We start from the raw sequence: 223,972 nt of genomic DNA, 5'->3' as shown, positions 1-223,972 counted from the left end.
GCGCCGCCACCGCCCCGGCGCTCACCGGGCACCCGCGAGCAGCGGGCGCAGCCGCTCCCAGCCCCGGTCCCGTACGAACCCCCGGGCGCCCCAGCGCAGCGCCGGCACGGTGACCACGAGCCCGGCCGGGTCCCGCTCCAGGACGTGCACCTCGGCGACCCGGCGCCGGCCGGCCCGGTCCCGTACGAGGTGGACCACCAGGGTCAGGGCAGCCGCCAACTGGCTGTGCAGGGCGGCCCGGTCCAGCCCGGCGGCCGTCCCGAGGGCCTCCAGCCGGGCCGGCACGTGAGCGGCGGCATTCGCGTGGACCGTGCCGCAGCCGCCTTCGTGACCCGTGTTGAGGGCGGCCAGCAGGTCCGCGACCTCGGCGCCCCGGACCTCGCCGACGACGAGCCGGTCCGGCCTCATCCGCAGGGCCTGGCGGACCAGGTCGGCGAGGGTGACCTGGCCGGCGCCCTCCTGGTTGGCCGGCCGGGTCTCCAGCCGCACCACGTGCGGATGGTCGGGCCGCAGCTCGGCCGAGTCCTCGGCGAGCACGATCCGCTCCCCGGGGCCGACCAGCCCGAGCAGGGCGCTGAGCAGGGTGGTCTTGCCGGTGCCGGTCCCGCCCGAGACCAGGAAGGACAGCCGGGCCCGCACCATGTCCCGCAGCAGCCGCTGCCCGCCGGGCGGCAGCGTCCCCGCCGCGACCAGCTCCTCCAGCGTGAAGGCGCGCGGCCGCACCACCCGCAGGGACAGGCAGGCCGAGCCGACGGCCACCGGAGGCAGTACGGCGTGCAACCGGGTGCCGTCGGGCATCCGGGCGTCGACCCAGGGCCGGGCGTCATCGAGCCGGCGCCCGGCGACGGCTGCGAGCCGCTGAGCGAGCCTGCGCACGGCGGCGGCGTCGGCGAAGGTCACCCCGGTCAGCTCCAGCCCACCTCCGCGGTCCACCCACACCCGGTCGGGGGCCGCCACCAGGACGTCGGTGACCTCGGGGTCGGCGAGGAGCGCCTCCAGCGGGCCGGCGCCGACCAGTTCGGACCTCAGTTCCGCGGCGACGCCGAGCACTTCCGCGTCACCCAGCAGCCGGCCCTGGGCCCGCAGGGCCGCGGCCACCCGCGCCGGGGTGGGCTCCGCCCCGCTCTCGGCGAGGCTCTGGCGCACCGCGTCGAGGAGTACGGCGCTCATGCCGACACCCCCTGGGCGGAGCCGAGCGCGCGCTGCCAGAAGCCGTCGCAGAAGCGGGCCAGAGCGCCCCGACCGTGCGCCCCCGGGGGCTCCCCCTCGGCCACCCGGCCCGGAAGCCCCACCTCGACCGGCACTTCACCGGCCAGCGGCACCCCCAGCAGTCCGGCGACGGCCTCGGCGTCGAGTCCGCCGGGCGCGGGGCCCCGTACGACCACGCGGACGTCGCGGGCCACCATCCGGACTCCGGCGGACACCCGGCCGGCGGCGGCCACCGCCCGCAACTCGCCCCGCACCACCATCAGCACCAGGTCCAGCTGCGCGAGCACCTCGGCCACGGCTTCGTCGACCCGCCGCGGCAGGTCGACCACGACGACCCCGCCCCGGCGCCGCGCGGCGGCCACCACCGAGCGCATCGCGGCGGGCGGCACCACCACCCGCTCCCCGCGGTCCCAGCTGAGCACCCGCAGGGCGTGCAGCTCGGGCAGGGATTCGGCGAGGGCTCCGGCGCCGACCCGGCCGCGCGAGGCGGCGAAGTCGGGCCAGCGCAGTCCTTCGGCGGCTTCGCCTCCGAGGAGGACGTCCATACCGCCGCCGAGGGGGTCGCCGTCGATGAGGATGGTCCGCTCGCCGGCCCGGGCGGCCCGCAGGGCCAGGGCGCAGGCGAGGGTGGAGGCTCCGGCTCCGCCGCTGCCCCCGATCACCCCGACCGTGAGGGCGGGCCGCCCGGCCCCCTCCACCACATCGGCGATCCGGTCGACGAGCCTGCTCTCGGCGTCGGGGAGGGTCAGCACCTCCTCGGCGCCGATCTCCAGCGCCCGCTGCCACACGTGGGGGTCGTCCAGATCCCGGCCGACGAGGAAGACCCCGTCCCGCCGGGGTGCGCCGCGCACCCGCCGGGCGGCGTCGTCGCCGACCAGCACGAGCGGCGCCGATTCCCAGCCGACCCCCGCGACGCCCGCAGCACCCGCGACGCCCGCGGCCCCCGAGGCGCCCCCGCCACTCCCGTCGCCGTCCGCACGATCGGCTCCGCTTTGCTCGGGCACCGCATGGTGCACATGCGGCTCGGCCCCCGCGGCGGCGCACAGCCGCAGCAGGTCGTCGAGCAGCAGGGGGTCCTCGGTGATGATCAGCGGCCGTCCACCGGCGGGTACGGGCCCGCCCGCCCCGGGATTCGGCCTGTCCCCGCCCGCCACCGCGAGTTCCCGGACTTCACACGACTTCGATCCAGCCACGATCTCCGCCTCCTTCTCACCGCAAATCCAGCGCCGCGGACTTCGCGGCCGGAATCACCGTGACGGGATCGGGAAAAAGAAGTGGATCTTGCTCTAAAACCGTGGACAGCCGCCCCATTGTGAATAACTCACTCACCCCAACAGGTGAGTTCCAGAGCGCATCGGAACGACTACACAGCGTGACGAGTTGGAGGGGGTGAGGGCCTTCGACGCGCGGGCCCCTCGAAGACGAGGAGGTCCGAGGAATGATCACTTGGGGTCGAAAGCAGGGACGCAAACCGCGTCCGGACATGCGACGACCCCCGCCGGGGGGGAGAGCGGGGGTCGTCCCCACGGTCCGACTCGGGGGGGGGGAGGAGCCAGACCGGGTTAGCACGGTCGCGAACGATCCGTGACTTCCATGGTGTACCCGAGAGCCTTCTCAGGCAAACCCACGCGCCGCACTTTACGCCGAATGGTGGGCGCATATGCTCGGGTCGTGGAAAATCAGCCCTTGCCGCACTCCTTGCCTCGCACCGCAGCCTTCTTCGACCTGGACAAGACGGTCATTGCGAAGTCGAGCACTCTGACGTTCAGCAAGTCCTTCTACCAGGGCGGCCTGATCAACCGAAGGGCCGTGCTGCGCACCGCCTACACGCAGTTCATCTATCTGGCCGGCGGCGCCGACCACGATCAGATGGAACGGATGCGGGAGTACCTGTCCGCCCTCTGCAAGGGGTGGAACGTGCAACAGGTCCGGGAGATCGTCGCCGAGACCCTGCACGACCTCATCGACCCGCTGATCTACGACGAGGCCGCCTCCCTCATCGAGGCCCACCACACCGCGGGCCGCGACGTGGTGATCGTGTCCACCTCCGGAGCCGAGGTCGTCGAGCCCATCGGCGAGATGCTCGGCGCCGACCGGGTCGTCGCCACGCGGATGGTCGTGGGCGAGGACGGCTGTTTCACCGGCGAGATCGAGTACTACGCCTACGGCCCCACCAAGGCGGAGGCCGTACGGGAACTCGCGGAGTCCGAGGGGTACGACCTCTCGCGCTGCTACGCGTACAGCGACTCGGTCACCGACGTCCCGATGCTCGAGGCGGTCGGGCACCCGCACGCGGTCAACCCCGACCGGGCACTGCGGCGGGAGGCGGTGGCGCGCGAGTGGCCGGTGCTGGTGTTCAACCGGCCCGTCCGGCTGAAGCAGCGGCTGCCGGGACTGTCGATGCCGACGCGGCCGGCGCTGGTCGCCGCAGCAGCGGTGGGCGCGGCCGCGGCCACCGCCGGGCTGGTCTGGTACGCGAGCCGGCGGCGCGCTCTGGCCGCCGCCGCACCCCGCTGACCTGCGCGAACACCGGATGTCCGATACATCCGGAATCGCACCGGAAAGCAAAGAAATGCGGCCAGGGGTTTCGCTCCGCACCGAAGCGGAGTACAAATGAAGCAACGGCCCGCGAGACCAAAGAATATCCGAGAGGATCATCTTTAAAACGCAGTAAGGCCCACGGACCGAAGCATGAACGCCGAGCACCCACGCGACGTCGACCCGTCGATTACGGGCCAGCCGCACCAGGTTACGGGCAAAGTTCCCGACCTGATGGGCAATCATCGAGGACGCTTGGTAACTGGGCGTAAGTGCCAGCGGCGACACCAGAGCATTACGGTGTCGCCGCAACCCATGTCCGGATCCGTCAGGCCGCGCCGCGCTGGAGCGCCTCGCAGACCGCCGTGGACTCGCGGACCCCGAGCTCGACCGCCCGGCCGCAGTGCGCGATCCAGGCCGACATTCCCTCCGCCGTCCCGGAGACGTAGCCCTTGAAGGCCTCCACGTAGGCCTCCCGGCCCTGCTCCGCGTGGCCGACCTCCGCCGGGCAGATCGCCTTCGGGTCCAGCCCGCTGTTGATCAGTACGATCCGCTCCGCGGTACGCGCCACCAGGCCGTTGTACGAACCGAACGGACGCAGCGCGAGCAGCTCGCCGTGCACCACCGCCGCCGTGATCAGCGCCGGAGCGGAACCGCCCGCGATGATCAGGCCGGAGAGCCCGTCCAGCCGGCCCGCCACCTCCTGCGCGTCGGGCAGGGGCAGGTCGATCAGCGGCTCGTCCACCGGCTCGCCGGCCAGCCGGGGCCGGCCCACCACGTCGCCGTCGGCCGTGGAGCCCGAGGCCACCAGGTGGAGCCGCGCCAGGACCCGTAGCGGCGACTGGCGCCAGATGCTCAGCAGCTGGCCCGCCTCCGCCGTCAGGCGCAGGGCGGCGCCCACCGTGCGCGCCTGCGGCTCCGAGCCGAAGTCGCTCCGGCGGCGGACCTCCTCCAGCGCCCAGTCGGCCCCGGACAGCGCGGCGCTGCCGCGGGCCGCGCGCAGTGCGGCCTCCGAGGTGATCTCCCCGGCACGGCGGCGCATGACGCGGTGGCCGTAGACCCGGTCCACGGCCTTGCGTACGGAATCCACGGACTCGGCGACGCCCGGCAGACCGGCCAGCGGGGCGAGCGGATCGGCGGCGGCGGCTCCAGAAGAGGCCGAGGCGGCGGAAGCAGAGGCGCTACTCATAAGTAAGGAGCCTACGCACTGCTCCCCCATAGCACCGACCCCTCCTTGGAGTGGTCTTCTTCACTCAGGCATACAACACACAGCCACCGACCCACTACCCTTCGTGAACATGAAGATCGCTTTCGTGGGGAAGGGCGGCAGCGGCAAGACCACGCTGTCCTCCCTTTTCATCCGCCACCTCGCCTCCAATGAAGCCCGTGTTGTCGCGGTGGACGCCGACATCAACCAGCACCTGGGCACCGCGCTCGGACTCAGCGAGGACGACGCGGCCTCGCTGCCCGCGCTGGGCGCGCACCTGCCCCTCATCAAGGACTACCTGCGGGGCTCCAACCCGCGCATCGCCTCCGCCGACACGATGATCAAGACGACTCCGCCCGGCACCGGTTCCCGGCTGCTGCGTGTCGACGAGGACAACCCCGTCTACGACGCCTGCGCGCGCACCCTCACCCTCGACGGCGAGCCCGTGCGGCTGATGGCGACGGGGCCGTTCACCGAGTCCGACCTGGGCGTGGCCTGCTACCACTCCAAGGTCGGCGCGGTCGAGCTCTGCCTCAACCACCTCGCCGACGGCCCGGACGAGTACGTGGTCGTCGACATGACGGCCGGTTCGGACTCCTTCGCCTCCGGCATGTTCACCCGCTTCGACGTGACCTTCCTGGTCGCCGAACCGACCCGCAAGGGCATCTCCGTCTACCGCCAGTACAAGGAGTACGCGCGGGACTTCGGGATCACGCTCAAGGTCGTCGGCAACAAGGTGCAGGGGCCGGAGGACATCGAGTTCCTCCAGGACGAGGCAGGCGAGGACCTGCTGGTCACCGTCGGGCAGTCGGACTGGGTACGGGCGATGGAGAAGGGCCGCCCGGCCGCCTTCGAGCTGCTGGAGGCCACCAACCGGCTGGCCCTGCAGGCGCTCCAGGACGCCGCGGACGACTCCTACGCGCACCGCGACTGGGAGCGGTACACCGAGCAGATGGTCCACTTCCACCTGCGCAACGCGGAGAGCTGGGGCAACGCGAAGACCGGGATCGACCTGGCGGCACAGGTCGACCCCGGTTTCGTCCTGCGGGAGCTGCTCACTCCTCGTTCTGACTCGCTCCTGCCGGCTCCTCAGCCGGCTTGACCCCGGCGGGGGCGGCCGGCTTGGCCGGCGGCCCCGCCGTCAGGAAGGTGTTCCAGCCCGCCTTGGGCGCCTCGCCGACGTCCAGGGTGCGCATCCATTCCAGGGCCTTCGGGTCCTGGGCGTCCAGCCAGTCCACCAACTCGCGGAAGGGCACGCAGCGGACCTCCTTCTGCGTGCACATGGTCTTGATGGAGTCCTCGACGGCACGCATGTAGGTGCCGCCGTTCCAGGATTCGAAGTGGTTGCCGATGATCAGCGGCGCGCGGTTGCCCTGATAGGTCCGCTCGAAGGCCTTGACCAGGCCGTCACGCATCTGCTCGCCCCAGTACGCGTGCTGGGAGGGGTCGCCCTGCGTGGTCGTACCGGACTGGTTGACCAGGTAGTTGTAGTCCATGCTGAGCGTCTCGAAGGCGCGGCCCGGCATGGGGACCAGCTGGAGCGGGATGTCCCAGAGGCCGTCCGTCTTCTTCGGCCAGATCTGCTTGCTGATGCCGCTGGAGTCGTAGCGGAAGCCGCCCATCTCCTTCGCCGCCAGCATGAAGTTCTTCTGGCCTTCGAGGCAGGGGGTGCGGGCCCCGATCATCTCCTTGTCGTAGTCGAACGGGAGCGCCTCCATGCCCTTGAGGGCGGGCGAGTTCGTCTTCCAGTTCTTGACGAACGACTTCGCCTGGTTGATCTCGCTCTTCCACTCCCCCACGGACCAGGTCCCGACGCCGCCCTCGGGTCCGCAGAAGTGGCCGTTGAAGTGGGTGCCGATCTCGTTGCCCTCCAGCCAGGCCCCGCGCACCTGCTCGGCGGTGTCCTTGATGCCCTGGGGGTCGCCGAAGCCGATGTCGGAACGGCCCGCGGAGTGCTGGGGCGCCGTATAGAGGGAACGCTTCTCCTCCGGGAGCATGTACACGCCGCTGAGGAAGTACGTCATACGGGCGTTGTACTTCTTGCCCACCTCGCGGAAGTGCGAGAAGAGCTTCTGGCTGTCCTCTCCCGCACCGTCCCACGAATAGACGACGAACTGCGGCGGCTTCTCGCCGGGCTTCAGCTTCTCCGCCTTCCGTACGTTCGGCTGCAGGCCCGTGTACGAGGTCGAGCCGTCCCCGATGAGCCGCTTGACGCTGCCCGGGGCCGGGCCTTCCGGCGCGGCCGCGCCCTTCTTGGCCGCCTGGGCTCCGGGGGCCGGACGGCCGGCGGGCTCCGAGGTGCTGCACCCGGCCACTGCCAGGACCAGCGCGGTGGCGACCAGACCGCCGCCGATCCCCTTCGACGCGGCCTTCTTCGCGGCGCCCCTCTTCGTGGCGCCCCTCTTCGTCGTGGCAGTCATCCGCCGCACCTCTTCCCTCGCAGTTCCGTCGCAGGACTTCCGCGCCGCAACGTCCCATGCGGTCCGTTTTAAGGAAGGTGTGACAAGCCGGACTAAATGCCTATTCACTCGTGGGCGCTAATTTCTAGGCCATTTGCCCGTATTACCTACCACTAGTCTTTACTCTCCATTACCGTTCGTTTACCGAGTGTTGATAATCCCGCCGCTTCACCCCTCCCCCGAGGAGACGGGACCTATGACGAGCACCCCCACCACCACCTCCCCTCCGCCCGCCGGGAGAGCCTCCTCCTCCGACCTCTCCGCCGACCTCTCCGCCTCCATCGCCGTCTTCCTGATCGCCCTGCCGCTCTCCCTCGGCATCGCCCTGGCCACCGGAGCCCCGCTCCAGGCGGGGCTCGTCGCGGCGGCGGTCGGCGGGATCGTGGCCGGACGCCTCGGCGGAGCACCCCTCCAGGTGAGCGGCCCCGCGGCCGGACTCACCGTCGTCACCGCCGAGTTGATCCAGCACTACGGCTGGCGCACCACCTGCGCCATCACGGTCCTCGCGGGCTGCTGCCAGCTCGGCCTCGCCGCGCTGCGGACCGCCCGGTCCGCGCTGATGGTCAGCCCGGCCATCGTCCACGGCATGCTCGCGGGCATCGGCGTGACGATCGCCCTGGCGCAGCTGCACATCGTGCTCGGCGGCACCCCGCAGAGCTCCGCCGTGGCCAATGTCCAGGGACTTCCCGCCCAGTTGGCCGACCTGCACCCCGTCGCGCTCGGGATCAGCGTGCTCACGCTGGTCGTGCTGCTCGGCTGGCCCCGGCTGCCCGGCCGGGTCGGCAAGGCGCTGCGCAAGGTGCCGGCCGCGCTCGCCGCCGTCGCCACCGCGACGGCCTTCGCGGCCCTCGCCGGGCTCTCCCTGCCCCGCGTCGACCTGCCGTCCTGGCGCAGCCACGCGCTGCCCGAGCTGCCCGAGGGTCCGGTGCTCGGCATCATCGCCGCGGTGCTGACCATCACCCTGGTCGGCAGTGTGGAGTCGCTGCTCTCGGCGGTGGCCACCGACAAGCTGATCGCCTCCGAGCGGACCACGGGCAAGCGTCCCGCCCGGGCCGACCTGAACCGCGAACTGCGCGGCCAGGGCGCGGCGAACATCGTCTCGGGCGCCCTGGGCGGACTGCCCATCACGGGCGTCGCGGTCCGCAGCGTGGCCAACGTCAAGTCCGGCGCCGTGAGCCGGAGGTCGTCCATGCTGCACGGCTTCTGGGTCCTGCTCGCCGCCGGACTGCTCGTGCCGGTCCTCGACCTGATCCCGCTCGCCGCGCTCGCCGCACTGGTGATGGCGGTCGGCGTGCAGATGGTGAGCGCCACGCACCTGCGCACCGTCACCCGGCACCGCGAGTTCCTCGTCTACGCCACGACCATCGTGGCCGTGGTGCTCGGCGGAGTCCTGGAGGGCGTCGCCATCGGCATCGCGATGGCCGTCGCCCTGGCCCTGCACCGTCTGGCCCGGACCCGGATCACCGTCGAGCAGCTCGACAGCGGGGTCCACCGGGTGTGGGCGCGTGGGCAGTTGACCTTCCTCGCCGTACCGCGGCTGAGCCGGGTGCTCAACCAGATCCCGGGCAACGGCCACGCCGTCATCGAGCTGGACGGCTCGTTCATGGACCACGCCGCCTACGAGACCCTCCAGGACTGGCGGAACTCCCATCTGGCGCACGGGGGCTCGCTGGAGGTCACCGGCCGGCCCGGGGCCAGGATCTCCGGATCCGACCAGCAGGACCAGCCGGACCAGCCGACGCGGGCCGAGTGGGCCCGGCTCGCGGAGCGGGCCCATCGGGGTGCGCAGCGCGGGGACCACCAGTGCTGCCGTCCCTGGACGCCGTGGCAGAACCACTGCGACCACCGCGCCACGGGTTCCAGTACGGCCCCGGAGGCCGACGCGAGTACGGCCGCGCTCTCCCTGCCCCTCGCGGTCACCACGCCGGTGGCGGCCCGCGGACGCGGCGCCGGTCAACTGGCCAACGGCATCAGCGCCTTCCAGCGGGACACGGCTCCGCACGTCCGCGAGGAGCTGGCCCGGCTGGCCCGGGAGGGGCAGCGGCCCTCGCAGCTCTTCCTCACCTGCGCGGACTCCCGCCTGGTGACCAGCATGATCACGGCCAGCGGCCCCGGGGACCTGTTCACGGTGCGCAACGTCGGCAATCTCGTCCCGCTCCCGGGGGCCGAGTCCACGGACGATTCGGTCGCGGCGGCCATCGAGTACGCCGTGGACGTCCTGAAGGTGGACAGCATCACCGTGTGCGGGCATTCGGGGTGCGGGGCCATGCAGGCGCTGCTCAGCTCGGCGCCCGGGGTGCCGATGACCCCGCTGCGGCGGTGGCTGCGGCACGGGCTGCCGAGCCTGGAGCGGATGGCCAGCCGCCATCACGCCTGGGCGCGGATCTCCGGGCGGCTGCCGGCCGACGCCGTGGAGCAGCTGTGCCTGACCAATGTGGTGCAGCAGCTGGAGCACCTGAGGGCGCACGAATCGGTGGCCCGGCGGCTCGCCGAGGGCACGCTGGAGCTGCACGGGATGTACTTCCACGTCGGCGAGGCGCAGGCCTACCTGCTGTCGGAGGGGGAGGACTTCTTCGACTGCCGGGTCTTCGACACCGTCGCCTCGGGCGCGCTGCGCGCCTGAACGGCCAAGCGGCTGAACCGCCAGGCGACTCACCGGCCAAGCGGCTCAGCAGCCGAGCGGCCGAACGGGTAGACCCCCTCCGAGCGGGAGCCTTGAACCGATACCCTCCCGTATCCGTGCCACTCAGTGGCCCCTTCCCGCACCCTGCGGCGGGAGGGGGCCACTCGCGCGTGGGCCCGGCCGGGGTAATAGGTCTACACCAATTCACGGCAACCTCTTGTCACCCGGGCCATTGACTGATGAGCTATGCCCGGGGACACAACCGGGGACACAACGGACACCCTGGGAAAGGGAGATGCGTCGTGAGCAATGAAAGCCTGGCCAATCTGCTCAAGGAGGAGCGGCGGTTCGCACCGCCCGCCGATCTGGCCGCCGCCGCCAATGTGACTGAGGCTGCGTACGCACAGGCCGACGCGGACCGGCTGGGCTTCTGGGCCGAGCAGGCGCGTCGGCTGAGCTGGGACACCGAGCCCACCGAGACGCTCGACTGGAGCAACCCGCCCTTCGCGAAGTGGTTCGCGGACGGCAAGCTGAACGTCGCGTACAACTGCGTGGACCGCCACGTCGAGGCCGGCAACGGCGACCGCGTCGCCATCCACTTCGAGGGCGAGCCCGGCGACAGCCGCTCGATCACCTACGCCGAGCTCAAGGACGAGGTCTCCAAGGCCGCCAACGCCCTGACCGAGCTGGGCGTCGAGGCCGGCGACCGCGTCGCCGTCTACCTGCCGATGATCCCCGAGGCCGTCGTCGCGATGCTCGCGTGCGCCCGCGTCGGCGCCGCGCACTCCGTGGTCTTCGGCGGTTTCTCCGCCGACGCCGTCGCCTCCCGCATCCAGGACGCCGACGCGAAGCTGGTCATCACCTCCGACGGCGGCTACCGCCGGGGCAAGCCCTCCGCCCTGAAGCCCGCCATCGACGAGGCCGTCGCCAAGTGCCCGCAGGTCGAGCATGTGCTCGTGGTGCGCCGCACCGGCCAGGACACCGCCTTCACCGAGGGCCGGGACGTCTGGTGGCACGAGATCGTCGAGCGCCAGAGCGCCGAGCACGCGCCGCAGGCCTTCGACGCCGAGCACCCGCTCTTCATCCTCTACACCTCGGGGACCACGGGTAAGCCCAAGGGCATCCTGCACACCTCCGGCGGCTACCTCACGCAGGCCTCGTACACCCACCACGCGGTGTTCGACCTGAAGCCGGAGAGCGACGTCTACTGGTGCACCGCCGACATCGGCTGGGTGACCGGGCACTCCTACATCGTCTACGGGCCGCTCGCCAACGGCGCCACCCAGGTGATGTACGAGGGCACGCCGGACACCCCGCACCAGGGCCGGTTCTGGGAGGTCGTGCAGAAGTACGGCGTCACCATCCTCTACACCGCGCCGACCGCGATCCGTACGTTCATGAAGTGGGGCGACGACATCCCCGCGAAGTTCGACCTCTCGAGCCTGCGCGTCCTGGGCTCGGTCGGCGAGCCGATCAACCCCGAGGCCTGGATCTGGTACCGCAAGCACATCGGCGGCGACCGCTGCCCGATCGTGGACACGTGGTGGCAGACCGAGACCGGCGCGATGATGATCTCCCCGCTGCCCGGCGTCACGGAGACCAAGCCCGGTTCGGCCCAGCGCGCGCTGCCCGGAATCGCCGCCACCGTCGTGGACGACGAGGCGAACGAGGTCCCGAACGGCGGAGGCGGCTACCTGGTCCTCACCGAGCCGTGGCCCTCCATGCTGCGCACCATCTGGGGCGACGACCAGCGCTACATCGACACGTACTGGTCTCGCTTCGAGGGCAAGTACTTCGCGGGCGACGGCGCCAAGAAGGACGAGGACGGCGACATCTGGCTCCTCGGCCGCGTCGACGACGTCATGCTGGTCTCCGGCCACAACATCTCGACCACCGAGGTGGAGTCGGCGCTCGTCTCGCACCCCTCGGTCGCCGAGGCGGCGGTCGTCGGCGCGGCCGACGAGACCACCGGCCAGGCCATCGTGGCCTTCGTCATCCTGCGCGGCAGCGCCTCCGAGACGGACACGCTGGTCGCGGAGCTCCGCAACCACGTGGGTGCCACCCTCGGCCCGATCGCCAAGCCGAAGCGGATCCTGCCGGTGCAGGAGCTGCCGAAGACCCGTTCGGGCAAGATCATGCGCCGTCTGCTGCGCGACGTGGCCGAGAACCGCGCGGTCGGTGACGTCACCACGCTCGCGGACTCCTCCGTCATGGACCTGATCCAGAGCAAGCTGCCGGCCGCCGGCAGCGAGGACTGAGGCAGCGTCCGGCGGTAGCCGTACGACACGGTGAAAGGGGCATCCGGCGCGGCGCGCCGGATGCCCCTTTCGCACATAAAGTGACGATCACCGGATACGCCCATGCGTACACCCTGTAAAGTATTAGACGATTAAAGAATTACTCCACAGGGTGCGCCGGGAAGTCTGGTCGGCAACGTGCTTCGCCATGCCGTCCAACCCACCCCGGAGGTGCCTCCCGTGGCCGCGCCCACCCCCACCGACAGCCAGAACCGCAAGCTCCTCGGCCGCCTCTCGCTGCCCGAGCGCCGCTTCGTGGCCGACGCCCTGCGCGCCGAGACGGTCGGCGGCGTCCTCCTCCTCGTGGCCGCGATCGCCGCACTCATCTGGGCGAACGTGCCCGCCATCTCGGCGAGCTACGACAGCGTCCGCTCCTTCCACATCGGGCCCGCCTCCCTCGGCCTGGACCTTTCGCTCCAGCACTGGGCGGCCGACGGCCTGCTCGCCATCTTCTTCTTCGTCGCCGGCATCGAGCTCAAGCGCGAGCTCGTCGCGGGCGACCTGCGCGACGCCAAGGCGGCCGCGCTCCCGGTGATCGCCGCGATCTGCGGCATGGCCGTGCCCGCGCTGGTCTACGTACTGACCAACGTGCTCGGCAACGGCTCGACGGACGGCTGGGCGGTCCCGACCGCCACCGACATCGCCTTCGCCCTCGCCGTCCTCGCCGTCATCGGCACCTCGCTGCCGTCCGCCCTGCGCGCGTTCCTGCTGACCCTGGCCGTCGTCGACGACCTGTTCGCCATCATGATCATCGCGGTGTTCTTCACCAGCGAGATCAACTTCCTGGCGCTCGGCGGCGCGGTCGCCGGCCTGGTCCTCTTCTGGTTCCTGCTCCGCGTGAACGTGCGCGGCTGGTACGTCTACGTCCCGCTCGCCCTGGTCATCTGGGGCCTGATGTACAACAGCGGCGTCCACGCCACCATCGCCGGCGTCGCCATGGGCCTGATGCTGCGCTGCCACCGCAAGGAGGGCGAGGAGCACTCCCCCGGCGAGCACATCGAGCACATGGTCCGGCCGCTCTCGGCCGGTCTGGCCGTCCCGCTCTTCGCCCTGTTCTCGGCCGGCGTCTCCCTCTCCGACGAGTCCATCGGCCAGGTCTTCACCCGGCCCGAGCCCCTCGGCGTGGTCCTCGGCCTCGTCGTCGGCAAGACGCTCGGCATCTTCGGCGGCACCTGGCTCGCCGCCCGCTTCACCAAGGCGGAACTCAACGACGACCTGGCCTGGCCGGACGTCTTCGCCGTCGCCTCGCTCGCCGGCATCGGCTTCACCGTCTCGCTGCTGATCGGGGAACTGGCCTTCACGGACGACCCCGTCCTCACCGACGAGATCAAGGCCGCCGTGCTGATCGGCTCGCTCATCGCCGCCGTCATCGCGTGCGTCCTGCTGAAGATGCGCAACCGGAAGTACAAGGCGCTCATCGAGGACGAGGAGCGCGATGACGACCTCGACGGCATCCCCGACATCTACGAGCAGGACAAGCCGGACTACCACCTGCGGATGGCGAAGATCTACGAGGCCAAGGCCGCGGAGCACCTGCGCAGGGCGGAGGAGGCCGCGATCGCCGCGGCCGAAGCTCCGGGCGGGTCCAGCGCCGACGACGGCCGTCCGGCATGATCTGACCTGACGACAGGACAGCCGTCGCAGTCGGACGACAGAGGGAGAGAGCGATGAGCGCAGTGGACCAAGGGGCCCCAGGAGCCGAGCGCACACTCGGCCAGCTGGTCGCCTCGGCCACCGCCGAGATGTCCGCCCTGGTGCACGACGAGATCGCCCTCGCCAAGGTGGAGATCAAGCAGGACGTCAAGCGCGCGGGCATCGGCAGCGGCGCCGCCATCGTCGCCGGCGTGCTCCTCCTCTTCTCGCTGCCGGTGCTGAGCTTCGCCGCGGCGTACGGGATCCACAACCTCGGGCTCGGGCTGGCCTGGTCCTTCCTGATCGTCGGGGTGGCGTTCTGGCTGCTCGCGGGCGTGATCGGGCTGATCGCCATGGCGAAGTTCAAGAAGATCAAGCCGCCGGTGAAGACCATCGCCTCGGTCAAGGAGACGGCGGCCCTCGTCGGCACCGTCAAGCCCCACGCCCGGTCGGTCAGTGACAACGCCGTGGGTGTGGCACGCTCGTCTTCATGACAGCCCCCTCGTCCGATTCCGGCACGTTCGCCACGCCCCCCACCGCCGCCACGGCGGTCCGGATCGCCATCCCCGGCGGGCGCGAAGTGACGCACCGGGACGTCGCGGCCAACGGGGCGCGGTTCCACGTCGCCGAGCTGGGTGACGGGCCGCTGGTGCTGCTCCTGCACGGCTTCCCGCAGTTCTGGTGGACGTGGCGGCACCAGATGACCGCGCTGGCCGACGCGGGCTACCGGGCGGTCGCGATGGACCTGCGCGGCGTGGGCGGCAGCGACCGCACCCCGCGCGGCTACGACCCGGCCAACCTGGCGCTCGACATCACCGGGGTCGTACGGTCCCTCGGCGAGCCCGACGCCGCCCTCGTCGGGCACGATCTGGGCGGCTACCTCGCCTGGACGGCGGCGGTGATGCGACCCAAGCTGGTGCGCCGGCTGGTCGTGTCCTCGATGCCGCACCCGCGCCGGTGGCGCTCCGCGATGCTGTCCGACTTCGGACAGACCCGCGCCAGTTCGCACATCTGGGGCTTCCAGCGGCCGTTCGTGCCCGAGCGTCAGCTCGTCGCCGACGACGGGGCGCTCGTCGGCGAACTGATCCGCGACTGGTCGGGCCCCCGGCTCCCCGAGGAGGACGACATCGCGGTGTACCAGCGCGCGATGTGCATCCCCTCCACCGCACACTGCTCGGTCGAGCCGTACCGCTGGATGATGCGGTCCATGGCCCGGCCCGACGGCCTGCAGTTCAACCGGCGCATGAAGCGGCCGGTGCGGGTGCCGACGCTGCACCTGCACGGCTCGCTCGATCCGGTGATGCGCACGCGGAGCGCCGCGGGGTCCGGGCAGTACGTCGAAGCCCCGTACCGCTGGCGGCTCTTCGACGGGCTCGGGCACTTCCCGCACGAGGAGGACCCGGTGGCGTTCTCGACCGAGCTGGTCAACTGGCTGAAGGATCCCGAGCCGGACCGCTGAGCGGACAGTCGCTTATATGACAAGCATTCAATTGCCTGGCGCATAGGCCAATTGGCCGCCCCGAAGGCGATTACCGACCTTGGGCCCCGGGCACAGCTCGGAGTATGAGCTGGACGCACGACTACGGTGACACCGCACACGAACGCCGCTCGACGGTCACGCCGGGCACGCACAGGGGGCAGGGCCGCGAAGGCCACGACGACCCCAGACTCGGGATTCCGCGCATCCTGCGCCGACGGGCCCGCTGGGTCTCCGCCCGGCTCAGGCACCAGCGTACGTAGGCAGGGCCCGGGCAGGCTTTCCGCCCGGGCAGGGGTTCCGGGGCCCGACAGGGCCGCGGAACCCCACACACGCTCCCGTAGGGCTCAGAGGGCGCAGCCCTGGCTGTCGACCCGCCGGTTCGCCGTCTGGCCGATCCGGATGTCGTCGCGGATCTCGTCCGTGGTCAGGGCGTAACCGGTGTTGGGGTCGTCGAGGGACTTCGCGAAGACCACTCCGTACACCTTGCCCTCGGGCGTCAGCAGCGGGCCGCCGGAGTTGCCCTGGCGGACCGTCGCGTACAGGGAGTAGACGTCCCGTCGCACGGTTCCGCGGTGGTAGATGTCCGGGCCGTTGGCGTTGATCCGGCCGCGGACGCGCGCCGCGCGGACGTCGTAGGCGCCGTTCTCCGGGAAGCCCGCGACGATGGCGTCGCTGCCGCCCGCCGCGTCCTTGTCGGTGAACTCCAGCGCAGGCGCCTTCAGCTTGGGCACGTCCAGGACGGCGATGTCGCGCTCCCAGTCGTAGAGCACGACCTTGCCGTCGTAGAGCTTGCCCTCGCCGCCGACCTGCACGGTCGGTTCGCCGACCCCGCCGACCACGTGCGCGTTGGTCATCACCTTGCCCGGCGCGAAGACGAAGCCGGTGCCCTCCAGCACCTTGCTGCACGCGGGAGCCGTGCCGACGACCTTCACGATCGACCGCTTGGCGTACTCGGCCACGGGGCTGCGCGCGAGCAGCGGGTCCGGCGGCTGGACCTCGGTGATCGGCTCGTTGGAGAACGGGCTGAAGACCTGCGGGAAGCCGTTGCGGGCCAGGGTGGAACTGAAGTCCGAGAACCAGGTGTTCGCCTGCTCCGGGAGCACCCGGGAGACACCGAGGAGCACCTTGGAGTTGCGGACTTCCTTGCCCAGCGTGGGAAGTGACGTACCGGCGAGCGCGGACCCGATCAGCCAGGCCACCAGCAGCATCGCGACCACGTTCACCAGGGCGCCGCCCGTCGCGTCGAGCGCGCGGGCGGGGGACCATGTGATGTGGCGCCGGAGCTTGTTGCCCAGGTGGGTGGTCAGCGCCTGGCCGATCGAGGCACAGATGATGATCACGACCACGGCGATGACGACGACCGTGGTGGACACCTGGGTGCCGTTGTCGGTGACCCGGTCCCAGATCAGGGGCAGCAGGGACACGGCGACGAGACCACCGCCGAGGAAGCCGATCACCGACAGGATGCCGACGACGAACCCCTGCCGGTAGCCGACGATCGCGAACCATACGGCGGCGAGCAGCAACAAGATGTCCAGCACGTTCACAGGGGTCACCGTCTCATGCGCGCCAGTCGAGCGGGACTTCCCGGGACCGGTCCCAGGGGCGTTCCCAGCCGGCGAAGTGCAGGATCCGGTCGATCACTCCGGCGGTGAAACCCCAGACCAGAGCCGATTCCACGGTGAAGGCCGGGCCCTGGAAGCCGCCGGGGTGCACGACGGTGACCCGGTGTCCGGGGTCCGTGAGATCGGCCACGGGCACGGTGAAGACCCGGGCGGTCTCGGCCGGGTCGACCACGCCGACCGGGCTGGGGTCGCGCCACCAGCCGAGCACCGGGGTCACGACGAACTCGCTGACCGGGATGTAGAGGGGCGGCAGCACCCCGAAGAGCTGGACCCCGGCCGGATCCAGACCGGTCTCCTCCTCGGCCTCGCGCAGCGCGGCGCGCAGCGGGCCGGTGGTGTGCGGGTCGCCGTCCTCGGGGTCGAGGGCGCCGCCGGGGAAGGAGGGCTGGCCGGGGTGCGAGCGCAGGGTGCCGGCGCGCTCCATCAGCAGCAGCTCGGGGCCCCGGGGGCCCTCGCCGAAGAGGATCAGTACGGCGGACTGGCGGCCGCGGCCGTCCTCCGGCGGCAGGAACCGGCTGAGCTGGGTGGGCCGGACCGTCCGGGCCGCCTCGACGACGGGGTCCAGCCAGTCGGGCAGGCCGTGGGTGCGGAGCTCGATGCTTCCGCGCTGGCCGCTCTTGGTGTCGTACGGGGCCCCGTACGCGGCGGCTGCGCCGGGCAAGGTGGCGCCCGCCCTGCGGTTCTGCGTGGCCTCTGTCATAGGCACCCCTGTCCGTGCTTCTGCGTTTCCCCACACCGCCAAACGCGGTTCGGGTAGCGATTCGTTCCTTGCAGGTGCGGGTCCGTTGCCGGGGGCCGGCCCCCGGACCCCCGCTCCTCAAACGCCGGAGGGGCTGGATTTAGCCGGGGCCGGACGGGATGTGGCTGGGCTCACTCACTGGGCGGAGGAGCCGCCCAGTGGGAGCGCCGGCAGGCCCGGGTAGTCCGGGGGCGGGGTCAGGCGCTGGCCGGGCTGGCCGCCCTTCTCGTACTTCAGGAGCTTCGCCGCCTTCTCCGGGTCGGTCTCGCCCTCCCCGTAGGACGGGCAGAGCGGTGCGATCGGGCAGGCCCCGCAGGCGGGCTTGCGGGAGTGGCAGATCCGGCGGCCGTGGAAGACGACGCGGTGCGAGAGCATCGTCCACTCGCTCTTCGGGAAGATCGCGCAGATCTCCGCCTCGACCTTCTCCGGGTCCTCCTGCTCGGTCCACTTCCAGCGCCGCACCAGCCGGCCGAAGTGCGTGTCGACCGTGATGCCGGGGACTCCGAACGCATTGCCGAGGACGACGTTGGCCGTCTTGCGGCCGACCCCCGGGAGCGTCACCAGGTCCTCGATCCGGCCCGGCACCTCGCCGCCGAAGTTGTCGCGCAGCGCCTGCGAGAGGCCGAGCAGGGACTTGGCCTTCGCCCGGAAGAACCCGGTCGGCCGGATGATCTCCTCCAGCGCCTCCGGATCGGCTGCGGCCATGTCCTCGGGGGTCGGGTACGCCGCGAAGAGGGCCGGGGTCGTCTGGTTCACGCGCAGGTCGGTGGTCTGCGCGGACAGGACCGTGGCGACCAGCAGCTCGAAGGAGTTGCGGAAGTCGAGCTCCGGGTGCGCGTACGGATAGACCTCCGCCAGCTCGCGGTTGATCCTGCGTGCCCGCCGCACCATCGCCAGATGGCTCTCCGGCTTCGCCCCGGCCTTCTTGACCTTGCTCTCTGCCATCCCCGAAGGCTACGCCGCGCGGCCCTCCGCCCGTGGCCGGACGTGATCTCCGCCCGCCGGGGGTTTCTTGGCCGAAGTTTTGCCCTGGAACGGGGGTGACTGCTCCGGGAGGGCTCCCACCAGGACGTGTTCGCCCACGGCTGAATTTGGTGTGGCCGTCACTCCCCCGGACCCCTTGGCCTGTGCTCTCACCGGCCTGTTGGACTCCCCGCAGGTCCGGGACACGGGGGCGACGACCGTCCCGGACCTCAGGTAACACCACCCCGATCGGCCTCTCGCCGCACAGCACACCCGTACGTCCGGCATCCTTGTGATGAACGTGATTGATCGCACTGTTTGAGCCGTCCGGCAAAATGGGGGAGCGATCCCCTGGCTGGTCGACATAGGAGAGAGACTCGTGGACGACGTACTGCGGCGTGCCCCGCTCTTCGCGGCGCTCGATGACGAGCAGGCCGCGGAGCTCCGCGCCTCCATGGGCGAGGTGACCCTCGCACGTGGTGACGCCCTGTTCCACGAGGGCGACCCCGGTGACCGGCTCTACGTCGTCACCGAGGGCAAGGTGAAGCTTCACCGCACCTCCCCCGACGGACGCGAGAACATGCTGGCCGTCCTCGGCCCCGGAGAGCTGATCGGCGAGCTGTCGCTGTTCGACCCGGGCCCGCGCACCGCCACCGCCACCGCGCTGACCGAGGTCAAGCTGCTGGGTCTGGGTCACGGAGACCTCCAGCCCTGGCTCAACGCCCGGCCCGAGGTGGCGACCGCGCTGCTGCGCGCCGTCGCGCGGCGCCTGCGCAAGACCAACGACCAGATGTCCGACCTGGTCTTCTCCGACGTTCCGGGCCGTGTGGCCCGCGCGCTCCTCGACCTGTCGCGCCGCTTCGGCGTGCAGTCGGAGGAGGGCATCCACGTCGTGCACGACCTCACGCAGGAGGAGCTGGCCCAGCTCGTCGGCGCGTCGCGCGAGACCGTGAACAAGGCGCTGGCCGACTTCGCGGGACGCGGATGGCTCCGCCTCGAGGCCCGCGCGGTGATCCTGCTGGACGTGGAGCGGCTCGCGAAGCGGTCCCGCTGACGCTGGTCTTAGGTGGTTGAGGGGTCCTGCCCGGTCGGGCGGGGCCCCTTTTCGTGTGCCTGCGGCGCCGTTCCGGGGGCTCTGCCCCCGCGCCCCCGCGCCTCAAACGCCGGCGGGGCTGGATTGTGCACAGTGGCCCCATGGAGCACAGAGGCCTCGACGCGTACGGGTACTTCGAGCGCGAAGGCTCGCTCGGGCAGCTGCAGGACGGGTTCCGGGGGCTCGTCGCCGCCGTGCGGGAGCGGATCGGGGAGGCGTACGGGCGACGGCTGCACAGCGCCTACCTGTACGGGTCCGTGCCGCGCGGGACGGCCCGGCCCGGGCACTCCGACCTCGACCTGCTGATCGCCCTGCACCACGCGCCCGGCGCCGAGGACCGCGACACCACCGAGGCGCTGGCGCGCGGCATCGACGAGGAGTTCGCCGAGATCGACGGGGTCGGGATCCTGCTGTACGGCAAGGACCGGCTGCTGAGCGAGCAGGAACGTTACGACCTGGGCTGGTTCCTCGCCTGCCTGTGCACCCCGCTGCTCGGTGCGGACCTGGCCGAGCACCTGCCCCGCTACCGGCCGGACAGCCTGCTCGCCCGCGAGTCCAACGGCGACCTCGCCGAGCTGCTGCCCAAGGTGCGCGAGCGGATCCGGGAGGCAGCCACGCCCGGGGAGTACCGGAAGCTGTGCCGGGGCGTCTCGCGGCACCTCGTGCGGACCGGGTTCACCCTCGTCATGCCGCGGTGGGGCGGCTGGACCAGCGACCTCACCGAGTCGGCGGAGGTGTTCGGGCAGTACTACCCCGAGCGCGCCGACCAGATGCGCGCCGCGGCGGCCGCAGCACTGGACCCGGTCGCGGACCCGGCCGTGCTGCGCGCCTACGTCGAGGACCTCGGGCCGTGGCTCGCCGACGAGTACACGGCCCGGCACGGGACGAAGGCGCCCCGCCCTGCGGGCTAGGGCCTGTCGTCGGCCCGCTCAGTCCGGAGCCCCGGGGATCAGCCCGTGCTCCGTCAGGTACTCCAGCTGCGCGCGTACGGACCATTCCGCGGCCGGCCACAGCGAGCGGTCCACGTCCGCGTAGACGTGGGCGACGACCGCCTCGGGGGTGGTCAGGCCGTTCTCGACCGCCGTCTCGATCTGCGCGAGGCGGTGGGCCCGGTGGGCGAGGTAGAACTCCACCGCGCCCTGCGCGTCGTCCAGGACCGGCCCGTGCCCCGGGAGCACCGTGTGGACCCCGTCGTCGACCGTCAGAGAGCGCAGCCGGCGCAGGGAGTCCAGGTAGTCGCCCAGGCGCCCGTCGGGGTGCGCGACGACGGTGGTGCCGCGCCCCAGGATCGTGTCACCGGTCAGGACCGCCCGGTCGGCCGGCAGGTGGAAGCAGAGCGAGTCCGCGGTGTGGCCGGGCGTCGGCACCACGCGCAGCTCCAGGCCGCCCGTGCGGATGACGTCCCCGGCGGCCAGGCCCTCGTCGCCCAGGCGCAGGGCCGGGTCCAGGGCGCGGACCTTCGTCCGGGTCAGCTCGGCGAAGCGGGCCGCGCCCTCCGCGTGGTCGGGGTGTCCGTGGGTGAGGAGGGTGAGGGCGACCCGCTTGCCCGCCTCCTCGGCGGCGGCGACGACCGCGCGCAGGTGTACGTCGTCCAGCGGGCCGGGGTCGATCACCACGGCCAGGTCGGAGCCGGGCTCGGAGACGAGCCAGGTGTTGGTGCCGTCGAGGGTCATCGGGGAGGCGTTCGGGGCCAGGACGTTCACCGCGCGGGCGGTGGCGGGTCCGGAGACGACGATTCCGCGGGGCTGGCCGGGCAGGGCGGCGGCATCGGTCATGCGGGGGCTCCTCCGGTGTCCGCCGGGCCGGAGCTCGCCGGGCCGGAGCTCGCCGGGCCGGGGGCGAGGCGGACGCGCTTGGTGAACTCGTCGTGGCCCGGCCAGCTGAGCACGAGCTCCCCGTCCGTGAGGGTGGCCTTGGCGAGGACCGGGGTCAGGTCCTGGGCCCCGGCCGCCGCGAGGGCCTCGGCGGGGCTCCCGTACGGCTCCAGGGAGCGCAGGGTGGTGATGGTGGGCGGCATCATCAGCAGCTCGCCCTTGTCGTAGCCGGCGGCGGCGTCGGCGGGGCGGGTCCAGACCGTGCGGTCGGCCTCGGTGGAGGCGTTGCGCGTGCGCTGGCCTTCGGGGAGGGCCGCGACGAAGAACCAGGTGTCGTACCGGCGCGGCTCGAACTCCGGGGTGATCCAGCGGGCCCACGCGCCGAGCAGGTCGGAGCGCAGGACCAGGCCCCGGCGGTCGAGGAACTCGGCGAAGGACAGCTCACGGGCCACCAGGGCCGCGCGGGCGGCCTCCCAGTCCTCGCCGGTGGTGTCGCCGACGACGGTGTCCGCGGACTCTCCCGCGAGCAGGACCCCGGCCTCCTCGAAGGTCTCGCGGACCGCTGCGCAGACGATCGCCTGGGCGGTGGCGGGGTCCGTGCCCATGCGCTGCGCCCACTCGGCGCGGGTCGGGCCGGCCCAGCCGATGAGGTGGTCCTCGTCCCGGGGGTCCACGCCGCCGCCGGGATACGCGTAGGCGCCTCCGGCGAAGGCCATCTCGGCGCGGCGGCGCAGCATGTGCACGGCGGGGCCCTCGGGGGTGTCGCGCAGCAGCATCACCGTGGCGGCGCGCCTCGGTTCCACCGGGGTGAGGGCGCCGTCCGCGAGTGCGCGGATCCGGTCGGGCCACTCCGGCGGGTACCACTGACCTCCGGCGGAGGTCTCTTGCTGACCGTACTGACCATTCGGCATGGCGGGATGCTACGGGCATCCGGGCCGATGTTCGAGGGTTGACCTCCGCACACCGCTGCGCAGGGGCCACCGCGGGCTGCGGATGCGCCGCTGCGCGGGGCGAGGTACCCGCTGCGGCCCTTGCCGCTGCGCGGGGCAAAGTTCCCCTACCCGCCCTTCCACCGTTCCCCGGGCTGCGCCCGGACCCCTGGGGCTCCGCCCCAGACCCCGGTCCTCAAACGCCGGACGGCTGGAAAGACGCCGGAGGGGCTGGATATGTATCCAGCCCCTCCGGGCGTGAGAACGCCGAGGTCAGGCTCCGGGGACCAGTTCGACCTGGATCTCGATCTCGACCGGGGCGTCCAGCGGGAGGACCGCCACGCCGACCGCGCTGCGGGCGTGGACGCCCTTGTCGCCGAGGACGGCACCCAGCAGCTCGCTCGCGCCGTTCAACACGCCCGGCTGGGCCGTGAAGTCGGGTGCGGAGGCGATGAAGCCCACCACCTTCACGACGCGCGCGATCTTGTCGAGGTCGCCGACGACGGACTTCACCGCGGCCAGCGCGTTCAGCGCGCAGGTCGCGGCCAGTTCCTTGGCCTGCTCCGCCGAGACCTCGGCGCCGACCTTGCCGGTGACCGGCAGGTTGCCCTTGACCATCGGGAGCTGCCCCGCGGTGTACACGTAGGCACCCGACCGCACGGCCGGCTGGTACGTGGCCAGCGGCGGGACGACCTCGGGGAGGGTCAGGCCGAGTTCGGCCAGCTTCGCCTCGACGACTCCGCTCATGCCGCCTTCTCCCGCTTCAGGTAGGCCACGAGCTGCTCGGGGTTGTTCGGGCCGGGAACGACCTGGACGAGCTCCCAGCCGTCCTCGCCCCAGGTGTCCAGGATCTGCTTGGTGGCGTGGACCAGCAGCGGGACGGTCGCGTATTCGAACTTCTTGGTCATGGGAGCGAGCGTAGTGCCTGCCGTGCGGGGCCCCGGCACCACCGCCGCCGCCGGGGAGGAATTAGGCTCGGGCCCTGTGAGCAGGCTCCAGGTGGTCAGCGGCAAGGGCGGCACCGGCAAGACCACGGTCGCCGCGGCACTCGCGCTCGCCCTCGCACGCGAGGGCAGGCGGACACTTCTCGTGGAGGTCGAGGGCAGGCAGGGCCTCGCCCAGGTCTTCGGGGCGGAGGCGCTCCCCTACGAGGACCGGAAGATCGCCGTCGCCTCGGGCGGCGGGGAGGTCTACGCGCTCGCCATCGACGCGGAGCGGGCGCTCCTCGACTACCTCCAGATGTTCTACAAGCTCGGCTCGGCCGGCCGCGCCCTCAAGAAGCTCGGCGCCATCGACTTCGCGACGACCATCGCGCCGGGGCTGCGGGACGTGCTCCTGACGGGCAAGGCGTGCGAGGCGGTCCGGCGCAAGGACAAGGCCGGCCGGTTCGTCTACGACCACGTGATCATGGACGCTCCGCCGACCGGGCGGATCACCCGCTTCCTGAACGTCAACGACGAGGTGGCGGGCCTGGCCCGGTTCGGGCCGATCCACAACCAGGCGCAGGCCGTCATGAAGGTGCTCAAGTCCCCCGAGACGGCCGTGCACCTGGTCACCCTGCTGGAGGAGATGCCGGTGCAGGAGACCGCCGACGGGATCGCCGAACTCCAGCAGGCGGGCCTGCCGGTGGGGCGGGTCGTCGTCAACATGGTCCGGCCGCACCACCTCGACGAGGACGCCCTGCGCGCCGCCGCCGGCGAGCGGCGCTCCGACGTCTCCAGGGCGCTGTCCCGGGCCGGCCTCGGCAGTGCCCGGCGCGGCGGGGTGGCCGAACGGCTGGTGGACCCGCTGCTCGCGCAGGCCGCCGAGCACGCGAGCCGGGTGGAGCTGGAGCGCGCCCAGCGCGCGGTACTGGCGGGACTGGACGTGCCGGCGTACGAACTCCCCATGCTCGGCGCGGGGATGGACCTGGCCGGGCTCTACGGGCTCGCCGCGGAGCTGCGCAAGCAAGTGGGCGGGGAATGAACGGGGCCGGGACGATGGAAGCGATGACGGAGGCGAAGATGGACGCTCCCCCGCGGCTGGACGTCGACCGGCTGCTCGACGATCCGCAGACCCGGATCATCGTGTGCTGCGGGGCGGGCGGGGTCGGCAAGACCACGACCGCCGCGGCGCTCGGGGTACGGGCGGCCGAGCGCGGGCGCAAGGTGGTCGTCCTGACCATCGACCCGGCGCGCAGGCTGGCCCAGTCGATGGGGATCGACTCGCTCGACAACACCCCGCGCAAGGTGACCGGGGTGTCCGAGAACGGGAACGGCGGCGAACTGCACGCCATGATGCTCGACATGAAGCGGACCTTCGACGAGATCGTCGAGGGCCACTCCGACCCCGAGCGGGCCGAGGCCATCCTCGCCAACCCCTTCTACCAGTCCCTGTCGGCCGGCTTCGCGGGCACGCAGGAGTACATGGCGATGGAGAAGCTGGGGCAGCTGCGGGCCCGGGACGACTGGGACCTGATCGTGGTGGACACCCCGCCGAGCCGGTCCGCGCTGGACTTCCTGGACGCGCCGGGGCGGCTGGGGTCCTTCCTGGACGGGAAGTTCATCCGGGTGCTGATGGCTCCGGCGAAGGTGGGCGGCCGGGCGGGGATGAAGTTCCTCAATGTCGGCATGTCGATGATGACGGGCACGCTGAGCAAGCTGATGGGCGCCTCGCTGCTGAAGGACGTACAGACCTTCGTGGCCGCCATGGACACGATGTTCGGCGGTTTCCGCACCCGCGCGGACGCGACCTTCCAGCTCCTCCAGGCTCCCGGCACGGCGTTCCTCGTGGTCTCCGCGCCCGAACCGGACGCGCTGCGCGAGGCCGCGTACTTCGTGGAGCGGCTGGCCGCGGAGCGGATGCCGCTGGCCGGGCTCGTACTGAACCGGGTGCACGGCAGCGGCGCCGAACAGCTGTCGGCGGAGCGGGCGTTGGCCGCTGCGGAGAATCTTGAAGAAGGCCGCATTGTGGATCAGGAGTCCGGGAAAGCTGGACTTCGTGACTCCACGGCCTCCGTCTCCGACACCGCCCCCGACACCGCCCCGGGCTCCGGCCCCGACACCCGCACCGCGCGAGAGACCGGCGCCGACGCCGTAGACGTCGACCTGGACGCCGCAGTAGACGCCGCCGTGGAGGCCGGCGTGCACGCCGGCACGGACGCCGACGTGGATGTGATCACGGCAGGACTGCTCCGCCTGCACGCGGAGCGCATGCAGGTCATCGCGCGCGAACAGCGCACGCGTGACCGCTTCACCTCGCTGCACCCCGAGGTGGCGGTGGCCGAAGTGGCCGCCCTGCCCGGCGACGTACACGACCTCGCCGGGCTGCGGGCCATCGGAGAGCGACTCGCGGCCGGGGTTCCGGCCGGAGCGTAGGCGTTCCTACGACGTGGTGCCCAGGTGGTCTACCCGGCTGCCAGGTACGTCTCGTACGGAACGTCGATCTCCTCATCGGCATCCATGGTGAGGATGCCCGTACTGCGCTCGTACTCCGTGCGTGCGGTTTCGAGCAGTCGCCTCCACGAGGTGACGGTGGGACGCCGGCGCAACAGCGCACGTCGTTCCCGCTCGGTCATTCCGCCCCACACTCCGAACTCGACACGATTGTCGAGCGCGTCGGCCAGGCACTCGGTCCGCACCGGACATCCGGTACACACCGCCTTGGCCCTGTTCTGTGCCGCTCCTTGAACGAACAGTTCATCCGGATCGGTAGTGCGGCAGGCTGCCTGCGCACTCCAGTCGGTAACCCAGCCCATCCCGGCGCCGTCCTCTCCCGAATCGAGGCTCCCCCACGGCGGTAGCGGCATATTCACCGCTGCCAGTTGAGGACGTTACGGAAGGTGGGCACAGTGCAACACCCCCGACGGGCCCAATCTTGAATGGTCCGAACGGACTATGGGTAAGCGGCAGATCACCCGACGGAGTGATCCTGCGACATGCCCGACCATTCCGGCGATTTGGGTGAAATCGACGGGGCATGCTGATCACAGGGGGCGAGATTCGGACATGCGTCCACCCCATTCGGGAAGGGTGAAAAACAAGCCGGGGGGTTGATGTCCCACCGCACTGCTGTGACAGTTGAGGACAGCTTAGGCCAAGGCATTCGCGCGTGTCCGGCGAATGAGAACGTAGGCTGCCCTCTATGGGAAAGAAGCGCTCGGGCGGCGGGCTCACGGGGCCACAGCAGGCCGCCAAGTTCCTCGGTGTGTCCGTTCTCTCCGGAGTTGTGCTGGCGGGGATCGCGATCCCGGGTGCCGGCGCCCTGGGGCTCGCGGCCAAGGGCACGGTCGAGGGGTTCGATGAGATCCCGGCCAATCTCAAGACACCACCGTTGAGCCAGCGCACCACGATTCTGGACGCGGAGGGTGGCTTGATCGCCACGGTCTATTCGCGTGACCGGCAGGTGGTCCCGATCACGGCCATCTCCCCGTACATGCAGAAGGCCATCGTCGCGATCGAGGACTCGCGTTTCTACGAGCACGGCGCGATCGACCTCAAGGGCATCCTGCGTGCGGTCAACCGCAATGCCCAGGAGGGCGGCGCCGCGCAGGGCGCGTCGACGCTGACCCAGCAGTACGTGAAGAACGTCTTCGTCGAAGAGGCCGGCGACGACGAGACGAAGGTGCGCGAGGCCCAGGAGAAGAGCCTCGGACGCAAGATCCGCGAGCTGAAGTACTCGATCCAGGTCGAGGAGGAGCTCGGGAAGCAGAAGATCCTCGAGAACTACCTCAACATCACGTACTTCGGCCAGCAGGCGTACGGAATCGAATCCGCCGCCCACCGCTACTTCAGCAAGGCCGCCAAGGACCTGACCCTGGAAGAGTCGGCGCTGCTGGCGGGCGTGGTCCAGTCGCCGAGCCGGTACGACCCGCTGAACGACTCGCAGGAGGCGATGAAGCGCCGCAACATCGTCCTCCAGCGCATGGCGGACGTGAAGGACATCTCCCAGGCCGAGGCGGACGCGGCGAAGGCGAAGCCGGTCCAGCTGAAGGTGACCAAGCCGAAGAACGGCTGCATCACCGCCGTGAAGGGCGCGGGCTTCTTCTGCGACTTCGTGCGCAACACCTTCCTCGACGACACCGCCTTCGGGAAGACCCGCGAGGAGCGGGCGAAGGTCTGGAACCAGGGCGGCCTGACGGTCCGCACCACCCTGGACCCGCAGTCGCAGGACTCCGTCAACGAGTCCATCAAGGACCACGTGGACCAGGACGACAAGGTCGCCACGGCCGTCACCCTCGTCCAGCCCGGCACCGGGCGGGTCCTCGCCATGGGGCAGTCCAAGCCGTACGGCTTCGGCAAGAACGAGACCCAGATCAACTTCTCGGTGGACAAGAAGATGGGCGGCTCGAACTTCGGCTTCCCGACCGGCTCCACCTTCAAGGCGTTCGTCGCGGCCGCGGCCCTCGAGGGCGGACTGCCGCCGACGAAGATCTACCAGTCCCCGTACGACATGGACTACCCGAGCCCGGTGCGGACCTGCGGCGACAAGCCCTGGGTCAACACCGACCGGGCCAAGGTGGAGAACGAGACCGAGTCCGAGGTCGGCCCGTACGGGATGAAGGAGGCGATGGCCAAGTCGGTCAACACCTACTTCGTGGAGATGATCTCCGAGGTGGGCCTGTGCCCCGTGACCGAGATGACCACCAAGCTCGGCGTGATCCCGGCCAACGGCGCCAAGCTCCCCGAGGTCCCCGCCATCGCGCTCGGCAGTGAGGGCATGTCCCCGCTGACCATGGCCAACGCCTACGCCACCTTCGCCAACCGCGGCGTGTACTGCACCCCGGTCACCATCGAGTCGATCACCGACTCGCACGGCAAGGCGCTGACGGTCCCGAAGTCCAAGTGCGGCCGCGCGATGAGCGAGAGGACCGCCGACACCATCAACACGCTGCTGCTCGGCGTGGTCGACTCCGGTACGGGTCAGCAGTCGGGTCTGAAGGACCGGGAGAGCGCGGGCAAGACGGGTACCACCGACAGCCGTTACAACGCCTGGTTCGTCGGCTACACCCCGAACATGTCCGGCGCGACCTGGGTCGGCTCCGGCGGCGCCAAGCAGGTGTCGATGGAGAACATCACCATCGGCGGCCAGTACTACGACAAGGTCTTCGGTGGTGGCCTGCCCGGCCCGATCTGGAAGCAGGCCGTCTCCGGCGCGCTCTCCGGCCGCGAGGCCCCGGGCTTCGTCACGGTGCACATCCCCGACACCCCGAGCCCGGCCCCCGGCGGCAAGCCCAACAAGCCGGGTAAGCCCGGCAAGCCGGGTCGCGGGGACGGCAAGCCCGGTGACGGGCGTCCCGGCGGGCAGACGACCGGCGGAACCACCGGCGGAACCGACGGCGGCACGGGCGGGACCGACCCGCTCGGCGGGATCACGCTCCCGCCGGGCATCATCGGCGGCCGCGACTAGCAGATGTCCGCGGCGGTGGCCTCTCCGAATCCGATGGCGCGGACGATGGAGAGGCCGGCCTCCAGGATCTCGGCACGCCGGTCCGGCGTGCTCCTCGTGCCGTTGCCGCCCGGACCGCGGCGCGGGGTGCTGTGAGCGGTCATCGGACCGGCTCTCGGTCGTGGCTGACGGTCAGTTCAGGGCTGCCTCGGTCCAGGTTCGAAGGGCAGCGGCGGACATCCCGCGGACCTCTGCGACGGCCTCCCCCACGTGGTGCGGACCGCCCAGGCCGGCGAACTTCTCCCGCATCAGGCGAGCGTGATGCCGACGGGTGTGGGGACCCGCGGCGCCGAGGGGGATCATGCGCTCCCTGGTCGCGGTGCGGCCGTCGGAGAGGTGTACGGTCACGCGGGCCCCGGTGAGCTTCGACGCACGGGTGAAGTCGGCCGAGCCCCCGGGGCGTCGTACGGCGGCGGCCAGTTCGATCAGCTCAGGGCCGCCGAAAGCGTGGAGCCAGGCCCCGGCGTCGGAGCCGGCCTGGCGGACCGCCTCTCCGAAGGGCGCCTCCGAGGTGAGCAGGGCCCGGGTCATGGCGGGGTCGTGGACGAGCCGGACGCGCCGGGCGGTCTGCCAGCGCGATTCCTCGTCGCGGCGGGGCGCGGTGAAGTCGGCGACGGTCAGTTCGCCCGTCAGGAGGGCGGTCGCGACGGTGTACGGGGTGTGCAGGACGAGCGCGCCGAGGGGCGCTCCGGGGCCGTCTGCGTAGCGTTCCGCCGTGCGTTGGGCGGCGAGCGTGTAAAGGGAGGTCTCGACGACGATCTCGGCGATCTCGGCGGTGTCAGCGGTGTCTGCGGTGTCAGCGGTGTCTCCGGTGTCTGCGGTGTCTGCGGTGCTGTCGGGGCGGCCGATCGAGAGCTCGCGGTGCAGGTCGAGCGCGCAGTCGATGGCTGCGTCGGCCCCGGGCCCGCCCGGGTGCATCTTGAACGACAGGGTGTCGGTGTGCCAGCGCTCGCCCAAGCGGTCGGTGACGGCGCTGACGAGGGGCACGGTGGCGAAGCGCGCGAGGAAGCCGTCGGGGTGTTCGAGCAGGTCGGCAGGCCCCTGGAACCCGGCGGTCGCCGCGTCGCAGGCGTCCATGGCGGTGCGCACGGGGGAGAAGGCGTTGAACAGGCGGGCGTCGCTGGCCAGGAAGGCACGCATGAGGGGCCACGGGGGCATGGCGAGGGCCAGACCCAGGGCGTTGGTCCACGTATCGGCGTCGGCGCCCTCGCAGTGCAGCCGGCCGGCGGTGGCTCCGACGAGGTGCGTGTGCAGGGCGCTCTGTCCGCGCAGCGGGCCCAGGGTCGCCGCGGCGGTGACGCGGGCGGCGCATTCGTTGGCCGCGACGATCGCGGTGAGGAGGGCGGCACCGTCCAGGCCGTGGTGGTACGCGTACGCGAGGGGGACGGCGACGGTGGAGTTGGACAGGTGCCCGGCGTAGGCGGTGTCATCGAGGTTGAGCCAGGACCCGAGGCCGGCCAGGACGCACGCCGAGGTGCGCGGGTCGGCCTGGAACGGGGGGCCGAACGCCTGGATCATGCGCCGGCCCAGGGGCTGCTCGGCGCCCGCCCGGATGGAGGCGAGCTGGGAGAGGAGTTGGCTGGCGGCGAGGGAGAGCAGCCGGTCGGGCACGTCCTGGGGGCTGAGTGCGGCGGCCCATCGCGCGAGTGAGGCCAGCGCGGCGGGGTGCTCCGGATCGGCTCCCTGATGGGTGGGGGAAGCGGTGGTGTCCTCGGGGGGCGGTGTGCCGCGCGTGCCGTCTCGGGCGGTCATGCGGCGGCTGCCGTCCCGGTGACCGGCGCGCCCCACACGGGGATCATCGCGGGCAGGACCTGCAGGGTCATCGCCGGTCCGGCGGCGGGCTGGAGCTCTCCGTCGTACTCGAAGCACAGGGGCCTGCCGTCCAGGCGTTCGACCCGGATGGTGCGGCCCCGTGCGTAGACGGCGTTCTGGCGGTCCAGGTGCGCGCCGGTCAGGGTCAGTGCCGCCACCTCGGTGGGATGCACATCGGATCCGAGGACGCAGACGTCGAGGAGCCCGTCATCGGGTACCGACCAGGGCAGGACGAGGTACTGGCCGCCGCGGATCCGTCCGCCGCCGACGTTGGCGAAGACGGTGTCGCCCTCGTGCATGACCGCGCCGTCGACGGTGACGCGGCCGGGGTAGGCGGTGAACGTCTCCGCGGTCTCGGCCAGGGCGCGTTCGTAGCGGGCGGGCCCGGTCACGGGTATGCCCCGGGCGGTCTCCAGGGCCTGAGCGATGACGCCGCTGCACGCGCCGAGGAAGACGAGGGCGCCGGTCTCGACGAGGAGCGCGAGGTCGATGCGGCGCTCCGTGCTCGCGGAGGGTCCGCTGAGTGCGGTGCGGACGGCGTCCTGCCAGGGGAGGCCGCCCCAGAGCATCCGGTAGCCGGAGTTGCCCGTGCCCGCCGGGACGATGGCGAGAGCGGCGGTGGCGGGCCGACGACCACCGGCCATCCCCGCGATCACTTCGCCCACGGTGCCGTCGCCGCCGATCGCGACGACCAGGTCCGGGGCTGCTGCCCGTGGTTGCCGCAGCGCCTCGCTCACGACGTCGCGGGCGCTTCCCCGGCGCGTCGTGATGTGAATGTCGACCCGTTCGAGGCGTTCTCGGCACAGCGCGGTGACTTCCGCCAGTAACCCGGGGTGCATGGTGTCGGCCGTCGGGTTGGCGACGATGAGGGCTCTGCGGGGGCGGGTCGCGTGTGGTGCGGTGGCCGGCGCCTGGGGGTCGTTGGGCATGTCGTCCTCACACGTGGGCGGGAAGGAAAGTCTGGCCGGAGGCCGACAGTTGATCTTCTTTCCTTGCGACCGTAACCACGTGACCGACGGTCGGTCAATGCGCGGCGCCAGCATCAGCTCGGTGTCAGAACCGGGTCAGAGCCAACTGCGACGATCGAACCTCGGCGCCCCGTTCTCGCGTGCCGGACAGCACTGGGACTCATCCGGAAAGGCCAACCATGCTCTCGGACGGAACAACAGAGGAGACATCCTCCGTACGTTCTGCCTCTTCTGGCCGCGCGGCAGAAGAACGCCAGGCACCCCTGCGCAGCTACAAGCTCTACGTCGCCGGCAAGGACATCGAAGGCGACGGATGGGTCTACACGGTGAGCGGCAGATCCCTCCTGGAGGACGTGTTCACCAGCGTGACGCTCAAGCGGACCCTGGAGCAGGACGCCGAATCGGACGCGGCCCAGCACCCCTACGTCGTGGGACGCTGCGCGATCGCCGGCGACGACGCCATCGACCTGGCGAGCGAGGCCGCCGCGGCCGCCGCACCCGGCTGGGCCGCCTTCCCGCTGGAACGCCGCATGCGTCTGGGCCACCGCTTCCGCGAGGAGCTCGAACGACGCCGGGACGAGTTCATCGAGATGCTGATCGCGGAGGCCCACCCCGCCAAGCTCGCCCGCTGGGAGCACAGCTCCCTGCTCCAGATATTCAGCGAGGAAAGCCTCGGCTGGTACCAGGAGCAGATGCACAAGGAGTTCCAGCACGGGGACCGCCGGCTGATCGTGCGCCGCCAGCCCGACGGTGTCGTCGCCTTCAACCCCCCGCAGAACGCCCCGCTCCCCAGCGCGGCTCTCGGAGTGCTGTGCCTCATGTCCGGCAACGCCGTCGTCATGCGCGCCCCGCGCAGCATCGCCCTCAGCACCATGTGGCTGATGCGGGACGTGGTCGCCCCGATCCTCGAGGAGCTGGACGCCCCGCCCGGCACGCTCAACGCCCTGTGCTCCAACCCCAAGCAGACGCTGGACCGCTGGATCGACAGCCCCCTGATCGACGACATCTTCTACATCGGGGGCAGCCAGGAGGGCCTGCGCTTCGAGCAGCAGTGCGTCGCGAAGGGCAAGAAGGCCATCCTCGAGCTGGCCGGCAACGACAGCGTCGTCGTCTGGTCCGACGCCGACATCCCGAAGGCCGTCGAGGCCATCACCGAGGCCTTCTACGGCTCGGGCCAGATCTGCATGGTCCCCAACGGCGTGCTGGTGCACCCCGCCGTCGCCGACGAGCTGCTGGCCGAGCTCAAGGAGCAGGTCAAGCGGATACGTCCCGGCTATCCGGAAGAGGAGGACGTCCTGCTCTCGCCGGTTCGGCGCAGCGAGCGGTTCTTCCGCCTCCTCAACCAGGCCCTGGACCAGGGCGGGGAGCTCGTCACCGGCGGGCGCCGCATGGAGGTCGACGGCACCCCCTCGGACACCGGTGTGTTCCTGCAGCCCACGGTCGTACGGGTCGACGGCCTGGCACGCGCCCGCGAGTTCGACATCGTCCGCGAGGAAACGTTCTTCCCACTGATTCCCGTCATCGTCGCCGAACCCGCCGCCGACCAGGAACTCCTCGCCCGGTTCGTCGACTTCACCAATTCCAACCCCTACGGACTGCGCAACTCGCTGTGGGCCCGGTCCGAGGACGTCATCGACACCTTCGTACGCCAGGTCACCAACGGCGGCGTCCTGAAGATCAACGACTCCCACATGGGGTGCGTCCCCTACCTGCCCACGCACGGCGGTACCGGCCTGACCGGCGGAGCCTTCGGCGAGGCCAACTACCCGATGCTCAAGACCTCCCACCTGCAGGGCGTGAGCATCGCCCGCGGCGTCAGCCCCTACGAGGCGGTCTTCGGCGCCTGAGCGCCCCGCCCCCGAAACTCTCTCTCCCACCGGAGGTAACCGTGCGCTCCCTCGACCGAGCCCGCACCGTCTGCGAGCAATACCACCCCGGGCTCCTCAAAGCCCTGGAGGAGATCCCCTTCGACGAACGGGAGAAGCCCGGCAGCACCGCCATCGACCTCTTCCGCGCCCACGGCGGCGTCGGACTGCTCATCCCCGCCGAGTTCGGCGGCAACGGGGCGTCCCCCCTCGAGGCCGTCCAAGTACAGGAAGCCCTGGGCGCGGTGGCACCGTCGCTGGCCGCCGCCACGACCATGCACCACTTCACCGCCGCCATGCTCTACGCACTGGCCGACCAGCCGGACAGGCTGACGCCCGCTCAGGTGGACCTCCTGCACCGGATCGTGCCCGAGCAGAAGCTCATGGCCTCCGGCTGGGCCGAGGGCCGCACCCAGCAGAACATCCTCGCCCCGACCGTGGCCGCGGTGCCCGTCGAGGGCGGATACCGTCTGCAGGGCTCCAAGAAGCCCTGCAGCCTCTCGTCCTCGATGGACCTGCTGACGGCCAGCATCTCCGTGCCCGGCGCCGACGGAGCCCCCGAGCTCGCTCTCGCCATCGTGCCGGCGGACTCGCCCGGCCTGAGCGTGCACCCCTTCTGGGGCACCGACCTGCTGGCCGGGGCCGAGAGCGACGAGGTCCGCCTGGAAGACGTGTTCGTACCGGACGAGCTGGTGGTACGGACCTCCGCCGACGACCCGACCAGGCTGGACGACCTGCAGACGGCCGGGTTCATCTGGTTCGTCCTGCTCATCTCCGCCGGATACACGGGAGCCACCGCCGCCCTCGTCGAAGAGGTGGTCACGCACGAGCGGGGCAACCCCACCGAACGCGCGGCCCTCGCGATCAGTCACGAGGCAGCCGTCGCCCTGCTCGAAGGCGCCGCGCGCGCCGTGCAGGGCGGAGTCGAAGGCGAAGAGGCGGTGGCCGGCGCCCTGATCGCCCGCTACACCGTCCAGGACGCCCTGATTGCCAACGCCAACCGGGCGCTGGAGCTCCTCGGCGGCATGGACTTCATCAAGGGATCCCCGAACGCCACCCTCGCCGCTTCGGTGCGTCCCCTGGCCTTCCACCCGCCGGCCAGGCCCGCCGCGGCCGAACCGCTCCTCAACTACTTCGCGGGCGGGGCCCTTGAGCTGGCCTGAGGCGCGCCGCCGCGTCCTCGCCCCGGCTGCCGCCGGCCCCCGCGATTCCTGCCCCAGCCCTGCACCACTTGGGAGTGACAACTCGTGACCGTGATCCAGGAAGCCCGGCCCGGCGCCGTGGCGCCGAACACGGAGGCAGAGATCCTCCGGCTCTACCGGGCACACCTCAGCAAGGGCCGGGCGACGCTCGCCGAGCTCTTCGGCAGCCACATGGAGGTGGAATCCGAGGGAGCCTGGCTGACCACCAGCGACGGCGAGCGCTTCCTCAACGCGGGCGGCTACGGGGTCTTCATCATGGGCGCCCGCCACCCCCGGGTCGTGGAGGCCGTTCAGCGCCAGCTGCACACCCACCCCGCCGCGACCCGCATCCTCCTCGAGCCGACCGCCGCCCGCGCCGCCGAGGCACTCGTGTCGGTCATGCCCGAGGGCCTGGACCGCGTGCACTTCGCCCTGTCGGGCTCCGAGGCCGTGGAAACCGGTCTCAAGCTCGCCCGCGCCAACGGCTTCAAGCGGACCGTCTCCATGCGCGGCGGCTACCACGGCAAGACCCTCGGCGCACTGTCCGCCACCGCCAAGGAGGTCTACCAGCAGCCCTTCCGGCCGCTCATACCCGACTTCCTGCACCTGCCGTTCGGCGACGCGGACGCGCTGGAGGCCGAGCTCGCGGCCCATCCCGGCGAGGTCTGCGTCATCCTCGAACCCGTCCAGGGCGAGGGCGGCGTGATCATCCCGCCGAAGGGCTACCTCAAGCGCGTCGAGGAACTGGTCCGCGAGTACGAGGGCTTCCTCATCCTCGATGAGATCCAGTCCGGCCTCGGCCGGCTCGGCGAGTGGTGGGGCGCGGACATCGAAGGCGTCGTCCCCGACGTCATACTGACGGGCAAGGCCCTGGGCGGCGGTGTACTGCCGGTCTCCGCCGCGATCGCCACCCGCAAGGCGTTCCGTCCCTTCGACAAGGACCCCTTCCTCCACACCGCGACGTTCTCGGGACAGCCGCTGCTCATGGCCGCCGTCCAGGCGTCCATCGAGACGATCAAGGAAGAGCGGCTCGTCACCAAGGCCGTCGACCTCGGCGGCGCCCTGCTGCCCAAGCTCACCGAGATCGCCCGCCGCAACATCCCCGACCAACTGGTGGAGGTACGCGGCCGCGGCCTGCTGATCGGCGTCGAGCTGGTCGAGGCCGGGCTCGCCGGCGAGCTGCTGATCGAGCTGTTCAACCACGGCATCGTCGCCAACCACTCGATGAACGGCAGTGCGGTGGTGCGCTTCACGCCGCCGGCCACCCTGACCGACACCGAAGTGCAGTTTCTCCTCGATTCCTTCGACAAGGCCACCCGTGACCTCATACGGGGCGCGGCCACGATGCCGGAAGGCGGTAACTGACCGTGCGACACGTAGAGCTCAAGGTTCTGGTTCCCTCCCAGGACGCCCGGACCGTCTTCGACTCGGTCATCAAGTGGGAGAAGTACCCCGACCTGGCACCCCACGTGCACGCCACCACCGTGCACAGCACGCTGCCGGCCGCCGAGTGCAGTTCGAGCTGGGAACTGCACTTCCGCAGCGGTCTGCTGCGCTGGACCGAGAAGGACGAGTTCTCCGTCCAGGACCTGACCGCCCGCTTCGAGCAGACCGACGGCGACTTCGACAGCTTCGTCGGCCTGTGGACGCTGCGCCAGGACGGTGCGGACGTCACCGTCGACTTCGAGGCCGACTTCGACTTCGGCATCCCCAGCCTCGAGGGGATCCTCGACCCCATCGCCGAGCGCGTCATCAAGGAGAGCGTGGCCTGGGCCGTGACCGGCCTGTTCCCCGGCTCCAAGCTGCTCGGCGACGCCAACCTCAGCGACGCCCGCCCAGAGAACGTCGCGGCGTGACCCGCCGTCCCGACAGGAGCTGAACCGTGGATCAGGCCAATCCGTTCGAGACCCCGCGCACCTACTCGCTCCACCGGGCCGAGTACCTCGTCGGCCTGGCCGTCACCACCGGTCTGATGATCGCCCACCTGGGCGACATCCGATGGGTGCCGGCCGTCGTGCTGTTCTTCTACATCGATCTGATCGGGTACCTCCCCGGCGCCATCGCCTTCCGGCGGAGCGGCGGCCGCCCGATATCCAAGACGTACTACGTGCTCTACAACGTGATGCACAGCCTCATCACCCAGGCCGCGGTCGTGGCCCTGTGGTGCTGGCTGATCGGGCCGGAGTGGGCGCTGCTGGTGATTCCCTTCCACCTCTTCGGTGACCGGGGCCTCTTCGGCAACTTCATGAAGTCCTTCGCCCTGCCCTTCGAGCCCGTGCGCCAGCCCGGCTACCTGAGCCTCCTGGACGACCTCGGCATCAAGCACCCCAAGCCCGTGGGCCACGTCTCGGACCCCGCGCCCGTCGGGCACGTCCCCGCCGCGCGGACCTCCGTCCGAAGCGAGCCCGTCCGTCAGGAGGCGACGCGATGAGCACCGCGCTCCGCCCGCGCACCGGGCTGTCGGCCGGGCACCGCAGTCCCGACGGACGCCTGCGTCGGCGCCGGGCCCTGTACCACCTCACCGCCCCGGTGGCGGTGCTGACCGTCAGCCACGGAGGCGTCCTGCACGGGACCACCGTGAGCACGGTGACCACCGTGTCCCGGGAGCCGCTCCTGCTCGGCACCTGTCTCAGGAGTGGGTCGCAGTTCGCCGAACTGGCCGCGGCGGCGGGCCGCTACGCGGTCAACGTCCTCACCGGGGCGCAGGCCGATCTGGCCCGGTACTTCGCCGACAGCTCGCGCCCCGGCGGGGCGGAGCAGTTCGCGGGACTGGGATGGGAGCCCGACCCGTACGCCCAGGCGCCCCTCCTCGAAGGCGCGCTGGCCCACTACACCTGCCGGCTCTACGGATCGAGCGCGCTGGGCGACCACGAGGTACTGATCGGCCACGTGACGCACGCCGCCGTCTGTGAGGGCACCCCCCTCCTCAGTTACGCCGGCGGGCTGTTCAGCGGCCCGCCCACCCCTGTCCGGGACCCCGGGCCGGGCAGTCACACCAGGAAGGAGACCACGGCATGACCGACTCCGTGGCGCCCGAAGCCGACTGGGACAAGGCACCCGGTCTGCTCGACGGAGCGAAGGAACTCACCCTCGGGCCCGAGGAGTGCGACCTCTCCTACTGGTTCACCTCCGTGGCCCAGGGGACCCTGCGGGACCGCGGCGACACCGGACACCACGCCGACGCCGTCGTTCCCGAATTCCTCAAGGAGCCCGGCCCGCTGAGGGAAGCCCTCACCTTGGAGTTCGGCTTCCGCGCCCTGTCCGAGGAGATGGCCACCCGCATCCTCGGCCGCTACGTCACCATCGCCCCGGGCATACCGGAGATGGAGTTCTACGCGACCCAGCTCATCGATGAGGCCCGTCACGCCCGGGTGTTCCGCAACCACCTCGTCGAACTCGGCCACCCCGCCGGCAGCCTGCTGCGGGACGTGGACGAGATGGCCGCCGACTACCGGCGCCGCGTCCTGGAGCCGGTGAAGGAGTTCACCGACGAGATCGTGACCGGGCAGTCCGACTTCATCGGCGGGGTCGCCGTGTTCGCCATCGTCATCGAAGGCGTACTCGCCCCCGCGGCCGAGCTGAGCGAGCGCAAGTGGACGCCGCTGTCGCCCGCCACCGGAGAGATCTCCCGCGGCACCGCCATCGACGAGATCCGGCACCTGACCGTGGCCAGCACGATCCTGCGCGACCACGTCGTCAAACACCCCGAGTACGAGCCGAGGCTGCTGGAGATCCTGCGGGCGGGCGTCCGGCTCTGGGACGAACTCCCGGACCGCGAGTACGTCCTGCCCCGCGAGGAACTGTTCCAGAAGGGCATGCGGGAGCACGCCGACCTGATCGGCGACTACGAACTGTGGCCCGGCGTGCGCATGCTGGACACCACCCCCGAGCAGCGTTACGCCATGGCCGAGCAGTGGACCGACGAGATGGCCGAGGCCCGCATGGCCTACATGGGCCTGCCCCTCGACGTCCTGGCCGGCGGCCAGGGGAGCACGGGATGACCACCGCCGCCCGGTGGGCACCCGCGGGGCGCACGGCGGTCATCGCCGGCATCGGGTCGTACGTGCCGCCGGACGTGGTGACCAACCAGGACCTGACCCGGCGGCTCGACACCACGGACGAATGGATCCGCAGCCGCACCGGAATCGCCACGCGCCACGTGGTCTCCGCCGGCACCGCGACCTCCGACCTGGCCTTCGAGGCCGGGCAGCGGGCCCTGAAGTCCGCGGGCAGCGCCGACGTCGACGCGGTGGTGCTCGCCACCACGACACCGGACCACTCCTGCCCCGCCACCGCACCGGCCGTGGCCGCCCGCCTCGGTCTGACCGGCGTGCCGGCCTTCGACGTGGCGGCCGTGTGCACCGGCTTCCTCTACGGCCTGGCCTCCGCCTCCGGGCTGATCGCGGCGGGCATCGCGGACCGGGTGCTGCTGGTGGCCGCCGATGCCTTCACCACCATCATCAACCCCGACGACCGCACCACCGCCGTGATCTTCGCCGACGGGGCGGGCGCCGTCGTACTGCGCGCCGGACGCCCGGACGAACCCGGCGCGATAGGGCCCCTGGTCCTGGGCAGCGACGGCAGTCTCGGCGACCTCATCCAAGTGCCGGCCGGCGGCTCGCGGCAACGCTCCTCGGACCGGAGCGCCTCCCTGGAGGACCACTACTTCCAGATGCGGGGACGCGACACCTACCGCCACGCGGTCGAACGGATGACCGCGGCCTCCCTGGAGGCGGTTCAGCGCCGCGGATGGACCATGGCCGACATCGACCGGTTCGCCGCGCACCAGGCGAACGCCCGCATCCTCACCGCGGTCTCGGACCGCCTGGAGGTCCCGGTCGAGCGGCAACTGTCCAACATCGAGCACGTGGGCAACACCGGCGGCGCCTCGATCCCGCTGCTGCTGTCCCAGGCGGCACAGGACGGCCGTCTGGCCGCCGGGCACAAGGTCCTGCTCACCGCGTTCGGCGGCGGCCTGGCCTGGGGCGCGACAGCCCTGCACTGGCCTGAACTCACCGCGTTCTGAGGCCCCCCTTTTGAGAAGACCGCCGCCGGACCGCGGCCCCGTACGACGCAACGAAATCCACGCGCAAGCCTGCGCACGACCGAAGGAAGAACCATGTTCGAGCAGTTCAAGAGCCTCCTCGTCGACAAGCTGAAGGTCTCGCCCGAGCTCATCACGCCCGAAGCCACCCGGGAGGAGATCGAACTCGACTCCCTGGCCGTCGTGGAGCTGTCCCTCATGCTCGAATCCGAGCTGGGCCTCACCATCAGCGACGACGAGCTGCTGGAAGCGCCCACCGTCGGCGACATGGTGGCGCTCATGGAGCAGCGGGGCGCGAAGATCTGATGGCAGGCATCGATGTCGCCGTCACTGGTCTCGGCCTCGTCACCCCCGCCGGCATCGGGGTCGGGCCGAGCTGGGCGACGGTCCGCTCAGGGCGCTCCACAGCCGCCTTCGACCCCGTGCTGGAGTCGAACCCGGTCAAGATCTCGTGCCGCGTTCCCGGGTTCGATGCCGATGCCCTGCTGGGAGCCCGGCGCGCCCTGCGCCTGGACCCGTTCGTACAGTTCGCCCTGGTCGCCGCCCGCGAGGCGCTGGCCGACGCGGGGCTGGATCCGAAGACCTGGGACGGCGCCCGGGTCGGGGTGGTGCTGGGCAACGGTGACGGGGGCCCCACCACGGTGGAAGCCCAGCACCGGGTGCTCCTCGAGCAGGGCGCCGGCCGGGTCTCCCCCCTCCTGCTGCCCATGCAGCTGCCCAACATGCTCGCCGGCCAAGCGGCCATCGAGTTCGGGGCGACCGGCCCCAACCTCGTGGTGGCCACGGCGTGCGCGTCCGGCACGACGGCGGTGGGCGTCGCACGAGACCTCCTGGCCCTCGACCGCTGCGACGTGGTCCTGACCGGCGGCAGCGAGGCCCTGATCACGCCACTGGCGATGGCGGGCTTCGCGCAGATGGGCGCCCTGTCCCGGCGCGAGGACGACCCCTCGTCCGCCTCGCGTCCCTTCGACGCGGACAGGGACGGGTTCGTCGCCGGTGAGGGCGCCGGCATCCTGGTCCTCGAAAGGCTTGCGGACGCCCGTGCCCGCGGTGCCCGGATCCGGGCGCGCGTCGTGGGCTACGGGGCGTCCGCCGACGCCCACCACATGACGTCGCCCCATCCGACGGGCGCCGGGATCGAGTCGGCCGTGCGCGCCGCCCTTCGCGACGCGGGCGCCGGCCGGGGAGACGTGCAGCACGTCAACGCGCACGGCACGTCGACGCCCCTGAACGACCTGGCCGAGGCCGCCATGCTGAAGCGGACGCTGACGGGCGACCCGCTGGTCACCTCCACCAAGGGCGTGACGGGGCACCTCCTGGGAGCCGCGGGGGCCGTGGAGGCCGTCTTCACCGTCCTGTCGGTGGAGCAAGGGCTCGTACCGCCCACCGCCAACCTGTCCACGCTGGACCCCCGCATGGACATCAAGGTCGCCGAGACCGAGACGGCGATGCCCATCGAACTGGCGCTGAGCAACTCCTGCGGCTTCGGCGGACAGAACGCCGTTCTCGCCATCGCCTCCGCCTGACCCGCCGATTCCATCCGGGGCAGCCGACCCGACGCCGGGTCGGCTGCCCCTCCCCGTACCCCTGGACACCAAGGAGATTGCCGTGCACGACGTACGCGAGCTCATCGCGCTCGGACCCGAGGCCGTACGGCAACTGGCACGGCGCAGCCACCCTCTCGACCTCGATGCCCTGGAGGCCGCCGGCCGCAGGCGGACGGCCGCCGAAGAGCAGGTGAGCCGGCTGCGAGCACAGCTGAAGGCCGCGTCGCGCACGGGGACGGGCACCCGTACCGGAGCTCCGAGCGAGGAGGAGCGCGCGGCTGCGCGCGCCCTGCGCGAACGCGTGCAGGACGCCGAAACGGAGGCGCGGGAGGCGAATGCCGAGCTGAGCCGGTGGCTGCAGACGATCCCCAACCTTCCGCTGGACCTCGTACCCGACGGCCGGTCCGAGAAGGAGGCCGTGGAGATCCGCCGGGGCGGGCCCCCTGTCGTCCCCGCCCGGGGCGACGTGCCCCACCACGCCGACATCGGCGAGCGACTCGGACTCTTCGACAGCACGCGCTCCACTCGTCTGTCGGGCGCCCGGTTCCACGTCAGCCGCGGGGCGGGGGCCCGCCTGGAACGAGCACTCGCCGCCTTCCTGCTCGACCTGCACACCGAAGAGCACGGCTACACCGAGTACTCCGTCCCCTTCCTCGTCAACCGCGAGACCATGACGGGCACCGGTCAGCTTCCGAAGTTCGAGGAAGACCTCTTCGCCACGCGGGTCGGCGACCGCGAGCTCTTCCTCATCCCCACCGCCGAAGTGCCCCTGACGAATCTCTTCGCGGGCGAGGTGCTCACCTCCGCCGAGCTGCCGCTCGCCCTCACCGCCCACACCCCGTGCTTCCGCTCCGAGGCCGGCGCCTACGGCCGCGACACCCGCGGTCTGCTGCGGCTGCACCAGTTCGAAAAGGTGGAACTGGTGCGCATCTGCGCACTGGAGGACGCCCCGAGCCAGTTCGACCTGATGGTCGGACACGTCGAGAAGTGCCTGCAGAAGCTCGAGCTGTCCTACCGCGTGGTACTGCTCCCCGCGGGCGACATGGGCTTCTCCGCACGGATGACGTACGACCTCGAGGTGTGGCTGCCCGGCAGCGGGGCCTTCCGGGAGATTTCCTCCGTCTCGGACTGCGGCGCCTTCCAGGCCCGCCGTGCGGGCATCCGCCACCGCTCCGGTGCCGGACGAAACGTTCCCGCCGCGACGCTGAACGGGTCTGCCCTGCCGATAGGCCGCACGGTGGCAGCTCTCCTCGAACAGGGCGCGCGTCCCGACGGCAGCGTCGTCCTGCCGGACGCCCTCGTCCCCTACACCGGGTTCCAGAAGATCCTGCCCGCAGGGCGTACCGCCTGAGACCACGCATCGGGCCCATCCGCCGGCAACAACGGCGGATGGGCCCGAATGCGTATGCGCTGACGCGCCTACGGGCGCACGGACGGCGGCGTCACCACGAGGGGCCTCGTCACGCCGGCTGGAACTGCGCGGCGCCGCTGACCAGGGTGAGAGAGGGATCGTGGGACAGGATCGCGTGCTCCACACTGCGCAGCGAGGGAGAGGGCAGCACGCCGATCTCCTCGGAAAGTCGCTGCCACATGCGCCGGTAGGTGTCCAGTGCGTCGGCCTGACGGCCGGACCGGTACAGGGCGATCATGAGCTGTTCGCAGAACCGCTCGCGCAGGGAATTGCTGATGTGCGCGTCGTAGAGCTCGGCGAGGATGTTCGCGTGGTGCCCGGCCCTGAGCTCGGCGTCGAACAGCAACTCTCTGGCCCGCAAGTGGTGTTCTTCGTACAGGGCGCTGGTGAGCCGGCACACCGACCCGCCGGGCAGGCCTCCGAACATGGGACCGCGCCACATGGACAGCGCGGAGCGCAGCAGGCCGGCCGCCTCGGCCGGACAGGTGGAGACGACCGCCTCGGCACGGCGGACCTTCCGGAGGAACTGAGCGGCGTCGAGCTCCTCCTCGTCGACTGCCAGCCGGTAGCCGGACGGGTGCATGGTCAGACGCGATGCGGAACGCTCGGGCTCCATGGATCTCAGACGGCGACGCAGCCGGCTGATGTGTGCCTGGAGTGCGTTTTCCCGGTTTGTGGGGGCCGATTCGCCCCACATCTCATCAATGAGCGTTTCGCCGGAGACGGCCTGGCCCTCGCTGACCAGCAGGACCTGAACGAGCGTGCGCTGCAGATCTCCGGGGATCTCAACCTGACCCGTTCCGGTGTGCACTTCTAACGCCCCGAGAATCGAAAAACTCAGCACATTCTGCTCCCTTGCTATGTATTCGGTGGAAATGAATACAGACGTGGTCTCGTAATTCGAGACTAGCTAGCGTGGAGGCGTGAAACTGGCCAAGGCCACCCATCACACTGATGGCCGAAAATGACCGATGCATACGCTTCCCCCGTTGCGTCGGATGGTTTCGACAGTGCTGCCGTTGCGTAAAGTGGCACCACAACCATTTGACGCTTGCAGATCTTGTCACATGCGTGTTCGTACTTGAAGTTCTTTTATCTCCTTGACCTATATATTTCAGTGTGGTTCCGACGTTGAGCGGTCCGGCAATTCACCCATAATGTTCCCTGCCGTTGCCGGGCGGACCGTCGCTTGTCGCTTGTCGCCGCAAGGGGCATCGGGTACCACGCGCCTGCTCCACCATGCCGCCCGGGACGAGGGCGGCGCCCGCGACGCGGGGCCGGGCATCCACGTCACGACGGATGCCCGGCCCTGGTGTCATCGCTGGATCACAGGAGGTCCTTGTAGGTCCCCCAGTCGGTGGCGGTCGACATCTTCGCCGGCGTGCCGAAGGTGCCGTCGCCCTTGCCGGGCCACTGCCACAGCTGGCCACTGCTGTCGACGCCGGCCATGTCGCCGAAGCGGTCGCCGTTGAAGTCACCGGCGAACGACTTGGTGACCGTGCCGAAGCCGTTCGGCGGCCAGGCCTGCATGGCGCCCGAGGCGTAGCTGACGTCGCGCGCGAGGGGGCCCGGGTTCAGCTCCAAGAGCGTCGCAGAGGGCCTCGCGATGTCCATGCGGCCGTCACCGGTCACGTCCAGCGGGGAGAAGTCGGTCTCCATGCGCCCTACGCCGAGATACTCGAAGCCGAGACTCGCGCCCAGAGTGGCGTTGATCCCGCCGTTCCCGTCGCCGGGGTACCACCAGATGGCGTCGTCGGCGTAGTTGCCCTGCTCCGAGCCCTGGCCGCAGGCAGCCGCGATGTCCGTCTTTCCGTCGATGTTGAAGTCGGCGGCGAAGGCGACCCGACACGGCTCGTGGATGCCTGGGTTGATGGCGGCCTGGCTCTTGTACCGGTTGTCCATCAGCGGTTGAACCGTCGTGCCGACCCCGCTGTTACCGTCTCCGGCCCACCACCACAGACGGAAGCTGCTGTCAAAGCCCCCGACGTCACCGAACCCGTCCCCGTTGAAGTCGCCGGTGAAGATGCTGATGTACGCGCTGCCGCGGCCGTCGGTCCACAGCATCCGCTTGCTCCCGAGGGTGCCGTTGCCGATGCCCGGGTGGAGGGCGAGATTGCCGTCCGTCTGGAGGGCCACGACATCGGACACTCCGTCGGAGTTGAAGTCCTGCGGCGGGGTGATACCGGGTGTGACGGGATGGACACCGCAGGCCGGCAGCCCGGGGTAGGGCTCCGCACCCGCACCGGTGATCTTGTCGGCCGGTACGTAACCCCAGCCCTGCCAGTTGGTCCAGCCCGACGAGGTATCGCCCTTGACGTAGTACCAGATGCGGTTCCCCGCGCCGTTCATGTCACCGCTGCGCCAGCACACGAAGCTGTGCGGGCCCACCAGCAGCTGCCCGGTCGTCTGCGCCGCGGTGTACGGCTCGACCTTCACGTCGGACGCCAGGCTGTCGCAGTTCATCGCCTTGGCGAACGTCTTGCCGTCGGGGTCCGTGTAGCTCACGTCCTTGATCAGGAAGCACTCGCCGTTGTTCTTGATCTCCACGGTGAACTTCGCGTAGGCCAAGAGGAATTGCCGGGTGCTGTCAACCTTGGCACTCTCGGCGGTGGCGGAGGTCCGTATCCCCAGGTCCACAAGACTCGTACCACTCTGCGCGGCAGCCTGCGCCGCGCTCGTCGCGCCCAGAGTCATCGTGCCCCTGGGGCAGGAGTAGGAGGAGTTCTTCGTCTTCCACAACGGCTGGTTGTTCCACGTCGTCGTGGCACCGGCGCGGCCCGTCTCCCACAGTTCCACAGGTTCGAGGGAACAGTCCCCGGTGGCCCCCGCGAGATCCTTGAGCGTCAACGACGCGTTCAGCACCTGCCGTCCGGCCAGGTAAGGAACGTCCACCTGGAAGAACGAGCGTGTACGCGTGAACTTGCCATCGGATCCCTTGTAGTTCCCCATCCAGAGACGTTCGGTGTCCCAGTGGTGCCACGTGGGCGAGGACTCGTGCACCCCGTATGCGCCGGGTAGTTCTGTACTGAACGACGGGTCCACGTAGACCGGGTAGGTGGTACCGGTGCCGGTCAGCAGCTTCTGGTCGGGGACGACCGTGAGGCTTTCGCCCGCGACCGTGGTCTCCATGGCCGCCTGCTTCTTCTTCCCGTCCTTACCGCTGTCCCACATCAGGGGTGCCGGCCCGTAGAACGTCCCACGGCCCTTGGCATCGGCCGGCTCCAGGCCCTGCTTCGCGTCGGTGGCCGCCTTCAGGCCCTGCTTCGCGTCGGCGGTCACCTTCAGGCCGTTCGCCTTGATGCCGTACGTGAGTTTCCTCAACGCGGGGTTCTTCGCGGCCTTGGCATCCTTGACCACCAGCAGCTGCTGGAAGCCCTTCGCATCGACCTCGACCTGAAGGTCGACTCCGGGCATCACCTCGGGGTACGTCGCCACCGCGCCGGCCAGCTTCGGCTTGGGCAGCTTGCCCGGCCAGCTGTACTCCAGCACGTGCGTGTCGTCGTTGAGCCGGACCAGCGGGCCCGTGCCACCATTGGAGAGCTCGATGCCCGCCGCCGCGGCCTTGGGCGTCACGCCGTTCTTGCCGACCACCAGATCGGTGTCGATCGCGACCCACTTGCCGCTCTGACGTACCCGTACCGGCGACAGGTGCGTCTCCACGGTCAGCGTGCCGGACGGATTCGCGTACACCTCGGAGGTCTCGGTCCGACCCTCCACGATCTCCTCCGGCTTTCCGGAGGATTTCGCCTTCGCCAGCGCCGACACCTTGGCGCCTGCGGCTGCCTCACCGGAGTCCGGCTCGGGGACCGTCGCGGCTATGCCCAGCCCTGTCCCCAGGACGGAAAGGGCCACGAGCAGACCGAGGGCGAGCACGGAACTTCGACTGCGCCCCCGCAATGTGTCATTCCTCATCAGCATGGAAACTTCTCCGGATCTGTCAGTACCACGGGCAGCGGGGAAGCCCCGGGAAGGGATGCGGGACGCCGGACGGGGTCAGGAGTTTGCTGGACTCCATGGCCCCCCAGCCCTCGAAGGCAGTGAAGGGCGCAACCGCCGTGTCACCCTTCGTGTAGTACCAGACGGTGTTTCCGCCGGAATGCGCCTCACCTCGCGTCCAGCACACGAAGGTGCTCAGCGTGGAGGTCTTCTTTCCGGTGAGCGGGCTGTCGTAGGACGCGCGCCCGTAAACGTCTCCGGCGAGGTTCTCGCACTTGACGTCGGTGCGGAAGACGTTGCCCAGCTTGTCCTGCTGAAGAACGTTCTCCTCCAGCGCGCAGGTGGCGGCGTGAGCGGTGCCCGTGTTCAGGCCGCTGGTCAGTATGGGGAGGGCGAGGGCCGCCACGGTGAGGCCGCGGGCGGTACGGCCGACGCGACCGAGGCGGCCGAGGCGGGACACGTACTGCGGTCGACTGTTGTCACTGGTTGCACGCATGTGTACGGGCCCCTATCCCCATGTGCATTTCTTTAGCCCTGGGAAGGGCGCCTTGGTGGTGCCGAGCATATTCGCCGGCATATAACCCCAGGCCTGCTGGCCCGGGTTGTTCACGACTACGTCGCCCTTGGTGTAATACCAGACGCTGTTCTTACCGGGGTGCGGAGCCCCGATCTTCCAGCAGACGAACCAGCTCGTGGTTTTCGTCATTCTCCCGGTGACAGGAGATCCGGTGAAGGACTGAGATGTCACGTCTCCGGGTGTGTTGGTGCAGTAGAGGTCGATGGGCCAAGCCATCCCTCCCCAGTCGCCCTGCGGCGAATTCTCGCGGATTGCACATCCGGGTTCGGCGGAGACAGCGGGTGTGCTTCCGACCATTCCCCATGCGCCGGCCAAGGCGAATGCGGGCAGGTAGAACCACAGCCGGGGCTTTCTTGTTCTCATCCAGGCTCCCTGTGAGGCAGACCTCCACAGGGTGCCGGAAGCCCCTGACGTGCCCCTGACGGAGTGGTGACGTCCGCCCCTACGAGCGGCTAGGGGCCCTCATCGGGCTCAACTGACCTGCACCGAACCACGATCAGACGACTTCGCGATCGCCCCGGGCCAGCCCTCAGTAGCCCGCCGATGCCAGGTCCGGGTCACCGAGTGTCCGATGCGCCATTTCGAGCACGCTACGGCTGATGGACGCGGTGTCGATGGGCGCCCCGTCGGCGATCAGGTCGTCCAGCAAGCCGTCGGCGGCGTGGTAGACCATGCAGAACGCTCGTTCGGGGTTGGTGCTTCGGAAGGCCCCGGCGACCGCGCCGCGCCTGACGAACTCGCAGATCAGCTCCACTACCCGGGCGTTGGACTCCTTGCACAGTTCCAGCGCCTTCGCGTTGGCCGATCCGTAGACCAGCCGATGCAGTTCCGCGTTCTCGATGGCGTGCTCGAGGAGCCTCTGCAACAGTTCGTCCATGGTGGGCCACCAGGCGTTCCCCTGCGCCAGGATCTCCTGAGTGGTGTCATAGAACGCGTTGACGTACTCCTCCCAGAGGGCGCCGAGGACGTGGTCCTTGGTCTGGAAGTACATGTAGAAGCTGCCCTTGCCCATGCCCGCGGCCGTCGTGATGTCCGCAATGGTGGCGTCGGCGAAACCGGTCGTGCCGAACACCTCACGGCCGGCTCTCAGGATGTCGGCCCTCCGCGCCTCGGCGGTCTTGACGACACGCTTTCCCTTCTTCGGGGTCGCGGGCTGAGCCATCTCTGCAGCGCTCCTTGCTTGTGGTGTAGACCTCGAGGCTACATGACTGACCGCCAGTCGGTCGCCGGACCGACTGTCGGTCAGTTATGGTTCGTCATGTCCCGGCCCCTGGGCCCCCCTTGCTGCCGCGCACCGAGCAGCGGGCCGCCACTCCACACCCCGCACGAGCGTGAGGACGGCATGACACGTACGATCCCGGACGTCACTCGAGGCAAAGGTCTCCTGCTGACCATCATCTGCATCGGCGTCTTCATGGCGTACCTCGACTCCACGATCGTGAACGTGGCGCTGCCCGAGATCCAGCACGACCTTTCGGCGGACATGACCCAACTCCAGTGGGTCATCAACGCCTACGCGCTCGTCGTCGCCTGTCTCCTGCTCACGGCGGGCACGCTCGGCGACATATTCGGACGCAAGCGCATCTTCCTCGGCGGTCTGGTCGGGTTCCTCGTCACGTCCGTGCTGTGCGCGATGGCGCCGAACTACGAGTTCCTGCTGGTCGCCCGCGCACTGCAGGGCGCTGCGGGGTCCATCATGATCCCGGTCTCGCTGGCCATCGTGTCCACCCTTTATCCCGAGCCCGCCGCACGGGCCCGTGCGATCGGTATCTGGGCCGGCATCGGAGGACTCGCCCTGGCGACGGGGCCGGTGCTCGGCGGCGTACTGGTGGACGCGTTCGGCTGGCAGTCGATCTTCTGGGTCAACCTGCCCTTCGGACTGCTCGCCTTGGCAGTCCTCCCCGGCAAGCTGACCGAGAGCAAGGCGCCGACCCGCCGTCGTGCCGACGTCTTCGGGCAGGTCCTGTTCATCGTGGCCATGGCCAGCCTCGTCTACGGTCTGATCGAGGCCAGCGCCCGGGGCTGGAGCGACTCGGTCATCGTCGGTTCCTTCGGTGTCGCCGTCGTCGCCCTGGTCGCGTTCGTTGTCTGGGAGCTGCGCCGGGAGGACCCGATGCTGCCGATGAACCTGTTCCGCAGCCCTGTCTTCGCCGTCGCGGCCGCGATCAACTTCCTTGGCCTGTACGGCCTGTTCGGCGGCATCTTCCTGCTGACCTTCTACCTCCAGGAAGTCAACGGCCTGTCGACCACCGGGGCCGGCGCCCGGTTCCTGGCCCTCAACGTGTCGATCATGGTGTTCTCGTACATCGCCAGTGTGGTCGCCGCCAAGTTCGGCCCGAAGCTTCCGATCCTCATCGGATCGGTGGCCAGCACCGTCAGCCTCTTCGAGCTCGCCCAGTTGGAGCCCGGCAGTGGATTCGGCTCCTACTGGTGGGCCATGGCGCTGCTCGGAGCGGGAGTTTCCCTCGTAGGAGCGCCGGCGACCGTCACGCTGATTTCCTCGGTCCGCCCGGAGCAGGCCGGTGCCGCAACAGGTGTTTCCAGTACGTTCCGCCAGGTCGGCAGTGTGTTCGGCGTCGCGCTGACCGGCACGCTGCTGACCCAGCACCTGCGCGACGCGGTCCCGGACGCGCTGAAGGGCGTGGACCTGGATCCGGCCGCGCGCAGCGAGGCAGTGGATGTTCTGTCCTCGGGCGATCTGAGCGTCATCGCCGGGCTGCCCGCCGCGGCCCAGGGCCCCGTGCGGGATGCGGTGGCCCCCATCTTCACGGACGGATTGCAGATCGGCTTCACCGCGGCTGCCCTCGGCCACATCATCGGAGGCCTGCTGGCCCTCGTGATCCTGCCCGGCCGCAAGAAGACGGCCGCAGCCAGGGCCGCGGCAGCCGTCGCCCCCGCGCCGGCGTCCGATGCCCCCCGCGCCGCCTCGGACGCCACCTCGGTATGACCGCGGCAGTCACCGCAACCCAGCGAGTCACCGCCCTCCCCCTCACTCCTCCCCCCTCCCCCCAGAAGCGCACTCGCGGCACCCGCACCTCTCACCGGAGCTCCCATGGAAACCAAAGAACTCTTTCACGCCTACAAGGAACTGCTCTCCGCGGCTGAGTGCATAACCGACGAATCGCTTCTCGCCGAGTCCGATCGCGCGCGAGTCGATTGGACACTGGCCCACATCTCATTAAGCGATCGGGCTCTGGTCGGCGCGGGACGTGCTGTCCTTGCCCGTCAGGAGGCCCGCTTGGACAACGCCCAGGCCATGTCGAAGTCCGAGATCGGCCGGATCATCTGTTCAACGACCCATGGGGAACGGGCGGAGATGGTTCGCCAGTACGCGATGGAGCTGGTCGACCTGCTGAACCTCTGTCCTGATGAGGCGGCGGACGCGACCGTGCGAGCGTGCCTCGTCGACCGTGGAGGAGCCGTGATCTTCGACGCAGACCTGAAGTGGGGCGATCTGATCCGCATGCGTGCCCAGGAGCACATCCCCGGGCACACGGCGGCTCTGCGTTCATGGGCACTCGCGCAGATCCGCGTCTAGCCTTCGTCTAGCTTCGGGCTTTCACGAAGCGGACTGTCGGTAGGTGACCAGGTAAGCGAAAAGTGCTCCTGACGCGTAAATAACAGCAGTTCAGGATGGGTGTGGGCGGGGCTGGGCGCCCGGGCCCCGGCGCGGGTGGATGGTCAGGGCGTACTCGATGATGCGTACCAGGTGACCTTGCGGTGCGCTGAACTTGGAGACGGAGTCGAAGGCCGCGTCGATCAGTGCCATCAGCCGCATCTGCGGGTTTCCGCTCTGGTTGACGCCGCCCTTGCGGGTGAAGCCGAACTCGGCGGCGGTGCGCGGGGTGTCGGGCACATCCAGCACGGTGCCGTCCCAGGCCGCCGGCCGCAGCCCGGAGGCGAACGTGCCCGCCACGAAGGGGGGACGCTTCCCGTGTCAGCACCGCCGATCGGCCAGCGGGCCCGGCCCCGGCCGGCGCACCCACGCAAATGATCCGCCCTGGCAGACCTGTTCAGCAGGTCTGCCAGGGCGGATCACACGGCCAGAGAGCGGGGGTCCTCCCTGGAATTCAAAGTGCGGAGAGGGCAGGATTCGAACCTGCGCGGATCCAAAGGACCCGACCTTTGAGCCGAAGCTCAGGCCCCCGATAAACCACTCCGGGCACCTCTCCCAAACCACCCGACCAAACGGGCAGGTTCCGCGGAGAGGGCAGGATTCGAACCTGCGCGGGCCCAAAGGACCCGACCATCGAGCCGAAGCTCAGGCCCCCGATAAACCACTCCGGGCACCTCTCCCAAACCACCCGACCAAACGGGCAGGTTCCGCGGAGAGGGCAGGATTCGAACCTGCGCGGGCCCAAAGGACCCGACCATCGAGCCGAAGCTCAGGCCCCCGATAAACCACTCCGGGCACCTCTCCAAGATCCGACCGGTGTCGACCCGGCCGTTCCTGAGAACAACAATGACAGATGGTTCTGATACGGGTCTGACGCGGAGCTGACGTGCCTCCGACATCCCACGGGAACCCCCTTTCGGTGCCGAGCGGTCCGATGCTCTAATTCCATCGGCCCAGTCCCACCGAGAGGGAGCACGAACGTGTCCGTGATTGAATCGGACAGCCCGGTATTCCGGGCCGTCCAGAAGTACAGTCAGTCCGAAAATCCCAGTTCATTTCTCGCGCTGAACGAGGGCAACGAAACGTTCGGCGTCCCCGAAGCCGACGGGGTGATCTCCTACCGGCGAGCGGGCCGATACGCCGTTCAGTTCGGCGGACCCTTCGTCGAGCCGGCCTCGTACGACACGCTCCTGGAGCGCTTCCGCGCGTACGTCCACGGCGAAGGCCTCAGCCTCGTCGGCGTACAGCTCCAGCGTGACGACGCCGAGGCCTACGCCCGCCAGGGCTTCACGGTCAATCAGATCGGGGCTTCCTGGGCGGTGCGCATACCGGACCTCACCCTGCGGGGCACCCGGTTCATGCAGTTGCGCAACAAGGTCTCCCGAGCGCACCGCAACGGCCTGAAGATCCAGGAGGTCCAGGCGTCGGACTGGCAGGACGGCCTGGCGGGGATCGACCGTGCGTGGCTCGGGGCGAAGGGCGAAGGCACCCGCCCCCTGGAATTCCTGGTGGGCCAGATCGGCGGCACGATGCAGGCGCACCGCCGGCTCTTCGTCGGGACCATCGACGACGCACCGGTCGCGTACATCTCCTACTCGCCCGTGTACGGCTCGCGCGCCGGCTGGATGCACGACCTGAGCCGGCGCATCCCGGAGGGTTCTCCCGGGCTGATGGAGGCGATCAACGCCCACGCGCTCGAGGTGTTCCGAGGTGAGGGGGTGGAGTGGCTGCACTTCGGCTTCACGCCCTTCACGGGTCTGGACGCGAGCCACGAGGTTCCCGGTCACAGTCCGGCGTTCCAGTGGCTGATGCACTTCCTGTGGGCCGAGGGCGCCGCTCTCTACCCCGCGCAGACACAGCTGGCCTACAAGCAGAAGTGGGCTGCCGACGTCCTCATCCCCGAGTACGTCGCCTTCGAGAGTCAGGCCTCGCTGGCCGGCTTCGCCCATATCTTCCGCGCCAGCAACGCCTTCTGACCATCCGTAGAAGCACTTTTCCCCGCATTCGGCCCACGAAAGGAAGACCGTGTCCTACGCATCTCTCAGCACCGACCAGCTTCGACAGTCGATGGTCGAGCACCTCATGCGGATCATGGGATGCCCCGACGACGAGGCGCTCGCGCGCGACGCCGACTCCATCCTGCTGACCCTGGACCACCGGCTGACCGATGAAGCGGCAGCGGCCTGACCCGTACTGCCCCACCCCGGTCAGCCGGGTATCAGAACCGCATCAGCGCGGTAGGCGAGGCTGGGTGGCACGCCAGCTCGGAACCAGGCGCAACGCACCGCACTGCCACGGCACAAGTGCGGGCAAGGCCACGAAGCCACCTTGTGGCTCCTGCCTCTCACCCTGCGCAGCCTCCTGATCGTGGGACGGCTGCCGTGCCACCGCCTCACCACCGGGCACATCAGCCCAAGGAGTGCACCCGTATGTCATCGCCGCACGTTTCTTCCCAGAACGACGTGGTCGAGTCGCTCGACGCACGCCGCGCGACTCCGGCTCCACAGACCGCAGGAGCCTCCGCAACGTTCTCCGAGCTTCTGAAGCGAGTGAAGGCCGAGGGCCTGCTGGACTTCGACCCGCGCTACTACACAGGCCGTCTGGCGCTCAACACCCTGCTCCTGGCCGCCGGCTTCACGGCGTTCTTCCTGCTCGGCGACTCCTGGTGGCAGCTGGTCGTGGCCGCGTGGATGGGCCTGTGCGGGACGCAGAGCGCCTACATGTTCCACGACGCCGGCCACAAGGCGATGTTCCGCGACAAGCGGGTCGCCACGGCCGTGGGCTACATCCACGCCAACCTGATCAACGGGTCGAGTTACGGGTGGTGGGTCAACCACCACAACCGGCACCACAGCAACCCGAACCACCTGGACATGGACCCCGACATCGGACGCCGCACCGCGATCTTCGATCTCAAGCAGTACGCCAGCCGCCGGGGAATCAAGCGCTTCATCGTCCGGTACCAGAGCGTCCTGTTCTTCGTCCTGCTGGTCCTCGAAGCCCTCAAGATGAGCAGGACCGCCATCAAGGCGATCTCCCAGGGTCAGACCAAGCGCCCGGTGCTCGAGGCTTCGCTCATCGTGCTGCGTGCGGCGATCTACCTGACGCTGGCCTTCACCGTGCTCTCCCCGCTGCTCGCCGTCGTCTTCATCGTCGTCCAGCAGTTCACCCAGGGCCTCTACTTCGGAATGATCTTCGCCCCGAACCACAAGGGCATGGAGATCCGCGACGGCGAGGAGGAGACCCTGGACTGGCTGGAGCGCCAGGTGCTCACCTCGCGCAACATCCGGCCTTCTTGGATCATCGACTTCATGTACGGCGGTCTCAACTACCAGGTCGAGCACCACCTCTTTCCCTCGATGGCGCAGAAGAACCTGCCCCGCGCCCGGGAGTTGACCCGCGAGTACTGCGCGGAGCGAGGCGTCCCCTATCACGAGGTGGGCTTCTGGGCCTCGTACCGCGAGGTGGCCGGCTTCCTCCACGAGGTGAGCGCACCCGTGCGCCGGGGCGAGGTCGAGCAGACGCTGGAGCGGCGCGCCGCCTCACACGCCGCCTGACACGCCGCCGAGGGACCGACCTCCCGGCAGACCCGACAGCGGACAGACCGGTCGGCGACCGCGGCCCGAGCCGGGCGGGTCGCCGGCCTGCCGTCGCCACGACGCGACGCGACGCGACGCGATTCGGCGAAGAAGAAGCGAAAGACTAGGAGTTGTCCCCCCGATGCTTAAGACTGCCGCGCCACAGAGGAGCAGCGCGGGCGGAGCCGCCACAGCGGCGATCGGCGATCGACTGGACCGCATGCCGATCACCTCCACACACCGTCAGCTCACCGCGGTGGTCGGAATCGGCCTGTTGTTCGACACGTTCGAAAACAACCTCTCCGGCACGATCTCCAAGGTCCTCCAGAACGACTTCGCCTTCAACGGCACGACCCTGAAACTCGTCCTGGCTTCCGCCTTCGTCGGCCAGTTCGTCGGCTCGCTGGCGCTCGGCAGGGTCGCGGACCGGTTCGGCCGGCGCCGGGCGTTCCTGATCAACCTCGCTCTCTACTCGGGCTTCTCGTTCCTGGCGGCCTTCTCACCCAACGCGGCGTGGCTCATCGCGGCCCGGTTCCTGGCAGGCATCGGCATCGGAGCCGAGCAGACCCTCTCCGACTGCTACCTCGCGGACGTGCTTCCGGCGTCGAAGCGGGGGCGCTACACCGCCTGGGCCTACACGATCGCCTTCTGCGGGGTTCCAGCAGTCGGTTTCGCGGCACTGTGGCTCGTGCCACTGAGTCCGCTGGGCATCGACGGATGGCGCTGGCTCTTCATACTGGGCTCGCTGGGCTCCGCCGTGGTCTGGATTCTGCGCCGCCGGCTGATCGAGTCACCGCGCTGGCTCGCCGCGAACGGCCGGTTGGACGAAGCCGAACTGCTGGTCGCGCGGATGGAGTCGCAAGCCGAGGGTTCAGCCGGCCGGCAGCCCCTCCAGAGCCCGATGCCGACCGCGACGCCCACCGCACCCGTACCCGCCCGTGTACCCGCCCCCGTACCCGCCCGTGCCGAGCAACGGCCGCTCCTGCGGACCATCTTCACGAAGCGCTACCGCCGCCGCACGACGATGCTGTGGATCTTCAGCATCCTCTCCGTTTTCGGCTACTACGGCTTCGGCGCACTGGCCCCGCAGATCCTGGCGGCCAAAGGCTACGGCGTGGTCACCGGGCTCGGCTTCATCGCCCTCTCCTTCCTCGGCTACCCCATCGGTTCCGCCCTCTCGCTCCCCATCATCGACCGGTACGAGCGCAAGACCCTGGTCAGCATCGTCGCCGCGGCCATGGTGGCGACGGGCATGGGCTTCGCCTACGCGAACTCCGCGGTGCTCGTCGTCGCGTTCGGGTTCGGCTACACGCTCTGCAGCAACGTCTTCTCCAACGTCTCGCACGTGTACCTGGCCGAGCAGTACCCCACCGCCTTCCGGGCGACTGCTTCAGGAGCGGCGTACTCCCTGTCGAAGCTCAGCGCCGCCGCGCTGCCCTTCATCCTGCTTCCCGTCCTCGACGCATACGGCCCCGGCATGCTCTTCCTGGTCATCGCCGCGGCCATGGCACTGCTCGCGGCGACGGTGCTGCTCCTGGGAGACCGGACCACCGGAGCCCCGGTGGACATGGAGCGCTGACGCGCACCCGCCCTGCAAGCCGGAAAGGAAACTCCATGACGTTCGTGGTCGGTCAGCCCTGCGTCGATGTGAAGGACAGGTCCTGCATCGAGGAATGCCCGGTGGACTGCATCTACGAGGGCACGCGTGCCTTGTACATCCACCCTGAGGAGTGCGTGGACTGCGGGGCGTGCGAACCGGTCTGCCCGGTCGAGGCGATCTTCTACGAGGAAGACGTGCCGGAGCAGTGGCGGACGGCGAACGCGGAGTTCTTCACCGCCCTCGGATCTCCCGGAGGCGCCGCTTCGTTGCGGGAGGTCCACGACGACCCGCCCCTGGTGGCCGCACTGCCCCGGGGCGGTGCGGCCTGAGAGACCTACGGCCTGGAGCCCGGCGGGCCGGCAACGGTCGGGGGCGCGGTCCACGAACGCGGGACGGTCGGCGCGGGCACGCGGCGGTGGACGGCATGGGTGAGTTGCCTGCGTGTCGCGACAACAGTGCTACCGGGTTCCACCTCACGAAGAGGACAGAACCCGGGCACTGATCACGACACCACACAGGCCCCTAGGACAGGTGCTTCTTGACGGCGGCGGCGACGCGCCCGCCCTCCGCCAGACCCGCGACCTTCGGGTTCACGATCTTCATCACGGCGCCCATGGCCCGCGGCCCCTCGGCGCCCGCCGCCTTGGCCTCCTCGACGGCCTGCGCCACGATCGCCTCGAGCTCGGCCTCGCCGAGCTGCTTGGGGAGGTAGGTGTCGAGGAACTCGCCCTCGGCGGTCTCCCGCGCGGCCTGCTCGGGACGGCCACCCTGCGCGAAGGCGTCCGCGGCCTCGCGGCGCTTCTTCGCCTCCTTGGCGATCACCTTGAGGACTTCCTCGTCGGAGAGCACCCGGGCTTCCTTGCCCGCGACTTCCTGGTTGGTGATGGCGGAAAGGGTCAGGCGCAGCGTGGACGAGGCGAGCTCGTTGCGCGCGCGGATGGCGGTGGTGAGGTCTTCCTGGAGCTTGGCCTTGAGCGTGGTCATGTCCCGAGTCTGCCAGGTACGGGGGCCCGGGCGCCCGCCGGTTTCCCGGCGGGGTTGCCGGGTCTGCGAACATATGGGCATGCGTGCGCGTTACGGAGTACCTCTGAAGGTCACCGCCGGGATCGCCGCGGCGGGGGCCGCCGGTCTGGCCTATGCCGCCGGTTTCGAAGCCCGTTCCTTCCGGCTGCGCCGGGTCACGGTCCCCGTGCTCCCGCAGGGGATGCGCCCGTTGCGCGTCCTGCAGGTCTCGGACATCCACATGGTCGGCGGACAGCGCAAGAAGCGCGCCTGGCTGCAGTCCCTCGCCGGGCTGCGCCCCGACTTCGTGGTGAACACGGGCGACAACCTCTCCGACACGGAGGGCGTGCCGGAAGTCCTCGACGCGCTCGGCCCGCTGATGGACTTCCCCGGTGTGTACGTCTTCGGGTCGAACGACTACTACGGCCCCCGGCTGCGCAATCCCGGCCGCTACCTGCTGGAGAAGACGCAGGGCAGGCACGGCCTCAACGGCAACGCGCCGGTCGTCGGAGCCGTCCACAACCCGTGGGAGGGAATGCGGGACGCCTTCGACGCGGCCGGCTGGCTCAACCTCACCAACACCCGGGGCCGGCTCAAGCTCGACGGGCTGGAGCTCGCCTTCACCGGCCTGGACGACCCGCACATCAAGCGCGACCGGTACGCGAAGGTCGCGGGCGGCCCGGATGCGGACGCGGACTTCTCGATGGCCGTGGTGCACGCCCCGTACCTGCGCGTCCTCGAAGCCTTCACCGCCGACCGGTACCCGCTGATCCTGGCCGGCCACACGCACGGCGGGCAGCTGTGCATCCCCTTCTACGGCGCGCTCGTCACCAACTGCGACCTGGACACCAAGCGGGTGAAGGGCCTCTCGACGCACGAGACGCAGGGGCAGCGCGCGTACCTCCACGTATCGGCGGGCTGCGGGACCAACCGCTTCACCCCGGTGCGCTTCGCGTGCCCGCCCGAGGCGACACTGCTGACACTGATCCCGAAGGCGTAACGCGGTCCGGCCCGGTCCTCCGGGTACGTTGACAGGATGATCACACCCGGATCCGCCGCACTCCGCCTTCCGACCGTCGCCTTCCGCGGGCTGATCGCGGCCGCGGCCGTCACCGGCCTGGTCATCGAGTGCGTGTACGGCAGCGTGCCCGTGGTCCTGAGCTTCTTCACGATCTGGACGAACATCCTGGTCGCGATCGTCTACGGGCTCTCCGCCTTCCGCGTCCAGCGCCGCGAGCCGGACGTGGCCCCCTTCTGGCGCGGCGGGGTCCTCCTCTTCATCCTCATCACCGGGCTGGTCTTCCACCTGCTCCTCGCCAACCCGTCGAGCCCCTTCAACGTGGTCGAGGACCTGGACAAGCTGACCGGCGCGAAGTCCGTGGCCAACCAGCTCCTCCACACGGTCACCCCCATCGGCGCCGTCCTGGACTTCCTCTTCCTGACGGCCCCCCGCACCCTGCGCCCGCGCTACGCCGCGCAGTGGCTGGCGTACCCCCTGGTCTACGTGGTCTTCGCGCTGATCCGCGGCGCCCTCCTCTCCCCCGGCGTCCCGAGCCGGTACACGTACCCCTTCATCGACGCCGCCCAGTACGGCTACGCGCGGGTCGCACTGAACGCGGTGGTCCTGGGACTCGCCTTCTACGCCCTCGGCCTCGCCCTGGTCACGGCGGACCGCTACCGCCCGCCGCGCGAAAACCGGATTTCGTCTCCGGCCGAGGGTCCGCTAAAGTAATCGATGTCGCCAGGGCAGCAGTGCTGCAAGGGTGGACATCGGGGTGTAGCGCAGCTTGGCAGCGCGCTTCGTTCGGGACGAAGAGGTCGTGGGTTCAAATCCCGCCACCCCGACTTCGTAAGACCAGGTCAAGGGCTTGATCCGCATCGCGGGTCAGGCCCTTCCTGCGTTTCCGGTGATCGTTTGGGAGAAATCTGGGAGAAGATCTTGGTCGGGTTCTCCCAGGGCATGCTCGCCGTACAGGCATGACATGTGCCGCGCACGACGAGCCGCGCCTGGGCGTTCGCGGACCCAGCAGCCGGCCGCCCCTGAGGACAGCTCGTGGATGAACACTTCGAAACCGAGGACGCCGGCGCTTCGGAGACTGCGGGACCCCCTCTGCGATCCGCGGCACCGTGATGGAGGCCTGGCGGCCGTGCAGTCAGAAGGAATGCTCCGATCCCTGCCGCACAACGGCCGCCAAGAACTCGCCTTCGCCGGCGCGCGGTCAGGCGGCGAGGCGGTCGCACTCCTCGCACACCATGGCCCACAGGACGAGGGGCTCGATCAGGTCGGCGCAGGCGGTCTCTGTCTCCCCGCGATACGGCATGTACTCCTTGGTGAGGTACTGGGGGATGCCGAGGTCCACGCGGAGGCGTTTCAACACGGCCTGTTCGACCTGGTAGGCGTCGGCACCGGTAGCGAAGTCCATGGTTCGTACGGCATGCCATCCGCCAGACTGGAAGGCGGCGAGGCGCTTGGTGCCGGTGTTGGTGATGCCGACCTTCACGGCGTTCAGGCCCTGATGGTGAAGGACGTAGACGAGAGCGGGGGCGTCCATCTTGAAGCCTTTGTTCGTGCAATACACGCACCCGGAGCCGTTGCGGACGTTGCCGTACATGGGCGTGCTGACACGGTCACAGGTCGAGCATCGGGAGGACCAGCCGACGCCGCTACCGGGATAGTCGGTCAGCGGCTGGAATCCGCTGGCAAGCATCGCGGACACGGCCACCTCCGCTAGGAGGGCGCGGCGCTTTGCACCTCCCTGGACGTATCCGCACTGCTCGCAGGCTCCGTGACCGCGCTGGACGGTGACGACACGGGGATAGCCGATGTGGCCGCACCGGTTGCACCGGCAGCGCCAGGGTGCCGACGAGTTCCCCGGGTACGGGTCGATCGGGGTGACGTCGGCTCCTCGCATGACGCCCTCGGCCTCCTCGGGGGTGATCGGCCGATTGGAAGCGCAGCACGGGCCGCCCCTTCCCTTCGTCTTGCGGGCCAGATAGAGCGTCTGCGACGTCTTCTGTCCGCACACGGTGCACAGGCACGACCAGTGCGCATCGACGCCGCCGGGGAAGGGCTCCGTGGGTTCGAGGCCCTGGGCGCGCATCTCGTCGGCGGCCTTGTCGGCGTCGGTACGGCGGGCGTCGATGGTACGTACGTGGCCGCAGAAGCGGCAGCCGTGACCAGCACGTATGGCCATGAGGGAGGGCGACGGCTCCTTGCCGCACACGGTGCAGCGGCACAGCCAGGAGGCGCCGACACGGCCGGGGTAGGGCACTTGGGGTTCCAGGCCCACATCACGCACCTCTCCGGCGGCCTGTTCGGGGTCGACGAGCCGCGAGGCCGCCGCTGCGGCAACGGCGCACACCTTGCAGGCCGCGACCTTGCTACGGCGCGCGTCCCCGAGACGGGTACGGCTCTCGGTGCCGCATGGGATGTGCCGGGACAGCCATGGATCGTTGGTGGTACCCGGGTAGGGCTCCAGCGGCTCCCTGCCGAGGGCGCGCAGTTCGGCAGCGCTCTCGGCCGCGCGCTGGGCCCTTCGCTCTGCGGCCTGCTCCGGGGTGATCCGCAGATTCCCGTTGGGGTGCGGTGAGGGATGGCAGATGGGGCACTTTCCCATACCCTGCCGGAGCAGATACCGGCTGGTGCGGACTTCAGTGCCGCACGGGATATGTCGGCAATGCCACGAGTCCCGCGCTTCGCCCGGGTAGGGGTCGATGGGCTCGTACCCGTGGGCGCGCATGTCGGCTTCAGCCGTGTTCGGGTCGACGAGGGCCGCCTTGGCGGACCTGGCCATGCCGCACGTGGGGCAGCCGCGACCGGCGCGAATGAGCTTGAACGTCAGCGTCTCCGCTATATGGCCGCAGTCGGTGAACTGGCACCGCCAGGGCAGTTTGGTACCCGGGTAGGCGTCGAGAGGTTCGATCCCCCGGGACTCCAAATAGGCAATGGCATCGGCTTCGGTGATACGGCGCGGCACTGCGGGCGGCTCCTCGGCGGTGGGGGTACCGCCCGTATCCTGCCGTACCTCCTACACTCCATGCCTGGCCAACTTGCCTATTACGCGCGGATAGGACCCTGTGCGTTGCGGGTCATGATGGGTCAATGACGACATGGTTCCGCAGCTACTGGGACGAGGAAGAAACCTGGTTCTACCTCGAGGTCGGTGACGACGACTGCGTGAGCCGGCAGGTCGAACTGCAAGGGGCTGAGCTGCGGCCTGTTGCCGCTGCCCGGGACACCGACTCCGACGCGCGGTACGGGATCACCGCCGAGTCCCCCGTGTCCGAGTGGAAGGGCTACCTGCCAGAACGGCTGACCGCCGCGCAGTTCGAGGACATCTGGGTCACAGCGCGGCGGCACCTCGAAGCACTCATCACCTGAAACTGGGATGTCCCTTGTGGGATGCGAGCAGGGGCTGGGTTCCATGGCGAGTCCAGCCCCTGCATCAGATATCGGCTACTCCCTCGCCCGCAGCAACCGGTTAAGGATTGCAACCGGCGAGCTCGCACTCATCACGCGCCGCGCGTCCAAAGCCGCCTCCCACTGAGCGGTGAGCCCCGCGAGGAGGCGCCGGCGCATGCCGGGGGTGACGTGGGCGTAGCGGGCCGAGACCGAGCCGTCGATGTGGCCCATGCGCTCGTCCATGAGGACCTTCTCCGTCCCCAGGTCCTCCATGACCGTGCGGTGGGAATGGCGGAGGCCGTGCGGGGTGAGGCCCTTCGCAATCGGAGTCCAGCAGGCGTCCGCGCGGCCCTGGGCGTTGCGGCCCCGTACGGGAATGCCAGGCCAAGGGTCGCCGAGCAGCGGGACCGGACGGGCCTCCTGCGGGGCCTTCTTCGGGTACCAGCCGGTGGCGGCTGGCTGGAACAGCCAGGTGGCGAAGCCGTTGCGCCGCCAGTGGGCGGCGTGCTCGCTCGGCACCCCGCCACGCACGAAGCCGAGCTCGCCGATGGCGAGTTCCACGCGGACTCGGGTGGCCTCCCGGACTCGGTCAGGGTGGTTGAGCACGTTGGAGACCGTGCCGGTGGAGACCTCAGCGCGGCGGGCGACGTCCACGAGCTTCGCCCCCTGATGGCCGCCCGTGCGGGCGGTGCCCTGGCCCTGGAAGACGTACGTCCTCCCGTGGCAGGAGCAAGGGCTCGGCTTCGTACGGGCGATGTGGTTGGCCACCAGGGCGGACAGCCAGTCCGGTGCGTCGATGGTGCGATAGCTGTCGTCCTTGGGCGGGCAGCGGACCAGTTCGCCGGAGTCGAGCTCGTACAGCTGCCACTCGACCCGGACCGAGCCCCGGCGTGCGAACTCAGTCTCCAGGCCGACGATTTCGCCCCAACGCATGCCGGTGTACGCCTTGAGGAGCACGGCGACGAACTCGTCGTCGCGACCTGAGAGCAGCGCTGCCCGCTCGGCTACGAGTAGGACGCCGAGCGCGTCGGTGACCACCTTTTCCGGCCCACGGTCGCGGGAGCGGCCGGCGCGCTTGCCCCGCCCACGCCGCTTCGTCGCGGGGTTGGACGTGATGAGCCCTTCGTCCACCGCGTCGGCAAGGATGAGGTGGAGGGTCGCGCGCCAGGTCTTGACACTCGACGCCGCGTACTCGGCCTTCTCCGCCTTCTCCCACCGGTCGACATCGGATCGTAGGACGCCTCCGAGAGCCATCTCCCCGAACTCGGGGAGCAGGTGCTGCTCGATGTGGCGCCGATAGTTCTGCATGGTGGAGGCGGCCAAGTCCTGGTCGTCGTACCAGCGACTCGCGTAGTCACCGAAGGTCTCCTGTCCCCGTGCCGGGTCGCGCCATTCACCGCGTCGGACGGTCACCTCCTCGGCATCCGCCGCCTGCTTCGCCTCCCGCTTGGTGGCGAACTTGACCACCGCGCCCGTGGTGTCCTGGACGGTGCCGTACTTACCGTCGGCCAGCTTGTACCGGCCTCGCCAATAGGTGCTGCGCTTCTCCGCGTAGCCCACGTATCCCCCTTTCCGCCGTGGGTCGGCCTAGGCGGCGGTCCCGTAGCGGGCTTGGGCATCGAGAAGCCGCCGGGGTGGCCGGGCCTTCAGCTGTGTTCCCGGCAGAGACGTGCCGACGCGGGGAACGGAACGGGCCTGCGGAGAGTGAGCCGTATGCGCGGGAACAGTCGCCTCGGCGGGGTGGGCCGCCCCTGCGGGCCGCTCCTCGTGAAGGCTGATGATCTCGGCAAGGTGATCCGAGGTGAAGCGGTAGGCGCCGCCGACGTACGTGAACGGGATGAGGCGGCGACGGGCACGGTCACGGACCCACCAGGCGGAGCAGCCGAGGGCGGTGGCGATTTCGTCAGGTCCGAACAGGCGCGGCAGGACGTGGTCGGCCGGCGGCTTGCGCTTCGTCATCGGGCACCGCCTCGGGTGGGGCGGGCATGGGAGCAATGGCGCAACGAGGGTTGGCTTGGGCGCACGGGGACTCCTTCCCGCTGGAGCTGGCACTCCTGTAGCGGGATCGTGTGATGGGTGGTCATGAAGGGTGTGGCTTTGCCCCGGCTCGCGGCGCGCTAACACCGCGGGTGAGCCGGGACGGAGAGTGCTACTGGACGTCGTCGAGGAACTGGAGGTCCTCGGGGAGAGCCGGCGGCTCGATGCCTCGCGCGCGAAGCTTGCGGCGGTAATCGCGGAGATCGATGACACTGTCCTTGGCGTACGCCTGGATGGCCTCGCGCATGCTCCTGCCGTTCAGGCGCTGATTGCGGTACAGGCCGTGCTGCTGGGTCTCCTCGGCGAGCTGGATAGCCTTCTGCACCTGGTTGACGGCCTGCGCGTGGATGCGCAGCTCGAAGATGATCTCGTTGGCGGTGCCGGGGTTCGGGTCGCTGCCCAGGAGGGTCTCGCCGCTGATCCAGGCGATGGCGTCCCAGATCGGGAGCTCCTCCCCGGGGACGACCTCGACCGCGCCGGCCATGCCGACGGGCAGCATGAGCATGATCGGCGGGATCTCCAGGGCCTTGGCGAGGACCAGCAGTTCCGCGAGCTCCACGCCGGACCGGCGCCCGTTCTCCAGATTGGCGATCGAGGTCCGCGGGACCGGGTATCCGAGCTTGCCGCAGGCGTCCGCGAGGGCCTGAGCGCTCAGCCCCCGGTCCTTCCGATAGTGGCGCACCGCGTCGGCCACGTGCTGCGTGAGGCGCCCCTGCCAGTCGTTCTGCGTCATACCACCACGTTAACTTGGCGATCGCACAGACTCAACCCCATCTTGCGTATCCACAGCACAATTATTGTGCGCAGAAGATTCAAAGTTGGGGCTTGACTGTGCGGCCAGTACACACGATGCTTCTGGTCCCGGACGTGGCCCGCCGCGCCCGGAAATGGGAGCGGCCCCCGGTGTTAGCGCACCGGAGGCCACGAACGGCTCCCTGAATGACCACCCATCAAGACGATCAACCGGGAGTGCGGCCTGCCAGGGCCGTATGCACTCCGGGGAGGGAATCCATGCCCAACCCTACGGCCATCGGGCCCACAGGCACACCCCTGTCCGCACAGCTCGCCCAGCCGTCCACCCTCGCGGCGGCCGGGTCGATGAACGTGCCGCGCAACGAGGCAGCCGAGATGGCGGTACTCGGCGCATGCATCTACCAGAGCGAGGCCATCGACCGCCTCCGCCAGATCCTGGAGCCGGGCGACTTCTACCACCCCGCCCACACCACCATCTGGCATGCCCTGGTGGAGCTGCGCCGACAGCAGGCACCGACCGACCCCATCGCACTCGGCCACCGGCTCCAGCGCACCGGGGACCTGAACCGCGTCGGCGGAGCCACGTACCTGCACACCCTCGCTTCGTCCGCAGCGGTCGGGTCGGGCGCCGAGTACTACGCCGACATCGTCCGGCAGCAGGCCGACCTGCGCGCCATGCAGGCCATGGCGGTCCGCGTCCTGCAAGGAGCCACCTCGGAAGGCGCGGACCCCGAAGAGGTCAGGACCCTGCTGAACGCCTCCCTGCAAGAGGTCACGGACCGATCCCGCCGCAGCTCCGGCGGACGCCTGCAGCGCTACGCCCTCGACGGCTGGGCCTTCGTCACCGACACGGCCACCGACACCGAGCCGATCTGGGGCGCACCGGGGAAGGCGGCCTGGGCAGCCGGCGAGAGCCTGATGCTGGTCGGCCCGCCCGGGGTGGGGAAGTCCACCATCGCCCAGCAGGTCGTCCTGGCCCGCATCGGCCTGATCGCCCAGGTGCTGGACATGCCCGTGCAGGAGGGCAAGAAGGTCCTCTACATCGCCGCGGACCGGCCCAGCCAGCTGGCCCGCGCCTTCAGCCGGATCATCCGGCCGGTGGACGAGAAGATCCTTCGCCAGCGCCTTGTCTTCTGGTCCGGGCCGCTGCCCGCGTCCCTGATCGCCGAGCCGCACCTGCTCGCCGAGCTCGCGGCCGAGCACGGTGCCGACACCGTGGTCATCGACAGCCTCAAGGACGTCGTCGGCAAGCTGACCGACGACGAGGCCGGGCTCGCCTACAACAACGCCCGCCAGCAGCTCCTTCGCGACGGCGTCCAGCTGATGGAACTGCACCACCAGCGCAAGCAGGGACAGGACGCCTCACGCAACCAGCGCCCCATCCTGGACCAGGTCTACGGCTCCGCCTGGTTCACCGCCGGCGCCGGTAGTGTCCTGTTCCTCGCAGGTGCGGCGGGCGACCCGATCGTCCACCTCCACCACCTCAAGACGGTCAACGACGAGATCGGGCCCCTGCCCATCACCCACGACCACACCCGAGGCACCTCCCGCGTCGAGACCCACCTCGACCCCCTCACCCTGCTCCGCCAGGCCGGTACGCGCGGCCTGACCGCCCGCCAGCTCGCCGAGCAGATCACCGGCGAGACCAGCCCCAGCCAGGCGGACATCGCCAAGGCCAGGCGCCGCCTGGAGAACCTCGCCACGAGCGGCCACGCAGCCCAGGAGACCGGCGCGGGAGGCGGCTCCGGCGGGGGCCAGGCCACCCGCTGGACCGCCGCCCCCACCCGCCACATGACCGTCGTCTCCTGACCCCGGGGCGCGTACGCGGACCCGTACGCGCCCGACCGGCCAGAACACGCCTACGCAGCGCCTACACCGCATTCGTATTTCACGAAACCGCAGGTCAGACGCGTACGGCCGAACGAACGACTCGTCCGCCCCAAAGCGCTTACGTGCTTCCCCCTCTTTAGGGAGGGGGAAGCGTAAGCGCCCCCAGCACCCGCCCGTCTGCACAGGCACCTGCCTCTCCCCCAGCCCACCCGCGTGGGCCCCTGGTGAAGGCCGCCCAGACGTAGGCCCGGTCCGTGATCGCCTCCTCACCATCCTTCGGAGTAGCCCCGTCCATGCCGCCTGCCATAGCCGACCCGCTCGCCACCGCTGCACTCCCGTTCGCCGGTGATCTGCTCCTGCCTCTGTCCGTCCTGGCCGCCGCCTGCGCACTGGTGGTGGGCCTGATCGCCCGACGCAACGAACGCCGCCCCCACGATCGGACACGGCGCCTCTCGGCCGCAGCCGTTACAGCCGCTGCAGCGGCGCTCGTGTGCACCGCCTACAGCGCGGACACCAGCTGGCGGTTCGCCGCCCACTACCTCGACATGCGCAACACCACCGAGCGCACCGTGATGTTCGCCGCCGCGGAACTGGCCCTGTTCGCACTGGCACTGATGGCTCGCCAGAACCTGCACGGACCGAGGCAGGCAGCCGGCCTGCCGGGAATCCTGGTCTTGGTGATCACCGCAATACAGACCATCCCCGCCTATGCCGAGTCCGGCCCGGTCGGCGGCACCGTGCGTGCCTTCACCGGCCCGGTGATGGCCGCCGTGCTGTGGCATCTGGCCATGGGCATCGAGCTCCGCCAGCGCACCCCCAACGCCGCATCCCGTGGACTCGCCGCGGTCCTCGCACGGCAGGCCCGTGAGCGGCTGCTCGCCGGTCTGGGGATCGTCGAGCAGGACCAGGGTGCCGCCCAGATCATTCGCGACCGGGCCATGGAGCGGGCCGTCACCCTGGCTGCCCGCCTCGCCGAGATGCCGCCCGAGCAGCGCACCACGCGGGCGGGCCGGCGCACTGTGCGCCGCCTGTCCAAGGCTCTCGCCCGCTCCGGCATCGACGTCGACCTGGGCCGCAACGAGCAGCTGCTGCGCCAGCTCGCGACCCGCCGCCAGGCAGCCGCGCTGGCCACCATCGACCTGCCCGGTCGCTGGCCCACGCCCGCCGGGCAGCCCGTCGGCCCGCCCGCAGCGCCGCCCGACCATTCCCGGGCGGGCGCCGACGGGCGGGCGGAAGGCGACAGGCGGGCAGGAGACCGACCCCGCCCGCACCCGTCAGCCCCGGGCGATGAGGAACCCCACCCGGGCGCCCGCTCACAGTCCGCCCGCCCGAATTCCACTGCCCGCTCCGACCCGGAGCCGATAGCCCGCCCGCAAGGGACGGCTGCGCCGCCCACGGGCAGCGGCTCCGGTACCCCACCGGGCAAGCGCTCTACCTCGAAGCCGAAGCGGCCGAGCCGCAAACCCCGCGCCTCCAACGACGTCCTTCGCGACTACGCGCACCGTCTCCATGACGAGCAAGGCCGACTGTCCCGCGACTTTCTGGAGCAGGTCGTACGCGGCGACGGATACAGCGTCGCCAGCGACGACGCCGGTGCCATCGTCCGCGCGGTCAAGGCCGAACTGAGCGCCTCCCGCCCCAGCTGACGGCCACCCCGACAGGAGACCCATGCACGCCCCGAACCACGAACCCGTCACGCCCCAGCAGCAGTCGTCCACCACCCCAGCTTCAGGCGCAGCAAGTTGTCGGGTAAGGAGTCCTTACCCGGCCTCCGCCCCAGGGGAGGCGGAGGCATCCGGCGCTGAGGGGGCGCCGGAGGTGGCCGGCCCGGGGGAGCCGACCACGCGAGGAGCCACACAGACACCTACCCCGCGCCGCCGTCTGCGTGAAACCACACTGCGCGAGCGCCGTGTCCATCCGCGCTACAGCGACGACGAGTTCGCCCTCCTCGCCAAGGCCGCAGATCTGAGCCGCATGCAGGTGGGTGGCTACGTCGCCGAAACGTCACTCGCTGGCGCTCGCGCCGTGGACCCCACCGCAGCGGTCGCCGACTACCGCGCCATGGTCAAGGCGCTGATGGCCGCGAACAGCCAGCTCGCCAAGATCGGCAACAACCTGAACCAGCTCACGTGGCACCTCAACAAGGACGGCGCGTGGCCCGCGCCGGACATCGTGTGGCGGCTGCTGGATCGGGTCGAGGCGTCGATCACCGACGTGGACGTGGCCGTCGCCCAGGTGACCTCAGGACGGTGACCACGTGATACCGAAGATCATCCTCGGCAAGGGCGAGCGCGCCACACGCCGTCTGATCGGCTACCTGTACGGGCCGGGCAGCGCCAACGAGCACACCGACCCGCACCTGGTGGCGTCCTGGAACGGCTTCGCCCCCGACCCCGGCCGCAGCCCCCACCGCAACCCGAAGCACGTCGAGGACCAGCTCGCCGCGCAGCTCGACCAGCCCGTGAAGATGCTCGGCGACAAGGCCCCGACAACTACGGTGTGGCACTGCCCAGTACGTGCCGCACCTGAGGACCCGATCCTGACCGACGCCCAGTGGGCGGACATCGCCCGCCGGATCGTGGCCGCCGCCGGCATCGCCCCCGAAGGCGACGAGGAAGCGTGCCGCTGGGTGACGGTACGCCACGCCGACGACCACATCCACATCGCCGCCACGCTCGTACGCCAGGACGGCCGCCGCCCCCGCCGTGACCACGACATCCGCGCCGTCCAGCGCGAAGCCCGGAAGATCGAAGCCGACCTCGGCCTCCGACGGCTCAAGCCCGGCGACGGCACCGCCGCCAAACGCCCCACCAGCAAGGAACACTTCAAGGCCAAGCACCAGGGCCAGAACACCACGGCCCGCGAGGTCCTGCGCATGCGCGTACGCCGCGCGGTGGCCGCCGCTTCCAACGAGGCCGAGTTCTTCGCCCTGCTGGAAGCGACCGGCGTCACGGCTCGGCCCAAGACCGGACCGTCCGGCGACGTCCTCGGCTACAGCGTCGCCCTGCCCGGCGACGTCAACAAGAAGGGCGAGCCGGTGTGGTTCTCCGGCTCCACTCTCGCCGGCGACCTCTCCCTGCCCAAGATCCGCCGGCGCCTCGACGACTCCGGACCCAACCCGGTCACCACCCAGCCGACCAACCCGTGGCACCAGGCCACCGCCGCCACCGAGCGCATCCCCGATCACCTCACCCGCGGAGACGACCACGTGGCCCAAGGCCAGCTGGTCGCGCTCGGCGGAGTACTGGATCTGCTGCCGCTCACCGCACCTGCCGCCGTGAGGACCGACCTCGAACGTGCCGCCGCCGCATTCGAGCGCGCCACACGCTCACGCATCACCGCCGACATCGACAGCGCCCGCGTCCTGCGGCGCAGCATCCAGACGATCCTGCGCAACCCCGCTACGACAGGCGACGGGGCCGGCCTGGCGATGCTGCTGGACACCGTACTCATCGCCGTGGCCTTCGCCATGCACTGGCACCGCAAGCACCAGCACGCCCAACAGGAAGCGGCAGCCGAGCAGACCCTCGTCCACCTCCAGACCGCGTATGCACACGTCGCCGTTCCAGTTCTGAACGACCTCGCCCACCGCGCCCCCGGCATGCAGACCAGGCAGCGCTACGCCCACCACCTCCACCAGGCCGCTCCCGAACACGCCCAACACATCCTGCAGGACCCCGCCTGGGACGCCCTTACCGCCGTCCTCGCCCAGGCAGAAGCCGCCGGCCACAACGCGGCCACCGTCCTCGACCAGGCCCTCGGCCAGCGCACCCTGGACGAAGCCCGCAACCCCGCCCGCGCGCTGACCTGGCGCATCCAGCGCCTCGGCCAACGCCACGTACCCGGCCCGCGCGCCCAGGCAGCCAGGGCCCGCAGCACCGCACGACGCCCCAACGCCCTCGTCCACCCGACGGGAGGCACGCCAGCCGTTATGCAGCAGCCGCCACACGTGCGGCGTCGTTGATCGGCTGACCTGCAACTGCCGATGCGTTCTGGGACAGGTGGGCAGTATGGGCCTGGGGCACGCTTCAGCTCCAGGCGGCGGTCTCGGCCGCCCGTCCGAGGCGGAGGACCGGATCGGGTACGCGAAGGATGCCGCCGAGCGGATGGATGCGTACGCGGGGGCGCCGGAGTACGACCGGCACTCGCTGACGTTCTCCGCCGGGAACGTGCAGATCCACGCGATCAGCGTCGCACTGGAGATGGGCGCCATCGCGGAGGAGCCGCGGCACGTTTCCGGCTGCCGTGCTCGAACTCCTCACGCACACGCCTGCCCGGCCGAGCCCGGTCGGCGGCGCAGTCGCCGAGCTCGCGCCTGGCGGGATGCCGGTCGTTGCGCGACCGGGTGCGGTGGAGGCGACGTTGACATCGCCTGGGTGAACCACCGCGTGTTTGGGATGCGACGCGGGTGCGCAGCGCTCAACCTGGGTCTGGGCCTCCGGGCCACGGCGCCTGACGAGAGGGAGATGGAAGCGTGGTAACAGCTGGAGAAGCGGGCAAGGTCGGCGTAGCTGACAGGCTCGGCATCGAGCCCCAGATGGTGGTGCAGGAACTGGGATGGGCTGAAGACATCGATGATGACGTCCGCGCCGCCGTGCAGGAGCAATCAGGGAGCAAACTCCTGGATGCGGACGCAGACGGAGTGATGGACGTAGTCCTTCTGTGGTGGCGGGAGAGCGATGGCGATCTGACCGACGCCCTCGTCGACGCGATCGGGCCGCTCGCCGACGACGGCGTCATCTGGGTGATCACCCCGAAGACAGGCCGAGCCGGCTACATCGAGCCGAGCGACATTGCCGAGGCGGCCACTACCGCAGGCCTTGCCCAGATCCTCAACACCGGCGTCGGCGAGGATTGGGCGGGTAGCAAATTGGTGTCTCCGAAATCCCCCAAGACAAAGCGATGAGCTGCCTGGCCACCAGCACACGCCCTGCCAGCCCTGCTCGACGGGAAGCCTGACGGAGGACCCCGGCGGTGACCGCCGGGGTCCTCCGTCATTCAAGATCGATCTCAGCGCCAACGGCTGTACCAGTCGCAGGGCCGGTCCCGGGGCGGGCGACGTGTCGGGGACCGAGTCGGCGTCGCAGTTCAAGGTTCTCGCTCTGAGCGGCTTCCAGGGCCTGTCGCAGGGCCTGGACTTCGTCGCGGTGCCGTTGCTTGAGCTTGGCGAGCTGGGCAGTCAGAGTGCGGACGCTGCTGCTGGGTGAGTCGTCAGGCGGCTGCGTGGTCGGCCGTGGCGGGTGGTTTTGCTGCTGGGTGCGGAGCTGCTCGACACGCTGGCGGACTTCGGTGTTCCGGTAGAGGAAGACGCCCACGCCGCCAGTGTCGATCATCGTGTCCCCACTTGCTCGTTGCAGTGCTGGCCTGGGCATCGGGGCCGTTCTCGCGCATCCACGTTATGCAGACCTGCCGCCCGGATACGGCCGAGCATTGCGCCCGGCCGGGCAATGGCCGGACCTCTCATCAGCGTCTCCGACGGCACCCCTCGGGCCCGGTGACACCACCCCCCAGGTCATCCGTTCGACAGGGGGACACAGTCATGCCGGGCCCGGAGGCCAGCGGCCCTCTTGCAGGACCGCGAAAAACATAATTCGGGGGGAGGAATCCTTCAGCCACGCGTCACAGAGGAGTCGCCGCGGTCGGCATGGCACCAGGAGCCGGGCAAAGGCCGCAAGGAGCAGGAAGGCCTGCGGCGCCGGGCCCGTCGTCACAAGTCTCGGCGCACTTCATGGACCTGTCGGTCCGTCGAGGAGATAGGGCGCGGCGAAGTCCCGGTAGGCGTCCCTTCGATCGGAGGGCAGGTCCTTCCAGCCGGTGATCCGGCCTCGGCACAGGAGTGTCCCGCAGCGACACCGAGCCGGGAAGTGCTCGATGGTGTAGTTGCGCATCGCGTAGTCGAAGTTGATCTCCTGGCCGGTCGCGATGGGGAGGCGGGCGAGCAGGTCATGAGCCCCGGACGCGTTAAGCCCGATGCCGCAGTTCGGGTCGCAGGAGTGGTTCACCTTTGGCACCAGACCGCCGTGCCGCACGAAGCGATTCCAGCTGATTTGCGAGGCGTGGGCATCGTTGCGGTCGAGCTCGGCCACGATGACACCGGCCAGAACCAGCTCTCCTGCCCGGAAAGGCCGTGTGGCGAACACCCCTGCCCCTTTGCCCACGGATTCCCGGAGCTCGGCCCCCGGGCCCCGGACCGCCGCAGCCAGCGCAGCCGGCAGCGGGGCGGCAGAGTCTTCACGGTTCATGAAAAGGCCCTTCGGTCGGTCCGGCGGAATACTGCGCGGGGCCGGAGCGTCAGGTCGAGCCGCCGGGCGACACCGGAGCTTTACCAGAGTGCTGGTAGGCGACACACAACCGCACCGGCCTCCCGCACGCCAGGCGGATTCCGGCCTGAGCAGTCCAAGCCGCCCGGGAAGCTCCCGGGCCTGCGGGCCGTTCCCGTCCCGCGGCTATGCGAATCCCGTAGATCGAGACCCCGAGTGGACGTACCACCGTTCGGGTGGCCAGGACGGCGAGCCGGGCCGGGCTACCCGCAGGTGCCAGGCGTCACGCGGCTTCGCTGTCGAGGCCGTCGCGGAGTTTGGCGAAGTCAACGTCCAGGTGCGGCTCGTACACGTCGGGGATGATGCCGAGTGCATGCGTGGAGTATTCCCCGAACCGGTTGATGTTCTCCGTGATGTACGGGGAGATCTCCGCCCGGGCTCGATCTTCCATCCCTCGGCTTGCAGTTCACGCACGATCACGGCGATGTCCGTGGCCTGATGGAAAATAACGGCGTTCGTGAGCAGGGCGTTGAATTTCATCGCCTTCCCCTGCTCGGCGGGTCGTTGTCGGCGACTCCAGGCAGAAGCGACATACTCAGGACAGGCCCCGACACACGGTGATATTGGACGTGCTTGGCCGAGCAGCATCATCCCGGCCGGTGAGTGGGCCTTCAGGGCTTCAAGATCATCCCATGGCCTCCTTTGGGCTTACCTGGGTCATGGCCGCAGTACAGCCAGCAGGTGCCGTCGACCCAGTGGTTGCCGTCGTCGGTGGCCGCCGGGCCGGGCAGGCCGCCGCGCGCGAACTCGGCGATGCGGGGATCCCTGGGTGGCGCGGCAGGCCCAGCTCGGGCAGCACCAGCTCACGTCTCCTGTCCACTGACAGCGTCAGGTGGGGTCGCACGCGCCGGGGCTCCGTGGGCTGTGTCCGGCTCAAGGGCGTCGACCGGTGTCCACTCGTGCTCCAGGATCGAGTAGGTGATCGAGTCTCGCCAGGCTCCGTGAACGAAGACGTGATCGCGGATCCGCCCGTCCTCGGTCATGCCCGCTCGCAGGAGGGTGCGCGCGGATGCCTCGTTGAGTGGCGAACGCGCAGCCCACATGCGGTGCAGGCCCAGGACCTTGAAGCCGAGCGTGCACAGCAGCTGGACGGTCTCCGTGCCGAGGCCCTTGCCCCACTCCGCCGGGTTCAAGGCGAAGCCGATGGTGGCCGCCTGATGCGGTTCGGTCGCCAAGCGCGCGTAGCCGATCAGCCGGTGTTCACCGAGCGGGGTGATGGCAAGGCAGTACTCGGTTCGCGGGGTGTCCTTCGCGGAGGCGATGGACCGGTCGGTGATCGCCTGGACCTGGTCGCGGGTGCGGGGCTCGAAGCTGAGGTGCCGGGTGGCCTCGGGGTCACCGTAGATGGCCAGGATGGCGGCGGTGTCCTCGGGTTCGACTTCGCGTAGCGCCAGGCGGGGGCCGGCCAGGTTGACTGGGGTCATGCCTTCGGAGCCTACCTGCGGAGTCACCGGACGAGGACGGACGTCGGGGTGGCCGTGAATGCTTCGATCTCCTCGCGCAGGCTGGCCGCTGCACCACGGCTTCGTCGACCTTCGGCCTGCAATGCGGCGTGGACCCGCTGGGCGCTGCTGGTGATGCCGAAGTTCCGCTGCTCGATGGGGAGGTCGAGCACGGGCTGTACCGCCTCGGTGGCGCCTTCGATCTCGCCGCGGGCGATGCGGGCGAGGGCGAGGTCGGTCTGCGCGCCGGCCTCGTCACCGAAGGCCCATTCGTCTTCCGGGGCTGTGCGGTACGCGGCGACGGCGGCCTCCGACTGGCTCTCGCCGAGTGCGGGGTCCTCGCCGAGGTGCACGGTGGCCTCGGCGACGTAATACAGCTGGCGGGGCACCGGGAAGGTCATGATGCCGCCGAAGGCGTCGAGGTCGTCGGGTTCGACAGCTGTGCGGGCTTCCTCGGCCTGCTGGATGGCGGTACGCGTGGCCTCGCCGTCGCCGAGGAGGGCGTGGGCGCGGGCGGAGAGGCAGGCCAGCCAGACGCTGGTGGTGCCGCGGACGTTGCTTGCCGTGCTCTGGCCGAGGGTGGCGTAGTCGGCGGCTTCGGAGGGGCGCCCGGCCCAGTAGGAGATGAGGGACTGCAGGGAGCGGACCCAGGCGCGCATGGCGTGGTGGTCGGCGTTGTCGGCGCAGACGAAGGCGGTGCGGGCCTGCATCATCGCGGCGCTGGGGTTGCCCAGGTCGTGGCTGGCTTTGGCGAGCATGCCGGAGGTGATGCCGGCGAGCAGGTAGAGCTCCCGGGCCTGCAGGGGTTTGACCCGGCCGTGCTCCAGCAGGCGGAAGGTGAGGTCCTGGATCTCGACCAGGTCGCCGAGCAGGGTCGGCAATGCCAGCCTCGGGTAGGCGACGGTCAGCCGTCGTACTTCGTCCTGGATCTGGCCGAGGGTCTCCGGGCCGATGCTGCTGCCCTCCGCGAGTGCGGTGAACCTGAGCGCACGACGAGCCGCCATCGCGACCTGCCTTTCCAATTCGGTGGTGCCCGCGTCGAGGCGGGACTCGCTGCTGAACGGGCCACCAGCAGGCAGCGCCGCTGCCTGCTCGGTTGGGAGAAGGACAGGCACTGGCCGTGGCGGCAGGATGACGAGCGGGGGAGCGACTGCAGGCATGTGCGCTGAAGCGGCCGGCGCGGGAGAGAGAAGGAGATCGACGCTGACGCCGAACATGGCCTCCAGCACTCGGCACTGGTCCGGGTAGGGGCGGGTCTTGACCGCGCCTCCGTACCAGCGCTCGAACTGCCGCTTGGAGACCGACAGGCCTTGAAGCCGGGGGTCGTTCTCCTCATGGGCGGCCGTGTTCGCGGTCGCTTCGAACCGGAGCCGGAAGGTCTCGTAGACCTGCCAGTGCCTCTGCAGCGTCAAGACCCTTAAGAGCGTGGGAGTTTCAGCCACAGCAGATCCTCTCCGTCCCCGTTCGCCTGGTCTGACGATAGCCATGGCTGGTCGGCGGGAAACCCGTTCGGAGGCTCTGCGGCTCAGATGACGGCAGCCATGACGGCAGTCATGACGCATGACGTCATCGTCCGGCGCGCCACCCCCTCGACAAGGGCGGTCTCATGACGGCGGTGACGTCGTATCCATGCCCCAGCGCCCGCCGCCATGCTGAACGCACTTCGCTTTGTGTGTGGCTCTGACCGCGAAGCGTGAGATCGGCAGCTGCGTCAGCAGCCCGGCTCGATCAACCCATCCAGCACCACGCGCACACCTGTCCGCTGCTCGGCGGGCCGGGAACGGGAGGGAACCGATGGAAACTCTGACCGCTCTGGCAGGGCAGATCGCCCAGCTGGACACCGTAGACACCGCCCGGCTGGAGCGGATGCGCCACGAGGCCCTCACAGCCCAGGCGCCCTGGAAGGCGGAGTACAGCGCCTACCAGTCCGGCGGCTGGTGGACGACCTCGCTGATGAACGCCTCGGGTGACGCCGCCGACGTGACGATCGGCGACTGCGCCGCCAGGCCGACGGGCCTGCTGGCGCAGATGCCGGCCACTGCCGCGCTGCTGGCCGAGCTGGGTCTGAACTACATGTGGGTGCGGCTCGCCCGGCTTGAGCCCAACGCCTTCCTGTGGGAGCACCGCGACTACGGCGATCTCGACCAGGTGGAGCGGCACCGGTTGCACATCCCGCTGCACACCAACACCTCGGCGTTCCTGGTCACCGGCGGCACCAAGGTGCACATGGCCGGCGGGCGGATCTGGCGGCTGACACCGACGTACGCCCACGGGGTGTGCAACCTGCTCGGCCCCGACCGGATCCACCTGATCGCCGACGTGTACGCCGGCGACTCCTACCAGCGCCTGGCCCGGCACCCCGCGCTCCACTCGACCGCCGCCGAGCCGCTGCCCACTGCGAACCAGGTGATCCTCGCGGAGCGGCTGCGGGCCGCACGCGCGATGGCAGATCTGGGTTACATGGACGCAGCCGAGCGAATGCTGCTGCGGCTCTTCTACACGTACGCCTTGCCCGAGGGCACGGTCTACGACCTGATCGCCGAACTGCACACCTCGCTCGGCGACGAAGAGGCGGCGACGCGCTGGGCCTCGGCCAAGCGGCGCCTCCTCGCCCTCACGGCCTGACCACCTGCAAGTCCAACCCGCCGGAATTCGAACGGAGGACGCGCATGCCCACCCTGCACCTCGCCGAACTTACCCACGCCAACCGCCCGGCCCAGCTCCCGCTGCTGTCCAGGCTCGCCGACACCCTTGCCACGTCCCGGGCCGTCACCCACCTGATGGTCCGCGGCTCGCTGGCCCATGGCACCGCAGACCGTCTCTCGGACCTCGACTTCGTCGTCGGCGTCCACGACGCCGATCTGCCCGCGTTCGTCGCGGCTCTCGACGATCTGATGTCCACCGAGGCCGGCGCCTTATTGCCCGGCTGGCGCGACACGATCGTCGCCGACCTCGGCGGCGTCGGGATGGTCTTCCTCGTCCCGGACGACGGACACCTGCACCAGATCGACCTGTACCTCGCACCCGCTTCGCGCATCCCCCGCCTGGAGGCGACGGTCGCCACCGCCTCCCTTCTCGACCGCATGGCCGCACCGGCCACAGCCGACGAGGCCGCGGCGGCCGCGCGCTTCGCGGCCGAGTTCCTCGCCCGGCCCCGTACCTGCACCGAGCTGCTGATCGAGCACCTGGTGCTGGCCGTGCTGCTGCACAAGCGCATCAAGCGCGGCCAGCGATTCATCGCCTACTCCGAATGGCACCGCCTCCACACCGCAACGAAGGACCTGATCAAGACTGCGCTGGCCCCCACCTCGCGGTTCTGGGGCTGGTACCAGCTCCGTGAGGAGATCGCCCTCACCCCGATCGGGCGGGCCTGCCTGGACGACCTGGACGCCGCGATCAGCGGGCCGGCTGTCCCCCTGGCCACCGACGTCGACGCGGCCATCGATCGGATGCTCACCCTGGTCGAACGGGCCTGCCCCGAGGCGCTGAACGGCCTGGGGACCGCCATCACCGCCTACCGCACCTACCAGGAGCTGGTGTGAACGCACTCCACCTCGCGGGCCCGGCCGCCACCCGGGCCCGCGAGGGCCTGAACGCTGTGTTCTTCGGCGGGGTGGTCCCCGCCTCCGCCGAGGAAGAGGCGTTGGCGGAGGAGATCGGTCGGGCCCTGGCCCAGGCCGGCTATGCGCTCCTGCACGGCGGCTACAACGGCCTGATGGAAGCCGCCGCCTGTGGGGCGGCGTCCCAGGAAGCCGCCGTGACCGCAGTGACCCTGCTCAGCAAGCACGACGCATGGGGACCGTTCAACCCGCACACCACCGCGTCTGTCCACCTGCTCGACGTCGGCGCCCGCCTCAATCACTACCTGGACAACGCCGACCTCGTCGTCGCGATGGGTGGAGGCGTCGGCACCCTGCACGAGCTGACCGCCGCCCTCTACTACGCCACCACCATCCGGCCCGTACCGGTCTGCCTTGCCGGACCGGCCTCCTTGCGCCTGCTCGCCTTCCTACGCGAAGAGAGGTGGTTGTTCGAGACCCCGACCCGCCCCCTCGGCTTTCTGTCGACCGCCAAGTCCGTCGACAACTTCCGCTCCGTCCTCGCCACGCTCGACTCAGCACCGATCGGAGGAGCATGACCACGACCACACAGCTGACCGGCCTCGCCGCCCGGCTCGCCGACACCGCTTGCGTCCGCGCCCCGTTCCACCTCTCCAACGGCACTCTGCTCGACGGCTACTTCGACGAGTACCGCCTGGCCGCCGACCCCGCACTCCTGCGCGACACCGCCGCCGCCATGGCTACCCTGGTCCCCGACGACGCGCAGCTGCTGGCCGGCATCGAACTCGGCGGCGTCCCCCTCGTCGTCGCCCTGTCCGCAGCCACCGGACTGCCTGCCGTCTTCCTCCGCCGTCACCCCAAGGGCTACGGCTCCCGCCAGCAGATCGAAGGCGCCGCGCTCGACGGCCGCCGCACCGTACTCGTCGATGACGTGGTCCGCTCCGGAGGCCAGCTGCTCGCCATGGCGCACACCTTGCGGATCGCCGGGGCACCGGTCACCGACGCGCTGTGCGTACTGGAGCGTCCCCTCGGCGGCAGAATGCTGCTCGCCGAGCACCATGTCACCCTCCACACCCTGCTCACCGAGACCGACCTGCCCTCGCCCCAGACAGGTGGTGCGCCGTGAGGCGGGCCGTGCTCTTCGACCTCGACGGTGTCCTCATCGACAGCCGGGCCGCCCAACTCGCCACCCTGGCAGGCTTTGCGACCTCCAGCCTCGGCCGTCGCATCACGGTCTCCGACCTTCCCCCTGAGGCAGCGACCACCCCGCGCGCCCAGGTACTCGCCGAACTCGGCCTTGCCGGAACGATCAACGAGGACGGCTGGGACGCAGCGTCGGCCACTGCCACCCTCACCACCGAAGTGTTCCCCTTCGTCGCCGACACCCTCGCAGCGCTCCGCGCTGCGGACATCGCCACCGGCATCGTGACCCTGCGAAGCCGCCAGCGGGTCAACTGGCTTCTACCGCCTGCCGTCCTCGACCTGATCGACACCGTCGTCTGCTACGAGGACGCGCCGCCCAAACCGGCACCGGACAGTGTCCTGCTCGCACTCGAACAGCTTGGCGTATCCCCCAGCGGCGCCGTGTTCGTGGGCGACATGGAGTCCGACGTACACGCGGCCGGAGCAGCGGGTGTGACCGCAGTCGGCGCAGGATGGGGCTTCGCCGGCGCCGATGCCCTCACCCGTGCCGGAGCCAACCTCGTGCTCCGCCATCCCGAAGACGTCGCCGAAGTGCTGCTCCTTCTGATGGGAACCGGCCAGCAGGCCACGTACTCCAAGCGATCATGACTCCGCTCCCGCTACTCTTGGTGGTGCAGTTACAGCGGACCGTTCCGTCCATGTCGGCTGCACCACCTGTGAGCAACGGATCAGGAGTCATGGTCTACACCGTGGGGGCGCGAGCTATCTGCGTCGAGCTGGAGAACTGAGAACCTCAGTCCCTGTTCTCGGCCCGGCTCGGCGTGTGATCGACCCCCACCTCTCCACGACTCTTCCGTGAGGGCCATAACGCCATGCGCTCGACGCAGATCCGCTCCACCTTCCTGGACTACTTCACCTCCCGCGGCCACCGCCAGGTCCTGTCCAGCCCCCTCATCCCCTCCGACCCGACCCTGCTGCTGGCCAATGCCGGCATGAACCAGTTCAAGCCCTACTTCCTGGGCGAGGTCACCCCGGAGAACCGCCGCGCCACCACCATCCAGAAGTGCGCCCGCACCTCCGACATCGACAACGTCGGCCGCACCAACCGGCACGCCACGTTCTTCGAGATGATGGGCAACTTCTCCTTCGGCGACTACTTCAAGGCCGACGCCATCGCCTACGCCTGGGAACTCCTCACCCAGGGCTACAACCTGGAGAAGGACCGGCTCTGGATCACCGTCTACGAGGACGACGACGAGGCCGAACAGCTCTGGCGCAAGATCGGCGTCCCCGCAGAGCGCATCCAGCGCCTGGGCATGGAGGACAACTACTGGTCCATGGGCGTCCCCGGCCCCTGCGGACCCTGCTCGGAGGTCAACTACGACCGCGGGCCGGCCTTCGGCCGCGAGGGCGGACCCGCCGTCGACGGCGAGCGCTACGTGGAGATCTGGAACCTCGTCTTCATGCAGTACCAGCGCGGCGAGGGCGACAAGAAGGGCAACTTCCCGATCCTGGGCGAGCTCGCCCAGCAGAGCATCGACACCGGCCTCGGCCTCGACCGCCTCGCCGCGATCCTCCAGGACGTCGAGAACGTCTGCACGACCGACCTGCTCATGCCCACCCTGAACACCGTCCAGGAGCTCGCCGGCCGCGCCTACCCCGGCACCCCCGACGAGAAGGTCTCCTTCCAGGTCGTCACCGAGCACGCCCGCTCGATCGCCTACCTGATCGCCGATGGCGTCCTGCCCGCCAAGGACGGCCGGGGCTACGTCCTGCGCCGCCTCATGCGCCGCGCGATCCGGCACGCCCGCCTGCTCGGCATCGACCAGCCCGTCCTCGCCCCCACCACCGCCAGCGTGATCGCCAACCTCGGCGACGTCTGGCCCGAACTCACCGACCAGGCCAACCTCATCGAGCAGGTCGTCACCGCCGAGGAGGAGTCCTTCACCCGCACCCTCGCGCAGGGCACCCGGCTGCTGAACGCCGCGATCACCCGCACCCGGGAGAGCCGCTCCGGCTCACTGCCGGGCGAGACCGCCTTCGAACTCGCCGACACCTTCGGCTTCCCCCTGGAGCTGACCGTCGAGGCCGCCCACGACGCCGGCCTGACCGTCGACGAAGACCGCTTCGCCACGCTGCTGGACGAGCAGAAGAAGCGCGCCAAGACCGGCGGCAAGGCCAAGACCGCCGACGCCCTGCGCCGCCAGGACACCTACCGGGAGCTGTCCGCCCACCTGCCGCGCACCGACTTCCTCGGCTACGAGCACCTCACCGCCGAGGTCACCGTGCTCGGCCTGATCTCCGGCGGTGCCGTCACCACCAGCGCTCCCGAGGGCTCCGACGTCGAATTCGTCCTCGACCGCTCGCCGTTCTACGCCGAAGCCGGCGGCCAGATCGGCGACACCGGCACCCTGCGCACCGAAGACGGCACCCTGCTGCGGATCACGGACACCCGGTACGGCCTGGAGGGCTTCCGCGTCCACAGCGCCCGCGTCGTCGAAGGCGAGCTCCTCACCGGGGCGAGGGGCGAAGCCGCTGTAGACGCCGACCGCCGCAAGGGCCTCATGCGCTCCCACTCGGCCACCCACATCCTGCACGCCGTCGTACGCGCCACCCTCGGCGAGCACGCCCGACAGCAGGGCTCACTCGTCGAATCCGACCGCCTCCGATTCGACTTCGCCCACTTCTCCGCCGTCACCCCCGAGCAGCTCGCCCGGATCGAAGCCGCCGTGAACGGCCACGTCCTCGACGACCCTGCCGTCCGCGCCTGGCACGCCGACCGGGCCGAAGCCGAGGCCGCCGGCGCCATCGCCCTCTTCGGGGAGAAGTACGGCGACACCGTCCGCATCGTCGACATCGGCGACTTCTCCCGCGAACTGTGCGGCGGCACCCATGTCGCCCACGGCTCCCAGGTCGGCGCCTTCCGCCTGCTCAGCGAGGGCTCGATCGGCTCCAACCTCCGCCGCATCGAAGCCCTGACCGGCCACGGCGCCCTCCGCCACCACGACGTCGAACGCCGCATCCTCGAAGAGGTCTCCTCCCTCCTCGGTACCCGCCCGAAGCAGGCCGCCGAGACCCTCCATAAGCGCCTTGGCACCTTGGCCGCCGCGGAGAAGGAAGTCTCCCGCCGGCGCGAGGCCGACTTGCGGAGCCAGGCGGAACAGCTCGCCTCCTCCTCCCGCCAGGTGCCCGGGGGCCGGATCGTCTCGCAGCGGGTCTCAGGACTCGGCGCGAGCGACCTGCGCAGCCTGGCCACCAGCACCGCCGACCGCCTCAGCAGCGACCGCGCGGTGGTCGTCCTCGGCACCGAGCACGACGGCAAGGCCCTCCTCGTCGCCGCAATCACCCCCGGCGTCCTCGGCTCAGGAACCTCGGCCAGCCAGATCCTCGCCTCGGCCGCCCGCACCGTAGGCGGCGGAGCAGGCGGCACTGGCCCGATCGCCAATGCCGGAGGCCGCCGCGTCGAAGCCCTCGACGAAGCCCTCAGCATCGCTGTCCAGGAAGCGACCCGCGCCCTCGACCAGTAGGCCGCAGACGCGGGAGGCGCGCTGCAAGCGAGGCCCCAGCCGGGGTCACCGCCTGCAGCGTGCCTCCCGCTGGCCCTGTTCACGACTTACGACAGCACCCGGATCGCGGTCCTGTTCGGCCGTCGGGCAGCCGGCGGCGATCCCGAGCCTGGCATCGAAGAGCTAGAGGGGTACGCGGCCGGGCAGCCGCGGCGAGTCACCATGTGTGACGACTGCCTTCCTGATAGTGATGTTCGGCGGCCCGAGGGCGGCCACGTCGACACCCACAGCAAGTTCAGGCCGCTGCAGGCGGAAGCGGCACGCCCGGCCAGCCCACGATCACAGGCACGCACGACCGCTGGATCTCAACGAGGAGATGGTCTGTCATGGCTTCGACATCCAAGGTGTTCGGGGAGCTTGAACTCGCATTCACCGATCAATTCACATGGTGCTGGGACGACAAGGACACAGGAGGCGACCTGTCCGGGAGCTTTTGGCACCCCGTCGCACCGGCAGGCTTCAAAGCCTTGGGCACCATCGCGATCTCGGCCTGGCGTGCGGCCAATCTGAAGACGGACCGCGGCGGCTACGAGATCAAGGACTATGTGGTGGCCCTCTGTGTGAAGGACGCCGGCAAGACACCGGCCGGTGAGAAGCCGGCACTCGCACGGCCGACGGGCTACGAGAACGTGTGGACGGACCACGGCAGCGGCGGCAAGTACAACGGGGCCGTGTGGCGCCCGATCCCGCCCGCGGGATACGTCGCGATGGGCTTCGTAAGCCCGGTGAACACCTACGAGCAGCCATCTCTGGACGCGGTGGTGTGCGTGCGCGAGGACCTCACCTTCTGCGCCAACGTGACTGCGGGGTACCACGACAAGGGGACTGGCGCCAAGAAGGACCTGAGCCTCTGGAAGAACACTGTGCCCCCGCAGTACGTCGACAACACCCCAGGCGCCACCAGGGTGTTGATCGCGCCCAACACCTTCGCCGCCCATGGATCCTTTGCCCAGCCGGAGATCCTGCCCGAAATGCGCGTGCTGTGCCTGCCGATGCCCGTCGAGAAGCCCAAGCAGCCGGCCTTCCCCGAGCTGACGAGCAAGGACACGCCACCGCAGCAGACGCCGGAGATGGCGGCCAACGCCGTGTGGGTGCCGTTCACCGCCATCAACGACACCGACAAGCCGATCTCGTGGAAGGTGGCGAACTCACCGTTCTACAAGATCGAACGTAAGGCGTCGTGGGCTCTGGTCCTCCACTACAACAACACCAGCGAGTTCCCGCAGAAGAAGACCAAGACCCTGATCACGGGTGTCGAGAAGGAGCAGTCCTCTGCCTTCAGCATCAACACCGGCGTCTCGATCACCACGACTCTGGGCGTCAGCACTCCCGTAACCTCAGCCGAGGTCAGCACCACCTACAGCCTGGAGCTGGGCTTCTCCAACTCGACATCGTTGAAAGAGCTCGAATCCCAGTCCGTCAGCTGGGAGTTGTACGTACTCCCCTATACGGCCGGCGCGATCTGGGCTGCCACCAGCACTCTCCAGGTCGTACGGGCCGACGGAACCCGCGTCGGCCCGCCGCTAACCTTCAAGGCCGACAGCTCCCACGTCGACCAGTACCCGGACAAGGCGCCCATCGCCAGCTGACCACACCTACGAACACAGCGATTCACCGCTGTCACCGGCGCCGAGGCGCTGACCGCCCGGCCTGCCGCCGTCAGGACGCGCTCTACACCCCCATGCGCGCACAGCCAGTCGAGTGGGTCAGCTGGTGCGCCGCCGTTTGGGCGGCTGTCTGAACTCGTGAACATCTCGATTCTTCCGGGAACGCGGACAGCTGCCCAAGCTGACGGACAAGTGCTGCTCGTTCTCGCGTGGACAGAATCACTCCCGCCATCACGATCAACGCGCCGGCAGGTCCTTCAAGAGAACCACGCTGTCGTAGTTGGTCACATCCCACCGCCACATACCCACCGGCACGTAGCCCCGCCTGCGGTACCAGCCGACGAGATCAGCCGCCTGGCACGACGTGTCGATGACGACCCGCGAGCCTCCGCGCGCTGCGACCCGTGCTTCAGCAACCGACAAGAGCCGCTGCCCCAGCCCAGTACCCCTCTGAGACGGATCCACCGCCAGCTGCCAGAAAGACCCCGCACCAGCCGGCGCAGGGTAGCCCTCCGGGGCCACGTACGGAGCCGCAACGGTGACCGTGCCCACCAGCGACTGCCCCCGAAGCGCCAGCCAGCACTCGCCGCTCCGCAGGCGGTGAGCCGTGTCCTGCGGAGACTGGTACGAGGCGAAGAAGATCCGTCCCGCGGCAGCATGATCGGCGTACGCCCGGTGAAGCAGACAAGTCAGTTCCTGCACCGAATCTTCCTCAGCAAAGAGCCTGATCACGGCTTCGCCGGACGACGCCCAGTTCGCAGCCTTCACTGGTTCAGTCACGGCGACGACCTCCAAACCACCGATCCGCTGAAGCGGCTCTGACCTGGACGCTTCATCCACGTGGGGTGGGCGCCTGCCAGCCTCAGCTTGCGCCAACCGCCACCGGGACGCTCGTCGAGCGAGGTGGGCGGCGCCAATCTGCGAGCCGCTTCATGTTTCCGGCTCCTTGCCATCGCCGTGGACACTTTGGGCTTCGCGCGACCACCGCACTCATGGGGATGGCCCAGGTCGGCGCGCCACTGGTCAGCCGGAAGTTGCAATCACGCGGCAAGAACCGCGCTGACTCCCAGAAGGGCCTCAAGCTCCGCAACGGCTTCGTCCTCGCCGGTGGCGTGGACGGTGGTGATTCCCAGCTCTGCGGCAGGCGGAAGGTTCACCGCGTGATCATCCACGAACACGCACCGCTCAGCGGGCAGGCCGATGCGGTCCAGGGTCAGCCGGTAGATCGCCGGATCAGGTTTGGCCATGCCGACCAGCTCGGAGACGACGTGCACATCGAACAGGTCCCAGATTCCGACGCGCTCGTACGGGCGTGCTCGTACGGGTTGAACGGGTCCAGGCCGAAGCTGTTGGACAGCAGGGCGACCCGATGACCAGCCGCCCGTGCCGCACGGGCGAGGGCAGCCATCCGGCGAGCCGCGGGCACCCCGGCCCACGCCCGGCCCATCAGGTTCACCGGGTCCACGTGCGCACCCAGCAGAGCGGCGGTCCCCTCGTTCCACTCCGCCTGCCCTATCTCCCCAACCTCCAGGGCTGCGTACAGACGCCGGCCCTCCGGGTGGTCGTTGAGGGTGCTGCACCACGCCTCCGGGGCCAGCCCTTCAGAAACACACCACGCACGGTGGACAGCGAGGGGGTTGGCTGTGAGCACTCCGGCGAAGTCGAGGATCAGCCCGCGAGGGGCGTTCCCGTTGGCGGTGTCAGCGCTGCGCGGCATCCTGTGACCGTCCTTCCGCCATTTGCTGCTTGAGCCACCTCAGAGTTGCTCGGGGTGATTCCCCACGTGGTCTGTCGAGGCGACCTCGGGCCTTGACGGGGTTGTTGGCGGGGCAGCGAGGATTCAAGCCAAGTTGGGCTTGATGCGGACGACGTGACGGTATGTGCTGGAGTGGTGACGCATTGATCCAATACGTTCGCTTGTACCTGGCTGCAGACGAGATCACAGGAGGATGGATGAGCAACATCGAGGACCCCAAGGTGCTGGTGGTGGACCCCGGATCGGGGTGGGTCAAGGCCGGTTTCGCCGGTGACGACGCTCCGGCGGCCGTGGTGCCGAACGTGATCGCCAAGCCCGATAACGGACAGGCGGGCGCTGTCGGGAGCGATGGCTACGTCGGCGCCCAGGCCGTCGCCAAGGGCTCGGAGGCCACGCTGCAACATCCCGTGCAGCACGGAGTGGTGACCGACTGGGCCGCGCTGGAGCGGGTCTTGGCGCACACCTTCCGCGAGGAACTGCGAGTGAAGCCGGCCGAGTACTCGGTGCTGCTTGCACACGCACCGGGCGCGTCCCGCGAGGAGCGGGAGAAGCTTCTGGAGCTTTTGTTCGATCGCTTCGAGGTCCGGGCAGCGCAAATCGTGCCCACCAACGTGCTCGCCCTGCACGATTACGGCCGCGCGACGGGCCTGGTGGTGGACATCGGCGACGACCTGACGTCTGCGGCGGCCATCCACGAGGGCCAGATGCAGGAGAGGTCCCTGTTCCGTTCCGAGGTGGCCGGCCGCCAGGTGACCACGGCGATGCGCCACAGGCTGGCCGCGGAGGGCCACCGCCTCCCCCACGATGCAACGCAGACGCTTGCGCGGCAGATCAAGGAGACGATCGGCTACATCGCGGAGGACTTCGAAACCGAAGGCTATCGCGCCGAAGAGGACGTCTCGGCCAGCTATCGGTTGCCCGATGGCACTTCCATCAGCGTCGGCCGGGCCCGCTATGAAGCTCCGGAGGCGATGTTCAAACCCGCCGAAATTCTCAATCTGGAATGCCGCCTCGACGGCTTGGCCGAACTCGTTAAGAAGTCGGTGGACTGCACTGACCTTGACCTGCGCACTGCCATGGTCTCGAACATCGCCTTTGTCGGCGGCGGCAGCCTCTTGGAGGGCCTGTCGGAACGCCTGAGCCTAGAGCTCTCCCACCTGATGGCCCACGTCAATGTGAACGTGTACGCGCGGCCGGAGCGCAGGTACTCCGCATGGATGGGGGGCTCGGCCCTGGCCAGCACGAGTGACACCTCGTGGATTACCAGGAGCGCCTACGACGAGAAGGGCAGCGCCGTCCTCGGCTGACCCCGACACCATCAGCTCGCCCCGTTGCCAAGGACCCCGGTGACCTCTGCCGGCTGTTCAAGCCGGCACCGGCCCGCACACTGCTCACCGGGCACCCCGCCGAGCACCCACTGCCGTGCTCGCCCAACCTCCCCACTCCGTTGAGAATCGGAGCGACTGGGGCGACGAGCCCCCACCCGCGGCCTCTCCTGATACCGCGCTCCCGACACCGAGCTCGGCCCGGACAGGAGAGGCCACCGGCTGTGGGTCAGAGAGTGTCTTCGGCCTTGATGGCGCCGCCCTGGACGACGAACTCCTGGTCCGAGGAGGTGCTGCACTGCGACACGCGCACCTTGTCGTCGTTGTTGCGGGTCGGTCCCATGTCCAGGCAGACCTCACGGTTCGTGCCGATCGTGTCCCTGAAGACGAAGCGGCCGTCGCGTACAACCCACAGCTGGTGGCGCAGGTACGCACTGGTGGCGCACGGCTTCAGTGTGACGCTGCTGCCGTCTGCGAGGGAGTCGAGGGTCAGGCACATCTCCTGGCTGGTCCCGAAGGTGTCACCTCTGATGATCTTTCCCTGGTCGATGACGAAGCGCTGGTTGACGTCACCCGGGGCGCAGTCCCAGATCCGGATGCTGCTCCCCTCGGTGCGGGAATCGGAGGACATGCACATCGGCTGGGGCGGCGCGGTCAGCACGTTCAGCGTGCCGTCGGCGGTCAGCGCAACGCCGACAGCTGCGTCGGTGTAACTGAGCCTGCCGGAACCGGGATTCAGGGCGGTGTTCGCCGGGGCAGTGCGCGCCACCGTCACCTGCGGTGAGAACCGCATGTAGTCGTTGGTCTGCCAGCCGCTGACCCCACCATTGGCTCCGAAGCCGTCGCAGGTCAGAGTGGTGTCGGAGTTGCTGCGCACGCAGTTCCGCAGGACCAGGTTGTTGCTGGTCCAGTTGGATCCGGGGACGCCGTACTCGCTGGGTACGGTGCTCTGCGCGGGGAAGGTGGTGTTGGCGGGGGCGGTGAAGGTCATCTGGACCCCGTTCGCCGGCACCGTCGAGCTCCCCCCGGTGTTCTGGAAGGTCCAGGGCACCGCTCCGGTCCCGCCACGGGCGATGGTCACCTGCGTGGGTACATCCCGGCCGACCAGGGGCTGTGCGGCGGCCGGCGAAGCGGCGAGGACTCCCATGGTGAGGGCGGCGAGGACGCTTCCCGTCAGACCGGCCAGTCGGGTCGTCGAGCGATTCACGGACACGTCTCCGTTCCTTGCGACGCAGGTGGACGCGGGCGTCGAAGGGCCCGTGACGAGGCCGCCCTGCGAAGATCACGATCAACCTAGACGGCCGCTGCGGGGGCGAGAAGTGAAGCCGCGCACGGTTCACCCGTCTGCGCCGCCCTGACCCCATTCCTCCGGTCGCAGGGTCCAAGAGTCGGACAGGACACCTCCTGTGACGCGACTCCACCGCTGGTTGCAGTTCTGGTTGCATTCGCCTCCGTCCGGAGCCGTCCGGACGGAGGCCGTCAGAACGATCCACCGCAGGTCAGGACGGGTACGACCTGCTCCGGACCCCCGTACGAACATTTGGAAAGCGTGTTGGGACAATCTCTGCGGAGATCCCGCCGCACGCTCCGTTGGCCATCGCTTTGATGGCCAACGGGCCGGCAGAAGGTCTTCTCATCAGCTGGCGGTCGAGGCCGCAGCCACATCTCGCAGCGTTTCCCTCGGATGCTGGCCGGGCGGGACCAGCAGCAACCCGTCGACCACCATGGCCTCGGTCAGCAGATGGCCGTTGGGCCCGTCAGCGCGCACGATCCGGAGCCTCCGCTTCTCTGCGAAGACGTACAGCTGCGCAGCGGCGAAGATGCGAAGAAACTCCTGTGCGGTACCGACGGGATCACCAAAGCGGTCGACCCGGCCCAGGAATTCCCCCACCAGGTCGCGGAAGGCTCCACCGTGCTCCTGGGCCGCCTCGACCATCGCATCGGCCTCCGGCCCTCCGGTGAAGGCGGTGCGGGCCATCAGGAACTCGCGCGCTTCAATCGCCGACATCCGCCTCGGGTCATAGGACATCGTGATCCCGGTCTCCGTTTTCTGGAGCACCGCGGGCCTGGCACCGGACAGTTCCACCTGCTCGAAGGCAGCGTGCAGGCGCTCCGTGGAAGAACCGTCGATCCCCAGCAGCGGAGGCACCTCAGGAGCCACATCAGCTTGCGTCATGCGAAGTCCTCTTTCGGCTGGTGAGTTGCCGTGCTCGGCGCACAGCCGGTATCAGCGGGCACCACGCCTCAGACACCTCCCGCAGTTCGCCGGTAACGCGATCACCACCCTCAAGAAGCACGCCTCGATCAGACGCTCGACCTTGGCGACTGGGAGAAACCTGGGAGATGATCTTGCTTCAAGGGGGCTGCAAGACCCACTCAGACCATGCGACACCAACGCTCTGACCTGCACATATTCCAAACATGCAGCGTCGGCGCACGGCCGTACTTCGTTCGGGACGAAGAGGTCGTGGGTTCAAATCCCGCCACCCCGACTTCGTAAGACCAGGTCAAGGGCTTGATCCGCATCGCGGGTCAGGCCCTTCCTGCGTCTCCGGAGACTGTTCTCCGCGCACCCGTTTGTTGGTTCGGGTGTGCTCGCCGAACCTGAGGTCCGTGCCCGTGTCCGCCCGGCGATGATCTCCGCCGCCACGGGGGCCGTTGCGCTCGTGATCGCGCCGCTCGACCGTGAGCACGGACTGGGACATCTGGTCGCCGCGGTGATCCTCGCCGGGGTCTTCCAGATCGTGCTCGGGGCGCTCGGAGTGGCCAGGCTCATCCGGTTCGTGCCGCGGTCGGTGATGGTCGGGTTCGTCAACTCCCTCGCCATCCTCGTCTTCGTGGGGACGCGTCCTCCGTCGCTGCGTTCGACGCCGTCGGGGAGGGGTACCGGCGGCGCGGCAAGAGCGTCGGGATCACCGGGCTGAACGAGCACAGCGCCGGGATGCACGGGAATCCGAGCGGCGGACTGTCAGCGGGTCACTGACCTGCGGATCCCTGCTGCCGCGTCCACGGGTCCGGGCCCGGGTCGCCGCCTTCGGCGCGGAGCGCGAGGCGGTCGACGTAGTGCTGCCAGCCCTCCGCGTGGGCCTCGCACGCCTCCGAGGAGGGCAGGCCGCTGTGGATCAGGTGGAGCACGGTGCCGACGCCCTGGGCGGTGGGTTCGAGGGTGATCTCCACCGTGGTGGAGCCGGGCGCGACGGGTGCGGCGCCGCCCTTCTCCCAGCCCCAGGTGAAGGCGAGCCGCTCGGGCGGGTCGACGTTGAGGAAGCGGCCGGACGCCACGTCCTCGCCGGTGATCCGGGTGCGGTACGAGCCACCGGGCTCGAAGGAGAACGTACCCTCCGCGCCCATCCAGGACAGCCACTTCTCCCGGTCGGTGAGGTAGGCGAAGAGGGTTTCGGGGCGGGCCGCGATGCGGCGCTCCAGGGTGACGGTGTCCATCGGCGTCGAGGGGGTCGACGGAGTCGCGGGGGTCGCGGGAGTCGTCATGAGGGACATTCTTCCGCGGCGAGGAGGCTGCTGCCCGGTGGGCTGCGGCCGCAGAGACAGGCGCAGGCACAGACGTGAGGCCCGCTGCTCGGCAGCGGGCCTCGGGGGTGCTTCAGCAGGGTCAGCCGGTGATCTCGATCTTCCCGTTGGGGGAAGGCGTCTCCGGTGTGGCGGGGGCCTTCGGGGTGCCCGCGGTGAAGCCCTTCAGGAGCTCGGCCAGGTCCACGCCGGTGGTGGAGCTCAGGAGTTCCATGCCCTGGGCGACGTTGTCGGTGACCGTACGGGAGAGCTTGCTCGCGCCGTCGGTGGAGATGACGGTCATCTTGTCGATGGCGGAGAGCGGTTCTGCCGCCTTGGCCACGACCTGCGGGAGTGCCTCGACCATCATCTGGATCATGGCCGCGTCGCCGTACGTCTCGAAGGCCTCCGCCTTCTTCTGCATGGCCTCGGCCTCGGCCGAACCCTTGGCCAGGATGGCCGCGGCCTCCGCGTCGCCTTCCAGGCGCACGGCCTCGGCGATGGCGGCACGGCGGGCGCGCTCGGCCTCGCCGCGCTTGGCGCCCTCGATGGCCTCGGCCTCGGCCAGGGCGGAGCGGCGCTGCTTCTCGCCCTCACCCGTGAGGCGGGCGCGCTCGGCCTCGCCCTGTGCGGCGGCGATCGCCGCGAGGCGCTCGGCCTCGGCCTGCTTGACGCGGGCCACGCGCTTGGCCTCCGCCTCCTGCTCGGCCTCGTAGCGGCGGGCGTCGGCGGGCTTGCGGACCTGGGTGTCGAGCTGGCGGTCGGTCAGGGCGGCCTGCCGCTCGGCGACCTTCTCCTGCTCGGCGAGGATCTGCTGCTGACGGTCGGCCTCGGCCAGCGGACCGGCGGCGTTGGCCTGGGCGGCCGCCGCGTCGGTCTCGGCCTTGATCTCCGCCTGGCGCAGGTACAGGGTGCGCTCGGCGACCGCGATCTCCTCCTCCGCCTTCAGGCGCGCCTGCTCGGCGGCACGGCGGGAGTTGGCCTCGGCGATGTCGGCTTCCTGCTTGGCGCGGGCGGCCTCGGGACGGCCGAGGTCTTCGAGGTAGGAGCCCTCGGTGGTGATGTCCTGGATCTGGAAGGCGTCCAGGACCAGGCCCTGCCCGGACAGGCTGGCCTCCGCCTCCTCGGCGACCTGCCCCGCGAAGGCGGCACGGTCACGGATGATGTCCTCCACCGACATGCGGCCGACGATGGCGCGCAGGGCGCCCGACAGGACTTCCTGGGTGAAGCCGACGATGCCGTCCTGCTGCTGGAGGAAACGCTGGGCGGCGGCCCTGATGGCGTCCTCGTTGCCGCCGACCTTGACGATCGCGACGCCTTCGAGGTTCGCCTTGATTCCGCGCAGGGTGACCGCGCCGCGGACGGCGACGGGGATGTGGCGGCTGGAGAGGTCCAGGGTGTAGCGCTGCTGCACGAAGGGGACGACGAAGACTCCGCCACCGACCACGACCTTCTGGCCGCTGTTGTCGGTCGATATCCGACCGGTCTCCGGGTCGGTGGAGCTCTTGCCGCGCCGGCCGGTGATCAGGAACGCCTCGCTGGGCCCGGCGACCTTGTAGCGCGTGACGACGACCAGGGCGAGTAGGACGAGGAGTACGAAGACTCCTACGACCGCGATGACGACTGGACTCATGTCGGATCTCCCCTGCCTCCCCCGTGGGGGCAGATCGGTGATGGGTGGGGTGGTGCACGTGGTGCGCTTGGTGCGCGTGGTGCGCGTGGTGGGTGGGGTGGACCGTCGGGTGCGGGTCGGTTTTCTCAGTGCTCGACGGCGCGGACGCTGACGGAGGTCGACGACGGCGTCGCCGTCACCCACACCTCCGCGCCGCGGGCCAACGGGCCCTCGGCGGTGGCCGCGTACTTCACGGGCTGGCCGGCCAGGCGCAGGAGGACCTCGCCGTAGCCGGAGGCCGGGATCGCGGTGACCACGGTCCCGGTCGAGCCGATGAGGGAGTCCTGGTGCGGGGCGGACCCGCTGCGGTCGCGCATCAGGGCGCGGCTCAGGCGGTACGTCGCCCAGCCCGCGCCGGCTCCCGCGAGGGCGCCCGCGGCGGTCGCCGGGCCCGGACCGAGCCCCGTGGTCCCGAGCACGATCGCCCCCGTGAAGCCGAGCATCGACACGAAGCCCGCGAGCACCGGAAAGGACAGCCAGCCGTCGAACAGTCCGCTGAGCGCACCGTCGAAGACGCCTTCCAGGATGCCGTCGAGGAGCAGGGAGAAGGCCAGCAGTGCGATCCCCGCAATGCCGAGACCAAGAAAGAACCCCATGAACGCACCTCCCCGCCCGGGTGGCGTTTCCGCCGGACAGCAGCATCGTTTCATCCGGGGGGCGCTCTGCGCATTGCCTGGTGTCGGCAATCTTTACGTCTCTTTAACGCACGGGAGGGTAGGTCACGCGTCGCCGGCCGGCCAGCCCAGCAGGCGGGCGCCGATCACCGCCGTCTGGAGCGTGTACCGGTTCAGCGGGTCGGCGGGGTCGGCCCGGGTGAGGGTGTGGATGCGGTCCAGCCGGTACGTCAGCGCGCGCACGCTGAGCGAGAGGCGTCGGGCCGCCTCGGTGGACACGCAGCCGCTGTCGAAGTACGCGGTGAGCGTGTCCAGGAGCGGCTGGGCGCCGCCGCGGGACGTGCGCAGGGGGCCGAGGGTGCTCTCGACCAGATCGGCCATGGCCTGCCGGTCCCGGGTCAGCACCGGGAAGACGAGCAGGTCGACGGCGTGGAGCACCGGTCCGTCCAGCTCCATCCGCCGGGCCAGGTCGAGCGCGCCCAGGGCCTCCTCGTAGGAGTGGACGACCCCGCCCGCGCCCGGGTGCGAGCGGCCGATCCCGACCCGGCCGCCGTCGGTGGCGGCGTGCGCCCGCTTCGCGAAGTACTCCAGGACCTCGGGCTGGTCCCCCGGTGCCACACAGATCAGCCGGCCGTCCTTCGTGGTCAGCAGGATCTGCCGGCCCGGGAAGCGGGCGAGGACCGCCGACTCGATGCCGCGTGCCATGGGGTAGCCGTCGCCGTACGTCTCGGGGCCGGTGGCCACGGCGACGCCGTGCGACTGGGAGAGGCGCAGCCCGAAGCGCCCGGCGCGCTCCGCGAGCCGGCCCAGGTCGCTGCCGCCGTAGAGGAGGTCGTCGATGAACTCGCGGCGTGCCGCCTCCTCCTGGCGGACGGCCTGGTGCTGGGCGCGTTCGTAGCCCTCGACGAAGGCGTCCACCACCTGCTCGACGGCCGCCAGGAGCGGACCGGCCGCGGGGAGGGGCCGTACGAGCTGCGCCGCGGCCAGGTGATCGCGGATCAGCGTGCGGAGCGGGAGCCCGGCCTCCGCCGCCCGCTCGCCCTCCGCACGACGGGACTCCAGCTCCGCGCGGGTCAGGCGGCGGCCCGTGGCACAGGCGTCGACGAGCAGGTCGGCGTACCCCGAGAGGTGGCTCGCCGGTGCTTGTGGTCCCGCCACGGTGTTTCCCCGATCCCCGATGCGTGCTGTCCCGCTGCGCCGTGTCCCGACGCGTTCTGTCCCGACGCGTTCTGTCCCGACGCGCCCGTGACGCGTCCTTGGTACGGGGACAAGGGTGACACGGAGGCATCCGGGCGGCCGCGGATCACACGGGTCGCCGATCACACGGTCGTGAGGGCCGCCGCGCCGAAGGAGACGTCGAAGCGGTCGCACCAGATGGTGATGCTGCCGTAGTCGGACGGGTTCACGTCGGCCGGGATCGCGTAGTTCTGGTCGCCCTTGTTGCCCTTGAGCTTGCCCAGGCTGACGTACTTGCCGTCGTCGAAGACCCGCCAGCCGGCCGTGCCCTCCTTCACCGGGGCGTCCGTCAGCCAGACCCGCAGGTCGGGGCCGTTGCTGGTGTCGAGGTTCTCCAGGCGCAGGGTGTGGGAGCCGTCCGGGAGCCGGATGAGCTTCGCGGTGCCGGTGGTGGTGTGCTCGTGGCTGATCAGCGCGCCCTGGGCGAGGGTCCGCGGGGGGACGGGCGCGGTGCTCGGCGCCGTTCCTGCGGTGGGCGAGCCGGTGGGTGCGGGCGCGGAGGGGGCCGCCGCCGGGAGGGACTCGTGGACCGTGGCGTCCTGCCAGAGCTTCCACGGCTGGAACCAGTACAGGCCGAGGCCCAGCAACAGGGCTGCCGGGAGGGCGAGTACGGCCAGGAGGCGGCGTCCGCGCCGCTTCTTCGCCGGGTGCTGCGGCTGGTTCGGCGTCGGCTCCTGCGTCGGGTTCTGCGTCACTCGGCGTGCCTTCCTCGCGTTCGGCCGGCCGGCCGGCCGTCATGGGCATTCAACGCGCTGGCGCGGGCGGGGACCAGGCCCGACCGGATGACGAAAGCCTTACGTCGTCCAGCGGGCCGGGGTGGCTACGCCGGTCAGCCGGGGCCGGCGGGCGGGGCGGGGCAGTACAGGCCGGGGCAGGGCAGGGCAGGCCGGGGCAGGGCAGGGCAGGCCGGGGCAGGGCAGGCCGGGCCGGGCCGGGCCGGGCAGAGCCGGGCCCGCAGGGTCAGGCCGGGCGGGCCGGGCAAGGGCGGCAGGGTCAGGTAGGGGGCCCAGCGGGGCGGGGCACGGCCGGGCGCGACAGGGCCGGTGTAGGCCGGGGCCGGGCAGGCCGGGGCAGGGCAGGTCGGGTAGGTCGCGGCGGTGCTGGGCGGGGCCGGGTAGGGGGTGGGGGGCTGTTGGTGGGGAGGTGGGGGTCCGTCGGTGGGGTGGGGGAACTGTGGGGGGTTGGCGTGCGACCAACTTCGCGTAGGGACGGGGCCGGTGACAGGGGAGGGGCGTGGGATGGGCGGGCTGGACGTGCGGATGGAGGGGGTGGGCTGCCGGCACGGGCGGGTCGAGGCCGTGGTCGGCGTCGACCTGGTGATCGCCGCCGGCGAGCGCGTCGCGCTGACCGGCACCAACGGATCGGGCAAGACCACCCTGCTGCGCGCCGTGCTCGGACTGCACCCTCAGGTCAGCGGGCAGATCCTGGTCGGAGGCCGCGCGGGCGATCCCGCCTGGCGGCGGCGGGCGTGCGCGTGGATCCCGCAGAAGCCCGCCGCCGGACGCTTCCCTCTGCTGGGCGGCGAACTCCTCGCCAGCGGCGGGGACGCCCGCGCCGCCGCCGAGGCCGCCGACCGGCTGGGGGTGGGGCCGCTGACCGGGCGGCCGTTGCACACCCTGTCCGGCGGGCAGTTGCAGCGCATGTACCTGGCCCGGGCGATCGGCTGCGTGGCCGCGGGGGCCGGCGTACTGCTCGCCGACGAGCCGACCGCCGCCCTGGACTTCGCCGGGCAGGACGAGGCCGCCGACGTACTGGCCGCGCTGCCCGTGACGCTCGTCGTCGTCACGCACGACCGGGCCCTCGCGGAACGCTGCGACCGGGTCCTGGAGATGGCCGCCGGCCGGCTGCGGGAGGTCCGGTGAGCGCCACCCTCGCGGCCGCCTCCCTCGCGAGCGCCGACCTCGGCACCCTGCTGCAACTGGCCCCCGTACAGCGGGCCGGCTTCGCCCTGCTGCTGGCCGCCGTCGGGCTGCCCGTGATCGGTGTGGTCATCGTCGGGCTGGACATCATGCCGGTGCGCTTCGCGATGATGCACGTCGCGCTGCTGGGCATCGCCGTCGGGCTGCTCACCGGGCTGGACCCGATGCTGTGCGCGCTGGTGGCCTGCGCCCTGGCCGGGGCCGGGGTCGCCCCGCTGGCCCGGACCCCGGACGGGCTGTCCGGGGCGATGGGGCTGCTGATGAGCCTCGCGATCGCCGCCGCGCTCCTGCTCCTCGCGGTCTCCGGGGTGAACGCCTCGGGCGCGTTCGCGCTGCTGTGGGGCTCGATCCTGTCCGTCGGCGGCGCCGATCTCGTGGTGCTCGGCGTGCTGGCCGTCCTCGTGCCCGGCCTGTTCTGGTGGCGGCGGCGCGAGGTGGCGCTGCTGCTGTACGACCGTGAGCTCGCGCAGTGTTCGGGCGTGCCGGTGCGGGCGCTGACGACCGTACTGCTGGTGCTCGTCGCGGTCGCGGTCGCCGGAGCCATCAAGCTGACCGGCGCCCTGCTGGTCGACGCGCTGACCCTGTTGCCCGCCCTGGCCGCGCGCCGGCTGGGGACCTCGCTGAAATCGATCACCGGGTGGGCGGTGGCCATCGGTGTCTTCGTGAACCTGACCGGCTTCCTCATCGCCCTCCGGCTGGACTGGCCCCCCGGGCCCGTCCTCGTCCTGACCGCGGGGGCGCTCGTCCTCGCGGTGCACCTCGTACCCGAACGGAGAATCCGCTCATGGCGCCGCGAACCCGCGTCCGCAGCACTTCCCTCCTCGCACTGACCGCGGCACTGGGCCTGGCACTTGCCCTGGTGACCGGCTGCGGCGACAGCGACAGTGACAGCAATGGCGATGCCGGTGGGCCCGGCGGTGACACCGCCAAGGGCGGCAAGCCGGTCGTCGTCGTGACGACCACCTGGGAGGGCGCCTTCGCCAAGGCCGCCGGCGCGCAGGACGTCAAGGTGATCGTGCCGCAGTCCGTGCACCACGCCCCGGACTACGACCCCAAGCCCTCCGACCTCGCCGCCGTCGCCGGGGCCGACTTCGTGCTGTACGCGCCGTTCGAGCCGTACGCCGCGAAGATCAAGGAGGCCGCCGGGTCGAAGGCGGAGCTGGTGGAGGTGAACCTCGACAACGACGCCGACAAGGTCAAGGCCGAAGTCGCCCGGCTGGGCGTGCTGTTCGGCACGCAGGCCGCCGCCGCGCAGTGGGCCGCGGACTTCGACGCCGAGTACGGGCGGGTCGCGAAGGACGTCCGGGCCGCCTGGCCCGGCGGGAAGAGCCCGTCGGTCGTGAGCCAGGTGTTCACCGCCTGGTCCGCGAAGCTGGCGGGCGCCACCACGGTGGGCACCTACGGCCCCGAGGCGGTGACCCCGGCGCAGCTGGCCGAGCTGTCGGCGAAGAAGCCCGCGCTGGTACTGGACAACGCGCACATGTCGACCGGGACCGTCCTGCCCGACTCCGGCGCGCAGCAGGTGAAGATCGTCAACTACCCCGGGAACGACCTGGACTTGCTGCCGGTCTACCGCAATGCGGGGGCCGAGCTGAAGAAGGCCATGGGCAAGGCCGCCTAGGGCCTGTCGTCACACTCCCGTCGTCGCCCGAAGGGCGGCCTCGCGGCGTCTGGTGCGTGCTCTCGGCGTGCCGGGCGGAAGCCCGTGTACTGGACGTACTTGGCTTTCGCCCGGTGCGGCGAGAGCGCGTGCCAGGCGTCGCGAGGCAGACGGGAGTGTGACGACAGGCCCTAGGGGCGCGAGCAGGGCGGGGCGGGGCGGTCCCTTCAGGGCCGCCCCGCCTTCGTCTACGCGCGCACCCCGGCCGGCGTCCCGGCGGCGAGTGCGGCGGTAGCGCCGGTAGCAGCGGCCTCGGCGGCTCCGCGGGCCCGTGCGCGCAGCTCCACGCGGTCGGGTTTGCCGGCCGGGGTGAGCGGGAGCTCCGGCAGGAGCAGCAGGTGCTCGGGGTGCTTGCGGCGCTCCAGGCCGCGGAGCGTGAGGTGTCCGGCCAGGGAGTCGAGGGTGGGGAGCCGCGCGCCGCGGGGGACGACGCAGGCGGCGAGGCGCTCGCCCATCACCTCGTCCGGGATCCCGACGCAGACGACGTCGCGGACGAGGGGATCCGAGGAGAGCTCCCGTTCCACCTCGGCGGGGCTGATGTTGGCGCCGCCGCGGATGACGATGTCCTTGAGCCGGCCGACGACGTGGAGGACCCCGTCCCCGTCGATGAAGCCGAGGTCGCCGGTACGGACCCAGCCCTCGGGCGTGCGGTAACGGGCGTCCAGGTCGGGGGAGGCGACGTAGCACATGGGGGTCATGGGGCCGCACGCGATGATCTCCCCGATCGCGCCGTCGGGGAGCCGCTCGTGCGTCTCGGTGTCGGCGATGCGGATGTCGGCGACCCGGGGGTCGGGGCGGCCGGCGGCGATGCCCGTGCCCTCGGACTCCGGGGCCGCCGCGCCCAGTCCGGTGTGGCAGTTGACCCCGTCGGCCGAGCCGTAGAGGTTGACGACCGGGCAGCCGAAGGCGCGGCTCGCGCTCGCGGCCGTGGTCTCGTCGAGGGGGGCGCCGCCGAGGACGAGGGCGGTGGGGGCGGGGAGCGGGACGGTCCCGGCCCCGGCTTCGTCCCCGGTTGCTTCCGCGTCCGCTTCCGCCTCCAGCCGGTCGAGCATCATGCGGATCATCGTGGGGACCCCGAGGACGTGCGTGGGCCGGTGCTCGCGCACCGCCGCGAGGGCCGCCTCCGGCGTGAAGTGGTCGAGGACGATCAGGGTTCCGCCGTGCCGGGCGAGGGTGACCGCGGTACCGCTGGAGCCGAAGGCGGACGCGAGCGGTACGAGGAACAGGCAGCGCGGCGGTGTCCCGTCGGGCATCAGGGAGGCGAGGAAGTTGCCCCGGCCGCCGGCGAGGGCGTTGTGGGAGTAGGCGATCATCTTCGGCTCCGCCTCCGAGCCCGAGGACACCAGGATGCGGGCGGCGCTGTCGGGGTGGGGCCGGGCGGGTACGAAGGCGGCCGGGTCGGAGCGCAGCAGCTCCGCGAGCCGAATCGTTCCTTCAGGGTGTGAGCGGCTGGAGCCCGTGCCCGCCGCCCCGCCGACCGCGATGACATGGCGCAGCGCGGGCAGTTCGGCGGCCAGGTCCCGCAGTTCGGCGGCGTGCCGGTGGCCCCGGTGCTCCACGGCGGCGATCACCGCGACGGCCTCGGCGCGGCGCAGCAGGCTGCGGGCCTCCTGGCCGCCCCGGCCCACAGGGAAGGGCAGGGCCACCGCTCCGAGGGCGGCCAGGGCCAGGTCGGCGATGACCGCGTGGCGGCCGTTGGGGAGTTGGACGCCGACCACGTCGCCGGGGCGTACGCCGAGCTCCGCGAGGCCGGTGGCCAGACATCGCACCTTGCGGTCGAGCGCGGTGTAACAGAGCTTGCCCTTGGCGTCGATGACCGCGGTGTGGTGCAGGTCGGCGATCTGGCGGGCCCGGAAGAGGCTGTAGAGGTCGAGGTCGGGACAGGTTCCGTCGACCGCCCACGAGCGGCGCAGGCCCACGGGCAGCAGATCGTGCAGTGCGACGGTCATACGAAGCTCCAGGGGTCGGGAACGGCGGGGGCACCGTGCGCGTCGCGGCTGATCGAGCCGGCGAAGCGCGGGTCGTGGTGCAGGTCGGCAAGGTCGGTGGTGACGGCGGTCGCGGCGAGGCCGCGCGCCCGCAGTGCCCGTAGGGCGTCCTCGGTGGGCAGTTCCGCGAACCCCCGCGTGCCGGTGACGACCGCCGCCGCCGCGCGGGCGTCCGCGTCGGCCGGGGCGATCCAGCCGTCCGCGGTGCGCAGGGGCGTACGGAATCCCGCGGGCCGGCGGCCCCGCTCCCCGTGCCGGGCGCGGTGCAGGGCCGGGGCGGTGAGCAGGTCGGCGGCGCCGAGCAGCGAGGAGTCCGCGCGGACCCCGCGTCCGGTGCGCTCGCGCAGCAGCAGCCCCGCGAGGACGGCCTCGGCGCCGAGCAGCCCGCCCAGCACGTCGAGCAGGGTCATCAGGGAGGGCGCCGGCACCTCGCCCTCGGGCCGGGCGGCCTCGCCGACGCCGGTGCGGGCCTGGACCATGAAGTCCGTGCCCATCGGCGGATCGGCGATCCGGCCCGTGCCCCAGCCGCCGGTGTACGCGTACACGAGCGCGGGGTTCGCCCGCGCGAGGTCGGCGGAGTCCAGGCCCAGCTCGGCGGCCTTCCCCGGGGCCCAGTTGTGCAGGAACACGTCGGCTCCGGCGGCCAGTTCGGCCAGCCGCAGCCGGTCGCCGGGCGACTTGATGTCGATCTCCACGGCACGCTTGCCCCGGTTCAGGGCCAGCCAGCGGGCGGAGACGCCCGAGCAGGCGGGCGGCATGCCGCGCAGCGGGTCACCGCCCGGCGGCTCGATCCGGACCACCTCGGCGCCGAGCAGCCCCAGCAGGTGGGCGGCGAGCGGCGCCTGGACGCGACGGCCGGCCTCCAGGACGGTCAGGCCGGCGAGGGGGCCGGGGGGCGCCGCCTTCGCCCGGACATGGCCGCCGGGGCCGTACGGGGCCAGGGTCCAGGGGGCGGCTCCGTCGTGCTCGGCGGCCCGCTCGGCCAGGCTCCGCAGCCGGCAGACCTCGGCTCCCGAGGCGGCCGCCGCGTCGTGGATCCGCTGCCAGCCGTGGGCCCGGGTGGTGGCGTGCAGTGCTTCGGGGAAGGGGGCGCACGCGGTGGCGTACCGGAACTGGAAGGGCCGCCAGCCGGCCCGTACCGCGTCGGAGGGGGCCTCCAGAGCCCGCCAGAAGCCGGCCCAGGCACCCGGATCCAGGGTCTCCAGCTCGAAGAGCGTGCCGTCGCCGGCGGTGAAGGGCGGCCCCCCGGGAGCCAGTTCGGCGGCTTCTCCCTCGTCGGCGCCGCTCGCGGCGAGGTACTGGGACACGACCAGCAGCCCGGCCCGGTCCACGTACGTGTGCGGCTGCGCGGCGGCGCCCTCGCACCCCCTGGCCCGGGCCAGCAGGGCCGCGAGCAGGCCCTGCGTGGTGAGGACGGCCGTCGCGGCGGTGGCGTAGTCGACGGCGAGCCCCCGCGGCAGGCCGTCGCGGCGGCCGTGCACGGCCATGATCCCGGCCGCGGCCTGCACGGTCGCCTCGTCGGTGACGCCCCGCAGGGCCGCCTCCGGCGAGGACCAGGCGAGGGTGGCGGTGGCGGTCGGGGCCTCGTCGGGGAGGCCAGGCCCGTAGGAACCCCCGAAGGCGTCCCCGTACGAGCCCCCGAAAGCCTCGTCCGCCAAGGTGACGCGGGCCGCTCCGCTGTCGCCCCCCGCAGCCTGCGGCCCGGTGTCCGAGGCGACGGCTCCCAGCGCCCTCAGGTGCTCGGCAACCGGGCCGGTGAGCGCGGGCGGTCCCGAGGTGGTGAAGCGCAGCCCGTCGAGCGGCCGAGCGGTCTGGGTGACGGCGGGTGACGCCATGCCTCTCCTCTTCTCCCGGCCCGGCGATCGGCCGGCGCCGCTGGTGATCCCGTACGCGGGAACCAAGGGGCGGGCCCGCCCGACCAGTTCCACGGGGAGGCAGTCGGACTGCCGTTCCCACGGGTTCCCGGCGGGCTGGAGGAAAGTGGTGGAGGACCGAGTGGCGGAGAGCGGAGGCAGCACGGCGCACGGCCTGGGCGAACTCGCGAGTGGAGACGCGGAGTTGAAGGACCGGGTGGCCGAGTTCGTACGGGAGCGGGTGATGCCCCGCGAGCCCGTCCTCGACGCGGGCGGTCCCGCCGCGGCGGCGGCCCTGCGGGAGCTCCAGGCCGGGGCGAAGGAGGCGGGCCTCTGGGCCCTGCCGCTCCCCGCGGAACTGGGCGGCCGGGGACTGGATCTGGCGCGCTACGCACGGCTCGCCGAGGCCGAGGGGGCGAGCGACCACGGACCGGCGGCACTGGGGTCGGCGCCGCTGCTCGACGCGACGATGCTGTGGCGGCACGGCGGCGACCGGGTGCGCGCGCTGTACCCGCGGCGGCTGACGGCCGGCGAGCTGCGCGCCTGCTACGCCATGACCGACCCGGAGACCCCGGGCACCGACCCGTACCTCACCTCCACGCACGCGGCGGAACAGGCGGACGGGAGCTGGACCCTGAGCGGCCGCAAGTGGTTCACCTCGCACGCCGCCGAGGCCGACCTGGTCACCGTACTGGCCCGCACCGACGGGCGGCCGGGAGACCGTACGGGGCTGTCGCTGCTCGTCGTCCCCACCTCGGCGCCGGGCTTCCGGGTGGTGCGGGAGCTGCCGGTGCTGGGAGCGGCCGGCCAGTGGGAGATCGAGTTCGACCGGGTGCGCGTGGACGCCGACCACCTCCTCGGCGAACGCGGCCTGGCCCTCGCCATCGCCGCGGAACGGCTCCAGCTGGGCCGCACCCTGCGCTGTCTGCGCTGGCTCGGCCAGGCCCAGCGCGCCTTCGACCTCATGTGCGAGCGCGTGAACTCCCGTACCGGGTCGCGCGGTCCGCTCGGAAGCCACCAGCTGGTGCAGAGCCACGTCTTCGAGTCGCTCCTCGCGCTGCGCACCACCCGGCCGCTCGTCCACGAGGCCGTGGCCCGGATCGGCGCCGGACGGGACGCGCACGTGGAGGTGGGCCTGGCGAAGGTGGCCGCGGCCCGCACGCTCCAGCAGGTGACCGACGCGGCCATCCAGATCCACGGCGCGGCCGGCCTGGGCCCCGACACCCCCCTCCCCGCCCTCTACCGCTCGGGCCGCACGGCCCGGATCCTGGACGGCCCGGACGAACTGCACATCACGGGGGTGGCGCGCAGGGTGCTGGGCGAGTACGGAGGTGTCCTCCCGGTGCGGTCGTCACCCGGGTCCGAGCGACGTCAGCCGTGACAGCTCAGCCGGACGCCGCCGGCAGGCAGACCGTCACCCGTATGCCGGCCATCCGCCCCTCCTCGGGGTGTCCACAGAATGCTGCCGTCCGGCGGACGGCATCGCACCCGGGCAGCCGCATCGTGGCCCGCGTCGTGGACCCGCGTCCCGGATGCGGGCGGTCAGACGGTGCGGAGGTCTGCCGGCCCGGCCAGTCCGGCCAGTCCCAGCGCCAGGAAGAAGTCGCCCCACACCAGTTCGTGGCGGGCGGCGAGCCCCTTGTCCGCGTCGTAGCAGCCGTTCAGCAGTCGGCCCCGGATGACATGACGGTCGACCAGGTGCTCCAGGATCTCCACCGCACGCTGCCGGTACGCCTCGGCCCGGGGCCCGGGCAGCAGGGACAGCTTCAGGAGCGCCACGGCCGTGATGGCCGCGGCGGAGGTGTCCACCGGCCCGTCCGACCCGTCCGACCCGTCCGCAGCCGGTACGAGGGGTGCGCCCGGCCCCGTCCACGCGGCGGCGAGACGGTCCGCCAGGGCCTGCGGGTGCCCCGGCAGGTGCTCCGCGACGGCGGGCCGGTGCAGTGCGTCGGCCAGCGCGAGCAGCAGCCAGGCCGGGCCCCGGCTCCAGCCCGGCGCCGGCTCCGCGCACGCCAGCCAGCCCCGCTCCGCCTCGTAGGACCAGGCCGGTACGAGGTCACGGGCGCGGCCTGCCTCCGTCCCGGAAGCGGGGAGGCACAGGGTCAGGTGGCGCCGGAGGTGCGAGGCCGCTGCCGCGGGGCTGACGGTGGCGAGCAGGGGGACCGTGCCCGGCAGGCCGTCCACCCGGGCCAGCAGTCGGGGGCCGCCGAACGCCGATCCCCAGGGCAGCAGCCCGAGTTCCCCGTCCATCGCGGCCGAGCAGGCACCGGCCGCCCGCGCCCGCAGCTCCTGCGCCCCGGTGTCCTCGGCGGCCAGGGCGGTCCCGTACCAGAGGATCAGCCCGCGCGTGGAGGTGTCGGCCTCCACCCAGCCGGCCAGCCGCGCGGTGCAGGCGGAGGCGGCGGCCCGGTCGCCTTCGGATCCCGTGTGGCGAGCCCTCAGCCAGAGCAGCCCCGCCCAGAACCCACCGGCCCAGGAACCCCGGCCGGTCGTCGTCCACCGCCCCGTGTCCGGTTCCGCGTACAGCGGGAACCGGCCCTCGGGGACAGCGTCCGCCGTGACGGCCACCTGCTCGAGGACCTCCGCCAACGCCCGCGCCGCCCATGCGTGCACCACCCGCACACCTGTCAACGGGCCCTCACGCCCTCACTCCCTCACTCGTCTCCCGCTCACGGTCCGAGATCACCGCCCACGTCACCCCGACCGCGCACGCCAGCGCGAACTCGGCCGCCACCAGCAGCCAGCCCGTCCCGTAGCGGCCGGCGTTCGCGAGGGGGCCGAAGAGGAGGGGGCCGACGGCGAAGCCGGTGAAGAAGCCGGCGGCCACGAGGGCGGAGTCCTGCCCGGCCCGGCCGGGGGCGGAGCGCTGCATCACCAGGACCATCGAGACGGCGTTGGCAGATACCGCGAACACCCCGACGGCCACCGCGGCCACCCAGACCAGCGGCCGTACGGTCTCCGCCGCGACCAGCAGGACGGCCGCCCCCACCGCTCCGGCGGCCAGGGCTCCCGGCAGCCGCTCGGCACGCCCCGGCCGGGCCGCCTTCGACCAGCCGATCCGCCCCGCGATGCCCGCGACTCCGAGCACCGCGACCAGCGCGCCCGCCGCGGTGGGACCCAGGCCGAGCCGTTGTGCGCCGAAGAGGGCCGCGTACGTGTTGACCGAGGCGATCCCGCAGCCCAGGAACAGGGAGAACACCGCCAGCCAGGCGATGTCACCGCGCGGGACGAGCGAGCCACGCGGTCCGGCCGGGGCCGCCCGCTGGTCGGCGGGCAGGGCGCGCAGCGCCCACAGCGCCGCCAGCGCGGCGGTGGCGGCGGCCGTCCACACCGCCCCGCGCCAGCCGATCCCGCCGGCCAGGGCCGTGAGCGGCAGCCCGGCGGCGAAGGCACCCAGCTGGACGCCCGACTGCTTCATGCCGGTCACCGGCCCCCGGCGGCCGGGCGGCACGGCGGCGAGGATGGCCTTGTTGGTCGCCGGGTTGGCCAGGGCCTGGGGCAGTCCGCCCAGCCCGACGGCGGCGAGCAGGAACCCGGGGCCGGGCGCGGCCCCGATCAGCGCGAGCGCCGCCGCGGACACCGACAGCAGGAGTACGAGGGAACGGCGCGGCCCGATCCGGTCCACCAGCCTGCCGCCGAGCGGCGACAGCAGGGCCGCCGTACCGAACCCGACCGTGGTGGTCCAGCCGAGCAGGGCGGGTGAGACCCCCAACTCCCCCACCAGACGCGGACCGAGCGCTCCGAGGAGGAACAGCTGGAGCATCGAGAAGGCCATGGCGCCGGTGAGCAGCGCCGTGAGCCCGCCCGGCGCGCCGCCCGTCGGTCCACCTGTCAGGCCGCCCTTCGGGCCCGCGGCCGCTCCGGGTGTCTTCACCGACCGGCTCCGGTCCGCCACCGCTCGCCCACCCCGTTCCCGCTGCTCGCCCTCAGTCCCCGGCCAGTCCCCTGTCAGTCCCCGGCCGTCACTTCAGGGACAGGAGTCGGATCAGTGAACGCCCTGGTTCCCAGGGCCTGTTGTGGCGTGCGCCACAATGCGGCGAGGCGCGATTTCCGGACGATGAGAAAACCTGATGCCCTCTGTCGCCCCCGCCCGGCCGGTGCAACGATGGCCGCGCCATGACACCGGGTCGATGTTGCCGAGCCGTACGGGCCGCGATGTTCGCGGCCACCTGCGTGCTGCTCTCGTCCCTCGGGCACACCCTCATGTCGGGAACCGCAGTCCCCTGGTGGGGGATGGCCGCGGCCTTCGCCGGAACCTCGGCGACCGGCTGGTTCCTCGCCGGTCGGGAGCGCGGCCTCTCGGCCGTCGTCTCCGCGACCGTAGGAGTCCAGGCCGCCCTGCACGGCGGGTTCTCGCTCGCCCAGGCCGCGGCGGCGCGACCGCGAGAACCGGTCGCCTCCTTAGCTTCCTTGAGCACCTTGGGCTCTCTGACCTCCCTGGGCCGCCGCTGGGTCCAGTACGTGCTCTGCTCCCCCTCCGTGCTCCGCCCGCAGGCGGCTCCGTCGCCGGGCGCCGGCAGCACGACCCGGCACGTCATGCAGGACGTGCACGGCCTGGCCGGGACGCACGGGATGCACACCATGCACGGGATGACCGACGGCTCCGCGTCCGTGGTGGCGGCGCTGCCGGCACCGCTGCCACTGCCGACCGCTCACGCCATGGGTTCCATGTCACCGGCGGGCATGCTCGCGGGCCACCTCCTGGCGGCCCTGGTCTGCGGCCTCTGGCTCGCGTACGGGGAACGCGGCGCCTTCCGCGTCCTGCGCAGCGTCGCCGCCCGGTTCCTCGTACCGCTGCGCCTGTTCTTCCGGCTCCCCGCGCCCGCACACCGGCCCCGCGTCCGCCTTCCCCGGAACCACCGGACCCGGACGCCCCGCCGGCTGCTGCTCGCCGACGCCCTCACCTCACGGGGTCCACCTCACGGGATCGCTGTCGTCTGACAGCCGGCTCCCCGACGCGCCACGGGCCCAGCACCCGTACCCGTACCGCGCCTCGGGCATCGGTCATGCCGTCCGGCAGGCCGTACCACCCGTTCACCGGCCTCGCGATGCCCGCGCACCGGGCGCCGGGCACCCCCGGGCGCGCCATGCAGTGCGGTGTTTGCGGTCACCGTGGCCACTCCGGCCACACCTGCCACCGCAGGCACGGCAGGCACGACGCCGCTCGTGCTGCCCGCACGCTCCTCACCGCCCGCGACGCGGCATCGAATCCGGCCGGATTCCCAGAAGGACACCAGGCGATGACCACTGCCCTGCTCACCCGTCCGACCGCCGCCACCACCTCCGCCGGCATCCCCACGCCCACCGCCCCCGCCCGCCGCGCCGCCGGTCCCGACGAGGCCGTCACCCTCCTCGCGCTGGCCGCCCGTGACGGCGACCCCGTCGCGGTGGACCAGTTCGTGCGCGCCCTGCAGCGCGACGTGCGCCGCTACGTCGCCTACCTCAGCGCCGACCCGCAGTCCGCCGAGGACCTGACCCAGGAGACCTTCCTGCGCGCCCTCGGCAGCCTGCACCGCTTCGAGGGCCGCTCCTCCGCCCGCACCTGGCTGCTCTCCATCGCGCGGCGCACCGTGGTGGACAGCCTGCGCCACAAGGCGGCCCGCCCCAAGATCGCCGACAGAGACGACTGGCAGGCCGCGGCCGAGCAGAGCCAGCCCCGCGGCGTACCCGGCTTCGAGGACGGGGTCGCGCTCGCGGAGCTCCTGGCGGCGATCCCCGCCGAACGCCGCGAGGTCTTCGTCCTCACCCAGCTCATGGGTCTCCCGTACGCGGAGGCGGCGCTCCTGCTCGGCTGTCCGATAGGCACCGTCCGCTCCCGCGTGGCCCGGGCCCGCTCGTCCCTGATCGACCTGCTGACGGACACGGACGCGGACACGGACCCGGCCGCGGCCTGACCCGGAACGCACGGACGGGGGCCGGACCGCGCTCACGCGGTCCGGCCCCCGTCCGGCGGGAATCCGAGGACGCCCCTCAGGCCAGGAGCTTCTCCTTGGCCTTGTCGAACTCCTCCTGGGTCAGGTGCCCCTTCTCCTTGAGGGAGGACAGCTTCGCGAGTTCCTCCGCCGGGCTGCTGCGGGGACCCGCGGCCTTCTGGACGTAGTCCTGGAAGGCCTTCTCGTTGTCCTGCGCCTGCTTCACGTCGCGCCGGCTCATGCTCTTGCCGCGGACGATGAGGTAGATGAGGACGCCGATGTAGGGCAGCAGGAGCACCAGGATCAGCCAGCCGGCCTTGCCCCAGCCGTGCAGCTCGTGGTCCCTGAAGATGTCAGTGATCACCTTGAACAGCAGGAAGAACCACATGACCCACAGGAAGAGCCACAGCATGGTCCAGAACAGGTTGAGCAGTGGATAGTCGTCCACGCGTCACTCCGATCACATAAGGGACAGACCAATTCATACCGTCTGATTGCGCGATCCGCACGCGGAGTAGCCGGTCCACCCGCACCGCGGGACCATGAGCCCATGCAGGAGCACGGCGAACCGATGGAGGAGCGCCCCCTGGCCGGGATCAGCCCCCCGGGCCGCGTCGCCGGCCCCGGCGAGGGCATCGGCCAGGACGAGCTGGCGCTCGCCGCCCGCAATCACGGCCTCCCGCTCGAAGCCCTGCGGTACGAGGTCACCCCGGCCGGGCTGCACTACGTGCTCGTGCACTACGACATCCCCGACACGGGCGGCACCGACGCGGGCGCGGACGCGGATTGGCGCCTCACCCTGCGCGGATGCCTGCGCACCCCCCTGGAGCTGAGCCTGCGCGACCTCCGGTCCCTGCCCTCCGTGACCCGCCGGGTCACCATGGAGTGCGCCGGCAACGGGCGGGCGAGGCTGTCACCGCGTCCGGTCAGCCAGCCCTGGCTGGTGGAGGCGGTGGGGACGGCCGACTGGACGGGGGTCCCGCTGCGCGCGGTGCTCGCGCGGGCCGGGGTGGCTCCGGGCGCCGTGGAGGCGGTGTTCACGGGCGCCGACCACGGGGTGGAGCGGGGCGTCGAGCAGGACTACCGGCGCAGCCTGCCGCTGCCCGTCGACGAGGACGTGCTGCTCGCCCACACGATGAACGGCGGGCCCCTGCCGCCCCAGCACGGGCATCCGCTGCGGCTGATCGTCCCGGGCTGGTACGGGATGGCCCACGTAAAGTGGCTGCGCGACATCGAGCTCGTCGACACGGCGTTCGGCGGCTACCAACAGGCCACCGCCTACCGGTACAAACAGAGCGCCGAGGAGGCCGGCGAGCCCGTCACCCGGATCGCCCCGCGCGCCCTGCTGATCCCGCCCGGATTCCCCGACTTCATGTCCCGCACCCGCGTCGTGCGCCCCGGCCCCGTGCGGCTCGCCGGGCGCGCCTGGTCGGGCCACGGGCCGGTCGTGCGCGTGGAGTTGAGCACCGACGGGGGCGCCGGCTGGGCCGACGCCGAGGTGCTGCCGCGGGGCGGGCACCCGTACGCCTGGCAGGGCTGGCACGCCGACTGGACCGCGGTCCCGGGCAGCCACACCCTCCTGGTCCGCGCGACCGACGCCTCGGGGCGCACACAGCCGGTGGAACAGCCCTGGAACCGCGGCGGCTTCGGCAACAACCAGGTCCAGGCGGTCGCCGTCACGTGCACCCGGAGCACGGTCCGCTGAAGCCCGGCGTCCGCCAACCCCTTGCCACGGCCCTCCCCTTCCCCCGAAACTGACACATCGTCAGATCATTGCGAGGGAACGAGGGAAGGAACCGGGGATGCAGACCATCTGGCTCGGCGGGCCCGAATGGGTCGCCGTTCTGCGGATCGGGCTCGGGCTGTGGTGGCTGGAGAGCTGGCGGCACAAGGACAAGAAGGACTGGTTCGGCGGAGGCGGCATCCGCTGGGCCGCCGGCGTGGCCGAGAAGCACCGCTGGGGGTTCGTCACGCGCGGCTTCGACATCGTCGTGAAGCCCTACCCGCGCTTCATGGCCTACCTCGTCGCCTACGCCGAACTGGCCCTGGGCCTCGGCCTCATCGTCGGGTTCCTGACCCCGATAGCCCTGCTCGCCGGGCTGCTGCTCAACCTCGTCTACCTGATCCTGATGATCCACGACTGGGGCGAGCAGGGGCAGAACCTGATGATGGCCCTGATCTCCGCGGTCGCCTTCTTCGCGATGGGCTGGCAGGTCTGGTCCCTGGACAACGCCCTGGGGCTCTTCTGACCCGGCCGGTCACCCCGCCCCCGCCCCCTCAGCCCCGCCGGTCGAGCGGGTTGGCCGCGATGCGCTCCTTCGCGCCGCTCGCCACGTAGGCCGCCGCCGCGCACTGCGGCTTGCGCGCGGCCTGGTCGGCGACCAGCGCGAAGAAGGCGTCGCCGAAGCCGAGGCGCGGGTGCTCCGCGAGCAGGGCGGCCGTGAAGACGGGGTCGGCGTCGCCGACGCCGACCCCGGAGACGTCCGCGGTCGTACCGATCTGGAGCAGGTGGCTCTCCACGTCCTCGGCGGCCGTGACGTCCTCGCGCATGTGCCGCACGATGATCTCCTCGGCGCGCGCCCGCCGCTCCACCGGCCAGCCCAGCCCCGCCGTCAGCACGCGCGCGACGTGGCCGCCCGCCTCCTCGAAGGGCAGGGTGTGGCTGTCGAAGGGCGCGGTCAGCCCGAGATCGTGCACCAGCGCGCTGACGTAGAAGAGTTCGCGGTCGTACGAGAGCCCGTGCCGGTCCGCGTACTCGGCCCCGAAGGCGTACGAGCGGACGGAGTGGTTCAGCAGCGCCGCGTCCGTGTACTCGGAGGCGACCTCCAGCGCCGCGCGGGCCGACGGAGTGTCAAGAGTCCATGTCACAAGGGTCATGGACGGTCAGCGTAGGCGGGGGACGAAGTCCACCTCCGAGGGGCCCTCCTCCCCCGGCCAGGCCAGCAGCCGGGCCGGAGCCGCCGGGGTCTCGGCGAGGACGGTGCCGTGCGAGACGACGTAGCGGGGGCGGACCTGGCGGCGGACGGCCTCGGTGGGCGATTGCGCCGGCAGCAGCACGAAGGAGGCCGGGTTGCCCTGGCGGACCCCGTACTCCGACGGCGAGAGGCCGAGGACGCGCGCCGCGCGCTCGGTCACCATCTCGAAGGCCACCGGGATCTCGTCCGCTCCGGTGAGCTGGGCGGCGTAGATCCCGACGAGGGCGGTCTGCAGCGGGTTTCCGGTGCCGAGCGCGTTCCAGGGGTCCATCACGTCGTCGTGGCCGAAGGCCACGTTGACCCCCGCCGCCAGCATCTCCTTGACCTGGGTGAGGCCGCGCCGCTTGGGGTAGGCGTCGAAGCGGCCCTGGAGGTTGAGGTTGGCGAAGGGGTTCGAGACCAGGTTGATCCCGGAGCGGGAGAGCAGGCGCTGGAGTTTGAAGCTGTACGCGCCGCCGTAGGAGCCCATCGCCGTGGTGTGCGAGGCCGTCACGTGCCCGCGCAGCCCCGAGCGCAGGGCGTGCGCGGCCAGCACCTCCACGAACCGCGACTGTTCGTCGTCGATCTCGTCGCAGTGCGCGTCCACGCGCAGTCCCTGCTCCTCGGCGAGCCGGAAGGCGACGCCCAGCGAGGCCACCCCGTCCTCCCGGGTGTCCTCGAAGTGCGGGATCGCGCCGACCACGTCGGCCCCGCGCCGGACCGCCTCGCGCAGCAGCGCCTCGCCGCCGGGGAAGGAGACGATGCCCTCCTGCGGGAAGGCGACGATCTGCAGGGTCATCACGTCCCGGACCCGGTCGCGCACCTCCAGCAGCGCGTCGAGCGCGGTCAGCGCCGGGTCGGTGACATCGCAGTGCGTGCGCACGTGCAGCACGCCCTGCGCCGCCTGCCAGCGCAGCACCTCGGTGGCCCGCGCGATCACGTCCTCGCGGGTCAGGGTCTTCTTGCGCTCGCTCCAGCAGGCGATGCCCTCCCAGAGCGTCCCGGAGACGTTGGGGCGCGGGTCGCCGGCCGTCAGGGCCGTGTCCAGGTGGATGTGCGGCTCGACGAAGGGCGCGCTGAGCAGGCCGCCGTGCGCCTCGATCAGCACCCCCGTCGCCGGCGGCTCCTTCTGGTCGTCGTACGGGAGCACGCGCGCGATCCGCCCGTCCTCCGCGACCTCGACGTCGTGCAGACCTTCGCTGTGCAGCAGCCGGGCGCCCCGGACGATCATCCGCATCGCGTCAGCCTACGGCTCAACCCCGCTTCGCCTGGGCCTTCTGCTGCATGCCCCGGGTCTTCGCGGAGACCGACTGCACATCGCGGACGGCGGCCTTGGCGCGCGCCTCGGCCGCCGTGTTCTTCGCCATCGCCCGCTCCGAGTCCTGGTGGGACGGCTTGCCGGTACGTGCCTTCTTCGCCATGACCGCCACTCCTCTACGCAGCCTCGTACGCGGGACCGCGTACCCACACCACCCTGCGCCCGTTCGGCCCCGTCGGCATCTCGGGGGCCGGGCCGCGGCCGATCCGGTTACATGGGGTGCATGACTGACGCCACCGCCGACACCGCCGACACCAACGAAGCCGCCACGAACGGCGCCGCCGTGCCCGACTGGGAGAAGCGCTTCCGGGCCCCGCGCGTGGGACTGCCCGAGTGGGCCGAGGACGCGCCCGACCGCTCGCTCTTCGTCTCCAACGCCACCGGGACCTACGAGCTGTACGCCTGGGACCGTGCCACCGGCGCCCAGCGGCAGGCCACCGCCCGGCCCAACGGGACCACCGACGGCACCCTCTCCCCCGACGGCGCATGGGTCTGGTGGTTCTCCGACACCGACGGCGACGAGTTCGGCACCTGGGTCCGCCAGCCCTTCGCGGGCGGCCCCGACGAGCCGGCCACCCCCGGGCTGGAGGCCTCGTACCCCGCCGGGCTGGCCATCGGACGGGACGGGACGGCCGTCGTGGGACGCTCCACCGACGAGGACGGGACCACCATCCACGTGGTCCGGCCCGACGGGTCGGAGCCGGCCGTCGTCTACCGGCACCGCGAATCGGCCGGTGTCGGCGACCTGTCCCGGGACGGGACCCTGCTCGCCGTCGAACACACCGAGCACGGCGACGCGATGCACTCGGCCCTGCGCGTGATCACCCTGGACGGCGAGGCGGTGGCCGAGCTGGACGACTCCAAGGGCGGCACGGAGGAGCTTGGCCTCATGGTGCTCGGCTTCGCGCCCGTCGCCGGGGACACCCGGCTGCTCGTCGGCCACCAGCGGCGCGGCCGGTGGGAGCCGATGGTGTGGGACGTGGCCGCGGGCACCGAGGAGGGGCTGGCCGTCGACCTGCCGGGCGACGTCGGCGCCGAGTGGTACCCCGACGGGTCCGCGCTGCTGATCGAGCACGGCTACGAGGCGCGCAGCGAGCTGTTCCGCTTCGACCTGGCCGCGCGGGAACTCGTACGGCTGGACACGCCGCCGGGGACGGTGTCGGGGGCGACGGCGCGGCCCGACGGGTCGGTGGAGTACCAGTGGTCCTCCGCGGCCGAGCCCTCCGTCATCCGCTCGACCGCGGGCGGGGTCGTGCTCGACCCGCCCGGTTTCCGCCCGCCGGGCTCCGTACCGGTCGAGGACGTGTGGGTGGAAGGGCCGGGCGGGCGGATCCACGCGCTCGCCCAGCGGCCCGTCGGCCACGGCGAGGGCCCCTTCCCCACGATCTTCGAGATCCACGGCGGGCCCACCTGGCACGACAGCGACGCCTTCGCCGCGACCCCGGCGGCCTGGCTCGACCACGGTTTCGCCGTCGTGCGGGTCAACTACCGCGGTTCGACCGGCTACGGACGCGAGTGGACCGACGCCCTCAAGCACCGGATCGGCCTGATCGAGCTGGAGGACGTCGAAGCCGTACGGGAGTGGGCGGTGGACTCCGGGCTCGCGGACCCGGCGCGCCTGGTGCTGTCCGGCGGCTCCTGGGGCGGCTACCTGACGCTGCTGGGCCTCGGCACCCGGCCCGAGGCCTGGGCGGTGGGGCTGGCGGCCGTACCGGTCGCCGACTACGTGACGGCGTACCACGACGAGATGGAGGCGCTGAAGTCCCTGGACCGCACCCTCTTCGGCGGCACCCCGGAGGAGGTCCCGGAGCGCTTCGAGGCCTCCTCCCCGCTGACGTACGTGGACGCGGTGAAGGCGCCCGTGCACATCGCGGCCGGCCTCAACGACCCGCGCTGCCCCATCCAGCAGATCGAGAACTACGTGGACCGGCTGGCGGCGCGCGGGGCGGAGCACGAGGTGTACCGCTACGACGCCGGGCACGGCTCGCTCGTCGTGGAGGAGCGGATCAAGCAGGTCCGGATGGAGATCGACTTCGCGCTGAAGCACCTGCCGCGCTAGGCCCGGACTAGGCCCGCGCCGGGCCCCGCGGCATCCCCCGCGGCGGCCCCGGCACCGGTGAGCCGGTGCACCCCCCGTACGGTGGTGGGGTGCACCGGTTTCTCCTGACCCCGCGCTGGTGGGGGATCAACGTCTTCGTCGCGCTCGGCGTCCCCTTCTGCCTGTTCATGGGGACCTGGCAGCTCGGCCGGTTCGAGGACCGCGTCGACACCCACAAGGAGGCGAACAGCGCACGCCCCGCCGACCAGGCGGCCGCGCCGCTGGAGTCGCTGCTCCCGGTGGACAAGCGGACCTCCGGACGGCTCGCCTCGGTCTCCGGGGAGTACGCCGACCAGCTCCTCGTCCCCGAGCGGCGGCTCGACGGGAAGTCCGGCTTCTACGTCCTGACCCTGCTCAAGACCGACACCGGCAAGGCCGTGCCCGTGGTCCGCGGCTGGCTGCCCGGAGCCGCCGACGCGGGCCGGGCCCCGGCCCCGCCGGCCGGCCGGGTCGAGGTGACGGGCGCGCTCCAGGCCTCGGAGAACTCCACCAGCAAGGGCGTCCACTCCGCGGGCGGGCTGCCGGCCGGGCAGCTCGGCGTCATCGGAGCCGCCTCGCTCGTCAACATCGTGCCGTACGGCCTCTACGACGCCTGGCTGACCGTGCAGAGCCCCGCCGACGGGATGACCCCGGTACCGGCGCAGGCTCCGGCCAACACCGGGCTGGACCTGAAGGCCTTCCAGAACCTCGGCTACACCGGCGAGTGGTTCGTCTTCGCCGCGTTCGTGCTCTTCATGTGGTTCCGCCTGTACCGGCGCGAGGTGGAGACCCTGCGCGACGCGGAGGCGGGCCTCCTCGACGGGGCCCAGACCCCTGCGGCGGAGCCGGCCCCGGCCGGGGCCGGCTCGGCGTAGCGTCCGGGACTTCGCCCCGGGCCGTGACCCTGGTCGCACCCCGGGCCGTGCCCCTGCGCCTGCTCGCGCCCCGGTCTACCCGACCGGGATGACGCCCGTCCGGTAGACCGTTCCTCCGCACGCCTCGGCGATGGTCGTCTGCGTCGCCGGGCCGTCCGCGCCCGACACGCTGGGCGTGTGGGAGACCACGGCACCGAGCGGCGGATTCTCCGCCTGGGTCTGGCCCGTGTCGGTGCCCGGCTCGGCATCCGTGGTGTCCCCGGAGCCGCCCTCCGGCGTCTCCGCGTCTCCGGAGCCGTTCGCCCCGGGGCAGCCGCCCTCCGGCGGCACCCACGCGAAGCGGACCTCGTACGACGCGTTCGGCGCGAGCACCATCCGCTCGGTCTCCACCGACGGGTCGGGCAGCAGCCCGGTCGCCGGATCGCCCGTGACGTGGCTGACGACCGCCACCGCGGCTCCGCCGTCGCTCGCCGGGACCGCCGTCAGCGTCTCCGGGCCGCGGACGGTACAGCCGCGCGAGGACACGTTGGTGACCTTGAAACTGCCGTAGACCTTGCCGCCGGCCGACGGGGCCCGGGTGCTGCCCTCCACGCCGACCTGGCTCCGGGTGCAGGTGGGCGCGTCCGAGGACGGGGGCGGCGGGTTCGGACCGCCGCCGACGGTGCCGGGGGTGGAGGGGGAGCGGGGCGGGGTGACGTCCGTACCGCCGGTGCTCGGGAAGCTGCCGTCGGGCGAGGTCGGCGAGGCGCTGGCGCCGCCGTTCTCCGCGTCCTTGTCCTTGCCGTCCTTGCCGTCCTTGTCCTTGCCGGAGGACCGCTTGGGCTTCGGACGCTTGCCGGAGCCGTTCTGCTGCAGGTCGGACCCGTCCGACGAGTTTCCGCCCGTCTGGCCGTGGCCCGCCGTGAGAGAACGGTCGGAGTTCCCGCCCACGGCGGAGGTCACGTACAGGCCGATCGGGACCGAGCCGCCCAGCACCACCACGGCCGCAGCCGCGGCGACGAGGATCCGCCGGTTGCGGACCCGGCGCGCGGGGACCGCTCGCCGCAGCCGCTCCAGCGCGTCACCGGAGGGTTCGAGCCTCAGGACGGCCCCGTGGAACAGATCGCGCAGCGCGTCTTCCTCGTCCACGGGACCGGAGGCAAGGGGTTCGGCCGGGGAACCGGCAGGTTCGGCCGCGCCCGGCTTGCCCGGCTTGCCCGGCTTGCCCGGCGTGCCCGGCGTGCCGACCACGAGTTCCAGCAGGGCCTCCGGGCCTCCGGAGGGGGATTCGCCGGACGGGTCGGGCAGGCCTGGCAGGCCCTCGTCCTCGTTCGTCTTACGGTCCTGGTTCATGCTTGCGCAGCCTCCATCGCCACCCGCAGCGCGGCAATGCCCCGCGATCCGTACGCCTTGACCGAACCGAGCGATATGCCGAGGACCTCGGCGACCTGGCTTTCCGTCATGTCAGAGAAGTAGCGCAACGACAGCACCTCGCGCTGGCGTCGCTGGAGCCCGCGCATCGCCTTGATGAGATCGTCCCGTTCCAGCAGTTCGTACGCGCCTTCCTCGGCGCTCGCCATGTCCGGCATCGGCTTCGACAGAAGCTTCAGGCCGAGGATGCGGCGGCGCAGGGCGGAGCGCGAAAGGTTGACGACGGTCTGGCGCAGGTAGGCCAGCGTCTTTTCCCGGTCCCGGACCTTGTTGCGGGCCGCGTGGACGCGGATGAAGGCCTCCTGGACGACGTCCTCGCAGGAGGCGGTGTCGTCGAGGAGCAGCGCGGCGAGGCCCAGCAGCGAGCGGTAGTGGGCCTGGTAGGTCTCGGTGAGGTGGTCGACGGTGGTCCCCGCGACCACTTCGGCCACCGGGGCCGCTTCGGCCACTGCGGTCGCCTCGACCGCTTCGGCCACCTCGGCCACCTCGGTCACCTCGGCCTTTTCGGCCGTCTCAGCGCTGTCGCGCGGCCCGGGGACCCGGCCTTCCTTGGCCGGTGCGGACGCGCGGGCGCCGGGCGCGGTGGGCACCCCGGGCAGCACGGGGGCCCCGGACGCCGTCGCGGCGGGCGGGACGGGAACGATCACCGGGAACCCGCCGGGCGTGCGGGAGCGCAGGCGCGACGGGATCGGGAGCGGCCCGGTGCGCGCCGGGACGACGGGGAGTTCGAGCAATGCTTCTGCCACGCCAGTTGGACACGCGTCCCCCCGTCAGGGTTGTACGCGCACGGCAGATTCATCGGCGGGATTCTCATCGTCTTCTTGCGTAGCCGCTCACCCGGACGCGCATCGTCGTACGACGACAGCCGTCGGGCCATCCACTCGATCAAGGGATTAACGATGATCCTACAAAGTGAAAGAGCCAAAATCAGCCGCGATGAGCTCCGCAGTTTGTGTGGCATTGAGCGCAGCACCCTGACGGAGGTTGTCCGCGCAGACGAAGAACTCCAGCGCACGCAGGTCGTCGAGCGAGCGCCGCACCCGCCCCACCCAGGCCGGATCCGTTCCCGCGGCGTCCGAAGGGGTCGGGAACTCCCCCGCGGCCGGGTCGTCCACGAGGACCACCCCGGGCGCCGATTCCAGGATCTCCCGGGCGTGCGCCGCCTCGACGGCGCCCTCGAACCGGGCCCGTACGGTCAGTGAGTGGCCGGTCAGTACGGGTACCTGTACGCAGGTCACGGACACCGGCAGCTCCGCCAGGTCCAGGATCCGGCGCACTTGCGCCCGTACGGCCAGCTCGTGCGAGGACCAGCCGTCCTCGCGCAGCTCACCGGACCACGGCACCACGTTGAGCGCGAGCGGACCCGCGAAGGGCCCGATGTCCTCACCCACGGCCCGGCGCACGTCCCCGGGGTGCTCCCCCAGGGAGCTGCCGGCGACGAGGGACAGCTGGCGGCGCAGTGCCTCCGAGCCGGCCCGGCCGGCCGCGCTCGCGGCCTGGTAGGTGGAGACGGCCAGCTCGGCCAGTGCGTACTCGGCGTGCAGCGCGCCCAGCGCCGCGATCATCGCGGCGGTCACGCAGTCGGGTCCGGCGACGATCCCGCGCGGCCGGATCCGGGCCGCGTGCCCGTTCACCTCGGGCACCACGAGCGGTACGTCGGGGTCCTCGCGGAAGGCCGCGGACTGGTCCACCACGACGGCCCCGCGCGCGGTGACGACGGGGGCCCACCGGGCCGAGACCTCGGCCGGGGTCAGGAAGAGCGCGATGTCGCCCGCGCCGATGCCGTCGAAGGCGTCTTCGGTGAGGGCGAGCACCTCGGTCTCCGTACCGCGCACGGTCAGCCTGCGGCCGGCCGAGCGCGAGGAGGCGATCAGGCGTACGTCGCCCCAGACGTCGGCCCGCTGGGACAGCATCTGGAGCAGAACGGCGCCGACGGCGCCGGTCGCCCCGACCACGGCGAGTGCCGGAGCCGGGGCGGACCGGGCCGCGGGCGTGTTCAACGTCCGGTGCCTCCGTAGACGACGGCTTCGTCGCCGCTGTCGTTGTCGAGTCCGAAGGCCGTGTGCACGGCGCGGACGGCCTCGTTGACGTCGTCCTGGCGGGTCACGACCGAGATGCGGATCTCCGAGGTGGAGATGAGCTCGATGTTGACGCCCGCGTCGGACAGCGCCTGGAAGAACGAGGCGGTGACGCCCGGGTTGGTCTTCATGCCCGCGCCGACCAGGGAGATCTTGCCGATCTGGTCGTCGTAGCGCAGGGACTCGAAGCCGATGGTGGCCTTCGCCTTCTCCAGGGCGTCGATGGCCTTGTGGCCCTCGGCCTTGGGGAGGGTGAAGGAGATGTCCGTCAGACCCGTGGAGGCGGCGGACACGTTCTGCACGATCATGTCGATGTTGATCTCGGCGTCCGCGATGGCGCGGAAGATGGCCGCGGCCTCACCCGGCTTGTCCGGGACGCCGACGACCGTGATCTTGGCTTCGGAGACGTCGTGAGCGACTCCGGAGATGATGGCGTGCTCCACCGGCTCGTCCCCTTGCGGATTCTCGTTGCTGACCCAGGTGCCCGGCAGTCCCGAGAAGGACGAGCGGACGTGGATCGGGATGTTGTAGCGGCGCGCGTACTCGACGCAGCGGTGCAGCAGCACCTTGGAGCCGGAGGCCGCGAGCTCCAGCATGTCCTCGGAGTTGATCCAGTCGATCTTCTTGGCCCTCTTCACGACGCGGGGATCCGCGGTGAAGACGCCGTCGACGTCGGTGTAGATCTCGCAGACCTCGGCGTCCAGCGCCGCGGCGAGCGCGACGGCGGTCGTGTCCGAGCCGCCCCTGCCGAGGGTGGTGATGTCCTTGCTGTCTGCCGACACACCCTGGAAGCCGGCGACGATGGCGATGTTGCCCTCGTCCAGCGCGGTGCGGATACGGCCCGGCGTGACATCGATGATGCGCGCTTTGTTGTGGACCGAGTCGGTGATGACGCCTGCCTGGCTACCGGTGAACGACTGGGCCTCGTGGCCCAGGTTTTTGATCGCCATGGCCAGCAGGGCCATGGCGATCCGCTCTCCGGCGGTCAGCAGCATGTCGAATTCGCGTCCGGCAGGCATCGGGGACACCTGCTCGGCGAGATCGATCAGCTCGTCCGTCGTGTCGCCCATCGCGGAAACCACGACGACCACTTGGTGGCCGTTCTTCTTGGCATCCACGATCCGCTTGGCAACACGCTTGATGCCTTCGGCATCGGCTACGGAGGAGCCTCCGTACTTCTGCACGACAAGGCCCACGTGCGCTCCTCGCTCAGTCCGTCTCATTGCTGGTGCAGTCTAACGAGCGGCCGCGATACGACCGCCTCGTACCACATCATGAGACGAAAAGATCACAGCACAAGTTCCCTCACCGGGGCTTTTACTTCCGACCGAGACCGCCGAGCTCCTCGGCCATGACCTGCCCGGCCACCTCCGCGAGCTCGTCCTCCGCGAGGTCCTCGTCCGTGTCCAGCCCGTCCAGGGCGGCCAGCGGCTGATCGAGGCGGACGTGTGCGATCAGCGACTGGAGGGCGCGCAGCGTGGCCGACGCCGTCGGTCCCCAGTTGGTGAAGTACGAGAACTGCCACCACCACAGCGCCTCGGTGATCCGGCCCGACTGGTGGTGGATGAGGCCGTGCCGCAGGTCGGCGACCACGTCCGCCAGGTCGTCGGAGATCCGGTGCGGGACCGGGGCCTTGCGCGGCTCGTAGGGGTCGAAGACCTCCGAGTAGACGTCGACCGGCTCCAGCATCACCGCGAACCGCTCGCGCAGGTCGTCCACGTCCGGCTCCGGGCCCAGGTCGGGCTCGTAGCGTTCGTCGGGCAGGACGTCCTGGTAGGCACCGAGCCGGCCGCCCGCCAGCAGCAGCTGGGACACCTCCAGGAGGAGGAAGGGCACCGCGCTGTCCGGGTCCTCGCCCTTGGCCACCTCGGTGACCGCGACGATGAAGGACTCGATCTGATCCGCGATCGAAGCCGCGAAGTCGTCCGGATCCTGTCCCAGGGCGTGCAGCGTTGCGTCAGACATCGAGAAGTCGCCTTCCTTCAAAGGCCCGCCCGAGCGTGACCTCGTCCGCGTACTCCAGATCTCCCCCGACGGGGAGTCCGCTGGCCAGGCGGGTGACCTTCAGGCCCATGGGCTTCATCATGCGGGCGAGGTAGGTGGCGGTCGCCTCGCCCTCCAGGTTCGGGTCGGTCGCGATGATCAGCTCGGTGACCGAACCGTCCGCGAGCCGCGCCAGCAGCTCCCGGATGCGCAGATCGTCCGGGCCGACGCCCTCGATCGGGCTGATCGCCCCGCCGAGGACGTGGTACCGGCCCCGGAACTCGCGGGTCCGCTCGATCGCGACGACGTCCTTCGACTCCTCGACCACACAGATGACCGTCAGATCGCGGCGCGGATCGCGGCAGATGTTGCACCGCTCCTCCTGAGCCACGTTCCCGCACACCGCGCAGAACCGGACCTTGTCCTTGACCTCCAGCAGCGCGTGCGCGAGGCGGCGGACATCGGTGGGCTCGGCCTGCAGGATGTGGAAGGCGATCCGCTGCGCGCTCTTGGGCCCGACGCCGGGCAGCCTGCCCAGTTCGTCGATCAGGTCCTGGACCACGCCTTCGTACAACGGAATGCCTTCTTTCGGTTCTGACGTTCGTAACGGGGTTCGTAGCGGGGAGGGGCCGGCCGGGTTCTAGAACGGAAGGCCGGGGATGCCGCTGCCGCCGCCCAGGCCCTGGGCCAGCGGGCCCAGCTTCTGCTGCTGGAGCGTCTGCGCGTTCTCGTTGGCCGCCTGGACCGCCGCGACCACCAGGTCCGCGAGCGTCTCGGTGTCCTCGGGGTCCACGGCCTTCGGGTCGATCACCAGCGCGCGCAGTTCACCGGAACCGGTGACGGTCGCCTTCACCAGGCCGCCGCCGGCCTGGCCCTCGACCTCGGCCTGCGCCAGCTCCTCCTGCGCCACGGCAAGGTCCTGCTGCATCTTCTGGGCCTGCTGGAGCAGCTGCTGCATGTTGGGCTGACCACCACCGGGAATCACAGGTCACTCACTCCGTAGCGTCGGGCCAAGCGCCGGCGGCTTGGTCAATCCGAGCCTACGTGCTCCCCGGGCGCCGCGCCCTACGCCGTGAGGACCAACTCTTTCGAGTGAGAGACGGGGCGTGCGCGTACCTGATGACGCCCCCCTTGCGGGCGGAAATCCCGGGAATCGTCGCCCACCGCGTCTCATTCGAAGGTAGGAAGAGCATGCGCACCATTGCGCACACGCGCACCACCACACGTTCAGCGCAGGCAGAGGGAGTGCCCGGGTGAGTCAGCCGGAGATGCAGCCCGAGGGGCCACCCCGGGATCCCGCTGAGGACGGCGACCTTACCGGCCGGCCGTTCCCTCTCGGGGACTGGGGCGAGCCCGCGGAGCGGCTCGACGAGCTCTACCGACGGGTCGAGGCCGACGCGCTGCGCACCGCCGAGTGGTACCTGTCGGACCGGGCGTGGAAGCGCCGGGGGGCGCGGATCCTGCGGATCGGGGCCGCCGTCGGCGCGGTCACGGGCGCCGCGATGCCACTGCTGGAGCTGACCGGCTCGGTGCCCGGGGCGGCCTCGTACGGCTATCTCGCGCTGCTCCTGGGCGCGGCCTGCCTGGCCTGCGACCGGTTCTTCGGCCTGACCTCGGGCTGGATGCGGGACGTGGCCACGGCGCAGGCCGTGCAGCGGCGACTGCAGACCCTGCAGTTCGACTGGGCCACGGAGAACGTGCGCGAGATCCTGGGCCCCACCGAGGGCACCGCCAGCGAGGCCGCGGAGCGATGTCTGACCGTGCTGCGCCGGTTCTCGGAGGACGTGACCGAGCTCGTACGGTCGGAGACCGCGGAGTGGATGGTCGAGTTCAGCTCCGGCCCGGCCCCGCTGGTCATGCACTCCCTGGGCGCGGGCGGATCCCGCTCGGACGCGTACGTCCCGCCGACCCGCTTCCCGCTCCCGCCGGGCACCCGCCCGAACATGCCCCGCCAGCGGCCGCCGGAGCAGCCGCGCTGACGGGGCGGGGCCGGCTCCGCGCGGCGGCGCCGGCCCCGTTCCGTACCGATCGTCCGCGTCAGCTGAAGATGATCATCGAGCCCTGACCGAGGCTCCTGGTCGCAGCCGCGTGCAGGCCCAGCCATACGTGCCGCTCCCGCGCGAAGGGGCTGTCGTCGTACGGGATCGGCCCGGCGGGCTCCTCCAGCGACGTCGGCCGCCTCGGGGGCGCCGGAGCGAGCGGCGGGTTGCGGGGGTCTATCCCGATCGCGGGAGCCACCAGCGCCAGCTCTCGCAGCAGGCCCTGCGCGGACCCCAGGGGCCCGCCACCGGCCAGCAGCTCCTCGTTGGCCAGCGGGTACGCGAAGTCCACGGGGACGTAGGCCCCCGCGTGGTCGTAGTGCCACACCAGGTGCGACTGCTGGGCCGTCGGCTCGAACATCTCCAGCAGTTGCTCGTAGTCCCCGCCCAGCTCGTCCACCGGTGTCACCGGCAGCCCGCAGATCTGGAGCAGGTACGCCCGCCGCAGGAAGTGCAGGGCGTCGTAGTCGAAACCGGCCACCGGGGCGACGTCCCCGGAAAGCCCCGGCATGTACGCGAACACCGGCACGGACGGCAGTCCGGCCTCACTCAGCGCCTTGTCGTACGAGGCGATCTCTTCCGCGAAGGGGTTGTCGGGGCTGTGGCACAGCACGTCGACAAGGGGGACCAGCCACAGGTCACAGGCCACTCGGCCTCCGATCAGTCGTTGTCGCCGATCGGGCCAGCGTAGTGCGCCGGACACGCTCAGCGAAGGGGTGAGCAGAACCTTGGGCCGCGAACCGCGCCGGACCCGGGCCGGATCCGGGCCCCATGCGGGCCGGACCGGCGCCGGACCGGCGCAGGATCCGCGTCTACGGCTCCCCCGGACCCACCCTCCAGACCCACACGTCGCGCACCTGCTCCGGCTCCCGGCCCAGCAGCCCGGTGATCAGTCCCCGCAGCTCCGCGTCCCGGTCCTGGCGGGGCAGGACCACCGCACCGGCCTTCCAGTACTCCAGGTCCTGGCGGGCCTGCGTCCGCCAGCCGGCGTCGACCACGGGCGGCTCGGCGCCGTAGCGGACGTCGCGCAGGAGGTTCGAGAGGTGCCGCGGGGTGGCCCCGTAGATGCCGATCCGGTCGGGTCCCCACGGGCCGTTGAAGTAGCCGCCGGCCAGCCGGAAGCCGAAGTCCGCCTCCACCTGCCAGTGCAGCGCGTCCGCCTGGCCCGGGTCCGGCAGCGGTACCGGAACGAGTGCCTCCCCGTCCTTGACGTAGCCCTTCCAGTCCCCGGAGGTGATGAAGGCGGGCACCGGCGCGCGGTCCCGTACGGTCAGCGGCAGTGGCAGGACCGGGATCAGCGCGGCCGCCGCCCCCAGCAGGCCCAGCGTGCGCAGCTCGCGCGAGCGCAGCCGCAGGATCCGGTCGAGCGCGAGGGCGAGCAGGATGCCCAGGATGGGCGCGCACACCATCGCCACGCGCCCCTCGATCACCGACTCGAAGAGCGGCAGCTTGATCATCAGGCGCCAGGGGCCCGGCAGCACGATCTCCGTGCGGGGTACGGGCACCCACGGCCCGAGGGACAGCAGGAGCGCGGTGAAGCCGGTGATCGCGAGGGCCCGTACGGCCCTGCCCCGCCACAGCCACACGCACACGGCCACGCCGAAGGCGAGCAGGGGCCAACCGTAGAAGGCGTTCTGCTCGGTGGTGTTCAGGGAGAGCTTGCCGGCCGTCTCGGGGTCGCCGAAGAGGGAGCGGGCGGCGAACTCGATCAGGGCGCGCGGGCTGTTCCCGGCGTTGTCCCCGTGCAGGACCGAGTGGTAGCTCTGCGGGCCGAAGAACTGCCAGTACAGCGGGACGGCCACCAGCGGCAGGCACACGCCGAGCGCCACGACCAGGCCGGAGCCCAGCGGCCGCGCGGCGGCGAGGGCGCGGCGGGGGGCGACGAGGAGGTAGGCCAGGCAGAAGACCAGCATGCCCAGCGCGGCGATCAGCAGCGGCTCCTCGCCGATGAAGATCTGGTACGTCGCGAAGAGCCCGAGGAGTACCCCGTCACGCGTCACACTGCGACCGTCACGGGTCTCGCACAGGCGCAGGGCCCGGTCGATGATCAGCGGGATCATGAAGAGGACGACGAAGTTCGGATGGCCGTTGGCGTGCGAGACCATCGGCGGCGCGAAGGCGGCGAGCGCCCCGCCCGCGGCGGCAGCCCAGCGGCTGCGCACGAACCGGCGGCGGATCAGCCAGTACCAGGTCCAGGCGCTGGCGGCCATGCCGAGCGTGAGGACCAGCGCGAAGGTGACGGTCTCGCCGAACAGCAGCGTGACCGGGATCAGCGGGACGTTCAGGCCGAGCATCGTGGCGTTGGCCATCAGGTTCACGCCGTCGGGCATGCCCTGGGAGAGGGTGAAGAGCGGGTTGCGGAAGTGGGTGATGTTGTCGGTGGTGACGCCGACGAACCACTCCCACTGGTTCTGGTCCTGGAGCGCGTCCGCGAGGTAGGCGCCGTCGAGGTCCGCCCACAGGCCCTGGAAGACGTAGAGGGAGAGCGCGATGAAGGCGGCGGCCACGGCGAGGCCGCCGGCGTTGAGGCGGAACAGGTCGCCTAGGGCGCGGCGGCGATCGGGGCGCGGGGCCGGGGCCGGCACCTGAACCGCGGCCTTGGCAGGGGCCGGGGAGCGCGGGAGTTCGACCTCGGCCACGTGCCAGCCCTGGCGGCGGACCCAGCGCAGGACCTCGGCGTCGATGGCCGGTCCGTCGATGGTCGAGGCGCCGAAGGCGGCGCGGGCCCGGTCGCCGTCGAAGAGGGCGAAGGCGCAGGTGTCGGCACGGAATCCCGGTATGCCGGGGATGCCGAGGGTGCGGACCAGGCGGCCGCGGGAGCGGCCGAGGACCACGGCGGGGAGTGCGTCGGCGTCCGTGCCGTGCGTGGCGTCTGTGCCGTCCGTGCCGTCCGTGGCCGGGGCCAGGAGTTCTTCAAGGCGGGCCAGCTCGTCGAGCGGGGTGCTGAGCGCGGCGTCGGTGAGGAGCACCCGGTCGCCGGCGGAGGCGAGCACTCCGGCGCGGAGGGCGGCGCCCTTGCCGGTGCCGCCGGTGTCAGTGCTGTCGGCGCCTTCGCCGAGGCGGATCAGCCGGATCCGGGGTTCCGCGGCGGCGGCCGGCGGCGGGGCAGCGGCGTCGCCGGTGACCACGATGAGTTCCCAGGCGCCGGGCCCCGTGCCGCAGTGGGCGTCGAGGTGCGCGCGCAGGGTGGTGAGGGTCTGCTCCGGTACGGGACCGGGGACGGGGACGACGACGGACAGCCCGACGGCACCGAGCCAGCGCGCACCGGCGGGGGTCGTCGGGGCCGCGGGGGCCGTGGGGGCCTGCTTCTCCTGGTCGGCGCTCACTGCGCCCTCGCCGCTCATGCTCCGGCCACCTTCAGGCCCGCGGCCCAGTCGAGTCCGTGCTGGTTGTACGCGTGCACGAGGCGTCGTACCTCCTCGGCGTCCGCGCGGGTCACCGCGTCCATCAGTTCGTTGTGGCCGGCCCACAGCTCGAAGCGCCGGTCCGGCTCCGCCTTCAGGTAGGGCACGGCGAATACCCAGCACTGCACCCGGATCCGGTGCAGGAATTCGGAGATGTAGATGTTGCCGACCAGCCCGCTCAGCTCCCTCCAGAAGCGCAGGTCATAGCCGATCAGCACGTCGAGCGAGCCGTTCAGCGCTGCCCGCTGCGCCTCCTCCGCGCGGCGGCGCACCGAGACCAGCCGTTCCCCGGAGCCGGGGGCGGTGCCGCGTTCCACGAGCCTGCGGAAGATGCCTTCCACGATCAACGTACGAGCCTCGATCATGCCCCGGAAATCGTCCACGGTGAAGACTCGGACGCGGAAGCCTCGGTGCTGGACGGAGTCGAGCAGGCCTTGGGCGGAGAGATCGACGAGCGCCTCGCGCACGGGGGTCGCCGAGACTTCGTACTGCTCGGCGATCTGTTTGACGGTGAACTCGCTGCCGGCCGCCAGGCGCCCCGCGAGCACCTCGTCACGCAGCGCGTCCGCGATCTGCTGGCGAAGTGTGTTGCGGGTGACAGCGCCGCTGCCTGGCATAGGGGTCCGTCTCCATCTGTGGGCTTCGGACACCTTAGGCCAGGCAGCACGGCCGAAACCGATCGGTTTGTGGCCGGTATGTGGATTTAGTGCCCGTTATCCGGACGGCCCTCTCTTCTCGTCTTGATCATTTGACCCTGCGCGGGCCCCTCCCAGAACACCCGCGCAGGGTCGTCCTCGCTGCTCGGAGCCTGTTCACAGGCTGCCCGCGGCCCGTCCGGGACCCACCCCCGGCCTCGGTCCCGGGGGTTGCCCGTCAGGCCCGGTGAAGCCCGGTCAGGCGTCGACCAGAGCTCGGTCAGGCCGAAACGTGCCGGTCGGCGACGGTCAGCGCGTCGTCCAGCAGGGCCAGGCCCTCCTTCGCGTCCGCTTCCGTGATGTTGCACGGGGGGACGACGTGGGTGCGGTTCATGTTGACGAACGGCCACAGCCCGGACGCCTTGCAGGCCGCAGCGAACTCGGCCATCGGCGCGTTGTCGGCGCCCGCGGCGTTGTAGGGGACGAGCGGCTCGCGCGTCTCCTTGTCCCGTACGAGTTCCAGGGCCCAGAAGGTGCCCAGACCGCGCACCTCCCCGACCGAGGGGTGGCGCTCCGCGATCTCGGCGAGGGCCGGGCCGATCACGTTCTCGCCGAGGTGGGCGGAGTGCTCGACGATGCCCTCCTCCTCCATGGCGTTCATCGTCGCGACGGCGGCGGCGCAGGCGAGGGGGTGACCGGAGTAGGTCAGCCCGCCCGGGTAGGGGCGCGTGGCGAAGGTCTCGGCGATCGCGCCGGAGATCGCGACGCCGCCGAGCGGGACGTAGCCGCTGTTGACGCCCTTGGCGAAGGTGATCAGGTCCGGGGTGACGTCGAAGTGCTCGGCGGCGAACCACTTGCCGGTCCGGCCGAAGCCCGACATGACCTCGTCCAGGATGAAGACGATCCCGTAGCGGTCGCAGAGCTCGCGCACGCCGGCCAGGTAGCCGGGGGGCGGGGTCATGATCCCGGCCGTGCCGGGGACCGACTCCAGGATGATCGCGGCGATCGTCGCCGGGCCCTCGAAGGCGATGGTGTCCGCGAGGTGGGTGAGGGCGCGGGCGCACTCCTCGGCCTCGGTCGTCGCGTGGAAGGGCGAGCGGTAGAGGAACGGTCCCCAGAAGTGCACGACGCCGGCGGCGGCCGTGTCCGAGGGCCAGCGGCGCGGGTCGCCGGTCAGGTTGATCGCGGCAGAAGTGGCGCCGTGGTACGAGCGGTAGGTGGACATCACCTTCTGCCGGCCGGTGTGCAGCCGGGCCATGCGGACGGCGTTCTCCACGGCCTCGGCGCCGCCGTTGGTGAAGAAGATCTTGTCGAGGTCGCCGGGGGTCCGCTGCGCGATGAGGCGTGCGGCCTCGGAGCGGACGTCCACGGCGAAACCGGGGGCCAGGGTGCAGAGCCTGGCGGCCTGCTCCTGGATGGCGGCGACGACCTTGGGGTGCTGGTGACCGATGTTGGTGTTGACCAGCTGGGAGGCGAAGTCGAGGTAGCGCTTGCCGCCGTAGTCCCAGAAGTGCGACCCCTCGGCTTTGGCCACGGCGAGCGGGTCGATCAGGGCCTGGGCGGACCAGGAGTGGAAGACGTGAGCGCGGTCGGCGGCCTTGACGGTGGCGCCCGAGGTGACGTGAGGGGTCATGGCCGCAACCGTAGAAGTGTGCAGGTGGGGAGGGATATCGGCGGTCTGTATGCGGGTGGGGGGCGGGTCTCGGCAGTCTGTCTGGGGAAGGATTGACAGCAAGCTGTCATCATGGCAGCCTACTGTCATAGAGGGAGACACCAGACGCACGGCGACGGCGACACCAGAGGGCGAGCACGATGAGCGAGACGAAGACGCAGGCGGAGACGCAGAACCAGGCGCAGACCCGGACGGAGTCCCAGGCGGGGGCCCAGGCGGAGTCCCGCCCCACGGTTCACGTGGCGGTGTACGACACGTACGCCGACTGGGAGACGGGCCACACCACGGCGCACCTGACCCAGCACGGCTACGAGGTCCGCACGGTCGGCATCGCCGCCGGAGGGCCCGTCACCACGATGGGCGGCCTCCGCATCCAGCCCGACCTGGCCCTGGCGGACCTGCGCCCCGAGGACTCCGCCCTCCTCATCCTGACCGGCGCTGGACTGTGGGACACGGGCGACGAGCTGGCCCCCTTCGCGGCGAAGGGGGAGGAGTTCCTGGCGGCGGGCGTCCCGGTCGCCGCGATCTGCGGAGCCACGGCCGGCCTGGCGCGCGCCGGAGTCCTGGACGGACGTACGCACACCAGCGCGGCCCCCTTCTACCTCGGCGGCCAGCCGGGCTACGGGGGCGCCGAGCGCTACGTCGAGGCCGACGCGGTCACCGACGGCGACCTGATCACGGCGGGCCCCACGGAACCGGTGGCGTTCGCCCGCGAGGTCTTCGCCCGCCTCGGGGTGTACGAGCCGCACGTGCTCGACGCCTGGTACCGCCTGTTCCACGACTCGGACGCGAGCGCGTACCCGGTCCTGATGGCGGCGGACCCGAACCATGCCTGACCGGCCCGCACCGCGCCCCCGGGGTACGGAGCCGCCGCAGCCGTCCGCCGGGGAACTCCCGGAGGCCGCCGGCGCGGCCCCGGCGGCGCGCGGCAGGGGATCGCGGGAGAACCCCCTCCCCCTCCGCACCCGGCAGGACCTCCTGAGCCGCACCGCCCTCGGGGTGTTCCGGCTCAACGGCCAGCTCCTCTCCGTCTCGGAGGAGCTGGCCCGCCCGGCGGGACTGACCGCAGCCTGGTGGCAGGTGCTCGGAGCCGTACTGCGCGAGCCGCTCCCCGTCGCCGGCATCGCCCGGGCCATGGGCATCACCCGGCAGAGCGTGCAGCGCATCGCCGATCTGCTGGCCGACAAGGGCCTCGCCGAGTACGTCCCGAACCCGGCCCACCGCCGGGCGAAGCTGCTGCGCCCCACGGATGCCGGCCGCGCCGCCGTCGCCCGGATCGGCCCGGGCCACGCGTCCCTGGCCGCCCGCCTCACGGAGGCCCTCGGCGAGGACGGCTTCGCCGAAACGGTCCGCGTCCTGGAACGCCTGTCGGCCGCCCTGGACACCCTGCCGCCGCCATCCGACGCCCCGGCCGGCTAGGACGCCTAGGACGCCTAGGACGCCTAGGACGCCTGAGCCTGCATGGTGCGGGGATCGACGGCCCAGTGGTTGGTCGGCAGGACGCGGTCCGCGAACGTCACGTCGCGTTCGCCGAGGAACCGGAAGCCGAGGGAGCGGCAGATGCCGTTCGACGCGCCATTGCTCCGTGCGGGAAACGCGTGCACGAGGCCCCAACGGTCCTCGTCCCGTGCCTGTGCGAGCAGGGTGCGGACGGCACGTTTGCCCAGTCCACGCCCCTGGTGTTCCGGCAGGACCATCCATCCGATCTCCGACACCGGCCCGTCCTCGGAGTCGTGGGACCACAGGGTCACCGTTCCCGCCACGACGTCGGGCGCGGCCGGGTCGGGGACGATCATCTTGATCCAGTCGAGATCCGCGGCCGCCCTGTGGACGTCTCGCCGGACCTTGTCCTCCATGCCTTCGCGCGGAAGCGGTCCGCCGAGGTCGGCCATCATGACGGGATCGCACCGCATCCTGACGTACGCATCGACATCGACGAGTTCGACGTTGCGCAACTGCACTGGCTGCTCCTCCTTGGATCGCCCTACCGCCCCGGCCGGTTCCGCGGGGGACGGTTCCGCGTCTGCCCCGGAATGCCAACACGCCCCGCCCGTACGCCTGGTGGAATCCCCGTCCCGAGCGTGTCCCGGACCCCGGCAGCACCGTCCCCGCGGCCGGTCCGAGGCAATCCCACCCCCGCAACCGGCATCGCGCCCGGCCGCACTATTGTCGGGCTCCGGCGAGTCCCAGGGGGAGGACCACCTGTCATGGAGCAACTGCACCCGCGCGACGCGGAGCACATCGGTCCGTACCGCCTGCTCGCCCGCCTCGGCACCGGCGGAATGGGCCAGGTCTACCTCGGCCGCGCCGAGGACCACGACCCCGGCGCGGGTACGGGTACCGGTACACGCGTGGGGACCGGCGCGGGCGCGGGCATCGGCACCCGGACCCGCCCCCGCACGGGCACCCGCACCGCCGCCGTCAAGCTGATCCACCCCCACCTCGCCGCCCACCCCGACTTCCGCACCCGCTTCCGCCGCGAGGCCGACGCCGCACGCCTCGTCGGCGGGAACTGGACCGTCGCCGTCCTCGACGCCGACCCCGACGCGGAGATCCCCTGGCTGGCCACCGCCTACATCGCCGGGCCGAGCCTGCGCCAAGCCGTGGGCCGCGACTTCGGCCCGCTGCCGGCCGGCTCCGTACGGATCCTGGGCGAGGGGCTCTCGTACGCCCTCCAGGACATCCACCGCGCCGGCCTCGTCCACCGCGACCTGAAGCCCGGCAACATCCTGCTCACCGCCGACGGCCCCCGCGTCATCGACTTCGGCATCGCCCGCGCCCTGGGGGCCACCGCCGACCCCTCCCTGACGCAGACCGGCGAACTCCTCGGCTCCCCCGGCTTCCTCGCCCCCGAGCAGATCAACGGCACCCCCGTGACCGCGGCCTGCGACGTGTTCGGCCTCGGCTCGGTACTGGCCTACGCCGCCACCGGGCGGCTGCCCTTCGGGGACCCGGACCAGCCCGGAGGCATCGCCGCGCTCCTGATGCGCGTCACCGAAGCGGAACCGGACCTGGCCGGCGTACCGGCCGAACTGCGCGGCGTCGTCAGCGATTGCCTGCACAAGGAACCGGCCGCCCGGCCCACCCCCGCCGAGCTCCTCGAACGGCTCGCCGCGGGACGGCAGGACACCCCGGAGTCCTGGCTGCCCGCGCCCCTCGTCGCGCGGCTCGGGCAGCACGCCATCGCCCTGCTGGACCGCGTCGACGCAGGCCCGGACCGGCCCGAGCCCCCGACCGTGCCCGCCCAGCGCACCGCGGCGGACCCGGGCCCGGCCATGCCTGCCCCCGCGCCCGCGCCCGCGCCGACGCTCACCCCCGTGCCCGTGACGGACTCCGGCCCTGGGCCTGGCCCCGGGCCTGGCCCTGGCCCCGGCCGTGCCCGCTCCCGGACCTCGGCCGTCTCCACGGCCCTGCTCCTCGCCGTCGCCGCGGTCGTCGCCGTCGCGGCGGGCGGCACGGTGTACACCGTCATGAGCGGATCCGGCGACGGTTCGCCCCGCTCCGGCTCCGGCGCCGCCCCGGCCGGCTCCTCCGGCCCGCGGGCCACCGTGGACGGGGCCGAGAGCGGCACAGGATCCGGAACCGGAACGGGAAACGGCTCCGCTCCTGCCCCTTCCGTCACTCCGGCCACACTCCCCGAGGCCTACGCCGGCAGCTGGCGGAGCACCTACGGGGACCAGAGCTGGCAGCTCACCCTCACCCCCGGAACCACCGGCTCCATCGTCATGTCCCTGACCCTCCAGGCCCCCGGACTCAGCTGCGCCTGGACCGCGCCGCTGCGCTCCGCCACCACCGACACCGTCGGGCTCGACCCCTCCACGGTGATCTCCGGTGCGCCGCCGTCGTGTTCGCCGGGCGGCCGGAGCACCCTGCGGCTGCTCCCCAACGGGAACCTGGTGCGGGAGCTCGACGGCAGCACGGCGCTCCCGCTCACGTACCGGCGGCGCTGATTATGTCGAAGTCAATAAGCCTGTAGGCAAAGCTTGTTGCCTTCCACGGTCCCCCCGCACACTGCGGCACATGGAGCCGTTGAAGGTAGTGGCACGACTGTGGGAGCGGATCGAGGCACGCGACTGGGACGGAGTGGCCCTGCTGATCACCGAGGACGCGGTGATCGAATGGCCCGTGAGCAGCGAACGCATCGTCGGTCGCGACAACTTCATCGCCGTCATCAGTGATGACGACTATGCGGACGAGAGATCCGTCGACGTGCTCCGGATCCTCGCGGACGGCGATCTCGTCGTGACCGAGGTGGAGATACCCCAGGACCACGTCGTCTACCGCGCCGTCTCCCTGTGGACCGTACGGGACGGGCGGGTCGCCGGCGCCCGGGAGTACTGGACCAGCCCCGGACAGGACCCGGCCCCGCGCTGGCGCGCCGGTTTCGTCGAACCGCTCGTGGACCCGCTCGCCGACTCCCTGACGGCGGCGGACTAGGCCCCGGGATCCGTCTCAGAAGGACAGGTCCAGCAGCCGCCGCAACCGCACCTCGGTCACGCTCACGCCCTCCGGAGCGCCGAAGGCCTCGATCATCACGCTGTTGCCGATGTCGGTCACCTCCAGGGCCAGGTGATCCGCCCCCACGCGCAGGTCGAGCCGTACCACGGGCTTGCCGTTGAAGTCGGGCATGCGGTGGATCCGCGCCGCCGGGTACTTCAGGCCGATCAGCTTGTTCCGCAGCTCCTCGTAGGTGCCCGTGCCCGTGTTCGTCTCCGAGAACGCCCGGCTGATGCGCGGCTGGTGCCACTGGGCCACGCACTCCTCCGTCGAATCCAGGGGCACCGGGTCGACCAGGACCGGCTGGACGGAGTCGGGCATCGGCTCCACCGCGGTGGGGGCGGCCACTCCGTCGGGGGTTTCGGAGAGGTCCGGGGCGCAGCTCTGCCAGATGAGGTCCGCCATTTCGAGGAACCGGACCTCGGCGTCCGCGTCGCTCACCGCGACGGCGGCGACCGCGGAGGTCTGAACGACCGCCGAGGTCTGAGCGACCGCGGAGGTCTGAGCGGCGGTGGCGTTCTGCGTGCCGAGGCCGGCCAGGACGACGACTCCGCTGAGTGCGGCCACCAGCAGGGACTTCGGGAGAAGAGTTGATCTCATGTCCGTACGATGCGGCCGACCGGCCACCCGCCACATGAGTACCCGTACTCAACCCGCCCGAGCACCAGCTCAGCCGCGAACCGCCCTCTGAGTAGCCCCTGTCATACCTGAGAGCTACTTGGGAAGTGGGCTCTCCGGTGGGACGCCGACCAGGGCTCCCGATTCCTAAGTTCGTGACCAGAGAACAACGCACCAACGCACCAACACCCCTCTGGCACGAGCGAAGGAACGGACTCATGAGCCGCCGACCGCGACCCACCGCACGTCCCGACGGCCGCGGCAGCGGCCGTCTGCGCCGCACGCTGCTGGCCGGGCTCGTGGCCGCGGCCGTGGTGTTCCCCGTGTCCGCCGCCGCTTCCCCTGACGTCCCCGCGCCGGCCCCTGCGGTCCTCGGCGAAGGCGCCGCCCTCCCCGACCGGTACGCCGCCCACCTCGCCAACCTCGCCGAGGCGGCCCGTACGGCCGAGGGTGCCGGCCGCCACGGCCGCGCGGCGAAACTCCGGGCCATGGAGGCGGGCGGCGATGCGCGGTTCCTCGTCTTCGACGGGCGCGGCAAGGGCCGCGCGATAGAGGTGTTCGGCGATCTGGAGACCGCCGACCGGGTCGCCGTCCTGGTTCCCGGGTCGGACACGACGCTGGACACCTACCAGAGGTTCCGCGACGGGGCCGTCGCCCTTCAGCAGCGCCTGCGCGCCGAGCACCCCCGCTCCGCCGTGGCCGCCTGGCTCGGGTACGACACCCCCGGCACGGTCAGCCCGGCCGTCCTGACCACCGGCCGCGCCGACGAGGCCGCCGCCGAACTCGGCCCTTTCCTGCCCCGGTTGGCCCGGCTGGCCGCCCCGGGGGCCCACCTCTCGCTCCTGTGCCACTCCTACGGATCCGTCGTCTGCGCCCGTACGGTGACGGGTCCCGAGGTCACCGACATCGCACTGTTCGGCAGTCCGGGCACGGGGGCCGGTTCCGCCGCGGACCTGCCGACCCGGGCCCGGGTCTGGGCCGGCCGGGGCGGCGACGACTGGATCTCCGGTGTCCCGCACGTGCGCGTCGGCGGGATCGGCTTCGCCGCCGATCCCGTGGACCCGGCCTTCGGCGCCCTGCCCTTCGCGGCCGGCTCCGGCGGCCACAGCGACTACCTCAAGCCGGGCACCGAGTCCCTGAACGGCCTGGCCGGGATCGTGCTCGGCTCCTCCCCGGCGGCCCGGCCCGTCCCGGGCTCCGCTCCCGACGCCTCCGCCTCGTCCCTCACCGCCTTCACCGCCCCCACCGCCCTCCTCGCCCCGTCCGCCCCCACTGCTCCGGAGGTCTCCCGTGCGCGTGCGTGAACCGCAGACCCGCTGGTCCGTTCTCGCGGACCGCATCGACGCCGGAACCCCCGCCCACCGGGACCGGGCCGTGGACGCGCTCCGGGCCTTCGCCATCCTCGGCGTGGTGCTGGGCCACTGGCTGGTCACCGCACTGACCAGTGCCGACGGCGGCCTCAGCACCACCAGCCCGCTGGCCCACATGAGCGGACTGGCCCCGGTCTCCTGGGTGTTCCAGACCCTGGCCGTCTTCTTCCTGGTCGGCGGCCACGTCGCGGCCCAGGGGTACGAGTCGGCGCGCGACCGCGGAATCCCGTACGGGCAGTGGGTCCGCCGGCGTCTCGGCAGGCTGCTCCGGCCGGTCGCCGCCGTCCTGGTCCTCTGGAGCGTCGCCGCCGGCGGCATGCTGCTCGGCGGCGTCGGGACGGACACCGTCCGGACGCTGCTGAGGCTCGTCCTGTCCCCCCTGTGGTTCCTCCTCGTCTTCGCCGCGCTCACCGCCGCGACCCCGCTCGTCGCCCGGCTGAGCCCGCTGTGGCCGCTGGCCGTGGTGGCCTCCGTCGATGTCTGGCGCTTCGGATTCGGCGGGCCCGAGTGGATCGGCTGGGTCAATGTGGCCGCCGGCTGGCTCGTGCCCTACACCCTGGGCGCCGCCTGGTCCCGGGGTGCCTTCGCCCGGCGCACCCCGGCCGCCCTCCTGCTGGGCGGCGGGATCGCCGCCACGGCCGCACTGATCCTCTGGGGCGGGTACCCCGCTTCGATGGTCGGCGTCCCCGGAGCCGCGATCTCGAATCTGAACCCGCCGACCCTGGCCGCCGTGGCGTTCGGCCTGGCCCAGTGCGGGCTGGCGCTGCTGCTGCGGGAGCCGCTGGCCCGGGCGATGAGCCGGCCCCGGGCCTGGGCGAAGGTGGCGCTGGTGAACCTGTCCGCCATGACGATCTTCCTGTGGCACCAGACCGCGATGATGGCCGTCACCGCCCTGGGACTGCTGGTCTCCACCGATCTGCCCGGCCTGCACACCGTGCCCGCTTCCGCGGAGTGGATAGCCGTCCGGCTGCTCTGGTTGCCCGTGTTCGCGGCCGCGCTGGTGGTCTGCTGGGCCGCCTTCCACACCTACGAGCAGGTCGGCGACCGCCCCGGTCGCCGGAGCCGGCGCGGCTCCTCCGGGACGCCGGCCGTCCCCTCGCTGATCGTCGCCTCGTCCGCCGCCCTGACCCGGGGGACCGCCTCCCCCGAAGCCCGCACCGACTCAACTCCGGCCGGTGAAAGCACAGTCACCGGGCCGGTGGCTCCCGCCAAGGAGACCCTCCATGCCTAGGCTGGACCACGTGAACGAGCAGAGCGAGCCCCCGACCCCTGGCACGGGCACGGGTCCGGCCCAGAACGCGGCCGTGGCCGCGACCGCGGGCGGCGGAGAGCCGGGGGCCTCCCCCGTCAAGGCATCCGCCGTGTTGGGGAGCGTGGCACGGGGGCTCCTGGACCTGAGGGCCGATCCCCTCCCGAGGATGTCGAAACCGCGCTGGCTGGCCTGGCTCCCGCACGTGGTGCTCCTCTATCTGGCGTTGGCCTTCTTCTCCGTCACCACGGAGCAGCTCAGCAACCACTACGAGGTCCACGGCTCCATCAGGCCGCTGCTGGCGGCCATGGTCGGCGGGTCCATCGTCATCGCGATGCGCTGGCCCATGGCCGGGTACTGGCTCGGCCTGACCGCGGCCGGACTGATCGCCGGGCAGATCCACGGGCACGTCGGGCAGGGCCAGAGCTGGCCGTGGATGCCCGCCGGGCTGTTCGCCTTCGCCCCGGTGCTGCTGCTGGTGGCCCTGCGGGTGCCGCCCCGGGTGACCGCCGGCGCGGTCACCGTCGTCGTCGCCTGCACCGGGATCGCCGAGGGCCTCTTCAGGCCCGAGCACAGCGGCACCGGCACCCCCGGGGCGATCCTCCTGTTCGCCTTCACCGGCCTCCTCGGCTACGCCCTGCGCGCGACCCGGCTGGCCCGCACGCAGCTCGTGCAGCAGGAGACCCTCACCGAAGAGGAGCGCGCCCGGCGCACCCTGCTGGAGGAGCGCAGCCGGATCGCCCGCGAGCTGCACGACGTCGTCGCGCACCACATGTCGGTGATCTCCATCCAGGCCCAGGTGGCCCCCTATCTCGTGGAGAACCCGTCGGAGGAGCTCAAGGAGAACCTGGCCGGGATCCGGGCGAATGCCGTGGAGGCCCTGACGGAACTGCGCCGCGTCCTGGGGGTGCTGCGTTCCGAGCACCCCGACGAGGCCGCCGGTCCGCACCACCCGCAGCCCACCCTGGCCGAGTTGGACGGCCTCGTGGACAACGTGCGGGCCGCCGGGCTCGATGTCACCACCGAGATCGCGGGGATCCGCCGCCCATTGTCCCCCGGGGTGGAGCTCACCGCGTACCGGATCGTGCAGGAGGCGCTGAGCAACTGCCTGCGCCACGCACCCGGCTCCCGCGTGGAGGTCGGCGTCGCCTACGGGCCCCGCGATGTGCACCTGTGCGTCGCGAACACCGCTCCCACCCGGCCGGCCCCGCCCACCATGGGAGGGGGGCACGGGCTGCTGGGGATGCGGGAGCGAGCGGGCATGCTGGGGGGCGAGCTGGCCGCCGGCCCCCGCCCCGACGGAGGGTACGAGGTGAGCGCCGTGCTGCCGATGGATCCCGTGTCCCCGGGCGGCGGGCCCTTCCCCGCCCCGGAGACGACGAAGAAGGACTGAGGACTCATGACCGCTGCCCCGATCAAGGTGATGATCGCCGACGACCAGATGATGGTCCGCCAGGGCTTCACCGTGCTCCTCGACGCCCAGCCCGACATCGAGGTCGTCGGCCAGGCCGTCGACGGCGCCGAGGCCGTGGCCAAGGTCGCCGAACTGTCGCCGGACGTGGTCCTGATGGACATCCGGATGCCCGGGATGGGCGGCATCGAGGCCACCTCCCTCATCACCGCTGCCCCGGGCTCCGCGGTGAAGGTGCTGGTGCTGACCACCTTCGACCTCGACGAGTACGTGTACGAGGCGCTGCGCGCGGGCGCCTCAGGGTTCCTCCTCAAGGACGCCTCCGCGGATCAACTGGCGGAGGCGGTCCGCGTGATCGCGGCCGGGGAGGCGCTGCTCGCGCCGAACATCACCAAGCGGCTGATCACCGAGTTCTCCCGGCTGGGGGCTCCGAGGGCGCCTTCGAAGGCGCGGATCGACGAGCTGACGGAGCGGGAGACGGAGGTCCTGTCGCTGGTCGCCCAGGGCATGTCCAACGCGGAGATCGCCGAGCACCTGATCCTGGCCGAGCAGACGGTCAAGACGCACGTGGGCCGGATCCTGGTGAAGCTGGGCCTGCGGGACCGCACGCAGGCGGCGGTGTTCGCGTACGAGACGGGCCTGATCCGTCCGACGGGCTACTGAAACGGCCCCGGTAGTACTTGAGGGGGACCCCGGGAAATCCCCTTCAGCGGCGACGCGGACCAGGCCAGGGCCCACCTACCGTGGGGAGCATGACCGAGACGACCCCCGGGGCGACCCCCCGGGCACCCGAGATCCGGCTGGCTTCGGGCTTCATCCAGAGCCTGCGCCAGGCTCTGATCACCGACGCCTTCGCCTACCGACCCCTGCCCCCGATGCGCACGGACGGGCCGATCACCCGGCGGCTCCCGAAGCGGATACGCGTGGAGGCCGCACACCTGCCGCACGCTGCCGTCTGCGTGATCGCGTTCTTCGTGGTGGTCTTCGCCTCGATCACCACCGGACTGCCCCAGGCCGGTGCCCTGGTGATGGGGCTGCTCGCGGCCACCCCGATCGCGATGACCCTGGTGCGGCCGCTGGGGGCGTTCTGGGTCGCCGTGGCGGTCACCATGGTCTTCTCGGTCGTCAGCGGCTCCGATCCCAACTGGCCCTGGATCCCCGCCACCTTCTTCTCCTACCTCGCGACGGTGACGCTGGTGGCGATGCGGACCACTCCGCGGACGGCCGGCTGGATGTGGGTGGTCACGCTGGCCATCGGCATCGGGACGTCCATCGTGCTCGGCCACGGCCAGACCATCAACGTCGGCCCGATGGCCTTCGCCTCGGCGCTCGCCCTGCTGGCGGTGAGCATCCGCAACATCCGCAAGCAGGCGGAGCAGGAGGTCACCGCGCAGCAGGAGGTCACCGCCGTCGAGCGGGACCGGCGCACCCTGCTGGAGGAGCGGACCACGATCGCGCGGGAGCTCCACGACGTGGTCGCCCACCACATGTCGGTGGTGGCCATCCAGGCGGAGGCAGCTCCCTACCGGGTGAAGAATCCGCCGCCGGAGCTGGAGGCCGCGTTCGTCACCATCCGGGAGAACGCGGTGGCGGCCCTGACCGAGCTGCGCCGGGTGCTGGGTGTCGTCCGCTCCGCGGACTACGAGGCGCCGGACGCCCCGCAGCCGACGCTGGCCTCGCTGGACGGGCTGCTGGCCAATGTGCGGGAGGCCGGGCTGAGCGTGGACAAGACCGTGACGGGCGCCGTGCGCGAACTGCCTCCGGGCGTGGAGCTCTCGGCCTACCGGATCATCCAGGAGGCCCTGAGCAACACCCTGCGGCACGCACCGGGCGCAGCCGCCGGGGTCGAGATCTCGTACGTGCTGGGCGGGCTGGGCCTGCGCATCGTCAACGAGGCCGGCACCGGAGATGTGAGGCCCTCCCCGGGGGCCGGGCAGGGGGTCACCGGGATGCGCGAGCGGGTGGCCATGCTGGAAGGGGAGATGACCGCCGGGGAGCGGGCGTCCGGAGGGTTCGAGGTGGCGGTGTTCATACCCGTCGCCACCAGCCGACCGGAGCCGGCGAAGGATCCGGCATGACGATCAGAGTGCTCATCGTCGACGACCAGATGATGGTCCGTGAGGGCTTCTCCGTCCTGCTGAACGCGATGGACGGCATCGAAGTGGCCGGGGAGGCGGTGAACGGGCGGGAGGCCATTGCCCAAGTGGCGGCGCTGAAGCCGGATGTGGTGCTGATGGACATCCGGATGCCGGAGATGAACGGCCTGGAGGCGACGCGGGAGATCGTGGCCGCCGACACGGACGCGAAGGTGCTGGTCCTGACGACCTTCGACCTCGACGAGTACGTGTACCAGGCGCTGCGGGCCGGAGCCTCCGGGTTCCTCCTCAAGGACGCCTCGGCCCGTCAACTGGCAGACGGGGTGCGGGTGGTGGCCGCCGGGGAGGCCCTCTTGGCCCCTTCCGTGACCAAGCGGCTGATCACGGAGTTCTCGAAGTTGTCGGAGACCCGGCCGCAGGTGGGTTCCGCGGGGGTCACGGAGCTGACGGAGCGGGAGACCGAGGTACTGGTGCTGATCGCCCAGGGGCTATCCAACGCGGAGATAGCGGATCGCCTGATCATCGCCGAGTCCACCATCAAGACGCACGTGAGCCGGATCCTGGTGAAGCTGGGCCTGCGGGACCGCACGCAGGCGGCGGTGTTCGCGTACGAGACCCGGCTGGTGACCCCCGCTTAGGCCACTCCGAAAAGTTGTCCACAGCTGTGGACAACTTTTCGGACAAGAGTGGATCAAGGGTCCAGCCGAGGGTCGGCGCGGCCCCGGCCACTCCCCGGCCAGCCGGCGGCGTTCGCCTGCACGGGTTCCGCGCGCTTCCCCAACTCCTCGGCGCCCAGGCGCAGTACAGACGACACGATGAAGAGGGCGGCCGGCCTCGGCTCCGACTCCACGGCGGGCCCCGGATCGCCGAGACGGCGGCGTTCTTCGAGTTCACGCAAGCGGAACTCCTGGGCCTGATGGACCGCAGTGCCGCCATGGCGGCTGATGGGCCATCCGCCTAACGTGGACCGGGGGGCCTCCAACCCGACACGGGACACGGAAACCGGACTCAGGAGCAGAACCTCATGGCCGACAGCCCCGTCCGCACCCCCGCCATCGTCCTCGTCCACGGCTTCTGGGGCGGCGCCGCCCACTGGGCCGAGGTCATCGGCGAGCTCCACCGCCGCGGATACACCGACCTGCACGCCGTCGAGAACCCGCTGACCTCCCTGGCCGACGACGCCGAGCGGACCCGCAAGATGGTCCGGCAGATCGACGGGCCGGTGCTCCTCGTGGGCCACTCGTACGGCGGAGCAGTCATCACCGAAGCCGGGGACCTGCCCAACGTCACCGGCCTGGTCTACGTCGCCGCCTTCGCGCCCGACGCGGGCGAGAGCCCCGGCGGGATCAGCCAGGAGAAGCCGCCGGCGGCGTTCGAGAACATCGCCCCCGACTCCGACGGCTATCTCTGGATCAAGCAGGACAAGTTCCACGAGAGCTTCGCCCAGGACCTCACCCCCGAAGAAGCCCTGGTCATGGCCGTGACCCAGAAGGCTCCCCTCGCCTCCACCTTCGGCGACGCCGTCACCGCGCCCGCCTGGCGCGCGAAGCCGTCCTGGTACCAGGTCTCCACCGCCGACCGCATGATCCACCCCGACAACGAGCGCCGCATGGCCGCCCGCATGAACCCCCGCAAGACCGTCGAGCTCGACGCGAGCCACGCGTCCCTCGCCTCCCGGCCCGGGCCGGTCTGCGACCTCATCGAGGCGGCTGCCTCCGCCTGAGTGCGCCCCGCCGCCACAGCCTCCGGGCCCGGCCCAGTTGCCGGGCGCCCGGCGCCCACACCACCGCTCCGGGCCCCGGGGCACCGGCCAGCCACACGAACCGCTCCGGCGGCGGGCCGCAGGCGTCCGCCTTGGGCGCCGGCGCCCAAGGCCCCAGGGACCCCAGGGGCCCCAGAGCCAGTACCCGGCCCGCTCCGGCGCCGCCCAGGGCGAGCAGCGGTGGCAGGCCTCGCCCGCGCACCACCTCGACGTCGTACCGGGTCCAGAGCAGCCCCGGGGCGCGCAGGAGGCCCCGCACGCGCCGGACCACGTACAGCTCCCGGAGTCCGACGAGCACCGGCAGGCACAGCAGCCCCAGCAACACCACGCGCAAGGGCGCGGGGCGGGTGACGAGTGCCCCGATCACCGCGGGCCAGCAGAGCGCGGGCAGCACGCAGAGCAGCAGGGCATCCCGCCGCCAGTCGCCGAGCGCATCCCGAACGGCCGCCTCCCCGGGCGGCCCGACGCCGCCCGGGCCGTCCGCCGGACCCGGCACGGGCACAGGTGCCTCACCCACGTCCACGCTCCCGGCCATGGCCCCGCCCTCCCCGCCCCTCGTCAGCGCTGCAGCGGCAGTGTCAGCCCCCACGCCCCGGGGTGCAAGGTCCACGTACGGCGGCGGACCGGACCGGTGATTCCGACGTCCGACCGGTAGCGGAAATCCTCCCCGGACACCGTCACGGCCGACGCCCGCGCCCGCACCACCCGACCGGAACCAGAACCGGGAGCAGAGCCGGAGTCCGAGCCTGGATCCGAGCCGGGCCCACGACCAGCACCGAGACCGGAGCCAAGGCCGGAACCGGAGCCGAAGCCGGACGTCGTCACCGCCCCCATCCGGACCAGCACGTCCGCCAGCCCGTCGCCCTCCCGGGCCGACACGGTGACGCCCTCCACCAGCCGGTCCACGTCCGCCAGGACCACCCCGTCGGCCTCCACCCGCAGCCGGTGGCCCCCGCCGGATCCGGTGACGGAGGTAACCCCCGCCGGCGGGCGGACGAACGTACGGACCAGCGAGCGGTACGCGTTCCACACCGACGGCCCGGCCGGCCGCGGCACGCCCCCGGACCCCGCCCGGGACCCGGCCTGGGCCCCCACGGGCGGCGGCGGGATGCCGATCCCGCCCAGCACGACCCCGTCGCTGTCGTCGACCAGCAGGTCCCGCATGCCGACGGCCCCGTCCAGGACCGCCCGCGCGGCCGACACGGCCGACAGCGGCACGCCGAGCTGCAGCGCCAGTACCAGCGACCCCGCCGGCCCCACCGGAATCAGCGAAACGGCCCCGGCGGACAGCGCCCGCTCACGGTGCAGCAGCCCGACGGCCCGTACGAGCGCGCGGTCGTCGCCCACGATCACCGGCTGCCGATGACCCCGGCGGGCGAGGGCCCGCGCAAACTCCTCCTGTGAGTCCGGGAGACAAATTTTTGCCGCCGCCCCCGCTGACAACACATCTTTCGCGATTCGCACGGACTCGCCGTCAAGACGGCGGGCGACCGGGTCGACGAGCACGAGCAGGCCGCCTACCGGCGCGCCCGCATGGCTCATGGTGGGCTCTGGAGCCGACACCTCGGTCCTTCCTCGGGTAGCATCTTTGTGCAAGAGGCCCTTGCGCTATTGCGCCAGGGCCTTCGTCTATTCCGGGGTACCGGTCCGACGGCTCAGCCTGCGGTGTACATCGTCGTACGCCCCCTGACCTTGGACATGCCCCATCCGGAAGAGGTGTACGCCTGTGCCCGCTCTTGTGCTGCTCGGAGCTCAGTGGGGTGACGAGGGCAAGGGAAAGGCCACCGACCTGCTCGGTGGATCCGTTGACTATGTAGTGCGTTACCAGGGCGGCAACAACGCCGGCCACACGGTCGTCGTGGGCGACCAGAAGTACGCACTGCACCTTCTCCCTTCCGGCATCCTCTCCCCCGGATGCACCCCGGTCATCGGCAACGGTGTCGTCATCGACCCGGCCGTCCTGCTCTCCGAGCTGCGCGGCCTGAACGAGCGCGGCATCGACACCTCGAAGCTGCTGGTCAGCGGCAACGCGCACGTGATCACGCCGTACAACGTCACCCTCGACAAGGTCGGCGAGCGCTTCCTCGGCAAGCGCAAGATCGGTACGACCGGCCGCGGCATCGGACCGACCTACGCGGACAAGATCAACCGCGTCGGCATCCGGATCCAGGACCTCTACGACGAGTCGATCCTCACCCAGAAGGTCGAAGCGGCGCTCGAGGGCAAGAACCAGCTCCTCACGAAGCTGTACAACCGCCGCGCGATCGAGTCGGCGCAGATCGTCGAAGAGCTGCTCGGCTACGCGGAGCAGATCAAGCAGTACGTCGCCGACACCACCCTGATCATCAACAAGGCGCTCGACCAGGACAAGGTCGTGCTCTTCGAGGGCGGCCAGGGCACCCTGCTCGACGTCGACCACGGCACGTACCCCTTCGTCACCTCCTCGAACCCGACCGCCGGTGGCGCCTGCACCGGTGCGGGCGTCGGACCGACGAAGATCAGCCGCGTCATCGGCATCCTGAAGGCGTACACGACCCGCGTCGGCGCCGGCCCGTTCCCGACCGAGCTGTTCGACGCGGACGGCGAGGCCCTGCGCCGCATCGGTGGCGAGCGCGGTGTGACCACCGGCCGTGACCGCCGCTGCGGCTGGTTCGACGCTCCGATCGCGCGCTACGCGACCCGCGTCAACGGCCTGACGGACTTCTTCCTCACCAAGCTGGACGTGCTGACCGGCTGGGAAGAGATCCCGGTCTGCGTCGCGTACGAGATCGACGGCAAGCGCGTCGAGGAGCTCCCGTACTCGCAGACGGACTTCCACCACGCGAAGCCGATCTACGAAAACTTCCCCGGCTGGTCCGAGGACATCACCAAGGCCAAGACCTTCGCGGACCTCCCGAAGAACGCCCAGGCGTACGTCAAGGCCCTCGAGGAGATGTCGGGCGCCCCGATCTCCGCGATCGGCGTCGGCCCCGGCCGCACCGAGACGATCGAGATCAACTCGTTCCTGTAGGCCGTACGGCGGTACCTGCACCAACCCGAAGGGGCGGCCCGACACGGCCGCCCCTTCGGCGTACCCGGGCAGCTACCAGGCCAGCTGCGAGATCTCCTCCGCCACCACCGCGCACGCGTCCGCCGCCGGGTCGATGAGCGGGAAGTGGCCGACCCCGTCCAGCAGGGTCAGCCCCACCATCTCCCCCGCCAGCGCGGCCGCCGCCACGTAGGCCTCCGCCACCGCCTCCGGGACCACGATGTCGCTCCGCCCCTGGACCACCGCCGTGGCGATGCCCGTCGGGAGCAGCGCCGCCGGGTCGGCGTACGGGCGGCGTTCCGCGAAGGCGGACGCCCCGCCCAGGAGCTGCGCCGACGCTCCGCCGCACACCCCGAGCTCCTCCGCCACGGTGAAGTCCGCGATCGGGGCCAGCGCCACCACGCCGCGCAGCAGCGGCGGCGAAGGCAGCCTCCAGCCGGCCGGGGCGTCGTACGCGAGCACGTGACGGGCAGCGGCCCACAGCGCGAGGTGGCCTCCGGCCGAGTGGCCGGTCAGCACCGTGCGGCGCGGGTCCGCCTCCGGCAGGCTGCCGGCGGCCAGCCCGGGCAGGGCGCCGAGGGCGGCGGCCACGTCGTCGAAGGTCTCGGGCCAGCGGCCCGCCACGGGGCCCTCGGCGTCCTGGTGGGGGAGAGAGCTTCCCCGCCGGTACTCGACATTGGCGACGGCGAAACCCCGGCGGGCCAGGAAGTCCACGAAGGGGGTGATGTGCTGCCGGTCGTACGGGCCGCGCCAGGCCCCGCCGTGCAGGACGACGACCAGCGGCGCGGAACGCGCGATGCCCGGCTGCGCCGACTCCCCGCGCGGGGCGTAGAAGTCGACGATCTGGTCGGGGTGTTCACCGTAGGCGGCCGTCGCGTCGGGAGCTACGGGCGGATGGGAGAAGGCCGAGGCGGCCTCGGCGGCGTCCCGTTCGACTGCGGGGTCCGTCATCGGCTCAACCTCCGGTAACGCATGGGACAAGGGGGACTGATGTTCCGGTGATCCGGCAGAGCGGGACCGTATCAGGCCTGAACGGCCCCCTCCGTGGCGGGCCGAGCAGATACCGGCGCGGGCGGGGCCGTAGCCCCGCCCGCGCGGTGATGTGACGTTTCGCTACCGGTTCACCCGAAAATGTGACCCAGTGTGCGGGCCGCACGCTCCGCGTCGGCGAAGCCGACGTACAGCGGGGTGAATCCGAAGCGCAGGACATCGGGGGCGCGGAAGTCCCCGATCACCCCCCGCGAGATGAGCTCGCGCATGACCGCGTCCGCGTTCTCCGTGCGCAGCGACACCTGACTGGCGCGCTGTTCGTGCCCGGTCGGGGTGACCAGCTCGACCTTGCCCGCCGGGACGTACGCCGCCACGCAGTCGAGGAAGAAGTCGGTCAGCGCGAGGGACTTCGCGCGGACGTCCTCGACCGCGACCCCGTCCCACGCGTCGAGGGCGGCCTCCAGCGCGAGCATCGACAGGATGTCCGGGGTGCCGACGCGTGCCCGCACCACGCCCTGCGCCGCTTCGTAGGAGGGGGTCATCGCGAACGGGTCCGCGTGGCCGTTCCAGCCCGGCAGCGGGGAGTCGAAGGCGGACTGGTGGCGGGCGGCGACGTACAGGTACGCGGGAGCGCCGGGGCCTCCGTTGAGGTACTTGTACGTACAGCCGACCGCGAGGTCCACCCCGTGCGCGTCGAGGCCGACGGGCAGCGCCCCGGCGGTGTGGCACAGGTCCCAGACGACGAGCGCCCCGGCGGCGTGCGCGGCCGCGGTGAGGCCGGGGAGGTCGTGCAGGCGGCCGGTGCGGTAGTCGGCGTGGTTGAGGAGGACCACGGCGGTGTCCGGACCCATCGCCGCCCCGGCGGCGGCCGGGTCGACCGGGACGACGCGCAGGCCCGTCATCCGGGCCGCCGACTCGGCGATGTAGCCGTCGGTGGGGAAGGTGGCTGCGTCCACGAGCAGCTCGGTCCGGCCGGGCGCGGCCAGCCGGGCCGCGGCGACCAGGGCCTTGAAGAGGTTGACGCTGGTGGAGTCGCCGACGACCACCTGGCCGGCGGCGGCGCCGACCAGCGGGGCTATCCGGTCGCCGATCCGCTCCGGGGCGTTCCACCAGTTGGCTTCGCCCTCGGTCCAGGAACGGATCAGGCGGGCGCCCCACTGCTCCGTGACGACCTCGGCGAGCCGGGCGGCCACCCCTGCGGGGAGCGCGCCGAGGCTGTTGCCGTCGAGGTAGACCACGCCCTCGGGGAGGGAGAAGCGGTCGCGGAGCTTGCCGAGGGGGTCGGCCGCGTCCAGTGCTTCGGCGCGGGCCGCCAGGTCGACGCTCGGGGTCGTGCCGGTGGTCTGCTCAGACATGACTGCGCGCCGTCCAGAGTTCCGGGAAGACGTTCTTCTGGGCGCGCTTCTCCAGCCAGGTCACGCCGGCCGAGCCGCCCGTGCCCGTCTTCGCGCCCATCGCGCGCCGGGTGGCGACCAGGTGGTCGTTGCGCCAGCGCCAGACCAGCTCGGCGACGTCGGTGAGGACCTCGCCGAGGCGGTGCAGGTCGGGGTGGGCGTCCGGGGCCGCGTACAGGGCCGTCCAGACGGCTTCGACCTCGGGCGAGGGCTCGTAGCGCTGGGAGAGGTCGCGGTCGAGGACCGACGCCGGGACCGCGAGGCCGCGGCGGGCGAGGAGGCTCAGCACCTCGTCGTAGAGGCTGGGCTCCTGGAGGGCCTTCTCCAGCTCCGCGTGGACGCGCGGGGCGCCGCGGTGCGGGACCAGCATGGAGGCGGCCTTGTCGCCGAGCAGGAACTCCATCCGGCGGTACATCGCCGACTGGAAGCCGGAGCCCTCGCCGAGGGCGGCGCGGTACGCGTTGAACTGGCCCGGCGTCAGCTGGGCGAGGGGGCGCCAGGAGGAATTGAGGGCCTCCAGCTCGCGGAGGGATCGTTTCAGCGCGTCCATCGCGACGGGGAGCTCGTCCTCGCGGAGCGCCTGCGCGGCGGTCTCCCACTCGTGGACGATGACCGTGAACCACAGCTCCATGACCTGGGTGGTGACCAGGAAGACCATCTCGCCCGGGTCGTCCGAGCGCAGGTGCTGGAGGTGGGTGAGGACGTCCGCCTGGACGTAGTCCTCGTAGGGGGTCGTGCCGGCGAAGTCGAGGTTCGGGGTGTCCGAACCGCCGTCTCCGGAGGCATCAAGGGCGTGCGACATCGCTGTCTCCTCGATACGTGCTTCCGGGTAGCGGTCCGCTCCTTCCGGTGAGGTGAGTGGAGCTCCGGTCCCCTGTCCGCATCATAAGACCGTCGTGCCGCAGGGCTTCAATAGTCAGTGGCGCACGTCACGTCCCGCGACCGGGCGGGCCCCGTGCGGGAACCCGCCCGTGCCGGGCGCCGAAGGCGCCGGTCTCAGGCCTCGGACATCAGGCCCCAGACCGCAGAGCTCGGACCGCGGAGCTCAGACCGCGAGGACGTCCGCGGCCGTCTCGGAGGAGTCGCGCAGGAAGGTCGAGCAGCGCTCGTACTCCTCCTTCTCGTCGATCGCACCGGCCGCGCGGGCCAGCGCGTTCAGGGCGCGCAGGAAGCCGCGGTTCGGCTCGTGCTCCCACGGCACCGGGCCGTGGCCCTTCCAGCCGGCGCGGCGCAGCGCGTCCAGACCGCGGTGGTAGCCCGTACGGGCGTACGCGTACGACTCGACCGTGCGGCCGGCCGCGAAGGCCTCGTCGGCGAGGAGGGCCCAGGCGAGGGAGGAGGTCGGGTGCGCGGCGGCCACCTCGACGGCGGGGGTGCCCGCGGTGATGGCCGCGATGCCCGGCTCGTCGGGGAGGTGGGTGGGGGCGGGGCCCCCGAGAAGGTTCTGGTGAAGAGACATGACCCCAGTCTGGGGGATGGGGGATGCGGACACGCGGGAAGGGCCCGGCCCCGCCGTCCGCAGACGGTGGAGCCGGGCCCTTCCGAAAAGCCGCTGCCGCGCGAGCCGCTGCGTGAGCTGCCGCACGAGCCGGTGTGACTACTTGAGCTTGGTGCCCGTGGAGCGCAGGTTCGCGCAGGCCTCGGTGACGCGCGCGGCCATGCCGGCCTCGGCGGCCTTGCCCCACGTGCGGGGGTCGTACTTCGACTTGGTGCCGACCTCGCCGTCGACCTTCAGGACCGCGTCGTAGTTGCGGAACATGTGGTCCACGACCGGGCGGGTGAAGGCGTACTGGGTGTCGGTGTCGAGGTTCATCTTCACGACGCCGTTCTCCAGCGCGGTGGCGATCTCCTCGGCCGTGGAGCCCGAGCCGCCGTGGAAGACGAAGTCGAACGGGGAGGACTTGCCGTACTTCTCGCCGACGCCGGCCTGGAGGTCCTTGAGGAGCTCGGGGCGCAGGACGACGTTGCCCGGCTTGTAGACGCCGTGCACGTTGCCGAAGGAGGCGGCCAGCAGGTAGCGGCCCTTCTCGCCCAGGCCCAGGGCCTCGGCGGTGCGCAGCGCGTCGTCGACGGTGGTGTACAGCTCGTCGTTGATCTCGTGGCTGACGCCGTCTTCCTCGCCACCGGTCGGGGTGATCTCGACCTCGAGGATGATCTTCGCGGCGGCGGCCTTGGCGAGCAGCTCCTGGCCGATGGCCAGGTTGTCGGCCAGGGTCTCGGCGGAACCGTCCCACATGTGCGACTGGAAGAGCGGGTTGAGGCCGCGGGCCACGCGCTCCGCGGAGATCTCGATCAGCGGGCGGACGTAGGTGTCCAGCTTGTCCTTGGGGCAGTGGTCCGTGTGCAGCGCGACGGTGATGTCGTACTTGGCGGCCACGATGTGCGCGAACTCGGCCAGGGCGGCGGCGCCGGTGACCATGTCCTTGTTGTACTGGCCACCCAGGAACTCCGCACCACCGGTGGAGATCTGGATGATGCCGTCGCTCTCGGCCTCCGCGAAGCCGCGCAGTGCAGCGTGCAGGGTCTGGGTCGAGGTCACGTTGATCGCCGGGTAGGCAAACTTGCCTGCCTTCGCCCGGTCGAGCATCTCGTTGTAGACCTCGGGGGTTGCGATGGGCATCTGTCCGCTCCTTGGATGTGCGGGGAGTGTGCTTATTGCGGGCCCTGACCTGGGGGCGACGTTGCCGTCGTCCCCATCTTTCCAGACTCGGGGGCACACTCCACCTCCGCGACGGCGCCGTGTGGGCCGATCCGAGCGGAGTGTTTCACGTGAAACACTCCGCCCGACTGAAAAGCCGCAGGTCAGGGCCTACTTACGGACTTTCGGGGACCTAAGTCACCAGTTGTACGGAAGCACGACCCGCTGTCCGAGGGTTAGGACAAACCGAGGTCATCGAGCTGGTAGCCCGTGAGGTAGGGCAGGCCCGCGGCCGCGATGGCACCGGCCGCGCCGCGGTCGACGATCGTCGCGACGGCGACGACCTCGCCACCGGCCTCGCGGACCGCCTCGACGGCGGTCAGCGGGGAACCGCCGGTGGTCGAGGTGTCCTCGACCACCAGGCAGCGCTTGCCCTTCACGTCGGTGCCCTCGATGCGGCGCTGCATGCCGTGCGCCTTCTGCGCCTTGCGGACGACGAAGGCGTCCAGGCGCGCGCCACGCGCGGCGGAGGCGTGCAGCATCGAGGTGGCGACCGGGTCGGCGCCGAGCGTCAGGCCGCCGACGCAGTCGAACTCCAGGTCGGCGGTGAGGTCGAGCATGACCTGGCCGACCAGCGGGGCGGCTTCGCCGTCCAGGGTGATCCGGCGGAGGTCGATGTAGTAGTCGGCCTCGCGGCCGGAGGAGAGGATCACCTTGCCGTGCACGACGGCCTTGTCCTTGATCTGCTGCAGAAGCGCATCGCGTACGTCACTCATGGCCCCGAGCTTAATTGGGCACTACCCGAGCCGCCGCCACGTCCACGTCGTGGAGATCTCCAGCGGGTCCACGGGGGTGACCAACCGCGGGAGGCTGTTCAGTCCGTTCGGCGGGCCCGACTGGGGTTCCACGCAGACGGCCTCGGGCTGCTCGTCGTAGACGACCACCCATTCGGAGCGGCTGGTGACCTTCAGCTCCAGGGCGTCGGGCCACGTGAGGGTGACGTCGACCCCGTACGGCATGCCGAAGCAGTCGTCCCAGGGGCCGGGCTTGGGGTCGACGCGGTTGCCGGTGGGGAGGTGGTCGGCTCCGCGCTCCTCCTGCCAGGCGGCCTCGAAGTCGATGCGTACGTCGGATCCGCCGGGGGCGAGGTTGCGCAGGAACCAGGGGTGCCAGCCGGCCTGCGCCGGGAAGGAGTCCTGGTAGGTCTCGATGCCCATCGTCAGGGTCAGCGCGTTCTCGCCGAGTTCGAAGATCTGGGTGACCAGGCCCTCGTAGGGCCACGGGTCGGCGAGCGGGTACGTGAAGGCGGCCTCGGTGGCGGTGGCCCGGGCGCGGCGCCAGGCGGCGTCGCGGCCGAAGCCGTGGATGGCGTGCGGCGGGTGGTTGAGCGGCAGCTGGTGCAGGGTCGCGCCGTCCTGGAACTGCCCGTCCCTGGTCCGGCCGCACCACGGGACCATGGGGAAGGACCCGTAGTGCTCTCCCTGCCGGAGCAGCTCCGTCCCGTCGATGCGCAGACTGCTGATCCGGCAGCCGTTCCCCTGGTCGATGGTCACCTCGGCGCCGCCGGCGCGCAGTTGCGTACTCATGCCATGACCTTAGCCAGCCCGGCGGGGTGATCAGGGCCGCGCCGGGAAGCTGGCGCGTTCCCCGGGTCAGCGGCGGCGGCGCAGGGCGCGGCCCAGGAGGACCGCCGAGGCCAGCGCCACGGCGGCGGCCGGGGCGATCCAGCGGAGGCTGGCGTTCGCGGAGGCGGCGGTGGGGGCCGGGACCGGGGCGTAGCGGCCGCGCGGGGGCGCGTGGTCGACCTCCTCCGCGCTGCGGCCGATCATCGTGCGGCGGGCGTGCGCGGCCTCGGCCGGCGGGCGCGGGGGGCCGCCGAGGTCCCCGAGGTCGGCCATGCCCTCGGAGGTGCCCTCCAGGAACGGGTCCAGGGACGGGGGCGGCACCTCGGTGTCGAACACGGACGCGGTGACCTCGGTGAACCCCGGGCCGGGATCCTCGTGGCCGTCCTGGGCGTCGCGGTCCTCGTGGCCGTCCTGGTCCTCTCGGCCGTCCTGGTCCTCGTGGGCGTCGTGGTTCGAGCCGCCGTCGACCGCGAGGGCCGCGAGGTGTCCGGCCGCGCGGTCCAGGAGGCGGTGTGCGGCCGTGGCGGCCGCGTCGGGGGCGAAGGCGGCGGCGCGGCCGTCGGCGGCGGATTCGGCGGTGAACTCCAGCCGGGTGCCGCCGTCCGCCCCGGTCAGGCGCAGCGCGAGGGTGAGCTTCACGGTCCCGCTCCCCCGCACCTCGGTGCCCTCTCCGGCGAGGGTGAAGCGGTCCGGGTCCTGCTCGGTGACGGAGAGGGTGCCGCGGTAGGTGACGGTGTGCCCGCCGACCCGCACCTTCAGCCGGCCGGACAGCGGCCCGGCCTCGGTATCGGCGTCCTGCTGGAGCCCCGGCACGCATCGCGCCAGCCGGGCGGGGTCGCGCAGCACGGCGCGGACGTCGGCGGAGGGGACCGGTACGAACACCTGATGCTCCATGCGGACGAGCCTACCGACGCGACCGCCATGCCACGAGTACCCCGGCCACGCGTAACCCACCTACGAGCACCCCACCTACGAGCACCGCGCCCGCGAGCGCCCGGCTACGAGTACCGCGGATGCGGCAGCGTCGAAGGCGGCAGGCCCGTCACCCGGGTGCGCTCCGTGTCCCGCGCCGCGTCGGCCAGGGACTGCGTGGACAGGGAGCGCAGGGCGGGCGTCTCCCGGTCCACCCGCAGCCGGGGCACGCCCTCGCGGGCCGCCAGGACGAAGCCCCAGTCCTGCGGGAGCTTCGCGGCGGACGCGGAGTCCGCGCCGAGCGCCCGGTCGGGGCCGGCGGCGAAGCCCGAGAGGCGGCCGCCCGCGCTGTAGGGGGCGGTGCGCAGGCCGGCCGCGCGCAGGGTGGCCTCGACGGTCCAGTAGGTACGGGGCCTGGTGCCCGGCGGCCCCGCGTGGACGGCGAGCCGCCCGCCGGGGCGCAGGGCCCGCGCCGCCAGCCCGTAGAACTCCTGCGAGTACAGCTTCGTGCTGGGGGTGATCCCGGGGTCGGGCAGGTCGGAGACGATGACGTCGAAGCGGGCCCGGGCGGCGGGTGCGCGCAGCCAGCGGAAGGCGTCCTCGGTGACGACGCCGATGCGCGGGTCTTCGTACGCCCGCCCGTTCAGCGCGGAGAGCATCGGGTCGGTCCGGGCGAGCCGCACGACTCCGGGGTCGAGCTCGACGACGGTGACGGAGGCGACGTCGCGGTAGCGCAGCACCTCGCGGGCGGCGAGGCCGTCGCCGCCGCCGAGGACCAGGACGCGGGTGTGCGGGCCGGTCATCGCGGGGTGCACGAGGGCCTCGTGGTAGCGGTACTCGTCGTAGCCGCTGACCCGCAGGCGGCCGTCGAGGAAGAGGTCGAGGGAGCGCGGGGAGCCGGTCGGGGGTCCGGTGAGGACGAGTTCCTGGACTCCGGTCTGGACGGCGACGCGGACCTCGCCGCCGTAGACGGCGCGGCGGGCGACGCGTTCGAAGTCGTCGGCGAGGACGGTGGCGCAGCCCAGGACGGTGAGGACGGTGACGTTGACGGCGACGAGCAGCCAGCGGGCGCGGCGGCTCAGGTCCCCGCGGAACAGCCACAGGACGAGGCCGCCGCCGGCGATGACGTTGACAGTGCCGGTGAACATGGCGCCGGTGAGCTGGCCGAGGACGGGCAGCAGCAGGAAGGGGAAGGCGAGGCCGCCGACGAGGGCGCCGACGTAGTCGGCGGCGAACAGGTCGGCGACGGCGCCGCCCGCGTCCTGTCTGCGGATGCGCTGGATGAGGACCATCAGGAGCGGGATCTCGGCGCCGATGAGGACGCCGATGGCGAAGGAGAAGGCGACGAGCGCCGGCCGGGACTCCCCCAGCCAGGCGAAACTGGCGTACAGCGCCATGGCGGAGAGCCCGCCGAGCAGGGCGAGGCCCGCTTCCACGAGGGCGAAGCCGAAGGCGGGGCGGCGGCGCAGGGCCTTGGCGAGCAGGGATCCGACGCCCATGGCGAAGACCATGACGGACAGCACGACCGACGCCTGGGTGACGGAGTCGCCGATGAGGTACGAGCCGAGGGCGAGCAGCTCCAGTTCGTATACGAGCCCGCAGGCGGCGCAGACGAACACGGTGGCCAGGACGAGGAGTCGGCCGGTCCTGGGCCGTACGGGCAGGGCGGCCGGGACCCGGGCCACACCACGCGGCTCCGGAGCCGGGAGGCGGCGCCACCGGGTGCGGAGCACCCCGCGCGGGGTGGAACGGTCGATCATGAAGCGAACCGTACGTCACCGCCTGCTCGCATCCGGTCACCCACATGGGTGTAAGTGGCGCACTGGTTCGGGCAGTTGGCGTAACCGCTCGGCAACTCCGCGACCCCGCGACCCCGCGCCCCCCGGATCGGCGCCGGCGGCCCCGGGGTCGCGCGCGCCCGGGTCGGCCGGACGCGCGCCCCCGGGCGGCACGGGCCCGGCAGGATCCGAAGGAGACGGCTTAGATCAGCACCGGCGACTCCGCGGCCACCTGGGCGGCGGCCGACGCGCCCGCGCCCGCGCCGCCACCCGCTCCGGCCGTCCGTACGCCGACCCGGGTGCGGGTGGCCACCAACTGGCCTTCCTGCGGGTACGCGTGCCAGGTCCGCCAGCGCACCTGGCCCTCGTAGCGCTGCGCGAGCATGGCGGTGAAGGCGTGCGGGCTGCCGGGGAAGGTGCCGGCGAGCCCGTTCGGGTGGTCCGCGACCAGCGCGAGCAGTTCCTGCGCCCGCCCGGCGAAGGAGCCGCGCGAGAGGTTCTCGACCCGCGCGGCGAACTCGTACTCCCAGTCGCCGACGCGCTTGGCCACGCCGAGCGGAAGCGGGGTGCTGCTGCCGGGCATACAGGCGACGGTCTCGGAGCAGAGCACGTCGCCCTCCTCCAGGAGCACCTGGTGGGAGGCCCCGAGCAGGCGCAACTCCACTTTCGCGCCACCCAGTTCGAGGTTCAGTACGGCCAGGGCGGGCAGCCGCTCCCGACCCAGGGCCCAGGCGAGGTCGGCGGCACGCGTGTCGGTATAGGTGGTCTGGAGGGTCGTGAGCATGAGTCGGCTCCGCAAACGCGCGAGGGAGATGGGCCGGGGCCCGCCAGCGGTAGTCAACGGGTGGGGGACACCGGCACGGGTCCACAGGAAGTCCAGGGAGGTCCGAGGACTGGTCTACTCAACCGAGGGAATCATGAAAGGCACGGCACTCACAGCGTTTTTACCCAAGTTGCAGGGGTTTACATCCCCTCGGGGGCTACCCAGTTCACGTGTTCAACGACATGCCGCCCGTACGCCGTAATGCGCGGGCGTGACGTCCGAACAAGAAGACGCCCGACGGAAGTTGTGCCCGGCGGGCGCCTCACGTATGCGGGACGCGGCAGGAAGGTGTTCCGACGGCTGAAGCCATGGATCCCATGGCTCCATGCTGCCCCGTGTCAGCTGGAACCGCATCCTCCGCCGCCGCAGGACGAGGACGAACCGCAGCTGGACGAGGAGGAGCCGCAGCTCGACGACGAGGAGCCGCACGAGGAGGAGTGGCCCGAGGAGCCGCTCCCGGCCCACCAGCCCGCACCGCCACCGGCGGCACTGCCGCCCCCGCGGCCACCGCGGCCACCGCGGCCCCCGCCGCCACGTCCGGCCTTGACCGCCACCACGACGATCACCACGACCACCGCCACGAAGATCACTATTCCGAGGATCATCCCCCGACCCCTCTCTGCTCCCCCGGTTCCCCGGGGTGCGGGATCCCCTTCGTCCCGCGTGCTGGGGGGATGCCCGCGCCGTACGCGACCCAAAGCACACTTGAGCAAGTCCAGAGCTTCCCCGCAGGATGGCGCCCATGAGCGATCCCGAACGCACCAATCGCCCCGCCCGCCCCTTCCTCAACCGCAAGCTGGCGGCCTTCGGCACCACGATCTTCGCGGAGATGTCCGCCCTGGCCACCGCCACGGGATCGATCAACCTCGGCCAGGGCTTCCCCGACACCGACGGCCCCGCCGAGATCGCCGAGGCGGCCGCGCGCGCGATCCGCGACGGCCGGGGCAACCAGTACCCGCCGGGCCCCGGGGTCCCGGAGCTGCGTACGGCGATCGCCGCCCACCAGCAGCGCTTCTACGGCCTGGCCTACGACCCCGACACCGAGGTGCTCGTCACCGCCGGGGCCACCGAGGCCATCGCCGCCTCCCTCCTGGCCCTGCTGGAGCCGGGCGACGAGGTCATCGCCCTGGAGCCGTTCTACGACTCCTACGCCGCCTGCATCGCGATGGCCGGGGCCGTCCGGGTGCCGCTGACCCTGCGCGCCCCCGATTTCCGCCTCGACGTGGACGCGCTGCGCGCGGCGGTCACCCCGCGCACCCGCCTCCTGCTCCTGAACACCCCGCACAATCCGACGGGCACCGTCCTGACCCCCGCCGAACTGGCCGCGGTCGCGGAGCTGGCCGTCTCCCGCGATCTGCTGGTCATCACGGACGAGGTGTACGAGCACCTGGTCTTCGAGGGCGCGCACACCCCGCTGGCCGGCCTGCCGGGCATGCGCGAGCGCACGGTCACCATCTCCTCCGCGGGCAAGACCTTCTCCTTCACGGGCTGGAAGGTCGGCTGGGTGACGGGGACGCCCGAGCTGGTCACGGCGGTCCGCTCGGCGAAGCAGTTCCTGACGTACGTGTCCTCGGGCCCGTTCCAGTACGCGATCGCCGAGGCCCTCGCCCTCCCCGACGCGTACTACGACTCCTTCCGCGCGGACCTGGCCGCCAAGCGGGACCTCCTCTCCGACGGCCTCGCGGCGGCCGGCTTCGAAGTCTTCCGCCCGCAGGGCACCTACTTCGTCACCACCGACATCACCCCGCTCGGCGAACACGACGGCCTCGCCTTCTGCCGGGCCCTGCCGGAACGCTGCGGGGTGGTCGCCATCCCGAACCAGGTGTTCTACGACGACAAGGCCGCCGGCGCCAGCCACGTCCGCTGGGCCTTCTGCAAGCGCACCGACGTCCTGGAGGAGGCGGTGGAGCGGCTTCGGCGATGGTGAGTGCCCCTGCCGCTGCCCGCCGATAACCCCATAAACGCAGGTGACCCCGGCGGTGGTTGCACACCCCGGGGCCTCCTCGCCTATCTACTGTCCCTGCCGGACGGCGCCCGTGAGGATGTCCGTACCCTTGCCGACAAGAACCCCGGCCTCGGCCGCAGAGGCGTTTCCAAGACCCTCGACGAGCTGGTCGAGATCGGCTACTACGTCCGCCGCACGGTCCGAGACCAGGACAGCGGCCAGGTCCGCACCGAGACGTACGTCTTCGACACCCCGCAGGCCACCGGAGCGGCCCCACTTCCCGCACCGGCGGGAACCGGCGAAGCGGAGGACGGGAAGGCGGGAACGTTCCCCAAGGGGAACAAGAACTCGGAGGAAGAACCCACCCACCCCGTCCCGGCGGTTGCGGACGAGCCGCCCGCTGGGCGGGCGGAGGGAGCGACTCCAGACGAGCCCACCCCTGCCCCAAGCTGGCTCTGAGCGTCGCAGACGCCCTCGCCCTCACACCGCTGGCCACACTGTGGCTGGACGCCGGGGTGTCCGAGCCATGTGGCAGCTCTGCGGTCGGCGCTGCATGCTCGGCCGACGACCGCCGCGGTCGGGGCCTGACCCCTTCGCCTTCCGTGGGCACCCCAGGCCAGGTAACAGAGCTCCCTGTCGGGTCTGAACCACCGACCTGCGCATTCACGAGGCCCCACAAGATCATCCCGACTGCTGCCGGGCGTGCCAATGAATCCTGTTTTGCCAGGTCAGCGATCCAGCGCACCTTCGGTGCGCGCCCGGGGCGTGGTAGATCCCCTGGCGCGCGCCGGGGCGGTTCACGGTCCACACCCGCGAACACCTCGACGCCGTCGCCGCCCAGCTCAACGGCCGCCCACGCAAACGCTCGGCTGGGAAACTCCAGCCGAGCGCCTGCACAAACTGACCGCCACCTGATCAAACCAACCACGTGTTGCGACGATCCCTAGAAACCGCCAAGGTCGGCGGGCCCTGACATATGCTCCTCGCTCCCCATCCTCCCCACATATTTCAAGATCCAAGGAAGTGAAGCGAAGAGCAACCATGGCCGTTTTCAATGACCCTCATCAACGATAGATATCCTCGAACCGTTTATGCGTCACGCCGACGCATGGACGCAGCCGCCCAGGCGGTGAAAACGGCAGACCACCCCAGGAGAGCCAACACCGCGCCGACCCATTTTCCGGTGTTGTCGGCCGTACCCAGGAGGATCGTCACCGCTCCTCCGAAGCTGTAGTCGGAGAACGCCGACGGGAGCACTTGGGCCGGGATCGCCATCAGGACGATCGTCACCACGATCAGCAAGCCCAGGATCGCGAAGATCGCTCCGGCGGAGCTGCGGAGCAGGCATCCGAGGCTGACGGCCGAAACGCTCACGGCGGCCGTGGCGACCACCGCACCGGCCAGGCTCAGCAGACTGGTCGAGTTCGTGAAGGGTGTCCACAGCGGACCGGGCGTGAGGGCCAGCCAGCTGGCCACTGCCGTCAACAGGAGCGTGGCGCCGACCAGCACGGTAGCGGCACCCGCGACCACGGTGAGCTTGGCGGCCAGTACGGGTGTGCGCCGGGGTGCGGCGGCGAACACGACGCGGATCGTGCCGTTGCCGAAGTCGCTCGCGCCTGCCACCGCGCTCATGGCGGCCACCAGGAATATGGAGAGCTGCATGCCCAGGAGGGACGTGGTGATGAAGTCCGGCAGTGCGTCGGTCGCGGACCGGGCGGCATCGGACTTGGTGGTCATCGCTACGGAGATACTGATCCCGGCGGTGCATATGACCGTCAGGATCAACAACACGACCAGTGATCGCGCCGTCCTCAGTTTGATCAGTTCACCGCGTACAAGACCGGCGAAGGAGAGCTGGTGGGGCGGCGGAACATGCCTCTGCGCAGGGGCACCGACATCTGTTGCCGTAGTCATCGTGCGGCTCATCTCATTTCCATCTTCACGGCGTCCGCCGCGTCGGATCGGGATTGCTGGGGGGCGCTGACGTCGCGCCCGCGAAACGTCACCGAGTTGGCGGTGAGTTCTATGTACGCCTCCTCTAGCGAAGCCCGCAGGGGGACCAGCTCGTGCAATCTGATGCTGCGCGACGCGGCCAGATCGCCCAGTTCCACCGCGGTCAGTCCGTCCACCCGGAACGACCCGTCCGGCTCACTCGACATGTTCCCGCCAGCGGAACGCACCAGCCGACCGAGTTCCTCGTCCTGTGGAGTGCGTACAAGAACACCCTGGGACTTGCTGCGGTGGATCAATGAGCTAACGGCTTCGTCGGCGATCAGCCGCCCCTGACCGATAACGACCACATGGTGCGCGGTCAGGGCCATCTCGTTCATCAGGTGCGAGCTCAGCAGCACCGCTCGTCCTTCGGCCGCCAACGTCTTGACCAGGTTGCGCATCCAGAGGATGCCGTCTGGGTCCAGCCCATTGATGGGTTCGTCGAACATCAGGCTCGACGGGTCCGCCAGCAGGGCTGTTGCGACGCCGAGGCGTTGGGTCATCCCCAGCGAGAAGCCACCGACGCGGCGGTCCGCGACCTCACCGAGGCCGACCATGTCCAGCACCTCGCGAACCCGCGATGCGCCGATCCCCGCCGTCGCCCCGACGGCCTGCAGATGGCGGAACGCGGAGCGACCCGGATGCCCCGATTTGGCGTCGATCAACGCCCCGAGGGCACCCATCGGATTGCGGTGCTGCGCGAAGGGAACGCCATCCACGAGGATGGCCCCGCTGTCGGGCCGCGTCAGTCCCAGGATCATGCGCATGGTGGTGGACTTCCCGGACCCATTGGGCCCCAGGAACCCGGTGACGATCCCTGGCCGTACCGTGAAGGAGAGGTCGTCGACAACCGGCTTCCCGCCGTACTTCTTGGTGACTCCGGCTACTTCGATCACGCCTTCTCCTCGTTTCCGTGAACGGTCGATCCGCTCGTCGTCGCTTCAATGAATTGGTCCATCAGCGCCGGCCTGCTTACCGGCACCCACAGTCGGACGGCTCGCGAGTCGTACACCCCCAGGCACACCGCCCCGACCGATAGCCGGCCGGTCACGGGTAGCTGGTAGGAGTCGGCGAAGTACACCGAGTCCCACGGAACGACGTAGTGGGTGACCCAGAGGAAACCCCGGCGAAAGTGGAGCACGGCGTTCTCCGGGTCGAGCGCCGCCGTTGCCCAGCAGTAGTTGACCGCGGCCAGCAGCATGATCGCCACGGCGGCCATCAGGGCGACCGCCCTGACCGGGGACATGGCGGTCGCTGCCGACGAGGTCATGGCGAGCGTTGCCGCAGCCACCCCGATCAGGCCCCATCGGAGGGGGCGGCTCACCTTGGGGGGCCGGTCCGCCGCAGCGGCGTACGCCGGAAAGTGGCTCCGGATGCTGTCTCGCACGCGTTCGAGGCGCGCCGCCGGGAAGACGATGTTCGCGCCGATCCGTTCACCGGACTGCCGGGACACGAAGGCCAGCCGCGCGTACCCCGTGACACACATCAGAGGATTCCGCTGGATCCTGACCCCGCCGACCTGAGATCTGGGCATCTGCCGCGACTCCGCGGAGATGAGGCCACCGGACATGGCGAATACCCCGGCCCTGATGCGGACTTCGAACGACCGGTAACGCAGCCAGGCGACGAGCATCCCGAATGCCATCGCCACCGACCCGAACACGGCCACGGCGGCCACCACCAGCACCCACAACGGCCCCGGTATGTCCGGGATCGCCGGAAGGACCGGGGAAAGCGGCAAGAGTGCGGCGGCGTTCTCGTAGAGCCCCATCAGGAATGGAAACAGCAGCACGAACTGCCCGTAGGTAACCGAGATCAGGAGATAGTCGCGTATGCGGATCCGATAGATCAGGTCGCCCGAGTCCGTCGGGTGGGACCCGACCCGACTCGCCAGGGCTGATGCGCACTCGGCCTCCGCGGATCCGCTCCGGTCCTCGGCAACCGTGTCGACCACACGACTACGAGTACCGGGTACCGGCGTGTCGCGGGACGGACGAACCCGGCCGGCTTCGAAGTGGTCCTCGATCTCGGCAGCGACGGCCTGCGGGACCGCCTCGATCGCCAAGTTGGCCTTCGACTCCGTGCCGATGCCGATCAACACTCGCGAACAGCCCAGAAGTCGCGCCACCGCCGATCGGGAGACTTGGACGGAGACCACCTCCGACCAGGCGAGCGAGGTGGAACGCCGCACCCAGAAACCCCTGTCGTAGCTGATCCCGCCGCTATCCACGGAGAACCTGGTTGTCCACCAGTCCACTCCCAGACTGAGCACGGTGATGCCGACTACCAGCCCGTAGACCGTGTCCACCGGGATTCCGAACACGTCCGGCCACCTGGTCCGGATCGACAACCACGCGATGGCAGTGGGGACGATCGTGGTCGCGTGCTCAGCCACACGGATCGCGAACATGGCCGGACTGTTGCGGTGCTTGTGGAGTGTCCCCGTCATGGGGAGTGCTCGCGGATGATCTGCTCGAACCGATTGGCCTCGGCCTGTGACAGCGGCCCGATGGACCGTGACTCGACGATCGTTGCCGTCCTGACGGTGAACAGATTGAACCATCGCAGAATTGGACCTTGACGGGTCTCGCAATACAGGATGCGAGACAGCGGATATACCTGGCGTCGCTTCCACAGGCGGCCCCGCTCGACGATGACGCAATCAACTGTCAGCGTGTACCGGGAGTACCGGTAACGGAGCGGAATCAACACGAGGGCGTCGAGCAACGCGAAGGCCAGAGCTGCCGCCGCCAGGAAGTAGATCCATCTGCGCCACTCTGGTGGAAGCGGTGAAAATTGGGACAGGATGGCGGCGAGGACGATCACGATGACCATGCCGACCGCGTTTTCTACCTGCCAGAAGAGCACAGACCGCTTGTCCAGTTGCCGCGCGGCGGCATCCGGTCCCACGGCAGCCAAGGTGTCCTTTTCAGACTCAGCTGGCGTCCGCGGGCTCATGACGTCCGACGCGTCGAGCCCTGGGACCCGCCTGTCTCGGCCTTCCTTCTGGCCTGTCGTGCACTTACCCACATCCAGAGCAACATCACCAGGGCCGCCGCCGACACCAGGTAGTGCCGACCCAGCTCAAGCCGGCCCTGCATGATCAGCACCACGACGACAACGGTCCACAGGCAGGGCACCACGGCGCCCAGCCAGACCGGGCCTCTACGCGCCATGATCAGGTGCAAGCCCAGCACCGCCAGGACCGCCGCGGTCACCGCGAGAAGGGCAGGATTTTGGAACATCAAAGCCTCCGTTCGAGCTTGATTGAGCGACGGCATGCAACCGTTCAGCCGGTCAACGGAGAGTCACAGTCATCGAATTGATTGTGACTCTCCGTTGCGAAAATGAAGGCCATCGAGGGTGATTTGACACCTCAATGCCTCACGCAGGGCCAGAATACTGGATCTCTGCCTTGATCTCCGAATACCGGCTGAACGTTTTCCCTCTACCGTCCGGGCGTCAAATTATCAGCTGAATTGACGAACGTTCCTTGCCGAGCTGCCGCCATTGACATTCGCATCATGCGGCCGTCGTTTGGTCGTCCCTTGAGAGTCCCCCAACGGCAACGACTTGAGCTCGGCGGTCATCCGCAGCAACTGTTCCGAGATTTCGAGTGCTTTCCGGCCTGCGCCGGTGAGGCGGAATCCTCGCACCTCTCGCTCGAAAAGCTCCAGCCGGCAGACCTTCTCCACCTCTCGAATGTGGTACACCACAGTGGACTTGCCGTACTTAAGTCTCCTGGCGGTTTCTGTAATGCTGCCGGTTGAGGCGGCGACCACAAAGGTATACAGCATGACTGTATTCACGTACATTTCCCCCGTGCGATTATTAGGTCCCACTAAAGCCGCGATCCCCAAATGATCACGGCATAATTGGTCGGGTGTGGTCTAGGCACCCGACTCGAACAAACAGCATCTTCGCCAGTCAGGAGCGCCAGAGTGCGGCGACCCGCTGACCGACCGATTCTTGTTTCAACAGCACCGCGACCGATCGGTCCACCCCCCGGTGGGATCCGTCCGGTCGCGAGTCTTTCGGCGGCGATTGGAATAGATGCCTGGGCAGCGTACCGGAAGACGGGCCAATGGGCTGGGCCGTAGATCCAGGGGCATTGCGCAATTCGGGCTTGCCGGATATATCCGTGACGTGCCGTCACGTGACGGTCGGTAGGGGTCTGGGGCAGAACGCAATGCAGGCACGCACCTGCCTGGCGAAAACCGCCCCGGACGGCGAACCGGCCACTCGGGTGACCCAGGGTGTAGCGGACGTGGCGGCCGTGGAAGGAGCCGCGGACGATGTGGGGCTGACGCCGGCGTCTGCGGAAGAACCGGCGGGTCTCGGCGGCGAGTTCGGCCTGGCTCCCGACTCGGTGGCCTTTGGGCAGGCTGCGCTTGAGGTCAGCGTTGACCAGCTCGTCGGGGCTCAGCTCCGGCGAGTACGGGGGCAGGAAGTGCAGCTCGATGGCGTCGGGATGGGCGGCGAGCCAGGTGCGCGGACCGTCTTCGAGCGGTGGGCGGAGTGCCCGTCGACCACGGGGTGGACCTTGTGGTCGAAGTGCCCGACCAGCCGCTCCAGGAAGCGGCACATCAAGGTGGCGTCGAAGGTCTCGGTGAAGACCATGAAGTGCATCCGGCCCGTGGTGCTGATCGCGGACATTGCGTTCATCGAGAACCGGTTGCCCGTGCGCCGCACGATGGGGGTGCGCCCCAGGTGCAGCTTCGCGATCAGGCCACCGACTAGGCTCCGCGTCCACAACTGCCCTACCAGGCCCACTTCGCACGGCCGGTAGTCGAGTACAGCCTGGCGCACGGCGGCCTGCTTGGCCTCGCCCAGCACCTAATGGACCACCGCCGGACGGCCCTTCGGCCGCGAGAGCGGTGCGTCTCGGCCCCGCCCTGCCGCCAACGCGGCCACCGCCCGCAACCGCAGAACCTCCTGCGCCGACGGCGACAGATGCCGCGCATCCCCCACCAGATCACTCACACCCAGCCCAACTACCCAGAATCACAAGCGTTTCGGATCTATAGCGGACGTTTTGCTCCCCTTCGACTAGATGTGCCCGCTGCCCTTACCAGCCCCCATGAACCGATGGCAAGAGGTGCAGGACAATTTCGCCCTTAATGGATCGGGTGATCATCTCGGTGTTAGCTTCCAACTCCCAGTCAGGGATTCCACGTTCGTGACTGATTCTGACGACAATGCACCCGCCTCGGGCAGCGTAGAAGCGTCATATAATTTTGGAGGTATAGGAAAATGGGTTGGCTTAAGCTGGCATGGGAAATCATCAAGGCCGGCAGCAAGTACGGCTCCAAGTTTGCCAAGTGGGTGTGGGCCAACAAGGTCACGATCCTGAAGTGGTCGAACGCGGGATACACCGTTGGGCAGATCGTCTACATGATCGCCCAGATCCTCGGCATGGCCTAAGAATCATTTAGTGCCCCAAGGGCACTAATTGCGCAACCGTTCAGCCGGCATTCGGAGAGTCACAGTCATCGAGTTGACTGTGACTCTCCGTTGTTAAATGAAGGCTGTCACCCAACTCGAAATTGCTTGCGCTCTTTGTGCGCACGGCGCGATGGCCTCGGGTTGAGGTACCCCAGCCACTCCTCGCGAGTGAAGCCGCGGGATTCAAGGGCGGGCATGCACGGCTCCGTTGCTTGTCATCGAAAGCCAGGTGCAGGAGAAGCCCTCGGGCAGCAATCGCCGCGCCCACGAGACCTGGCTATGCCTGACGGCAGCGTCCTGCTCGACAGCGCCCGTCGGGAGGCTCGCCTTTCGGCGCAGAGGGGTAGAGGGGTAGAGGGGTAGAGGGGTAGAGGGGTAGAGCTTGGTACTGCGGCGTGCGGGAAGCGGTCAAGTGCGACCCGCGCACATCCAGTCTTGTCTCCGGTACCGAGCAGATCCGTCAACTCGCGGGTGTCTGACATCCGCAGCCGTCCCGTCGCCGTCACGGGGTGGCGTCCCGTCCCGCCCACTCGGTGAGTCCGCGCAACTGCGCCACCGTCGTCGACGCCTCGGCCGGTTGGCGCAGTTCGTCGTCCTGGGGCAGTGCGACGGGCAGTTGCGGCTCGGCGCGGGCCGAGCCGCACAGCGCGCGGCCGGTCACCCGCCGTTCCATGATTGCGTCGAGAGCCTGCCCGTCGTAGGCGGCTTCTCCTCGACGTGCCCGGCCCGCAAAGTGCTGCAACGCCGCCCCGTCCAGGACCTCCACGCCCTGCTCGGCGGCCGTCATCGCCCAGAACTTCGCCAAACCCCAGCGAGTACGGTCCGTCATCACGGCCGGATGCTGCTCCGCGACCCTGTCGACCGCGGCGAGGGAATCCTGGAGTGAGGGGCCGAGTGGGTCCGCCAACCGGGCGGTGTGCAGATAGCGCAGCAGCGTGCGCAGCGTGTCCAGGGCGTCGGAGCGTTCCGCCCCGGGAAGCTCGGTGACGTTCTGGGGCCACGCGGTCGACCAGCAGCCCACGCGCGGCCTCGAACTCCTCCTCGGCCTCGGGTTCGAACCTCATCCGCATGCGACTCGTCCCACCTGTTCGCAGCAGTCCTTGCGATGACAAGCCACCGCCGGATCGCGGCCAGGAACTCGGCCGAGAATCAGCCGGCGTTCGCCTCGGGCTCCGGACGCGGAAGTTCGTCGAGGTCGAGGGTGAAGGTGCGGCCGTCGGCCAGGGGGATGGGGAGCTTGCCCGTGCCGTACTTATGCGTGTGTGCCGCGATGTAACCGGTGTCGGTCGGCTGGGTGTGGAGGACGACTTCCTGGGCGTAGGGGTCCACCACCAGGTAGATCGGAATGCCGTAGCGGCCGTACTTCGCGGTGCAGTCGTCGTAGTCCTTGCGTGCGGAGGAGGTCGAGACGACCTCCGAGATCAGCAGGACGTCTTCGAAGCTGTAGCGCTTGCCCTCCCGGCGGGCATCCTCGCGAAGGATCGCCAGATCGGGGGCGGAGTTCTCGTCGGCGGGGAAGTCGATGTAGACGTCGGAGGTGACCTTCGCGTGACGGCCGAGGGCGAGAGCGGAGTCGATCTGCATCGATCGGATGGTGCTGGAATACTCTTCGCTCTGCGGGGTCATGATCACCTTTCCGTCGGCCCCGAACAGAACCGTGTACCCCTTGGGGAACTCGGTGTGCACGATCGCGTCGACGCTCATGGACGGCTCCTTCCCGCGTGTGGTCAGCATACGACGGACAGTGCCCCGCAACGGAGCCCTGTGCTACGCCTGTGAGCTCGGTCCGGGCAGATTCTGCGGCCGCCCCGGCTCGGGCTTGCCGCGCGGCACGCGAATAGGCGTACGAACAAGGAGTCGGCTGGGTGACGGGGACGCCCCAGCTGGTCACGGCGGTCCGCTCGGCGAAGCAGTTCCTGACGTACGTGTCCTCGGGCCCGTTCCAGTACGCGATCGCCGAGGCCCTCGCCCTCCCCGACGCGTACTACGACTCCTTCCGCGCGGACCTGGCCGCCAAGCGCGACCTCCTCTCCGACGGCCTCGCGGCGGCCGGCTTCGAGGTCTTCCGCCCGCAGGGCACCTACTTCGTCACCACCGACATCACCCCGCTCGGCGAACACGACGGCCTCGCCTTCTGCCGGGCCCTGCCGGAGCGCTGCGGGGTGGTGGCCATCCCGAACCAGGTGTTCTACGACGACAAGGCCGCCGGCGCCAGCCACGTCCGCTGGGCCTTCTGCAAGCGCACCGACGTCCTGGAGGAGGCGGTGGAGCGGCTTCGGCGGCTCTGAGAGGCCGATCCCGGGGGCTCGGCGGTCTTGTCGTCGTAGGGTTTCCCCATGCGTGGCGACTCCGGCCGCGAGCCCCCAGGAAGTCGGGACCCATGGCGACGGAAACGCTGTCGAACGGCGCACGGCCAGGGCGACGCACCGGCCGCACCGGCCGGGCCGGTCGCGCCCGCCTGACCGGCCGGATCCCGGGCGCCGTCCTCGCGCTCGGGGTGTACGCGGCCCTGCGCGGGGGCGGGGTGCTCGCGGTCGCCGTGGCGGCCTGGTGGAGCGGGCGCAGCCCCGTCCGGGTGCTCGGGGAGTCCTGGGACTCCGTCTGGTACCTGCGGATCGCCGAGCACGGCTACGGGCGGACCCAGATCTATCCCGGCATCGGGTCCGTGCAGAGCGACTCCGCGTTCTTCCCGCTCTACCCCGTCCTGATCCGCTGCGCCTCCGCCGTGCTGCCCGGCTCGCTGACCGTCGCCGCGCTCGCCGTCGCCTGGATCGCCGCGGGCGCGGCGGCCGTCGGGGTGTACCGGGTCGGGGCGCACCTGCTGGGGGCCCGAGCCGGGCTGCTGCTCGTCGCGCTGTGGGCCGCGGTGCCGCACGCCCTCATGCTGACCCTCGCCTACACCGAGGCGCTGCTGGCCGCCTTCGCCGCCTGGGCCCTGTACGCCCTGCTGCGCGGCCGCTGGGGCTGGGCGGCGGGGCTCGCCGTGCTCGCGGGGCTGACCCGGCCCACCGGGATCGCGGTCGCCGCCGCCGTGATGGCCGCCGCCGCGTACGAGATCTGGCGGCGGCGGGGCCGCGCACCCGCGGCGGTGTGGGCCGCCGGGCTGGCCGCTCCCGCGGGCTGGGCCTCGTACGTCCTGCTCGTCGGCGTGCGCCGGGGGGATCCGCTCGGCGGCTACTTCGCCGTCCAGAGCGGCTGGGGCTCGCGCTTCGACTTCGGCGCGGGGGCGCTGGCCTCCGCCCGGCACGCGGTGTCCGGCATCGGTCGGGTGGAGCTCGCCACTACGGTGACGGTGGTCCTACTGACGGCCGCGCTGGTGCTCGCCGGGCTGCTGGCGGCCGACCGCCGGATCCCGCTGCCGCTGCTCGTGTACACGGGCGTGCTGCTGGTCATGACCTACGGCGGCGCGGGCTTCTTCGAATCGAAGCCGCGCTTCCTGCTGCCCGCGTTCACGCTGCTGCTGCCGGCGGCGGCCCTCATGGTGAAAGCCCGGCCGCGCACCGCGGTCGTGGTGACCGGGGTGCTGGCCGGGCTCTCGTACGGATACGGGCCGTACCTGCTGCTCGCGTCCGGGGTGGCGCCGTGAGGGGTCGGACCGGGACCTAGTTGGTCTCGGTCTTGCCGCCCTCGCCGTCGGCGTCGCCCTCGTCGGGCTTCTCGTCGGCGGAGTCGACTTCCTTCTCCAGGCCGAACTGCTCGACGAGCCACTTGTCGAATTCGATCGACGCGCGGACCCAGCTGACCGTGGAGGACACGAAGTGCTCCAGGTTCACGCCGGTGCCGATCAGCATCTGCGCCTCGCCGATCAGGCGGACGGAGCCGTCGTCGTGGGTGTGGCTGTAGACCTTGGGCCACAGCGTGCGGCGGTTCCAGTCGTCGATGGACTCCAGGAGCTGCGCCTTCTCCTCGATCGCGTGCGGGCGGTCGTAGAAGGTCCGCACGGAGAAGACCTGCTGCTCGTCCTCGCCGCGGAACATGAAGTACGTGCGGAAGTCCTCCCACGGCGCCGCGAGGTCACCCTCGTCGTCGACGACGTACTTGAGCTCCATCTGCTCCAGGAGCTGCTTGACCAGTTCCTGGTCGGGGACGACGGGGCCCGCCGGTCCTGTGGCCTGCGGATCGGGCTGCTGCCCTCCGAAGTTCGGAATCGAGGCCGGGTCGATGCTCACCGTGTGACTTCCCTTCGTGCGGATGCGGCCATCCTCCCCCATCGCGCCCACCCCGTGTCCACCCCGGGAGCTACGATCCGCTCCGGGCGGACAGGCGTAGGGCGCCCATAAGGGGGATGGATGGCCATTCAAGGGAGTTTGCGCAGCCTGGGCGGGCCCTGAGGGGTCCGGGGCCGCGACGGTCGGGGGTGGGCCCCGGCCCGGCACGAGCGGGCTGCGGTGGGCCGCTGCGCGGGGCGGAGTCCCCTACCCGCCCTTCGCCCGTTCCCCGGGCTTCGCCCGGACCCCCGCTCCTCGAACGCCGGAGGGGCTGGATTTGACCGGTGCGGGATGGATGGCGCGGAGCGCCATTCCAGCCTCGCCGGCGTTTGAGGCGCGGGGTCCGGGGCGGAGCCCGGGGAGGGGTCCGGGCGCAGCCCGGGGAACGGCGGAAGGGCGGGTAGGGGACTTCGCCCCGCTCAGCGGCACCGGTCGGGTGGACGGACGGGGACCGCGGGTGCGGTCCCGGTCCGGTTCGAGGCCGGCGACGTGTGATCCGGGGCGGGCTGCCCTACAGCGCCTTGCCCACCAGCAGGTCGTCGCCCGCCACGGCGACGCGGACGGTGTCGCCGTCGCGGATCTCGCCCGCGAGGATCTCCTTGGCCAGGCGGTCGCCGATGGCCGTCTGGATCAGGCGGCGCAGGGGGCGGGCGCCGTACGCCGGGTCGTTGCCCTTCTCCGCCAGCCAGGCCAGGGCCTCGGGGGTGACGTCGAGGCCCAGGCGCCGGTCGGCCAGGCGCTTGGCCAGGCGGCCGATCTGGAGCTCGGCGATGTGGGCCAGCTCGGCCCCGCTCAGGGCGGAGAAGACCACCAGGTCGTCGAGGCGGTTGAGGAACTCCGGCTTGAAGGTGGCCCGCACCACGTCCAGGACCCGGGCCTTCTTCTCGTCCACAGCTGTGGACGGATCCATGAGGAACTGCGATCCCAGGTTCGAGGTCAGGATCAGGATGGTGTTGCGGAAGTCCACCGTGCGGCCCTGGCCGTCCGTGAGGCGGCCGTCGTCGAGGACCTGGAGCAGGACGTCGAAGACCTCGGGGTGGGCCTTCTCGACCTCGTCCAGGAGGACGACGGAGTACGGGCGGCGGCGGACGGCCTCCGTCAGCTGGCCGCCCTCCTCGTAGCCCACGTAGCCGGGCGGGGCGCCGACGAGACGGGCCACGCTGTGCTTTTCGCCGTACTCCGACATGTCGATGCGGATCATGGCCCGCTCGTCGTCGAAGAGGAAGTCCGCGAGGGCCTTGGCCAGCTCCGTCTTGCCCACGCCCGTCGGGCCGAGGAAGAGGAACGAGCCGGTCGGCCGGTCCGGGTCCGCGATGCCCGCGCGGGTGCGGCGCACGGCGTCGGAGACGGCGCGCACGGCCTCGCCCTGGCCGATCAGGCGCCGGCCCAGCTCGTCCTCCATGCGGAGCAGCTTCTGGGTCTCGCCCTCCAGCAGGCGGCCGGCCGGGATGCCCGTCCAGGCGCCGACCACGTCCGCGATGTCGTCCGGGCCGACCTCGTCCTTGACCATGGTGTCCTTCGAGACTTCGGCCTCGGCCTCGGTGGCCTCCGCGAGCTCGTGCTCCAGGGCCGGGATCTCTCCGTAGAGGAGCTTGGAGGCGGTGTCGAAGTCCCCGTCGCGCTGGGCGCGCTCGGCCTGGCCGCGCAGGTCGTCCAGGCGCTCCTTGAGCTCGCCGACCCGGTTGAGGGACTGCTTCTCCTTCTCCCAGCGGGCGGTGAGGCCCCGCAGGTCCTCCTCCTTGTCCGCGAGGTCCTTGCGGATCTTCTCCAGGCGTTCGCGCGAGGCCGGGTCGGACTCGTTGTTCAGGGCCAGCTCCTCCATGCGCAGGCGGTCGACCGAGCGCTGGAGCTCGTCGATCTCCAGCGGGGAGGAATCGATCTCCATGCGCAGCCGGGACATGGACTCGTCGACGAGGTCGATGGCCTTGTCGGGGAGGAACCGGGAGGTGATGTAGCGGTCGGAGAGGGTGGCCGCGGCCACGAGGGCGCTGTCGTTGATGACGACCTTGTGGTGGGCCTCGTAGCGGCCCTTGAGCCCGCGCAGGATCGCGATGGTGTCCTCGACGCTCGGCTCCGCCACCAGCACCTGCTGGAAGCGCCGCTCCAGCGCAGGGTCCTTCTCGATCCGCTCGCGGTACTCGTCGAGGGTGGTCGCGCCGACCATGCGCAGCTCACCGCGGGCCAGCATGGGCTTGAGCATGTTGCCCGCGTCCATGGAGGAGTCCCCGCCGGCGCCCGCGCCGACGACCGTGTGCAGCTCGTCGATGAAGGTGATGATCTGGCCGTCGCTGGACTTGATCTCCGCAAGGACGGTCTTGAGCCGCTCCTCGAACTCGCCGCGGTACTTGGCACCGGCCACCATCGCGCCGAGGTCCAGGGAGACCAGCCGCTTGTTCTTCAGGGACTCGGGGACGTCGCCCTTGACGATGCGCTGGGCCAGGCCCTCGACGACGGCGGTCTTGCCGACGCCGGGCTCGCCGATGAGCACCGGGTTGTTCTTCGTACGGCGCGAGAGCACCTGCACGACGCGGCGGATCTCGTGGTCGCGGCCGATGACCGGGTCGAGCTTGCCCTCGCGGGCGGCCGCCGTGAAGTCGGTGCCGAACTTCTCCAGGGCCTTGTACTGGCCCTCGGGGTCGGGGGTGGTCACCCGCCGCCCTCCTCTTGAGTTCTCGAAGGCGGCGAGCAGCTTCTTGGCGGTCGCGCCCTGTGCGGAAAGGAGCTCACCGGCCGCGCCGCCCTTGGCGGCGATGGCGATGAGCAGGTGTTCGGTGGAGAGGTACTCGTCGCCGAGCTTCCCGGCCTGCGCGTCGGCCTCCGCCAGTACGGCGAGGAGCTCGCGGGTGGGCTGCGGGGGCGCGACCGTGGAGCCCGTGACGCTGGGCAGGGCGGCGAGCAGCCGGTCCGCTCCGGCGCGTACGGCGGCCTGGTCGGCGTCGGTCGCGGCGAGCAGGTCGGTGATGTTCTCGTTGTCCTCGCCGGCGAGCAGCGCCAGCAGCAGGTGTGCGGGCGTCAGGTCCGCGTGCCCGTCCTTGACGGCCCTGGTGGTGGCCGCGTTCAGCGCGTCCCGGCTCCTGTTGGTCAGCTCGGCATCCACGTGTGCCTTCTCCCTTCCCTACTCCGTGTGTCCCTACTCCGTGTGCTTTACATGAGTAACCTGCACAAAGTTGAGTCTATTCCACTCAAGGTGGGGGGACGTACCCTTCGCGCATGTCGACTCCCAGCCCGGCCGGCACGGCCCGCACCGCTCATGACGTACTCAACCCGACGCCGGAGTACCTCGCCTTCTGGCGGGAGCGGCACCTCTGCACGCTGACCACGCTCCGGCCCGACGGCAGCCCTCACGTGGTCGCGGTGGGCGTGACCTACGACCCGGAAGCCGGACTGGCGCGGGTGATCACCAACAAGGGCAGCAAGAAGGTCCGCAACGTGCTGGCGTCGCAGGGCGGCCCGCAGGGCGGGGCCCGGGTGGCGGTGTGCCAGCTGGAGGGGCGGCGCTGGGCGACCCTGGAGGGCCGCGCGGTGGTCCGTACGGACGAGGCCTCGGTCGCGGAGGCGGTACGGCGCTACGCGGAGCGGTACGGGCGGACGCCCTCGCCGAACCCGGACCGGGTGGTCGTGGAGATCACTCTGGACCGGGCCATGGGGCGCGCGTAGCCGGCGGCCCGACCGGCGGCTGCCGTGTCCGGTTCCACGATGTCCGGTTCAACCACTGGACACGGACATCACAGCGACGCCATCGTGGTCAGGTCCACGATGGCGTCGCTGTGTGGGGGTAGCGCCTGAGCGATCTGCGACGACAGGGGAATCGCTTCAGGCACTGCGGGGGGTGGCGGCGGATTCGGGCTCGAAAAGTTGATGATCACGCTGGTCCAGATTGACGAAGACCATGCCGTACCGGATCTCGCAGCGGACGGGCTGCGGAGCGCCTCGGGGACGGCGCAGACAGCGGTAGGCGCGGACGTCCTCGTCCTCTTCCCGCACCACGATGATCGGCTGGCCGAAGAGGGTGACCTTCAGCGAGTCGCCGGCGTAGGGGATGGCACTGGTGAGATCGATGAATTGCCAGCCGGAGCGGTAGGCCGATGCCATCTCACGGCGGAATCCGTGGTCGTCGGGGGTCATCAGGAAACCCGCGCAGGGATGGTTTCCCAGCCGAAGTCGTTCTCGGCCTTCTTCTCGACGGGCGAACTCGCACTGGTATCCGTGCTTCCCGTGTCCCCGTTGACGGCGACGACTGCCCCAAAGATCGCGACGACGGAGAAAACAACGGCAAGCGCCGAGCGAAGCATTCTCTTATACATGGTCGGCTTCGTCCTCACTTGATGGAATCTTCTCCCCCGCACTGACAGACGATGGCTCATTCAGGCACGTCAGTGCCACAGGGACGATGCATCATGTTCTTACATGTTCAGGACCCTGGGGGGTGGAGATTTGCCGCAAAGTACAACAAACCTGACGCATCACCACCCCGTCACGGAGATGTGCGTCGAGGGAACCCGGCTCTACGCAGCGGCCCTGAGCGCCGGCCGCATCGCCCGCGGCGAAGTCAAGAACGCCCCCTGCCTGCTCGAATTCGCTCTGCTGCGCCCCGACCCGGACGACGCGAACCAACTGCGCGCGGTTCCCCCGTCCATCGCACTCGCCCAACGGCTCCACCCGATCGAGCGCGAGATCCAGGACCGCAGGCGAACCGCCGTGGATCTCACCGACGCCTTCGAGCCCTTCCTCGCCCTCAGCGCCCAGAGCCCCGCCAACACCCACGCCATCACGGTGCTGGAGGGACTCGACCAGATCAACGCCGCCATCGACCTGGCCACCGCCGAGTGTCACACCGAGGCCCTGACCGTCCAGCCGGGTGGCGCCCGGCCGACGTTCAGTCTCAGCCAGTCCCTCGAGCGCGCCTCGCCGATGATCGACCGCGGGGTGAAGATCCGTACGCTCTACCAGCACACCGTGCGGCACAGCCAGGGCACGCTCGCCTACGTGGACAGGATCTCCACGGGCAAGGTGGAGATCCGCACACTGGAGGAGCTGATCGAGCGTCTCATGATCTTCGACCGGACGGTGGCCTTCATCCCCGCGAGTCACGACCGGCGGGTGGCCCTGGAACTGCGGCACCCCGGGCTGATCGAGTACCTCATCAAGGTCTTCGAGCAGCTGTGGCGCAGGGCCGTACCGCTGAACGACAAGGTCACGTACACGCACAGCCCGGACGGGATCTCCGGAGTGCAGCGCACCATCGCCCACCTCCTCATCGAGGGGCACGTCGACGAGGCCATCGCCCGGCGGCTGGGCATGAACGTGCGCACCTGCCGCGCGCACATCGCCAAACTGGCCACCTCCCTGGGCAGCGGCAGCAGGGCCCAGCTGGGCTACCTCATCGCCGAATCCGGCATCCTGCACGACTCGGGCCCCGGAGACGCCGAGGGGCCGGCGGAGCCGCGCTGACGGACGCGGACGCGAAGTGGGCGGATGCCGGGCCGGATGCGGTCGGCGGACACGCGCAGAGGCCCCGCCCAGGCCCTTCGGAAGGGTCCGGGCGGGGCCCGCGTACGTGGTGCCTGCCGACGTCCTACCGGCGTACGGGTCCTGGTAGGGGCCCGCTCAGTCCAGCGGGCGCTTCGGCGCCGGCCGCCAGACGACCAGGGCACTGCCCGGCTGCGGAGCCTGGTACGGGACCAGGTCGCGCCGGTACGAGGCGTGCACCTGGGCCTCGCGCTGCCGCAGGACGGCGGCGGCGCCGTCGACGGCCGTCGAGAGCTCGGCCACGCGCTGCTGGAGCGCGGCGACCTGGTTCTCCAGCTCGATGATCCGCTTGATGCCCGCCAGGTTGATGCCCTCTTCCTGGGACAGCGCCTGCACCGTGCGGAGCAGCTCGATGTCACGGGCCGAGTAGCGCCGGCCGCGTCCGGCCGTACGGCCCGGGGAGACCAGGCCGAGGCGGTCGTACTGGCGCAGGGTCTGCGGATGCAGGCCAGAGAGCTGGGCGGCCACCGAGATCACGTAGACCGGGGTCTCATCGGTGAGCTGGTAGTGGCTCCTACGGCGGCCGTCCATGTCATGCTCCCTTCGCGGACTCGAACAACGCGGAACGCGGGTCCTCGGACTCCGTCGCCTCGCGGTACAGCTCCATGGCCTCGCGGGCCTTGTCGTTCAGCTCGGTCGGGACCGCGACCTCCACCGTCACCAGCAGGTCGCCGCGGGTGCCGTCCTTGCGGACCGCTCCCTTGCCGCGGGCCCGCATCGTGCGGCCGCCCGGGGTGCCCGGGGGCAGCTTCAGCGTCACCGAGGGGCCGTTCAAGGTCGGGACCTTGATGTCGGCTCCCAGCGCCGCCTCCGCGAAGGTCACCGGAACGGTCACCGTGAGGTTGTCGTCCTTGCGGCCGAAGACCGGGTGCGCGTCCACGTGCACGACCACGTACAGATCGCCGGCCGGGCCGCCGCGCTCGCCCGGAGCTCCCTTGCCGCGCAGCCGGATCCGCTGGGAGTCGGAGACCCCCGCCGGGATCCGGACCTGCATGGTCCGGGAACTGCGGGCCCGCCCGCTGCCCTTGCAGATGTCGCAGGGGGTCTCGGCGATGAGGCCTCGGCCCTTGCAGTCCGCGCAGGGGTCGGTCAGCGAGAAGCCGCCGCCGCTGCCGCGCGAGACCTGGCCGGTGCCGACGCAGGTCGGGCACACGCGGGGCGTGCCGTTCTTGTCGCCGGTGCCCGAACAGGCCTTGCAGGGAGACTGCGAGGACATCCGGAGCGGGACCGTGGCCCCGTCCACCGCCTCCGTGAAGGAGAGGGTGACCTCCGATTCGATGTCCTGGCCGCGGCGCGGCTGGGTACGGGTGCCCGTACCCGCGCCGGCGCCGCCGCGGTTGAAGAGGCCGCCGAAGACGTCGCCCAGACCGCCGCCGCCGAAACCGCCGGCCGCGCCGCCCTGCTGCTGGCCTCCGAAGAGGTCGCCGAGGTCGAAGTTGAACGAGCCGCCGCCCCCGCCCGGACCGGGGCGGAAGCCCCCGTTGCCGAACAGGGCGCGGGCCTCGTCGTACTCCTTGCGCTTCTTGGCGTCGCCGAGGATGTCGTTCGCCTCGGAGATCTCCTTGAAGCGCTCCTCGGCCGAGGCGTCGCCCTTGTTGGCGTCCGGGTGGAACTCGCGGGCAAGCTTCCGGTACGCCTTCTTGATCTCGGCCTCGGTGGCGTCCTTCGGGACACCGAGGACCTTGTAGTAGTCCTTCTCGACGAAGTCCTTCGTGCTCATCCCCGGTGTCCCTCCTCTCGCACTTCTTCTTGTCCTACACGTCGTGCGAAGGGCTCAGCAGCTTCAGCCCTTGTCGGGGGCATCCGCGTCCTTGCCCGACGGGTCCGACGAGTCCGACGCGGCTTCCGCCGCCTCGGACTTCGGCGCCGCGCCCGGCTGGGGCTCGGCCACCGCGACCCGCGCGGGACGGATCGTACGCTCGCCGATGCGGTACCCCGGCTGCAGGATCGCCACGCAGGTGTCCTCGGTGACGTCCGGCGCGTACGAGTGCATCAGGGCCTCGTGGATCGTCGGGTCGAAGGGCTCGCCCTCCTTGCCGAACTGCTGCAGGCCCATCTTCGCCGCGGCGGTCTCCAGCGATTCGGCCACCGACTTGAAGCCGCCGACCAGCTCGCCATGTTCCCGCGCCCGGCCGATGTCGTCCAGGGTCGGGAGGAGTTCCGTCAGGAGGGACGCGACCGCGATCTCCTTGACGGCGATCCGGTCCCGCTCCACCCGGCGGCGGTAGTTCTGGTACTCCGCCTGGAGCCGCTGGAGGTCCCCGGTGCGCTCGCCGAGCGCGGTACGGGCCTGGTCCAGCTGAGCCAGGAGAGCGACATCCGGTGCTGCTGCGGAGTCCCCGGCCGGGGCCGCGGCCTCCTCCTTGGAGGAAGCTGCGGCCTTCGACTCGGCGGCGTCGTCGTCAGGCGCGGCGTCGGCGGGGACTTCGGGCTTCTCGTCGAAGCCCGGGGTCTCCTCCGACATCAGGCAGCGCCGCCCTTCGGCTTCTCGTCGTCCACGATCTCGGCGTCGACGACGTCGTCGTTGGCGTCGGCCTGGCCGGCGTCACCGGTCGGCGCGCCACCGGCGGCCTGGGCACCGGCGTCGGCGTAGATCGCCTGGCCGAGCTTCTGGCTGACGGCGCCGAGCTTCTCGGTCGCGGTGCGGATCTCGGCGGCGTCCTCGCCCTTGAGCTTTTCCTTCAGCTCGGCGATGGAGGCCTCGACCTCGTCCTTGACGTCGGCCGGGACCTTGTCCTCGTTGTCCTTGACGAACTTCTCCGTCTGGTAGACGAGCTGCTCGCCCTGGTTGCGGGACTCGGCCGCCTCCTTGCGACGGGAGTCCTCGTCCGCGTACTGCTCGGCCTCCTGGCGCATGCGGTCGACCTCGTCCTTGGCGAGGGAAGAGCCGCCGGTGACGGTCATCTTCTGCTCCTTGCCAGTGCCCAGGTCCTTGGCAGTGACGTGCATGATGCCGTTCGCGTCGATGTCGAAGGAGACCTCGATCTGCGGGACGCCACGCGGGGCCGGCGGCAGGCCGGTCAGCTCGAACATGCCGAGCTTCTTGTTGTACGCCGCGATCTCGCGCTCGCCCTGGTAGACCTGGATCTGCACGGACGGCTGGTTGTCCTCGGCCGTCGTGAAGATCTCGGACCGCTTGGTCGGGATCGTGGTGTTGCGCTCGATGAGCTTGGTCATGATGCCGCCCTTGGTTTCGATACCAAGAGACAGCGGGGTCACGTCGAGGAGCAGGACGTCCTTGACCTCACCCTTGAGAACGCCCGCCTGGAGGGTCGCGCCGAGGGCGACGACCTCGTCCGGGTTGACGCCCTTGTTGGCGTCCTGACCGCCGGTGAGCTCCTTGACGAGCTCGGCGACGGCCGGCATGCGGGTGGAGCCGCCGACCAGGACCACGTGGTCGATCTCGGACAGGTTGATGCCCGCGTCCTTGATGACGTTGTGGAACGGGGCCTTGCAGCGGTCGAGCAGGTCCGCGGTGAGCTGCTGGAACTGCGAGCGCGTGAGCTTCTCGTCCAGGTGCAGCGGGCCCTCGGCGGAAGCCGTGATGTAGGGCAGGTTGATCGAGGTCTCCGTGGAGGAGGACAGCTCGATCTTCGCCTTCTCGGCGGCCTCGCGCAGGCGCTGGAGCGCCATCTTGTCCTTGGACAGGTCGACGCCGTGGCCGTTCTGGAACTGCTTCACCAGGTAGTCGACGACGCGCTGGTCCCAGTCGTCGCCACCGAGGTGGTTGTCACCGTTGGTCGCCTTGACCTCGACGACGCCGTCGCCGATCTCGAGGAGCGACACGTCGAAGGTGCCGCCACCGAGGTCGAAGACGAGAATGGTCTGGTCGTCCTTGTCGAGGCCGTAGGCCAGGGCGGCGGCAGTCGGCTCGTTGACAATACGCAGGACGTTCAGGCCCGCGATCTCGCCGGCCTCCTTCGTCGCCTGGCGCTCGGAGTCGTTGAAGTAGGCCGGGACGGTGATGACCGCGTCCGTGACCTTCTCGCCCAGGTACGCCTCGGCGTCGCGCTTCAGCTTCTGCAGGATGAAGGCGCTCATCTGCTGCGGGTTGAAGTCCTTGCCATCCAGGTTGATCTTCCAGTCAGTGCCCATGTGGCGCTTGACGGAGCGGATGGTCCGGTCCACGTTCGTGACCGCCTGGCGCTTGGCCACCTCGCCGACGAGGACCTCGCCGTTCTTGGCGAAGGCGACGACGGACGGCGTGGTCCTGGCGCCCTCGGCGTTGGTGATGACGGTGGGCTCGCCGCCTTCCAGAACGCTGACGACGGAGTTAGTGGTGCCCAGGTCGATGCCGACCGCACGTGCCATTTTGATTCCTCCAGCTGACTTGAGTGGAACAGACTCAAGAGTGCCGCACCGCTCCGTCGGTGTCAACAGAGGTGAGTCGAGGGGACTCAATCTTTAGGCCACCCTTACGCGCAATCATGCGGCGCTCCACGCACTCGGAGTTCCGTGCACGCGACGTCCGGGCCGCACCTCGCCGCGCCGACAGGCCGCCGCAGGCAAAATCCAGCCCCGCCGGCGTTTGAGGCGCGGGGTCCGGGGCGGAGCCCCTGCGGCGGAGCCGCACCCGAACGGGGCACCACGGCCGCGCGGCACCCCACCGCCGCCGGAGGCTTGCGGCACGGTGCAGACATGCCTCTGCTGCTACGCCTCCCCGCCCGGCCAGGGCCATGGCCGGCCAGGCCATCGGCCAAGCGGGTGCTCGACCTCGCCGGAGCGGTGCTCCTGATCGGGGTGCTCCTCGTACCGCTGCTGCTGATCGCCGCCCTGCTGTACGCGACCCAGGGCGCGGGCGTCCTCGTGAGCGAGCCGGCTGCGGGCCTGGCCGGGCGGCCCTACCGGGCGTGGCGGCTGCGGGTGGGCAAGGGGCGGGCCGGGGCGGCGCTGGAGCGGTGCTCGCTGGACCGGCTGCCGCAGCTGCTCAACGTGGTGCGGGGCGAGATGTCGCTGGTCGGGCCGCGCCCCGGACACAGCGCGTCGGACCGGCCCGAGCGGCTCCTCGTACGGCCCGGGATGACCGGGCTGTGGCAGGTGAGCGCACGTTCGGACCTGCCGTGGGAGGAGATGGACCTGCTGGACCGGCACTATGTGGAGAACCACTGGCTTGGAATGGACCTGGCGATCCTCGCGCAGACCCCGCGGGCGGCCTGGCGGCACGGACGGCTCTGAGGCGGGGCCGTGCGGCGGCCGGACGGGGACGCGGCGCGGACGCGGCCCGCTCACCGCGGGGGCGAGCGACGCAGATCACCGCGCGCTCGGCTACATTGCGGCGTCGGGACTGGGTAACCTCAAGCCTTGACTGGATAAGTTACCGCTTAGTAAGTGCCGCCCGAGGAGCCCTCCCATGCAACTCGCCGCGATCATCGTGTCGCTGGTCCTGACCGTGGTCGGCGTCGCGCTGCTCGCCCGAGCCGTGGCGCAGATCTACCGCTTCGTGAAGCTCGGACAGCCCGTACCGGCAGGCAGCCGTACGGACGACCCGAAATCCCGAACGATCACCCTTGCCCGGGAGTTCCTCGGCCACAGCCGGATGAACCGCTGGGGCCTCGTCGGCTTCGCGCACTGGTTCGTCGCGATCGGCTTCCTGACGCTGCCGCCGACGCTGGTGCAGGCGTACGGCCAGCTCTTCCGGGCCGACTGGGTGCTGCCGATCATCGGCGGCTTCCTGCCGTTCGAGCTCTACATCGAGTTCATCGGCCTGATGACCGTGGTCGGCATCCTCGTCCTGATGGGGATCCGCCTCGCGTCGCTGCCCTCGCGGGCCGGCCGCAAGTCGCGCTTCGCGGGCTCGAAGGCCTGGCAGGCGTACTTCGTCGAGTACATCATCCTGACCATCGGCCTCGCGATCCTGTGCCTGCGCGGCCTCGAAGGCGCGATCCACCACGTGGACTCGTACGAGCCGGCGTACTTCGTCTCGTACCCGCTGGTGCTGGCCTTCAAGGGCATGTCGCTCGGCGCGCTGCAGAACGCCATCTACTTCACCGCGATGATCAAGATCGGCACCTCGCTGATCTGGATGATCGTGGTCTCGCTGAACACCAACATGGGTGTCGCCTGGCACCGCTTCCTCGGCTTCCCGAACATCTGGTTCAAGCGCAACGCCGACGGCGCGGTCGCACTGGGCGCGCTCCAGCCCATGACCAGCGGTGGCAAGGTCATCGACTTCGAAGACCCGGGCGAGGACGACGTCTTCGGCGTCTCGCAGGTCGAGCAGTTCTCGTGGAAGGGCATCCTCGACTTCTCCACGTGTACGGAGTGCGGCCGCTGCCAGTCGCAGTGCCCGGCCTGGAACACGGGCAAGCCCCTCTCCCCCAAGCTCCTGATCATGTCGCTGCGCGACCACGCGCACGCCAAGGCCCCGTACCTGCTGGCCGGCGGCGGCAAGGACATGGAGGGCAACGAGAAGGCGACGCCGGAGCAGCTCGCCAACGTCCCGGCGGCGGCTCTGGCCGAGGCGGAGCGCCCGCTGATCGGCACCGCCGAGGAGAACGGGGTCATCGACCCCGACGTGCTGTGGTCCTGCACGAGCTGCGGCGCGTGCGTCGAGCAGTGCCCGGTGGACATCGAGCACATCGACCACATCGTCGACATGCGGCGCTACCAGGTGATGATCGAGTCGGCCTTCCCCTCCGAGGCGGGCACGATGCTCAAGAACCTGGAGAAGAAGGGCAACCCCTGGGGCCTCGCGAAGAAGCAGCGCGTCGAGTGGACCAAGGAGGTGGACTTCGAGGTCCCGATCATCGGCAAGGACGCGGAGGACCTCTCCGAGTTCGACTACCTCTACTGGGTCGGCTGCGCCGGCGCCCTCGAGGACCGGGCGAAGAAGACCACGAAGGCCTTCGCCGAGCTGCTGAACATCGCGGGCGTCAAGTTCGCGATCATGGGCGGCGACGAGAAGTGCACGGGCGACTCCCCGCGCCGCCTGGGCAACGAGCCGCTCTTCCAGCAGCTCGCGCAGGAGAACGTCGCGATGCTGAACATGGCGTTCGGCGAGGACGACGAGGACGAGTCGACCAAGAAGCCGAAGTCGGCGAAGCGGATCGTCTCCACCTGCCCGCACTGCTTCAACACCATCGCGAACGAGTACCCGCAGCTGGGCGGCGAGTACGAGGTCATCCACCACACGCAGCTGCTGCAGCACCTGATCGACGAGGGCCGCCTCACGCCGGTGACCCCGGTCGACGGGCTGATCACGTACCACGACCCGTGCTACCTGGGCCGCCACAACAAGGTCTACACGCCGCCGCGCGAGATCATGTCGGCCGTGCCGGGCCTGCGCCAGCAGGAGATGCACCGCCACAAGGAGCGGGGCTTCTGCTGTGGCGCGGGTGGCGCGCGGATGTGGATGGAGGAGCGGATCGGCAAGCGCATCAACAACGAGCGCGTCGAGGAGGCCCTGTCCCTGAACCCGGACATCGTCTCCACCGCCTGCCCCTTCTGCCTCGTCATGCTCACCGACTCGATCAACGGCAAGAAGAACGACGGCCAGGCGAAGGAACACGTCACGGTGGTGGACGTGGCGCAGCTGCTGCTGGACTCGGTGAAGACACCGGAGCCGGTGGAGGAGCCGGAGCCGGAGGCGGTGGCGGAGCCGGTGGTTGAGGCGAAGCCGGTGGCTGAGGCGAAGCCGGTGGCTGAGGCCAAGCCGGTGGCTGAGGCCAAGCCGGTGGCTGAGGCCAAGCCGGTGGCTGAGGCCAAGCCGGTGGCTGAGGCCAAGCCGGTGGCTGAGGCCAAGCCGGTGGCTGAGGCCAAGCCGGTGGCTGAGGCCAAGCCGGAGCCGGTGGTCGAGGCGAAGCCGGTGGTCGAGGCGAAGCCGGTGGTCGAGGCGGCGAAGCCCGAGCCGGTCGCTGAGGCCAAGGCGCCCGCGCCGAAGGCGGAGGCCGAGGCGAAGCCGGAGCCGGAGGCCCAGCCGGCGGCGGAGGCCAAGGCCGAGGCCGAGACGCCCGAGCCGAAGGCGGAGACCCCGGCGGAGCCGGAGACCGACGCCGAGGCGAAGTAGCCCGCGCGGCACGGAACACGTACGCCGGAACGGCCCGTCCCCTGTGGGGGCGGGCCGTTCCGGGTTACGGGGCCGGGGTCCGGGGCGCAGCCCCGGTTTCGGGAAGGGGCGGGGTGGGGGAAAGCTCCCCACCCCGGCGGAACGCGGACGGCGGGGTCAGGACCGCTCGCTCCGGCTGCGACGCAGCATCGCGAAGCCCAGCCCGGCCGCACCCACCGCGGCCATGCCCCCGCCGGCGGCCAGCAGCAGCGGGGTCTGCGACGCGTCGGCCTCCGCCGCCACCGGGACCATGCCTTCGGCGCCCGCCTTCACTCCGCCCTTGGGCACGACCCGCTCGACGGCCTTCTTCTCGACCTTGCCGACGGGCTTGACCGGCTTGACGGACTTGGCGTCCTTCGCCCCGCCCTTGACGTCCTTGGCGACCTTGTAGGTCTCGATCAGCTTGCCGCTGCCGAACTCGTAGACCCAGCTGTTCCCACCGCTCTTGCCGTCGATGACGACGAACTTCACGCGCTTGCCGTCCTGGACGAGCTTGTACGTCCAGCCGTCGTTCGTCGCGGTCGGGTGCTTCAGGTCGATCGTGCCGAGGAGGTTCCCGTTCGGCATCGAGAGCTCGACGCGCTTGCCGTTCGGGCCGTCGATCAGCCGCGCGTTGCGCCCGTCGGGCATGGCGACCTGAACGGAGTTCTCCTCCACCGGCTTCGGCTTCTCCACCGGCTTCGGCTTCTCGACCGGCTTGGTCGCGCCCTCGACCCACGAGGTGACGGTGCCGTTCGGCTGGAGGGCCACGTGCAGCCCGTTGTTCTGCCCGTAGGCGGGCTTGCCGTCCTTGCTGACCAGGGTGTCCAGCTTGGTGCCGCCGGCGAAGATGTCGGCCTCGAAGTGACCGTCGCCGAACTTGTAGATCTTGGCGACCGATCCGTCGGCCAGCTTCACGGTCGTGACGTAGTCCCGGACCGAAGGCGTCACGGGCGGAGTGGTCGGCGGAGTGGTGGGCGGCACGGTCGGTTCCACCTGCGGCACCCGCGGGTCCACCGGATCCTGCGGGCCCTGCGGGTCCACGGACGGCTGCTCGACGCCGGGCAGGACCTGCTGGTCCCCTGCCCCTGCCCCTACCCCTACCCCCGCCCCCACCGCCGCGGAATCCGCGAAGGCGGACCCCACCGGAAGGGCGAGGACGGCGGCCGCACCGGCCACGACGGCGGCGGTACGGAGGGTGGTGCGACGGTGCGGGCTTCGCATGACGGGGCTCTTCTCGTGCTCGTTCGTGCTTCGTGGCGGTGACTACGTCTACGAAGCTACGGAGCCGGTATGTCCGTATTCCGTCGGAGATGTAACAGGAATCAGCAGACTGCCGCGCAGCCACGTAACCCACCCGGAACTCGCCCCGGATCCGCCCCGCACCCACCCCGAGCTCACCCCGAGAAGGCCCTCCAGGTACCCCCTAGGGGATGTCACAGCTCAGCCGCAAAGGGGACTTCTTCCCCCGGCCCGGCCACCCGGCCGCCCGGGAGCGGGTACTTTCGATCACGTGGCTGGATTCAGGATCGGACGCGGCCGGGACAACAACCGCACCCCGCAACAACCCCCGCGGCAGCAGCCGTACGGCTCGCAGCAGGCGCCCCAGGCGCCGCCGCCGTACGGCCAGCAGCCCTACGCACCCCAGCAGTGGCCCCAGCAGGCCGCTCCCGGGGGCCACGGCGAGCCCGAATACTTCGACCCGCACGGCGGCAACGCCGGCCAGGGCCAAGGCCAGGGATACGGCTACGGCCATCCCCCCGGCCCGGGCCAGGGCCAGGGAGCCGGCGGTCCGAGCGACTCTCCGGGCTACACCCAGGCCTTCTCCATCGGCGAGGACCCGTACGCGTACACCCAGGGCGGGACCTACCAGGCGGGCGCGGCCCAGGCCGCCGCCCCCGTCGGTCCGCGGCTGCCGTGGAAGGAACTGCTCCGGGGCATCGTGACGCGCCCGGGCCAGACCTTCCTGCAGATGCGCGACTACGCCGTCTGGGGGCCGGCGCTGATCGTGACGTTCCTCTACGGGCTGCTCGCGGTCTTCGGCCTCGACGACACCCGCAACGACGTCATCAACGCCACCCTCCCCAACGCCTTCCCGATCGTGCTCTCGGCGGGCGTGGCCTTCGTCATCTGCGGCCTGATCCTCGGCGCCGTCACCCACACGCTGGCCCGCCAGCTGGGCGGCGACGGGGCGTGGCAGCCCACGGTGGGCCTGTCGATGCTGGTCATGAGCCTGACGGACGTACCGCGCCTGCTGTTCGCCATGTTCCTCGGCGGCGACAACATGCTCGTCCAGATCCTGGGCTGGGCCACCTGGGTGGCGGCCGGCGCACTCTTCACCGCCCTGATCAGCAAATCGCACGACCTGCCGTGGCCGAAGGCCCTGGGCGCGTCGGCGATCCAGCTGATCGCCCTGCTGTCGATCATCAAACTGGGCACGATCTAACGCACGCCCGCCCGCCCGCACACGCACACACGCACAAACACGGAGGGGCCCGCCGCGCACCGCGCGACGGGCCCCTCTTCCACATGACGGATGGATCTCAGGCGTCGAGAACCTGTCCCTCACGCTTCACGACGGGCGGTTCGACCGACCAGGGGAAGTTGACCCACTCGTCGGTCTTCTTCCACACGTACTCGCACTTCACGAGCGAGTGGGACTTCTCGTAGATCACGGCGGACCGGACCTCGGCGACGTGCCCGAGACAGAAGTCGTGGACGAGCTTGAGCGTCTTCCCCGTATCGGCGACGTCGTCGGCGATCAGCACCTTCTTGGCGGTGAAGTCGATCGCCTCGGGCACGGGAGCCAGCATGACCGGCATCTCCAGGGTGGTGCCCACCCCGGTGTAGAACTCGACGTTCACGAGATGGATGTTCTTGCAGTCGAGCGCGTACGCCAGCCCGCCGGCGACGAACACTCCGCCGCGGGCGATGCTCAGGATGATGTCGGGCTCGTAGCCGTCGTCGGCGATGGTCTGCGCCAGCTCACGCACGGCCCGCCCGAATCCCTCGTAATCAAGGTTCTCGCGCACTCCGCCACTCACTCCGTCACTCACTCCGTCGCTCATGCCTCGTGCCTCACCTGGGTCCGGTGGAAGTTCTGGAAGGACCGCGAGGCCGTCGGGCCGCGCTGGCCCTGGTACCGCGATCCGTACCGCTCGCTCCCGTACGGGAACTCAGCGGGCGAGCTGAGCCGGAACAGACACAGCTGTCCGATCTTCATACCCGGCCAGAGCTTGATCGGCAGAGTGGCGAGGTTCGACAGCTCCAGCGTCACGTGCCCGGAGAACCCCGGGTCGATGAACCCGGCGGTCGAGTGGGTCACCAGCCCCAGCCGGCCAAGACTGGACTTCCCCTCCAGTCTGGAGGCGATGTCGTCGGGCAGCGAGATGACCTCGTAGGTCGACGCGAGTACGAACTCGCCCGGGTGGAGGATGAACGCCTCGTCACCGTCCGGCTCGACCATCCGGGTCAGATCGCTCTGCTCGGTGGCGGGGTCGATGTGGGCGTAGCGGTGATTCTCGAAGACCCGGAAGAACCGGTCGAGACGCACATCGATGCTGGAGGGCTGCACCATCGACTCGTCGAACGGGTCGATGCGAACCCGTCCGCTGTCGATCTCGGCCCGGATGTCTTTATCAGAGAGAAGCACGGACCCGAGGATACGCAGAGCGCGCGGGCCGCCCCAATCGAGGCGGAACCCCGCGCGCCGGTGTCTACCGCTTCGGCGCCGCTCCCACGGGCACGGCATGCCGCAGCCGCGCACAGCGCGGACACCGCAGGAGCCGCCCCGGCCCGATCCGGCCGGCACCGAGGTGCTGCAGCGGGAACGAAGCGGTGCTGAATACGTGCCCTTCGGCACAACGGACGACGGTGTGCTCCATCGAGTCCCTTTCCCCAACCAGCCGTACTGCGATGAATCGCCACATTAGGGGATGAACAAGACCCACTCCAGCCGCCGCTCCGCACACACAAGGTACGCCCCAACTCCCGCCCCCACGACCCTCCGTGCACCCCGCACGCGACACCACTCCCGGGACGAATTCACCAGGGGTAGATCATGGGGTAGGGTGAGAAACGATAGCGCTCCAGGCAACTGGATCACTGCGCGGATGTAGTTTAATGGTAGAACATGAGCTTCCCAAGCTTATAGCGCGGGTTCGATTCCCGTCATCCGCTCTTGCAAGAAGGCCCAGGTCGGCGACCTGGGCCTTCTTCGTTGTCTAGACCTATCCGGCCTTGCCGTGCCCTCCGCGTGCCCCAACTCACCTAAATGCCCTGGCCGGAGGCCCTTTCGTGCACCACTTGCACCACACGAGCGGGAGCGCGTCTCGCATCGCGAGACCCATTCCGCGTGACCCGCACCACAATCCGGCGTCGGTGCGGTAATTCGCTTTCCCAAAGCGCCGGTTGGCGTAGCGCTCGGTTCAGCCGCAGCAGTCGCAGCCCCACCACTCACCTGCACAAGTACGGGCGCACCGTTTACGAGCAAGGTGACGAGACCGGGGAGCAAGCGGACCGGCAGTGCCCTGGAGGGCGAGGAGCCGGGGCGGACCGGAAGTCCAGTCCGCCCCGGCTCGCGTGCTCCGTCAGACGCCGAAGTCGGCGACGATCCCGGTCAGGCCGGAGGCGTAGCCCTGGCCGACTGCGCGGAACTTCCACTCGTCGCCGTTACGGTAGAGCTCACCGAAGATCATCGCGGTCTCGGTGGCCGCGTCCTCGGAGAGGTCGTAGCGGGCGAGTTCGGCGCCGCCGGCCTGATTGACGACGCGGATGAAGGCGTTGCGGACCTGGCCGAAGCTGTGGCCGCGGGTCTCCGCGTCGTGGATGGAGACCGGGAAGACGATCTTCTGGATGTCCGCCGGGACGGCGGCCAGGTCGACCTTGACGACCTCGTCGTCGCCCTCGCCCTCACCGGTGAGGTTGTCTCCGGTGTGCTCGACGGAGCCGTCGGGGCTCTTCAGGTTGTTGTAGAAGACGAAGTGCCCGCTGGAGGGCACCTTGCCGGACTCCCCCACCAGCAGGGCGCTGGCGTCGAGGTCGTAGTCGGTGCCGGTGGTCGTGCGGACGTCCCAGCCCAGACCGACCAGTACCGCGGTCAGGCCCGGTGCCTCCTTGCTCAGCGAGACATTGCCGCCCTTGGACAGGCTCACACCCATGTCGTATCCCTCTCGTGGCCGAAGCCGGTAGCCGAGTAGCCGCCCTCACCCTCACCGGCCGCCTCGGGGAAATTCCTCCCGCCCCGCCGGGGACTTTACCTACCCTTTACGATGAGATCGGGGACACTCCCCCACAACCATCCGCGGACCGGAGACGGTGCCGCCGAGCGAAAGAAGGAGCGGCAGACCCGCAATGGGTGAACCTCCTAGTCCGAGCCGTGCCACGTCTTGCCCGCAGATGTTCGAGCCGGGAGCGGGGGTGGCACGGTGACCGAAGTGCTGCTGCTGCTTCTCGCGCTGGTCCTGACGCTGGCGTGCGCGGTGTTCGTCGCCGCCGAGTTTTCTCTCACCACCGTCGAGCGCAGTGAGCTGGAGCGTGCCGCCGCTGCCGGTGAGCGGGGTGCCGAGGGCGCGCTGAAGGCCGCCAAGCGCCTCACCTTCCAGCTGTCCGGTGCCCAGCTGGGCATCACCGTGACCTCGCTGGTGATCGGCATGCTCGCCGAGCCGTCCGTGTCCGCGCTGCTGCGCGGCCCGCTCCAGGCCATCGGCCTTCCGGCGGGCGCGGTGTCGACCACCGCCACCCTGCTGGGCGTCGCGATCTCCACCGTCGTCCTGATGGTGGTCGGTGAGCTGGTGCCGAAGAACTGGGCGATCTCCCGGCCGCTGGCCGTGGCCAAGGTCGTCGCCGGTCCGCAGCGCGCCTTCACTGCCGCCTTCGGTCCGCTGATCCGGCATCTGAACAACACCGCGAACCGGCTCGTACGGCGCTTCGGCCTGGAGCCCGCCGAGGAGCTGGCCTCCGCCCGTACCCCGGAGGAGCTCGTGGCGCTGGCCCGGCACTCGGCCCGCGCCGGGGCGATCGACGCGGACTCCGCCGAGTTGTTCGTCCGTACCCTGCACCTGGCCGAGCTGACCGCCGAGAACGTCATGACACCGCGCGTGGAGGTCCAGGCCCTGGAGCTCCACGCGACCGCGGCCGATGCCGCCAACCTGACCCTGGCCACGGGCCTGTCCCGCTTCCCGGTCTACCGCGACACGCTCGATGATGTCGTCGGCACCGTCCACATCCGCGACGTCCTCGACCTCGACGAGGACGACCGCCTGGTGACGACCGTCGCGGACCTGATGAGCTCCGCGCTGATGGCGCCGCACTCGCTGCCCGTCGACATCCTCCTCGGCAGGCTACGCAAGGCCCACACCATGGCCGTGATCATCGACGAGTACGGCGGCACTGCCGGTGTCGCCACCGTCGAGGACATCGTCGAGGAGGTCGTCGGCTCGGTTCGCGACGAGCACGACCCCTTCGAAGCACCCGACCTCATCGAAGGCCCCGAACTGGACGGCCGCAGGGTCTGGGAGGCCGACGGCAGCGTCCGCGTCGACGAGCTGGAGGAACTCGGACTGACCGCGCCCGAAGGCCCGTACGAGACCCTCGCCGGGCTGATCGCCACCCGCCTGGAACGCATCCCCGTCGAGGGCGACACCGTGGAGCTGGACGGCTGGGAGCTGTCCGTCCTCGACATCGACCACCACCGCGCCGACCGCGTGTCGATCACCGCGCCCGCGCAGAGCGCCACCGATGAGGAGCAGGCCCGATGACCGTAATCCAGCTGCTGATCGGTGCGTTCACCCTGATCACCAACGCCTTCTTCGTCGGCGCCGAGTTCGCCCTGATCTCGGTGCGGCGCAGTCAGATCGAACCGGCCGCGCTCAAGGGCGAGAGGCGGGCGAAGACCGTCCTGTGGGGGCTTGAGCACCTCTCGGCGATGATGGCCACCGCCCAGCTCGGCATCACCGTCTCCTCCCTGGTGCTCGGCGCGGTCGCCGAGCCGGCCATCGCGCACCTGCTGGAGCCTCCGTTCCACGCCATCGGGGTGCCGGAAGGCCTGATCCACCCGATCGCCTTCGTCATCGCGCTCACCCTGGCCACCTACCTGCACATGCTCGTCGGCGAGATGATCCCCAAGAACATCGCGCTCGCCGCCCCCGCGCCGACCGCGCTGCTCCTCGGGCCGCCGCTGGTCGCGCTCACCAGGGCCCTGCGGCCGTTCGTCTTCGGCATCAACGCCTTCGCCAACACCCTGCTGCGGCTGCTGAAGGTGGAACCGAAGGACGAGGTGGGGTCCGTCTTCACCGACGAGGAACTCGCGCGCCTCGTCAAGGACTCCAGCGCCGCAGGTTTCCTCGCCCCCGAGGGCAGCGAACGCCTCCGGGACGCCCTGGAACTCGGCACCCGCCCGGTCGGCGAGGTGATGGTCCCCCTCGACAAGGTGGTCACCGTCCCCTGCGACATCACCCCCCGACGCCTGGAACGGACAGCGGCCGACCACGGCTACTCCCGCCTCCCCGTCATCGGTCCGCAGGGCAAGGTGATCCTGGGCTACCTGCACATCAAGGACGCCTTGGCCGCCGGCGACCGCGCCGCCCCCTTCCCGCGCAGCGCGATGCGCCCCGTCATCACGGTGGCCCTCGACACCCCGCTCGACGACACCATGACCGCGATGCGCGACGCCGGCACCCACCTGGCGGCCGTCGCCGCGGCCACCGGCACGGTGATCGGCTTCGTCACGATGGAGGACCTCCTGGAGGAACTCGTCGGCGCCGCCCACGACGACGACGTCTGATCCCTGGTTTCGCACATACCGATGGCCGGCACCCACGGCGGGTGCCGGCCATCGGCGCGGCGGCGCGGCGGCAGCCGGAATTCCGGGGCCGTGGCCAGTTCGCCGCACCTATGCTGCGGCCGTGACCACACTCCCCAAGCTTCCCCGCCGCCCTCTCATAGCGGCGGTCCTGCTGATCGTCGTAGTCAGCGCCTCGGTCACGTCGTGGCGCTGGTGGGAGCGGCGCCAGGCCGGCGAGTTCACCCGCAATCCGTACTACTGCGAACTCGTCGCCCCCGAGACCATCCACCGGCTCCTGCCGACCGCCTACGGCGGGCGCGAGGACCTGGGGACGTGCACCTGGGCCGCCCCACGTGAGAAGGGCGTATACCGGGCCAACGTCCACCTGCGGGCGTCACGGCTCACGGTCGAGGTGGCCCGCGAGAACTACCGCGAACAGCGCAGCGGCAAGGAACTCGGCTGGGAGAAAGGCACCCAGGAGGACCTGCCCGGCGTCGGCGAGGAGGCCTTCCTCCGCTTCGGGCCGACGGACCCCGGCAAGAACATCACCGCGCAGGTCGTCTTCCGCCGCAGCAACATGCTGATCACCCTTACGTACGCCCGCAGCGACGACGACCGCGAAGCCGTCCGCACCGGAGCCATCGACGCCGCCCGCGACGTGATCGCCCAACTGCGGCCGTGAGCCGCCGTGCCACCACGTGCGAATCGTGCGGCCCTTGCCCCGGTCCCTCCGCTCAGGCTTCCCGTTGTAGCTGTGCCTTGGTGATCGCCCGTTGCCTGGCCACACGAACCCGCGCGTCGATGCCGCCAGCGACCTCCTGCTGACGTTCATCGTCGGAGTGCTGGTAGATCATCGCAGCCTTCTCCGAGGACTGGCCGGCGCGGACCATCGTGTCCTTGAGGGTCGCACCGGACTGGGTGGAGAGGGTGTGGCCGGTGTGGCGCAGGTCGTAGAAGCGGAAGTCCTTCGGGAGGCCGACCTTCGCTCGGGCCTTGGCCCACTTACGGCCGAAGGACGTGCGCCGGAACGGCGCTCCCTTCTCTCCTACGAACAGCAGGCCGTCGGGCTCCTTCTCCGCGAACCAGTCCAGGTGCCGCTTGACCTCCATGGAGAGGAAGGCCGGCAGGTGGATGGTGCGGACGCCCGCCGCCGACTTGGTGTCGCCCTCGACGCGGCGGCCGGTGTTCAGCTCCGGAGCCGCCTCCGTGATGCGTACGGCGAGGGGGTCCAGGGTGACCGAGGTACGGCGGAGGGCTGCCTGCTCCTCCGGGCGCATCGGGCCGTAGGCGCAGAAGTAGACCATCAGCCGCCAGCGCGGGCCCATGGCCTCGGCGAGGGCGTCGACCTGGGCGACGGTCGCGGTCGAGCGCTCCTTGGCCTGTTCGCTGCCCGCGCCCCTGATGCGGCACGGGTTGCGGCGGATCAGCTCGTCGTCGGTCGCCGTCTCCATGATGGCCTTCAGCAGCCGGTATGACTTCGCGACGGTCGTGGCGCCGGTGGCGGCCAGCCGCTCGGCCCGCCAGGTCCGTACGGCCGGCGGGGTGATCTCGTCCAGGTCGAGGTCGCCGAAACCGGGGAGTACGTGCAGGCGCAGGAGCCGGCGGTACAGCTCGTCCGTGGTGGCGGCCAGGCCCCGCTCGTCCACCCACTTGAGCGCGTACTCCTCAAAGTTGACCTTGCCAACGTCGGGGTCGGTCCAGTGGTTGCGCTGGATGTCCGCCTTGGTGAGGGTGAGCCAGTCCTGTGCGTCCGTCTTCGTCGCGAAGGTCTCCGGGGCGGTGCGCCGACTGCCGTCGGGTGCCCAGTAGCGCGCCTGCCAACGGCCGGACGGGAGCTGGCGGGTGGTGCCGAATTCGCGCCGCCGCTGCGGCTTGCGGGCCGCCATCAGGCCGCCCTCCCGAAGCGGGAACGGGCGTCTCGGAGGGTGGGGACGGTGCTCGCGTCGATGTACGCGGCCAGGACGCTGTCGGCGATGCGGACGTGCTTGCCGAACTTGGCGTAGCCGATGCGACGTTCCTGGATGAGGCGCCGGATGAAGCGGACGCCGGTGCCGAGGCGTTCGGCGGCCTGTTCCACGGTGAGGAAGGTGTCGGGGGTGGTCACCTCCTTCGCGGTGCGGGGGCGCTGGGTGGAGGTGTGGGGTATCGCCTGGTGGCGCAAGCAGTGCTCCGGTTTCTGGCCGCGGGCTGGAGCAGGGGCGGCAACCCCCAGAGCCGGGCCGGCGTGTCGTACAGGGATGGGATGGGCGGTACTGCGGCTGCGAGCTGGGGGTTTGCGAGCCCAGGGCAGCGGGGTGGCGAAGGCGGCTACGCGCCGGCGGGCGGCCCGTACCGTTCCGCGTTGATCTTCATCACCTCGGCGGCGATGGCGTTGGAGACCATCGCGTCGGCCTCGGTGCTGATCTCCGGATGGTCCTTCAGGTAAGCGGAGAGTTCGTCCCGCGCCTGGGTGGCTTCGGAGCTGGCGCGCGCGGAGGCGCGGTAGGTGGCGACCACGTTGTCGATGAGCTCCATGGCGCGGCCCATCGCCGCCAGGCTCGGTGGCCCGACGAAGTTGCTGAGCGGGACGCCGAAGATCTCGGCGAAGCCGATGGCCTCGTCGAGGTTGATCCGGCGCTTGCGATTCTCGATGCGCCAGACCGCGGACGGGTTCATGTCGAAGCCCGACTCGTTCAGCAGGTCGGACAGTGCGGTGGTGCTCCAACCGCGCTTCTCCCGCTCCAGCTTGATCCGCACGGCGGCGTTCTCCTCGCCGCTGAGCAGCACCCCCTCGGGGGTGTCGCTCTCGTCGTCCGGCATCACCCCTCCCTTCTGTCGCTGTGGCGGCCACGGTTTTGCGGCATGCCAAAACCATACATCATCTTCTGCGGTTCGCATAGACCTCTGCCAACCGCATAATGTGTGGTACAGTTCGATCATCCCCAGAAGACCGCAGCGATCCCCTGGAGTCCGCGACCCCATACCCAGACATGCAAAAAGCCCCCCGGTGGTCCAACACCGAGGGGCCCAAAGCGCAAACCTCACGCCGCCCATCCCTGAACGACTGACCTGCGAGGCCGGGATTGCCGTCCCATGTGGCCCGCACGTAGAGGAGCTTCTTGTCCAGTATGGACGACCCCCTGCCGAACCCGCCACACCTCGCCACGACCGACATGACCGCCGTCCCGCCGTACGACTCGGACGCGGAGGCCGCGGTGCTGGGCGCCTGCATGTTCAGCGCCGAGATCATCGACGCGGTCCGCAACCTCCTTGAGGGGCCGGACTTCTACCGCCCCGCGCACGAGACGGTGTGGCGGGCGATCCTGGCCCTGCGCAGCGAGGACAAGCCGACCGACCCGATCGTGCTCGCCGACCGGCTGCGGGAGCAGGACGACCTGAATCGCATCGGAGGCGCGTCCTACCTCCACCAACTCGCGCAGGCCACACCTTCGGTCGGCGGCGCGATCCACTACGCCGGGATCGTACGGAGGAAGGCGGACCTGCGGCGCCTGCGCGCCTCCGGCATGCGCACCGTGCAGCGGACCATGGAGCCGGGCGCCGACCCCGACTCGATCCGCAGCGAGGTCGCGGCCGAGGTCCGCGCCGAGGGCGAGCGCGCCCTGGCGTCCGGACAGGGGCGGCTGTCCCGGTTCATCACCGACGGATGGAGCTTCGTCACCGAATCCGGCGCCGACACCGACCCGCTGTGGGGCACCCGCGAGCAGACCGCCTGGTCCTCTGGGGAGAGCCTGATGATCGTCGGCGCTCCCGGCGTCGGCAAGACGACCCTCGCGCACCAGGTGATCTTCGCCCGCCTGGGCCTGGCCGACAGCGTCCTGGACATGCCGGTCGCCCCGGGCAAGCGGGTGCTGTACCTGGCGCTGGACCGGTACAAGCAGATCGCCCGCGCCCTGGCCCGCCGCATCCAGCCCGAGCACGAGACACGGTTGCGCGACGGGCTGGCCGTCTGGCAGGGCCCGCTGCCCGCGACCCTCGACAAGGAGCCCGACCTCCTGGCCGACCTCGCCAATGCCCACGGGGCCGACACGATCGTGATCGACAGCCTGAAGGACGCGGTGAGCACCCTGGTCGACGACGCCCTCGGCGTCGCGTACAACAACGCCCGTCAACGGGCCATGCGCGAAGGGGTCGAGGTCCTGGAACTGCACCACCAGCGCAAGGCCGGCGAGGGCACACCGCGCGCCCAGAAGCCCACCCTGGACCGGGTGTACGGCTCCACGCACATCGTCTCCGGCGCGGGCAGCGTCCTGTACGTGGGCGGAGAGGCCGGCGACCTCGCCGTCACGCTCCACCACCTCAAGACCCCCACCGGAGAGATCGGCCCGCTCCAGGTGATCCACGACCACGAGCGCGGCACCACCAGCGTCGACCCCGCGCTGGACCCCGTCGAGATCCTCCGCAAGCGGCCCGACGGACTGACCGTCCGCGAACTCGCCCTCATCCAGAGCGGCGAGAACAACCCCGACCGCGCCGCCACCGAGAAGGCCCGCCGCACCCTGGACCGCCTCGTCAAGACCGGACTCGCGGTCAAGGCCGAAGGCGCCGCAGGCGGCAGCGGAGGCGGCCAACAGGCCCGCTACCGCGCCTCCGTCAGGCACATCAGCGCCGTCTCCTAGCTCTGCCGCCGGGGTCTGCGAACCGTGCACGGGGGCGTACACGCGCCCTCGGGGCACGCCCCCGCCCACACGGTCTCGCCGACGTACACGCTTCACACAAAACCGCAGGTCAGACGATCACGCGCCCGTACACGCCGTACACGTGCCAGAGCGTTCACGCGCGAGCCCCCCCTTTAGAAGGGGGCTCGCGTGTACGCCCCCTCCGTGAACGCCGTGATCGCCTCCACAGAAACCCACATGGAGAACCCTTCTGAGCACCAACACCACGCCCGTCTCCCACCCCCACCCCACCACCCAGGCTGCAGGGAAGTACGTCCTCGTCGTAGCAGGCGCATTCATCCTCGTGCTGACCGCTGCCGCGTTCTGGCTCTCGTACGCGCACCTGGCCGAGGTCGCCGGACGCCATGGGCTGGCGTTCTCCCCAATCCGCCAGTGGGCCTGGCCAGCGACCCTGGACACCTTCATCGTCATCGGCGAGCTGCTCATGCTCCACGCCGGCCTTCGCCGGGAGCCGGACGGCTGGGCGATCGCGCTGACCGCTGCCGGGTCGGTGGGTTCCATCGCGCTCAACGTGGCCGGTGTCAGCGGCAGCGGGGACACCCCGGTCCCCGTCCTCGACTACGTGGTCGCCGCCGTCCCGCCGACTGCTGCGCTGCTCGCCTTCGGCGTCCTGATGCGTCAGGTGCACGGCCTCGTCGCAATGCCGGATCCGGGTGCCAGCAGCCCGCCCGAGGGCTCCCTCCCCGACGCCACAAGCTCTGTGGTCAACCGCGACAACCCCGTGGTGGACTCCGGAACCGCACCCCTACCGGAGTCCCACTCGTCCACTCCCAGCGGCCTCCGCCACGGTGAGAGCACTCCCACGGAACAAGCGGCCGTCAGCACAGTGGCGCAAGGCGTCGAGCAAGTGGCGGAATCCCGGACCCCGCCGAAAAAGCGCGCCGGTCGCAAAGCCACCGTCCCGCTCGACGAGCTCCTCGTCATCGCGCGCAACTCCCCGACCGGACGCAATGGCCGCGCCTCCAGCCGCCACATCGAGAAAGCCGTACGCGCACACGGACTGCCCATCGGCCGGGACCGCCGGGACGAACTCACCCTTCAGGTACAGGCCGAGCTCGACGAGGCAACCAGCACCACCTGAGGCATACCCGACTGGCCCCGAGCCAGCCGGTCCGACCACCTCCACGACAGGAGCAGCACCCGCACATGCACGAAAACGAGAAGCCCACTCATCGGCCAGCAGCCGACCCCCACCCCAGCAAACAGCGCAGCAAGTTGGAGGTTCGGACACTCCCCCGTCGGGGGTGCGTCCGAACCGGAGCCCGCCCCGGGGGTGGCGGGTCCCGTCCCGCGCCAGGGGGCACGGGACGGGAAGGCTACGGCCGAGGGCGGACCGCAGCCTGCCAGGCGCCGGGGCAAGCCCCGTACCCGCGCCAAGAAGCGGCGCCCTGCACTGAGCGTCCGCCTCAGTGCCGCCGAGCGCGCGCTCGTCTCCGCCGGCGCCGATGCCGTCGGCATGAGCGACGCCGGCTTCCTCGCTCACAGCGGACTCGCCGCCGCCCGCGACCTGAACCGCACCGCTGCCGTCATCGCCACCGAGCAGGAGGTCCTCACCACCCTGTTCGCCCTGCGCCGCCAACTCGGCATCGCGAACAACAACCTCAACCAGACGACCAAAGCCCTGCACCTGGGCGTCGCCCCGGAAGGGCTCGACGACACCATCGCCGCCGTCCTCCGCGCCGTCGAGGACATCCGCCAGGTCACCACCCGCATGATCAACCCCGAAGGAACCCAGGCCGCTTGATCCCCTCCATCCACAAACAGGGCGGCGACACCGCCAGTCTGATCGCCTACCTCTTCGGCGCCGGCCGGAGCGAAGAGCACATCGACCCGCACCTGGTCGCCTCCTTCGACGGCCTCGCCCCCGACCCCGGCCGCGATCCGGGCGCCACCGAGGGTGATCTCCAGCAGCTCCTCGACGAACCCCTCCACCTGCTCCCCGCCGGCACCCGCCCGGACAAGCACGTCTGGCACGCCTCCGTCCGCGCCGCCCCCGGCGACCGCACCCTCACCGACACCGAGTGGGCCGACATCGCCCGCCGGGTCATCGTCGCCACCGGCATCGACCCCGGCGACGGCGCGGGCTGCCGCTGGGCGGCCGTCCGCCATGCCGACGACCACATCCACCTCATCGCCACCCTTGTACGCGAAGACGGCCGCAAGCCCGACCACCACCGCTCCGGGAAGCGCGCCCAGGCGGAATGCCGTCGCATCGAGGTCGACTACGACCTCTACCGCGTGGCTCCCGGCGACGGCACCGCCGCCAAGCGCCCCACCAGCGCCGAACAGCACAAGGCCCAGCGCCGGGGCCGGGACCGTACCGCCCGCGAGGAACTGCGCGAGACGGTCCGGCGCGCCGCCGCCGGCACCGCCTCGGAGACGGAGTTCTTCGACCGCCTCGCCACCGCCGGCCTCCTCATCAAGCTCCGCACCGCCCCCTCCGGCGACACCCTCGGCTACACCGTCGCCCTGCCCGAGGACCGCAACAAGGACGGGGCGCCCATCCACTACTCGGGGTCCAAGCTCGCGCCCGACCTCTCGCTTCCCCGCCTCCACGAACGCTGGACCGGAGCCCCGACCCAGGCGACCGCACCCCAGGCGAGCAGTCCGGCCGCCGCGCGCCGCCGAGCCACGGGTGCCGTCTGGCAGGCCGTCCTGCTCGTCGACCAAGGCGACGACGCCACCGTGGCTGCGCTGATTGCCGGCGGTGGAGAAGTCCTCGACGCCCTGGCCAAGACCTCGGCAGCCCACACCCGACACCAGCTGCGCGACGCGGCAGCGGCCTTCGAGCGGGCGGCCCGCTCCCACATCCGCGCCGAACGCGGCCAGGACCAGGCCCTGCGCCAAGCCGCCCGGGAACTCGTACGCGGAGGGCCGGCCCTCGGCCGAGGCGAAGACGCGGCCACGGGCGCGATGCTGATCGACATGGTGTTCTTCCTGGCCACCGCAGCCTCTGCCTGGCACGCGAAGAAGGGCCACGCCCAGCAAGCAGTCGCCGCACTCCAAGCCGCACAGCACCTCCGTGCCGCCTACCAAGCTGCTGCCGCCCACCCCATGGCCGTGCTCCAGGAGCACGGACGTCACATGCCCCGGCCCCTGGAGCTACACCTCGCGTCGGTGCTGCGCGACGCGCTCCCGAACCTGGCCGAGCAGGTCCTGGCAGAGCCCGGCTGGCCGGCCCTGGCCGCCACCCTCGCCGACGTCCAGGCCGCCGGCCACGAGCCTGCCGAACGGCTCACCGAAGCAATCGGAAGCAGGGAGTTGGGCAGCGCGACCTCCGTCAGCGACGTCCTCGTCTGGCGGCTCCGACACCTCGCGCAGCTACCCGCCGACCCCGGAACCGCACGCCCCCAGACCGCCCACACCCGCAGCGCCCCGACCCCGCCAATCACCACGAAAACGGCCACCAAGGACATCGGCGACGGCGCTCACCGACGCTGATCCAGCCCATCACGGACGCCTTATATCCGACGATCCGCGATTACCGAATTCCGGAATTCTCCGGAGCATTGAAGACATCCCCACCACTCGCACCGTAAGGACCTCCGCACCCCCGAGACCGAACTCTGAGCCGAAACCGCCACCCCTGCCCCGTCCCCCGGCCGAGCAGGCCGTACACCACTGCGATCGCCGCTGACCGGTGAAAGCGCGGCGCAACATAGCCGACGATCCCCGGTCAGCCAAACCGGGGATTCTCCAGACACTGGATACATCGCCCTTCCCGCACACCTTCGAGGAGCTCTCGCATGCCCGAAACCGAAATCCGACCCGCCGTCGTCGCCCTCCTCTGCGACTCGAACTTCAAATATCGGCGCGACACCAAAACTTGGTCCCACTACGACGGCCGCCCCTTCACCAAGGAGGAGCAGGCCACCGCCTTGGACGCCACCCGCGCCGAGTTCGAAGAGTTCGCGGCACAGCACACTCGCTACATGGAGTACCGGCGGACGACGGAAGAGGCCCCGGAAGCCTTCCAGCAGTTCCTCGCCCCGTTCATGGAGCGACTCACCACGAAGAACCTCGGCAATGCCGTCGAGCTCATGACCAAGGACGAAAGGTCCGAGTTCGACCGGCTGTTTGCCCTCATGATCGAGCGCCCTCGCCGCTTCACCGCGTACACCTTCTGAGCAACGCCGTCGGGGCCAACGCAACTCAGCGTTGGCCCCGGCGGCATGTCCGCATAGTCGTACGGCTAGGCCACAACCCCAGCCCCGAGCGTGCCGGCGCCGATGGCGCCCCGCAGGACGTGGACGATCTCCTCGGGCTTGAGGTCGATGCCGTCGAGCCCCTCCACGGTCAGCGGGATCTCTTCCAGCGCGTATTCGCCCCGGCCCTCGGCACTGAACTCGGGGCCGGTGCGGTCTTCGAAGGACCACGTCGCGATACGGGCGAGGTAGAAGAGCTGACGCTCCTTGTCGGATTCCATGGTGTGGAGGAGGCGGACGATGTCGGCCTTCCCCGCGATCTCCTCGTGGATCTCGCGGTGGAGGGCGGCCTCCCGGGACTCGTCGCTCTCCTCGACCCCGCCGCCGGGCAGCACCCAGTACTCGGGAACGTCCGGCTTGGTGCGGCGGATGACCAGCATCGTGTCGTCCGCGGTGACGAGGACGGCTCGGACTCGTTCGATCATTCGGCTTTGTCTCCTTGCTTGTTGACGTCTTAGTGCAGCAGCCAGCCGCCGTCGACGTGGACGGATTGCCCGGTGATGAACGACGCGGACGGGCCCACGAGGAACGCGACCAGTGCTGCGACGTCTTCGGGGCGTCCGCGTCGCGGGACGCACTGGCGGTTGATCTGGTCTTCCGGGCGGGCGCGGTGGTGGGCGGGGATGACGGTCTCGGCGTCGACCTGGATGGCGCCGGGGAGGACCGTGTTCACGCAGATCCCGTGCGGGCCCAGCTCGCGGGCCAGAGAGCGGGTCAGGCCCAGGAGGCCCGCCTTCGCCGTGCTGTAGGCGACGAGGTTGGTGCGGCCGGCGCGGGCGTTGACGCTGCCGATGTTCACGATCCGGCCCCAGCGGCGTTCGATCATGCCGGGGGTCAGGGCGTGGCAGGTGCGGTAGTGGGCGGTGAGGTTCACGTCGAGGGAGTAGTTCCAGGCGGTCTCGTCGGTGTCCTGCCAGGGGACGCGAGGGTAGGAACCGGCGTTGTTCACGAGGATGTCGACGGGGCCAATCTCGGCGCGGACGAGGTCGGCCATGGTCTGCACGGCGGTGGGGTCGGTCAGGTCGGCGTTCACCGCGATGCCGGGGCTGCCGTCGCGCTCGAAGGCGGCGAGGAGGGCGTGGGCTTCGGGGTCCTGGCCGAGGTGGTTGACGGCGACGGTGGCTCCGGCTGCCGCGAGGGCCCGTCCGATCTCGGCGCCGATGCCGGTGGCTCCGCCGGTGACGAGGGCGTTGCGGCCCTGGAGGGGTCGGGCGTGGAGGGGTGCCTCAAGCAGGGGCAGGGACATTGCGGCTCCGTTCGCGGGGGTCAGGGTGAGGGGCCGGTGCCGTGGTGAAGAAGGTGTCGAGGCCGGTGGTCGGGTCTTGGCTCTCGGCGAGCTTGATGAGGACGAGCAGCAGGTCGTGGCCGCTGAGCCGCGTCGGTGGGATGACGCCGAGGATCCGCAGGGCGAGGAAGCCGCAGAGGTCGGCCATGCCGATCCCGCCCTGCTCGCAGAGCCCGTGCAGCGCTCCTGTGATGGCTGCGTGGCGGCCGGGGCCGGTGTTCCAGGAGTAGCGGAGGTCGATGTGCCGGGTCGTGGGGTGCAGTTCCAGGTGGTCGATGCTCGGGGTGGTCTGGGCGGGCAGGGCCAGGCGGAGGGTGCGGGCGTACACGTCGCTCTGGTAGCGGGGGACGAGCCAGCCACCCATGGCCATGAGGTACCAGAGCAGGTTGGCGGCTTCGCCGGCGGCGGTGTTGCGGCCGGCGAATTCGAAGTCGAGCCAGCAGAGCGGGTCGGCGATGTTGGGCTCGGTGGGGTCGCCCTGAGTCAGTCCTGCCAGCCATCGGCGGTCGGGAGCCAGGGCGTGGCGGGCACTGTCGATGATGGCGGCGACATCCAGTGTGAGCGGTCGTCCGTTGGCGGTGACGGTGTAGCCGGCCAGTTCCTGGAGGGTGAGGGTCGCGGCGGTGTGCGGGAGGTCGACCGGCAGGTCCCGTTGCAGGTACCAGCGGTCGAGCCGGCCGCCGGGCCGGATCCGGTCGAGATAGAGGTCGGGCACGCACTCGGCAAGCGGGACCACCCTCCCGGTATCGGCCGCCGCGCTCCGCAGGTCGTGGCAGACACCGTCCATGAGCAGTCCCAAACGGGGCAGGACAGAGGGGTCCCGGTCGGCCAGGCTGATCACGTCGCCGAGCAGCAACTCGCAGCGCCCGCTGGCGAAGACATCCTCGTACGCGAGCAGATGGCGGTCCGGGAGTGCCGGACGGCCGAGCAGGGTCGGCACCTGGAAGCGGGAGACGAGCTGGGACCAGCCCCTGGCCTCGGCTTCGGCCGCCTCCCTGGTCGCGACCTCCTTGCGGAAGGCGAGCCCCGCCGCCCTCCTCGGAAGGCTGGCCGCGCTCACGCTGCCTCCCCCGGCAGGGTAGCCAGCCAGCCCCGCAGGACAGCCAGGGCCAGTTCCTCTGCGGCGGCCCGCTCGGTGCGGGCCGCCGCGACCACGCTGGTGTCCTGCCGGCCTACTTCGACGAGCAGGCGCAGAGCATCACTGTCGGAGGGGCATTCGATCCCGCTGAACCGGAGCTGGATCTTCGCCAGGAGCGCGGTGACCTTGTACAGGTCGCGAAGGTCGGGCGACCCCTTCAGGAGCTGGCGGCGGATCTCGATGGCGGCCTGGATGCCGTCGCGCAGGCTCGCGTCGATGTCGGTGGCCGCGTCCGGGGCAGGCAGGGCCAGGCCGCGGGCGCACCACAAGGGGATGAGGCCACCGCTGCCGATGAGCGCGAGGACGTGCAGGAGCCGGGAGGTGACAGCGCCGGCCCAGCACTCCGCGCGGGTCAGCACGGTCAGGCCGAGCTTGACCCCGCCGAGATCGTCCTCCAGGTCGGCCAGCACGGTACGCATCCCCACAAGGGACTCGGCGTCGGCGACGACGAACACGTCGAGGTCGCTCCAGCCGTGCTGGTACTTGCCGCGGGCTCCGCTCCCCGTGACGGCCAGGAGGTCGATCAGGGGGTGCGGCCCGGTCAGGCGGTCGAGGAGTTCGGAGAGGTAGGACTCCAGGTGCACGGGCAGGCCCAGGGCGTTGACCGGCATCGTGCTGGGCTGATGCTCGGGCCACTGCCGGGTCAGCGCCATACGGTCCAGCCGCCGCTCCAGCTCCAGGCGGCCTCCGCCGTTGCCGACGACCTCCTGCGCGATGGAGCGGATCTTGTCGGCGCCCCGTGCGCTCTTGATGAGGTCGCGGTCGAGGACGTCCTGGGCTCCTGCCGTCCCGCGCTGTGTACGGACGGCAGGGGAGGTGTCCAGGTAGGTGATGGTGAGCTGGGGGCCGAGCATCCTGGCGAGCTCGACCGCCGAGTCGAAGTCGTGCAGTGACTCGATGCTGACGGAGTCGAGGAAGTGGTGGGCTTCGCAGTAGCGGTCCAGGGCGTCCACGATCAGCTCGGCCTGCACGACCGGGCTGAGCCGGTACGGGTCGGCGATGGCCGCCCGGGCGGCCGCGTTCTCGATCAGGTAGCCGATCTTGAGGCGGGCGTGCCCGTGGTGCGTACGCAGGTACTCGCCGGCCGTGCTCTTGCCGCTCTCCGACATCCCACCGAGCGCGGTCACGTGCACACCCGGCATCGCCCGGCCGGGAATGGCGGGGTGGAGAGGGGCCAGGAGCCGGCGGGCCTCGTCCTGGATGGTGACGGTCGGCCGGTCACCGATATGGATCGTCTCGCCGAACCGGCCGTCCTTGACGAGCCGGGCGACCTGCTCGTGGAGGTGGCGCTGGTAGGCCTTGTAGACGTCCGTGACGGTGGCCTCGTGGGACAGGCTCCGGCGGGTCCCTTCCTCCACGTCCTTGCAGTGCAGGAGCAGGAGGGAGCCCTCGCCGCCTTCGGCGGCACGGAGATGAGCCTCGTATGGGGCCAGGAGGAAGCGGACGCGGTCGGCGGCCTGCGGGGCGGCCAGGTTCTCCCGCACGGCGACGGTGGCGGCGACGGATGCCTCCAGCATCGGGATCCCCCGGTCCAGGAACCGCACCGGCGCGGAGAACGGGTGCCGGGAGCGCTCCAGATAGGAGGCGGCGAGGACATCGGCGACCTCCTGGACCGGACCGGTCTCGAACCACCAGCGGCCCATGCCGTCGGCCTTGATGGCCGCCCAGCGGGGGTCGTAGTGGTCCAGCGGTCCCGCCGAGGTGGCCGCGGAGCCCATGCGGCGGGCGAGGATCCCGATTTGCTTGGTCTTCCCAGTGTTGTCTGGGCCGCTGAACGCGACCGAGAGGGGTACGGGGTACGTATCGCTGGTGAGCGGGCTGGTCATCGGCTTCCCTTCACAGGTGTGGCTGAGCACGTGTGCCGGCGAAGGTGCTGTCAGCACCTGCCGTGAGGGGCGATCTGCGCGATCGGATTCGGGACGCTCTATCCGGTGGCGTCGTCCGGGCCTCTGTCGTCGACGCTGAGCGAGGGGTGCGCCATGGCCACCTGCGCAGCCGCGTACTCGCCCTGGGCGAGCAGGCCGACCATCGCGAGCCCTGCGGCCGTACCGAGTGCCCACACCCAGGTCAGGGCCGTTCCGGGCGGGTCGGATAACGCGGGGCGGCTCACGCGGACGCCGCCTTCGGGTCCTCCGAGCGCAGGGCGATGGCCCGCTCCAACTGGAGGCTCAGCAGCAGGACCCGTCCGGGGTCCATGTCGAGCGTCGCGGTGGTCTTCGTCCCGTCGAGGAAGCAGACCTCGACGGACAGGGCCGCGTTCCCGGTCCGGCGGTCGTAACGGGGGTCCTTGTCGAGGAGGGCGAGGCCCCGGACGATCGGGGTCGTCGTGCGAGTGCTGGGGTCCTGTTCGGTCGTCGTCACCGGTGGTTCCTCTCACGCGTCCGGGCAGGCGCCAACAGGCCCTGAGCAGGGCCTGTTCGAGCCAATCGGAGATCCAGGGGGTGATGTTCAGTCAACGGCGATCCACAGCCCGGGGACAGAGCCCAGGATGTAGTCCTGCGTAATCCCGCGTAATCCAGGTGGGGAGGGTGACGGGGTGCCGAAGAACCCGGCCGTCGCGGATCTGATCAAGCAGGCATGCCAGGAACGAGGCTGGGGACCCTCCGAGTTGGCGCGCGCCCTCGGCCTTGCGGAGAGCGGGAACCCGCGCCGCCTCCAGCGCCAGCACGCACGCCGCTGGATAGAGGGCGAGCGGACACCGGATCACTGGTGGCCGTACATCGCCCAGGTGTTGGCCCTGAACCCGGAAGCGATCAACCTTCCAGAGGCCGTGCCGGTGGCACTCCACGCCGATACCGTTGCATCAGTCCTACACCTGGGAAGGAGCGACGTGGACCGCCGAAACTTCATCCTCGCGTCCAGCGGATACGCCCTGTCCGCCCTCGGACTGCCCGACATGGACAGCATCACCCGCCGGACCACGACCGCTCCCCCAGGCGCCGTCCGGGTGGGCCGGGGTGAGGTGGCAGCCGTACGCCACATGGTGAAGGCCCTGGGTGACTCGGCCTCCGAACTCGGCGGCGGCCACGCCCGCCACCTGGCCGTCCGCTACCTCACCCAGGACGTCGCACCCTGGCTGGAGGGCCGCTTCACCGAGGCCACCGGCCGCGACCTGTTCGCCGCCACCTCCCAGCTCGTCCACCTCGCCGGCTGGATGGCCCAGGACGAAGGCGACACCCCCGAACTGCGCGGGCTCGCCCAGGGCTACTACGCACACGCCTTCCGCCTGGCCGCCGAGGCTGGCGACCCGGAGCTGTCCGCCACGGCCCTCCGCGGCCTCGCCGTGCAGTGCGTCGACCTCGGCTATCGGGCGGAAGCCGTCCAGCTCGGCGAAGCCTGCGTGGACTACGGCCGGCACCTCGACAACCCGCGAGCCGTCGCCTACTACGAGGCCACCCTCGCCAACGCCGCCGCCCAGGACGACGACCGCCGCATGGCCGCCAAGCACCTCGCCATGTCCGAGGCGGCCATCGGCAAACCGACAGCCGCGGGCGGAGACTCCTGGGCAGCGCACTACTCCCCCGGCCGCTGGGCCCACGAGTCCGGCATGATCCTCTCCCGCCTCGGCGACCTCAACGCAGCCGAAGAACACCTCCACCTCGCCCTCGACATCCACGGCCTCGACCGCCGCCGCACCCGAGCCATCGTCCTCGCCGACCTCGGCGGCGTCCGCCTGCGCCAAGGCGACGTCGACGGAGCCATGGCCACCTGGCGCGACTTCCTCGACTGCGCCGACGGCATCCGCTCCGTGAAGGTCCAGGCCGCCCTCCAGGACATGCGCGTCCGCCTGCGCCGGCACAACGGAGTCCCGGAAGCCGAGGAGCTTCGCGATCGAGCAGCTCGCCTAACTGGCTGACGGACTAATGGAGCGCGCGACGGTCCAGCGCGTTGCCCGGGTGGTCTACTGCAGGTGCTCGGCGCGACCGGCGTTGATCACGAACGCGATGTCCTCGGGCCAGTCGTCGGAGTGGTTCCCCACGAAGTGCCTCTCCAAGGGCTCCTGCCGGTCTCCGGTCGCACGGAACGTCACCTGGGACTCGATGCCCCCGCCGAGGTTCCGGTACATCACCTCGATGGCCCGATCAGCTTCCGGGAAGGGTGACGACCCGGACCCGGGCCCGCACTGCCCCCACAAGATCACTCACACACCATCAACGAGCTTGAACTCAAAGCGTTTCGGATCGACAGGTTAGGCGCGATTGGGACTAAGGGACCACGCATGAAGAAATTGTCCCCATAAACGGAATTACATGCTCCGACAGCTCCAACCCCCAGGAATGATCACGCTGCCCCAACGGGTGGACTGCCTAATGGAGTTGAAAGATCTCTGGCATGAAACCCCGGACCTCTAAGCCCTCTCACAGGAATAGGGATTTCATCGGGAAGTTCATCTGTGGTTATCTGTGACCGCACCGGGGGGGCGCGTGCGTTTCTGCTTCCCCCTGCGCCGGTTGGAGGGCGGGCCCACTCTCCGACTGCCAGCCGCTGTGGACATAGCAGCGGAGACCAGCGAAAACTGTGGGGAAGTAAATGCAGCGAAAGACGGCAATACGAGGCGCGGTACTCCTGCTCGGGGCTGCGACCCTGCTGGGGGCGACCCCTGCGATGGCCGCAGATCTGAACTCGTATTCCTGGGGCACCTACCAGCAGGCCCACGCCTACAGCTACGGCACCAACACCAGCGTGGCGATCAAGGACACCCGCGCCGACGAGCGCACCGTTTACACGGAGTACTACCGCTCCGTTGACAACACCATGCGCACCCTGCACAACAAGAGCGGTAACGGCACCACGGTCTACAGTGCCTCGGGTAGCACCATCTGGAAGCTCCGCGCCTGCCAGAGCATCGAGTGGTCGCCGGACAGTTGCGGCAGCTGGGCGTCCAGCCGCTAAGACTGTGTTCGGCGGGTGTGACCACCGCCGGGCCATGTGAAACATGAATGGGGTCACTGCCAGATTCACTACTCGGCAGTGACCCCTTTTTCATTTCAGTGAGGGAAGTATGGAACCAACAACCAGTCAGGCACAGCGCACCCACGGGCGCGCAGCGAACAGCACGGCACTCGAACTCAGGTCGCTGCATTACTCGATCGGCGACCGTGTCCTTTTCGACGGCCTCGACCTGACCCTGTTGGCCGGCGAGTCCGCCGCCGTCATGGGCCCCAGCGGCAGCGGGAAGAGCACCCTGCTCTCGTGCGCGCTGGGACTCGTCAAGGCGGATGGGATCGTGCGGATCGCGGGCACCGACCTCACCCGGCTCAGCCGTCGCGGACTTGCTGAGCACCGGCGGACGGCGATCGGTGTCGTCTTCCAGTTCGGTGAGCTGCTGCCTGAGTTGAGTCCGCTGGAGAACGTCGCCCTCGCAGCCCTGCTGTCCGGAACCTCGCGACGAATCGCCTACGACGAGGCGGCAGCACTGCTCGACGAACTCGGCGTCCCGGTGTCCGATACCCCCACCGCCTCCCTCTCTGGCGGCGAGCGCCAGCGCACCGCCGTCGCCCGCGCTCTCATCAACAAGCCCTCACTCCTGCTCGCCGACGAACCCACCGGGGCCCTCGACGAGGCGAACCGGGAGAGCGTCGCCGACATGCTGTTCTCCCTGCCCAAGCAACGGAACTGCGCGCTGCTGACCGTGACCCACGACCCCCAAGTGGCCGCACGGGCGGACCGGACCTGGCAGCTCGCCGACGGTGTCCTGGTCGAACGGACCGCATCATGACGCCGGTGCGCAGCGGCGCCGTCGTGTGGTGGCAGCTCATACGCATCGGCTCCGCCGCACGGCGTTCCGGTAGCCACATCCGTGCCGTCGCCCTCGCGTGCGCCGCTCTCGCACTGAGCATCACAGCCACAGCAGCGGTCCTCGCCTTCGCCGCGTACGACGGCCGGGACACCCGGGCAGAGGCTCGCGGTCCTGTGTTCACCCAGTCCGCCACAGCCCCGGAAACCAGGGGGCTGTGGAGCGAACAGACAGACGAGCTCTCCGGCCGCATTCCGTTCTCCGTGGTGTACATCGAGCCCATTACTGAGGACTCGCCGCTTCCCCCCGGACTCTCTCAGTGGCCCGGGCCCGGCGAAGTGGTCATGTCGGAGGCGCTCAGCAAAGCGGGTACCTCAGACGAGATCGACAGCCGGTACGGAGCCGTCGTAGGAGTCATCGGCGCCGCGGGCCTCACCTCCCCGGGGGAACTGCTGGCTTACGCCCGCCCGCCCGCAGGCATGGCGGATCCCAGCCAGATGCAACCGATCTCCGGCTACGGCGGCACCGGCCCCTTCCCCCTCGGTGACGCTACCGCCCCCGAGCCGATCTTCATGATCCTCAATGTCTTGCTCTTGATGGCGGCGCTGCCCTCCGGGGCTCTCGCCGTGGCTGCAGCCCGCACCGGCTCCGACGCGCGCGACCAGCGCACGGCGCTGCTGACTGCCCTCGGCGGTGGCCAAAGGGCCCGGGCCGCTCTCAACGTCGGCGAGGCCTTGCTGCCCACCACGATTGGTGTGCTCATCGCCGCGGTGGCGAACATCACCGTGATGAGCACGGACCTCACCCTCCCGATCGTCGACTTCACCCTCGCCGCCGTCGACGCCCGGCATGCATGGTCGTCGCTACTGCTTGCGCCGGTCCTCGGCGGCCTCCTCGTGCTGCTCGCCGTGGTACTGCTGCACCCGCCGCAGCGCGGACGTGGCCACGAGACCAGGCCACGTCAGGCATCCTCACGGCTGCCGCGCTGGTGGCCGTACCTCTTCCCCGTCATGATCCTGATCGCGATCCGCGGGCCCGAGTGGACCAGCAGTCCGATGATCCGTCAGACGATCTATGTTGTCGGGCTCATGGGGACCTTGGCCACTCTGCCCTCGGTCATCGCCCTGCTCACTGCGGTCGCCGGGCGCGGCCTCGCCCGAGCGGGCCGCCGGACCGGACGCTCCGGCGCGCTCCTGGCGGGCCGTTGGATGATGGCCTGGCCCGGAGCCGTAGCACGGCTCACCGCCGGGGTGGTGATCGCCTTCGTCGTTATCGGCCAGACCCAGCTGTGGTACGCCCGCACGGCAGGACCCGCAGTGCTCGCCGAGCAGACCGAGGCGCGCATCGGCAGCAGCGTGCTGATCGTCGGGATACCCGAGGGAGTCACCTCGACGAAGCCCTTCCTCGACGCCCTACCCGACCGGGTAGGAGACCTCCGCGTGAGCGCCGACCACAGGAAGGGGACCTTGGAGGTCACCGGGCGTTGCGAGACCCTCCAAAAACTGTCCCTCCCGTGCTCGGACGCCGGCACAACGATCAACCCCCGCGACCCTGGCCATGACATCCGCATTCAGGAGATGTCCAACTGGCTGGGCGGAGTCAACGGCTTCTCGGTCCGTGCCGCGGAGGTACCGGCCGGGCAGTCGATGCTCCTGGTGAGTACCGATGGCAGGGACCTCCCCATCCCTGCGGTGAAACAGGCCGCCAACTCCCACCTCGGCCTGGCCCCGCATGTCGGCACCATCGGTGGTGAGTGGCTGGGCGGGTCGAAGGATCTCGCCAGGAAGAGCCTGTGGCTGCTGCTCTTCGGTGCCTTCGGCGTCGCGGTCGTCGCGATCTCCATCACAGTCGGAAACCTCGCGGAGTTCATGCGCTTCGCGCGCCGCATCACCGCACTGAGCGTCCTCACGGGCAGCCGGACCATTTACTTCAGCGCGGCATTCTTCTCCCTCTTCATTCCGCTCGTCACGGCCGCGCTGCTGGGCCTCCTCACGCATGTATGGCTCGCGTCACCGCTCACCTCGGGCACCCACCGGAACGAGTTCTTCGAAGTCTCATGGCCGCTGTTGCTCGGCGTCGTCGGCGGTGCCGGTGCCATGGCGCTGCTGGTCTGGCTGTGGGGAGCGAGTGCTGCTTCACGGCAGGCAAGTACGTGGCGCCCGAGTGCCGACTGAACCAACCCCGGCCACGAGCTGTACGGGTGCCGATCCGGCCGCGCCCGCACCCGTACAGGGCCCTGTAGTTCCGGCTCGGTGAGGTTTCGACAAGGAGCTCTGCTACCTGACCTGGGGTGCCCACGGCAGGCGAGGGGTCAAGGTCGGACTGTGGCGGTCGTAGGCCGACCGGGCAGCGCTGACCGCAGAGCTGCCACACGGTCGGCGACCGTCTCCTTGCCGGGTGCGGCCTCGTCGACATGGGCCGCCGCCCCCGCGCAGATGCCGGTCTGCCGGCCTCGCGGTAGGGGATCGCGGAGATCACCCCCACCCCGTCCGCCTGACGCTTGCGAGCGCAATCCCCATGCTCGGCGGCCTGTCAGCGACGGCAACTCGTAGGCGATCCGGACGACTCGCGGCCCCTGTGGGACGCCAACGCGAAGGCCGTGCCCCAACCGTGCCCTTAGTGAGGGTCAACAGCGGTCAGAACCGGTTTAAGCAAGGGCTCAGGAAGGGGCCCGATCGCCCCTGTTTACGCAGGTCAAGGCCATACGGATGCGTTCCGCGCCGTAGATTCCCAAGCTTATAGCGCGGGTTCGATTCCCGTCATCCGCTCTTCTACGAAGCCCCAGGTCAGCGACCTGGGGCTTCTGTTTTGCCCAGACCTGTTAAGGAGCTCCGCACCGCTTGCGCACCAGTAGGTCGGGGCCCGTGTCGGACCGTGGTCTGATGCCGGGCCAGGGGAATGGGCCTCGTCGGGCCTGGGGCCGATGTCGGGAAGCAGACCGTACTCCGACGCGGCGAGGCCCTCGCTGGCGGGATCGTTCGGGCATGACGACCACACGGAGCACATCCCCCGTAGGCGACTTCGCGTCCCCGGCGAAGGCCCGACTGCTGCCGATGGAGTGGTCCGGCTTCCCCGGGCGTTGGGCGGGCGGGGTCTCTCTAGTCACCGGGCCGCTGCTTCTCGGTACGGGAGTCCTGTTGAGACTGCCGTTCCACTTCTTCTTCCCCGAGCAGCTCGCCGCCCGCGTCGAGCACCCCGGTCTGATCGCGGCCTCATACGGCGCCTTCGCCGCCGGAACCGTGCTGCTGTGGCCCGCCGTTGCCGCACTCGCATCTCGGATCGGCCGTCGCAGCCCCGGACTGGCCCTGTGGGGCGGGATCTTCGCCGTTCTCGGCCTCTTCGCCCGGACGTTCCACGCCGGTGTGGACCACCTCGCCTTCCAGCTCGCCGACCGGCAGGGGGCAGAGGCCGCCACCCGGTTCGTCGGCGAGACGTACGGCGCCTTCCACATCTTCAGCGCCCTCAACCTCGCGATCATGGGCGGCTGGCTGCTCCTGGCCGTCGGAGCCTGGCGGGCCCGGATACTCGGCCCGGTACGCGCCCTCGCCCTCGCGGCGGCCGCCGCGCTACCGCTCGGCGTACTCAAGGGCACCACCCCGCTGTCGGTCGCGGCCGTAGCCGGACTCTGCCTCGCCCTCGTCCCGCTGGGCATCACCGTGCTGCGCGACGGCCGGGCACCGCGCCGCGCCGTCGTACTGCGCTGGAGCACCGCGATCACGGTCACCGTCGCGCTCATGACCGTGATCGGTCAGGCCGGTTGACGATGTACGGTCGGGCCATGCGTCTCCCCCGGCGACCGTGCGACGGCCATCTGCTGGCACTCGATCTGGCCGCCGCGCTCCTGATCACCACCGCGTACACCGGATTCGCCCGAATGACCGATAGCGACGCCCAGCCCGCCTACACCGGACCGGTGTGGGCGGGCGTGCTCGTGGCCGCGGTGGTCGGCCTCCCGGTCGCGGCCCGGCGGCGGTGGCCCGTACCGGCCGTCTTCACGGCGCTCGCCGGCCTCGTCGCCGCCACGCTCCTGGACATCACGCGCGAGCCGTATCTCGCCCTCGGTCTCATCCTCTACGCGGTCGCTCTCACCCAGCCCCCGCGCCGCTCCGTGCCCGTACTCTCCGTCGCACTCGCTGCCTCGGCAGCCGCCGTCCTCACCGGAGAGGCCGTGGTCACCCCGGCCGAGACCTGGAGCGGGGCGGCCGGCGTGGCCGCCATCGTCTGGCTGGTCCTCGGCGGCGGCTGGGCGGCGGGCTTCGCGGTGCGCGGCCGCCGGGCCCGGGAAGCGGACCGCGCCGCCCGCCGTACCGAGCGTGCCATCGTCGAGGAACGGCTCAGGATCGCACGCGAGTTGCACGACATCGTGTCGCACAGCCTCAGCCTGATCGCCGTGAAGGCCGGCGTCGCCGGGCATGTCGCCGGACGACGGCCCGAGGAAGCCGTGGACGCGCTGCGCGTCATCGAGCAGACCAGCCGGGCCGCCATGACCGAGATGCGGCGCACCCTCGGTGTGCTGCGCGCCGAGGCCCCGCTGGGCCCGGCACCGGGTATCGAGGCCCTCCCTCAGCTGGCGGACCAGGCCCGACGGGCCGGCGTGGACGTCGACCTCACGGTCCGGGTCCCGGACGGAGGCCTGCCGGCGGGAATCGCCCTGGCCGTTCATCGCATCGTCCAGGAGTCCCTCACCAACACGGTGAAGCACGCGGCCCCCGCACGCTGCCGGGTGACGGTCGAGGCGGACCCGCGCGAGGTACGGATCGACGTCACGGACGACGGCGGAGGCATCGGAGGACGGGCCGGCGCCCGCGGGTTGCCCGCAGGACACGGCCTGGTCGGCATGCGGGAGCGCGCGATGATGTACGGCGGGACGTTCAGCGCGGGCGCGCGCCCCGAAGGGGGCTTCGCGGTATCCGCCCGCCTGCCGCAGGACGGCACGAGGAGGACCGAATGACCGATGCGACGCGCGTACTCGTCGTCGACGACCAGGTGTTGCTGCGGGGCTCCTTCCGGATCCTCGTCGAGAACGAGCCCGGTCTCAGCGCCGTCGGAGAGGCCGGTGACGGAGCCGAGGCCGTGGAAATGGCGCGCCTGCACCGGCCGGACGTGGTCCTGATGGACGTCCGGATGCCTGTCATGGACGGCATCGAGGCGACCCGGCGGATCTACGCCTCCCCGGAGACCGCTGGGGTACGGGTGCTGATCCTGACCACCTTCGACCTCGACGAGTACGTCTACGCGGCCCTGCGGGCGGGCGCGGCGGGCTTCCTCCTCAAGGACGCCCCGCCGGCGGAGGTGCTCTCCGCGATCCGGGTCGTCGCCGCGGGCGACTCCCTGCTGGCCCCGTCGGTGACCCGTCGCCTGATCGAGGAGTTCACCCGCCGCCCGGAACCGGGGCCCGGCCGGGGCACGGTCCCGATAGCGGGGGTCACCGAGCGGGAACGCGAGGTGTTGGAGTTGATCGCATGTGGCCTGTCGAACGACGAGATCACGGCGCGCCTGCACCTGAGCATGGGCACGGTGAAGACCCATATCGGCCGTCTCCTGGCCAAGCTCTCCGCCCGGGACCGGGCCCAGCTGGTCATCGCAGCGTACGAATCGGGAGTCGTGTCGGTCTCCGGCGGCACGCCGGGAGCACCCTGAGCCGGCCCGTGCCCCATCCGTGCCCTTCGGACCGGTGAAGAGCGGTCAACAGAGGTACAGACGGACCCTCGAAACGACCCCCTTGGCAGACTGTTTCTGCAGCTCAGAAGCCATATGGACGCCCTGCGTGCCATAGATTCCCAAGCTTATAGCGCGGGTTCGATTCCCGTCATCCACTCTTCCAAGAAGGCCCAGGTCAGCGACCTGGGCCTTCTTCGTTGTCCAGACCTTTCGGGCTTGCCGCGCCATTCGACTGCACCAGCACTGCCCGGGACCTCAGCCCGAATTCTCATCGCCAGAGCGGCAGTTGCCGCTCCGCATGCGCTTGCTCGGACCACAGCCCGGACATCGGTGCAGTGACCAGTGCGGTCACCGATCGGTTAGTCGGCGGGCGGATGTTCGCCGCCCGCCGACTGCGCATGGAATCGAGAGCGACGTGCCATCTGCTGTGCTGCCCCACGGTGGCGATGTTCCTGGACGGGCGGTGCCGGACGGCGCCCGTGTGGCCGAGTTGCTGCGGCTGCACGACGAGCCGTGTCTGCACCTGGACGAAACGTTGGTGCACCGGATCCTCGTCGACCACATCGACGAGCTGACGGCCCGCACCGAGAAGATTCTGACCGGTGTCACGGACGCGGACGCCGCTTCCCGCCCGGAGTCCTTCGGCGGGAAGGACTTGTTCTATTTCGACGGTGTCCCCGGCGATCTGAGGGTCATGCCCTACAGCGACGGGCAGCAGATGACCGTCAAGGTGATCGGCACCAACGAGGCGCGGACCGAGGTCCCCGACAAGATCTCCGTCGGCAAGTGCCTGCTCATCCATCCGCAAGACCACTACGTGATGGGCGTTCTCGACGTGGCGGCCCTATCGAGTCTGCGCACGGCCATCGGGATCCTCCTGGGCCGGCAAGCCGCCTTCACCGGCGAGGCACCGGCTCCGCGGCTGGGCATCGTCGGAGCGGGTCGCGTCGGGTTCTACACGGCCCTCGCCTTCCAGCGCGCCGGCCTGATCGACAGCTGCGCGGTGTTCGATCCGGCCCCCGGGGCCGTCGAGCGGATGCGGGAGCTGTGCCGGCTGGAGTCGGGGCCGGCCGTCGTGCCGTGTTCCTCGCTCGCGGAGTTGCTCTCGCGCTGTGACACGGTCGTCCTGGCGACCGATGCCCGGCGGCCGGTGCTGGGCCGTGCCGACATCGATACGTACGGTCTGCGTTTCGTGGCCAGCGTGGGCGCCGATGCCGACAATCTCCGCGAGCTCGACGACGACGTTCCCACCGCCCCTGTTTCCTTCCTCGTCGGCAGCCCCCTGTGCTTCTGCCTCGGCGATCTCAAGCGCTGGCAGCAGCGCGACCTGCTGCGTCCGGACGGGGTCACGTACCTCCACCAGGCTCTGGGCTCGCCGCGGGCGAGCGCAGGCGCGACCTGCTACATCTCCACCGGCTTCCCGATGCTGGACCATGCCGCGGCGACCCTCGCGTACGAGATCGCCACCGCCCACGGGCTGGGCCGGTCCCTCACTCCCCCGCTGCGCACTGCCCGCTGAGCAGGTCGCACACCTCTGCCCCGCCCTTCCCCCGATTCCCCGGAGCAGCAGAACGATGACAGCACGGACTCCCGCCGCACCCCTGCTCGACCGCGGCCAGGTCATCACCCACAAGAACGTCAAGTACGCGCTCAGCGCCCGCGACACCTTCGAGGCCGAGGTCGAGCCGGGAGAGGTCTTCGAGGTCGACACCGAACTCAACATCGGCGGCCACCTGATCACCCACCCCGACGACCGGCTCACCGAGGCCGACATCAACGTCCCCTACGTCAACCCCGCCACCGGCCCCATCCGCGTCAACGGCGCCCGCCCCGGCGACACCCTGCACGTCCGCGTCCTCGACGTCGGCGTGCGCGGACTCGGCTACACCGCCCTGTGGCCGAAGTTCAGCATCTTCGGCGACCCGCTCGCCGAGCGGCCCGCCGACATCCAGGCCCGCGTGGTCCGCGTCGAGGACGGCCTGATCCACTGGAGCGACACCCTCACCCTCGACGCCCATCCCATGATCGGACTGGTCGGAGTCGCCCCCGCCGCCGGAGAGGTGATGACCCTGGACAACGGGCCGCACGGCGGAAACCTCGACATCCAGGAAGTCACCAACGGCAGCACCATCAGCTTCCGCGTCCACCACGACGGCGCCTACCTCTACTTCGGCGACGTGCACGCCCTCCAGGGCGACGGCGAGAGCAGCGGCATGGGAGCCGTCGAGATCCGCGGCCGCCTGCGCATCCAGGTCGACGTCGCGCCCCCCACACCCCGGCTGCACTGGCCCCGCATCGAGACCGCCACCCACATCGCCACCACCGGGTGCGCACGCCCGGTCGACGACGCGATGCGGACCGCGTTCGCCGAGATGATCCACTGGCTCCAGGCCGGCTACGGGCTCACCAGCACGGAGGCCCAACTCCTCCTCGGCCCTACCGCGCAGGCCCGCTGCACGCAGATGGTCAACCCGCACTACACCTACATCTGCAAGATCGACAAGCGCTACCTCCCCGAGCCCCGCAATTGACCGCCCACGCGCCGTAGATTCCCAGGCTTATCGCGCGGGTTCGATTCCCGTCATCCACTCTTCAACGAAGCCCCAGGTCAGCGACCTGGGGCGTCGTCATTGTCTAGACCTCTTCCTTCTGGCGCTCGTGGCCCGAGTGTTGGTAGATCAGCGCGGCCTTCCTCGAGGACTGAACGACTTCCGCATGCCGGCCCTCACCCGCGCCTTGGCCCGCTTCCGCCCGAAGGTCGCACGCCGGAACGGCGCCCGCCGGCGGTCAGGCGTTCCTGACCGTGGCGGTGATCGCGTCGACTGCGTGGAGAGCCGTCGCGATGCTGGTGAGTGTGGGGCTGGACGCGTTGCCGAACGGGTGCAGGCCGTTGCCGCCCAGGAAGAGGTTGTCGAAGTCCCAGACCCGGGACTCGGGGTCGACGACGCTGCTCTGCCGGTCGGTGCCCATGCGTGTGGTACCGGCCGCCTGCCCTCCGATGCCCGGGGTCATCAACTTCGGTGACGAGTCGGTCAGGTAGTCGCCGAGGGCCCGGGCCACGTCCTGCATGTGCTGCACCATCCGCTGCGCGCTGGCGCTCTCCTCCTCACCGAGCGTGAAGTGGAACGTGGGTTGCGGCATGCCGTAGGAGTCCTGGACGGTCGGGCTGAAGGACACCCGATTCTCCTCACGCGGCCGGCAGATGCCGTACCAGCGAAGGTCGACGACGATCCGGCCGTCGGCGCGTTCGTTGAGGCTTCCGTACGAGTGGGCCACACGCTGGATCTGTCCCTGCCAGGGCTGGTCCTCAGTGGGCGGGATGAAGAGGTTGGGCGGGGCTTCGCCCGGCGGGATCGGAAGCGGGTCGTGCGTACTCGCGCTCTGGTATGCCCGGACGCGCTCCAGCGCATCGCCGGTCAGCAGCCCCGGAAGCCCGTCGATGATCTCCTTTTTCAGTAGCACCTGGCAGAAGGCCACCGGCGAGTCGGTCAGGTAGCGGCCGAGGACCGGCAGATGGTCGTCGAGGCCCGAGGCAGACAGCAGCTGCGGGGTGAGCACCGCGCCGCCGGCGACGATGTACGCCTTGGCGACGATATCCACCTCCTCCCCGGTATCCAGGTTGCGCACCTCGACACCGACCACGCGCCGGCGCCCACCGTCCTCCTCGATGCTGAGCTTCTTGCACAGGTGTTGGGAGAGCAAGGTGAAGCCGCCGGCGGCAGGCTGGAAGGCGGGGTCGCTCAGCGGCCCCAGCAGCGTGTCGGCGCCGGCCCAGTTGATCCCCCCGCTGTCCGTGACGCCTGCCGCCAGCGGGAGTTCGGTCACCGTGTCGTGACCGGCTGCCCGCAGCGTCTTCCTGACCGCCTGGTGGGGTACGGAGTCCTTGAACGCGCCGAGCGAGAGCCCGAGCAGATCGCCGGCCTTCTTGTACCTGATCTCCATCGCCGCCACGTCGATGGGGTATTGCTCGCCGTCCCAGGTGAGCTCCAGCTCCGGAGCGAACTGCGGCACCCCGCAGGCCCAGACCGTCCCCATGCCGCCGACCGCGCGCGTGGCCGCCGCCCCGGCAAGGTTGCTCTGCGGATCCTGCTCCGGGTTTGTGGCCGAGAAGAACGCGTTGGACGGAAGCGGGCCGCCCGGGACCGACAGGCTGCTCAGGCTCCTTTTGACCACGCTCGAGAACAGGTCGAGGTCCTTCTGGAACTCCGCCCCGTTGCGGAGGTTCGCCCCGTACCTGGCGGACCCCTGCTCACCAGCGTCGATCATCAGCACGTCCAGGCCCTCATCAAGCACGAGCTGACGCGCCAACGCGGAACCGACCGGACCTGAGCCGACGATGAGAACGTCCGGCCTGTAACTGGTCATGAAGAAGCCCTCCAGGGGATGGGATCTGAAGCACTCACGCTCTCAAGGTCACACCACCCGCACCTCGGAAATCGATCAGAAGAACCCGTCCAGGCGAAACAGGACCGAAAACAAGCGGTGGCGCCGACGGTGGGCCGCTGGGGATCCGCCTTCTAGCGCCGCGTTCGTGCCGGGCACTGCTCAGCCTTCTTGACGACCCCGAGCTTGAGGACCTTCACGTTCCTCACTCCGGCGCAGGCGCCTGGTCGCAGACCTTCCACTGGGCGGGCCAGAGCACCTCGCGACCGCGCCCGGACGCGTCCGTGGGCTCGACCTCGGTCTCGGGGTCGATGCTGCTGATGGCGCTCACCAGGCCCTTGCCCCGGAAGTCGGGCAGCAGCGCGCTGTCGGCGTACGCGACGCCTCCTACAGTCAGCAGGGACGTCCGGGCCAGCCGGTAGGAGGCATCGGGCGCCGCCGATCTCCGCCAGAGCGGCGTTACGGACGGCCCGCGCGGCCGGTGCCGTCGGGCGGGCCGTCCGGGCGGGTCAGCCCGTGCGGTACATCACGGGGATGGCGACGCTCGCCGCCCCCTTCAGATCACCGTCCTGGCGTGCGACAGCCGAACATTGCGCGGCACCTCGCCGCCTCCGCGTGAACACCTTGGGGGGAACCTGCTGTCCCAGACGGCTTCGTGGTCCTGGCAACTCACTGTGATCAATAGCCTCATGGCGCAGTGGCCGCCCAGGAGGGTACAGAACTCATGTCGTCCGACGGATTCTCATTCACCACACCATGGCCGCTACGGGCGAACCCGCACACGGAGCAGGCGCGGGACGAGGCGATCGACTGGATGAAACGGTTCGGCCTGCTGCAAGGTGCCCTGGCGGAGGAAGACTTCGTCAACTGGCGGTTGGCCGAGGTTGCGGGGTTCTTCTACCCGCAGGCGAGCGCCGGGCAGTGCGCCATCGCCGCGCAGATGATGGGCTGGTACTTCCTGCCGTTCGACGACCAACTCGACGGTGATCTCGGCCGCAGTCCACAGCGCGTGGCGGACGTCTGCCGCGCATTGGTCGGCGTCGTGCACGGCGGATCGGTCCCGCGACGGGACGCCTCACCAACGATTGTGGCCTTCGTGGACCTGTGGGACCGGATGGTGCGGGGCGCGTCGCCCACGCTGCTGGGGCGCGTGCGTCACCACTGGACGTCGTACTTCTCCTCCCAGGTGACCGAGGCGCTCGATCGCAGCAACGGCTACACCTACACCGACCTGGGCGAGTACTTCCGGCTGCGGACGGCGACGACGTGCGCGTACGGGCAGAACGACCTGGGCGAGCACTGGGGTGGCATCGAGGTGCCGGCGGTGCTGTGGCACCACCCGGTGCTCGCGCGGATGCGGCAGCTCAGCGCGGATGTCGTCGCGTTGTGCAACGACGCCCTGTCGACGGCGCACGAGGACGTGACCGGCTTGCACAATGCCGTCCACATCATCGAGCGCGGGCACGGCTGCACGCGCCGCGAGGCACTGGACCGGGCGTCCGCCCTGGCCCAGGCGAAGGTCGACGAACTCGCGGTCCTGGAGCAGGAGGACCTGACGCGCCTGCTGCGCCACTTGAATGCCGCTGACGCGGCGGCGGTGCTCGGCTACGCGGACATCCTGCACGACTGGATCTGCGGCGACTACGAGTGGGAACACATCTCGACCCGCGGCCAGTCCTTCCGCACCGTGCCCGACTGGGCGACGTCCCTGCTCGCGCCGGCAGACAGCTGAGGAGAATGACCATGCGCGCCATCAACCGGGCACCCGGCGCACTCCCCGTACTGGGCCACCTGCGGCAGCTGCTCCAGGACCCGACCGGCTTCCTGTCCTCCCTGCCCGCCCATGGCGACCTGGTCGAGATCCGGCTGGGCAGCCGACCCACGTACGTGGTGTGCGGCCCGGACCTGGCCTCCCGGGTCCTCGTCAAGGAGCACCGTCGGTTCGACAAGGGCGGCCCGTTCTTCGACAACATCGCCCTGTTCTTCGGGGACGGGCTGGCCACCTGTCCCAACGCCAAGCACACCCGCCTCCGGCGGCTGACCCAGCCGGCCTTCCATGCCCACCAACTCGCCGACTACAGCAGCCTGCTGGCGCGCGAGAGCGACATCGTCCTCGGATCCTGGCAAGAGGGCCAGGTCATGGACACCTACCCGGTGATGCAGGAGCTCGCGCTGCGGATCACCGTGTCCACCATGTTCGCCTCCTGGTTCACCGGCGCCGACGCCGAGCCGGAAGCGGTCGGCGAAACGCTGGGGCACGTCAACACGCTCGTCGCCGGCGCCTTCCTGCGCATGGTGGCCCCCTCCGTCGCACGGCTCCCGCTTCCCGCCAACCGCCGCTTCGACCAGGCCCGCACCACCCTGTACGCGAAGATCGACGCCACCATCGACGCCTATCGCCGGGACGACCGCGACCACGGCGACCTGCTGTCCATGCTCATCGCCCCGGACGGCACGGACGACGCCCTGTCGGACCGTGAGGTGCGCGAGCAGGTCATGACGATGTTCATCGCCGGGATCGGCACCACCGCCTCCATGCTGGGCTGGGCCCTGCACTACCTGTCCCGCAACCCCGATCTGGACGCCCTCGTCGCCGCCGAGGTCCACCGCACCTGCGGCACGGAGCCAGTCGGGCACCACCACCTGGCCGGTCTGCCGACCCTGGCGGCCGTCGTCACCGAGACCTTCCGGATCCGCCCGGCCGCCTGGATGTTCAGCCGGGTCGCGGTGTCGGACGCGGACCTGGGCGGCTACCGGATCCCGGCCGGAGCGGACGTCCTCATCAGCCCGTACGTCCTGCACCACCGCCCCGACCTCTTCCCCGACCCGGAACGCTTCGACCACACCCGCTGGGACGGCCACGGCCGCGATGCCGCCCAGGCCGAACGTGCCGGGACGCTCATCCCGTTCGGCACCGGCCCGCGCAAGTGCGTCGGGCGGGAGTTCGCCCTGATGAACATCACCCTCGCCCTGGCCGCGATCCTACGAACCTGGAGGTTGACGCCCGCCACACCCGCGCCGGTCGGCATCTGCGGCCGCGCCATCATCGAGCCCCGAGGTCTCGCACTGCGTCTGCACCACAGGCCCGCTCCGTCCGGCCCGCGGCAGGCCGAGAACGCCGACGAGGTCCGGCAGGCAGCACCCGCCGCCCCGGCCCGCCCCTCCTGACCACCCCGCCCCTTCGGCTCCGACCACGAGGCCGAAGCACGTGGAGTTCGACCGAACACCGCGCACGCTCCATGCAAGAAAGAGACGACCCCATGCTCGGACAGCTTCAGCGCACCAACCTCAACCACGTCTTCGACACCCTGGACCTCACGCGCGACGGTTTCCTCACCGTCGACGACTTCACCACCCTCGCCCAGCGCATGCGCGGCCTGCGTCCCGCCATGGACGGTCGGCTCGCCGCTGACATCGACGAAGCGTTCACCTCCTGGTGGGAGGTCTTCCGCAGCGCAGCCGACAAGGACGGGGACGGCAAGATCACCCGGGACGAGTTCCTCACGGCGGTCGAGGAGGGCCTCCAGAACGACCCTGCCTACGCCGACCGCATGGCCCGCGTCTGCGAAGTGACCTTCGCCGCGGCCGACACCAACGAGGACGGCCAGCTGAGCGCCTCGGAGGTCCAGCAGATCTACCGCGCCTACGGAGTCGACGAGAAGATCAGCGCGGAGACCTTCGCCCGCCTCGACCGTGACGGCAACGGCTGGATCAGTGTCGAGGAGTTCGTCCAGGCATCCCGCGACGTCTACCTGAGCAACGACGCCGACGCCCCCGGCACCGCACTGTTCGGCGCTACCAGCTGACCCGGACGCATCCGCTCCCCCGACCCGTCAGGGGTGACAGTCCGCTGCTGCTCACCTCTGGCGGGCGGGAATGTCTGACCGGCGCCGATCGCACCCGCAACTCAGCCTCTCGGCCACCGCGCCTAACCCCTGAACGGGCGCACCGCAAGGCCCTGGCGACGACCCCGTTCCAGGCCGTGCCCCAGCCGTGCCCCAACGGGCGGTGAACAGCGGTCAGAACCGGCGCGCAAAGGCCGTAGCGGCAGAGGCCGCCGGGGAGTAAAGCCGCAGCTCGGAGGCCATATGGATCACCCGCGTGCCGTAGATTCCCAAGCTTATAGCGCGGGTTCGATTCCCGTCATCCGCTCTTGCAAGAAGGCCCAGGTCAGCGACCTGGGCCTTCTTCGTTGTCTAGACCTCTAAGAGCCCGCGTGCCATTCGCGTGCCACAAGCCCCCTCACGGGGCGCCAGGTTGATCGCTGATTCGCCAGGCCCGCGATAGGGCGCCTACGTCACACACTGGGCGTCTGCGTCAGCCGTCGGACAGGACCGTCGCCACCGACTGGAACCACGCTCCGTACGAGAACGGCTCGGGCGGGTTGACCTCCATGCCGAGTTCCGCGGCGGCCAGGGCGTAGTCGCCTTCGTCCATCGGGAGGGCGATCAGTTCGTGGAGCTCACCGACGAGGTGGGCGACAAGTTGGGGGTCGGTGGTGGCGGCGTAGTCCGCGACCGCTGCCTCGTGGTCGGGGAACTCGTCGACGATGTCCTGCGAGAACCAGCCCCCCAGCAGCTGCGCAGTCTCCGGGAACCGTGCGTGCCACTCCCAGTGGGTCTGCGGGGTCGCCGGCGGCGGCACCTCGCCGTCCTCGACGCTCTGCTTGAGATGGTCGGCGAGCAGGAGGAGCCAGTCACCGATCGCGGACTCGGGAACTCCGATGTCGGGGACGGCGTAGAACTCGCCGAGGTCGATCCGCAGGCGCCCCGGGGGATTGCGGCCGTACTCGCGCAGCTGGCGCTCCGCCTCCGCGATGGCCCAGGGCCGGGTGTGCCAGGTGTGGCGCAGATAGGCGTCCAGAGCGCCGCTGCGCTGGTCCGCCGTGTCATCGGCGGGCTGGCCGAGGTAGGCGCGTAGCACCTGATCGAGCTCGCCGTAGCGCCGGTCGTGTTCGAGGGGCTTCATGGACACGGTCGGTTGCCTCTACAGGTAGAACGGGACAGTGGTCTGGACGACGAATCCGTACGGGCTGACGGGCTCACGGCGCAGGACGACGCGGGCGGCGCGGACGTCGATGGGTTCCTGTCCGGCGAGCAGCATCGCCTCCAGCTGCACCCGGCCGACGGGCTCCTCACGGGAAGGCCAGGCCGCCTCGATGGTAAGGCGGGCCCGCGTTCCCTGGGCGAGCCAGCGGTGGATGACCTGCTCGTTGGCGGTCACCACGTGCTGGGTGGCCCACTGGGCGGTCTCCCGGTCGGGGTAGGTGGCGGATCGGGTCAGCATCGGATCATCCTCACTGCGCGTTGAACGACCAGAAGACGCCGACCTCGTCCGCGGACACCGCGATCAGGCCGAGATCCATCATGTAGCCGGTGAAGGGGTGGCCGCCTTCGAGGTCCCGCGCCAGGAAGTCCGGCGCGTCGCAGGTGCGGGCGAGGTCGGAGGAGGACCAGAACACCGCATCGGGGCCGAACCGGTCCAGCAGGGTCCGGGCGTCCGCCAGCACCGTGTCGCGGTCCTCCCGCGACCGGACCGGGGAGCCCTCGAAGAACCACTCCTGCGTCAGCGAGGCGAGCAGCTCGACGGCGGCACCCGCCGTGATCGGGCGGACCCCGGCGCGCAGGTTCTCGGCGGTCAGCGCATGGAACGGGTAGGAGGGGTGACCGGCCTCCCATCCGACCTTCCACGTCTCCGATTCCCGGACGGACCAGCCCCGTGGGTCGGCGACCGACCGCTCCATGACGGCGAGGACGTCCTCGGCCCAGTCCTCGTGCAGCCGGGGGCCGCTCCTGGCGAAAGTGTGGACGTCCTCCAGGAGCCGTAGCAGCGCGGCTTCCCAGATGTTGCTGTCGAGGGCGTTCATCAGGGTCCCTGGAGATCTTTCGGTCGGGGCGAGGGCATAGACGTGTAGATGATGTACGGGGGATCGAGGCTGGAATCGTACTTGAGGACGGTCTTGACGTATTTGACGTCGACCGCCTTCGCGTCGAGGCCGCGGTCCTTGTAACCCGTCCCCGGGATCGTGCCCGGGGACCCGTCCTGGTTGGGCGTGGGCTGCTTGGAGACGTAGCTGCCGCTGACCTCGCCATTGGCCGTCGGGCTCTCGAAGGCCATGTTCTTGCCCTCCGGCGGGTTGGAGGCGATCCAGGCGTCGATCTCGGCCTGCTTCAGCCGGAGGTTCTGCTCGGTGAGTCGCTGTGCGTCCGCCATCGTCTTGAAGCTCGACGAACCGCCGATGCTGGGCTTGGCGCCCTCGGGCCAGGTATTGGACGGGTCGGACTGGTCGCGCAGCCGCTGGGCGAGCTGCTCGTCGGTCTTGCCCACGTGCTTGTCCAGGGTGTGGCCGCCGCCGAGGTACTCGTTGGCCGCGAGGTCGAAGGCCATGTTGCCGTTCGAGCCCTGGACGGTCCACTGCTGCTCGTGCTTGAAGTCGTTGAGCGACCGGGCGCCGAAGCCGTGGGCGCGGGCGACGCCGGCCTCGAACTTCGGGGCGCTCATGTGTGCTTCGTCCAGGGGCGCTTGGAGGGCGTCCATGCGCGTGGTGAGGCCGTCGACGATGCCGGTGTACTTGTCCACGATCCGGTTGAGTTTGGCCTTGTCCAGCTTCAGGACCGTGTTGACGTCGAACTTCAGCAGGAGTCCGGTGGCCCCGCCGATCCCGCCGGCCACGCTGGTGACGGCGCCCGCGATGGTCTTGAGGCTGGGCTTCTCCTTGGCCTTTTCGATGTCGTCGAGGATGCTCGTCGCGGCCTCCCTCATGGCCCGCTTCAGCTCTTCGAAGACATCGTGGTTCAGCTCGACGGCGGCTTCCGCGTACTCGCGCAGGCAGTCGCTGATCTTGATCGCCACGTCCTTGAGCACGGTCATCACCGGCTCACTGCCCGTGGGCACCCGTGCCCCGTGCGGACCGCTGCTGTGCCCCCACTGGTAGCCGAGCCGGGACTGGCCCCAGTCCGTCCCGCCCCACAGCGCACTGCAGAACGTCCGCATGGCGGCTTCCCAGTCGGCCTTCTGGTGGTTGGTGATCGAGCCGATGGCCATGGTCAGGTTGTCCGCAGCGGTGGTCACGACGGTCGAGACGTTCATCCAGCTGTGGCAGTGCGAGTTGAGGTAGTGCTGCTGCGGGAAGGGGTGTACGTCCGCCACCTTGCCGACTCGGAAGACGTGCTTCGCGACGGGCTGCAGGACGTCCCGGACGATCTCCGGTATGCCCTCCATTGCGCCGCGTATCAGGTCGTCACCGCCGTCGTCGTCACCCCACTTGATGTCGGGGACGCTGCCGAACATGGGCTCCCTGTCGATCACCGTGGGCAGGGGGCGCTGCTCCGCGGCCTGCCCGGGCTTGGGGTGGGCCGCCGCATCGGCCTTGGTGTAGGCGTTGGCGGTCTCGGTGAACCCCACCGCCACGCCGCCGACGCTGACCACGCTCTTGCCCCACACCTCCAGCCAGCGATTGCCTATCTTCTTGTAGGCCTGCGCGAACTTCTCGCCCTCGGTGCCCGCCCCGCCGGCGTCCGGGTACTTCTGCAGCTCCTGCAGGAGCGTGTTCGAGCCGCGCATCATGCCGTCCTGCTGCCCGGCGACCCTGCCGGAGACGGTCCACAGGCTCGACGGCTTGACGTCGATGTTGCCGCCTCCGGCGGGCGGCTGCGCCGGGGTGGGTCCGGCCATCAGGCGCCGCCTCCCCAGCCCTGCAGCACGGACTTGTTCGCCGCCGCGTAGTTGAGGTGCCCCTTGACCACGACCTCGTGCAGCCACGCCTGCGCGGCCTTGAGATCCTGGGCCGAGCGGTCCCACTTGTCCAGCTCGTCGATGAAGGCCTCCCGTGCCTCACCGTCCCAGCTCAGAACGGCCTTCTTGGCCCGCTCGTACAGCACGTCCAGCTTCTCGTTGAGGTCCTTGAGGATCGCCTCCAGGTCCCCCGAGAGGCGCTGCAGGGCGGCGAAATCGACAGTTATCCGATCGTCGTCCGACATGGTGGTGCTGATCCCCCTGCTTTCAGATGTCCTGGAGACGGCTCTTCGGGACCGGGGCCGGGACCGGGGCCGCG

At 70.6% G+C, this 223,972-nt stretch carries 213 protein-coding genes, 5 tRNA genes and 4 pseudogenes (2 of these 222 cut by a window edge); 103 read left to right on the top strand and 119 right to left on the bottom strand.

Features of this window, described 5'->3' with window-relative positions; all coding sequences use genetic code 11:
- The 3 genes in view from ACODT5_RS40200 to ssd are tightly spaced (each overlapping or abutting the next) and all read right to left on the bottom strand, a layout consistent with a single transcriptional unit that may run on beyond the window.
- On the bottom strand, nt 1-25 hold the 5' portion of the coding sequence (locus ACODT5_RS40200) for a type II secretion system F family protein (protein WP_422523934.1). It extends 860 nt beyond the left edge of the window; only the first 25 of its 885 coding nucleotides appear in the window; it begins with the start codon at nt 23-25; the stop codon falls past the left edge of the window.
- Nucleotides 22-1,170 (bottom strand): TadA family conjugal transfer-associated ATPase, encoded by a 1,149-nt coding sequence (locus ACODT5_RS40195; protein WP_385367412.1) that lies wholly within the window; start codon nt 1,168-1,170, stop codon nt 22-24. Before ACODT5_RS40195 ends, ACODT5_RS40200 begins: the two co-directional genes overlap by 4 nt.
- Nucleotides 1,167-2,363: a septum site-determining protein Ssd gene (ssd, locus tag ACODT5_RS40190; protein WP_422525173.1), complete on the bottom strand. Its 1,197-nt coding sequence runs from the start codon at nt 2,361-2,363 to the stop codon at nt 1,167-1,169. Before ssd ends, ACODT5_RS40195 begins: the two co-directional genes overlap by 4 nt.
- 493 nt (nt 2,364-2,856) lie before the next feature.
- Here ssd and ACODT5_RS40185 point away from each other — a divergent pair, with 493 nt between their 5' ends.
- A complete protein-coding gene (locus ACODT5_RS40185) occupies nt 2,857-3,726 on the top strand; it encodes an HAD family hydrolase (protein WP_385367410.1) in 870 nt (289 codons plus the stop codon).
- A gap of 349 nt (nt 3,727-4,075) precedes the next feature.
- On the opposite strand, the gene ACODT5_RS40180 is transcribed toward ACODT5_RS40185, so the two are convergent.
- Entirely contained in the window at nt 4,076-4,936 is an 861-nt protein-coding gene (locus tag ACODT5_RS40180; protein WP_422523933.1) for a Fic family protein, read from the bottom strand.
- 109 nt (nt 4,937-5,045) lie between these two features.
- On the opposite strand from ACODT5_RS40180, the gene ACODT5_RS40175 reads away from it, so the two are divergent.
- Nucleotides 5,046-6,056 (top strand): ATP-binding protein, encoded by a 1,011-nt coding sequence (locus ACODT5_RS40175; RefSeq protein WP_422523932.1) that lies wholly within the window; start codon nt 5,046-5,048, stop codon nt 6,054-6,056.
- Here ACODT5_RS40175 and ACODT5_RS40170 read toward each other — a convergent pair.
- Nucleotides 6,010-7,374 (bottom strand): polysaccharide deacetylase family protein, encoded by a 1,365-nt coding sequence (locus tag ACODT5_RS40170; RefSeq protein ID WP_422523931.1) that lies wholly within the window; start codon nt 7,372-7,374, stop codon nt 6,010-6,012. The genes ACODT5_RS40175 and ACODT5_RS40170 overlap by 47 nt on opposite strands.
- Nucleotides 7,375-7,609: 235 nt before the next feature.
- Between ACODT5_RS40170 and ACODT5_RS40165 the strand changes: the two genes are divergently transcribed.
- From ACODT5_RS40165 to ACODT5_RS40145, 5 genes are all read left to right on the top strand, one after another.
- Nucleotides 7,610-10,036 (top strand): SulP family inorganic anion transporter, encoded by a 2,427-nt coding sequence (locus tag ACODT5_RS40165; RefSeq protein WP_422523930.1) that lies wholly within the window; start codon nt 7,610-7,612, stop codon nt 10,034-10,036.
- A 302-nt stretch (nt 10,037-10,338) separates the two neighbouring features.
- A complete protein-coding gene (gene acs, locus ACODT5_RS40160) occupies nt 10,339-12,294 on the top strand; it encodes an acetate--CoA ligase (protein WP_422523929.1) in 1,956 nt (651 codons plus the stop codon).
- Between the two features lie 219 nt (nt 12,295-12,513).
- A complete protein-coding gene (gene nhaA, locus ACODT5_RS40155; protein WP_422523928.1) occupies nt 12,514-13,947 on the top strand; it encodes a Na+/H+ antiporter NhaA in 1,434 nt (477 codons plus the stop codon).
- A 53-nt stretch (nt 13,948-14,000) separates the two neighbouring features.
- A complete protein-coding gene (locus tag ACODT5_RS40150) occupies nt 14,001-14,459 on the top strand; it encodes a phage holin family protein (protein ID WP_266906122.1) in 459 nt (152 codons plus the stop codon).
- The gene (locus ACODT5_RS40145; protein ID WP_422523927.1) at nt 14,456-15,424 is read left to right on the top strand and encodes an alpha/beta fold hydrolase; all 969 of its coding nucleotides are present in this window, start codon (nt 14,456-14,458) and stop codon (nt 15,422-15,424) included. Before ACODT5_RS40150 ends, ACODT5_RS40145 begins: the two co-directional genes overlap by 4 nt.
- Before the next feature lie 365 nt (nt 15,425-15,789).
- On the opposite strand, the gene ACODT5_RS40140 is transcribed toward ACODT5_RS40145, so the two are convergent.
- From ACODT5_RS40140 to nth, 3 genes are all read right to left on the bottom strand, one after another.
- The gene (locus ACODT5_RS40140) at nt 15,790-16,992 is read right to left on the bottom strand and encodes a MarP family serine protease (RefSeq protein WP_422525172.1); all 1,203 of its coding nucleotides are present in this window, start codon (nt 16,990-16,992) and stop codon (nt 15,790-15,792) included.
- A gap of 13 nt (nt 16,993-17,005) precedes the next feature.
- Nucleotides 17,006-17,770, bottom strand: a complete 765-nt coding sequence (locus ACODT5_RS40135; RefSeq protein WP_422523926.1) for an NUDIX hydrolase — start codon at nt 17,768-17,770, stop codon at nt 17,006-17,008.
- 174 nt (nt 17,771-17,944) lie between these two features.
- Nucleotides 17,945-18,754, bottom strand: coding sequence for an endonuclease III (gene nth / locus ACODT5_RS40130; RefSeq protein WP_422523925.1), 810 nt, complete (start codon nt 18,752-18,754; stop codon nt 17,945-17,947).
- 397 nt (nt 18,755-19,151) lie between these two features.
- Between nth and ACODT5_RS40125 the strand changes: the two genes are divergently transcribed.
- Both ACODT5_RS40125 and ACODT5_RS40120 read left to right on the top strand, forming a co-directional pair.
- A complete protein-coding gene (locus ACODT5_RS40125; protein WP_003981529.1) occupies nt 19,152-19,826 on the top strand; it encodes a Crp/Fnr family transcriptional regulator in 675 nt (224 codons plus the stop codon).
- Nucleotides 19,827-19,966: 140 nt separating this feature from the next.
- On the top strand, nt 19,967-20,776 hold the full coding sequence (locus ACODT5_RS40120; protein WP_422523924.1) for a nucleotidyltransferase domain-containing protein: 810 nt from the start codon (nt 19,967-19,969) through the stop codon (nt 20,774-20,776).
- Nucleotides 20,777-20,794: 18 nt separating this feature from the next.
- Here ACODT5_RS40120 and ACODT5_RS40115 read toward each other — a convergent pair whose 3' ends face one another.
- From ACODT5_RS40115 to ACODT5_RS40100, 4 genes are all read right to left on the bottom strand, one after another.
- Nucleotides 20,795-21,640, bottom strand: a complete 846-nt coding sequence (locus ACODT5_RS40115) for an MBL fold metallo-hydrolase (protein ID WP_385367398.1) — start codon at nt 21,638-21,640, stop codon at nt 20,795-20,797.
- Nucleotides 21,637-22,590 carry an NUDIX hydrolase gene (locus ACODT5_RS40110; RefSeq protein WP_422523923.1) on the bottom strand — a complete coding sequence of 318 codons (954 nt, stop codon included), beginning with the start codon at nt 22,588-22,590 and terminating at the stop codon, nt 21,637-21,639. The genes ACODT5_RS40115 and ACODT5_RS40110 overlap by 4 nt, the downstream gene beginning before the upstream one ends.
- Nucleotides 22,591-22,881: 291 nt before the next feature.
- On the bottom strand, nt 22,882-23,355 hold the full coding sequence (locus ACODT5_RS40105; RefSeq protein ID WP_243330527.1) for a RidA family protein: 474 nt from the start codon (nt 23,353-23,355) through the stop codon (nt 22,882-22,884).
- Nucleotides 23,352-23,516, bottom strand: a complete 165-nt coding sequence (locus ACODT5_RS40100) for a Sp36 family protein (RefSeq protein ID WP_112447450.1) — start codon at nt 23,514-23,516, stop codon at nt 23,352-23,354. Before ACODT5_RS40100 ends, ACODT5_RS40105 begins: the two co-directional genes overlap by 4 nt.
- 76 nt (nt 23,517-23,592) lie before the next feature.
- Here ACODT5_RS40100 and bagA point away from each other — a divergent pair, with 76 nt between their 5' ends.
- A complete protein-coding gene (bagA, locus tag ACODT5_RS40095; RefSeq protein ID WP_422523922.1) occupies nt 23,593-24,573 on the top strand; it encodes an ATPase BagA in 981 nt (326 codons plus the stop codon).
- Between the two features lie 23 nt (nt 24,574-24,596).
- Nucleotides 24,597-25,964 carry an ATPase BagB gene (gene bagB / locus ACODT5_RS40090; RefSeq protein ID WP_422523921.1) on the top strand — a complete coding sequence of 456 codons (1,368 nt, stop codon included), beginning with the start codon at nt 24,597-24,599 and terminating at the stop codon, nt 25,962-25,964.
- Nucleotides 25,965-25,993: 29 nt separating this feature from the next.
- Here bagB and ACODT5_RS40085 read toward each other — a convergent pair whose 3' ends face one another.
- The gene (locus tag ACODT5_RS40085) at nt 25,994-26,344 is read right to left on the bottom strand and encodes a WhiB family transcriptional regulator (protein WP_385367389.1); all 351 of its coding nucleotides are present in this window, start codon (nt 26,342-26,344) and stop codon (nt 25,994-25,996) included.
- 386 nt (nt 26,345-26,730) lie between these two features.
- Here ACODT5_RS40085 and ACODT5_RS40080 point away from each other — a divergent pair, with 386 nt between their 5' ends.
- Complete coding sequence (locus tag ACODT5_RS40080) at nt 26,731-28,995, top strand: transglycosylase domain-containing protein (RefSeq protein WP_422523920.1); 2,265 nt, start codon at nt 26,731-26,733, stop codon at nt 28,993-28,995.
- Here ACODT5_RS40080 and ACODT5_RS40075 read toward each other — a convergent pair.
- From ACODT5_RS40075 to ACODT5_RS40065, 3 genes are read right to left on the bottom strand one after another with little or no spacing between them, the layout of a single operon-like run.
- On the bottom strand, nt 28,992-29,138 hold the full coding sequence (locus tag ACODT5_RS40075) for a hypothetical protein (protein WP_422523919.1): 147 nt from the start codon (nt 29,136-29,138) through the stop codon (nt 28,992-28,994). The genes ACODT5_RS40080 and ACODT5_RS40075 overlap by 4 nt on opposite strands.
- A gap of 28 nt (nt 29,139-29,166) precedes the next feature.
- The gene (locus ACODT5_RS40070) at nt 29,167-30,786 is read right to left on the bottom strand and encodes an MmgE/PrpD family protein (RefSeq protein ID WP_422523918.1); all 1,620 of its coding nucleotides are present in this window, start codon (nt 30,784-30,786) and stop codon (nt 29,167-29,169) included.
- Nucleotides 30,783-31,775: a diacylglycerol/lipid kinase family protein gene (locus tag ACODT5_RS40065; protein WP_422523917.1), complete on the bottom strand. Its 993-nt coding sequence runs from the start codon at nt 31,773-31,775 to the stop codon at nt 30,783-30,785. The genes ACODT5_RS40070 and ACODT5_RS40065 overlap by 4 nt, the downstream gene beginning before the upstream one ends.
- Before the next feature lie 218 nt (nt 31,776-31,993).
- Here ACODT5_RS40065 and ACODT5_RS40060 point away from each other — a divergent pair, with 218 nt between their 5' ends.
- The 11 genes from ACODT5_RS40060 (at nt 31,994) to serS (ending at nt 42,802) form a co-directional block, all read left to right on the top strand.
- Nucleotides 31,994-33,661 carry an aldehyde dehydrogenase family protein gene (locus tag ACODT5_RS40060; protein ID WP_422523916.1) on the top strand — a complete coding sequence of 556 codons (1,668 nt, stop codon included), beginning with the start codon at nt 31,994-31,996 and terminating at the stop codon, nt 33,659-33,661.
- 41 nt (nt 33,662-33,702) lie between these two features.
- Entirely contained in the window at nt 33,703-34,842 is a 1,140-nt protein-coding gene (locus ACODT5_RS40055; RefSeq protein ID WP_422523915.1) for an acyl-CoA dehydrogenase family protein, read from the top strand.
- An 84-nt stretch (nt 34,843-34,926) separates the two neighbouring features.
- Nucleotides 34,927-36,225 carry an aspartate aminotransferase family protein gene (locus ACODT5_RS40050; RefSeq protein ID WP_422523914.1) on the top strand — a complete coding sequence of 433 codons (1,299 nt, stop codon included), beginning with the start codon at nt 34,927-34,929 and terminating at the stop codon, nt 36,223-36,225.
- A 2-nt stretch (nt 36,226-36,227) separates the two neighbouring features.
- Nucleotides 36,228-36,716 (top strand): type II toxin-antitoxin system RatA family toxin, encoded by a 489-nt coding sequence (locus tag ACODT5_RS40045; RefSeq protein WP_422523913.1) that lies wholly within the window; start codon nt 36,228-36,230, stop codon nt 36,714-36,716.
- Between the two features lie 26 nt (nt 36,717-36,742).
- Entirely contained in the window at nt 36,743-37,291 is a 549-nt protein-coding gene (locus ACODT5_RS40040) for a hypothetical protein (RefSeq protein WP_422523912.1), read from the top strand.
- Complete coding sequence (locus ACODT5_RS40035) at nt 37,288-37,878, top strand: flavin reductase family protein (RefSeq protein ID WP_422523911.1); 591 nt, start codon at nt 37,288-37,290, stop codon at nt 37,876-37,878. The genes ACODT5_RS40040 and ACODT5_RS40035 overlap by 4 nt, the downstream gene beginning before the upstream one ends.
- The gene (locus tag ACODT5_RS40030) at nt 37,875-38,861 is read left to right on the top strand and encodes a ferritin family protein (RefSeq protein ID WP_422523910.1); all 987 of its coding nucleotides are present in this window, start codon (nt 37,875-37,877) and stop codon (nt 38,859-38,861) included. Before ACODT5_RS40035 ends, ACODT5_RS40030 begins: the two co-directional genes overlap by 4 nt.
- Nucleotides 38,858-39,886, top strand: coding sequence for a beta-ketoacyl-ACP synthase III (locus tag ACODT5_RS40025; protein ID WP_422523909.1), 1,029 nt, complete (start codon nt 38,858-38,860; stop codon nt 39,884-39,886). The genes ACODT5_RS40030 and ACODT5_RS40025 overlap by 4 nt, the downstream gene beginning before the upstream one ends.
- Nucleotides 39,887-39,979: 93 nt before the next feature.
- Nucleotides 39,980-40,210, top strand: a complete 231-nt coding sequence (locus ACODT5_RS40020) for an acyl carrier protein (protein ID WP_385337250.1) — start codon at nt 39,980-39,982, stop codon at nt 40,208-40,210.
- On the top strand, nt 40,210-41,430 hold the full coding sequence (locus ACODT5_RS40015; RefSeq protein ID WP_422523908.1) for a beta-ketoacyl-[acyl-carrier-protein] synthase family protein: 1,221 nt from the start codon (nt 40,210-40,212) through the stop codon (nt 41,428-41,430). The genes ACODT5_RS40020 and ACODT5_RS40015 overlap by 1 nt, the downstream gene beginning before the upstream one ends.
- An 82-nt stretch (nt 41,431-41,512) precedes the next feature.
- On the top strand, nt 41,513-42,802 hold the full coding sequence (gene serS / locus ACODT5_RS40010) for a serine--tRNA ligase (protein WP_422523907.1): 1,290 nt from the start codon (nt 41,513-41,515) through the stop codon (nt 42,800-42,802).
- A gap of 109 nt (nt 42,803-42,911) precedes the next feature.
- Here the strand turns inward: serS and ACODT5_RS40005 are convergent, their stop codons facing one another.
- The 5 genes from ACODT5_RS40005 to ACODT5_RS39985 all read right to left on the bottom strand — a co-directional run bounded on the left by ACODT5_RS40005 (nt 42,912) and on the right by ACODT5_RS39985 (nt 48,537).
- Nucleotides 42,912-43,673, bottom strand: coding sequence for an AfsR/SARP family transcriptional regulator (locus ACODT5_RS40005; RefSeq protein ID WP_422523906.1), 762 nt, complete (start codon nt 43,671-43,673; stop codon nt 42,912-42,914).
- Nucleotides 43,674-44,188: 515 nt separating this feature from the next.
- Entirely contained in the window at nt 44,189-46,780 is a 2,592-nt protein-coding gene (locus ACODT5_RS40000) for an FG-GAP-like repeat-containing protein (RefSeq protein WP_422523905.1), read from the bottom strand.
- Nucleotides 46,781-46,799: 19 nt separating this feature from the next.
- Nucleotides 46,800-47,294 (bottom strand): hypothetical protein, encoded by a 495-nt coding sequence (locus tag ACODT5_RS39995; RefSeq protein ID WP_422523904.1) that lies wholly within the window; start codon nt 47,292-47,294, stop codon nt 46,800-46,802.
- A 12-nt stretch (nt 47,295-47,306) separates the two neighbouring features.
- Nucleotides 47,307-47,738, bottom strand: coding sequence for a hypothetical protein (locus ACODT5_RS39990; protein WP_422523903.1), 432 nt, complete (start codon nt 47,736-47,738; stop codon nt 47,307-47,309).
- A 166-nt stretch (nt 47,739-47,904) separates the two neighbouring features.
- Nucleotides 47,905-48,537 carry a TetR/AcrR family transcriptional regulator gene (locus ACODT5_RS39985; protein WP_422523902.1) on the bottom strand — a complete coding sequence of 211 codons (633 nt, stop codon included), beginning with the start codon at nt 48,535-48,537 and terminating at the stop codon, nt 47,905-47,907.
- 180 nt (nt 48,538-48,717) lie between these two features.
- Here ACODT5_RS39985 and ACODT5_RS39980 point away from each other — a divergent pair, with 180 nt between their 5' ends.
- Both ACODT5_RS39980 and ACODT5_RS39975 read left to right on the top strand, forming a co-directional pair.
- Nucleotides 48,718-50,322 carry an MFS transporter gene (locus ACODT5_RS39980; RefSeq protein ID WP_422523901.1) on the top strand — a complete coding sequence of 535 codons (1,605 nt, stop codon included), beginning with the start codon at nt 48,718-48,720 and terminating at the stop codon, nt 50,320-50,322.
- 105 nt (nt 50,323-50,427) lie between these two features.
- Nucleotides 50,428-50,913: a hypothetical protein gene (locus ACODT5_RS39975; RefSeq protein ID WP_422523900.1), complete on the top strand. Its 486-nt coding sequence runs from the start codon at nt 50,428-50,430 to the stop codon at nt 50,911-50,913.
- Nucleotides 50,914-51,003: 90 nt separating this feature from the next.
- On the opposite strand, the gene ACODT5_RS39970 is transcribed toward ACODT5_RS39975, so the two are convergent.
- From ACODT5_RS39970 to ACODT5_RS39955, 4 genes are all read right to left on the bottom strand, one after another.
- A complete protein-coding gene (locus tag ACODT5_RS39970) occupies nt 51,004-51,291 on the bottom strand; it encodes a hypothetical protein (protein WP_422523899.1) in 288 nt (95 codons plus the stop codon).
- A 162-nt stretch (nt 51,292-51,453) separates the two neighbouring features.
- Nucleotides 51,454-51,547, bottom strand: a tRNA-OTHER gene (locus tag ACODT5_RS39965).
- Between the two features lie 30 nt (nt 51,548-51,577).
- A tRNA-OTHER gene (locus ACODT5_RS39960) sits at nt 51,578-51,671 on the bottom strand.
- A gap of 30 nt (nt 51,672-51,701) precedes the next feature.
- Nucleotides 51,702-51,795 (bottom strand) — tRNA-OTHER (locus tag ACODT5_RS39955).
- Nucleotides 51,796-51,971: 176 nt separating this feature from the next.
- Between ACODT5_RS39955 and ACODT5_RS39950 the strand changes: the two genes are divergently transcribed.
- The 5 genes from ACODT5_RS39950 to fdxA all read left to right on the top strand — a co-directional run bounded on the left by ACODT5_RS39950 (nt 51,972) and on the right by fdxA (nt 56,498).
- Entirely contained in the window at nt 51,972-52,967 is a 996-nt protein-coding gene (locus ACODT5_RS39950; RefSeq protein WP_422523898.1) for a DUF2156 domain-containing protein, read from the top strand.
- Between the two features lie 49 nt (nt 52,968-53,016).
- Nucleotides 53,017-53,178 (top strand): hypothetical protein, encoded by a 162-nt coding sequence (locus ACODT5_RS39945; protein WP_422523897.1) that lies wholly within the window; start codon nt 53,017-53,019, stop codon nt 53,176-53,178.
- Nucleotides 53,179-53,420: 242 nt separating this feature from the next.
- Complete coding sequence (locus ACODT5_RS39940; protein WP_422523896.1) at nt 53,421-54,548, top strand: fatty acid desaturase family protein; 1,128 nt, start codon at nt 53,421-53,423, stop codon at nt 54,546-54,548.
- A 241-nt stretch (nt 54,549-54,789) separates the two neighbouring features.
- Nucleotides 54,790-56,148 carry an MFS transporter gene (locus ACODT5_RS39935; RefSeq protein ID WP_422523895.1) on the top strand — a complete coding sequence of 453 codons (1,359 nt, stop codon included), beginning with the start codon at nt 54,790-54,792 and terminating at the stop codon, nt 56,146-56,148.
- A 35-nt stretch (nt 56,149-56,183) separates the two neighbouring features.
- Nucleotides 56,184-56,498 carry a ferredoxin gene (fdxA, locus tag ACODT5_RS39930; RefSeq protein WP_422523894.1) on the top strand — a complete coding sequence of 105 codons (315 nt, stop codon included), beginning with the start codon at nt 56,184-56,186 and terminating at the stop codon, nt 56,496-56,498.
- A 193-nt stretch (nt 56,499-56,691) separates the two neighbouring features.
- Here fdxA and ACODT5_RS39925 read toward each other — a convergent pair whose 3' ends face one another.
- Nucleotides 56,692-57,153: a GatB/YqeY domain-containing protein gene (locus tag ACODT5_RS39925; protein ID WP_422523893.1), complete on the bottom strand. Its 462-nt coding sequence runs from the start codon at nt 57,151-57,153 to the stop codon at nt 56,692-56,694.
- A 79-nt stretch (nt 57,154-57,232) separates the two neighbouring features.
- On the opposite strand from ACODT5_RS39925, the gene ACODT5_RS39920 reads away from it, so the two are divergent.
- The 3 genes from ACODT5_RS39920 (at nt 57,233) to ACODT5_RS39910 (ending at nt 59,016) form a co-directional block, all read left to right on the top strand.
- Nucleotides 57,233-58,171 carry a metallophosphoesterase gene (locus tag ACODT5_RS39920; protein ID WP_422523892.1) on the top strand — a complete coding sequence of 313 codons (939 nt, stop codon included), beginning with the start codon at nt 57,233-57,235 and terminating at the stop codon, nt 58,169-58,171.
- Nucleotides 58,172-58,207: 36 nt separating this feature from the next.
- Nucleotides 58,208-58,903, top strand: coding sequence for a Pr6Pr family membrane protein (locus ACODT5_RS39915; protein WP_422523891.1), 696 nt, complete (start codon nt 58,208-58,210; stop codon nt 58,901-58,903).
- Nucleotides 58,904-58,942: 39 nt separating this feature from the next.
- Nucleotides 58,943-59,016: transfer RNA gene (locus ACODT5_RS39910), tRNA-Pro, on the top strand.
- 374 nt (nt 59,017-59,390) lie between these two features.
- Here ACODT5_RS39910 and ACODT5_RS39905 read toward each other — a convergent pair.
- The gene (locus tag ACODT5_RS39905; protein WP_422523890.1) at nt 59,391-61,148 is read right to left on the bottom strand and encodes a hypothetical protein; all 1,758 of its coding nucleotides are present in this window, start codon (nt 61,146-61,148) and stop codon (nt 59,391-59,393) included.
- A gap of 125 nt (nt 61,149-61,273) precedes the next feature.
- Between ACODT5_RS39905 and ACODT5_RS39900 the strand changes: the two genes are divergently transcribed.
- Nucleotides 61,274-61,552, top strand: coding sequence for a hypothetical protein (locus ACODT5_RS39900; protein ID WP_422523889.1), 279 nt, complete (start codon nt 61,274-61,276; stop codon nt 61,550-61,552).
- 75 nt (nt 61,553-61,627) lie between these two features.
- Here the strand turns inward: ACODT5_RS39900 and ACODT5_RS39895 are convergent, their stop codons facing one another.
- The 3 genes from ACODT5_RS39895 to ACODT5_RS39885 form a co-directional block, all read right to left on the bottom strand.
- Entirely contained in the window at nt 61,628-63,133 is a 1,506-nt protein-coding gene (locus ACODT5_RS39895) for a tyrosine-type recombinase/integrase (protein ID WP_422523888.1), read from the bottom strand.
- Nucleotides 63,134-63,160: 27 nt separating this feature from the next.
- Nucleotides 63,161-63,532 carry a DNA-binding protein gene (locus ACODT5_RS39890; protein ID WP_422523887.1) on the bottom strand — a complete coding sequence of 124 codons (372 nt, stop codon included), beginning with the start codon at nt 63,530-63,532 and terminating at the stop codon, nt 63,161-63,163.
- 190 nt (nt 63,533-63,722) lie between these two features.
- A complete protein-coding gene (locus ACODT5_RS39885) occupies nt 63,723-64,343 on the bottom strand; it encodes a helix-turn-helix domain-containing protein (protein WP_422523886.1) in 621 nt (206 codons plus the stop codon).
- Between the two features lie 278 nt (nt 64,344-64,621).
- Between ACODT5_RS39885 and ACODT5_RS39880 the strand changes: the two genes are divergently transcribed.
- From ACODT5_RS39880 to ACODT5_RS39860, 5 genes are all read left to right on the top strand, one after another.
- The gene (locus ACODT5_RS39880; RefSeq protein ID WP_422523885.1) at nt 64,622-66,172 is read left to right on the top strand and encodes a DnaB-like helicase N-terminal domain-containing protein; all 1,551 of its coding nucleotides are present in this window, start codon (nt 64,622-64,624) and stop codon (nt 66,170-66,172) included.
- Between the two features lie 314 nt (nt 66,173-66,486).
- Nucleotides 66,487-67,839 carry a hypothetical protein gene (locus ACODT5_RS39875; protein WP_422523884.1) on the top strand — a complete coding sequence of 451 codons (1,353 nt, stop codon included), beginning with the start codon at nt 66,487-66,489 and terminating at the stop codon, nt 67,837-67,839.
- Nucleotides 67,840-67,861: 22 nt separating this feature from the next.
- On the top strand, nt 67,862-68,446 hold the full coding sequence (locus ACODT5_RS39870; protein WP_422523883.1) for a plasmid mobilization protein: 585 nt from the start codon (nt 67,862-67,864) through the stop codon (nt 68,444-68,446).
- Nucleotides 68,447-68,450: 4 nt separating this feature from the next.
- Nucleotides 68,451-70,157 carry a relaxase family protein gene (locus tag ACODT5_RS39865; RefSeq protein WP_422523882.1) on the top strand — a complete coding sequence of 569 codons (1,707 nt, stop codon included), beginning with the start codon at nt 68,451-68,453 and terminating at the stop codon, nt 70,155-70,157.
- A gap of 510 nt (nt 70,158-70,667) precedes the next feature.
- Nucleotides 70,668-71,099, top strand: coding sequence for a DUF3052 domain-containing protein (locus ACODT5_RS39860; RefSeq protein ID WP_422523881.1), 432 nt, complete (start codon nt 70,668-70,670; stop codon nt 71,097-71,099).
- An 88-nt stretch (nt 71,100-71,187) separates the two neighbouring features.
- Here the strand turns inward: ACODT5_RS39860 and ACODT5_RS39855 are convergent, their stop codons facing one another.
- The 5 genes from ACODT5_RS39855 to ACODT5_RS39835 all read right to left on the bottom strand — a co-directional run bounded on the left by ACODT5_RS39855 (nt 71,188) and on the right by ACODT5_RS39835 (nt 75,367).
- Nucleotides 71,188-71,526, bottom strand: a complete 339-nt coding sequence (locus ACODT5_RS39855) for a hypothetical protein (protein ID WP_422523880.1) — start codon at nt 71,524-71,526, stop codon at nt 71,188-71,190.
- Between the two features lie 393 nt (nt 71,527-71,919).
- Nucleotides 71,920-72,435 (bottom strand): SET domain-containing protein-lysine N-methyltransferase, encoded by a 516-nt coding sequence (locus ACODT5_RS39850; RefSeq protein WP_422523879.1) that lies wholly within the window; start codon nt 72,433-72,435, stop codon nt 71,920-71,922.
- 301 nt (nt 72,436-72,736) lie between these two features.
- Nucleotides 72,737-72,904, bottom strand: coding sequence for a hypothetical protein (locus ACODT5_RS39845; RefSeq protein ID WP_422523878.1), 168 nt, complete (start codon nt 72,902-72,904; stop codon nt 72,737-72,739).
- A gap of 412 nt (nt 72,905-73,316) precedes the next feature.
- Entirely contained in the window at nt 73,317-73,937 is a 621-nt protein-coding gene (locus tag ACODT5_RS39840; RefSeq protein WP_422523877.1) for a GNAT family N-acetyltransferase, read from the bottom strand.
- Between the two features lie 23 nt (nt 73,938-73,960).
- Entirely contained in the window at nt 73,961-75,367 is a 1,407-nt protein-coding gene (locus ACODT5_RS39835; protein ID WP_422523876.1) for an NsdA family TPR-like regulatory protein, read from the bottom strand.
- 382 nt (nt 75,368-75,749) lie between these two features.
- Here ACODT5_RS39835 and ACODT5_RS39830 point away from each other — a divergent pair, with 382 nt between their 5' ends.
- The 7 genes from ACODT5_RS39830 (at nt 75,750) to ACODT5_RS39800 (ending at nt 83,813) form a co-directional block, all read left to right on the top strand.
- The gene (locus ACODT5_RS39830; protein ID WP_422523875.1) at nt 75,750-76,580 is read left to right on the top strand and encodes an aspartyl/asparaginyl beta-hydroxylase domain-containing protein; all 831 of its coding nucleotides are present in this window, start codon (nt 75,750-75,752) and stop codon (nt 76,578-76,580) included.
- Nucleotides 76,581-76,624: 44 nt separating this feature from the next.
- Nucleotides 76,625-77,497, top strand: coding sequence for a hypothetical protein (locus ACODT5_RS39825; protein ID WP_422523874.1), 873 nt, complete (start codon nt 76,625-76,627; stop codon nt 77,495-77,497).
- Nucleotides 77,494-78,093, top strand: a complete 600-nt coding sequence (locus ACODT5_RS39820; protein WP_422523873.1) for an SLOG cluster 4 domain-containing protein — start codon at nt 77,494-77,496, stop codon at nt 78,091-78,093. Before ACODT5_RS39825 ends, ACODT5_RS39820 begins: the two co-directional genes overlap by 4 nt.
- On the top strand, nt 78,090-78,641 hold the full coding sequence (locus ACODT5_RS39815; protein WP_422523872.1) for an orotate phosphoribosyltransferase: 552 nt from the start codon (nt 78,090-78,092) through the stop codon (nt 78,639-78,641). The genes ACODT5_RS39820 and ACODT5_RS39815 overlap by 4 nt, the downstream gene beginning before the upstream one ends.
- Entirely contained in the window at nt 78,638-79,306 is a 669-nt protein-coding gene (locus tag ACODT5_RS39810) for an HAD family hydrolase (RefSeq protein WP_422523871.1), read from the top strand. Before ACODT5_RS39815 ends, ACODT5_RS39810 begins: the two co-directional genes overlap by 4 nt.
- A 224-nt stretch (nt 79,307-79,530) precedes the next feature.
- The gene (gene alaS / locus ACODT5_RS39805; protein WP_422523870.1) at nt 79,531-82,185 is read left to right on the top strand and encodes an alanine--tRNA ligase; all 2,655 of its coding nucleotides are present in this window, start codon (nt 79,531-79,533) and stop codon (nt 82,183-82,185) included.
- Nucleotides 82,186-82,550: 365 nt separating this feature from the next.
- Nucleotides 82,551-83,813 carry a Vps62-related protein gene (locus ACODT5_RS39800; protein ID WP_422523869.1) on the top strand — a complete coding sequence of 421 codons (1,263 nt, stop codon included), beginning with the start codon at nt 82,551-82,553 and terminating at the stop codon, nt 83,811-83,813.
- A gap of 255 nt (nt 83,814-84,068) precedes the next feature.
- Here the strand turns inward: ACODT5_RS39800 and ACODT5_RS39795 are convergent, their stop codons facing one another.
- Both ACODT5_RS39795 and ACODT5_RS39790 read right to left on the bottom strand, forming a co-directional pair.
- Nucleotides 84,069-84,611 carry a GNAT family N-acetyltransferase gene (locus tag ACODT5_RS39795; protein ID WP_422523868.1) on the bottom strand — a complete coding sequence of 181 codons (543 nt, stop codon included), beginning with the start codon at nt 84,609-84,611 and terminating at the stop codon, nt 84,069-84,071.
- A gap of 260 nt (nt 84,612-84,871) precedes the next feature.
- Nucleotides 84,872-85,548: pseudogene (locus ACODT5_RS39790) on the bottom strand (HAD family hydrolase).
- 236 nt (nt 85,549-85,784) lie between these two features.
- On the opposite strand from ACODT5_RS39790, the gene ACODT5_RS39785 reads away from it, so the two are divergent.
- The gene (locus tag ACODT5_RS39785; RefSeq protein ID WP_422523867.1) at nt 85,785-86,894 is read left to right on the top strand and encodes a hypothetical protein; all 1,110 of its coding nucleotides are present in this window, start codon (nt 85,785-85,787) and stop codon (nt 86,892-86,894) included.
- 247 nt (nt 86,895-87,141) lie between these two features.
- Here ACODT5_RS39785 and ACODT5_RS39780 read toward each other — a convergent pair whose 3' ends face one another.
- Both ACODT5_RS39780 and ACODT5_RS39775 read right to left on the bottom strand, forming a co-directional pair.
- Nucleotides 87,142-88,125: a ricin-type beta-trefoil lectin domain protein gene (locus ACODT5_RS39780; protein ID WP_422523866.1), complete on the bottom strand. Its 984-nt coding sequence runs from the start codon at nt 88,123-88,125 to the stop codon at nt 87,142-87,144.
- 423 nt (nt 88,126-88,548) lie between these two features.
- Nucleotides 88,549-89,088 carry a hypothetical protein gene (locus ACODT5_RS39775; RefSeq protein WP_422523865.1) on the bottom strand — a complete coding sequence of 180 codons (540 nt, stop codon included), beginning with the start codon at nt 89,086-89,088 and terminating at the stop codon, nt 88,549-88,551.
- A 457-nt stretch (nt 89,089-89,545) separates the two neighbouring features.
- Between ACODT5_RS39775 and ACODT5_RS39770 the strand changes: the two are divergent.
- Nucleotides 89,546-89,764 (top strand): annotated as a pseudogene (locus tag ACODT5_RS39770) (SulP family inorganic anion transporter); the annotation flags it as partial.
- Nucleotides 89,765-89,888: 124 nt separating this feature from the next.
- Here ACODT5_RS39770 and ACODT5_RS39765 read toward each other — a convergent pair.
- The 5 genes from ACODT5_RS39765 to ACODT5_RS39745 all read right to left on the bottom strand — a co-directional run bounded on the left by ACODT5_RS39765 (nt 89,889) and on the right by ACODT5_RS39745 (nt 94,558).
- Nucleotides 89,889-90,401 (bottom strand): SRPBCC family protein, encoded by a 513-nt coding sequence (locus ACODT5_RS39765; protein WP_422523864.1) that lies wholly within the window; start codon nt 90,399-90,401, stop codon nt 89,889-89,891.
- A gap of 121 nt (nt 90,402-90,522) precedes the next feature.
- Nucleotides 90,523-92,052 carry a flotillin family protein gene (locus tag ACODT5_RS39760; RefSeq protein ID WP_422523863.1) on the bottom strand — a complete coding sequence of 510 codons (1,530 nt, stop codon included), beginning with the start codon at nt 92,050-92,052 and terminating at the stop codon, nt 90,523-90,525.
- 125 nt (nt 92,053-92,177) lie between these two features.
- Nucleotides 92,178-92,687, bottom strand: a complete 510-nt coding sequence (locus ACODT5_RS39755; RefSeq protein WP_422523862.1) for a hypothetical protein — start codon at nt 92,685-92,687, stop codon at nt 92,178-92,180.
- Between the two features lie 123 nt (nt 92,688-92,810).
- Nucleotides 92,811-93,863 (bottom strand): PucR family transcriptional regulator, encoded by a 1,053-nt coding sequence (locus tag ACODT5_RS39750; RefSeq protein WP_422523861.1) that lies wholly within the window; start codon nt 93,861-93,863, stop codon nt 92,811-92,813.
- 161 nt (nt 93,864-94,024) lie between these two features.
- Nucleotides 94,025-94,558, bottom strand: coding sequence for a DM13 domain-containing protein (locus ACODT5_RS39745; protein ID WP_422525171.1), 534 nt, complete (start codon nt 94,556-94,558; stop codon nt 94,025-94,027).
- Between the two features lie 621 nt (nt 94,559-95,179).
- Here ACODT5_RS39745 and ACODT5_RS39740 point away from each other — a divergent pair.
- From ACODT5_RS39740 to ACODT5_RS39730, 3 genes are read left to right on the top strand one after another with little or no spacing between them, the layout of a single operon-like run.
- Nucleotides 95,180-95,803 (top strand): ATP-binding cassette domain-containing protein, encoded by a 624-nt coding sequence (locus ACODT5_RS39740; RefSeq protein ID WP_422523860.1) that lies wholly within the window; start codon nt 95,180-95,182, stop codon nt 95,801-95,803.
- Complete coding sequence (locus tag ACODT5_RS39735) at nt 95,800-96,690, top strand: metal ABC transporter permease (RefSeq protein ID WP_422523859.1); 891 nt, start codon at nt 95,800-95,802, stop codon at nt 96,688-96,690. The genes ACODT5_RS39740 and ACODT5_RS39735 overlap by 4 nt, the downstream gene beginning before the upstream one ends.
- A complete protein-coding gene (locus ACODT5_RS39730; RefSeq protein WP_422523858.1) occupies nt 96,645-97,481 on the top strand; it encodes a metal ABC transporter substrate-binding protein in 837 nt (278 codons plus the stop codon). Before ACODT5_RS39735 ends, ACODT5_RS39730 begins: the two co-directional genes overlap by 46 nt.
- 227 nt (nt 97,482-97,708) lie before the next feature.
- Here ACODT5_RS39730 and ACODT5_RS39725 read toward each other — a convergent pair whose 3' ends face one another.
- A complete protein-coding gene (locus ACODT5_RS39725) occupies nt 97,709-99,469 on the bottom strand; it encodes a class I adenylate-forming enzyme family protein (RefSeq protein WP_422523857.1) in 1,761 nt (586 codons plus the stop codon).
- Nucleotides 99,466-101,343, bottom strand: a complete 1,878-nt coding sequence (locus ACODT5_RS39720; protein ID WP_422523856.1) for a CoA transferase — start codon at nt 101,341-101,343, stop codon at nt 99,466-99,468. Before ACODT5_RS39720 ends, ACODT5_RS39725 begins: the two co-directional genes overlap by 4 nt.
- A 160-nt stretch (nt 101,344-101,503) precedes the next feature.
- Here ACODT5_RS39720 and ACODT5_RS39715 point away from each other — a divergent pair, with 160 nt between their 5' ends.
- Nucleotides 101,504-102,742 carry an acyl-CoA dehydrogenase family protein gene (locus ACODT5_RS39715; RefSeq protein WP_422523855.1) on the top strand — a complete coding sequence of 413 codons (1,239 nt, stop codon included), beginning with the start codon at nt 101,504-101,506 and terminating at the stop codon, nt 102,740-102,742.
- Between the two features lie 161 nt (nt 102,743-102,903).
- Here the strand turns inward: ACODT5_RS39715 and ACODT5_RS39710 are convergent, their stop codons facing one another.
- A complete protein-coding gene (locus ACODT5_RS39710) occupies nt 102,904-103,977 on the bottom strand; it encodes a sugar ABC transporter permease (protein ID WP_422523854.1) in 1,074 nt (357 codons plus the stop codon).
- Between the two features lie 22 nt (nt 103,978-103,999).
- Complete coding sequence (locus tag ACODT5_RS39705; RefSeq protein WP_422525170.1) at nt 104,000-105,136, bottom strand: MFS transporter; 1,137 nt, start codon at nt 105,134-105,136, stop codon at nt 104,000-104,002.
- A gap of 341 nt (nt 105,137-105,477) precedes the next feature.
- On the opposite strand from ACODT5_RS39705, the gene ACODT5_RS39700 reads away from it, so the two are divergent.
- Nucleotides 105,478-106,302, top strand: a complete 825-nt coding sequence (locus tag ACODT5_RS39700; protein ID WP_422523853.1) for a hypothetical protein — start codon at nt 105,478-105,480, stop codon at nt 106,300-106,302.
- A 299-nt stretch (nt 106,303-106,601) separates the two neighbouring features.
- Nucleotides 106,602-107,255: a sigma-70 family RNA polymerase sigma factor gene (locus tag ACODT5_RS39695; RefSeq protein WP_422523852.1), complete on the top strand. Its 654-nt coding sequence runs from the start codon at nt 106,602-106,604 to the stop codon at nt 107,253-107,255.
- Nucleotides 107,256-107,331: 76 nt separating this feature from the next.
- Here the strand turns inward: ACODT5_RS39695 and ACODT5_RS39690 are convergent, their stop codons facing one another.
- Nucleotides 107,332-107,721, bottom strand: coding sequence for an SHOCT domain-containing protein (locus ACODT5_RS39690; RefSeq protein WP_422523851.1), 390 nt, complete (start codon nt 107,719-107,721; stop codon nt 107,332-107,334).
- A gap of 102 nt (nt 107,722-107,823) precedes the next feature.
- Here ACODT5_RS39690 and ACODT5_RS39685 point away from each other — a divergent pair, with 102 nt between their 5' ends.
- Both ACODT5_RS39685 and ACODT5_RS39680 read left to right on the top strand, forming a co-directional pair.
- Complete coding sequence (locus ACODT5_RS39685; protein ID WP_422523850.1) at nt 107,824-108,978, top strand: sulfite oxidase; 1,155 nt, start codon at nt 107,824-107,826, stop codon at nt 108,976-108,978.
- Between the two features lie 97 nt (nt 108,979-109,075).
- Nucleotides 109,076-109,522, top strand: coding sequence for a DoxX family membrane protein (locus ACODT5_RS39680; protein WP_266906263.1), 447 nt, complete (start codon nt 109,076-109,078; stop codon nt 109,520-109,522).
- Nucleotides 109,523-109,550: 28 nt separating this feature from the next.
- On the opposite strand, the gene ACODT5_RS39675 is transcribed toward ACODT5_RS39680, so the two are convergent.
- Genes ACODT5_RS39675 through ACODT5_RS39665 form a run of 3 tightly spaced genes read right to left on the bottom strand, consistent with a single transcriptional unit; the run spans nt 109,551 to nt 111,648 of the window.
- Entirely contained in the window at nt 109,551-110,150 is a 600-nt protein-coding gene (locus tag ACODT5_RS39675; protein WP_422523849.1) for an HD domain-containing protein, read from the bottom strand.
- Nucleotides 110,151-110,156: 6 nt separating this feature from the next.
- On the bottom strand, nt 110,157-111,464 hold the full coding sequence (gene codA / locus ACODT5_RS39670; protein ID WP_422523848.1) for a cytosine deaminase: 1,308 nt from the start codon (nt 111,462-111,464) through the stop codon (nt 110,157-110,159).
- Nucleotides 111,465-111,480: 16 nt separating this feature from the next.
- A complete protein-coding gene (locus ACODT5_RS39665) occupies nt 111,481-111,648 on the bottom strand; it encodes a hypothetical protein (protein ID WP_422523847.1) in 168 nt (55 codons plus the stop codon).
- 120 nt (nt 111,649-111,768) lie between these two features.
- Between ACODT5_RS39665 and ACODT5_RS39660 the strand changes: the two genes are divergently transcribed.
- On the top strand, nt 111,769-113,604 hold the full coding sequence (locus ACODT5_RS39660) for a S9 family peptidase (RefSeq protein WP_422523846.1): 1,836 nt from the start codon (nt 111,769-111,771) through the stop codon (nt 113,602-113,604).
- An 89-nt stretch (nt 113,605-113,693) separates the two neighbouring features.
- Nucleotides 113,694-114,497 (top strand): SURF1 family protein, encoded by an 804-nt coding sequence (locus ACODT5_RS39655; protein ID WP_422523845.1) that lies wholly within the window; start codon nt 113,694-113,696, stop codon nt 114,495-114,497.
- Between the two features lie 75 nt (nt 114,498-114,572).
- On the opposite strand, the gene ACODT5_RS39650 is transcribed toward ACODT5_RS39655, so the two are convergent.
- From ACODT5_RS39650 to ACODT5_RS39620, 7 genes are all read right to left on the bottom strand, one after another.
- Nucleotides 114,573-115,829, bottom strand: a complete 1,257-nt coding sequence (locus tag ACODT5_RS39650; protein WP_422523844.1) for a hypothetical protein — start codon at nt 115,827-115,829, stop codon at nt 114,573-114,575.
- A complete protein-coding gene (locus ACODT5_RS39645; protein WP_422525169.1) occupies nt 115,826-116,383 on the bottom strand; it encodes a SigE family RNA polymerase sigma factor in 558 nt (185 codons plus the stop codon). Before ACODT5_RS39645 ends, ACODT5_RS39650 begins: the two co-directional genes overlap by 4 nt.
- A 429-nt stretch (nt 116,384-116,812) precedes the next feature.
- Nucleotides 116,813-117,907, bottom strand: coding sequence for an aspartate-semialdehyde dehydrogenase (locus ACODT5_RS39640; protein ID WP_422523843.1), 1,095 nt, complete (start codon nt 117,905-117,907; stop codon nt 116,813-116,815).
- Nucleotides 117,904-119,181, bottom strand: coding sequence for an aspartate kinase (locus ACODT5_RS39635; RefSeq protein ID WP_422523842.1), 1,278 nt, complete (start codon nt 119,179-119,181; stop codon nt 117,904-117,906). The genes ACODT5_RS39640 and ACODT5_RS39635 overlap by 4 nt, the downstream gene beginning before the upstream one ends.
- Before the next feature lie 121 nt (nt 119,182-119,302).
- Nucleotides 119,303-119,950 (bottom strand): DUF5063 domain-containing protein, encoded by a 648-nt coding sequence (locus ACODT5_RS39630; RefSeq protein WP_385367328.1) that lies wholly within the window; start codon nt 119,948-119,950, stop codon nt 119,303-119,305.
- Complete coding sequence (gene recR / locus ACODT5_RS39625; protein WP_243330636.1) at nt 119,943-120,542, bottom strand: recombination mediator RecR; 600 nt, start codon at nt 120,540-120,542, stop codon at nt 119,943-119,945. The genes ACODT5_RS39630 and recR overlap by 8 nt, the downstream gene beginning before the upstream one ends.
- A gap of 66 nt (nt 120,543-120,608) precedes the next feature.
- On the bottom strand, nt 120,609-120,953 hold the full coding sequence (locus ACODT5_RS39620; RefSeq protein ID WP_422523841.1) for a YbaB/EbfC family nucleoid-associated protein: 345 nt from the start codon (nt 120,951-120,953) through the stop codon (nt 120,609-120,611).
- Nucleotides 120,954-121,221: 268 nt separating this feature from the next.
- Between ACODT5_RS39620 and ACODT5_RS39615 the strand changes: the two genes are divergently transcribed.
- Nucleotides 121,222-121,947: an SLATT domain-containing protein gene (locus tag ACODT5_RS39615; protein ID WP_422523840.1), complete on the top strand. Its 726-nt coding sequence runs from the start codon at nt 121,222-121,224 to the stop codon at nt 121,945-121,947.
- A gap of 58 nt (nt 121,948-122,005) precedes the next feature.
- On the opposite strand, the gene ACODT5_RS39610 is transcribed toward ACODT5_RS39615, so the two are convergent.
- The 4 genes from ACODT5_RS39610 to ACODT5_RS39595 all read right to left on the bottom strand — a co-directional run bounded on the left by ACODT5_RS39610 (nt 122,006) and on the right by ACODT5_RS39595 (nt 127,679).
- Nucleotides 122,006-122,656: a hypothetical protein gene (locus tag ACODT5_RS39610; protein WP_422523839.1), complete on the bottom strand. Its 651-nt coding sequence runs from the start codon at nt 122,654-122,656 to the stop codon at nt 122,006-122,008.
- 163 nt (nt 122,657-122,819) lie between these two features.
- Nucleotides 122,820-125,351, bottom strand: coding sequence for a glycosyltransferase family protein (locus tag ACODT5_RS39605; RefSeq protein WP_422523838.1), 2,532 nt, complete (start codon nt 125,349-125,351; stop codon nt 122,820-122,822).
- The gene (locus ACODT5_RS39600; protein WP_422523837.1) at nt 125,348-126,028 is read right to left on the bottom strand and encodes a GntR family transcriptional regulator; all 681 of its coding nucleotides are present in this window, start codon (nt 126,026-126,028) and stop codon (nt 125,348-125,350) included. The genes ACODT5_RS39605 and ACODT5_RS39600 overlap by 4 nt, the downstream gene beginning before the upstream one ends.
- 298 nt (nt 126,029-126,326) lie before the next feature.
- Entirely contained in the window at nt 126,327-127,679 is a 1,353-nt protein-coding gene (locus ACODT5_RS39595; protein ID WP_422523836.1) for an aspartate aminotransferase family protein, read from the bottom strand.
- Nucleotides 127,680-127,858: 179 nt separating this feature from the next.
- Between ACODT5_RS39595 and ACODT5_RS39590 the strand changes: the two genes are divergently transcribed.
- On the top strand, nt 127,859-128,554 hold the full coding sequence (locus ACODT5_RS39590; RefSeq protein WP_422523835.1) for a type 1 glutamine amidotransferase family protein: 696 nt from the start codon (nt 127,859-127,861) through the stop codon (nt 128,552-128,554).
- The gene (locus ACODT5_RS39585) at nt 128,547-129,137 is read left to right on the top strand and encodes a MarR family winged helix-turn-helix transcriptional regulator (protein WP_422523834.1); all 591 of its coding nucleotides are present in this window, start codon (nt 128,547-128,549) and stop codon (nt 129,135-129,137) included. Before ACODT5_RS39590 ends, ACODT5_RS39585 begins: the two co-directional genes overlap by 8 nt.
- A gap of 23 nt (nt 129,138-129,160) precedes the next feature.
- On the opposite strand, the gene ACODT5_RS39580 is transcribed toward ACODT5_RS39585, so the two are convergent.
- Entirely contained in the window at nt 129,161-129,679 is a 519-nt protein-coding gene (locus ACODT5_RS39580; protein WP_422523833.1) for a GNAT family N-acetyltransferase, read from the bottom strand.
- 246 nt (nt 129,680-129,925) lie between these two features.
- On the opposite strand from ACODT5_RS39580, the gene ACODT5_RS39575 reads away from it, so the two are divergent.
- Both ACODT5_RS39575 and ACODT5_RS39570 read left to right on the top strand, forming a co-directional pair.
- Nucleotides 129,926-131,668 (top strand): serine/threonine-protein kinase, encoded by a 1,743-nt coding sequence (locus ACODT5_RS39575; RefSeq protein WP_422523832.1) that lies wholly within the window; start codon nt 129,926-129,928, stop codon nt 131,666-131,668.
- A 70-nt stretch (nt 131,669-131,738) separates the two neighbouring features.
- Nucleotides 131,739-132,155, top strand: coding sequence for a nuclear transport factor 2 family protein (locus ACODT5_RS39570; RefSeq protein ID WP_422523831.1), 417 nt, complete (start codon nt 131,739-131,741; stop codon nt 132,153-132,155).
- 15 nt (nt 132,156-132,170) lie between these two features.
- On the opposite strand, the gene ACODT5_RS39565 is transcribed toward ACODT5_RS39570, so the two are convergent.
- A complete protein-coding gene (locus ACODT5_RS39565; RefSeq protein WP_422523830.1) occupies nt 132,171-132,815 on the bottom strand; it encodes a hypothetical protein in 645 nt (214 codons plus the stop codon).
- A 236-nt stretch (nt 132,816-133,051) separates the two neighbouring features.
- Here ACODT5_RS39565 and ACODT5_RS39560 point away from each other — a divergent pair, with 236 nt between their 5' ends.
- The 6 genes from ACODT5_RS39560 (at nt 133,052) to ACODT5_RS39535 (ending at nt 139,597) form a co-directional block, all read left to right on the top strand.
- Complete coding sequence (locus tag ACODT5_RS39560) at nt 133,052-134,137, top strand: alpha/beta hydrolase (protein ID WP_422523829.1); 1,086 nt, start codon at nt 133,052-133,054, stop codon at nt 134,135-134,137.
- Complete coding sequence (locus ACODT5_RS39555; RefSeq protein WP_422525168.1) at nt 134,130-135,434, top strand: acyltransferase family protein; 1,305 nt, start codon at nt 134,130-134,132, stop codon at nt 135,432-135,434. The genes ACODT5_RS39560 and ACODT5_RS39555 overlap by 8 nt, the downstream gene beginning before the upstream one ends.
- Nucleotides 135,427-136,845 carry a sensor histidine kinase gene (locus ACODT5_RS39550; RefSeq protein WP_422523828.1) on the top strand — a complete coding sequence of 473 codons (1,419 nt, stop codon included), beginning with the start codon at nt 135,427-135,429 and terminating at the stop codon, nt 136,843-136,845. The genes ACODT5_RS39555 and ACODT5_RS39550 overlap by 8 nt, the downstream gene beginning before the upstream one ends.
- A gap of 6 nt (nt 136,846-136,851) precedes the next feature.
- Entirely contained in the window at nt 136,852-137,526 is a 675-nt protein-coding gene (locus ACODT5_RS39545) for a response regulator (protein ID WP_422523827.1), read from the top strand.
- A gap of 89 nt (nt 137,527-137,615) precedes the next feature.
- A complete protein-coding gene (locus ACODT5_RS39540) occupies nt 137,616-138,941 on the top strand; it encodes a sensor histidine kinase (RefSeq protein ID WP_422523826.1) in 1,326 nt (441 codons plus the stop codon).
- Nucleotides 138,938-139,597: a response regulator gene (locus tag ACODT5_RS39535; protein ID WP_422523825.1), complete on the top strand. Its 660-nt coding sequence runs from the start codon at nt 138,938-138,940 to the stop codon at nt 139,595-139,597. The genes ACODT5_RS39540 and ACODT5_RS39535 overlap by 4 nt, the downstream gene beginning before the upstream one ends.
- Nucleotides 139,598-139,650: 53 nt before the next feature.
- Here ACODT5_RS39535 and ACODT5_RS39530 read toward each other — a convergent pair whose 3' ends face one another.
- Nucleotides 139,651-139,857 carry a hypothetical protein gene (locus tag ACODT5_RS39530; RefSeq protein ID WP_422523824.1) on the bottom strand — a complete coding sequence of 69 codons (207 nt, stop codon included), beginning with the start codon at nt 139,855-139,857 and terminating at the stop codon, nt 139,651-139,653.
- Nucleotides 139,858-139,983: 126 nt separating this feature from the next.
- On the opposite strand from ACODT5_RS39530, the gene ACODT5_RS39525 reads away from it, so the two are divergent.
- Complete coding sequence (locus ACODT5_RS39525; protein ID WP_422523823.1) at nt 139,984-140,682, top strand: alpha/beta hydrolase; 699 nt, start codon at nt 139,984-139,986, stop codon at nt 140,680-140,682.
- Here ACODT5_RS39525 and ACODT5_RS39520 read toward each other — a convergent pair.
- Together ACODT5_RS39520 and ACODT5_RS39515 are read right to left on the bottom strand one after the other, a co-directional pair.
- Complete coding sequence (locus ACODT5_RS39520) at nt 140,657-141,238, bottom strand: hypothetical protein (protein ID WP_422523822.1); 582 nt, start codon at nt 141,236-141,238, stop codon at nt 140,657-140,659. The two genes, ACODT5_RS39525 and ACODT5_RS39520, sit on opposite strands and share 26 nt — an antisense overlap.
- A 41-nt stretch (nt 141,239-141,279) precedes the next feature.
- The gene (locus ACODT5_RS39515; protein WP_422523821.1) at nt 141,280-142,263 is read right to left on the bottom strand and encodes a serine/threonine-protein kinase; all 984 of its coding nucleotides are present in this window, start codon (nt 142,261-142,263) and stop codon (nt 141,280-141,282) included.
- A gap of 184 nt (nt 142,264-142,447) precedes the next feature.
- Between ACODT5_RS39515 and ACODT5_RS39510 the strand changes: the two genes are divergently transcribed.
- The gene (locus tag ACODT5_RS39510; RefSeq protein WP_327305424.1) at nt 142,448-143,731 is read left to right on the top strand and encodes an adenylosuccinate synthase; all 1,284 of its coding nucleotides are present in this window, start codon (nt 142,448-142,450) and stop codon (nt 143,729-143,731) included.
- 72 nt (nt 143,732-143,803) lie between these two features.
- On the opposite strand, the gene ACODT5_RS39505 is transcribed toward ACODT5_RS39510, so the two are convergent.
- The 11 genes from ACODT5_RS39505 to ACODT5_RS39455 form a co-directional block, all read right to left on the bottom strand.
- Nucleotides 143,804-144,700, bottom strand: coding sequence for an alpha/beta hydrolase family protein (locus ACODT5_RS39505; protein WP_422523820.1), 897 nt, complete (start codon nt 144,698-144,700; stop codon nt 143,804-143,806).
- A 170-nt stretch (nt 144,701-144,870) separates the two neighbouring features.
- Complete coding sequence (gene kynU / locus ACODT5_RS39500) at nt 144,871-146,094, bottom strand: kynureninase (RefSeq protein WP_422523819.1); 1,224 nt, start codon at nt 146,092-146,094, stop codon at nt 144,871-144,873.
- The gene (locus tag ACODT5_RS39495) at nt 146,087-146,935 is read right to left on the bottom strand and encodes a tryptophan 2,3-dioxygenase family protein (protein ID WP_422523818.1); all 849 of its coding nucleotides are present in this window, start codon (nt 146,933-146,935) and stop codon (nt 146,087-146,089) included. The genes kynU and ACODT5_RS39495 overlap by 8 nt, the downstream gene beginning before the upstream one ends.
- Before the next feature lie 243 nt (nt 146,936-147,178).
- A complete protein-coding gene (locus ACODT5_RS39490; protein WP_385367284.1) occupies nt 147,179-147,592 on the bottom strand; it encodes a DUF3151 domain-containing protein in 414 nt (137 codons plus the stop codon).
- Nucleotides 147,593-147,730: 138 nt separating this feature from the next.
- Entirely contained in the window at nt 147,731-148,753 is a 1,023-nt protein-coding gene (gene fbaA, locus ACODT5_RS39485) for a class II fructose-bisphosphate aldolase (protein ID WP_112446238.1), read from the bottom strand.
- A gap of 254 nt (nt 148,754-149,007) precedes the next feature.
- Entirely contained in the window at nt 149,008-149,547 is a 540-nt protein-coding gene (gene pyrE / locus ACODT5_RS39480; protein ID WP_327254118.1) for an orotate phosphoribosyltransferase, read from the bottom strand.
- A 21-nt stretch (nt 149,548-149,568) separates the two neighbouring features.
- Complete coding sequence (locus tag ACODT5_RS39475) at nt 149,569-150,357, bottom strand: aldose epimerase family protein (RefSeq protein ID WP_422523817.1); 789 nt, start codon at nt 150,355-150,357, stop codon at nt 149,569-149,571.
- Between the two features lie 66 nt (nt 150,358-150,423).
- Nucleotides 150,424-151,290 (bottom strand): SRPBCC family protein, encoded by an 867-nt coding sequence (locus tag ACODT5_RS39470; protein ID WP_422523816.1) that lies wholly within the window; start codon nt 151,288-151,290, stop codon nt 150,424-150,426.
- A 104-nt stretch (nt 151,291-151,394) separates the two neighbouring features.
- Nucleotides 151,395-153,068: a polyamine aminopropyltransferase gene (locus ACODT5_RS39465; RefSeq protein WP_422523815.1), complete on the bottom strand. Its 1,674-nt coding sequence runs from the start codon at nt 153,066-153,068 to the stop codon at nt 151,395-151,397.
- Between the two features lie 220 nt (nt 153,069-153,288).
- Nucleotides 153,289-153,870 carry a DUF2617 family protein gene (locus ACODT5_RS39460; RefSeq protein WP_422523814.1) on the bottom strand — a complete coding sequence of 194 codons (582 nt, stop codon included), beginning with the start codon at nt 153,868-153,870 and terminating at the stop codon, nt 153,289-153,291.
- 377 nt (nt 153,871-154,247) lie between these two features.
- Nucleotides 154,248-154,514 (bottom strand): hypothetical protein, encoded by a 267-nt coding sequence (locus ACODT5_RS39455; protein WP_422523813.1) that lies wholly within the window; start codon nt 154,512-154,514, stop codon nt 154,248-154,250.
- A gap of 128 nt (nt 154,515-154,642) precedes the next feature.
- Here ACODT5_RS39455 and ACODT5_RS39450 point away from each other — a divergent pair, with 128 nt between their 5' ends.
- From ACODT5_RS39450 to ACODT5_RS39440, 3 genes and pseudogenes are all read left to right on the top strand, one after another.
- On the top strand, nt 154,643-155,836 hold the full coding sequence (locus tag ACODT5_RS39450; protein ID WP_422523812.1) for a pyridoxal phosphate-dependent aminotransferase: 1,194 nt from the start codon (nt 154,643-154,645) through the stop codon (nt 155,834-155,836).
- Nucleotides 155,837-156,313: a hypothetical protein gene (locus ACODT5_RS39445; RefSeq protein ID WP_422523811.1), complete on the top strand. Its 477-nt coding sequence runs from the start codon at nt 155,837-155,839 to the stop codon at nt 156,311-156,313.
- Between the two features lie 340 nt (nt 156,314-156,653).
- Nucleotides 156,654-156,769, top strand: a pseudogene (locus tag ACODT5_RS39440) (IS30 family transposase); the annotation flags it as partial.
- 174 nt (nt 156,770-156,943) lie between these two features.
- On the opposite strand, the gene ACODT5_RS39435 reads toward ACODT5_RS39440, so the two are convergent.
- From ACODT5_RS39435 to ACODT5_RS39400, 8 genes are all read right to left on the bottom strand, one after another.
- Nucleotides 156,944-157,591 (bottom strand): hypothetical protein, encoded by a 648-nt coding sequence (locus tag ACODT5_RS39435; protein ID WP_422523810.1) that lies wholly within the window; start codon nt 157,589-157,591, stop codon nt 156,944-156,946.
- A 185-nt stretch (nt 157,592-157,776) separates the two neighbouring features.
- Complete coding sequence (locus tag ACODT5_RS39430; RefSeq protein ID WP_422523809.1) at nt 157,777-158,742, bottom strand: ATP-binding cassette domain-containing protein; 966 nt, start codon at nt 158,740-158,742, stop codon at nt 157,777-157,779.
- A complete protein-coding gene (locus ACODT5_RS39425; RefSeq protein ID WP_422523808.1) occupies nt 158,739-160,256 on the bottom strand; it encodes a PH domain-containing protein in 1,518 nt (505 codons plus the stop codon). The genes ACODT5_RS39430 and ACODT5_RS39425 overlap by 4 nt, the downstream gene beginning before the upstream one ends.
- Nucleotides 160,257-160,291: 35 nt before the next feature.
- Entirely contained in the window at nt 160,292-160,756 is a 465-nt protein-coding gene (locus ACODT5_RS39420) for a PH domain-containing protein (protein ID WP_422523807.1), read from the bottom strand.
- 44 nt (nt 160,757-160,800) lie between these two features.
- The gene (locus ACODT5_RS39415) at nt 160,801-161,127 is read right to left on the bottom strand and encodes a hypothetical protein (protein WP_422523806.1); all 327 of its coding nucleotides are present in this window, start codon (nt 161,125-161,127) and stop codon (nt 160,801-160,803) included.
- A gap of 189 nt (nt 161,128-161,316) precedes the next feature.
- Complete coding sequence (locus ACODT5_RS39410; RefSeq protein WP_422523805.1) at nt 161,317-161,655, bottom strand: LysR family transcriptional regulator; 339 nt, start codon at nt 161,653-161,655, stop codon at nt 161,317-161,319.
- A 32-nt stretch (nt 161,656-161,687) separates the two neighbouring features.
- Entirely contained in the window at nt 161,688-162,293 is a 606-nt protein-coding gene (locus ACODT5_RS39405; protein WP_422525167.1) for a hypothetical protein, read from the bottom strand.
- A complete protein-coding gene (locus ACODT5_RS39400; RefSeq protein ID WP_422523804.1) occupies nt 162,269-162,682 on the bottom strand; it encodes a transposase in 414 nt (137 codons plus the stop codon). Before ACODT5_RS39400 ends, ACODT5_RS39405 begins: the two co-directional genes overlap by 25 nt.
- Nucleotides 162,683-163,099: 417 nt before the next feature.
- Between ACODT5_RS39400 and ACODT5_RS39395 the strand changes: the two genes are divergently transcribed.
- Nucleotides 163,100-163,270 (top strand): aureocin A53 family class IId bacteriocin, encoded by a 171-nt coding sequence (locus tag ACODT5_RS39395; RefSeq protein ID WP_422523803.1) that lies wholly within the window; start codon nt 163,100-163,102, stop codon nt 163,268-163,270.
- 523 nt (nt 163,271-163,793) lie between these two features.
- On the opposite strand, the gene ACODT5_RS39390 is transcribed toward ACODT5_RS39395, so the two are convergent.
- Together ACODT5_RS39390 and ACODT5_RS39385 are read right to left on the bottom strand one after the other, a co-directional pair.
- Complete coding sequence (locus ACODT5_RS39390) at nt 163,794-164,312, bottom strand: hypothetical protein (protein ID WP_422523802.1); 519 nt, start codon at nt 164,310-164,312, stop codon at nt 163,794-163,796.
- A 128-nt stretch (nt 164,313-164,440) separates the two neighbouring features.
- On the bottom strand, nt 164,441-164,995 hold the full coding sequence (locus ACODT5_RS39385; RefSeq protein ID WP_422523801.1) for a Uma2 family endonuclease: 555 nt from the start codon (nt 164,993-164,995) through the stop codon (nt 164,441-164,443).
- A gap of 152 nt (nt 164,996-165,147) precedes the next feature.
- Here ACODT5_RS39385 and ACODT5_RS39380 point away from each other — a divergent pair.
- A pseudogene (locus ACODT5_RS39380) lies at nt 165,148-165,579 on the top strand (aminotransferase class I/II-fold pyridoxal phosphate-dependent enzyme); the annotation flags it as partial.
- Nucleotides 165,580-165,671: 92 nt separating this feature from the next.
- On the top strand, nt 165,672-166,877 hold the full coding sequence (locus ACODT5_RS39375; RefSeq protein ID WP_422523800.1) for a mannosyltransferase family protein: 1,206 nt from the start codon (nt 165,672-165,674) through the stop codon (nt 166,875-166,877).
- 16 nt (nt 166,878-166,893) lie between these two features.
- Here ACODT5_RS39375 and ACODT5_RS39370 read toward each other — a convergent pair whose 3' ends face one another.
- Nucleotides 166,894-167,460, bottom strand: coding sequence for a type III secretion system chaperone family protein (locus ACODT5_RS39370; protein ID WP_422523799.1), 567 nt, complete (start codon nt 167,458-167,460; stop codon nt 166,894-166,896).
- Between the two features lie 550 nt (nt 167,461-168,010).
- Nucleotides 168,011-170,596, bottom strand: coding sequence for an ATP-dependent chaperone ClpB (clpB, locus tag ACODT5_RS39365; RefSeq protein WP_422523798.1), 2,586 nt, complete (start codon nt 170,594-170,596; stop codon nt 168,011-168,013).
- Between the two features lie 113 nt (nt 170,597-170,709).
- Here clpB and ACODT5_RS39360 point away from each other — a divergent pair, with 113 nt between their 5' ends.
- A complete protein-coding gene (locus tag ACODT5_RS39360; protein WP_422523797.1) occupies nt 170,710-171,156 on the top strand; it encodes a pyridoxamine 5'-phosphate oxidase family protein in 447 nt (148 codons plus the stop codon).
- A gap of 156 nt (nt 171,157-171,312) precedes the next feature.
- Here ACODT5_RS39360 and ACODT5_RS39355 read toward each other — a convergent pair whose 3' ends face one another.
- Nucleotides 171,313-171,624 (bottom strand): Rieske (2Fe-2S) protein, encoded by a 312-nt coding sequence (locus tag ACODT5_RS39355; RefSeq protein WP_266906367.1) that lies wholly within the window; start codon nt 171,622-171,624, stop codon nt 171,313-171,315.
- Nucleotides 171,624-171,821 (bottom strand): hypothetical protein, encoded by a 198-nt coding sequence (locus ACODT5_RS39350; RefSeq protein ID WP_422523796.1) that lies wholly within the window; start codon nt 171,819-171,821, stop codon nt 171,624-171,626. The genes ACODT5_RS39355 and ACODT5_RS39350 overlap by 1 nt, the downstream gene beginning before the upstream one ends.
- A gap of 85 nt (nt 171,822-171,906) precedes the next feature.
- Here ACODT5_RS39350 and ACODT5_RS39345 point away from each other — a divergent pair, with 85 nt between their 5' ends.
- Nucleotides 171,907-172,950, top strand: coding sequence for a helix-turn-helix transcriptional regulator (locus tag ACODT5_RS39345; protein WP_422523795.1), 1,044 nt, complete (start codon nt 171,907-171,909; stop codon nt 172,948-172,950).
- A 156-nt stretch (nt 172,951-173,106) separates the two neighbouring features.
- Here the strand turns inward: ACODT5_RS39345 and ACODT5_RS39340 are convergent, their stop codons facing one another.
- The 4 genes from ACODT5_RS39340 to dnaK all read right to left on the bottom strand — a co-directional run bounded on the left by ACODT5_RS39340 (nt 173,107) and on the right by dnaK (nt 177,339).
- A complete protein-coding gene (locus ACODT5_RS39340; protein WP_388504742.1) occupies nt 173,107-173,559 on the bottom strand; it encodes a heat shock protein transcriptional repressor HspR in 453 nt (150 codons plus the stop codon).
- A gap of 1 nt (nt 173,560) precedes the next feature.
- Nucleotides 173,561-174,748 (bottom strand): molecular chaperone DnaJ, encoded by a 1,188-nt coding sequence (gene dnaJ / locus ACODT5_RS39335; RefSeq protein ID WP_422523794.1) that lies wholly within the window; start codon nt 174,746-174,748, stop codon nt 173,561-173,563.
- Nucleotides 174,749-174,811: 63 nt separating this feature from the next.
- A complete protein-coding gene (gene grpE / locus ACODT5_RS39330; protein WP_422523793.1) occupies nt 174,812-175,492 on the bottom strand; it encodes a nucleotide exchange factor GrpE in 681 nt (226 codons plus the stop codon).
- A complete protein-coding gene (dnaK, locus tag ACODT5_RS39325; protein ID WP_422523792.1) occupies nt 175,492-177,339 on the bottom strand; it encodes a molecular chaperone DnaK in 1,848 nt (615 codons plus the stop codon). The genes grpE and dnaK overlap by 1 nt, the downstream gene beginning before the upstream one ends.
- A 327-nt stretch (nt 177,340-177,666) precedes the next feature.
- On the opposite strand from dnaK, the gene ACODT5_RS39320 reads away from it, so the two are divergent.
- A complete protein-coding gene (locus tag ACODT5_RS39320) occupies nt 177,667-178,203 on the top strand; it encodes a sugar transferase (protein ID WP_422523791.1) in 537 nt (178 codons plus the stop codon).
- A 175-nt stretch (nt 178,204-178,378) separates the two neighbouring features.
- Nucleotides 178,379-181,033, top strand: a complete 2,655-nt coding sequence (locus tag ACODT5_RS39315; RefSeq protein ID WP_422523790.1) for a 4Fe-4S dicluster domain-containing protein — start codon at nt 178,379-178,381, stop codon at nt 181,031-181,033.
- Between the two features lie 156 nt (nt 181,034-181,189).
- Here the strand turns inward: ACODT5_RS39315 and ACODT5_RS39310 are convergent, their stop codons facing one another.
- Complete coding sequence (locus ACODT5_RS39310; RefSeq protein ID WP_422523789.1) at nt 181,190-182,275, bottom strand: hypothetical protein; 1,086 nt, start codon at nt 182,273-182,275, stop codon at nt 181,190-181,192.
- 289 nt (nt 182,276-182,564) lie between these two features.
- Between ACODT5_RS39310 and ACODT5_RS39305 the strand changes: the two genes are divergently transcribed.
- Complete coding sequence (locus tag ACODT5_RS39305; RefSeq protein WP_422523788.1) at nt 182,565-183,497, top strand: Yip1 family protein; 933 nt, start codon at nt 182,565-182,567, stop codon at nt 183,495-183,497.
- A gap of 97 nt (nt 183,498-183,594) precedes the next feature.
- Here ACODT5_RS39305 and ACODT5_RS39300 read toward each other — a convergent pair whose 3' ends face one another.
- Together ACODT5_RS39300 and dcd are read right to left on the bottom strand one after the other, a co-directional pair.
- Complete coding sequence (locus tag ACODT5_RS39300; protein WP_422523787.1) at nt 183,595-184,119, bottom strand: phosphoribosyltransferase; 525 nt, start codon at nt 184,117-184,119, stop codon at nt 183,595-183,597.
- Nucleotides 184,116-184,703, bottom strand: coding sequence for a dCTP deaminase (dcd, locus tag ACODT5_RS39295; RefSeq protein ID WP_053675430.1), 588 nt, complete (start codon nt 184,701-184,703; stop codon nt 184,116-184,118). The genes ACODT5_RS39300 and dcd overlap by 4 nt, the downstream gene beginning before the upstream one ends.
- 456 nt (nt 184,704-185,159) lie before the next feature.
- On the opposite strand from dcd, the gene ACODT5_RS39290 reads away from it, so the two are divergent.
- Nucleotides 185,160-185,230, top strand: a tRNA-Gly gene (locus ACODT5_RS39290).
- A 410-nt stretch (nt 185,231-185,640) separates the two neighbouring features.
- On the opposite strand, the gene ACODT5_RS39285 is transcribed toward ACODT5_RS39290, so the two are convergent.
- The gene (locus tag ACODT5_RS39285) at nt 185,641-186,210 is read right to left on the bottom strand and encodes a TerD family protein (protein ID WP_243339717.1); all 570 of its coding nucleotides are present in this window, start codon (nt 186,208-186,210) and stop codon (nt 185,641-185,643) included.
- Between the two features lie 267 nt (nt 186,211-186,477).
- Here ACODT5_RS39285 and ACODT5_RS39280 point away from each other — a divergent pair, with 267 nt between their 5' ends.
- The 3 genes from ACODT5_RS39280 (at nt 186,478) to ACODT5_RS39270 (ending at nt 189,516) form a co-directional block, all read left to right on the top strand.
- Nucleotides 186,478-187,809 carry a hemolysin family protein gene (locus ACODT5_RS39280; RefSeq protein ID WP_422523786.1) on the top strand — a complete coding sequence of 444 codons (1,332 nt, stop codon included), beginning with the start codon at nt 186,478-186,480 and terminating at the stop codon, nt 187,807-187,809.
- Nucleotides 187,806-188,834, top strand: a complete 1,029-nt coding sequence (locus ACODT5_RS39275) for a hemolysin family protein (protein ID WP_422523785.1) — start codon at nt 187,806-187,808, stop codon at nt 188,832-188,834. The genes ACODT5_RS39280 and ACODT5_RS39275 overlap by 4 nt, the downstream gene beginning before the upstream one ends.
- 121 nt (nt 188,835-188,955) lie before the next feature.
- Entirely contained in the window at nt 188,956-189,516 is a 561-nt protein-coding gene (locus ACODT5_RS39270; RefSeq protein WP_422523784.1) for a hypothetical protein, read from the top strand.
- Between the two features lie 52 nt (nt 189,517-189,568).
- On the opposite strand, the gene ACODT5_RS39265 is transcribed toward ACODT5_RS39270, so the two are convergent.
- The 3 genes from ACODT5_RS39265 to ACODT5_RS39255 form a co-directional block, all read right to left on the bottom strand.
- On the bottom strand, nt 189,569-190,720 hold the full coding sequence (locus ACODT5_RS39265) for a tyrosine-type recombinase/integrase (RefSeq protein ID WP_422523783.1): 1,152 nt from the start codon (nt 190,718-190,720) through the stop codon (nt 189,569-189,571).
- Complete coding sequence (locus tag ACODT5_RS39260; protein WP_422523782.1) at nt 190,720-190,995, bottom strand: excisionase family DNA-binding protein; 276 nt, start codon at nt 190,993-190,995, stop codon at nt 190,720-190,722. The genes ACODT5_RS39265 and ACODT5_RS39260 overlap by 1 nt, the downstream gene beginning before the upstream one ends.
- Before the next feature lie 146 nt (nt 190,996-191,141).
- Complete coding sequence (locus tag ACODT5_RS39255) at nt 191,142-191,633, bottom strand: helix-turn-helix domain-containing protein (RefSeq protein ID WP_422523781.1); 492 nt, start codon at nt 191,631-191,633, stop codon at nt 191,142-191,144.
- A gap of 308 nt (nt 191,634-191,941) precedes the next feature.
- On the opposite strand from ACODT5_RS39255, the gene ACODT5_RS39250 reads away from it, so the two are divergent.
- The 5 genes from ACODT5_RS39250 to ACODT5_RS39230 all read left to right on the top strand — a co-directional run bounded on the left by ACODT5_RS39250 (nt 191,942) and on the right by ACODT5_RS39230 (nt 197,637).
- The gene (locus ACODT5_RS39250) at nt 191,942-193,450 is read left to right on the top strand and encodes a DnaB-like helicase N-terminal domain-containing protein (protein ID WP_422525166.1); all 1,509 of its coding nucleotides are present in this window, start codon (nt 191,942-191,944) and stop codon (nt 193,448-193,450) included.
- A 337-nt stretch (nt 193,451-193,787) separates the two neighbouring features.
- Nucleotides 193,788-194,591 (top strand): DUF2637 domain-containing protein, encoded by an 804-nt coding sequence (locus tag ACODT5_RS39245; RefSeq protein WP_422525165.1) that lies wholly within the window; start codon nt 193,788-193,790, stop codon nt 194,589-194,591.
- Nucleotides 194,592-194,783: 192 nt separating this feature from the next.
- Complete coding sequence (locus ACODT5_RS39240; protein ID WP_422523780.1) at nt 194,784-195,254, top strand: plasmid mobilization protein; 471 nt, start codon at nt 194,784-194,786, stop codon at nt 195,252-195,254.
- On the top strand, nt 195,251-196,951 hold the full coding sequence (locus ACODT5_RS39235) for a relaxase/mobilization nuclease domain-containing protein (protein ID WP_422523779.1): 1,701 nt from the start codon (nt 195,251-195,253) through the stop codon (nt 196,949-196,951). Before ACODT5_RS39240 ends, ACODT5_RS39235 begins: the two co-directional genes overlap by 4 nt.
- Before the next feature lie 305 nt (nt 196,952-197,256).
- Nucleotides 197,257-197,637: a hypothetical protein gene (locus tag ACODT5_RS39230; protein WP_422523778.1), complete on the top strand. Its 381-nt coding sequence runs from the start codon at nt 197,257-197,259 to the stop codon at nt 197,635-197,637.
- A 65-nt stretch (nt 197,638-197,702) separates the two neighbouring features.
- Here the strand turns inward: ACODT5_RS39230 and ACODT5_RS39225 are convergent, their stop codons facing one another.
- The 6 genes from ACODT5_RS39225 to ACODT5_RS39200 all read right to left on the bottom strand — a co-directional run bounded on the left by ACODT5_RS39225 (nt 197,703) and on the right by ACODT5_RS39200 (nt 202,499).
- Nucleotides 197,703-198,140 carry an NUDIX hydrolase gene (locus ACODT5_RS39225; protein ID WP_422523777.1) on the bottom strand — a complete coding sequence of 146 codons (438 nt, stop codon included), beginning with the start codon at nt 198,138-198,140 and terminating at the stop codon, nt 197,703-197,705.
- A gap of 29 nt (nt 198,141-198,169) precedes the next feature.
- Nucleotides 198,170-198,961 (bottom strand): SDR family NAD(P)-dependent oxidoreductase, encoded by a 792-nt coding sequence (locus tag ACODT5_RS39220; protein WP_422523776.1) that lies wholly within the window; start codon nt 198,959-198,961, stop codon nt 198,170-198,172.
- Complete coding sequence (locus tag ACODT5_RS39215) at nt 198,942-200,060, bottom strand: hypothetical protein (protein ID WP_422523775.1); 1,119 nt, start codon at nt 200,058-200,060, stop codon at nt 198,942-198,944. Before ACODT5_RS39215 ends, ACODT5_RS39220 begins: the two co-directional genes overlap by 20 nt.
- Complete coding sequence (locus ACODT5_RS39210; RefSeq protein ID WP_422523774.1) at nt 200,057-201,964, bottom strand: nucleotidyltransferase domain-containing protein; 1,908 nt, start codon at nt 201,962-201,964, stop codon at nt 200,057-200,059. Before ACODT5_RS39210 ends, ACODT5_RS39215 begins: the two co-directional genes overlap by 4 nt.
- A 98-nt stretch (nt 201,965-202,062) precedes the next feature.
- Complete coding sequence (locus tag ACODT5_RS39205; protein ID WP_422523773.1) at nt 202,063-202,248, bottom strand: hypothetical protein; 186 nt, start codon at nt 202,246-202,248, stop codon at nt 202,063-202,065.
- Nucleotides 202,245-202,499: a hypothetical protein gene (locus ACODT5_RS39200; protein ID WP_422523772.1), complete on the bottom strand. Its 255-nt coding sequence runs from the start codon at nt 202,497-202,499 to the stop codon at nt 202,245-202,247. Before ACODT5_RS39200 ends, ACODT5_RS39205 begins: the two co-directional genes overlap by 4 nt.
- Before the next feature lie 469 nt (nt 202,500-202,968).
- Here ACODT5_RS39200 and ACODT5_RS39195 point away from each other — a divergent pair, with 469 nt between their 5' ends.
- Nucleotides 202,969-203,994 (top strand): NsdA family TPR-like regulatory protein, encoded by a 1,026-nt coding sequence (locus ACODT5_RS39195; protein ID WP_422523771.1) that lies wholly within the window; start codon nt 202,969-202,971, stop codon nt 203,992-203,994.
- A gap of 45 nt (nt 203,995-204,039) precedes the next feature.
- Here the strand turns inward: ACODT5_RS39195 and ACODT5_RS39190 are convergent, their stop codons facing one another.
- On the bottom strand, nt 204,040-204,204 hold the full coding sequence (locus ACODT5_RS39190; protein ID WP_422523770.1) for a hypothetical protein: 165 nt from the start codon (nt 204,202-204,204) through the stop codon (nt 204,040-204,042).
- A gap of 464 nt (nt 204,205-204,668) precedes the next feature.
- Between ACODT5_RS39190 and ACODT5_RS39185 the strand changes: the two genes are divergently transcribed.
- The 8 genes from ACODT5_RS39185 to ACODT5_RS39150 all read left to right on the top strand — a co-directional run bounded on the left by ACODT5_RS39185 (nt 204,669) and on the right by ACODT5_RS39150 (nt 214,067).
- Nucleotides 204,669-205,031 (top strand): hypothetical protein, encoded by a 363-nt coding sequence (locus ACODT5_RS39185; RefSeq protein WP_422523769.1) that lies wholly within the window; start codon nt 204,669-204,671, stop codon nt 205,029-205,031.
- 109 nt (nt 205,032-205,140) lie between these two features.
- The gene (locus tag ACODT5_RS39180; protein ID WP_422523768.1) at nt 205,141-205,857 is read left to right on the top strand and encodes an ABC transporter ATP-binding protein; all 717 of its coding nucleotides are present in this window, start codon (nt 205,141-205,143) and stop codon (nt 205,855-205,857) included.
- On the top strand, nt 205,854-208,049 hold the full coding sequence (locus ACODT5_RS39175; RefSeq protein ID WP_422523767.1) for a hypothetical protein: 2,196 nt from the start codon (nt 205,854-205,856) through the stop codon (nt 208,047-208,049). The genes ACODT5_RS39180 and ACODT5_RS39175 overlap by 4 nt, the downstream gene beginning before the upstream one ends.
- Nucleotides 208,050-208,859: 810 nt before the next feature.
- Entirely contained in the window at nt 208,860-209,636 is a 777-nt protein-coding gene (locus tag ACODT5_RS39170; protein ID WP_422523766.1) for a hypothetical protein, read from the top strand.
- A gap of 17 nt (nt 209,637-209,653) precedes the next feature.
- Entirely contained in the window at nt 209,654-210,826 is a 1,173-nt protein-coding gene (locus ACODT5_RS39165) for a sensor histidine kinase (RefSeq protein WP_422523765.1), read from the top strand.
- Complete coding sequence (locus tag ACODT5_RS39160; RefSeq protein WP_422523764.1) at nt 210,823-211,515, top strand: response regulator; 693 nt, start codon at nt 210,823-210,825, stop codon at nt 211,513-211,515. Before ACODT5_RS39165 ends, ACODT5_RS39160 begins: the two co-directional genes overlap by 4 nt.
- 502 nt (nt 211,516-212,017) lie before the next feature.
- On the top strand, nt 212,018-213,055 hold the full coding sequence (locus tag ACODT5_RS39155; RefSeq protein ID WP_422523763.1) for a hypothetical protein: 1,038 nt from the start codon (nt 212,018-212,020) through the stop codon (nt 213,053-213,055).
- A gap of 55 nt (nt 213,056-213,110) precedes the next feature.
- Nucleotides 213,111-214,067 carry an acetamidase/formamidase family protein gene (locus tag ACODT5_RS39150; RefSeq protein ID WP_422523762.1) on the top strand — a complete coding sequence of 319 codons (957 nt, stop codon included), beginning with the start codon at nt 213,111-213,113 and terminating at the stop codon, nt 214,065-214,067.
- Nucleotides 214,068-214,323: 256 nt separating this feature from the next.
- Here ACODT5_RS39150 and ACODT5_RS39145 read toward each other — a convergent pair whose 3' ends face one another.
- Both ACODT5_RS39145 and ACODT5_RS39140 read right to left on the bottom strand, forming a co-directional pair.
- Nucleotides 214,324-215,901 carry a GMC oxidoreductase gene (locus tag ACODT5_RS39145; protein WP_422523761.1) on the bottom strand — a complete coding sequence of 526 codons (1,578 nt, stop codon included), beginning with the start codon at nt 215,899-215,901 and terminating at the stop codon, nt 214,324-214,326.
- A gap of 223 nt (nt 215,902-216,124) precedes the next feature.
- Nucleotides 216,125-216,250, bottom strand: coding sequence for a hypothetical protein (locus ACODT5_RS39140; protein WP_422523760.1), 126 nt, complete (start codon nt 216,248-216,250; stop codon nt 216,125-216,127).
- A 393-nt stretch (nt 216,251-216,643) separates the two neighbouring features.
- Between ACODT5_RS39140 and ACODT5_RS39135 the strand changes: the two genes are divergently transcribed.
- The 3 genes from ACODT5_RS39135 (at nt 216,644) to ACODT5_RS39125 (ending at nt 219,725) form a co-directional block, all read left to right on the top strand.
- Complete coding sequence (locus ACODT5_RS39135; RefSeq protein ID WP_422523759.1) at nt 216,644-217,651, top strand: terpene synthase family protein; 1,008 nt, start codon at nt 216,644-216,646, stop codon at nt 217,649-217,651.
- Nucleotides 217,652-217,662: 11 nt separating this feature from the next.
- Nucleotides 217,663-219,087: a cytochrome P450 gene (locus ACODT5_RS39130; RefSeq protein ID WP_422523758.1), complete on the top strand. Its 1,425-nt coding sequence runs from the start codon at nt 217,663-217,665 to the stop codon at nt 219,085-219,087.
- Between the two features lie 92 nt (nt 219,088-219,179).
- Entirely contained in the window at nt 219,180-219,725 is a 546-nt protein-coding gene (locus tag ACODT5_RS39125; protein WP_422523757.1) for an EF-hand domain-containing protein, read from the top strand.
- Between the two features lie 511 nt (nt 219,726-220,236).
- On the opposite strand, the gene ACODT5_RS39120 is transcribed toward ACODT5_RS39125, so the two are convergent.
- The 6 genes in view from ACODT5_RS39120 to ACODT5_RS39095 are tightly spaced (at most 22 nt apart) and all read right to left on the bottom strand, a layout consistent with a single transcriptional unit that may run on beyond the window.
- A complete protein-coding gene (locus tag ACODT5_RS39120) occupies nt 220,237-220,893 on the bottom strand; it encodes a contact-dependent growth inhibition system immunity protein (protein ID WP_422523756.1) in 657 nt (218 codons plus the stop codon).
- A gap of 12 nt (nt 220,894-220,905) precedes the next feature.
- On the bottom strand, nt 220,906-221,205 hold the full coding sequence (locus ACODT5_RS39115) for an RNase A-like domain-containing protein (protein ID WP_422523755.1): 300 nt from the start codon (nt 221,203-221,205) through the stop codon (nt 220,906-220,908).
- 10 nt (nt 221,206-221,215) lie between these two features.
- A complete protein-coding gene (locus ACODT5_RS39110) occupies nt 221,216-221,785 on the bottom strand; it encodes a hypothetical protein (protein WP_422523754.1) in 570 nt (189 codons plus the stop codon).
- The gene (locus ACODT5_RS39105; protein ID WP_422523753.1) at nt 221,785-223,593 is read right to left on the bottom strand and encodes an RNase A-like domain-containing protein; all 1,809 of its coding nucleotides are present in this window, start codon (nt 223,591-223,593) and stop codon (nt 221,785-221,787) included. The genes ACODT5_RS39110 and ACODT5_RS39105 overlap by 1 nt, the downstream gene beginning before the upstream one ends.
- Nucleotides 223,593-223,898 (bottom strand): WXG100 family type VII secretion target, encoded by a 306-nt coding sequence (locus ACODT5_RS39100; protein WP_422523752.1) that lies wholly within the window; start codon nt 223,896-223,898, stop codon nt 223,593-223,595. Before ACODT5_RS39100 ends, ACODT5_RS39105 begins: the two co-directional genes overlap by 1 nt.
- 22 nt (nt 223,899-223,920) lie before the next feature.
- Nucleotides 223,921-223,972, bottom strand: the end of a protein-coding gene (locus tag ACODT5_RS39095) for a WXG100 family type VII secretion target (RefSeq protein WP_422523751.1). 356 nt of this gene lie beyond the right edge of the window; 52 of the gene's 408 nt are visible here — the last part of the coding sequence; the start codon falls outside the window, past its right edge — the gene reads right to left on this strand; the stop codon is at nt 223,921-223,923.

Source organism: Streptomyces tatrensis, from assembly GCF_049310065.1.
In the GTDB taxonomy this organism is placed as follows: domain Bacteria; phylum Actinomycetota; class Actinomycetes; order Streptomycetales; family Streptomycetaceae; genus Streptomyces.
This window is presented reverse-complemented; position numbering and strand designations above follow the sequence as displayed.

Excerpts from the sequence above, each read along its gene's own strand:
- ACODT5_RS39755 (WP_422523862.1), bottom strand. The coding sequence starts at position 92,687 with ATGGGGTTCTTTCTTGGTCTCGGCATTGCGGGGATCGCACTGCTGGCC.
- ACODT5_RS40135 (WP_422523926.1), bottom strand. The coding sequence starts at position 17,770 with ATGACAGAGGCCACGCAGAACCGCAGGGCGGGCGCCACCTTGCCCGGC.
- ACODT5_RS39785 (WP_422523867.1), top strand. The coding sequence starts at position 85,785 with ATGAGCAACATCGAGGACCCCAAGGTGCTGGTGGTGGACCCCGGATCG.
- ACODT5_RS39460 (WP_422523814.1), bottom strand. The coding sequence starts at position 153,870 with ATGCTCACGACCCTCCAGACCACCTATACCGACACGCGTGCCGCCGAC.
- ACODT5_RS39845 (WP_422523878.1), bottom strand. The coding sequence starts at position 72,904 with ATGGAAGATCGAGCCCGGGCGGAGATCTCCCCGTACATCACGGAGAAC.
- ACODT5_RS39230 (WP_422523778.1), top strand. The coding sequence starts at position 197,257 with ATGCCCGAAACCGAAATCCGACCCGCCGTCGTCGCCCTCCTCTGCGAC.
- ACODT5_RS39435 (WP_422523810.1), bottom strand. The coding sequence starts at position 157,591 with ATGACCACCAAGTCCGATGCCGCCCGGTCCGCGACCGACGCACTGCCG.
- ACODT5_RS39560 (WP_422523829.1), top strand. The coding sequence starts at position 133,052 with ATGAGCCGCCGACCGCGACCCACCGCACGTCCCGACGGCCGCGGCAGC.
- ACODT5_RS39885 (WP_422523886.1), bottom strand. The coding sequence starts at position 64,343 with ATGACGCAGAACGACTGGCAGGGGCGCCTCACGCAGCACGTGGCCGAC.
- ACODT5_RS39590 (WP_422523835.1), top strand. The coding sequence starts at position 127,859 with ATGAGCGAGACGAAGACGCAGGCGGAGACGCAGAACCAGGCGCAGACC.
- ACODT5_RS39565 (WP_422523830.1), bottom strand. The coding sequence starts at position 132,815 with ATGAGATCAACTCTTCTCCCGAAGTCCCTGCTGGTGGCCGCACTCAGC.
- ACODT5_RS40170 (WP_422523931.1), bottom strand. The coding sequence starts at position 7,374 with ATGACTGCCACGACGAAGAGGGGCGCCACGAAGAGGGGCGCCGCGAAG.
- ACODT5_RS39225 (WP_422523777.1), bottom strand. The coding sequence starts at position 198,140 with ATGATCGAACGAGTCCGAGCCGTCCTCGTCACCGCGGACGACACGATG.
- ACODT5_RS40080 (WP_422523920.1), top strand. The coding sequence starts at position 26,731 with ATGGGAAAGAAGCGCTCGGGCGGCGGGCTCACGGGGCCACAGCAGGCC.
- ACODT5_RS39700 (WP_422523853.1), top strand. The coding sequence starts at position 105,478 with ATGACACCGGGTCGATGTTGCCGAGCCGTACGGGCCGCGATGTTCGCG.
- codA (WP_422523848.1), bottom strand. The coding sequence starts at position 111,464 with ATGCGGATGATCGTCCGGGGCGCCCGGCTGCTGCACAGCGAAGGTCTG.
- nth (WP_422523925.1), bottom strand. The coding sequence starts at position 18,754 with ATGGCAGAGAGCAAGGTCAAGAAGGCCGGGGCGAAGCCGGAGAGCCAT.
- ACODT5_RS40030 (WP_422523910.1), top strand. The coding sequence starts at position 37,875 with ATGACCGACTCCGTGGCGCCCGAAGCCGACTGGGACAAGGCACCCGGT.
- ACODT5_RS39855 (WP_422523880.1), bottom strand. The coding sequence starts at position 71,526 with ATGATCGACACTGGCGGCGTGGGCGTCTTCCTCTACCGGAACACCGAA.
- ACODT5_RS39840 (WP_422523877.1), bottom strand. The coding sequence starts at position 73,937 with ATGACCCCAGTCAACCTGGCCGGCCCCCGCCTGGCGCTACGCGAAGTC.
- ACODT5_RS40165 (WP_422523930.1), top strand. The coding sequence starts at position 7,610 with ATGACGAGCACCCCCACCACCACCTCCCCTCCGCCCGCCGGGAGAGCC.
- ACODT5_RS39695 (WP_422523852.1), top strand. The coding sequence starts at position 106,602 with ATGACCACTGCCCTGCTCACCCGTCCGACCGCCGCCACCACCTCCGCC.
- ACODT5_RS39730 (WP_422523858.1), top strand. The coding sequence starts at position 96,645 with ATGGCGCCGCGAACCCGCGTCCGCAGCACTTCCCTCCTCGCACTGACC.
- ACODT5_RS39425 (WP_422523808.1), bottom strand. The coding sequence starts at position 160,256 with ATGTTCGCGATCCGTGTGGCTGAGCACGCGACCACGATCGTCCCCACT.
- ACODT5_RS40060 (WP_422523916.1), top strand. The coding sequence starts at position 31,994 with ATGCTCTCGGACGGAACAACAGAGGAGACATCCTCCGTACGTTCTGCC.
- ACODT5_RS39210 (WP_422523774.1), bottom strand. The coding sequence starts at position 201,964 with ATGACCAGCCCGCTCACCAGCGATACGTACCCCGTACCCCTCTCGGTC.
- ACODT5_RS40015 (WP_422523908.1), top strand. The coding sequence starts at position 40,210 with ATGGCAGGCATCGATGTCGCCGTCACTGGTCTCGGCCTCGTCACCCCC.
- ACODT5_RS39450 (WP_422523812.1), top strand. The coding sequence starts at position 154,643 with ATGGCGCCCATGAGCGATCCCGAACGCACCAATCGCCCCGCCCGCCCC.
- ACODT5_RS39185 (WP_422523769.1), top strand. The coding sequence starts at position 204,669 with ATGCAGCGAAAGACGGCAATACGAGGCGCGGTACTCCTGCTCGGGGCT.
- ACODT5_RS39250 (WP_422525166.1), top strand. The coding sequence starts at position 191,942 with ATGGACGACCCCCTGCCGAACCCGCCACACCTCGCCACGACCGACATG.
- ACODT5_RS40085 (WP_385367389.1), bottom strand. The coding sequence starts at position 26,344 with ATGGGCTGGGTTACCGACTGGAGTGCGCAGGCAGCCTGCCGCACTACC.
- ACODT5_RS39675 (WP_422523849.1), bottom strand. The coding sequence starts at position 110,150 with ATGACCCTTGTGACATGGACTCTTGACACTCCGTCGGCCCGCGCGGCG.
- ACODT5_RS39110 (WP_422523754.1), bottom strand. The coding sequence starts at position 221,785 with ATGAACGCCCTCGACAGCAACATCTGGGAAGCCGCGCTGCTACGGCTC.
- ACODT5_RS40020 (WP_385337250.1), top strand. The coding sequence starts at position 39,980 with ATGTTCGAGCAGTTCAAGAGCCTCCTCGTCGACAAGCTGAAGGTCTCG.
- ACODT5_RS39130 (WP_422523758.1), top strand. The coding sequence starts at position 217,663 with ATGCGCGCCATCAACCGGGCACCCGGCGCACTCCCCGTACTGGGCCAC.
- ACODT5_RS39490 (WP_385367284.1), bottom strand. The coding sequence starts at position 147,592 with ATGTCTCTTCACCAGAACCTTCTCGGGGGCCCCGCCCCCACCCACCTC.
- ACODT5_RS39125 (WP_422523757.1), top strand. The coding sequence starts at position 219,180 with ATGCTCGGACAGCTTCAGCGCACCAACCTCAACCACGTCTTCGACACC.
- ACODT5_RS39300 (WP_422523787.1), bottom strand. The coding sequence starts at position 184,119 with ATGAGCGACGGAGTGAGTGACGGAGTGAGTGGCGGAGTGCGCGAGAAC.
- ACODT5_RS39990 (WP_422523903.1), bottom strand. The coding sequence starts at position 47,738 with ATGAGAACAAGAAAGCCCCGGCTGTGGTTCTACCTGCCCGCATTCGCC.
- ACODT5_RS40145 (WP_422523927.1), top strand. The coding sequence starts at position 14,456 with ATGACAGCCCCCTCGTCCGATTCCGGCACGTTCGCCACGCCCCCCACC.
- ACODT5_RS39760 (WP_422523863.1), bottom strand. The coding sequence starts at position 92,052 with ATGAGTCCAGTCGTCATCGCGGTCGTAGGAGTCTTCGTACTCCTCGTC.
- ACODT5_RS39495 (WP_422523818.1), bottom strand. The coding sequence starts at position 146,935 with ATGTCGCACGCCCTTGATGCCTCCGGAGACGGCGGTTCGGACACCCCG.
- ACODT5_RS40175 (WP_422523932.1), top strand. The coding sequence starts at position 5,046 with ATGAAGATCGCTTTCGTGGGGAAGGGCGGCAGCGGCAAGACCACGCTG.
- ACODT5_RS39345 (WP_422523795.1), top strand. The coding sequence starts at position 171,907 with ATGTTCAGGACCCTGGGGGGTGGAGATTTGCCGCAAAGTACAACAAAC.
- grpE (WP_422523793.1), bottom strand. The coding sequence starts at position 175,492 with ATGTCGGAGGAGACCCCGGGCTTCGACGAGAAGCCCGAAGTCCCCGCC.
- ACODT5_RS39265 (WP_422523783.1), bottom strand. The coding sequence starts at position 190,720 with ATGGCGGCCCGCAAGCCGCAGCGGCGGCGCGAATTCGGCACCACCCGC.
- ACODT5_RS39630 (WP_385367328.1), bottom strand. The coding sequence starts at position 119,950 with ATGTCTGACGCAACGCTGCACGCCCTGGGACAGGATCCGGACGACTTC.
- ACODT5_RS39150 (WP_422523762.1), top strand. The coding sequence starts at position 213,111 with ATGACAGCACGGACTCCCGCCGCACCCCTGCTCGACCGCGGCCAGGTC.
- ACODT5_RS39585 (WP_422523834.1), top strand. The coding sequence starts at position 128,547 with ATGCCTGACCGGCCCGCACCGCGCCCCCGGGGTACGGAGCCGCCGCAG.
- ACODT5_RS40070 (WP_422523918.1), bottom strand. The coding sequence starts at position 30,786 with ATGACCGCCCGAGACGGCACGCGCGGCACACCGCCCCCCGAGGACACC.
- ACODT5_RS39660 (WP_422523846.1), top strand. The coding sequence starts at position 111,769 with ATGACTGACGCCACCGCCGACACCGCCGACACCAACGAAGCCGCCACG.
- alaS (WP_422523870.1), top strand. The coding sequence starts at position 79,531 with ATGCGCTCGACGCAGATCCGCTCCACCTTCCTGGACTACTTCACCTCC.
- ACODT5_RS39360 (WP_422523797.1), top strand. The coding sequence starts at position 170,710 with ATGTCGACTCCCAGCCCGGCCGGCACGGCCCGCACCGCTCATGACGTA.
- fbaA (WP_112446238.1), bottom strand. The coding sequence starts at position 148,753 with ATGCCCATCGCAACCCCCGAGGTCTACAACGAGATGCTCGACCGGGCG.
- ACODT5_RS39925 (WP_422523893.1), bottom strand. The coding sequence starts at position 57,153 with ATGACCACGCTCAAGGCCAAGCTCCAGGAAGACCTCACCACCGCCATC.
- ACODT5_RS39815 (WP_422523872.1), top strand. The coding sequence starts at position 78,090 with ATGACCACGACCACACAGCTGACCGGCCTCGCCGCCCGGCTCGCCGAC.
- ACODT5_RS39940 (WP_422523896.1), top strand. The coding sequence starts at position 53,421 with ATGTCATCGCCGCACGTTTCTTCCCAGAACGACGTGGTCGAGTCGCTC.
- ACODT5_RS39725 (WP_422523857.1), bottom strand. The coding sequence starts at position 99,469 with ATGACCGTCGCACTGCACGATCTGCTGCCCGTGGGCCTGCGCCGCTCG.
- ACODT5_RS39475 (WP_422523817.1), bottom strand. The coding sequence starts at position 150,357 with ATGAGTACGCAACTGCGCGCCGGCGGCGCCGAGGTGACCATCGACCAG.
- ACODT5_RS39355 (WP_266906367.1), bottom strand. The coding sequence starts at position 171,624 with ATGACCCCCGACGACCACGGATTCCGCCGTGAGATGGCATCGGCCTAC.
- ACODT5_RS40185 (WP_385367410.1), top strand. The coding sequence starts at position 2,857 with ATGGTGGGCGCATATGCTCGGGTCGTGGAAAATCAGCCCTTGCCGCAC.
- dnaJ (WP_422523794.1), bottom strand. The coding sequence starts at position 174,748 with ATGAGCACGAAGGACTTCGTCGAGAAGGACTACTACAAGGTCCTCGGT.
- ACODT5_RS39145 (WP_422523761.1), bottom strand. The coding sequence starts at position 215,901 with ATGACCAGTTACAGGCCGGACGTTCTCATCGTCGGCTCAGGTCCGGTC.
- ACODT5_RS39830 (WP_422523875.1), top strand. The coding sequence starts at position 75,750 with ATGGAAACTCTGACCGCTCTGGCAGGGCAGATCGCCCAGCTGGACACC.
- ACODT5_RS40120 (WP_422523924.1), top strand. The coding sequence starts at position 19,967 with ATGGAGCACAGAGGCCTCGACGCGTACGGGTACTTCGAGCGCGAAGGC.
- ACODT5_RS39310 (WP_422523789.1), bottom strand. The coding sequence starts at position 182,275 with ATGCGAAGCCCGCACCGTCGCACCACCCTCCGTACCGCCGCCGTCGTG.
- ACODT5_RS39570 (WP_422523831.1), top strand. The coding sequence starts at position 131,739 with ATGGAGCCGTTGAAGGTAGTGGCACGACTGTGGGAGCGGATCGAGGCA.
- ACODT5_RS39800 (WP_422523869.1), top strand. The coding sequence starts at position 82,551 with ATGGCTTCGACATCCAAGGTGTTCGGGGAGCTTGAACTCGCATTCACC.
- ACODT5_RS39465 (WP_422523815.1), bottom strand. The coding sequence starts at position 153,068 with ATGATCGACCGTTCCACCCCGCGCGGGGTGCTCCGCACCCGGTGGCGC.
- ACODT5_RS39720 (WP_422523856.1), bottom strand. The coding sequence starts at position 101,343 with ATGGCGTCACCCGCCGTCACCCAGACCGCTCGGCCGCTCGACGGGCTG.
- ACODT5_RS39545 (WP_422523827.1), top strand. The coding sequence starts at position 136,852 with ATGACCGCTGCCCCGATCAAGGTGATGATCGCCGACGACCAGATGATG.
- ACODT5_RS39680 (WP_266906263.1), top strand. The coding sequence starts at position 109,076 with ATGCAGACCATCTGGCTCGGCGGGCCCGAATGGGTCGCCGTTCTGCGG.
- ACODT5_RS39385 (WP_422523801.1), bottom strand. The coding sequence starts at position 164,995 with ATGAGCGTCGACGCGATCGTGCACACCGAGTTCCCCAAGGGGTACACG.
- ACODT5_RS39685 (WP_422523850.1), top strand. The coding sequence starts at position 107,824 with ATGCAGGAGCACGGCGAACCGATGGAGGAGCGCCCCCTGGCCGGGATC.
- ACODT5_RS40065 (WP_422523917.1), bottom strand. The coding sequence starts at position 31,775 with ATGCCCAACGACCCCCAGGCGCCGGCCACCGCACCACACGCGACCCGC.
- ACODT5_RS39935 (WP_422523895.1), top strand. The coding sequence starts at position 54,790 with ATGCCGATCACCTCCACACACCGTCAGCTCACCGCGGTGGTCGGAATC.
- ACODT5_RS39395 (WP_422523803.1), top strand. The coding sequence starts at position 163,100 with ATGGGTTGGCTTAAGCTGGCATGGGAAATCATCAAGGCCGGCAGCAAG.
- ACODT5_RS39665 (WP_422523847.1), bottom strand. The coding sequence starts at position 111,648 with ATGGCGAAGAAGGCACGTACCGGCAAGCCGTCCCACCAGGACTCGGAG.
- ACODT5_RS40195 (WP_385367412.1), bottom strand. The coding sequence starts at position 1,170 with ATGAGCGCCGTACTCCTCGACGCGGTGCGCCAGAGCCTCGCCGAGAGC.
- ACODT5_RS40115 (WP_385367398.1), bottom strand. The coding sequence starts at position 21,640 with ATGACCGATGCCGCCGCCCTGCCCGGCCAGCCCCGCGGAATCGTCGTC.
- ACODT5_RS39320 (WP_422523791.1), top strand. The coding sequence starts at position 177,667 with ATGCCTCTGCTGCTACGCCTCCCCGCCCGGCCAGGGCCATGGCCGGCC.
- ACODT5_RS40150 (WP_266906122.1), top strand. The coding sequence starts at position 14,001 with ATGAGCGCAGTGGACCAAGGGGCCCCAGGAGCCGAGCGCACACTCGGC.
- ACODT5_RS39605 (WP_422523838.1), bottom strand. The coding sequence starts at position 125,351 with ATGAGCGGCGAGGGCGCAGTGAGCGCCGACCAGGAGAAGCAGGCCCCC.
- ACODT5_RS40075 (WP_422523919.1), bottom strand. The coding sequence starts at position 29,138 with ATGACCGCTCACAGCACCCCGCGCCGCGGTCCGGGCGGCAACGGCACG.
- ACODT5_RS40025 (WP_422523909.1), top strand. The coding sequence starts at position 38,858 with ATGACCACCGCCGCCCGGTGGGCACCCGCGGGGCGCACGGCGGTCATC.
- ACODT5_RS39100 (WP_422523752.1), bottom strand. The coding sequence starts at position 223,898 with ATGTCGGACGACGATCGGATAACTGTCGATTTCGCCGCCCTGCAGCGC.
- pyrE (WP_327254118.1), bottom strand. The coding sequence starts at position 149,547 with ATGAGTGACGTACGCGATGCGCTTCTGCAGCAGATCAAGGACAAGGCC.
- ACODT5_RS39575 (WP_422523832.1), top strand. The coding sequence starts at position 129,926 with ATGGAGCAACTGCACCCGCGCGACGCGGAGCACATCGGTCCGTACCGC.
- ACODT5_RS40000 (WP_422523905.1), bottom strand. The coding sequence starts at position 46,780 with ATGCTGATGAGGAATGACACATTGCGGGGGCGCAGTCGAAGTTCCGTG.
- ACODT5_RS39415 (WP_422523806.1), bottom strand. The coding sequence starts at position 161,127 with ATGCCGTCGCTCAATCAAGCTCGAACGGAGGCTTTGATGTTCCAAAAT.
- ACODT5_RS39650 (WP_422523844.1), bottom strand. The coding sequence starts at position 115,829 with ATGAACCAGGACCGTAAGACGAACGAGGACGAGGGCCTGCCAGGCCTG.
- ACODT5_RS39875 (WP_422523884.1), top strand. The coding sequence starts at position 66,487 with ATGCCGCCTGCCATAGCCGACCCGCTCGCCACCGCTGCACTCCCGTTC.
- ACODT5_RS39375 (WP_422523800.1), top strand. The coding sequence starts at position 165,672 with ATGGCGACGGAAACGCTGTCGAACGGCGCACGGCCAGGGCGACGCACC.
- ACODT5_RS39765 (WP_422523864.1), bottom strand. The coding sequence starts at position 90,401 with ATGACGACTCCCGCGACCCCCGCGACTCCGTCGACCCCCTCGACGCCG.
- ACODT5_RS39170 (WP_422523766.1), top strand. The coding sequence starts at position 208,860 with ATGACGACCACACGGAGCACATCCCCCGTAGGCGACTTCGCGTCCCCG.
- ACODT5_RS39600 (WP_422523837.1), bottom strand. The coding sequence starts at position 126,028 with ATGCCAGGCAGCGGCGCTGTCACCCGCAACACACTTCGCCAGCAGATC.
- ACODT5_RS39135 (WP_422523759.1), top strand. The coding sequence starts at position 216,644 with ATGTCGTCCGACGGATTCTCATTCACCACACCATGGCCGCTACGGGCG.
- ACODT5_RS39285 (WP_243339717.1), bottom strand. The coding sequence starts at position 186,210 with ATGGGTGTGAGCCTGTCCAAGGGCGGCAATGTCTCGCTGAGCAAGGAG.
- ACODT5_RS39165 (WP_422523765.1), top strand. The coding sequence starts at position 209,654 with ATGCGTCTCCCCCGGCGACCGTGCGACGGCCATCTGCTGGCACTCGAT.
- ACODT5_RS39540 (WP_422523826.1), top strand. The coding sequence starts at position 137,616 with ATGACCGAGACGACCCCCGGGGCGACCCCCCGGGCACCCGAGATCCGG.
- ACODT5_RS39890 (WP_422523887.1), bottom strand. The coding sequence starts at position 63,532 with ATGACGAAGCGCAAGCCGCCGGCCGACCACGTCCTGCCGCGCCTGTTC.
- ACODT5_RS39985 (WP_422523902.1), bottom strand. The coding sequence starts at position 48,537 with ATGGCTCAGCCCGCGACCCCGAAGAAGGGAAAGCGTGTCGTCAAGACC.
- ACODT5_RS39220 (WP_422523776.1), bottom strand. The coding sequence starts at position 198,961 with ATGTCCCTGCCCCTGCTTGAGGCACCCCTCCACGCCCGACCCCTCCAG.
- fdxA (WP_422523894.1), top strand. The coding sequence starts at position 56,184 with ATGACGTTCGTGGTCGGTCAGCCCTGCGTCGATGTGAAGGACAGGTCC.
- ACODT5_RS39340 (WP_388504742.1), bottom strand. The coding sequence starts at position 173,559 with ATGGACGGCCGCCGTAGGAGCCACTACCAGCTCACCGATGAGACCCCG.
- ACODT5_RS39975 (WP_422523900.1), top strand. The coding sequence starts at position 50,428 with ATGGAAACCAAAGAACTCTTTCACGCCTACAAGGAACTGCTCTCCGCG.
- ACODT5_RS40180 (WP_422523933.1), bottom strand. The coding sequence starts at position 4,936 with ATGAGTAGCGCCTCTGCTTCCGCCGCCTCGGCCTCTTCTGGAGCCGCC.
- ACODT5_RS39980 (WP_422523901.1), top strand. The coding sequence starts at position 48,718 with ATGACACGTACGATCCCGGACGTCACTCGAGGCAAAGGTCTCCTGCTG.
- ACODT5_RS39105 (WP_422523753.1), bottom strand. The coding sequence starts at position 223,593 with ATGGCCGGACCCACCCCGGCGCAGCCGCCCGCCGGAGGCGGCAACATC.
- ACODT5_RS39115 (WP_422523755.1), bottom strand. The coding sequence starts at position 221,205 with ATGCTGACCCGATCCGCCACCTACCCCGACCGGGAGACCGCCCAGTGG.
- ACODT5_RS39190 (WP_422523770.1), bottom strand. The coding sequence starts at position 204,204 with ATGTACCGGAACCTCGGCGGGGGCATCGAGTCCCAGGTGACGTTCCGT.
- ACODT5_RS39995 (WP_422523904.1), bottom strand. The coding sequence starts at position 47,294 with ATGCGTGCAACCAGTGACAACAGTCGACCGCAGTACGTGTCCCGCCTC.
- ACODT5_RS39870 (WP_422523883.1), top strand. The coding sequence starts at position 67,862 with ATGCACGCCCCGAACCACGAACCCGTCACGCCCCAGCAGCAGTCGTCC.
- ACODT5_RS39850 (WP_422523879.1), bottom strand. The coding sequence starts at position 72,435 with ATGAACCGTGAAGACTCTGCCGCCCCGCTGCCGGCTGCGCTGGCTGCG.
- ACODT5_RS39900 (WP_422523889.1), top strand. The coding sequence starts at position 61,274 with ATGACGACATGGTTCCGCAGCTACTGGGACGAGGAAGAAACCTGGTTC.
- ACODT5_RS39775 (WP_422523865.1), bottom strand. The coding sequence starts at position 89,088 with ATGACGCAAGCTGATGTGGCTCCTGAGGTGCCTCCGCTGCTGGGGATC.
- ACODT5_RS39160 (WP_422523764.1), top strand. The coding sequence starts at position 210,823 with ATGACCGATGCGACGCGCGTACTCGTCGTCGACGACCAGGTGTTGCTG.
- ACODT5_RS39920 (WP_422523892.1), top strand. The coding sequence starts at position 57,233 with ATGCGTGCGCGTTACGGAGTACCTCTGAAGGTCACCGCCGGGATCGCC.
- ACODT5_RS39535 (WP_422523825.1), top strand. The coding sequence starts at position 138,938 with ATGACGATCAGAGTGCTCATCGTCGACGACCAGATGATGGTCCGTGAG.
- ACODT5_RS39455 (WP_422523813.1), bottom strand. The coding sequence starts at position 154,514 with ATGATCCTCGGAATAGTGATCTTCGTGGCGGTGGTCGTGGTGATCGTC.
- ACODT5_RS39180 (WP_422523768.1), top strand. The coding sequence starts at position 205,141 with ATGGAACCAACAACCAGTCAGGCACAGCGCACCCACGGGCGCGCAGCG.
- ACODT5_RS39825 (WP_422523874.1), top strand. The coding sequence starts at position 76,625 with ATGCCCACCCTGCACCTCGCCGAACTTACCCACGCCAACCGCCCGGCC.
- ACODT5_RS39255 (WP_422523781.1), bottom strand. The coding sequence starts at position 191,633 with ATGCCGGACGACGAGAGCGACACCCCCGAGGGGGTGCTGCTCAGCGGC.
- ACODT5_RS39595 (WP_422523836.1), bottom strand. The coding sequence starts at position 127,679 with ATGACCCCTCACGTCACCTCGGGCGCCACCGTCAAGGCCGCCGACCGC.
- kynU (WP_422523819.1), bottom strand. The coding sequence starts at position 146,094 with ATGTCTGAGCAGACCACCGGCACGACCCCGAGCGTCGACCTGGCGGCC.
- ACODT5_RS39470 (WP_422523816.1), bottom strand. The coding sequence starts at position 151,290 with ATGGAGCATCAGGTGTTCGTACCGGTCCCCTCCGCCGACGTCCGCGCC.
- ACODT5_RS39175 (WP_422523767.1), top strand. The coding sequence starts at position 205,854 with ATGACGCCGGTGCGCAGCGGCGCCGTCGTGTGGTGGCAGCTCATACGC.
- ACODT5_RS39550 (WP_422523828.1), top strand. The coding sequence starts at position 135,427 with ATGCCTAGGCTGGACCACGTGAACGAGCAGAGCGAGCCCCCGACCCCT.
- ACODT5_RS39915 (WP_422523891.1), top strand. The coding sequence starts at position 58,208 with ATGATCACACCCGGATCCGCCGCACTCCGCCTTCCGACCGTCGCCTTC.
- ACODT5_RS39275 (WP_422523785.1), top strand. The coding sequence starts at position 187,806 with ATGACCGTAATCCAGCTGCTGATCGGTGCGTTCACCCTGATCACCAAC.
- ACODT5_RS39525 (WP_422523823.1), top strand. The coding sequence starts at position 139,984 with ATGGCCGACAGCCCCGTCCGCACCCCCGCCATCGTCCTCGTCCACGGC.
- ACODT5_RS39315 (WP_422523790.1), top strand. The coding sequence starts at position 178,379 with ATGCAACTCGCCGCGATCATCGTGTCGCTGGTCCTGACCGTGGTCGGC.
- ACODT5_RS40105 (WP_243330527.1), bottom strand. The coding sequence starts at position 23,355 with ATGAGCGGAGTCGTCGAGGCGAAGCTGGCCGAACTCGGCCTGACCCTC.
- ACODT5_RS39740 (WP_422523860.1), top strand. The coding sequence starts at position 95,180 with ATGGGCGGGCTGGACGTGCGGATGGAGGGGGTGGGCTGCCGGCACGGG.
- ACODT5_RS39505 (WP_422523820.1), bottom strand. The coding sequence starts at position 144,700 with ATGACGGACCCCGCAGTCGAACGGGACGCCGCCGAGGCCGCCTCGGCC.
- ACODT5_RS40035 (WP_422523911.1), top strand. The coding sequence starts at position 37,288 with ATGAGCACCGCGCTCCGCCCGCGCACCGGGCTGTCGGCCGGGCACCGC.
- ACODT5_RS39705 (WP_422525170.1), bottom strand. The coding sequence starts at position 105,136 with ATGGCCTTCTCGATGCTCCAGCTGTTCCTCCTCGGAGCGCTCGGTCCG.
- dnaK (WP_422523792.1), bottom strand. The coding sequence starts at position 177,339 with ATGGCACGTGCGGTCGGCATCGACCTGGGCACCACTAACTCCGTCGTC.
- ACODT5_RS40110 (WP_422523923.1), bottom strand. The coding sequence starts at position 22,590 with ATGCCGAATGGTCAGTACGGTCAGCAAGAGACCTCCGCCGGAGGTCAG.
- ACODT5_RS39880 (WP_422523885.1), top strand. The coding sequence starts at position 64,622 with ATGCCCAACCCTACGGCCATCGGGCCCACAGGCACACCCCTGTCCGCA.
- ACODT5_RS40100 (WP_112447450.1), bottom strand. The coding sequence starts at position 23,516 with ATGACCAAGAAGTTCGAATACGCGACCGTCCCGCTGCTGGTCCACGCC.
- bagB (WP_422523921.1), top strand. The coding sequence starts at position 24,597 with ATGACGGAGGCGAAGATGGACGCTCCCCCGCGGCTGGACGTCGACCGG.
- ACODT5_RS39515 (WP_422523821.1), bottom strand. The coding sequence starts at position 142,263 with ATGAGCCATGCGGGCGCGCCGGTAGGCGGCCTGCTCGTGCTCGTCGAC.